The sequence below is a fragment of the Streptomyces vulcanius genome (assembly GCF_042653945.1).
Taxonomy (GTDB): domain Bacteria; phylum Actinomycetota; class Actinomycetes; order Streptomycetales; family Streptomycetaceae; genus Streptomyces; species Streptomyces mangrovi.
The window spans coordinates 112304-335932 of sequence record NZ_JBHSFK010000005.1; the positions used below are offsets into that span (position 1 = coordinate 112304).

Genomic DNA, 223629 nt, shown 5'->3' on the forward strand with positions numbered 1-223629 from the left:
GACCCGTACCGCGCGGTCGACGGCGACCAGCGACGAACCGCACAGCAGGAACACCTGCACCGGCACACCCGCGCGCGCCGCCTGTGCCGTCACGTCCGGCTCGCTGAGCGTGCAGCGCGCCCGGGACGGCGCGGCACCGAAGTCGGTCGGCACCTCGGTGGCCCGGATCCCGCAGCCGGTGAGCAGTCCGGCGAGGAGAGGGAGGGCGAGCAGCCGGCGTACGTTCATCGGGCGTCCCCCTTGTCCGACACGGACTGCGCGGCCTTCTCGCCCTGTTCCACCAGCTCGGAGGCGTCCCGGGGCAGCCGCAGCGTGAACGCCGCGCCGCCCTCGGGGGAGTTGGCGGCGGTGATCTCGCCGCCGTGGATGTGGGCGTTCTCCAGCGCGATGGACAGGCCGAGCCCGCTGCCCTCGGAGCGCGGCCGGGAGGCGCTCGCCTTGTAGAACCGGTCGAACACGTGCGGCAGCACCTCCTCGGGGATGCCGGGCCCGTGGTCGCGTACGGCGATGACGACCTCCTCGGCCGACTCGCGCACCGACACCCGCACCGGCGAGCCGCCGTGCTTGAGCGCGTTGCCGATGAGGTTGGCGAGGATCACGTCCAGGCGGCGCGGGTCGAGCTGGGCGTGGATGCCGCGCTCGGCGTCCAGGTCCACGGCGTCCAGCCACGCGCGGGTGTCGATGCAGGCGGTGATCTGGTCGGCGACGTCGACGTCGTCGAGGACCAGCCGCGCCGTACCGGCGTCGAAGCGGGTGACCTCCATGAGGTTCTCGACGAGGTCGCCCAGCCGCCGGGTCTCGCTGACCACCAGCCGTACGGCGGGCTCGATCATCGGGGCGATGCTGCCCGACTCCGCGTCCAGCTCCTCCTCCAGCACCTCCGCGACGGTGGTGATGGCGGTCAGCGGCGTGCGCAGCTCGTGCGACATGTCGGCGACGAACCGCCGCGACGCGTCGTCCCGCGCCGCCATGTCGGCGACCCGCTTCTCCAGCGCCTCGGCGGCCCGGTTGAACGTCCGTGACAGATCGGCGAGTTCGTCGGTCCCCGACACCCGCAGCCGGGTGTCGAGCCGTCCCTCGCCGAGCCGCCGCGCGGCGACACCGAGCCGCTGCACCGGCTTCAGTACGGTCGTGGCGGCGGCCTGCGCGAGCAGCGCGGCGCCGATCAGCGCGAGCCCGGTGGCGATCCCCAGCGACCAGCCGAGGGAGTTGAGATCCTTCGCCTCCGGCTCCAGCGACTTGCGCATGTACCCGGTGGGCCCGCCGCCGATCACCTTCGTCCCGGCCACCAGATACGGCGTCCCGTGGTCGACGACGCGCTGCCAGTACACGTGGTACGGCGATTTGTTGCCGCCGCTGACGTCCTGCTTCTTGTTCACCGCCGTACGCAGCGACTTGGGCACGTCGTCCAGCGAGAAGCCGTTCAGGCCGTCGGAGTTGCCGTACAGGGTCCTGCCGTTCGCGTCCTCGCCCACCAGCAGCACACTGAAGCGCTGGCTGCTGTTGGCCATCTGTCCGGCGGTGTGCTGCAACTCGTCCTGCGAGGGGTGCCCGGGCAGCGAGCCCGCCCGGTTCTGCATCTCCTGCTCGAAGTCCCGCAGCACGGCGCCCTGGGTCCGGGTGAGCACGGCCTCCCGGTTGAGCCAGTACGCGATGCCGGACGCGGACACGGCGGCGGTCAGCGCCACCGCCCCGAAGACGACGACGAGCCGCAGCCGCAGGCTGGTGAACCGCAGCCGGGAGAGTCTCCCCTTGCGTACCGCCGCCCAGCCGCGGGACCCCCCTTGCCGCTGTGTCACTGAGGGACGTCCAGGCGGTAGCCGACGCCGCGGACGGTACGGATCAGCGTCGGGGAGGACGGGACGTCCTCGACCTTGGCGCGCAGCCGCTGGACACAGGCGTCCACAAGACGGGAGTCACCGAGGTAGTCGTGCTCCCACACCAGGCGCAGCAGCTGCTGCCGGGACAGAGCCTGCCCGGGGCGTCGGCTGAGCTCGAGGAGCAGCCGCAGCTCGGTCGGCGTGAGCTGCAGATCCTCGCCGTTCTTCGTCACCGTCATCGCCGCGCGGTCGATGACCAGGCTGCCGAAGGTCGCCGCGTCGGTCGACTCGCGCTCCCCGCGCCGCAGCACGGCCCGGATCCGGGCGTCCAGCACCCGGCCCTGCACGGGTTTGACGACATAGTCGTCGGCGCCGGACTCCAGCCCGACGACAACATCGATGTCATCACTGCGCGCGGTCAGCAGAATGATCGGCAGCTGGTCGGTGCGCCGGATCCGCCGGCACACCTCGAAACCGTCGATGCCGGGCAGCATCACGTCCAGAACGATCAGATCCGGCCGCTGCTCGCGCAACAGCTTCAGACCGTCCTCACCGCTCGCAGCGGTCGCCACACGGTGCCCCTGGCGCGTCAGTGAGAGCTCCAGGGCCGTACGGATGGCGTCGTCGTCCTCGATCAGCAACAGGGAAGGCACGGGCTCATTCTGGCCCATGAGTGCCCTGTCGTTCGACCTGTGGGCGGGGACGATGCCCCGGTGCCGGATGTCGATCTTGCCGAGGCGCCTTCCCGGGTGTCCGGACGAGCCGTTCAACTGCCGTACTGCTGACGGCTGTGAAGGGTCTGTGGTGTCGCCGTGACGGACCCCTGTGACAGGTCTGTGACAGACGGCGGACACCGCCATGAAGTGGCCCCGGCAAGCTTTTGGGCACAGGCAAGGAAGCACCGCCTGAGCAAGCCGAACACCGGAAGTCCACGACGGGGGGCGCGAGATGAACAAGCTGCACGGTATGAGCACCAGCGCAGTGATCACGCGCCTGCACGACGTGAACCGGGGTTCCGAGAAGTCCGGTGCCGTGAGCGGGCGGGGGTGCGCACGCGGCACCGGGCGACAGCACACCGGGTACATGACGGTGGTCGACACGGGGGAACAGGCGGCTCACGGGGGAGCCGCGTACGGGGAGGACACGGGGGAGCGTCGCTCGCTGAGCGAGGCGGAGTTCACCGCCTACGTCCAGGAGCGCCGCGCCTCCCTGTACGCCACCGCCTACCACCTGACCGGTGACCGCTTCGAGGCCGAGGACCTGCTCCAGAGCGCGCTGTTCTCGACCTACCGGGCCTGGGACCGGATCAGCGACAAGGCCGCGGTCGGCGGATACCTCCGCCGGACGATGACCAACCTGCACATCAGCGCGTGGCGCCGCCGCAAGCTGAACGAGTACCCGACCGAGGAACTGCCGGAGACGCCCGGCGACACGGACGCGATGCGGGGCACCGAGCTGCGCGCGGTCCTGTGGCAGGCGCTGGCCCGGCTGCCCGAACTCCAGCGGACGATGCTGGTCCTGCGCTACTACGAGGGCCGCACCGACCCGGAGATCGCGGAGATCCTCGGCATCAGTGTCGGCACGGTGAAGTCCAGCATCTGGCGGTCGCTCCGCCGGCTGCGCGAGGACGAGGTCCTCAGCTTCGGCCGTGACGAGGAGAGCGCCTTCGGGGAGCTTGTCGCCTGAAGGTGACGTCACCCGAGGGTGACGGGGGAAACACGGGGGAAGCACGGGGGAATCGGGGGAAGCACGGGGGAGTGGCACCGGGGGGCCCAACGGGGGACGTTCGGGGAGCGGTGCCGCAGTGGGGGAAGCACGGGGGAAAAGAGGGGGCACGGGGGAAGCGGGGCTGGAGGGCCGGGGGGTCCATCCAGCCCCGCTTTTGTGCGCGCGCCTCGTCAACCCCGGCGTCAACCCCGGCGTCTACGCCGTCGTACGCGCCGTCGGTGCGCGGCGACCGGCCGCCGCGGCCGCCAGCCGGCCCATCGCCTCGTCGCGGTCGCAGGCGTACGCGCCCAGTGCGGTCTGGCGCGTCACGATGGAGCGTTCGGCGCGCATCAGGCGCCAGCCGCGGCGCAGCAGGAAGGGCACCGACTTGCGGCCCTCGCGCAGATCGCGCAGGAAGCGGCGGCGGAACGTCTTCACCGGGCCCCGGCTCAGACACAGCGCGTCGGCCAGCACACCGCGCTCACGGCAGCGCTCGACGATCTCCGCGGCGAAGATGCCCTCCGCGATGAACAGCGGGGTCCGCCCGACCTCGACCGGCTCCACGCCGGTGCGGGCGCTGAGCGAGATGTCGTACACGGGCACATTCGTACGACCCGACGCGCACAGTTCCTCGATGGCGGCGACGGCCGCGTCCGCGTCCCACGAGCCGGGGTGGTCCCAGTCGATGTCGGCGCTCCCGGCGACCAGCGGCAGGGTGGGGTCGTCGCCCTCCTTGTAGAAGTCGTCGAGCCGCAGTACCGGCAGGCCGGAGCGGGCGGCGAGAAGGGACTTGCCGGAGCCGGAAGGGCCGCAGAGCAGCACGACTCGCGTGGGTATGGCCGGATGGGAGGTCACGGGACACCAGTGTGAGGCATCCATCGGGCCGTGTACGACCCTGCGGGTCGGCTTTGAAGCGTGCGTCACACCTCAACTACCCTTCGTGTCGACACGATTACCTTGAGCGGCAGAAGGTGGCACCAGTGATGGCCCGACACGCATCCCCTCAGACCTCCACCGGCCGGCGCGCGCTCGCCGCCCTCGCGACCGCCGGAGTGGCGCTGGGCGCGGGCGCCTCGGCCGCCGGCGCGGCGACCGCCGAGCCGGTCGTCGACGTGATGCGCACCCGCCCCACCTCGATCGGCCACGTCGACCCGCAGGCGGGCGTGCAGGGGGCGCTCGGCGTCCTGCCGTATGTCACCGGCGCGCTCTCCCACCTCAAGCCCAACCCTCTCGCGGGCACGGGTGTCGATCCTCTGGACAACGGGATCGGCACCCAGCTCGCCGACTTCAAGCCGCTGACCTCGCAGATGCTGACGGGGCCGGTGGCCCAGGCGCAGTCGATCGGGGCGGTTCCGGTGGTGGGGGAGGTCTTGGGGGGCTGACGTCAGTGGGGAACTGCGGGTCCGTCGTGGCTGAGCGCGCAGTTCCCCGCGCCCCTGCCGGGCGCTTTGGTGCGACTCAGTACGAAGAGCCCGATGCGCCCAGGGCGCCTGTCGGGTGCCAGACCGTCTTGGTTTCCAGGAAGGCCGTCATGCGGTCCGTGCCCGGCGTTGCCGACCAGTCGTCCACAGGCTGTGGACGGAGGACGCGCTTGAGGTTGTCGGCCGCCGCGATTTCGAGTTCCTTCGCGAGGACCTCGTCCGCGCCCGCGAGGTCGATCGCGTTGACGTCCTGGTGCGCGGCCAGGGGCGCCGCGATCTCCGCCGTACGGCCGGAGAGGACGTTGACGACACCGCCGGGGACGTCGGACGTCGCGAGAACCTCGGCCAACGACAGCGCCGGGAGGGGGGACTTCTCACTGGCGATCACGATCGCCGTGTTGCCCGTCGCGATCACCGGGGCGAGGACGCTCACCAGGCCCAGGAACGATGACTCCTGGGGGGCCAGGACGGCCACCACGCCCGTGGGCTCGGGGGAGGAGAGGTTGAAGTAGGGGCCCGCGACCGGGTTGCCGCCGCCGACCACCTGGGCGATCTTGTCGGTCCAGCCCGCGTACCAGACCCAGCGGTCGATCGTCGCGTCCACGACCACCGCCGCCTTGGACTTCGACAGGCCCTCCGCGTCGGCCACCTCACGGGTGAACTGCTCCCGGCGGCCCTCCAGCATCTCCGCGACGCGGTACAACACCTGGCCGCGGTTGTACGCCGTGGCGCCCGACCAGCCGCCGAACGCCTTGCGGGCGGCCACGACCGCGTCACGGGCGTCCTTGCGGGACGACTGCGGCGCGTTCGCCAGCCACTTGCCCTTGGAGTCGGTCACCTCGTACACCCGGCCGCTCTCGGAACGCGGGAACTTCCCGCCGACGTACAGCTTGTAGGTCTTGAAGACAGTCAGGCGATCAACTGTATTTTCTTTCATCGCTCGCCCTCCGGGCTCGACGGGGCGAGGTACGCCTCCAGGCCGTGGCGGCCGCCCTCGCGGCCGAAGCCCGACTCCTTGTAGCCGCCGAAGGGCGAGGTCGGGTCGAATTTGTTGAACGTGTTGGACCACACGACGCCCGCGCGCAGTTTGTTCGCGACCGCGAGGATGCGGGAACCCTTCTCGGTCCAGATGCCCGCCGACAGGCCGTACGGGGTGTTGTTCGCCTTGGCGACCGCCTCGTCCGGGGTGCGGAAGGTGAGGACGGACAGCACCGGGCCGAAGATCTCGTCGCGGGCGACGGTGTGCGCCTGGGTGACGTTCGTGAAGAGCGTCGGGGCGAACCAGTAGCCGGCGGACGGGAGTTCGCAGGCCGGGGACCAGCGTTCGGCGCCCTCCGCCTCGCCCCGCTCGACCAGCGAGGTGATCCGGGTGAGCTGCTCCTCGGAGTTGATCGCGCCGATGTCCGTGTTCTTGTCCAGGGGGTCGCCGAGGCGGAGGGTGGAGAGCCTGCGCTTCAGGGACTCCAGGAGCTCGTCCTGGATCGACTCCTGGACCAGCAGGCGGGAGCCGGCGCAGCAGACCTGCCCCTGGTTGAAGAAGATGCCGTTCACGATGCCCTCGACGGCCTGGTCGATCGGGGCGTCGTCGAAGACGATGTTGGCACCCTTGCCGCCCAGTTCGAGGGTGAGCTTCTTGCGGGTGCCCGCGACCGTCTTCGCGATCTCCTTGCCGACGGCCGTGGAGCCGGTGAAGGCCACCTTGTTCACGTCCGGGTGCGCGACGAGCGCGGAGCCCGTGTCGCCGTAGCCCGGCAGGATGTTGACGACGCCCTTGGGGAGGCCCGCCTGGCGGCAGACGTCCGCGAAGAAGAGCGCGGAGAGGGGGGTCGTCTCGGCGGGCTTGAGGACGACCGTGTTGCCGGTCGCCAGGGCCGGGGCGATCTTCCAGGCCAGCATCAGAAGGGGGAAGTTCCAGGGGATGACCTGGCCGGCCACGCCCAGCGCCTGCGGGTTCGCGCCGAAGCCCGCGTGGTCGAGCTTGTCCGCCCAGCCCGCGTAGTAGAAGAAGTGCGCGGCGACCAGGGGGAGGTCGGCGTCGCGGGTCTCCTTGATGGGCTTGCCGTTGTCCAGGGTCTCCAGGACGGCGAGCTCGCGGCTGCGCTCCTGGATGATCCGGGCGATGCGGAACAGGTACTTCGCGCGCTCGGCGCCGGGCAGTGCCGACCACTTCTCGAAGGCCCTGCGGGCGGCCTTCACCGCGCGGTCGACGTCCTCCGCGCCGGCCTGGGCGACCTCCGACAGCACCTCCTCCGTGCTGGGGCTGACCGTCTTGAAGACCTTGCCGTCGGCCGCCTCGACGAACTCGCCGTCGATGAAGAGGCCGTAGGAGGGGGCGATGTCGACGACCGAGCGGGACTCGGGCGCCGGCGCGTATTCGAACACCGATGTCTGCTTTTCCATAGTCATGGGGTCTCAGTCCACCGTCACGTAGTCGGGGCCGGAGTAGCGGCCGGTGGCCAGCTTCTGACGCTGCATCAGCAGGTCGTTGAGGAGCGAGGAGGCGCCGAAGCGGAACCAGTGGTTGTCCAGCCAGTCCTCGCCGGCGGTCTCGTTGACCAGGACGAGGAACTTGATCGCGTCCTTGGACGTGCGGATGCCGCCGGCCGGCTTCACGCCCACCTGGACGCCGGTCTGCGCACGGAAGTCGCGCACCGCCTCCAGCATGAGGAGCGTGTTCGCGGGGGTCGCGTTCACGGCGACCTTGCCGGTGGACGTCTTGATGAAGTCCGCCCCGGCCAGCATGCCGAGCCAGCTCGCCCGGCGGATGTTGTCGTACGTCGACAGCTCGCCCGTCTCGAAGATGACCTTCAGGCGGGCCGACGTGCCGACGGACTCGCGCACGGCGACGATCTCGTCGTACACCTTGAGGTAGTGGCCCGCGAGGAACGCGCCGCGGTCGATGACCATGTCGATCTCGTCGGCGCCGGCGGCGACCGCGTCGCGCACGTCCGCCAGCTTCACCGGCAGGGCCGCGCGGCCGGCCGGGAAGGCGGTGGCGACGGAGGCGACCTTCACGCCGGAGCCGGCCACGGCCTGCTTCGCGACGGCCACCATGTCGGGGTAGACGCAGACCGCGGCGGTGGCGGGCGTGGTCCGGTCGGTCGGGTCGGGGCGGACCGCCTTGGCGCCGAGCGCCCGGACCTTGCCCGGGGTGTCCGCGCCTTCCAGCGTCGTCAGGTCGACCATCGAGATGGCGAGGTCGATGGCGTACGCCTTCGCGGTGGTCTTGATGGAACGGGTGCCGAGGGACGCGGCGCGCGCCTCCAGGCCGACCGCGTCGACGCCGGGCAGCCCGTGGAGGAAACGGCGCAGCGTGCTGTCGGACGCGGTGACGTCACCGAGAGCGTGTGCTGTGGGTGCAGTGGTGGGCATGGTCACCAGACGAGCATATCTACGCGCGTAGCGGATGTATACCCCGGAGGACTCGTCGGGGGTCGGGAGACCGTCGGGCAGAATCGGGGCCATGACGACCCCGGAAGAGCAGCCGCCCGAGCCGCAGCCCCCCGTCGGCGGTGCCGAACACACCGACCGGGTCTTCCGGTCGCACGCGGGCATCGGCAGCGGGGCGCTGCTGCTGGGGCTCGTCGGCTGGCTCTGCGTCGACGCGATCCTCGCCGGCGAGGGGCGTACGCCGTGGCTTGCGCTCGCCGCGCTGATCCTGGTGGTGCCGCTGACCGTCGCCTTCACGCTGCGGCCCGCCGTGTACGCCGGCCAGGACCGGCTGCGGGTGCGCAACCCCTTCCGGGTGGTCGCGCTGCCCTGGGGGCAGGTCGCCGCGCTGCGGTCGGGCTACTCCAACGAGGTGCTCACCCGGTCCGGGGCGAAGTACCAGCTGTGGGCGATCCCCGTCTCGCTGCGGCAGCGCAAGTCGGCGGCCCGCCAGGAGGCCCGCGCGACGGCCGCGCGGGCGGCGGAGCGGGAGGGGCGGAGCGATCACGCGGGCCGCGGCGGCCGTGGCGGGCTGACCGCTCGCGGCCTCGGCGGCTTCGGTGGCCTCGGCGGCTCGTCCGGGCCGGTGTCGGAGGGGCCCGTGCGATCCGGGGGCGACCGGGCCATGGACGACCTGCGCGAACTGTGGGAGTCCCGGGAGAAGGCGGAGAGCGCGCAGGGAGAGGTGAGTGTGCGATGGGCCTGGGAGATCCTGGGGCCGGCGCTCGCTGGGGCCGTGGTGCTGGGGATTCTGCTGGCTGTGGGGTGAGGCCGGGTTTTGCGCGGTCGTGATCGGAGGGCTCTGTTCGGTCACAGGCTCGTTCGTCATCATCGGGGCGTGCGCCTGCCATGACGGTTGTTTCGGGCGCCCTGATCGTCGGGGGAACGAATGAGTACGCATGCTGACGAGGTGCTGCGGCTGCCGAGAGGCCTGGTGCCCGGCGGGTGTCCGGACTGGGACCGGGTGGGGGCGGAACGCTGGGTGCGGGAGCTTCCGGCGCGGTGGGTGCCGCTGCGGGCGCGGATGTCCCTCGCGGTGGTGCTGCCGATGGGCGCGGTGAGCGGGGCGGCGACCTTGGGAGAGTTCGGGCAGCTGCCGGGCTGGGCTGCCGCTGTGGTGTTTCTGCAGGTGGTATGGGTGGTGTACCGGCCTGAGGCGGCGCTGGTGTTCGCGCCCGTCGGTGCTGTGGTGGTTGTCGCCCTCGGGGACTGGCCGTGGATCGTGCGGGGGGTGATCGTGGGCGCGCTGGTCGTCGTCGGGACGGCTGCGGCGCTGCGGCTGGCGGCTCGGCGCTCGCAGCGGGCGGTGGCTCTGGAAGCGGCCGGAGGTGTCACAGCCGTGCTGCCGGAGGCGGTGGGCGGGCGGCCGGAACGGGGTGGCTTTCTCTTCGGGTTCGGTGTGGTCACCGTCGTCGCCGGGGGCGTGCTGTACGCCACGGCAGGCCTCTGGCCCGCCGCCGACGACCGGCAGGGTGCGCCGGCGGCCGGCTGGGCGCTGGCCGGGCTCGGGCTCACCCTGGCGCTCTCCGGGGCGCTGGCCCGGCGGCGGGCCGTCGGGCTGCGCGCGGGGCCCGTTCCCGTGCTGCGGGTTCTGGTGCGGGACGGCGAGGCCGGAGACCCCGAGGTGTTCGCGGCCGATGACACCGGCGCGCTGCGGCCCCTGTTCACGGTGGCAACCCGTGAAGCGGGGGATCAGGAGGAGGACGGTGACGAGGAGGAGGAGCTTCCGGAACTGTTCGACGACGAGCGGGTCGGGCCGCTGCGCGAGGCGGTTCTGTACGGGGTGCCCAGTGACGGGGCCGAGGTCGTGCTTCTCGCCGCCGCCGCGAAGGTCGGTGAGGCGCCGGTCGTAGAGGTCGGGACGGGGCCGGTGCGGCCCGTGTCGGCGGGGACCGTGTGGCTCAGAGACCGGCGCGAGCGGGGCAGGGCCGCCCAGGAGGTCGTGTACGAGGCGCGGCGGAGGGGCGTCGCCGAGCGGATCGCCGCGGAGGGGGCGGGGGCGGTGGTGAAGGTACGGCGGTGGCGGGCCGGGTGGGCCGACTGGATCTCCGTCACGGTGGTGGTGCTGTACGGGGTCTGGTTCACGGGCACGTTCGGGTGGTGGCGGTACGTCTGGGGTCTTGGGCTGGTCCTGCTGGCCGCGCGGGTGCTGCCGCGGCTGCTCGCCTGGCGGGTCACCGCCGACCGGGAGGGGCTGTGGTTCAACGGCTTCCGGGGGGTGCGGCAGCTGGCCTGGGACGACGTCCGGGCGGTGCGGTGCCGGGGGGTGGGGCTGCGGATCGTCGGTACGCCGGAGTCCTTCGGCGAGTGGTCGGTGGACGCGTTCCGCTGGCCGTGGCTGGAGCGGAGGCTCGGTGTGCTGCATCCCTACGAGCGGACGGCCGCCGAGATCACCGCGATGTGGCGGGACCCCGAACTGCGGCCGGTGGGTGTGAGTGACGTGCGGCAGCGGGGGAGCGCGCTCTGGCCGTCGGGGGTGGCGATCGCGGTGTTCGGGGTGACGGCGGTGTTCCTGCTGCTCTGACCGGCGCCGGGCCACGGTCGGCCCGGCGCCGGATGGTACGGGTCAGCCCACGACGTCCACGAAGGCGCCCGGGGAGAGTGCCGCCGCCGTGGTCGCCGAGCCGGCGTAGGACCAGCGGTAGTAGCCGTCGCCGTACGCGCGTACGCCGGTGGAGAGGGTGCCGTCGGCCGCGGTCCGGACGGTCTTCAGGGTGCAGAACGTGCTGCTGCCCTTCGGGCGGAACTGGAGTTCGACGGACTGTCCGGCCGCGCCGGGCACGGAGGCGCCGGTCGCCCAGCCGGTGTTCGTCACACCGCCGGCGACGGTGACCGTACGGCCCCACTTCACCCGCTTGGGGGCGCTCACCGAAACGCCGCTGTCGCGCAGCACGCTGAAGTCCGCCGCGCTGTCGAGGAACTCGGCGTCGCCGTCGGCGGCGATGGCGTAGGCGCTGACACTCCAGGTGCCGGCCTGTGCGTCGGTGGCCGGGGCGGTGCCGGGGGTGAGGGTGAAGGTCAGGGTGCAGGTGGTGGTGGCGTCGGTGGTCGCGGCACAGGCACCCGTCGAGGCGACGGTGGCGTCCGGGGTCAGGTAGGAGCCGTGGTAGAGGGTGGCGTTGATCCGGTCGAGGCCGGTCGGGTCGGTCGCGGTGACCTCTACGGTGACGGTTCTCGCGCCCGTGCCGACGACGACGGGCCGGCCGTCGTTGACGACCACGCCCGTGATGTCGGTGTCGCCGAACTGCTCGTCCGCGTGCGCGGCCGGGACGGTGAGGGCGGACAGGGCCACGACGCCGCACACGGCGGCGACGGCGGAGTAAATGCGCATGCGAATTCCCCAGAGTGAATGGGCCCGAAATGACGGGTGCAGCGTACTCGGTGAATTTCGGCGGATATCGGGTGCGAAGATTTCACGGTAGGCCGAAGGGGAAATTCGGATCGAACTTCGGCGGAGCTGGCGCCCACCTGCGCGTGCCGGCCTTCCGGATGATCCAACTCCGGTGGATTTCAAGGCAGTTGGGTATCCGCCGACTCCTGTCGGTTTCTGTCGATCGGTGCGTGAACGAGGGACAACTTTCGAGTGAAAACTGCCGAAGCCATTGATCTCCTGTATCTCCGCTCTCACTAACCTGCGTGTGCCGCGTGACCGGCGAACCAGTGCCGACTCGTGCGGCTTCCTGATCTGGGGAAACAGGAGTGGGGATGGATGGCGGCAAAAATGATGGGGGGCGCGGCCGTGCCTGGGACGCGCTGTCAGATAGACATAGGTGCAGACGGCACATATTCGTGGCGGCTCACCGCCACGAACGGCCGGGTGATCGCCGTCGCGGCGCGGAAGTACCGGGACTACGGCGAGTGCCGCGGTGCGTTCGAGCGGATGTGCGGCGATGTGGGGGAGTTAACCGGAGCCGTGCACCACACCTCGGAGGGCAGCGGCTGGGTCTGGCGGCTGCGTGATCCGGGTGGAGGCGCGGTGGCCGTGTCCTCGCGCGCGTATGAACGGCACTCGACCTGCCAGGCCGCGTACGACCGGTTCCGGGCGCTGCTGGCCGATCTCGGCTCGGGTGGGGTGATCCCCTGGGGCGACGGCGGCTGAGCCGGACCGGGCCGAAGAAGTCGGCGATGTCAACGTTGTCAACCATGCGATGAGTTGAGAGGGGCAAGGGGTCGGCGTCCCGGAGGGGTCCGGTCCCTTGCCCCTTATTTTCGCCGCGTTCACGTCAATATCGAAAGTTGCCCCGCGGGGTGGCGTAGTTCACTTTCAGGTCTGCGCGTGTCCACCGCGCCTCACGAACGTCGTCCCATGTGACGACGCGAATGTTTGAGCGAGCCGCGGTCCCGGCGGGCGACCCTCCCAGACGCCTGTATCCGGACCAAGGAGTGCCGGACCGGGTGTTCCGGGGCGTGCTGCGGGGCGGCGGCGGCCTGGTGCTCGCGATCATGCTGCTCGTCGGCGGCTTCCTGACGTACCGGGCCTGGCAGGCGCTGTCGGTCGCCAAGTGGGGCTTCGTCACGACCGAGGAATGGGAGCCCGAGGCCGGGAACTTCGGCATCGCCGCGGTGCTCATCGGCACCATCCTGATCGCCATGGTCGCCATCGTGTTCGCGGTACCGATGGCGATCGGCACGGCGCTGTACATCTCCGAGTACGCGCCGGCCCGGATCCGCCAGACCCTGATCAGCATCGTCGACCTGATGGCCGCCGTGCCGTCCGTGGTCTACGGCCTGTGGGGCCTGTTCTTCTTCCAGGGGCACGTGGTCACCCTCTCGCGCTGGCTCTCCACCTACCTCGGCTGGATCCCCCTGTTCAAGGTCGACGGCACCGACCCGAACGACCCGCTCGCCACCGCGACGGTCTTCACCTCCTCCACCTTCATCGCCGGCATGGTCGTCTCCCTGATGGTGGCGCCGATCATCTGCTCGGTGGTGCGGGAGGTCTTCTCGCAGGCGCCGGTCGGCGAGCGGGAGGGCGCCTTCGCGCTCGGTGCCAACCGCTGGGGCATGATCCGCAGCGTGGTCCTGCCCTTCGGCAAGGGCGGCATGATCGGCGGCACCATGCTGGGCCTGGGCCGGGCGCTCGGCGAGACCATCGCCGTCTACCTGATCATCTCGCCGGTGTTCGTGATCCAGCCGCACATCCTGCAGAACGGCACCAGCTCGGTCGCCTCGCTGATCGCCCTGCGCTACGCCGAGGCGTCCAGCTTCAGCATGTCGGCGCTGATGGCCGCCGGCCTCGCGCTGTTCCTGATGACCCTCGTCGTCAACTTCGCCGCTTCGTCGATCGTCGCCCGCAGCCGCTCCGGCGCGACGAGCGACTCCTAGGAGAACGAGCCCGATGACCGTCACCGCTCCACAGAGCCCGCCCGGCGACCACGCGCCCGGCCCCGAGGACGCGCGGCCCGCCCCGCCCACCGTGCTGCCGGCCCGGTTCTCCGCACAGTCGACGCGCGGAGAACCGCGCCGCAACCTGTCCACGCTGCGCGGCTCCGACGTGTACGCGATGCTGGGCGCCCTCGCCGCGTCCCTCGCCGTCACCTGGGTCATGTTCGACCGGCTGCTGCCGTTCAACGGCGCGCTGGGCTTCGTCGTCATCGCCTACGCGCTCTTCCTCGGCCTCTACGCGCTGCTGGTCTCCTTCGACGAGGACGGCCCGGCCGTCCGCGACCGGCTGGCCGCCGTCGTCGTCCAGAGCCTCGGCCTGCTGATGCTCGCCGTGCTGGGCTTCGTGGTCGTCTACACCATCTGGCAGGGCCGCACGGCGCTGCCGCACCTGAACTTCTACACAGAGTCGATGGCCAACGCCGGACCGCTCGAACCCCTGAGCGTCGGCGGCATCGCGCACGCGATCGTCGGCACGCTGTGGCAGATCTCCATCGCCCTGCTGATCTGCATCCCGGTCGGGCTGGTGTCCGCGGTCTTCCTCAACGAGGTGCCCGGCGCCTTCAGCCGGTTCGTACGCACCATCGTCGAGGCGATGACCGCGCTGCCGTCCGTCGTGGCCGGTCTGTTCATCTACGCGACCATCATCCTGGGGCTCGGCGTCGACCAGTCCGGTATCGCCGCCGGCCTCGCGATCTCCGTGATGATGCTGCCGATCATCATCCGCGCCGCGGACGTGGTGCTCCGGCTGGTCCCCGGCACGCTGCGGGAGGCGTCCTACGCGCTCGGCACCTCGCGGTGGCGCACGGTGTGGCATGTGGTGCTGCCCACCTCCCGGTCGGGGCTCACCACCGCGATCATCCTCGGCACCGCGCGCGGGGTGGGCGAGACCTCGCCGGTGCTGCTGACCGCCGGTTACACCCAGGAAATGGAAACGAACCCGTTCGGCGACTCGATGGTGTCGCTGCCGCTGACGGCGTTCAAGCTCGTCGAGTCCCCCGAACCCGCCTACATCGCCCGCGGGTTCGGCACCGCGGCGGTCCTGCTGGTGCTGGTGCTCGTCCTGTTCGTCGTCGCCCGCGTGCTGGGCGGGCGCGGACCGGGCAGGCTGACCCGCCGTCAGGAACACCGCCGGGTCAAGGCGTCCCGCCGTGACATTCAGCGGTACAGCACGCGCGTGGCGACCGCCACGCCGACGACCGGCACCGCATCGACCGGCGCCGCATCGACCAGTTCCGCATCGACCAGTTCGTCCACGAGGAGCACCCCGTGATACCCGCACCCGTCCGTCGTCCGCGCGCCCCGCGTGTGGCCCAGGCGCTGGCGCTGGTCGTCGCCCTGGTCTGCGCGCTGCTGGCGCTCAACCCGCCGGGTGCCGCGGCCGCCGGGTATGTGAAGATCAGCGGCTCCGGCTCGACGTGGAGCGCCAACGCCATCGAGCAGTGGCGCCGCAACGCCCGCCAGGGGGGCATCAGCGTCGACTACGCGTCGGTGGGCTCGTCGGTCGGCCGTACCCAGTTCGCGAACGGCACCTCCGACTTCGGCGTCTCCGAAATCCCGTACGGACTCACCGAGTTCGGGGCGACGGACACCCCGCCGAGCCGCAAGTACGCGTATATGCCGATCGTGGCCGGTGGTACGTCGTTCATGTACAACCTCAAGATCGGTGGTCAGCGGGTCACCAACCTCCGGCTGTCCGGGGAGGTCCTCGCCAAGATCTTCACCGGCAAGCTGACGATGTGGAACGCGCCGGAGATCCGGGCGGACAACCCCAAGCTGAATCTCCCGGCCCGCCGGATCGTCCCGGTCATCCGCTCCGACGGCTCCGGTACGACCGCCCAGTTCACGCTGTGGTTGTCCAAGCAGCACGGCTCCCTGTGGAACGACTACTGCAAGCGGGCGGGCAAGCCCACGCCCTGCGGGCTGACCTCGTACTTCCCGAACATCCCGGGCTCCGGCTTCGTCGCCCAGTCCGGTTCGCTCGGCGTCGCGGGCTACACCAAGCAGCCGCAGGCCGAGGGCGCCATCACCTACGTCGAGTACTCGTACGCCACGAACGCCAACTTCCCCGTCGCCAAGCTCCTCAACAAGTCCGGCTACTACGTCGAGCCGACCGCCTCCAGTGTGGCCGTGGCGCTCACCAAGGCCCGGATCAACAACGACCCGCGCTCGGCGAACTACCTGACCCAGGACCTGGGCGGCGTCTACACGTACTCCGACCGGCGCACCTACCCCCTCTCCAGCTACAGCTACATGATCATCCCGACCAGGGTGGAGATGGACTTCACCAAGGCCAAGGGCGCCGCGCTCAGCGCCTTCGCCAAGTACTTCCTCTGCGAGGGCCAGCAGGAGGCCGACCGGCTCGGCTACTCGCCGCTGCCGAAGAACCTGGTCGAGGCGGCCATGGAGCAGGTGCGCAGGATCCCCGGCGCGGAGACGGGGAACATCAACATCCGCAAGTGCGACAACCCGACCTTCTCCAGCGACGGCACCAACCTCCTCGCCAGGAACGCCCCGTACCCGCAGGCGTGCGACAAGAAGGGCGCCGACCAGTGCGCCACCGGCACCGGCGGTGCCAGGACGCCCACCAACCAGTCGGGCAGCGGCGGCGGTACCTCGGGCGGCTCGTCGTCGACCGGCGGCGGCTCCTCGACCGGTGGTTCCGCCTCGACGGGCGGCACGGGCGGTACGGCCGGGACCACCGGCGGCGCGACCGGCGGCTCCACCACCACCGCAGGCACGACCGGTACGACGGGTGGCGGCGCGATCGACCCCGAGACCGGTGACGTGATCAGCACCGCCGACGCCGGCGGCACCGGCGACACCTCCGTGGTCGCCAGCCCGGTCTCCCTCGCCTCCGGCGACTCGGCCGGTCTGCGTACGGCGCTGATGGCGCTGTCGGCCCTGCTGCTGCTCGGCGTGGTCGTGGGCCCGCCGCTGATCGGCCGTCTGATGTCCAACCGGACGCGCCGGAACGGGGGTTCGGTATGAGCCCCGCAGTGAACGTCGGCACGGGCACGCCCCGGCCGCGGGTCGTCGCGGCCGTCGGCGCCCTGCTGGCCGCCCTCGTCCTGGCCCTGCTGCCGGTGCCGTCCGGCACGGCGGTCGCCGCCGCCGCGGACGATTCCGCGGTGACGGTGACGGGGAAGCAGGGCAAGTACGACGACTTCTCCACGCTCAAGGTGACGGTCCATCAGACCGAGAGCCTGCGCACTCAAGGTGTGCGGATCACCTGGGAAGGGGGCGCTCCGACGACGCCGGACACGGCGTTCTGGACCAACTACCTCCAGATCATGCAGTGCTGGGGCGACGATCCGACGGGGCCCGCGCGAGAACAGTGCGCGTACGGAGGATCCGGCGTTCCGCTGCCCGGCATCGGTGCGGAGAGCCGGTCGCTCACCACGGTGCAGGATCCCGACGAGACGCAGTACACGGGTGCCGGCGCGTTCGTTCCGTTCCGCCCCTCCGACGGATCCTCGCCCACCACGTCTCCCACGGACAAGACCTGGTTCGGCCCGCTGGGCACCAACGAACAGCCGGCCAGCCGTACGTTCGCGGGCGGCAAGGGCGAGACGACCTTCGAAGTGCAGGACGGGTTCGAGTCGTCCGGCCTGGGATGCGGTCTGAACACGGCGCCCGCCGGCAGCACTCCCGTACCCCGGTCGTGCTGGCTGGTCATCGTGCCGCGGGGCACGCACAACGCCGACGGCTCGGATGTCACGGCGGCCGGACAGGACGGGACGATCGACGGCTCGCCCCTGTCCACCACCAACTGGGCACAGCGAATGGTGGTCCCGCTCGACTTCCTGCCGGCCGGCGAGTTCTGCCCGGAGGGGCAGCCGCGGCAGCCCACGATCGGTTCGGAGCTGGCGACGGACGTGATGACCTCCTGGCAGCCGAAGCTGTGCTCGACCACGGGAAACACCTACGGCTTCCTCCAGGGAGGCGAGGAACCGACCAGGGCCCGGGTGCTGAACACGACGAGCGACGCGCCCCTGCTCGGTTTCACCGTCGATCCGGTCGCCCGGCCGGAAGGCGGGGCGAAGATCGTGCACGCGCCCGTGGCGGTGTCCGGGCTGGCCATCGCGTTCTTCATGGAATCGGCGTCCGGCGTGGTGCAGGAAATGAAACTGACGCCACGGATCGTCGCCAAGATGCTGACGCATTCCTACGTCAAGGACGTGACCTTGGGGGATGCCCCGGAGCACTTGGCCGGAAATCCCGAGTTCTTCGGGGAGGATCCGGAATTCAAGGAACTGAACCCGGAATTTCCGACACTGAGCGGGCAGCCGACCAGCCTCATGGTTCCCCTGCTGACCTCCGACACGACACGGATCGTCTGGAACTGGCTGCAGTCGGACCAGGAGGCCCGGGATTTCCTTGACGGGAAAAAGGACCCCTGGGGAATGACGGTGAACCGCTATTTCAAGGATCTGAACCTGGCGGAGGCCACATCGCTGACCGACTTCCCCAAGGTGGATCCGACCACGTCACCGGCCGTTGCCAACAGTGATCCGCCCCTCACCTACACCGTGGAGGGACTGGACCCGTACACGAACGACCTGCACGACGCCGCGGTGCACACCCGCCGGGGCAACACCGGCAACCTTGTCAAATGGGAGGCGGGGAACAACTCCCCACCCAAGCTCGTCAACGATGTTCCCCTGTCGGGCCGGCACGCCGTGATGGGGATCGTCGACGTCGCGTCGGCGCAGCGCTACGGACTGAAGACGGCGTCTCTGCGCAACGCGGACGGTACCTTCGTGAAGCCCTCGACGGACACGCTGACGGCGGCCGTCGGGGAAATGCAGCGGTCGTCCGTGGACGCGACGGTGCTCAAGCCGGATCCGGCCAGGGCCAAGGGGCAGGCGTACCCGCTGACCGCCGTCACCTACGTCGCGGCCTCGGTGGACCAGACGGCCGCGGCCCGTACCGCTTACGCGAAGTTCATGAGGTACGCCGCCGGAGCCGGTCAGACGCCGGGCCTGTCGGCGGGTGAACTACCCCCGGGCTACGCGCCGCTGCCTGCGAGTCTGCGTGCCCGGGCGAAGACCGCCGCGGACACCCTGGAGAGCTACAAGCCCCCGACCGAGTCGTCCGACCCGGACGGCGACGGAGGCGGCACCGGCGGCACGACGGCCGGCGGAACCTCCGGCTCCGGCACCGGCACCGGCGGCACGACGGCCGGCGGAACGGGCGGCGACACCGCCTCCGCCACACCCGGGGCCGGTACGACCGGCGGCTCCGCCGCGCCCTCCTCGGGGCCGCAGGAGAATGTCGCGAAATCGGCCGACGGGGTCACCCCGGGAGATGTTCTGGGAATTGTCCGATGGATTCTCCTCGTCGTTCTTTTCCTGGGTGGAGCGGCTGGACTTTCCGGCCCGATAATGCTGCGACTTGCCCAGCGAAAATCCCCCTAGGGGGTTTCTAGGAAATCTCCTCTTAACCTTGCGCTGGAAACGTAGGCAGCGGTCAAAGCCCTCGCAATCAAAGCCCTCGCAATCAAAGCCTGCGAATCAAAGCCTGCGAAATCAAAACGAGAGGTTCAGAAATGAGCGTCAAGTCCTACGCCAAGGTCGGCGCCGCTTTCGGCGTCGCGGCTCTCGGTCTCGGCATCCTGGCCGCTCCGGCTTCGGCGGACCCGACCTCGGCGACTGACTACCGTCAGCTGGCCGGTGTCGGTTCGGACACCACGCAGGACGTCATGAACGGCCTGGGTGACGTCATCACGAACGCCAACGGCAAGGTCATCGCGTCGTGGGACGCCACCGGCACCACCCCGATCACCACCAAGGTGAACTGTTCGATCGCCCGCCCGAACGGCTCCTCGGCCGGCATCACGGCGCTGAACAACGACATCAACGCCGGCACCGGCTGCATCGACTTCGCCCGCTCCTCGCGCGGCCCGGCCGACACCTCCACCAATGACCTCACCTTCATCCCGTACGCCAAGGACGGTGTCACCTACGCCACCGACCTGGGCAGCACGGTGCCGACGAACCTGACGAAGACGCAGCTCGCCTCCATCTACACGAACTGCACCTACACCGACGCCTCGGGCAACGTGATCACCGTGGCGCCGCTGCTGCCGCAGACCGGCTCGGGCACCCGGACCTTCTGGCTGTCCGCCATCGGCCTCACCGACTCCCAGGTCGGTTCCTGCGTCACCCAGGGCGTCCAGGAGCACAACGGCGAGGCCATCACCGCCGCCAACCAGCTGATGCCGTACTCGATCGCCCAGTGGATCGCCCAGGGCAAGGGCATCACGGGCGTCGACAACCGTCGCGGTGAGTCGCGTCTGCGCAGCATCAACAGCCTGGCCCCCACCACGGGCTCCGGCACGGCGCTCGCGCTCAACCTGAACTTCGACGCCGGCTTCCTGCGCAACGTCTACAACGTCGTCCCGACCGGCAAGCTCTCCAACGCCGTCATCGCCGACACCTTCGTCGGTGCCGCCTCCAAGGTCTGCTCCAACAGCGCCACGATCACCAACTACGGCTTCGGCGCCCTGACCGACTGCGGCGCCACGACCCTCACGGGCGAGCGCTGATCCGTGATCGACCTCTGAATCCTCGCGTAACGGCCGGGCACCGTCAGGTGCCCGGCCCCACGCGCTGTCCGTACACCCGTCAACCGACCCCGGGGGGGCAACGAAATGACTGTGCTCCATACCTTCCGAAGAACGGCCGCCGCCCTGGCCGCCTGCGCCCTGCTCGCCCTGGGTCTTGTGACCCTGACCGTGTCCCAGCCCGCCCGTGCGGCCTCCGTCGGCGAGTTCACCATGACACCCGGCACCGGCAGCCTGAGCGGCGCGCAGGCCATCGCCGGTTCGATAACACTTCCCGGCAAATGCCCCGACTACAGCATCGAGGACATCAACTACAACAGCGCCCTCAACCTGTACGTCGTCAAGGCGGACGGCACCGAGGCGGTGGTGCTGAGGGGAGTCACCAACAGCGCCCCCTACAGCGCGGCGGCCTCGACGCTCTCGCTGGCCGCGGCGGACAACCCGGGGGTCGAGGTGAAGAGTCTCTCGGACATCATCTCGGGCGACGGCACCTACGAGCTGCGGGTGCGCTGTGTGGACAACTTCTCCTTCGCCGTCCCGACGGAGGATCAGGTCCCGAACGACCCGTACTGGTCCCAGAAGATCACCGTGACCGGTGACAACTGGGTGGTCGGTGAGGGCGCGACGGCCACCAGTGTCAGCGTGGACAGCGCCACCCGCGACGTCGAGCCCGCCGCCGAGGTCGCCCTGACCGCGACGGTCTCGCCTGCCGAGGCGACCGGCAAGGTCACCTTCCTGGAGGGCACGACCACGCTGGGCGAGGCCACCGTCGCGGGCGGCAAGGCCGAGTTCAGGACGTCGACGCTGACCCAGGGCCGACACGACATCACGGCCAGGTTCACCCCCGGCAGCACCGCCCAGTGGGGCACTTCGGAGTCCGAGGCGATCACCGTGCTCGTGTATCCCGCGGACTACGAGATCCACGACGCCGCCGACAAGCGGCTGGCTCAGGAACCGGAGCTGGAGCGCGGCCAGAAGGTCAAGCTGATCGTCCGGGGCTGCACGGCCGGTACGGCGTACAAGCTGACGATGACCGGCAACGAGGCCGATTTCCCCGCCGCCACGGCCGACGCCAACGGCGTCGCGACCTGGTCGTCCCTCACCGTCCCCGAGGACGCGGTCGCCGGCCGGTCGTTCTGGACGTTCACCGCGGCCGGCAAGAACTGCAAGGTCAACGGCGGCACGGGCGCGGACTTCACCACCGCGTCCTTCACGCTCGGCGAGCCGTCGGACTCGACGGACGAGCCCACGGACGACCCGACGGACGAGCCCACCGACGACCCGACGGACGAGCCGACGGACGAGCCCACCGACGGCACCTCGGGCGGCGACACCTCCGGTACGACGTCCGGCACCGGTGGCGACTCAGGCTCCGGTTCCGGTTCCGGTTCCGGTTCCGGCGGAACCTCGACGGCCGGCGGCGGCCTCGCCTCCACCGGCAGCGAGATCGCGCTGGTCTCCGGCATCGGCGCGGTCGTCCTGTGCGCGGCCGGCGTCATGTTCTTCCGGTACGGACGCCGGAGCGGACTGCTCACCTTCGGCGAGCCCCGCGTCTGACGGCGCACGCAAGGGAGCACGGGCGGCGGGCCACACCCGCCGCCCGCGCCTGTCGTTTCTCCACCACGCACCGCCTCACCTTCACAGGAGCGCCCCCGTGACCGTGCTGTCCCCGCCTCCACCGGCTCAGGCCCCGCCGGCGCCGGCGCCCGCGCCAGATCCGGCGCCCGCCTCCGGGCGGGCCGCGCTCGAGCGCCCCGGCCTCGCGTTCGCCGGCGCCGCGCTGTGCGTGCTCGCCGCCCTGATGCTGGGCTTCGCGGCCAACCTGACCATCGTGGGCCACCTCCAGCACGCCCGCGACCAGGAGACCGCCTACGACGAGCTGCGCCGCGAACTCGCCCTCGGCACCGCACCGGTGGGGCAGCGGTCGTACGAGGGGAAGATGCTGGAGCCCGGCGCGCCGATCGCGCTGCTGCGGATCCCGGCCATCGGCCTGAAGGAGGTCGTGGCGGAGGGCACCACCTCCGGCGTGCTCATGTCCGGCCCCGGCCACCGCCGCGACACCCCGTTCCCCGGACAGGCCGGCACCAGCTTCGTCATGGGCCGCCAGTGGGGGTACGGCAGCCCGTTCAACGACATCCACCAGCTGCCCGTCGGCGCCGAGATCCGGGTGACGACCGGCCAGGGCACCGCCGTCTACAGGGTCTCCGGCGTTCGGCACAAGGGCGACCCGCTGCCGGCCACGCTCCAGCAGGGTCAGGGCCGGCTCACGCTGATCACCGCCGACGGCGGCCCCTACACGCCCACCGGCACGGTCCGGGTCGACGCGACCCTGACGTCCGCCGTCCAGCCCGCCCCGGCCCGTCCGCTGACCCTCGGCTGGATCGACGAGTCCGAGAAACCGCTGGGCGGTGAGGGCGCCGCCTGGCTCCCGGTCTTCCTCTGGTCGCAGGCGCTGCTGCTCGCGGCCCTGCTCACCGTGGCCGCGTACCGCGTGTGGGGCCGCTGGCAGACCTGGATCGTCAGCGTGCCCGTCCTCGCCGCCCTCGGCCTCGCCGTCTCCGGCGCCGCCACCCGACTGCTGCCCAACCTGCTCTGATCGCCTGCTCTGATCGACGAGGAGTCCAACCCATCATGTCCGAGACGACTGACACGACCGCCACGCTCGTCGGCGAGACCCCGGCGGAGACCGTGCGACTGCCGAAGGTGGCGAGCGTGCAGGCGGCCGGGAGCAACCCGGCCACCCTGGAGGCCGACTCCATCTCGGCCTGGTTCGGCGACCACAAGGTCCTGGAGCAGGTGTCGCTCACCATGCCCGCCCGCAAGGTCACCGCGCTCATCGGCCCGTCCGGCTGCGGCAAGTCCACCTTCCTGCGGATCCTCAACCGCATGCACGAACTGGTCGGCTCCGCCTCCCTCGCGGGCCGGGTGCTGCTCGACGGCGACGACATCTACGACCGCGGACGCCGCATCACCCACGCCCGCCGGCAGATCGGCATGGTCTTCCAGAAGCCGAACCCGTTCCCCGCGATGTCGATCTACGACAACGTCACCTCGGGTCTGAAGCTGGGTGGCATCAAGGCCGGCCGGGACGGCAAGGACGCCCTTGTCGAGGAGTGCCTGACCAAGGCGGGCCTGTGGAAGGAGGTCCGCGACCGCCTCCGGCAGCCCGGCGGCGCCCTCTCCGGCGGCCAGCAGCAGCGCCTGTGCATCGCGCGCTCGCTGGCGGTACGCCCCCGTGTCCTCCTGATGGACGAGCCGTGCTCGGCCCTGGACCCCACCTCGACGCGACGCATCGAGGAGACGATCCACGAACTCTCCGAAGAGGTCACGATCGTGATCGTCACCCACAACATGCAGCAGGCCGCCCGGGTCTCCGACCAGTGCGCGTTCTTCCTCGCCGAACAGGGCACCCCCGGCGGGATCGTCGAACACGGCCCGACGACCACGATGTTCGACAGCCCCCAGGACCCGCGCACCTCGGACTACGTGAACGGACGCTTCGGCTAGTCGTCGAGCCATATCGAGCCGGCGCGTGACGCCCCGGAGGTGGGTCAGATGCCGGCGGCGGCCGACAGATCCCGCTTGATCGCGGCGAGGAGATCGTTCGCCCTCACCCGGGCTTCCGGGAGACCGTCGTGGGCGGCCACCGGGACGACGACCTCCAGGTAGCACTTCAGCTTCGGCTCGGTACCGCTGGGGCGGACGACGACCCGGGCGCCGTCCAGGGTGTAGCGCAGCCCGTCGGTCGGCGGGAGCCGGTCGGTGCCCTGAGCGAGGTCCTCCGCGCGGGTGACCGAGAGCCCGGCGAGGGAGGCCGGGGGCTGCCGGCGGAGCTGTTCCATGGCACGGGCGATGACGGACAGGTCCTGCACCCGGACCGACAGCTGGTCGGTGGCGTGCAGCCCGTGCTCCACGGCGAGGTCGTCGAGGAGGTCGAGGAGGGTGCGGCCCTGCTCCTTCAGCTCGGACGCCAGCTCCGTGATCAGCAGCGCGGCGGTGATGCCGTCCTTGTCGCGCACGCCCTCCGGGTCCACGCAGTAGCCGAGGGCCTCCTCGTAGCCGTAGCGCAGGCCCTCGACGCGGGCGATCCACTTGAAGCCGGTGAGGGTCTCCTCGTGCGGCAGTCCCGCCTTCTCGGCGATCCGGCCGAGAAGGGACGACGACACGATCGACTCGGCGAACACGCCCCGGGCGCCCCTGCGGACCAGGTGGGCGGCGAGGAGCGAGCCCACCTCGTCACCGCGCAGCATCCGCCAGTCGCCGCCGTCGGGGACGGCGACGGCGCAGCGGTCGGCGTCCGGGTCGTTGGCGACGATCAGGTCGGGGGCGCTCGCGCGGGCCTGTGCGAAGGCCAGGTCCATCGCGCCCGGCTCCTCCGGGTTGGGGAAGGAGACGGTCGGGAAGTCCGGGTCGGGCTCGGCCTGCTCGGCGACCAGCACGGGCGCGGGGAAGCCGGCCCGCTCGAAGGCGGCGAGCAGGACGTCCTTGCCGACGCCGTGCATCGCCGTGTAGACGGTGCGGGCGGTGCGCGCGGAGCCGGGCGCGAGGACGGCGTCCGTACGGGCGAGATAGGCGTCCAGGACGGAGTCGTCGAGGATCTCCCAGCCGGCGTCCGGGCGCGGGACGTCCGCGAGGCTGCGGACCGCCTCGATCCCGGCGGCGATCTCCGCGTCGGCGGGCGGCACGATCTGCGAGCCGTCGCCCAGGTAGACCTTGTAGCCGTTGTCGCGGGGCGGGTTGTGGCTGGCGGTGACCTCGACTCCGGCGACCGCGCCGAGGTGCCGTATGGCGTACGCCAGGACGGGCGTGGGGAGCGGGCGCGGTAGTACGGCGGCCCGCAGTCCCGCGCCCGTCATCACCGCGGCGGTGTCGCGGGCGAAGTCGGCGGACTTGTGGCGGGCGTCGTAGCCGACGACGACGAGGCCGCCCCGCTGCCCCTTGCCGTCGAGGTACGCGGCGAGTCCGGCGGCGGCGCGGATCACGACCGAGCGGTTCATCCGCATCGGCCCCGCGCCCAGCTCGCCGCGCAGACCCGCCGTACCGAACTGGAGGGTGCCGCCGAAGCGTTCGGCCAGTTCGGTGACGTCCCCGGCCTCGATGAGCCCGGCCAGCTCGGCGCGCGTCTCGGGGTCGGGGTCCTCCGCGAGCCAGGCCCGGGCGCGGGCGAGGAGATCGTCGTGCACGGTGGTCAGCCTCCGGTCGTGTGCTGGTCGACGCCAGTCGGTGTCACTCGGTCAGTTACCCGGTCACGCGCCTACAGCCGCCCGAGCACCTGCGCCAGCAGCGACCCCATCCGCGTCGCGCTGTCCCGCCCCGCCTGAAGAACCTCCTCGTGGTTCAGCGGCTCGCCCGTCATCCCCGCGGCGAGGTTCGTCACCAGGGAGATGCCCAGCACCTCCGCCCCCGCCTCACGCGCCGCGATGGCCTCGAGCACCGTCGACATGCCCACCAGGTCCGCGCCGATCACGCGGGCCATGCGGATCTCGGCGGGCGTCTCGTAGTGCGGGCCGGGGAACTGGGCGTAGACGCCCTCCTCCAGCGTGGGGTCGATCTCCTTGCACAGGGCGCGCAGCCGCGGCGAGTACAGGTCGGTCAGGTCGACGAAGTTCGCGCCGATGATCGGGGACGCCGCCGTGAGGTTGATGTGGTCGCTGATCAGGACCGGCTGACCGGGGCGCATGCCCTCGCGCAGACCGCCGCAGCCGTTGGTGAGGACGATGGTCTTGCAGCCCGCCGCGACCGCCGTACGGACGCCGTGCGCGACCGCGGCGACCCCGCGCCCCTCGTAGAAGTGGGTGCGGCCGAGGAACACCAGGGCGCGCTTCTCGCCGGTCCGGTACGAGCGGATCCTGCCGCCGTGGCCCTCCACCGCCGGCGGCGGGAATCCGGGCAGGTCGGTGACCTGGAGATCGGCGTCGGGCGCGCCCAGTGCGTCCACCGCCGGGGCCCAGCCGGAGCCCATCACGAGGGCGACGTCGTGGGTCTCGGCGCCGGTCAGTTCGCGCAGGCGGGTCGCGGCGGCGTCGGCGGCGGAGTGGGGGTCGCCCTGGATGTCGTCCGGGAGAAGAGATGCGTTCACGCGGATGAGGGTAGCCGGTCCTGGCCTACGCGCGTAGATGACAGAGCCCACGGGAAGGCGATCGTTGCGTTGTCGTTTCCAACCGGTCCGCCCGGGTGCCCGCCCTCAGCAGGGCCTTTTGCGCAGTTCCATCACGTAGTCGTGCGGCGCCCCCGCCGACTCCGCCGCGTCCGCGATCTCGCCCAGGTAGCGGGCGGAGGGGAGGCCGCCCTCGTAGCCGTCGAGGACGTAGACCCACGCGCCCGTCTCGCCGTCCAGGGTCTGGACCCGGACCTTCATACGGCGGTAGATGCCGAGGCCGACGCCCTCCCAGCGGTCCAGGGACTCCTCGTCCATGGGGGTGATGTCGTACAGGGAGACGAAGACCTGGGAGAGGGGGTCCTCGACGACGGTCGCCAGCGCGCCCTCCCAGCCCATGTGCTCGCCGCCGAAGGTCAGCCGCCAGCCGTTGAGCCAACCCGTCGCGCGCAGGGGCGAGTGCGGGGCGCGGCGGGTCATCAGCCTCGCGTCGAGATTGCCGGCGTACGCGGCGTAGAGCGACATGCGACGAGAGTACGGCAGCCCGCACAGGCGTCACTCCGGTCACAGAAGGCCCTCGCACAGCCCCGGACGCGTACCACCGCGGCCGGTGCGGGACAATGGAGCATGTGACTCGGATCGTGATCATCGGTGGCGGACCCGGCGGCTATGAAGCCGCCCTGGTGGGCGCTCAGCTCGGCGCGGAGGTGACCGTCGTCGACTGCGACGGTCTGGGCGGGGCGTCGGTGCTGACCGACTGCGTGCCGTCGAAGACCCTGATCGCTACGGCCGAGGTCATGACGACCTTCGACTCGTCGTACGAGGAACTCGGCATCATCGTCGCCGACGACACCCCACCGCTGGAACAGGCGGCCCGGGTCGTCGGCGTGGACCTCGGCAAGGTCAACCGGCGGGTGAAGCGGCTCGCGCTCGCGCAGTCCCACGACATCACCGCCTCCGTCACGCGTGCCGGCGCGCGCGTGCTGCGCGGCCGCGCCCGCCTGGAGGGCATGCAGGCCCTCGACGGCTCCCGCAAGGTCGTCGTCAGGGCCGCCGACGGCACCGAGGAGACCCTCACCGCCGACGCCGTCCTGCTCGCCACCGGCGGTCACCCGCGCGAGCTGCCGGACGCCCGGCCCGACGGCGAGCGCATCCTGAACTGGACCCAGGTCTACGACCTCGCCGAGCTCCCCGAGGAGCTCATCGTGGTCGGCTCGGGTGTGACGGGCGCGGAGTTCGCCGGCGCCTACCAGGCCCTCGGCTCCAAGGTCACCCTGGTCTCCTCCCGCGACCGGGTGCTGCCCGGCGAGGACCCGGACGCCGCCGCCGTCCTGGAGGAGGTCTTCCGCCGGCGCGGCATGAACGTCATGGCCCGCTCCCGCGCCGAGTCGGCCAAGCGGGTCGGCGACCGCGTCGAGGTCACCCTCTCCGACGGACGGGTCATCACCGGCTCGCACTGCCTGATGGCCGTCGGCGCCATCCCCAACAGCGAGGGGATGGGCCTCGAGGAGGCCGGCGTGAAGGTCAGCGAGTCCGGCCACATCTGGACCGACAAGGTCAGCCGGACCACCGCCCCCGGTGTGTACGCCGCCGGTGACGTGACCGGCGTCTTCGCGCTCGCGTCCGTGGCCGCCATGCAGGGACGTATCGCCATGTACCACTTCCTCGGCGACGCGGTGGCCCCGCTCAACCTCAAGACCGTCTCCTCCAACGTCTTCACCGACCCCGAGATCGCCACCGTCGGCTACTCCCAGGCGGACGTGGACGCGGGCCGGATCGACGCCCGGGTCGTCAAGCTCCCGCTCCTGCGCAACCCGCGCGCCAAGATGCAGGGCATCCGCGACGGCTTCGTCAAGCTGTTCTGCCGCCCCGGCACCGGGATCGTCGTCGGCGGTGTGGTCGTCTCGCCGCGCGCCTCGGAACTCATCCACCCCATCTCGATCGCCGTGGACAACAATCTGACGGTCGAACAGATCGCGAACGCCTTCACCGTGTACCCGTCTCTTTCGGGGTCGATCGCCGAGGTGGCACGGCAACTGCACACACGGCGCGAACTCTGAGGAGCGTCCTATACCACTCCCCGACCTCCTGTGCGAACAACTTCTACTATTCGGCGCAAAGAGCTGAAAGCAGACGGTCGCCCGCGTTACTGTCAGTTTCGTGTTCGCTGCAGAACGTCGTCAATTGATCCTCGAAATGGTGCGAGCGAACGGGGCCGTATCGCTCCGTGAACTCGCCCGCGTCGTCCAGACCTCCGAAGTGACCGTACGGCGGGACGTGCGCGCGCTGGAGGCAGAAGGACTCCTCGACCGCCGGCACGGCGGTGCGGTATTGCCGGGCGGTTTCACGCGGGAGTCCGGCTTTCCGCAGAAATCCCATCTCGCGACCGCCGAGAAAACCGCCATCGCGGACCTCGCCGCCAACTTCGTCGAAGAGGGCGAGGCCATCGTGGTCGGGGCGGGTACCACCACCCAGGAGCTGGCCCGCCGGCTCGCCCGGGTGCCCGGGCTGACCGTCGTCACCAACTCCCTCCTGGTGGCCCAGGCCCTGGCCCACGCCAACAGAGTCGAGGTCGTGATGACCGGCGGAACCCTCCGCGGCTCCAACTACGCCCTGGTGGGCAGCGGAGCCGAACAGTCCCTCCAGGGCCTGCGTGTCTCCCGCGCCTTCATCTCCGGGAGCGGGCTGACCGCCGAGCGCGGGCTGTCCACGTCCAACATGCTGTCGGCCTCCGTCGACCGGGCTCTCGTCCAGGCGGCGGCCGAGGTCGTCGTCCTCGCCGACCACACCAAGCTCGGCACCGACACCATGTTCCAGACCGTGCCCACGGACCTCATCACCCGGCTGGTGACCGACGAGCCGCCGGCGCACGACGACCGTGCCGCCACGGAGCTCCAGGCACTCGCGGACCAGGGGGTGCAGATCGCCGTGGCCGGGGCGGCGGGTGGCCAGGGGGGTGACCCGGTCCCGGCGCGCGCCCAGCAGCGCCGGGACGTACCGCTCCCGGCACCGCGTCGGGGCCAGGTCCCGGGCGTCGCGGCCACCCTGCGGGCGAACGGCGCCCTGGGTGAACAGTCGCCCGGATCGGAACGGGCGCGCGTGGCGGATCTGCGGAGGCGGTGACCTCCGGCGGTTGGGCGGGTATGCGGCGCGGGCCGTTGCCGGGGGCTCCGCCCCCGGACCCCCGTCGGCCCTGAACGGGCCTCGTCCTCAAGCGCCGGACGGGCTGTTTTCCCGGCCGGCGCTTGTCAGGTGAGTCAGTCCTTGATCTCGCAGATCGTGGCACCGGACGTGACCGATCCGCCGACCTCCGCCGCGAGGCCCTTGACGGTCCCGGAGCGGTGCGCGTTCAGGGGCTGTTCCATCTTCATCGCCTCGAGTACGACGATCAGGTCGCCCTCCTTGACCTCCTGACCCTCCTCGACCGCGACCTTCACGATCGTGCCCTGCATAGGGGAGGCGAGGGTGTCGCCGGAGGCCACCGGGCCGGACTTCTTCGCGGCGCGGCGCTTGGGCTTGGCCCCGGCGGCGAGGCCGGTGCGGGCCAGGGTCATCCCCAGAGAGGCGGGGAGGGAGACCTCCAGACGCTTGCCGCCGACCTCGACGACGATCGTCTCGCGGTCCGCGTCGTCCTCGGTCTCGGCGTCCGTCGGGACGGCGAAAGGCTTGATCTCGTTGACGAACTCGGTCTCGATCCAGCGGGTGTGGACCGTGAACGGCTCGGCGGAACCGGTGAGTTCGGGAGCGAAGGCGGGGTCCTTGACGACCGCGCGGTGGAAGGGGATGGCCGTGGCCATGCCCTCGACCTGGAACTCCTCCAGCGCGCGGGAGGCCCGCTGAAGGGCCTGCTCGCGGGTGGCACCGGTGACGATCAGCTTGGCCAGGAGCGAGTCCCACGCCGGGCCGATGACCGAGCCCGACTCGACGCCGGCGTCCAGGCGCACGCCCGGACCCGACGGCGGGGCGAACGTCGTCACCGTGCCGGGAGCGGGCAGGAAGCCCCGGCCCGGGTCCTCGCCGTTGATGCGGAACTCGAAGGAATGGCCGCGCAGCTCGGGGTCGCCGTAGCCGAGGGCCTCGCCGTCGGCGATCCGGAACATCTCGCGGACCAGGTCGATGCCGGCGACCTCCTCGGTCACCGGGTGCTCGACCTGGAGGCGGGTGTTGACCTCCAGGAAGGAGATCGTGCCGTCCACGCCGACCAGGAACTCCACCGTGCCGGCGCCGACATAGCCGGCCTCCTTGAGGATGGCCTTGGAGGAGGAGTACAGCTCGGCGACCTGCGCCTCGGAGAGGAACGGCGCCGGGGCCTCCTCGACCAGCTTCTGGTGCCGGCGCTGGAGCGAGCAGTCACGCGTGGAGACGACGACCACGTTGCCGTGGCTGTCGGCCAGGCACTGGGTCTCCACGTGCCGCGGTTTGTCCAGGTAGCGCTCCACGAAGCACTCCCCGCGCCCGAAGGCGGCGACCGCCTCGCGGACGGCGGAGTCGTACAGCTCCGGGACCTCCGCGAGGGTGCGGGCGACCTTGAGGCCCCGCCCGCCACCACCGAACGCGGCCTTGATCGCGATCGGCAGCCCGTGCTCCTCGGCGAAGGCGACGACCTCGTCGGCGCCGGAGACCGGGTCGGGCGTACCGGCGACCAGGGGGGCGCCGGCGCGCTGGGCGATGTGCCGGGCGGCCACCTTGTCGCCGAGGTCGCGGATGGCCTGCGGCGGCGGGCCGATCCAGATCAGACCGGCGTCCAGGACCGCCTGGGCGAACTCGGCGTTCTCCGAGAGGAAGCCGTAGCCCGGATGGACGGCGTCCGCCCCGGCCTCGCGGGCGGCGTTCAGTACCTTGTCGATGTCGAGGTAGCTGGTGGCCGGGGTGTCACCGCCCAGGGCGAACGCCTCGTCCGCGGCCCGGACGTGCAACGCGTCCCGGTCCGGGTCGGCGTAGACGGCCACACTCGCGATACCGGCATCCCGGCACGCCCGCGCCACGCGGACTGCGATTTCGCCACGGTTGGCGATGAGCACCTTGCGCACGATTGAGGCTCCCTCCTTGAAACAAGCCGAGTTTAGGGACTGCCGACACGGCGCATCGACCCGTCCCCAGAGGTGAGCTTGCCCACACGGAGCGTGATGCGTGGCTCACTCGACCGCGAAATCGCTTGTAGTACCGCCGTACGCAGCACTCCTTCGGGCAACCCTAGCCCTCTGATGTGGTCAAGGTCTCTGTGAGAGCGTGCTGCGGCCCACTCCGTTTCTTTGTGGAGTCCCTACGAATGGCCCAATGATTCTTTGCCCCGTGCGGAAACCGGGCGGACCCCTTGTCCCGGGGTTTACCCGTTAGTAGCGTTCGAGACGTCTCGAACGAAGGTGGGTGGGGGCCGGTGATGCGCAGACCGGTGGCGTGGATCGTGGCGGTCGTCCTGTTCGCGGAGGCGTTCGGCGTCGCCCTGCTGAACTGGATCATGGGCATCCTGGTCGACAACCAGAACATGTCCCTGGCCGGCCTGGACCCGGACGTGATGTCGAGGTCCTCGAAGATCGGCGGGATCGTCTTCGGCCTCTACTTCCTCCTGTGCGGGGTGGTCGCCCTGCTGATGGCGGTGCGCAACCGCCCGGCGGCGAGCCTCGGACGGGTCCTGCTGATCAGCGCCGCCGTGGTGCACGCCCTGCTGGGCGCCTTCGCCTGGGGCCTGCTGGGGCTGACCCCGTTCGTGTACCTGATGGTGGTGCTCACCCTGATCGTGCTCCTGCTGATGACGTACGACGCCCAGGGGGCGCCGCCCGCCGCGGAGCAGCCGAAGGCGCCGGAGGACGGGCCCGCGCCGCTCAGTGGTCCGCCGGCGCCCACAACTCCGTGATGCCGACGTCCAGCCGGCCAAGGAGCCGCCGTACGAGGGGCAGGCTGATGCCGATCACGTTGCCGTGATCGCCGTCGATGCCCTCGATGAACGGCGCCGAACGGCCGTCCAGGGTGAACGCGCCCGCGACATGGAGGGGCTCGCCCGAGGCGACGTACGCGGCGACCTCCTCGTCCGTCGGCTCACCGAAGCGGACCACCGTGGAGGCGGTCGCGGAGGCGTAGCGCCCGCTGAGGGTGTCGTAGACGCAGTGGCCGGTCTGGAGCGTCCCCGACCGGCCGCGCATCGCCTTCCAGCGGGCCGTGGCCTCCGCGGCGTCGGCGGGCTTGCCGAGGGCCTCGCCGTCGAGGTCGAGCACCGAGTCGCAGCCGATCACCAGCGCGCCCTTGGCCTCCGGGCGGGCGGCCACGACACTCGCCTTGGCCTCCGCCAGGGCGAGGGCCAGTTCGGCCGGGGTGGGGGCGGTGACGGCGTCCTCGTCGAACCCGCTGACGATCACCTCTGGGGCGAGGCCGGCCTGTCGCAGGAGGTTCAGGCGGGCCGGGGACTGGGAGGCGAGGACGAGTCTGCGCATGCGGTCAGCGTAGTGGCTGGTGGTCATCTCAGGCCCAGCACGATCATCGCCACCACCATGGCGAGGGCGAGGAACAGACCGAGCCGCCTGAAGGCCTCCTGCAGGTCGCGGAGTTCCTTCGGCGGCTCGTTCTTGGGGTCTGACCACAACATGTGTTCAGCGTGCATGTTTTTCTTGGGCGGCGCATGAGTACGGGTACTTAATTGGCGCCCTGTGTTCCAGTTCTGTGCGCGGTTCCCCGCGCCCCTCAGGCCGGCCAGTAGGTGCGGGTCCATGAGGACTCGCCGGGGTGGGGGAGGCGGTGGGCCGCGATCCGCGACGGGTCGGACCATGCGTCCCTGGGGGGTTCCGTGCCGGGCGGTTCGGCTGTTGCCGCCGCGGCGCGGGCTCGGACCACCGCCAGGGCGGCGGCCAGTTCCTCCGGGGTCGGGTTGCCCCGTACGACCTTGATCGTCACAGCGGCTCCTTAGAGGGGGATGTTGCCGTGCTTCTTCGGGGGGAGGGACTCGCGCTTGGTGCGGAGCTGGCGCAGGCCGCGCACGATGTGGCGGCGGGTGTCGGACGGCATGATCACGGAGTCGACGTAGCCGCGCTCGGCCGCGACGTAGGGGTTGAGGAGGGCGTCCTCGTACTCCTGGATCACGCGGGCCCGGGTCGCCTCGACATCGTCCGCCTCGGCGATGGTGCGGCGGTGCAGGATGTTGACCGCGCCCTGGGCGCCCATGACGGCGATCTGGGCGGTCGGCCAGGCCAGGTTGAGGTCGGCACCCAGGTGCTTGGAGCCCATGACGTCGTAGGCGCCGCCGAAGGCCTTGCGGGTGATGACGGTGATCAGGGGGACCGTCGCCTCGGCGTAGGCGTAGATCAGCTTGGCGCCGCGGCGGATGATGCCGTCGTGCTCCTGGTCGACGCCGGGCAGGAAGCCGGGGACGTCCACGAAGGTGACGACGGGGACGTTGAAGGCGTCGCAGGTGCGCACGAAGCGGGCCGCCTTCTCGGACGCCTTGATGTCCAGACAGCCGGCGAACTGCATCGGCTGGTTGGCGACGATGCCCACGGGACGGCCCTCGACCCGGCCGAAGCCGGTGAGGATGTTCGGCGCGTACAGCGGCTGCGTCTCGAAGAACTCGGCGTCGTCGAGGACGTGTTCGATCACCGTGTGCATGTCGTACGGCTGGTTCGCGCTGTCCGGGACCAGGGTGTCCAGCTCCAGGTCCTCGTCGGAGACGGCGAGGTCGGCCTCCTCGGGGAAGACCGGGGGCTCGGAGAGGTTGTTGGACGGCAGGTAGGACAGCAGCTGCTTGACGTACTCGACGGCGTCCTTCTCGTCCCCGGCCATGTGATGCGCCACGCCGGAGACGGAGTTGTGGGTCCTGGCCCCGCCCAGCTCCTCGAAGCCGACGTCCTCGCCGGTGACCGTCTTGATGACGTCCGGTCCCGTGATGAACATGTGCGAGGTCTGGTCGACCATCACCGTGAAGTCGGTGATCGCGGGGGAGTAGACCGCGCCGCCCGCGCAGGGGCCCACGACCAGGCTGATCTGCGGGATGACACCGGACGCGTGGGTGTTGCGGCGGAAGATCTCGCCGTACGCGCCCAGGGAGGCCACGCCCTCCTGGATGCGGGCGCCGCCGGAGTCGTTGATGCCGATCACCGGGCAGCCGGTCTTCAGCGCGAAGTCCATCACCTTGACGATCTTCTGGCCGTAGACCTCGCCCAACGCGCCGCCGAAGACGGTGAAGTCCTGGGAGAAGACGGCGACCGGGCGTCCCTCGACCGTGCCGTAACCGGTGACGACGCCGTCCCCGTAAGGGCGGTTCCTGTCCAGGCCGAAGTTGGTGGAGCGGTGCCGGGCGAACTCGTCGAGTTCGACGAAGGAGCCCTCGTCGAGGAGGAGTTCGACGCGCTCACGGGCTGTCAGTTTGCCCTTGGCGTGCTGCTTCTCGACGGCGCGTTCCGAACCGGCGTGCGTCGCCTCCTGGATACGGCGCTGGAGGTCCGCGAGCTTCCCCGCGGTGGTGTGGATGTCGATCTCTTGACGCTCTTCCGGCTCGGACATCGGGATACGGCTCCCTGCCTGCTCAAAAGGGGGGACGGTTACTCATCCGTAGAGTAGTGGGGGGCCTACCGATCGGCAGTGCGGTGTTCACCACACACCTAGGGTGGCTTGTATGACGCCCCGAGACGCATCAGACGCCAACGGTAGCCGGTGGTCCGATCTGGACCGGCCGCCCCTCAACACCACGGCCCTGCGCCGGGCGCTCGTCCGGGACGGCGGGCTGTGGTCCGAGGTGGAAGTGGTGCAGCGGACCGGCTCCACGAACTCCGACCTCGTGGCCCGCGCCGCCGCCGGGAAGGGCGAGGGCGTGGTCCTGGTCGCCGAGGAACAGACCACCGGGCGGGGGCGGCTCGACCGGCGGTGGACCGCGCCGCCGCGCTCCGGGCTGTTCTTCTCCGTGCTGCTCAGGCCGGACGAGGTCCCGGTCGCCCGCTGGGGGTGGCTGCCGCTGCTCACCGGGGTCGCCGTCGCCACGGGCCTGGCCCGGTCGGCGGGCGTGGACACGGCGCTCAAGTGGCCGAACGACCTGCTGGTGACCGTGGACGGGGAGGAGCGCAAGGCCGGCGGGATCCTCGCCGAGCGGGCCGGGGAGGACGCCGTCGTCGTCGGCATCGGCGTCAACGTCTCGCTGCGGGCCGAGGAACTGCCCGTACCGCAGGCGGGGTCGCTGGCGCTGGCCGGAGCGGTCAGCACCGACCGGGACCCGCTGCTGCGGGCCGTGCTGCGGTCGCTGGAGGAGTGGTACGGGCGGTGGCGGGACGCGGGCGGCGATCCGGCGGCCAGCGGCCTTCAGGAGGCGTACGCGGCGGGGTGCGCGACGCTCGGGCGCTCCGTGCGTGCCGAGCTGCCCGGCGGGCGGTCGCTGGTCGGGGAGGCGGTGGCGGTCGACGGGGACGGGCGGCTGGTGATCGCCACCCGGGAAGGGGTGCAGGAGCCGGTGGGGGCGGGGGACGTAGTCCATCTGCGTCTGACGTGAACTGGCGTGAATGACGAACGGCGGTGAGGCTGGGGAAGCACGATTGCCCCCAGCCGTGTATGTCTCTCGGGAGTGAGCTACCGCACACCTGCCGTAGAGTTGAGGCCGGTCGATACCTGACCGCGGAAGATCGGAAGGGCAGCAGGCGTGACCGTCGACGACACGGGCTCCGTGGATCCCCACGCCGCCGATCAGAGCGAGGACGATCCCCTCGCCCTGCGCCTGGAACAGCTGATTCTCGGCGCCGAGCGGCGCTACACCCCCTTCCAGGCGGCCCGCAGCGCCGGTGTCTCCATGGAGCTGGCGTCGCGGTTCTGGCGGGCGATGGGCTTCGCCGACATCGGGCAGGCCAAGGCGCTCACCGAGGCCGACGTACTCGCGCTGCGGCGGCTCGCCGGTCTCGTCGAGGCGGGGCTGCTGAGCGAGGCGATGGCGGTGCAGGTGGCGCGGTCCACCGGGCAGACCACCGCCCGGTTGGCGGAGTGGCAGATCGACTCCTTCCTGGAGGGGCTGACCGAGCCCCCGGAGCCCGGGATGACCCGCACCGAGGTCACGTACCCGATCGTCGAGCTGCTCCTGCCCGAGCTGGAGGAGTTCCTCGTCTACGTCTGGCGCCGCCAGCTCGCCGCGTCCGCCGGGCGGGTCGTGCAGGCCGCCGACGACGAGGAGATGGTCGACCGGCGCCTCGCCGTCTGCTTCGCCGACCTGGTCGGCTTCACCCGGCTGACCCGCCGGATGGAGGAGGAGGAGCTCGGCGAGCTCGTCGAGGCCTTCGAGACCACCTGCGCCGACCTGGTGGCGGCCCGGGGCGGCCGGCTGATCAAGACCCTCGGCGACGAGGTCCTGTACGCGGCCGACGACGCCGGTACCGCCGCCGACATCGCGCTGCTGCTGGTCGAGACGATGAGCAACGACGAGACGATGCCCGAGCTGCGCGTCGGCATGGCGTTCGGCACGGTGACGACCCGGATGGGCGACGTCTTCGGCACGACCGTCAACCTGGCCTCGCGGCTGACGTCGATAGCGCCCCGGGACGCCGTGCTCGTCGACAGCGCCTTCGCCGAGGAGCTGATCCGCACCGGGGACGCGCCGGCCTCCGAGGCCGAGGCGGCGGAGGAGGCGGCCACCGCCGAGAAGGAGGGCGAGGAGCCCCCCACCTACCGCTTCGCCCTCCAGCCGATGTGGCAGCGCCCGGTACGCGGCCTGGGCGTGGTCGAGCCGTGGCTGCTCACCCGGCGCCCCGGCCCGCCGCCTTCCTAGCCGTCCGGTCCGCGTCGGACAGGTCGGACAAGGACGAGGGATCCTCACAGAGCGGGACTTGCGGCCCTCGGGTGGGTGGGGGCTAGTAGCGGGTCGACGCACAGGCCGATGACCGGTACGCACAGGGCCGGCTGGGCGGGCCGCTGCGTCGCGGGCGCGGAGGGCGGCGGTGCGGGGGGCTCGGTGTGCGGAGCGGGCGGCGGGGCCGGTGCCGCCGGCCGGCGGGGGGCGGGGGTTCTCGTCGGCGTGGGTGCCGGGGTGGGCGTCGCGCGCGGGGCGGCAGGGGCGTAGGTGGCGCCCGGGGTGAGGGCGACAGAGGTGGGGGAGCCCGGGAGGCCCGGGAGGAGGCTCACCTCGGGTGCCGGGCTCGTGTTCGTCCCGCCCATCGGGGTGGGGGGCGTCGGGGTGGCGGCGACGGTGGCCGCCGTGTCGGCCGCCGCGTTGGCCGGGCGGTCCGGAGTCGGGGTGCCGCTGCTGACGGGCTCCGCGGGTGGTTCCGCCTCCGCGGCGCCGATGCCGCGGACGCCGTCCGGGTCCGGGTCCGGGGCCGGCCGGACGAGGCTCAGGACACCGGCGGCCAGCGCCAGGCCGCCCACGGCGAACAGCGCCTTGCGGGGGCGGGGACGGCGGTGTCGGCCGCGCGGCGCCCCTGTCCGCTGCCTGCCGGGCTCCGGTTCCACCGGTGTGCTCGTCATCGCGTCCCCTCCCCGGTGCGTTCGCGCCCCCGTTGCGCCGGGGCGGACGCACGTTATGCGCTCCCATGGGCGGTCCGTGGAGGGTTGGGCGGGATGTCACCCGGACGGGTGGGCGGGGGGTTGGGCGGGCGGTGGCGGGGAACAGTCGCCCTTCCCCGGCCGGGGCGGGGCTGCGATGATCGGGCCGTCGGCAGTTGTTAACCCGCGTTAACCGGGAGGACGTCATGGACGAGGAGCGGTTCGGGGAGTTCGTGGCGGTGCGGCGGCACGGGGACGGCGGGCATGTCGCCGAGCTGGTCCTCGACCGGCCCAAGGCCATGAACGCCGTGTCCAGCGCGATGGCCCGGTCCATCGCCGCGGCGTGTACGGCGCTGGGCGACGACCGGGACGTACGGGTCGTCGTGGTCACCTCGACCCACGAGCGGGCGTTCTGCGTCGGCGCCGACCTCAAGGAGCGCAACTCCTTCAGCGACGCGGAACTGCTGCGGCAGCGGCCCGTCTCGCGCGGGGCGTACACCGGCGTGCTGGAGCTGCCCGTGCCGGCGGTGGCGGCGGTGCACGGCTTCGCGCTCGGCGGCGGATACGAGCTGGCGCTCGCGTGCGATGTCGTCGTGGCCGACCGTACGGCCGTGGTGGGGCTGCCGGAGGTGTCGGTCGGGGTGATCCCGGGCGGCGGCGGTACGCAGCTGCTGCCGCGGCGGGTGGGGGCGGCGCGGGCGGCCGAGCTGATCTTCAGCGCGCGGCGGGTGGAGGCGGCGGAGGCGCGGGAGCTGGGGCTGGTGGACGTGCTGGTGGAGGAGGGGCGGGACCGGGCGGAGGCGCTGGCGCTGGCCGCGCGGATCGGGGAGAACTCGCCGGTGGGGCTGCGGGCGGCGAAGAGGGCGCTGCGGTTGGGGCAGGGGCTGGATCTGCGGGCGGGGCTCGAGGTGGAGGACGCGGCGTGGCGGGCGGTGGCGTTCTCGGGGGACCGGGCGGAGGGGGTGGCGGCGTTCAACGAGAAGCGGCGCCCTGTGTGGCCGGGGGAGTGAATCGGCCGGGTGGGGTGAATCCAGCCCGTCCGGCGCCTCCGGGCAGTGGGGCGTCACCCTACGTACCCGTTCGGTGTCCCCCTTTGCCGTGAATGTCCCTAGCCTGGGGTGATGGGTGAGGACACACGCCTCGTCGCCGTCGTGGCGCTCGCGCAGGGCATGGCTGCCGCGCGGGCGCCTCGGGAGTCGTGGCGGGCCGCCGCGGTGGGGGCGTGCCGGGCGCTCGGGGGCGACTTCGCCGCGCTGTCGGTGTGGGAGCGGGACCTGGGACGGCTGCGGGTACTGGTGAACGTGGGGCAGCTGGCCGTCGGCGAGGAGGAGTTCCCCGAGGACGAGGCCTACCCCGTGCACCAGTTCCCGGAGATCACCGAGTTCCTGCACGAACGCTGGGCGTCCGGCGGCGAGCCCAACGCCTGGGTGGAGATCGCGGAGGGCGCCGCGGCGGGGCGGTCCGGCTACTGCCACCAGAGGGTCGCCGCCCTGCGCCGCAGGGGCCGCGGCTCCTGTGTGGTCGCGCCGATCGTGCTGCACGGCCGGGCCTGGGGCGAGCTGTACGTCGCCCGCGCCGCAGGCACCCCCGTCCTCGACCGCGTCGATGCCGACTTCGCGACCGTCCTGGCCGCCGTGGTCGCCGCAGGCATCGCGCAGACCGAGCGGCTGGAGGAGGCCAGGCGGCTGGCCTTCACCGACGCCCTCACCGGTCTCGCCAACCGTCGCGCCGTCGACGTGGGGCTCGAGGAGGCGATCGAGCGGCACCGCGCGGAAGGTGTCGTCGTCAGCCTCGCCGTGTGTGATCTCAACGGGCTCAAGCGGGTCAACGACACCCTGGGGCACTCGGCGGGGGACCGGCTGCTCGAACGGTTCGGGTCGGTCCTCTCGCTGTGCGGGGCCATGCTGCCGGGGGCGCTCGCCGCGCGGCTCGGCGGGGACGAGTTCTGTCTGCTCGCGGCGGGACCGCCCGCCGACGACGTGGTGAAGGTGGCCGACGAACTGTGCCGGCGCGCCGGTCAGCTGGAGCTCGGTGAGGGCGTGGCCTGCGGGGTCGCGTCCACGGAGGATCCGATCGGGCCGGTCCGCAGCGCCCGCCGCCTCTTCCGGCTCGCCGACGCCGCCCAGTACCGTGCCAAGGCCGTACGGGCCGACCGGCCGGTGGTCGCGGGCCGCGAGGGCCCCGACGACCCCGTCCTACACCTCGCCGACGAGCCGTCGGAGGGGCGGGGGCGGACCGCCGAGCGCCGCCGGTTCCGGGGGAGGCCCTGACCCGGTAAGGGGTGAACCCGGCTCCCGCTGGTGACATCTCCATCTTCACATCTATGTCTTCACTGCGTACGCTCCTGAATATGGATATGCATACAGTGGTGGTGGGGACGTCGGGGGTGACCGCGTCCGACGTGCTGGCCGTGGCGCGCGACGGGGCGCGCGTCGAGCTCTCCGGGGAGGCGGTGGCGGCCCTCGCCGCGGCCCGCGGGATCGTGGCGGCGCTCGCCGCCAAGCCCGACCCGGTCTACGGCGTCTCCACCGGGTTCGGCGCCCTCGCCACCCGGCACATCGGCCCGGAACTGCGCACCCGGCTCCAGCGCAACATCGTCCGCTCGCACGCCGCCGGAATGGGCCCGCGCGTTGAGCGGGAGGTCGTCCGCGCGCTGATGTTCCTGCGGCTGAAGACCGTCTGCTCCGGACGCACCGGCGTACGGCCCGAGGTCGCGCAGACCATGGCCGACCTCCTCAACGCCGGGATCACCCCGGTCGTGCACGAGTACGGCTCCCTCGGCTGCTCCGGCGACCTCGCGCCCCTGTCCCACTGCGCCCTGACCCTCATGGGCGAGGGCGAGGCGGAGGGCCCGGACGGCGTCGTACGCCCCGCTGCCGCGCTGCTCGCCGAGCACGGGATCGCCCCCGTCGAACTGGTCGAGAAGGAGGGCCTCGCCCTGCTCAACGGCACCGACGGCATGCTCGGCATGCTGATCATGGCCCTCGCCGACCTGGACCGGCTCTACAAGTCCGCCGACATCACCGCCGCCCTCAGCCTGGAGGCGCTGCTCGGCACGGACCGGGTCCTCGCGCCCGAGCTGCACGCCATCCGCCCGCATCCGGGGCAGGGCGACTCCGCCGCCAACATGCTCGCGGTCCTCGACGGCTCGGCACTCACCGGGCACCACCAGGACGACGCCCCGCGCGTCCAGGACGCCTACTCGGTGCGCTGCGCCCCGCAGGTCGCGGGTGCCGGACGCGACACCATGGCCCACGCCCGGCTCGTCGCCGAGCGGGAACTGGCGTCGGCCGTCGACAACCCCGTGGTGCTGCCCGACGGAAGGGTGGAGTCCAACGGGAACTTCCACGGGGCCCCGGTGGCCTACGTGCTCGACTTCCTCGCCATCGCCGTCGCCGACCTCGCCTCCATCGCCGAGCGGCGCACCGACCGGCTGCTCGACAAGAACCGCAGCCACGGTCTGCCGCCGTTCCTCGCGGACGACGCCGGCGTCGACTCCGGCCTGATGATCGCCCAGTACACGCAGGCCGCGCTGGTGAGCGAGCTGAAGCGGCTCGCCGTACCGGCGTCGGCGGACTCGATCCCGTCCTCCGCGATGCAGGAGGACCATGTGTCGATGGGCTGGTCGGCGGCGCGCAAGCTGCGGACGGCCGTCGACAACCTCACGCGCGTGCTCGCCGTCGAGCTGTACGCCGCCACCCGCGGTATCGAACTGCGCGAGGGGCTCGCCCCGGCGCCCGCCTCCCGGGCCGTCATCGAGGCCGTACGCAAGGCCGGCGTCGAGGGCCCGGGGCCGGACCGGTTCCTGGCGCCCGACCTCGCGGCGGCGGACGCGTTCGTGCGCGACGGGCGGCTGGTCACGGCGGCGGAGACGGTCACCGGACCGCTGCGGTAGGACGACAGCGGGGGCCCCGCCGTACGGCGCGGCCCCCGAAGGTCATATCCCGTTACTTGAGCTTGCCGAGCTGGGCGGTGACCAGGGCCGCCGGAACCGGGTCCATGTCGCCGCCCTTGCCGAACGCGGCGAAGTTCAAGGTGTAGAACGAGGCGATGGTGTTGCCCTTGCGGATCACCTCGCTGTGGACGGTGGCCGTGCCCGAGCCGTCCATGTCGGCGTCCTGCGCGAACGCCACCGACTCGTCGCCGCCCCCGGTGCCCTTCTCCGAGACGACCTTGGTGATCTTCTGCTTCTCGCCGTCGGACGTGATGCCGTACCCGCCGGAGCAGGCCGTCACGCCGTCCGAGACGGCCTTCATGGCCTTCTCGGCGCCGTCGCCGTCGTAGGAGGACAGGCCCACGAACGTCAGGTTGACGTCGAAGGCGTCCTCGACGGAGGCGTCGCCCGTCTTCGAGGCCGAGGACTTGTCCTCCGTGACGGAGTTGCTGGCGCTCGCGTCCGTGTCACCCGGGGCGAGGCCGGCGGTCGCCCAGGCGAGCGGGTCGCACGCGGCCTTGTCGGTCTTCACCGCGGACTTGGTCGTCGGCAGCGTGTCGACCCCCGAGTCGAACGTGAACCCCGTGATGTCCCCCTTCGCCAGCAGGAGCTTCTCCAGCTCGGCCGACGTCAGCGCCTTCGCGTCCGATCCGGAGTCCGAGCCCGAGTCGCCCGCCGACGCGGAGGCCGAACCCTTGGTGTCCTCGGAGCCCTTCGACCCCTCGTCCGAATCCGACGAACAGCCCGTGACGAACATGAGCGACAAGGCGCCCAACGCGGCTATGGAGCACAGCCGCGCCCCCGATGATCTCTTCATGTCCGGGACTATGAAGTCTCTGTCAACGGCGAGTCAAGCGGATTCAAAATCCGAGGCGTTCACGGCGGACGGAATAGACGACGAAGCCCGCGCCCAGGGCGAGCAGCGCCGTCCCGCCGACCACGTACGGGGTGGTGTCGAAGCTTCCGGTGTCGGCGAGCCGGGCACCGTCGTCGGCCGTGGTGTTCGCGTCCGTACTGCTTCTGGTGGTCGTGGACATGGCGCGCGCCTGGGTCGTGACCTGCGTCGTCGTCTCCAGTCTGGCCGGGGCGTCCTGGGACGCGTTGGCGGACGGGACGAACCACAGGGCGCCCAGCAGGGTCCCCGCGGCGGTGGCGGTCAACAACGGGCGGCGAGCGGATGACACGGAATATCGATCCCCTTGTGGCGCTGGCGATTTGGCCGGGCGGGCCGATGCTGGCCCGATGTTAATGAAAGGCCGGGGTCGCGGGAAAGTTGTGGGAGCTGTGAGCCGTAGGCTGAGTGCCTGTGACGGAAGACACCGCGGTGTCCCCTGGGTGCCTCGTGGCTCCGTTCGACCTGGTCAGTGAGGTGCCCGGAGTCGGACTCCGCCGGGTCTCCCGGACCGGCGAACTGATCGATTCCGGTCCGGCTCGCCGGACCGGGACCTCGACGGGGATGATGGGGACGACGATCGCCACGATCGCGGGGACGGACGGGAGCGGACGTGGCGTGGCCCACACATTCGGAGAATGTGCAACGGGATCGGCCCGCCGAGGCGTTTATGTTCATCAAGTGGGGACCCGACGGGTTACTTGGAAATCGGCAACGATGGAGAAGCGTGTGATGACGGACAGTAGGCGGCGCCGAGGTCTGATGACGGCGTCCGCACTGCTCGGCGGTGTTCTGGTGCTCTCCGCGTGTTCCGGCGGTGACAGCAGTGCCTCGGACGGCGGCGACAGCTCCTCCCAGTCGAAGGCTGACGAGGCGGCGGCGAAGAAGAGCTCCGAGGCCCAGATCAAGATCACTCCTGCGGACGGCTCGAACAACGCCTCCATCAACAACTCGGCGGCCGTGACGGTCAGCAAGGGCACGCTGAGCGCGGTCGCGATGACCACGACCGACGGCACCGCCGTAGAGGGCGCGCTCTCGGCCGACAAGACCAGCTGGAAGCCCAGCACCCAGCTGGAGCGCTCGACCACCTACAAGGTGACGGCGACCGCGAAGGACTCCAAGGGCCTCGAAGCCCACGAGAACGCGTCCTTCACCACCGTCTCCCCGGACAACAGCTTCATAGGCAACTTCACGCCGGAGGACGGCTCGACGGTCGGCGTCGGCATGCCGGTGTCGATCAACTTCAACAAGGAGATCACCAACAAGGCGGCCGTGCAGAAGGGCATCACGGTCAGCACCAGCAGCGGCCAGGAGGTCGTCTGCCACTGGTTCTCCACCGTCCGTATGGACTGCCGCCCCGACGACTACTGGAAGGAGAACTCCACCGTCACGCTGAAGCTCGCGCTCGACGGCGTGGAGGGCGCCAACGGTGTCTTCGGGGTCCAGCAGAAGACGGTCACCTTCAAGATCGGCCGTAACCAGGTCTCCTACGTCGACGCCAAGACCAAGCAGATGAAGATCACGCACAACGGCGCGACGATCAAGACCATCCCGATCTCCGCCGGTTCGCCCGACAACAAGACCTACGAAGGCATCATGGTGATGTCGGAGAAGTTCAAGGAGACGCGCATGAACGGCGCGACCGTGGGCTTCACCGACGACGACGGCAAGGGCGAGTACGACATCAAGGACGTGCCGCACGCCATCCGGCTCACCAACTCCGGCACCTTCGTGCACGGCAACTACTGGGGCGCCAAGTCCATCTTCGGCGCGGTGAACACCAGCCACGGCTGCGTGGGCCTGTCCGACACCAAGGGCGCCAACGACACCGGCACGGCGGGCTACTGGTTCTACACCAACTCGATGGTCGGCGATGTCGTGGTCGTCCAGAACACCGGCGACAAGACGGTGGCCCCGGACAACGGCCTCAACGGCTGGAACCTGAACTGGGCGGACTGGAAGGCGGGTTCGGCCGTCTGACAGCCCCCTCACAGTCTGATGATGCCGCCCCCAGGGGCGGCATCGTCTTTTCCGGGGTCAACCACAGTCTTCTCATCGTTCTCTTATATCTGCCTTATCCAGTCATCACGCGCCGTACCTACCTTGCGGCCATGTTCTTCACCTACCTGAGGCGCGAGTTGCGCCGCCGCAGAAAGGCGGCCCTCGTCGTCGCCTCCGGACTGGCGCTGGGAATCGCGCTGGTCATCGTGGTCAGCTCCGTGTCGTCAGGCATGGGGAAGGCCCAGGACAAGGTCCTGCAGAGCCTCTACGGGCTGGGCACGGACATGACGGTCACCAAGGCCGCCGCGGCCAACGCGAGCGCGTCGGACCGTCCACGCTTCCAGTTCGACGCGCGGGAGAACGGCGACGACACCGAGCAGAGCACCGACCGGGTCATGGTCCAGGGCTTCCAGACCCTGGCCACCTCGACCGTCACCAAGGTCGACCAGCAGAAGGGCGTCGCGGACGCGGTCGGCGGGCTGAGCCTCCAGGTCATCAAGATCAACGGCCAGTTCACCCGCGGCCAGTTCCAGCAGGACGGCAACAGCGGCAACGGCGGCCAGCAGGGCGGCCGGGGCGGCAACGGCGGCGGCACCGGCCAGCCGCAGGGCGAAGTCCAGGGCGGCGGCGCCAACTTCGACGTCAACAACTACTCCGTCTACGGCACCGACGTCACCAAGCTCGACCTCGGCCCGCTGACCTCCTCCAAGATCACCAGTGGCCGTACCTTCAAGACCACGGAGACGAACGCGAAGGTCGCCGTCGTCGACTCGGCCTACGCCAAGGAGAAGAAGCTCAAGGTCGGTTCGACCGTCACCGTCAAGAGCGTCAAGTTCAAGGTGGTCGGCGTCGCCACGGCCGACAGCGGTGACTCCGCGGCCAACCTCTACATCCCGCTGACCCAGGCGCAGACCCTCAGCGAGTCGAAGAACAAGGTCACCACGATCTACGTCAAGGCGACCGACTCGCAGCAGATCGACAGCGTCAAGTCGACCATCCAGAAGAACGTCTCGGGTACCACCGTGACGACCTCCGCCGACCTCGCGGACACCGTCTCCGGCTCCCTCTCCACGGCGTCCTCGCTCGCCACCAACGTCGGCAAGTGGCTGTCCATCGCCGTGCTCATCGCGGCCTTCCTGGTCGCCGGTCTGCTGACCTCCTCGGCTGTCTCCCGCCGCGTCCGTGAGTTCGGCACGCTGAAGGCGCTGGGCTGGAAGTCCGGCCGCGTCACCCGGCAGGTCGTCGGCGAGGCCATGGTCAACGGTCTGCTCGGCGGTGCCCTCGGTATCGCGCTCGGCCTCGCGGGCGCGTACGCCGTGACCGCCATCAGCCCCACCCTCCAGGCCCAGATGGGCGGCGGTGGCGGCGGGGGCCAGGGCGGCCCCGGCGGCGGAGGAGGCGGCGGCTTCGGCGGCGGTCCCGGCCGGGCGGCGGCCAAGACGCTCGACGTGGCGCTGACCGCGCCGGTGAGCGTCACGACGGTGGCCATCGCGGTCGGCCTCGCGGTGGCCGGCGGGCTGATCGCGGGCGCGTTCGGCGGCTGGCGCGCGTCGCGCCTGCGTCCGGCCGACGCGCTGCGCCGCGTCGAGTAGCCCACCCCCTCATCTACTTGCAGGAGTTGTTGTCCCCATGTACGAACTCAGAGGCGTCACCAAGCGCTACACACGCGGCAAGGACACCGTCCACGCGCTGGACGGCGTCGACCTGACCATCGCCGACGGCGACCGGCTGGTCATCCAGGGCCCGACGGGCGGCGGCAAGTCCACCCTCCTCCAGATGCTCGGCGGCCTCGACCGGCCGTCCGAGGGCGAGGTCGTGCTGGACGGCACCGACCTCGCGCGGCTCTCCGAGGCGAAGCTGACGAAGGTACGCAGCGAGAACATCGGCTTCGTCTTCCAGGCCTTCAACCTCATCCCGACGCTCACCGCCCAGGAGAACGTCGAGACCGCCCTCGTACCGATGGGCGTGAAGACGAAGGAGCGCCGCGAACGGGCCGCCGAGGCCCTCAAGTCGGTCGGGCTCGGCGAGCGTCTGAGCCACCTCCCCTCGGAGATGTCCGGCGGCCAGCAGCAGCGTGTGGCCATCGCCCGGGCCCTGGTCAAGCAGCCCAAGGTCCTCCTCGCCGACGAGCCCACCGGCAACCTCGACGAGGGCATGCGCGACGAGATCATGGACGTCCTCGAACGCATGTGGAAGGAGCTGGGCCTGACCTTCATCATGGTCACCCACGACTCCGCGATCGCGAAGAAGGCCCCGCGCGTCGCGACCATCCGCAAGGGCAAGATCACGGTGAAGGAGAACGCGGCGTCGTCCTGACGCTCCGGACCGCCCAGCACACCCCCCGGGACATCTCCGTGTGTTCCGGGGGCCCGTGACCGTCCCGCATGCTCCCGTCCCGCTACCGTGCGCCGCCCCCCGGCGCCGGTACGCCGCCGCCCTCCCCTCGTTCACCTGGTACAGGCGGATCACGGACACGGGGTCGGAGCATGCGGACACTCTTCACAGGGGCACGGGCACAGCGGCGCGTCGGACTGGGGGTGGTCGCCGCGGCCCTGGTCGCGCTGGTCGTCGTCCTGGCAGGCGGAGACGGCGACACCGGCGCGACGTCGATGTGGATCTCCCTCGTGTCCGCCTTCGTCTCGGTCTGCGCCTTCGCGGCCGACCTCCTCCGGGGGCCGGCCGACGACCGGACCGGCGCCGACCGGCGCCGGCGGGCGGCCGACGAACTCGCCGAGGCGGTGGATACGCAGTGGGCGGGCGTGGCCCGGCGCCGCCGACTGCCGGACCCGGAACCCCTCGACGTCCGCTGGGCCCGCGTCGACCCCCCGCTCGCCGACCATGAGCGGAACATCGGGCCCGGCCTTCCGCTGCCACTGCCCCGCGACGGCAGCCACGGGCTCGCCCGGATCGTCCGGACGTTCCGGGTGCGGCCCTCCCGGCGGCTGGTGGTGCTGGGCGCTCCGGGCGCGGGGAAGACGATCTTCGCCGTGCGGTTCGTGCTGGGGATGCTGGCCGTCCGGCAGCGGGGCGAGCGGGTTCCGGTGCTGTTCTCCCTGGCGAGCTGGGACCCACGGACCGTCTCCCCGCGTGACTGGCTGGCCGAGCGACTGGCCGCCGAGTACCGGCCGTTGGCCGCCGTGCGGGGCGAGCGCACACTGGCCCGCGAACTGCTGGACGCCGGTCTCGTACTGCCCGTGCTCGACGGCTTCGACGAACTCCCCGAGGAGGTGCGCGGGACGGCTCTGGTATGCCTGAACGCCGCGATGGACGAGCGGCTGCCCGTCGTGCTCACCTGCCGCACCGAGGACTGGAGCAGCGCCGTCGACGGGGGCGACGTACTGACCTCCGCCGAGGTGGTGGAACTGCTTCCGCTGGAGTTCGCGACGGCGCGCGCCTACCTGGAAGCCACGGCGCGTGCGGACGCCTCCGGAGCCACGGTCTGGACACAGGCCCTCGGCGCCCCCTCCGCCCAACTGGCCGAAGCACTGAGCTCACCGCTGATGGTGGCGCTGGCCCGCACGGTGTACGGGGACACCTCCCGAGCCCCGGACCACCTCACGGACACCGAGCGCTTCCCCATGGCGGAGGACATCGAGAAGCACCTGCTGGACGCCTTCGTCCCGGCCGTCTTCGCCGACGGCACCTGGTGCCCGGACAAGGCACACCACTGGCTCCGCAGCCTCGCACGCGACCTGCCGCAGCACCGTTCCGAGCCCGGTGGCACCTGGCGGCTGGCCTGGTGGGAGCTTCCGGCGGCGATGCCCAGGGCGCTGCGCGTGATCGGCCCCGCGACGACGGCACTCGCCGCGACGGTCGCGCTCCTGGTGCCGTTGGCCGTGTACGGGGGTGGCGCGGTCGCCAACTGGGACAGCCCGCTGTCGGCCGTAGTCAACTTCGCGGGCATTCTGACGGGCCTGTGCTTCGGGCTCGCCCTCCTGCCGCCCGACACCGCCGAAACCCCGCAGGGACCGCGCCGGCTGTTCCACATGGCGCTGACGATGGCCGCCGCGGCCACGGTCATCGCCGTGGCCCTGGGCCTGTGCGTCCCGCCACTGCTCGGTGTGCGTCTGGGCGCCGTGATCACACCGCGGCCGACCTGGTTCCTCAACGGGTGCTGCTTCGGGCTGATCCTTTCGATGATGTTCGCCGTCGCGGGCCTGCCCCGGCGTCCCCTCCCGCTGGCCCTGCCCTGGGCGGGGGGTCCGGGCGGTCTCCGTGCCGTACGCGCGCTGGGCGCCGTGGCCGTCTTCGCCGGTCTGGTGATCTATGGCTACGCGGGCGAACCCGTCGTGTCCGCGACCTGCCTCGTGGCAGGGCTGTTCCTGTTCCTGGCCGGGGCGCGGCGCGGGGAACGGGCGGTGGCGCAGTACACCGGCCCGGCTGCCGTACTGCGGGGCTTCGGCGAGGGGCTCCTGCGGGGCTTCCTCGCCTGCACGCTCATCGGCGTCTGCGTCTCGGCCGTCGTCGGCGGCATCACGGGCGCCTTCGCCGCGTACGGAATCCATTCGGCCCGCCCCTTGCCGAGCGGCACGGTGATCGACGGCTGGCGGCTGACGGAGACGGCCGACGGCGGCCGGTCCGTCACCTCCACGAAGCCGCAGCACGTCCTCCTGGTGGAGCGAACGGCGCTCGACCGGCCGTTCGCCGTGATGAAGGGGGCGCGGATCTCATGGGACCGCCGGATCGCGGAATTCGACGAGAGGGTGCGGATCCACCGGGGGCGCGACGGATGGGTGCTCGACCGACCGAGCGGGCCCGCCGTCCGGAAGGACAAGCCGGTCGACGCCCACAACCTGGCCGTCGCCCTGCCGCACCGGGTCGAGGTGTGGCTCGTGCGTCGCGCTGTCGAGACGGTCGTCCTCGACGCCGTGCTGCCCCTGGTGGCCTTCGGAGTGCTCATCGGCGCCATCGGAGGCTGCGCCTCCGGGGTGTACGAAGCGCTGAACACCCCGTCCGACACGATCCGCGCCGTCGGCCCGCAGAGTGCCCTGCGCACCGACCGCGCCGCCACCCTCGCGCGCAGCGCGATCGCCGCCGTCCTCGCGGGCGGGGTCTGTCTCCTGCTGATCTCGGCCACCAGCCGCGGCAGCACCCTGGGCACCATGCACACCGAGCTCTGGGTGCCGGTGGGCTCCTCCGCGCTCGCGCTCAGCGCCTGGGGCCGGCTCGGCACGGCCCGGATCTGGCTGGCCCTGACCGGACGGGCACCCTGGCGGCTCATGCGGTTCCTCGACGACGCCCACCGCCGTGGCGTGCTGCGCCAGTCGGGCGCGCACTACGAGTTCCGCCACCTGCGCCTCCAGCAGCACCTGGAGGCCCCCGTGGCCGCCGCCGACACCGCGCCACGATCCGAGCCGTCCCCGGTCCCCTGAGCCGGCCCCGAGCTCGCACCATACGGTCTTGCCCGCGACCCCCTGCTCCACGCCCCACCCATCCGCGAGCGCGTCGAGCAGGGCGAGTCCCCGGCCGGACTGACGCTGACCGGGGTGCCCTCGCCGAGGTGGTCGATGACGTTGGTGACCAACTCGCTGACGCAGAGGCGGACATCGTAGGGATGCTCGCGGAGCCGGTCGCGCAGCTCGGGGACGGACTTCGGGGTGACGAGAAGGTCGATTTCGAAGGTCACTGTGCGGCGGCCTTCCGGAGGGCCGCGGCGAGTTCGCGGGCGGTGGCGGTGTTGCAGTTCCCGAGCGCGACGGGGCCCGGCCGGTAGGGGGAGGCGAAGGTCGGCAGGTCCACGCGGAGCGAGGGCAGCGTGATGCCGTGCAGGGCGAGGCGGCGCGGAGTTCCTCCACGCAGAGGATGGTGTCGTGTGGGGTGGCGGCCATGGGTGAGGTTTCGCGTTCGCGACCAGGTCGGCGGAGGAGGGCGAGTGGTGGCTCGGGGCAAGGACATCGTCGGCTCGATGGGCGTTCCGACCTTCTACGGCAAGGAGTTGCGGTGGAAGAGGGAGGCGGCGGGGCTGTCGTTGGATGCGTTCCTGGAGGGGAGCTTCTACGGGAAGACGTACCTGAGAAACACGCAGAGACCATCGAGTTGTGGTCCCCCATCATCTTCCCTGGGCTGCTTCAGACGGCCCCGTACGCGCGGACCAGCTCGTCCGCCGCCTTCTCCACCTCGGCCACGAACGCCGGCGGAGCATCGCCGATCACATGCTGCTCGTCAGGGTCGTACTCCCACCGTCAGGTCATCCACACACCGCCTGAACGGCTTCGGACTCGACCGCGGCCAGCTCGTTCATACCTTCCCGGAAGGCGGGGTCGGCCTTGCTCGTGGTGCCGTGGACTGCGGCGAGAGCGGCCTGGTGCTGCGCTTGTTCCTTGTGCCGCTCCATCTCGTCGAGCCGGTGAGGAGCGATCCTGGCGAGGGCGGTGCGGACAGCCTCGGGGGTTCGTTCGGGCCGGGGGATCAGATCCTGCCCACCGTGGTCAGGCTGTGTGTCCGCGTCGCGGTCCGGATGTCCACCGTACCGGTCGGGCGTGTCCCGGAGGCTCACGTTCCGTAGCGTCAGGTCAGTTCGCGCAGTGCCCTGCCCAGGGCCGCCACCCCCTCCGTGATCACCCCCGCCGGGCTCGCCGCGTAGCCCAGGACCAGGCCGGGGCTGCCGGGGAGTTGGCGGTGCCAGGACAGGGGGTGGCACTTCACGCCGTGGGTGAGGGCGGTGGCGGCCAGGGCCGTGTCAGGGATGTCCGGGGTGTCGTACGTGATGGTCAGGTGGAGGCCTGCTGCCGTGCCGTGGACCGTGGCCGCCGGGAGATGGGTGGCCAGGGCGGTGATCATCGCGTCGCGGCGTCTGCGGTGGCGGTCGCGCAGGAGGCGCAGGTGGCGTTCCAGGGTGCCGGACTCCAGGAGGCGGGCCAGGACCAGTTGGGGGAGGGCCGCGTTGCCGAGGTCGGTGAAGCGTTTCGCGTCCACCAGCGGAGCGAGGTGGCGGCGGGGCGGGACCATCCAGCCGATGCGGAGGGCGGGGGCGAGGAGTTTGGAGACGCTGCCCAGATAGCAGACCTGGTCGTCGGCCAGGAGGGAGCGCAGGGCCGGGACCGGCGGGCGGTCGTAGCGGTGTTCCGCGTCGTAGTCGTCCTCCAGGATGAGGCCGCCGTCCCGAGCCCAGCGCAGCAGTTCGCGGCGGCGCTCACCCCCCGTCACCATGCCCATCGGGAACTGGTGGGCCGGTGTGAGCAGGACCGCGCGGGCGCCGGTGGCGCGCAGGGCGTCGATCCGGATGCCGTCGGGGTCGAGCGGCACCGGCGGGGTGGCCAGGCCCCCGTGGTGCAGGTGCTGGCGGGTGCCCAGGGAGCCGGGGTCCTCGACCGCCACGGCGTCGATGCCGTCGGCGCGCAGGACGGGGTGCAGGAGGGTCAGGGCCTGTGCGATTCCGGCGACGATCAGGATGTCGGCCGGGTCGGCTCGCATGCCGCGGGTGCGGGCCAGCCAGTTGGCGACGGCGCGGCGTAGCTGAGGGGTGCCGCGCGGGTCGCCGTAGCCGAGTTCGTCGGCGGACAGACCGGTGAGGAGGGCTCGTTCGGCGCGCAGCCAGGCCGTCCGGGGGAAGGCGGTGAGATCCGGGCGGCCGGGGGTGAGGTCGATGCGGGCGGGGGCGGCGCGGAGGGCGTCGAAGACGTCGTTGCCGGGTTCGCCGGAGAAGGCACCCACGGGCTCGGGCGGCGGCCCGGTGGGCGTGGTGGCCGGTGGCGGAGGGGTCGCCACCACCACCGTCCCGCCCCGGCGGCGGCCCTCCACATGGCCGTCCTCCGTGAGCCGGCGGTACGCCTCCGCGACCACCCCGCGCGAGACGCGCAGCTCGGCGGCGAGCACCCGGGTGGGCGGCAGCCTGCTGCCCACGGTCAGCCGGCCGTCGGCCATCGCCCGCCGCAGCCGCCGGGCCAGCCAGTCCGACTTGCCGTCGGCGGGCACGGCGGCGGCGTCGAGCTGGAGGAAGTCGGAGCCGGAGGTCATGGCGTGACCCGCCTCCCGCGGTTGGTCCAACGGCGCGCGTGGGTCCGGCCGGACAGCGGGAACGCCATGGTCAAGGGGGCCTCCGCGAACGGCGATGTGAACGGCGACGTGAACTGGGACGCGAACTGGGACGTCCTCCACCCTGGCCCCGTCAATGGTCCGCCGGCCAGGGCCAAAGGAGGGGCTCCCCACCGGTCCATAACCCGGTCTGCGCGGAACATCGGCCTCCGCGGTCCCTTTCGTGTTTGCGTGGACCCATGACGGCTGCACCCACGACCACGGTCGAGTACATCCGATACCGCATTCCCGAGGAGAAGTCCGAGGAGTTCCTCGCCGCCTACACCCGTGCCGCGGGCCGGCTCGCGGCCTCCCCGCACTGCCTCGACTACGAACTCGCCCGCTGCGAGGAGGACTTCGAGCACTTCATCCTGCGCATCACCTGGACGTCGACCGAGGACCACCTCCAGGGCTTCCGCACCTCCGAGCTGTTCCCGCCCTTCCTCGCCGAGATCCGGCCGTACGTCGCTGCCATAGAGGAGATGCGGCACTACAAGGCCACCCCCGTGCGCGGGACGGGTTCGGCCGTACCCACGCTGTACCGGTGGGCGGGCGGGGCGGAGGCGTTCGCCCGGCTGACGGACGCGTTCTACACGAAGGTCCTGGCGGACGACCTGCTGGCGCCCGTCTTCGCGAACCTCGCCCCCGAGCACGCCGGGCACGTCGCCCTGTGGCTGGCCGAGGTCTTCGGCGGACCGGACGCCTACACGGCGACCCAGGGCGGACACGATCACATGGTCGCCAAGCACTTCGGCCTTGCCATCACCGAGGCCCAGCGGCGCAGATGGGTCAACCTCATCCAGGACGCCGCCGACGAGGCCGGTCTGCCGACGGACCCGGAGTTCCGCTCGGCCTTCCTCGCGTACGTCGAATGGGGCACCCGGCTCGCCGTCCACTTCTCCGGCCCGGACGCCAAGCCCCCGACGGAGCAGCCGGTGCCGATGTGGGGGTGGGGGGCGGCTCCGCCCTATCAAGGGTGACTACAGGCGTCAGGCGGACGGTGTCTGTGAACCCGCGCGGGTCGCGTCCGCGCCCCAGCTCGCCAGGAGGCGCAGGGCGTCTGCCGACGGGGAGCCCGGTTCCGCGTGGTAGACGACCATCGCCTGGTCGCCGTCGTCCGCCAGCCGGAAGCCCTCGAAGTTGAGGGAGAGGTCGCCGACGAGCGGGTGGCGCAGCTGCTTCACGCCGTGGTTCTTCTCCTTGACGTCGTGGGTGGCCCACAGACGGCGGAAGTCCTCGCTCTTGACGGAGAGCTCGCCCACGATCGCGGACAGGCGCGGGTCGTCGGGGAAACAGCCGGCGTCCATGCGCAGCACGCAGACGATGTCGATGGCCTTCTGCTCCCAGTCGACGAAGAGGTCGCGGTACTCGGGCTTCAGGAACACCAGCCGCGCCCAGTTCCGCTCGGCCGGCGGCAGCTCCGCCCAGTCGCCGAAGACCGCCGCCGCCATCCGGTTCCAGGCGAGGATCTCCGAGCGCCGCCCCACGACGTACGCGGGCACGCCGTCCATGGTGTCGAGGAGCTGCCGCAGCGATACCCGCACCTGCTGCGGACGCGCGGTCTGCTTCTTCTTGTGCTTCGGCTTCGCGAGGTGCGTGAGGTGGGCGTGCTCGGCGTCGGTCAGCCGCAGGGCACGCGCGATCGAGTCCAGGACCTCCGCCGAGACGTTGCGTCCGTTGCCCTGTTCCAGGCGTGTGTAGTACGCCACCGACACCCCGGCCAGCTGCGCCAGCTCCTCGCGCCGCAGCCCCGGTACCCGCCGGTGCCGGCCGAAGTCCGGCAGCCCTACGTCCTCCGGCTTCAGCCGCGCTCGCCGGGTACGCAGGAACTCGCTCAGCTCGGCCCGCCGGTCCAGCGGCGTGCCGGACAGTCCGAAAGACGGTGGCTGTTCATCCATACGTCCAGTATTCACCGTCGTACGACGGTGATCCTGACCCCGCCAGTGGTAGGCACAGCAGTCGTACGCAGAGCCGTGGGCTGGGTGAGACGCCTGTGATGGGGCAGGCTGAACACCGTGCCCGGCCGGAAGGCAGGCCGGGACGACGACCCCCCGCTAGGAGATTCCCGGCATGACCACCGTTGCCGCGTACGCCGCACCCGCTGCCAAGGCTCCTCTGGAGCGCACGACGATCGAGCGCCGGGCGGTCGGCGAGTTCGACGTCCTGATCGACATCAAGTTCGCCGGTATCTGTCACTCCGACATCCACCAGGCCCGCGAGGGCTGGGGCGAGGCCATCTTCCCGATGGTCCCCGGCCACGAGATCGCCGGCATCGTCACCGAGGTCGGCTCCGGCGTCACCAAGTACGCCGTCGGCGACCGGGTGGGCGTCGGCTGCCTGGTCGACTCCTGCCGCGAGTGCGACAACTGCAAGGCCGGCCTGGAGCAGTACTGCACCGTCGGCGGCGTCGGCACGTACAACGCCGTCGGCAAGGACGGCAAGCCCACCTACGGCGGCTACTCCGAGAACATCGTCGTCGACGAGAACTACGTCCTGCGCATCCCCGACGGCCTCGCCCTCGACGTGGCCGCGCCGCTGCTCTGCGCCGGCATCACCACGTACTCCCCGCTGAAGCACTGGAACGCCGGCCCCGGCAAGAAGGTCGCCATCCTCGGCATGGGCGGCCTCGGCCACATGGGCGTCAAGATCGCGCACGCGCTCGGCGCCGAGGTGACGGTCCTGTCCCAGTCGCTGCGCAAGAAGGACGACGGCCTGAAGCTGGGCGCCGACCACTACTACGCGACCAGCGACGAGAAGACCTTCCAGGACCTGAAGGGCACCTTCGACCTCATCCTGTCGACGGTCTCGGCCCCGCTGAACCTGGACGCCTTCCTGTCCCTCCTCCGCACGGACGGCGCGTTCGTCAACGTCGGCGCCCCCGAGGAGCCCGTCAACCTCAACCTGTTCTCCGTGATAGGCGGTCGCAAGACCCTCGCCGGCTCCGGCATCGGCGGCATCCAGGAGACCCAGGAGATGCTGGACTTCTGCGCGGAGCACGGCTTCGGCGCGGAGATCGAGCTGATTCGCGCGGACGAGATCAACGACGCGTACGAGCGGGTGCTGGCGAGTGACGTCCGGTACCGGTTCGTGATCGACACCGCGACCATCTGACCCTCGTGTCCGAGGACGGCCGCTGTATCAGCAGTCGACCGGTCCGCCCGGCGACTGCTGGTACAGCGTCCACATGATCAGGCCCTGAAGGGCGAGCAGCAGCAGAGCGGCCGGCAGCACCATGCCGGCCATCTGCACCGGCCCGCGCGGACGCCGGGGCTGGAGCAGCCGGCGCCCGGCGAGCACCACGGCGGCGACCGTGGCGAAGAGCCCGGCGTACGCCGCCGCGTACATCGGCCAGGTGCTCGCCAGCTCCCGGCAGACCGCCAGCTCGGCGGTGGCGTGCCGGTCCTCCGTGACATCGAAGGCGTACGCGCCCAGCACCCCGAGGGAGAGCAGGACGACGGACGCGGAGGCGATGCCCCATCCCTCGTTCTCGGCGTCGTCGGCGGCGCCGATGTTCAGTTCGGTGAGCGTGTCGGTACTCATGCCCATGAGGAGGGGCGCCGGACACGGTCGGGTTCCCGTCAGGGTCCCCGGCGTTCGTGTCGGTCCCGTCCCAGCAGCCACAGCAGATACGGCCCGCCGACCAGCGCGGTCAGCGCGCCGACCGGGATCTCCAGCGGCGGCAGCAGCGTACGGGCCGCCAGATCGGCCGTCACCAGGACCACCGCACCCGTCAACGCGCTGGTGAGCAGCGGCAGTTGGGGCGTCCGGGTGAGCCGGCGCGCCAGCTGGGGCGCGGTGAGGGCGACAAAGCCGATCGGCCCGGCGGCGCCGGTCGCGCTCGCCGCCAGGACGACTCCGAGGACGGTCAGCCCGAGCCGCGCCCGGTCCACCCGCACGCCCAGCGCGGACGCGGTGTCCGCGTCGAGACCGAGCGGGCGCACGGCACGGTTCGCCCACACCAGCGCCGGGAGGGAGAGCAGGAGTACGACGCCCAGCGGGCCCGCCTGCTCCCAGCCCCGGCCGTTGAGGCTGCCGGTCAGCCACAGCTTGAGCTGCTCGGCGGCCTCCAGTTCGCTGTCGGCGAGGTAGAGCTGGACGACGGCGGAGAGGGCGACGCCGATACCGACGCCGGTGAGCACGAAACGGTTCGGCTGCATGCCGTGGCGCCAGGCGAGGACGTACACGAGGGCCGCAGCCGCGAGTCCGCCCACGACGGACACGGCGGGCATCGCACCGGGGGCGGAGACGGTGCCGGTGGTCAGCGCGAGGACCGTCGCGGCGGCGGCGCCGTGCCCGACACCGATCACGTCCGGGCTGGCCAGCGGATTGCGGGTGACCGTCTGCACGAGGGCCCCGGAGACACCGAGCGCGGCGCCGACCAGGGCGCCGAGCGCGATCCGGGGCACCCGCAGCTCGTTCACCACCAGGTCGTAGGGGCTCGCTTCCCCCCGCACGGTCCGCCAGACCTCGGCGGGCGGGATGTACGTCTGCCCGACACACGCGGACACGAGCATCACGCCCGCGAGAAGCGCGAGAAGGCCGAGGGCGACGTAGAGGGAGCGACGGTGGAGGACGAGGGATGTGTGGGTGGTAGGGCGCAGAACACTTGTCTGCCTGGCTGCGGGAAGTCGTGCCTCCCCCCGTGCCTCAAGGGCCTGGGGGGACCCCCAGGCCCTTGAGGCACGGGTGGGCGCTGGGGCGCCCCGCAAGCGCCGGGCCGCGCGCCCCACCCCCGGCCCACCCGAACCCCGGTCACCCTTCACGCCGCCACCCCCTTCCGCCGTACCAGAACAACGAGCACCGGCACCCCCACCAACGCCGTCATCACCCCCGCCGGCACCTCCGCGGGAGCCCGCACCACCCGCCCCACCACGTCCGCCAGCACCAGCAACCCCGCCCCCAGCAGCGCCGACAACGGCAGCACCACCCGGTGCCCGACCCCCCGCACCAGCCGCCGGGCGAGATGCGGCACCGCCAGCCCCACGAACGCGATCGGCCCCGCCGCGGCCACCGCGGAAGCGGTCAGCAGGGTCGCCCCCAGCGCCGCGCACACCCGTACCGTGTGCACCCGGTGCCCCAGCGCCCGAGCCGTCTCGTCGCCGAGGGCCAGCGCGTCGAGCCCCCGCGCACAGGCGATCACCAGCCCCGCCCCCACCGCCAGAAACGGCAGCATCCGGACGACGGTGTCGGCGTCCCGCCCGCTCAGCGCGCCCACCTGCCAGAACCGGAACTGGTCGAGCGTCGCCGAACTCGACGTGAGCACGACGGTCGTCGCTCCGGCGGTCATCGCGGACAGTGCCGTACCGGCCAGCGACAGCTTCACCGGCGAGGCCCCGCCCCGCCCCCGCGCGGCGATGCCGTACACCAGACAGGCCGCGGCGACGGCGCCGGCGAAGGCGTACCAGACATAGCCGCCGAAGCCGTTCGCGAGGCCGAGGGAGAGGGCGAGGACGACGCCCGCCGCCGCGCCCTGGCTCAGCCCGAGGATGCCGGGGTCGGCGAGCGGATTGCGGGTGACCGCCTGGAGGGCCGCCCCGGCCAGGCCGAGCGCGGCGCCCGCCGTCAGCCCGATCTCGGTCCGGGGCAGCCGCAGGGACCGTACGACGAGGGCGTCGGGCGAGCCGCCGCCGTGCAGCAGGGCGTCGAGCACGGCGGACGGCGGGACCGCCCGCGTCCCCACGGCGAGGCTGAGCACGGCCGCGGCGGCCACCAGCAGGGTGACCGCCGGCCAGACGAGGTACTTCACTTGGTCAGACGCCGGCCGAGCTCGGTGACGACGAGACGCGCGGCGGTCGGACCGGCGTTGAGGTACCAGGGGTCGTCGTCGACCTTGACGGCGTGGCCCGCCTCGACGGCCGACATCCCCTTCCACAGCGGCCCGGCCAGGGTGCTCGCCGCGTCCGTCTCGCTCGCGTCGCCCTGGACGGAGTAGAAGATCCAGTCGGCGTCCGCCGTGTCGATCTTCTCGCTGCTGATGTCCTCCGAAATGGCGTTGAACTGCTGCGACTTGGGCCGGGACAGCCCCATGTCGACGGCGATCGAACCGGTGAAGGAGGAGACGCCGAACATCCGGGTGCGGTCGGGCGTGAAGCGGACCATGGAGACGGCCGGATCGCCGTCCGCCGCGTCCCCCTTCGCCTTCGCGTCGGAGACGATCCCGTCCAGCAGCTTCTGCGCCGCCTGCCCCTTGCCGATCGCGTCGCCGACGAGCAGCAGGTCCCGCTTCCAGTTGATGCCCTGGCCCGCGGTGACCACGGTCGGCGCGATCTTCGACAGCTTGGGGTAGAGGTCGCCGAGCGAGTCGTTGACCAGGATCAGATCGGGCTTGGCGGCGGCCAGCGACTCCAGGTTGGGCGCCTGCCGGGTGCCCGCGTCGGTCATCGCGCCGAGCTTCGCCTTGTGCTGCGGGAAGGTGTCCGCGAGGTAGTCGGGAACCAGGCCCGCGTTGTCGGCGCGGGTGGAGGCGGTCGGTACGACGCCCAGGGTGAGCAGATCGTCGAGCTGACCGGTGCTGAGCACGGCGATCTTCTTCGGCTCGGTCTTGAGCGTCGTACTGCCCTGGAAGTGTTTCACCGTGCGGGGAAACGTTCCGTCGGTGTCGGTGTCCGCGCCCATGCCGTCGGCGAGGACACTGGGCGCGGCGGACGGGCCCTCGGACGCCCCGGCGACCATGTTGCGCTCGCCGTCCTTCGTGCCGGCCGAGGAGGACGTGGCATCGTTGTCAGCCGAGGTCGAGCAGCCGGCCAGCGCCCCTCCGACGACTGCCACGACGGACGCGCCCAGGGCGGCTTTCCACTTCAACGACGACGTACGCACGGAATCTCCCGACGGTTTTGATAAGGCGAGCCTTACCTTAACTCAAAGGGGTGAGCGCCCTCGGCCTCGACTACGTGTACACCGCCTTCCGCCCGGCCGAACAGCCCGAACAGCCCGAACACACGCTCGTGGTCTACTACTTCAACGACTGAGGGGAACTGCTGAGGAGATCCGCATGGAACTCGTCTTCACCGGCCGGGTGATCGAATGGCGTGGACCCGCGCCGTACTACTTCGTCCCCGTGCCGGACGACGAGTCCGCCGACATCCGTGAGGTGGCCGCAGCGGCCTCGTACGGCTGGGGCGTGATCCCGGTCGAGGCCCGCATCGGCGGGATCACCTTCGAGACGTCCCTCTTCCCCAAGGACGGCGGCTATCTGCTGCCGTTGAAGAACGCCGTACGCCTGCCGCAGGGGATAGGGGCGGGCGGAGAAGTGAGCGTACGGATGACCGTCCGCCTGTAGCCCCTTGGTCCCGGGTCAGACCCGCTGCCCCTGAAGCCCGTCGTACGCGGCCATCACCAGCTCCAGCCCCCGGGTGTCCTCGGCGGGCTCGCGCATCTGACTGGTCACGTACGCCACCGCCATCCGGGCCTCGGGGTCGATCATGACCATGGAGCCGCCCCAGCCGCCCCACCCGTAGGTGTTGCCGAACAGCCCGTAGCCCAGGCCCCATCGCACCGGCATCCCCAGCCTCCGGTCCTCGCCGGCGAACTGCTCCACCCAGGCCCGCTCACAGCCCGCCCGCGACAACAGCCGTACCCCGCCGACCGTTCCGCCGCACGCCATCGCCGACTGCACGAGGGCGACCGAGCGGGCGTTGCCGAAACCGCTCGCCGCGGGGATCTGCGCACGGCGCCAGGCCACACTGTTCCCGTCGCGCAGCCGGATCGCGGTCGCGGTGGTCGCGGCCGTCGCGTCACCGCCGGGCGCGCTCGCACGGTAGTCCTCGTCCCGGTGCGGCGGCGGGACCGCGAGCGCCACCCGGTGGTCGTGCTCGGCGGGCAGCCCGATGCGGAAGTCCGCGCCCAGCGGCCCGGCCACCTCCTCGGCGAAGAACTCGCCCACACTGCGTCCGGTGATCCGCCGCACCACCTCTCCGACCAGGAACCCCTGCGTCAGCGAGTGGTACCCGGCCGCGCTCCCCGGCTCCCACTGAAGAGCCTGCCCGGCGAGCCGCGCCGTGGCGGCGGACCAGTCGTAGACCTCCTCGACCGGCCCCTCCCAGTCGGGCAGACCGGCGGTGTGCGAGAGCAGATGCCGTACCAGCACGCTCTCCTTGCCCGCCGCGGCGAACTCCGGCCAGTACGTGGCGACCGGCGCGTCCACGTCGAGCGCGCCCCGGTCGGCGAGTACGAGCGCGCACAGCGCCGTCATCGTCTTGGTGACGGACCAGACGTTCACGATCGTGTCCCGCTGCCACGGGACCGTACGGTCCGAGTCGGCGAACCCACCCCAGACGTCCACCACCGGCTCGCCGTCCACGAAGACGGCCACGGATCCGCCCGTGTCCCCGGCGTCCAGCAACGCGGCGAGGGCGTTGGGCACCGCGGTGAACAGGTCGTCGTACGACCCCTGGACGCGTGCCGTGTCTGCGGTGCCTGCGGTGTCTGCCATGTGTGGCATTAGCCCGCATCGGTCGACCCGAGGCAACCGAATTACGCCGTACGGTCGGTCGTACGTTCGGTCGTACGTTCGGTCGTGCGGTCGGTCCGGTCCTGGGCTTCGAGGAGCTCGTCACCGTGCGCGACCGCCCACCGCCCGAGTTCCGCCATCGGGCCCTCGACCAGACTCCGGCCGAGGCCCGTCAGGCCGTACTCGACGCGCGGCGGCGCCTCGGCGTGCGCGCGACGGTCCACCAGCCCGGCGGCGAGCAGCCGGCGCAGGGAGTCGGTCAGCACCTTGTCACTCATACCGCCACCGCCACCGCCACCGCCATCGCCGCCGATGGCCGTGCGCAGGTCGCGGCGTCGGCGCGGACCCCTGCGAAGTGCCGCCAGGACGACGGGATCCCAGGTGTGGGTGAAGAGATCGGTGGCCGCGCGCAGACGGCAGTCGGCGACCAACTCGTGCCGGTGGGCGTCGTGTTCGTGTTCGTGTGCAAGGTCGTGATCGGTCATCTCGCCGTCCATCATGGCGCGTCGGCCACGCACCGATCGGTGCGCGACGACTTCCCTACCGTGACCACCCGACTGATTTCGGCTGGAGAGGCAGGGACGATGCGCATCGGGATCCTGGGCACGGGCACACTGGCGGCCGCCCTCGGCGAGGGCTGGGCATGCGCCGGACATGAACTGGCCATCGGCGGGCGGTCGCGGGCCGGGGCGGAGAGGCTGGCGGCACGGCTGGGGCACGGAGCGCTCGCCGTCGCGCCGCGCGAGGCGGCCGTCGGGCGGGACGCGGTGCTGCTCGCCGTGTCGTGGGACGGCGTCGAGGACATGCTGGCATCGGCGGGCGCCGCGGACGGCACGCTCGCGGGGACGCCGTTGATCGATCCGACGAACGCCGTCGCGCACGGCGTCGGCGCCCTGCTCGTCGCCCCCGGCGAGTCGATGGCGGACCGGATCGCCGGGCTCGCGCCGGGAGCCCGGGTGGTGAAGGCGTTCCATCTCTTTCCGGCCGCCCAGTGGACGGCCGCTGCCGCCGGCGACCCGTCCCCTTCCCCGTCCCCTTCCCCGCCCCCGTCCTCGGTTCCGTCGCGGGTGACCGTGGCGATGTGCGGCGACGACGCGGTGGCCCTGCGGACGGTCGGTGAGCTGGTGCGTGACGTCGGCGGGATTCCGGCGACTCTGGGCGGGCTGGACCGCGTCCGCCAACTCGAGGAGGTGGCGGGGTTCGCCATCGGCCTGGCGTTCGCGGGAGTGGCCCCTGACTCCGCGCTCCCGCGCGCATCCGCACCACCCACACCGCCCGCACCGAACTGACGCGAGCATGGAGATCATCCCAGAACAGGGCGTCGCCCTCGTCCGGATCGGCGACCCGCGCGCGGAGCGCGTCGGGCCGCCGCACCACACGGTCGAACTCGTGGAGATCGGCTACGGCGGCCAGGGCGCCGAGGGGAGCGGCGCCGAGGCGGAGTTCGACCGGGTCCAGCTGACGTACCGCTTCCTGGACGACGTGGCCGTGCCGTGGCGGTGGCTCAGGAGGTGGCGTTCCAGGAGTGCGCGACGTCGATGACCAGGCGGTCGTCCAGCTGCGTCACCCGGAACGGCAGGCGCGCCCGCACGCCGACACCGATCTGCACACTGTCCTCGAGGCCATCGACGTACCGGGTGTCCTTGAACGTCTGGTAGTCCGTGAGGTCCACGCCGGGCAGCGGCTGCGCGTGCTGCCCCGGGTAGGACTCCGAGCCGGTCGCCGGGTCGAAGTTCGGGCCCACGGCGATCTGGAGGATCGCCCCGCCCGAGACGGGGATCTCTCCCGTGCCGACCGAGATCAGCTTGTCGACGTACGTGACCCGGTAGCCGATCGGCCCGGACGCCGAGCCCTTGAAGTCGAGGACCATGCGGTCGAAGCACTCGTGCCGGCCGGTCCTGATGTCCGTCAGCGGGGGCCTGTAGTCCTCCGACGGCGCCACGCGCTTCTCGAGGCTCCCCCACCCGGTCTCGCACACCGTCGACGCGGCGGTGTCCGCGTGCGCCGTCCCCACCGCCCCCGCCATCCCGGCTCCCGCCAGGACGAGCGCTGCCAGTGCGGTTCCGAGTCGTCGCATGCTTGCTCCCAGATCATCGAGTACACGTGTGAGGCGCCGGGGCCGCCCACCCACCGCAACCGGCGCGGGGCGGGCCCGGCGGCTCAGACTGTGCCCCCCATGTGATCGGACCTAGCTCGCACCATCACGAAACGACAACGCTGTCTCCCGCATGTGGCGTGGATCACGTCTGGGGGAAAACCTGCGGTCCGGCGCGGGCGTCTAGCGGGTGTGAGATCAGTCAGGGCAACGCTGCACGAGGTGGACGAGGAGCGTCTCGTCCGGCTGGTGGCAAGAGGCGACCGCGCCGCGTTCGAGGAGTTGTACCGGCGTACGTCGCCGTGGCTGGCGGTGCGGCTGCGCCGCCGGTGCGTGGACGAGCAGATCGTCGCGGAGGTCATGCAGGAGACCTATCTGGCGGTGTGGCGCGCGGCGGGTGCGTTCGCCGGGGCCGCGGTCGGCGGGACGGCCACCGGCTGGCTGTGGACGATCGCGGCGCGCCGCCTGGTCGACGCGTTCCGGCGCAGGGCTCACCACGCGGAGCCGCCACCCGCCGCCGCTGCGCCCGACGCGGCGCCCGCCGCCGAGGAGGAGGCGCTCGCGGCGACCGTCGGCGGTGATGTCGGGGACGCGCTGCGGTGCCTGGCACCGGAGCTGAGACAGGTACTGCAGGCCATGGTGCTCGACGGGCTGTCCGTCCGGGAGACCGCGGTCCTGCTCGGGCTGCCCGAGGGCACGGTCAAGACCCGTGCCCGCCGGGCCCGGATCGCGATGCGGAGGGCGCTGGCGTGAGTGTGGAACACGCGTCGACGCGGATCATCGAGGATTACGCGCGCGGCGGCGCGGACCTCGCCGCCGACGAGGTGTGGGCCGTGGAGGCCCATCTGGAGACGTGCCGGGTGTGCCGTGACCGGCTGTCCGCCGCTGTCGATGCCGAGGTGCCCGCCGTTGCCTCCCTGGTCGACACCGTGTGGTCCGGCCTCGAACCCCGGCTGGCGGCAACCGCCACGATGCCGCGCCGACGGCGCTGGTCGGCGCGGCTGTCGAGGTGGATGACGCCCGCGATGGTGCCGTGGCTGGCCATGGTCGTGGGCGTGACGCTGCTGGCCCTGCTGCTCGACCTGGTCGACAACGGCTCTGGCACCGGCTCCGGCACCGGCTTCGGTTCCGGTTCCGGTTCCGGTGAGGTGTCGCTGGTGCTGCTGTTCGCGCCGGTCCTGCCCGTGCTCGGCGTCGCGGCGTCGTGGTCGCGCGGTCTGGACCCGGTGTGCGAACTGACCGCCTCGGTGCCCAGGGCCGGGCTCTATCTGGTGCTGCGGCGCACCGCGTCCGTGCTCGGCGTGGTCGTTCCCGCGCTGCTGGTGGGCGGATGGGCGACGGGGGTGATGGTGGCTCAGTGGCTGCTGCCCTGCCTGGCCTTCACCGCGACGACCCTGGCGCTCGGCGGTGTCGTCGGGGTGACCCGCGCCGCCGTCGTGCTGGCCGCCGTGTGGGCCGCCGTGGTCGTGGCGCCGACCCTGGCCACCAGCCGTACGACCTTCGCCCTGCAGACGGGCGGTCTGCCCGCGTGGGGGCTGATCCTCGCACTCGGCACCGGTGTCGTGATCGCCCGCAGAGGCGCGTACTCCGTGCTGGGAGCCCATCGATGACCATCAGGAAGGCAGGACCCCCTATGACGTCCGCCGTGAGCACGGCCGACATCGCACCGACGGCCTACGCCTGGGAGATCCAGGCCACCGGGCTGAAGGTCAGGGTCGGCAGGAAACGGATGGCCGTCGACGGCCTCGACCTCTCGCTGGGCACCGGCGTACACGGACTCCTCGGCCCCAACGGGGCGGGCAAGACCACCCTCATCCGGACCCTGGCCACCGTGCTGCGCCCCACCGAGGGCACCCTGGAGCTGCTCGGCGAGTCCGCGGGCGGCATGGGCGAGCACCGTGCGCTGCGCCGCCGGATCGGCTACCTGCCGCAGGAGTTCGGCTACTACAAGCGCTTCACGGTGCGCGAGTTCGTCGAGTACATGGCGTGGCTGAAGGAGGTGCCGAAGGCGGACATCCCCGCGGCGGTGCAGCGCGCCGTGGAGCGGGTGGGTCTGGCGGACCGCGCCGACGACAGGATGAAGGCCCTCTCGGGCGGCATGGTGCGCAGGGTCGGCATCGCCCAGGCCATCGTCAACGACCCGACGATCCTGCTCCTCGACGAACCGACGGTCGGCCTCGACCCGGCGCAGCGGCTGCGCTTCCGCGAACTGTTGCAGGAGTTGGGTACGGACACCTGCGTGCTCGTCTCGACCCACCTGGTCGAAGACGTCGCCGCCGCCTGCACCGACGTGGTGCTCTTCGCCGAGGGCCGGCTGGTCTTCCAGGGCACCCCGGACGACCTGGCGGCGGCGGGCGGCCCCGACCACGCGGGCGACAGCCCCCTGGAGCGAGGCTACTCGGCTCTGCTGCTCAACCCCGACCAGACCAGGGGGACTTGGTGAACATCCGCGTCCTGCGCATCGAACTGAGGCGCTCCGTCGCCCCGTGGGCCGGCGCCGTGGTCCTGATGGCGCCGCTGGCGTTCCTGTACCTGCTCAACGGCGTGTGGTGGACGGGCACCACGGCGTGGACGGCCCAGTGGACGTCCATGGCCCTGTGGACCCGCTCCCTGCTGTTCTACCTGTGGCCGCTCGCCGTGGGGCTCGGGGCGCTGCAGGGCCTGCGCGACCACCGCTCGAAGATGTCCGAGCTGCTGACGACCACACCGAGGCCCGCCCGGCACCGCGCGGCCGCGGTGGCGGGCACGACGGCGATCACGCTGGCCTCGGCCTTCGCGCTCCTCGTCCTCGTGGGCGGGGTCCAGGTGCTCGCCCACACCGAGTACACGCACCTCGGGTGGCTGCCGATCTCGCTGGTGGGGGCGCTCTCCCTCGTCGCGGGGGCCGTGCTGGGCATGGGGGCCGGGCGGGCCCTGCCGTCCGCGCTCACCCCGCCCGCGCTGACCATGGCCGCCTTCGTGTTCACGGCCCTCATGCAGATGTCGTTCGGCCGGACGGAGACGACCACGGCGACGGGGGTCCCGATCACGGAGCCGAACCGGGTCTCGCTGCTGTCACCGGCGGTGCAGGAGGTGCGCGATGTGCTCGTCACGCTCTCCGCCTCCGCGCACGTCGGGCAGACGATCTGGCTGCTCGGCATGGCCGCGACCGGCTTCGCGCTGCTGGTCGCTGCGACCCCGCGTGCCCGGCTGATCGCCCTGACGCCCGTCCTGGCGGGTGCGGTGATCGCCCTGCTCGTCCTCCCGTCCGACCCGCGCCGGATATATGTCGTCGACGAAGCCGCCGCGGAGCTGGTGTGCGACGGCCCGGTGTGCGTGACGAAGACGCAGCAGGCACGACTCGCCGACCTCGCGGGTCCCGGTAAGGAGGCGCTGCGCCTGCTGCACGGTGCCCTGGGCGGCCGGGCGCCGGTCTCGGTCCGGGAGGACACGGCCCTCCTGCCGGAAGGCACCACGCCGAAGTGGTCCCGCACGACCGTGCTCTTCGACTTCGACGACGACATCATCGCCGCCGCGAAGGGCGAGCAACTGACCCTGGCCCTGATAGCCAAAGGCATGGTGCCGGGGTGCACCCCCACCGGCTGGACCAGCTTCGGGTCAGATCTCTTCGCGCAGACCGTCGCGGTGGGCTGGGTTCTCGGGGACCTCAAGCCGCTTCCCCGCACGCTGTCAGCAGGTTCGCGCAGGGAGGTCGACGCCGAGACCCGCCCGGTGTGGAAGGAACTCAAGGCGCTGCCGCGGGCCGAACAGCTCTCGCGGATCAACGCGATGCGCGCCGCCGCGCTCTCCTGCGAGGGCGAACCGTTCGAGGCGCTGAAGGGCGGTGCGTCCCGGTGAGACGGCTGACGCTGTACGCGCGCTCGCGTCAGGTACCCGCGTCGCTCGCCGCGGTGGTGATCAGCGCGGTGGCGGTGTGGGCACTCGCCCGGGACGGGGGCGAGGGGCCCGGTGATCCACGGCCGGCCGTGCTCGTCCTCGCCGCGGGGGTGATGGCGGCCTCGATCGGGCTCAGCGGGCAGGATCTCGCGCTGGACCGGACGGCCGCGATCCGCTGGGTGCCCCGCAGAGCGGCGCACGTGCTGCTCGCCGGGGCGGTCGTCGGCGCGGTGCTGCTGACCGTGCAGATCATGGGCGAGTCCATGGTCACCACCGCGTTCGTCGTCCGGGACAGCGCGGGCCTGATGGGACTGGTCGCCCTGGGCGCGGCGCTCTCGGGCGGCCAGTACGCGTGGACGCTGCCGTTCGCCTGGCTCTCGTTCTCGTTCTTCGCCCCGCCCCCGACGAGTACGCCGACGCGGGTGGCGACCTGGATGCTGCTGCCGCCCGGCACGGCGGCGGGCACCTGGACGGCCCTGGTCCTCACGGTCGCCGGCACCGCGGCCTACGCCGTCGCGGGACCGAGACGGTAACCGGACCGGGCCACCGGACGGCACGCCTCCGCCCTCACATCACCGCGCCCGACACGCCCTCACGTCACCGCGCCCGCACGCCCTCACGCCGTTCCGGCTGCCGGAGCAGGTAGACGGCCGCGACCGCGACCAGGACCGCCATGCACGCGATGAAGACCAGGCCCGCGCCCTCCAGACCGATCGGACCCGTCAGTACGCCCACGCCGATCACCGGGAGCGAGATACCCGCGTACGCCACCACGAACAGCGTCGAGATCACCGCCGCGCGCCGGTCGTCGGGGGACGCCCCGGCCACCACGGACAGCCCGCCGCGGAACGCCAGCCCCTGTCCGCCACCGCCGACGAGCGCGCTCAGCACCACCAGCGACAGCAGATCCCATCGCAGCGCGCCCGCGAGCAGCGCCAGCCCGGCGAGGAGGCAGGCGCAGCCGAGCGGCAGCGCTCGCGCCACGCCGACCCGGCCCACCGCCAGTTGCCCGGCGGTCGAGGAGAAGAAGGCCAGCGCCACGACCAGCCCGCTCACGGCACGGTCGTCCACGTCCAGGGACTGCGAGAGGAACGCCGGGCTGACCGATGTGAACACCCCGAACAGCGCGAACCCCACGAACGAGGCGATCGCCGCCGGTCCGAACACCGCCCGCACCTGCGGGGGCAGGGCGGGCCGCCGCGGCCGTACCGTGCTCAGGGGCCGCCGCTCCCGTACGGTCTCCGGAAGCCGCAGCAGGACGGCGGCCGAGGCGGCCACCAGCGCGAGGTGCACGGCGAACGGCAGGTACAGCGGCCGGGCGGCGTACTGCGCCAGCACCCCGGCGAGCAGCGGGCCGCAGCCCAGTCCGCCCATGTTGGCCGCCGTCGCCACGAACGTGGCCCGGGAGGTGCCGGAGGAGGGGGCCAGCTCCATCACGTACGCCGTGGCGGCTCCGGTGAACAGACCGGCGGACAGCCCCGACAGCAGTCGCCCCGCGTACAGCCAGCCCAGCGCGGTGGCGCACAGGAAGCAGACGGCACTCGCCGCCGAGAAGCCCAGCCCGCACAGCAGCACCGGCCGTCTGCCCACGATGTCCGAGGCGTTGCCCGCCAGCAGCAGCACGCCGATGACCCCGAAGGCGTACACGGCGTACACGACGGTCACCGTCAGCTCGGAGAACCCGAACTTCGCCTGGTAGAGGCCGTAGAGGGGAGTCGGCAGCGTGGTGCCGGCCATGCACACGGCGAACACCGCCCCACTGAGCAGGCACTGGCGCCACCCTCGACGATCACCCCCACTCATGCCGCTGCCCCCCGCCGCGCGCGACGACCCCTACTGTCCGGGACCGCTCGGAGAGGTCTTCGTCAGCGGGGACGGCGGGGACGGCGGCGATGCCTGTCCGCCCATGTCGAGGCGGAACGGCGGATACTGGTCGGTCATCAGCGCGGCGTACGCGATCACCCGCGCGACCCAGCGGGCCAGCCCGAGCAGGAAGTCGAAGAGGTGGACCGGGTAACGGGCGGTGAAGGCCAGGATGACCACGGCGACCAGGGAGAGGAAGGGAATCAGCCCACCGTGGTACCACCCGTCCCCGCCTCCCCAGCCCCACTCACCGACGAAGAACCCGACGACGATGTACTGCGGGATCACGAGCAGCCACCACTTCACCAGGACCAGGCCGCGGGACAGGCGCTCCGGATAGGCGACGTCGAAGTGCGCCGGGTAGTCGGGCACGTCCGCGAGGGTGAACGGCGGGTACCGGTCGGTGCCGAGCGCGGTATGGGCGTAGTAGCTGACACGCCAGTTCCAGCGCAGTACGCCGACATTGAAGTCGAAGAGGGACCGGGGGTACCGGGCGGTGAACAGGATGGCGAAGAACGCGATGACGGTCACCACGGAGAACGCGATCCCCAGGAAGAACAGCACGATGTAGTGCGGAATGGCGAGAAGCCACTTCACCAGCCATAGCCACCTTGACAGCCGGGGATCGAGAGACGCTTCGAGACGCACGGGTGACACGGCTACCGGAATCATGCGGCGCACTCCTTTCGAGTGTCCCCACCCGGGCGGCCACCGGCAGGCGACCAGACCATTCCCCGATCATGAATTCAGGCTCGCACGGGCGGCGGACACCCGCATCCGGGACGGGCCCACTTGCCGGCGACGCTGCCACCCTTTGTCGGCGGAAATGGACGAACACGATATCGATTTGGCCAGGGAGGCCGGAGCGCCGAAGATTGCCATGGTCAAAGTTCTCGGGAAACGGTGCGGCCCGCAGGGACGCTCGAGGACGAATTCGTCAGCGCTCTGTGTCAGGAATTCGCAGAGACCGAGGGGGCCGAGTCGCACGCATCGCCCTACAGAATCTCCTTGGTGAGCCGGAAGGCGGACCGGGATTCGCCGATGCCGAGCACCTTGTGCGGCCGCAAGCCGCCGAGGACGGTGGACGCCGAGTCGCGTACCGCCTGCCCGGCCTGCGAGAACATGTCGTACGAGTAGCTGTCGCCGGGGTGCGACAGGGCGGCGTAGCGGTCCGGGTCCGCCAGTCGTCGGCTTGAAATTGCTGGAGACCGGCGTCGGGCATCACGGTGCGTAGTAGGCGGCGTACCAAGCCGAGTGCCCCGCGACGGAGAAATCCTCGAAGTCGCCGGCCGCTTCACAGCGGAGCAGTCGTTGCAGTGCCGCTTCGGCTTCGGGCAGGCGCCGGCTCGACAGGTACGCCTTGGTTCTGGCCAGCCCGCTTCCGCACAGCAACTGAATGTCGATCGAGAAGCCGGCGTCCATGCTGGCGGACTTGGCCTGCCAGATGAGCAACACGTCTTCGAGGACCGCGGCGTTGAACAGCTGTACGCAGCAGAGCTTCATCAACTCCGTGTCACCGTCTCCCTGCGCACGCTTCTCCAGCCGGGTTTGTGCGGTGAGCAGACCTCGTACTTCGTCGAGGTTCGCCCCGGCGGGGTGCAGGCCGTACCGGAGCAGGCCCTCGTCTTCGTCCATCGCCATGCTCTCTCAGGGCTCCGTCGGATTCGATCCGCAGTCTGGTTACGTAGGTCAGGCTTCTGCGCTGTCGGCGTGGCTGTGGTCCGTGCCGCGTGTCCACAGCGAAATGTCGCTGCTCGTCGCCACGGCGATGGTCTGTCCTGAGGGCGAGAAACCGACCGCGCGGAGTTCGGAGTAGTCGGAGTGGAAGATGTGCCACCACCGCTCTCCGTGGGGACCGGGGTGGGGCAGGCCGCCGTCGCCGGAGAGCAGGACACGGTCGTTCGGCCAGGCCGGGGTGACGACCTCCAGGGTCCAACCGTCCGCGGTGGTGGTGTGAAGCCCTCCGCCGAAAAGCCCCGCGATGCGCACGCGGCTGCCGCTGATCGGCCCCAGCCCGGGGCAGGACAGGTCGGCGACCGCGTCGGGGGTGCTGTCCTCGGGGTCGGGGTCGCGGTCCCTGGCGATCCTCTCCCCGGTGACGGCATCGAAGAGGCCGTGACCGTCGTGTGAGACGGCCATCACCAGATCCCGGCCGTCCTCGGGACGCGATGCGAAGCCGATCCCGAGGAGCCCGCCGACGGGCACGAAGGCAACGCGCTGCCAGGGTTCGGGGGCAGGCACCACGGGAGCCGCGAGGAGCCGTGCGCGCAAAGCCTGTTGGTACGCGGAGAGCTCTGGCTCAAGAACCGGCTGCTCGACCGGAACTGCTTTCTTCGCCCACTTCGTCACAGCTCCATGATCCCCGCTTCGCCAGGCTGGCCCAACGGAGTTGACGCGTCTACCTTCTCCAGTACCCCCTTGGCCGCAGGCCGGCGGAGTACTCGTCGCGCTTCCTTCTCTGCGGCCCGCTGGTCGGTCGGCTCGTGCCCGAAGTCCGCCAACCGTGATCACGGCAGGCCCCAACTGCGCACCCACCAACCCGGCTTGATGACCCACGTCATCACTGCTCAATCGCCGAGGAAGCCTCCGCAGCGTAGGCGAGGAGGTTCGCGAAGCGCAGCCATCGAAGCGTGTACCCGTTCAGCGGCGCGTAGCCCGGCCGGGTAAGACCGCGGATGCCGTGGACGGTGTCGGCCAGGTGCTCCGCTGCCGGGCGGTCGACGAGGCCGAGGGCCTTGAGGTACGAGGAGGCGCAGGCATCGAGCCGCGCGTGCAGGTCGGCGAGTTGTCGTACTCGGATGTCGGGGGAGAGCGTCTCGTCGGGGTAGGGGAAGCGCCGGAACGCCGAGTGTCGGTTTGCCACGGCGGCGATCAACCCCAGTCGGGAGGGCGCCGTTGCACTCGGCCAGCGGGGCCCGCGCAGAGCGGCCGTGTCGGAGGCCCGCGGAGTGCGCCGGCCGTCCGCCTTCTCCAACCGGCGGCGGGCAGCGAAGTCATCCACCGCCTTCAGGTGAACCGCTCGGCTCTCCTCCAACGTGTCCAGCGCGCGCAGCAGCGCCGCGGGATCCCTGCGCAGATCGGGAGCGGGGCACGCCGTCGCGGCGAGATACGCCCAGGTCGCGTTGAAGCCGAGCGGGCAGTAGTCCCCGACGGCACACCTCAGTGCCCTGTGCCGTCGGGCGAGCGGCAACCGCTCGTCACGCACCCTGCGCACATCTGTTCCGAAGCCCACCCGGCGCCGTCAGCCTTCGGCCTTCGCCACACCGATCGGGCAGGGCGCGCCCGTTCCGGCAAGGCTGTGCTGCCAGGTGACCCGTCGGCCGCAGGGGGCTGTTGGGCGAAGCAGCGCGTCATCCCTGTAGGTGGGCAAGAAGTTCGTCTCCAATGGGTTAGGGGCGTTCCCGGGGCAGCAGTCGGGCGGCGGAATCCAGGCCGCCGCCGCTGACGAGGGCATGGATCTCGCGGGCGAGCGGGGTCACGTCGCGGAGGGAGACCGTCCACTCGTCCGCGTAGCGTCGCACTGCCTCACCGGACAGGCCGAGTCGCAGGGACCGGTACGGCAGGGGTTGCCGGTGCAGGTCCGCTCCGGGTCCCACTGCACGCGGGTGGGCGCGCGCTTCAACTGACGCTGCCAGGTGGCGCGGTCGGGGTGGACGCCGCGGGCGTAGCTCGACATGCACGCGTGGCGCAGCGCCCACTCGAAGCCGTCGCGGGCGATCTCGACAGCCAGGACGGTCTCCTGTCCTTCCTTGGCGCCCCAGCCGCAGCGGCACATCATCCACAGGAACGACGGCTTGATCCATGTCAAGGCGCGCTGACAGACCTTTAGCTTGTATCGGGCTGCACTGAGCGTCCGCACAACACCTTCGCGAAAGTAGTCTCTTGCGACTGCCTCTCGCGTCCTTGCCGCGAGGATTGGCGCCACTCGGGTTTGTCCCTCGCGACGTCTTCCAATGAGCGAATCACGCTGAGGTTGTCGGCGGCGCCAGCCGGGGGAAGTGGATGGCAAGGAAGTCGCGGATGATCTGCAGGGCCTGCTCCGGGGGGACATCCGCGTTCGGGTCATCGGGCAGACCGGTGATCCGGATGCCCTGCTGGTCGGCGAATCCGCGGATGCCTTCGAAGGCAGCTTTGCCGAGGGTGGACAGGCTCTTGCCGATGATCAGGGCGTCCTCGACGTACTGAGGCACCGGGCGTGGGTCCGCCACCGGCCAGGTGGCCGGGTCGCGGGGGGTGTCGAGGGTGAAGGCGTGGGTGAAGGTCCGGGCGGCGGCGTCGCGTGCGGTGAACGGCCCGCCCAGATCCCAGCGCTCGCGCAGGGTGGCGATGAGCGAGGTGTGGCGGTGCTCCTCGTTGAATACCTCGCCCTCGGCCACCCACGGGGAGACCACGATGGCCGGGACCCGGTAGCCGGATCGGTCGAACGTGAACCCGAGCTGGCCGGCCGGAGCGGACGGGTCGGGTGGCGGCACGGGGCCGGGCGGGACGTGGTCGTAGGTGCCGCCGGGTTCGTCCCAGCCGATCAGCAGGGCCGTGTTCCATACGGTGGACCCCTCTGTGCCCTGCATCGCCTTGTAGACGTTGTAGATCCGGGCCAGGAACGCCTCGCCGCCCAGGATCGAGGACGGCGGGTCCACGCCAGGGATCACGACGCCTTGGCCCAAAGCGCGCGAGACCGCGGGGTGGTAGTCGCCGTGTCCGAGTACCAGGCAGGGCTCGATGAAGGAGAAGTCGGGCAGGTCCCCGGTGGCGGCGTCGGCCTCGAACTGCGAGAACGGCACGAAGTGCGTCTCGAAGCGGTCCTTGAGCCGCGGGTAGTGGATCAGACCGGTCATGGAGAACCGGTCCGGCTCGGCGATGTACACCTTCCAGGTCCGGCCGTGCTGCTCAAGCCGGTTGAAGATTGTCTCGGCGTCGTTGTGCAGGACCCAGTTCTCGACCGGCGAGTTCACCACGAACCCCGACGCCGTTGCCGCGGTCCAGAACGACCGGTTGGTCAGGGTCTGCGAGGGCACTTCGCTGAACCAGTGGTCGAACACGCCGAAGGAGCGCGCCAGCCCGCTCAGCACGGGGATCTGTTCCGGGGTGAACCCGGTCATCACCTGCGCGTACTCCTCGTAGGTGGGCTGGCGGCCCAGCTCCGCGGTCAGGGTGCTGATGTAGTCGGTGACGAAGCCGTCCATCGTGGGCGTGCGGCCGGGTTCGGGGGCGTTGTAGGGGGCCGTGACCTCGTCGCGGATCTTGAAGCGGTTGTGCTCATCGAGGATGTTGAAGAGCTGGGTGTTGGTGTGCGGGTACTCCTCGCCGGTGTCCGGGTTGGGGCTGTCCATGTCGGTGGCCGCGGTGTACGGCACCACCTTGCGGTCGGCGCCGTGCTCGGCCCACTCCGGGATCGGGTTCGTGAGGTCCCTGTCGGCCACGCCCTCGAACGTCTTGCCGTCCTGCAGCCCGTACAGGCGGCCGAGTACGTTGTCCAACGATCGGTTCTCGAACACGACCACCACCACGTGATCGAGCGCATGATCCTTGCTCCGACTCACCATTGGGTGACCTCTTCATCTCGAAGGGCCGGCTCTGCTACCGCACACGCGCTGCCAGGGGCACCCGAAGGCGGCCCGCGGGCCGCCGATCCCGGCGTGAAACTGTGCAGGGCGTCATGTGCGCATGGCATCCCGCACCGAACGGCGCGGAATTGCGCTCGGGACTCCGGGCGGGCAGGCAAGCCGTACTCAAGGGGCAAGGGTCCGCAAGGTTCCTTCCACCGTGCCGCACCCAACTTCCAGCGTGCCCCCGTCCCGCCATAACCGCACGCGGGGACCCCTGCTCCTCGACGCAGGCTGACATGGCGGCGCCGCACTGTAGCCCTCGCCGTCAGACAGGGGTATGAGTCTGCGAACGCGGCATGATGATCCACGTCAAGCCGCGCTCACAGACCGTTTGTGTTCGACCGAAATGGCGCTTGCGGCCGGAGCCGTACATGACCCCCTGCCAGGGCCAGAGGTCAATCCTGCCCGGGTGGCCACCTACCCAAGGGCTCAACGCGGTGCTGTACTGCACAGATGGGGGATGTATGGACCGCTGTCGGCGCTGTGAGTGCTGCGCTCGGAACACTGGTCGTGGTTGCCGCCTCGTTCTTCGCCTACTCGCAGATCAAAGAGGCTCGCCTTTCTCGGCATGTGCAGCTTCTCATCTCTTTCCAAGAAAAGTACCACTCACCAGCGGCGCGGCGCTTTCGGTACCGTCTTATAAGTGGCGAGTTTGGGCCGCCCGAGAATTTCGATCCGACACGCATGTGCGACGATGACTTTCATTCCTTCTGGCAACTCCACGATCAACTTGAGATGCTGGGCGTGCTGGTCGAGAAAAAGTTACTGGCCTTCGATCTCGTATTGGCTTGCTTTCACCGCTCTCCGCCACAGGTCTGGAGCGCCATTGAGCCTTACATTATGAATCGAAGGGACCTGGCTTCACCCCTTGAAGGGGTACATTTTGAGCGACTGGTTCAGCTATACCGAAACTCCCCTACACTCAATTCCGATTACTGGGATCGGCAGAACACGCTGTAGGGAGCAGGTCATGCTAGATGATTGATCGCCGATGTGGCGAGTCCGCCTGGTGGCAGTTCGATTGGCAGATCGTTACCGAGAACCGGTGTCAACCCCAGGAGTCTGTCAACGCGGCATGATGACCCACGTCAAGCCTCGTTCACAACCTCTCGCCGGAGAGCCGGCAGGCGACAACTACTGCGCCGTGAGCCGGCTTCTGGTCGTCCAGGAAGGTATGTGCAGGCCAATAAGATCTCCGACGCCGGTCGGGGAGCGACTTCCGGAGCAACCCTGGGGCGTTGGGAACAGGCCACCCGCTACCGGGACCCCGACACGCGGCTCGGCCATGGGCGTGGTCGGTCCCCGACGAACGACAGCCATCTACCGGTTTCTAGCCAGGCGCCGTAGCATCTCGACGACATCGGGATCGTCAACTTGCCTTGCTAACAGGCCTGTTGGTGCACAGCGGCGCACGGTGGGAGTGACAATGGGGGCCCGAAACCTATGGGACGAGATCCCGGCGACCGTGCCGGGCGCGGCGGCGGAGCACCGGCTCGGCGCCAGTCGGTACGCCTTTCGCACACAGACCAGCTCGGTGTCCTGGTGGGGCTCGTTCATGCTCCTGCTGGTCACGGCATTCTGCGTGATGATGATCTTCATCATCAGCGGTGAAAGCGAGTGGACGAACGCGGTCCTCTTCATCATCCTCGGCGGATGCACCTTCCTCGGGGCGATCGCCGTTCCGCTGGTGGCATTGTTCAGGCCTGTCGAATGGTGCGCCGTCTTCGAGGGCGGAGTCGTCTATCAGGACGGGTCGCGACCGCCGATCGTCGGGGCCTGGGAAGAAATCACCGGGTGCCAGCGACACGCAACGGACCTCGTACGCAACGGGGTCACCATGTCCACCACGCATTCGGTGTACGTCCAGATGCCGGCCGGCAACTTCATGTTGTCGGGTGACACCCCCAACGCGCGGGATATCAGCGCACTGATCGGGGAACACTGGGTCGCGGTCCAGGAACGGATCGCTGAGGAGCACGCCACCGCGCAGCTGGCCGAACTCGGCGAGTTGTTGCAGACCGGTGGACGTGTGGAGTTCGGGCCGTTCACAGTGAGCCTGGCCGGACTCGAGCACGGGGGCACTGTCCTGGACTGGAAGAAGATCAGCGAGGTCGAGCTGATGGGATCGACCATATGCGTGGTGGTCACCGGTGAGCGCAAGCCGGTGCGGGAGCCGGTCTCCGGCGTGCCGGACAGCGTGCTGTTCCTCACCCTCTCGGACGCCCTGCGACGGACGGCACAGCAGACCACGTGAGGAAGCCACCCATCACGACAGGCACCTACCAGAACTGAGCTAGATCCACGAGTGTCCTACCGCCGTAGAGAGGGCCACCACGTCCTCCGCCACCGGATACGGCCGCTCCTCGGGCAACAAGGCTGCCGCACGCCCGAGTTCACCGGCCCGCACCAGCCCGTGCACCTCCCGGGCCAGCCCGGTCACGTCCTCGATCCCGACGATCCACTCATCGGCGTACCGCACGGTCGCCTCTCCCGCGAGCCCCAGCTGAAGCGACCGGTACGGAAGGGGGTTGAGGTGCAGATCCCGTTCCGGATCCCACTGCACCCGCGTCGGCGCCCCCTTCAACTGCCGCTTCCACTCGGCCTGGTCACCGTGCACCTCCTGCACGAAGTGCGACAGACAAGCGTGCCGCAGTCCCCCCGCTCGAAACCCTCCCGGCTGATCTCGACCCCCAGGACGGTCTCCTGATTCTCCTTCAGACCCCACTCGCAGCGATACATCATCCACAGGAAGCTGGGCTTGATCCATGTCAAGCCTCGTTCACAGACCTTTTGGCGGGCGAGGGCGACACGGTCAGGTAGGCGCCCACCGCCTGGTCCGGGACGTCACCCTCAACAGCCCCCAGAACACGGCCGATCGTGGCCGACGACGGAGTGCGCCGCCATCTGAGCAGGTGGCGCCGGATCCCGATCACTGCTAGCAGGATCGCTGTCAGTGAGTACCACGGGCCCCGCCGTGCGCGCGGGTCGGGCACCGAGTCATGATCATCGGACTTGGACACCACAATGATCACGAAGCCCGTGTCTGCCCTGTTGTACGCCTCAACCAGTCACAACCCGACCAGCGGCACGACCCCGGAACTTGCAAACGCCCTAGTACTCCAGTCGCAGTTCGCTACTAGTGCGGCCGTCGACGAATCGGGCCATCGAAGGCTCATCAATCACCTGAACGGACATCGGCGTGTCCGAGGTTTTCGAATGCCGCATCGCTTAGTTTGATACCCATGGGGAAAAGTCAGATTTCAGTGAGCGTTCGGCAGCGGATCAAGCGCGCTGCCAAGCGCCAGGCGGTCTTTGCGAACATGTCCTTCTCCCGGCTGGGAATCCTTGTCGCGCCACGCCATTACTATTCCTCTGCTCCGGACCTGCGCGGTCTGGCGGAAACCCGTGAGCTGTGGCGTACCCCTTCCAGTCTGCCCGGCCTGCATATCGATCTCGATGAACAGATGGCCTGGCTCGAGAAGGTATGCAAGCCGTTCGTCGATGAATATCGCGGAAATAGGGTGTTCGAGGAGTCGGGTGATCTCGGCCCGGGATACGGCTATATCGAGGCGCAGGCCCTGCGCGGTATCCTACGCTCGCTGTGCCCCCGCCGGTACCTCGAAGTGGGCAGCGGAGTCTCCACGCATATCGCGCTACAGGCACTCACCCGGAACGCCGAGGACGGTCGTCCGGGGACGGTGACCTGCATCGAGCCGTACCCGCGCGACTGGCTGTCCCGGGACGCCCGCGTTCAGCTGCATCGCGTACCGGTCCAGACCGTCGACCTGGCGACGTTCACCTCCCTGACCGCGGGTGATGTGCTGTTCGTGGACTCGTCCCACGTGGTGAAACCTGGTTCGGACGTGAACTTCCTCGTTCTGGAGGTCTTTCCGCGTCTCGCACCGGGCGTAATTGTCCACCTCCATGACATTTACCTGCCGTACGACTATCAATGTGACCTGTTGGACAGCGTGTTGCACTGGGCGGAAACCTCGCTCGTGCGGGCCTTCCTGGCGAACAACAGCCGTGCCCGGATCCTCGCGTGTATGTCCCACCTGCACTATGAAAGGCCCGACGAGATGCGGGCGGTCTTCCCGGACTACCGGCCGGCGCCCCATCGTGACGGTCTCTTGGCCGGGGAGGGGCACTTCCCTGCTTCGCTGTGGTTCGAAGTCTGTTGATGCCCGATTTCTGCTCGATCGTTGCGCCGATGTGGTGGACGTCGACGGCCACCCCAGGGCGTTTGCAAGTTCCGGGGTCGTGCGGCTGGTCGGGTTGTGACTGGTTGGGGCGTACAACAGGGCAGGCCTCGATCGTTCATGAGTCTCCGTGAGTTTGCGGGCGGGGACTCTGTGTTCGTGGGGCGCGGTCTTTTCGGGGCCGGGGCAGGCCGAGAGCCCGGCTGTCGGTTCGGGTGGGCGCCGGGTTCCACGTCGCCGGTGTGGTGGTGCGGGTTGTCGGGACGGTCGAAGTGGTGGTCAGCCCGGGATCGGCAGAGCGTGGAGCCTGTCGATTGCGTGGATGATGACGCCGGTCCAGGGCCATCGGGCGGGCAGGCGGAGCCAGTGGCGGCGGCCGGTGTTCACGAGCTGGGCGGCGGCGGAGAACAGCCGGAGACGGAGCTTCTTGGGTTCCCAGCGGCGGGTGCGGCCGGTCAGGGCGAGCATCGGCATCCAGGCGAGGAGGCCGAGCACGAGGGAGACGATCTCCAGCCAGATCCGGTTCTGGGCCGTGTGCATCCACCATGCCTACGACGGCGGCGCAGATGCCGTCCTTGTCACGCTTGCAGAGCGCGACCGTGTGCGTGACCAACACACAGACTGGCTTTCCAGCCACCCGGCCGGCTTCTGAGAGCCGCGGCGGCATCCCCTTTCCCTGGCCGACGCGCAGGAGTCTGTCAACGCGGCTTGATGATCCATGTCAAGCCCGGTTCACAGTCCTCTTCGCGGCGGACGGCGCCTCGCGAGATCAACGCTGAGAGCGGCGAACATGTGGGCGCGGCAGGCCGGTACAGCCTTGGAGACCACATCTCACGTGGCTGGTCCGAAGACTGTCATGAGGAAGCCACCACCTCGCCGGCCATGACCTCGGGTGGGTTGGGAAGCAGGGACGCGAGGTTGTCCCGCACGAAGTCCGCAGCCCTCGAGATCGATTCCTCAGCACCGGCCTGGTCCTGGAAGACGCTGGTCGAGACCATCACTCCGTCCCCGGCATCGATCCAGTAGTAGGCCACGAAGCCGGAGACTTGGCGCATGAGCGGCACGAACCCCTCATTCACGAGACGGGCCGCCTGGGCCGAATCGGTCACCCCTTCGTACCGCCGGACTGCTGCGTACATCCCCAAGCTCCTCACGGCGTTCTGGGTTCGTCCTCTGCTGAGACGTCGTACCCCTGCGACGGCTGTCTGGCTCCTGGGATGTCCGGCAATCACCTGAAGGGCCGCCTTGGGTGATCCGAACGGGGGGCGACAGCCGCCGGACCGGACCCAAGGCCTTCGCAGGTGCGCCACGAGATGGCCTCGACGTGGAGTGGAGCAGCCTCGGCGGGTGGCTGCCCACAGCGCAGGGACTCGTCCTGCGCATCCATGGGGACGCGGGCCGCCTCCGTTGCTGAACTGCTGACAAACGCGCATGCCCGTCCAGGCCGGCGCTGTTACGGTGCCGCATCGTGAGTACGGACATCCATGGCGGCATCGAGTTTCGTCACCCCGGCGTCGACACCGACTACTACGACGGCGAGCCGTGGGTAGCCGCCATGGATCTTTGGCCGCTGTACGACGAGAGTGACTACGCGGCTTTCGGCTGTCTCTTCGGAGTGCGCAACTACGCGGGCTTTCAACCGCTCGCACCGGGCCGGGGCCTTCCCATCGATCTGTCGAGCGGGATGCGTTCGCAGTTGGGGTCCTGGGTTGCGGCGGGCGAGTTGCACGGCGCGACCTGGGTCAGCTGGGCGGAGATCGATTCGATGGATCTCGCGACCGTGCCTGATCACTTCATCGGCCGGCTCACCTGGCGCACGAAAACGCTGCCATCGATACGTCATCAACAACTCGTGTCCGATTCCTGGCCGCCGGAAGCTCTGTCCGCGACAGGCGTGCCACCCGCGGACTTGCACAGTGCGACGGGACATGTGGAGTGGACCACCAACGATGTGATGTGCACATACGAACCGTTGACCGTCGGCGCTGTCCTGGGACCCGAAACGCACTGGCCGCATGTCTTCGCCGTGATGAAGGCTCTGGCAGGCCGCTTCGGTGATGACGGCGTCCGCCTGGTCGTGGCGTTCGACTGACCGCGCAGGCCCCTCGTCTCGCACAACGCAGCAACGCTGTCGGTCCCCCTCGCGACTCACCCGTTCTCCTCTCCAGGCAGCCATCTGGTTCGACCCGCGCGCCGGCCCACACCTGGGCCAACCGTCTCGGGCAGGCGATCAGGAGAATGGACGGCGTCCGCGAGCGCGGCTTGATGACTCACGTCATGCGGTCCCGCTTCCACGCGGTGGGGAAACGGCCCTCGCGGACCGCGGGCATGCCGATCTCCGGGGCGTACGCCTGGTAGACGGTGATCGTGGACTCCGCGCAGGCCGCACGGATCCCGCGTCGCTGTTCCTCCATGGCGTACAGCGTGGGGCTGGCCGGTTCACGCGGCCACTGGGTTTCGGCCCCGGTGCCAGTCCCTGCTCACCGGGTCGGGATGCCGATGGCTGCGTGGGCTCCATCCAGGATCCGCCCGATTTCAGACGCGGCCTGCCGCAGTCCGCGGACGAACGCGTACGTGCCGGGGTCGATCTCGACGGTGACTTCTTCGTCCACCCGCTGCGGCAGGGCTAGGCCGACGCCCGTTCTTGATGATCGGCGCCGAGTCCACGCACAGTCCCGACAGCGATGGCACCGACTGGCCTGATGCCTGGAGCCACCTGAACGGCTAAAGACGCCGGCTGACCGCAACCGGAGCCGAACACTTCAGTCGGGGCTGTCGGACCCGGCAGTTCCGCTCTCGGGAGTGCGCGGGTGGTGCATCACCCGCGACTACGTGGCTGCCTTCTTCGATCTCCACCTGCGGGGCGTACCCCAGCCCATCCTCGCTGGTTCCACAGCCACTCATCCCGAGGTCGCGTTCAGACAGGCCCGCGCCCGGACCGGCCGACGGAGACGTCCCCGGCGGAGCCCGAGACGGTCCACCCGTAGCTTCCGGCGCGGACACGATGCCTCCAGTTCACTCACCCGCACGCGTCCTTCCGCGGACGGTCGGTCTACTCCTCGATCGGGAAGCGGTAGACCTCGAGTCCCGGGCCTGGAAGCCTCCAAGGGCCTGCTGAATGAGGAAGCCCCCGAGTACCTGGCCCCGCGCGTCGTCGTCCACGACAACGTCTTTGATACGCGCCCGCAAGCCGGACGGCAGTGGCAACAGCACCAGAGTCAGGGTGCCGACGATCCTCTCGGACGCCCCGGCGATCAGCACGGTATTCGCGTCGCAGGTCACCAGCCGGTCGACCGCTTCGTAGTCCAGTGGCTCCGCCGTCGAAGACAGCTGCGGCAGCAGCCGGCTGAAAGCACCCACGAGTTCGTGACTCGCTTCCCGGGCGATCTCCACACGGACGTCCATGCCGTGAGCCTGTCCACCGCCCGGGACCCATCGGGAGCACCTGCGACCTGCGCGGACTACCCCTCGGAGACCTCCGGGGCACTTCTCCGGGGAGGAACGGCAGATACGTGGCCCTAGGACGGGACGGCGGCGCCGGCGTCCGACTCGTCGGTCCGCGGATGTGACGGTTCTCGGAGCTGCTCGCGCACATAGTTCCAGACCACCGCGATCAGCGCGGCGATCGGTACCGCGAGCAGACTGCCCACGATGCCGGCCAGACTGCCGCCCAACGTCACCGCCAGCAGGATCACCGCCGCGTGGAGGCCGAGCCCACGACTTTGGATCATGGGCTGGAACACGTTGCCCTCGAGCTGCTGCACCACGATGATGATGGCCAGCACGATCAGCGCGTCCGTCAGGCCGTTGGAGACCAGCGCGATAAGAACCGCGACGAGTCCGGCGAACAGGGCACCAATGATCGGCACGAACGCGGTGACGAAGGTCAGCACCGCCAGCGGCAGCACCAGCGGTACCCCCACAGCCCACAGGCCCAGGCCGATCAGGACGGCGTCGAGCAGGCCGACAGCCGCCTGGGAACGCACGAACGCTCCCAGGGTGTCCCAGCCACGCGCGGCCACGGCCGGGACGTCGGTGGCGAGCCGGCCGGGCAGCTGATGGGCAAGCCACGGCAGGAACCGCGGGCCGTCCTTGAGGAAGAAGAACATCAGGAAGAGCGCCAGGACAGCAGTGACCAAGCCGTTCACCACGGTGCTCACTCCCGTGACGACAGCGCCGACCATGCTGCCGAGACCGTCCTGCGCGCGGGAGACCGCGGTGTCGAAGGCCTTGTTGATCTGGGCGTCACCGATGTTCAACGGCGGTCCGGCGGCCCACTCGCGCAACTTCTGGATGCCTTCCACCACGCCGTCGGTCAGCTCGCCGGACTGGGATGCCACTGGTACCGCGATCAGCGCCACGACGCCCAGGGCGACCAGCAGGAACAGCACCGTCACGGCCGACGCGGCCAGGGCGGGTTTCCATCCGCGACGACGCAGGAAACGGGTCGGCGGCCAGGTCAGCGTGGTCAGAAGCAGGCCGACCACGAGCGGCCAGACGACCGACCACATCCGGCCCAGGATCCACAGAGTCACCGCGAGCATCAGGAATATGAGCAGCAACTCGGCGGAGGCACGCGCCGTCGTGCGGAGCGCGGCGCGGGCTCTTGTGGAACTCAACGTGGCAGTCACGGATGCACCCTATGGGTACTCAAGTCGCACCGACATGGCTGCTCACAGTGTGTACCCCCGGCGCACGAGAGACGCCGGGTGGAACAGGGAGCCCCCGGCTTCGGGCGGGCTACTTGTCTGCGGCTTCCGGGGCCGGGACTCGCCCGTCGAGTGGATGACGTGGTGGCCGGTGGTCGACCGGCCCCAGGGCCGGTCGGACGGGCACGGAATCGCTTGGAACCCTCGCGCGTTGGGGACAGTGGGCATGGGATGCCGGTGGTGGCGAACCGAGTAGCCCGAGTGACCGAGCCGACAGATATTGGAGGGGTTGTGATGGCTGCGCAGACGCAGAGGGCCGTACTGGCGGGCGGATGCTTCTGGGGGATGGAGGAGCTGATCCGCCGGCTCCCGGGAGTGACGGCGACCCGGGTCGGATACACGGGGGGTGACGTGCCGAACGCGACGTACCGCAACCATGGCACGCACGCGGAGGCCATTGAGATCCTTTTCGACCCCGCGAAGACCGACTTCCGCGCGATCCTGGAGTTCTTCTTCCAGATCCACGACCCGAGCACCAAGAACCGCCAGGGCAACGACATCGGCCTCAGCTACCGCTCGGCGATCTACTACGTGGACGACGAGCAGAAGCGGATCGCCGAGGACACGATCGCGGATGTGGACGCCTCCCGGCTGTGGCCCGGCAAGGTCGTCACCGAGGTGGAGCCGGTCGGCCCCTTCTGGGAGGCCGAGCCCGAGCACCAGGACTACCTGCAGCGTTACCCGGACGGCTACACCTGCCACTTCCCGCGCCCGGGATGGCGACTGCCCGCCCGCGCGGAGGGCTGACCGCGAGGCACCCCGGCGGAAGACGGAGGCAGGCCGGCCGAGGCTCCACCGACGGCCTGCCCGTCCTCGTCGTCCGGCGCAGACAAAGGGAGCGGGGCGCTGTACCCAGCCCGGGGGCGACGGCACCACGTTCTTCCTGAGTCGGGCTGCGGCGGAGACGGCGCGCGGCGCTGTCCGGCTGTAGCAGCAGCGCTCAGCCCCCGGCCGTCGCCACACCGATCGGGCACGACACGCCCGTGCCACCGATTCCGCAGTACCCCGCCGGATTCTTGTCGAGGTACTGCTGGTGGTAGGGCTCGGCCGGGTAGAAGGGGCGGGAGTCCGCCGGGAGGATCTCCGTGGTGATCGTGGCGTGGCCGGAGGCCGTCAGGACCTGCTGGTAGGCGGATCGGGAGGCTTCGGTGGCGGTGGCCTGGGCCGGGGTGTGGGTGTAGATCGCGGAGCGGTACTGGGTGCCCACGTCGTTGCCCTGACGGAAGCCCTGGGTGGGGTTGTGGGCTTCCCAGAACGTCTTCAGGAGGCTCTCGTAGGAGATGAGGGCGGGGTCGTAGACCACACGGACCGCCTCGGTGTGGCGGGTCAGACCCGAGCACACCTCCTCGTACGTGGGGTTCTCGGTGTGGCCGCCCTGGTAGCCGACCAGCGTGGTCCACACACCCGACGGGAGCTCCCAGAACTTGCGCTCGGCGCCCCAGAAGCAGCCCAGGCCGAAGTCCGCGACCTCGTAGCCCTCGGGGTAGGGGCCGAGCAGCGGGTTGCCGAGGACCGTGTGGCGGTCGGGAACCGTGAACACCGGCTCCGGGCGGCCCTCGAGTGCCTGCTCCGGGGTGATCAGGACGGGCGTACGGCCGAACAGCATGACGCGGGCTCCTTTGCTCTTCCGGTGTTCCGCCGGCCCGTGGGGCCAGGGAGGGCGTTGCGGGGCGGCACCCCGCACAACGGGTTCGTGCCACCCAGCATTCCGGCCGCACTCCGGCCGCATACGGCCGCGGGGGCCGTCAGCCGGAGGGCTCCGCCGCGTGCTTCACGCTCAGGTCGCGCATGCGGCAGTACGACGCCGCCGGGTTGCCCCGGTAGCGCCAGGGGAGGGCGCCGACATAGCCGTCCACCAGGCGGAACTGCTCCACCGCCGCCTCGTCCCGGTCCTGGAGGGCGAGGTAGTACGCCAGCAGGTGCCGGACTTCGGAGATCCGGGGATGCGCCGGGTCCGCCGCGGCCACGTCCGCGAGGGCCGCGTCGACCAGGGCGCGCATCTCCGGCGTACGGTCCGCGTCCGCGGAGTCGGACTCGTCGTGCTCGAAGTGCGCGATCAGCGGGAACGCCGTCATCAGGCCGCCCAGCGGGGCATCTTTCGCCGCGCGGGCGGCGAACTCGCGCGCCAGTTGCTCCGACCCGCGCCACTTGGCGCACCAGTACTGCAGTGCGGAGAAGTGCGCCTCGTAGTGGTGCGGGGCGCGATCGGTGATCTCCTGCCAGAGGCGGTCCATCTCGGCGTGCGGATGGCCGAGGCCCAGGCCGGTCCAGATCGCACCGATGTACGGGGTCGGATCGCCCTCGGGGGCCAGCACCGCCGCCCGCGCGTGCTCCTCACGCGAGCGGACCAGTATGCGGTGGAACCCCTCGAACTGCTCCCTGGTGGTGTGCTTGGCCAGTTTGCCGCCGCGCACGTCCCACGCCAGACGCACCGTGCTGCGGGCCCGCAGCAGCGCGGCGGCCGGATCGTCGCGGCGGGCCGCCTCCCAGGCCAGCAGCCACGCGTCGTCCTCGGCGGCGAGGGTCGCCAGCCGCTCGGTGTGAAAGGCGCGGTACTCCCAGTCCCGCGCGTCGGCCGTCGCGTCCAGCAGGTCCGCGGCCGGCCGCCAGTCGCCCGCCTTCGCCGCGTCGAGCGCCGCGACGAGCGCGGACGGCAGCGGCGCCGCCGAGTTCGTGTTCTGCCGCTCCTGCGGCAGCAGACCGAGGGCGGCAACCGCGGCCTGCGGTTCGTGGGCGCCGTCGGACTCGTCGTCGTCGGCTCCGCGCCAGCCCTCGACCGCGCCTTGGACGATGGCCTTGAGGAAGTACAGGCCCAGGGCCAGGAGGGGGAGCCCGACCAGGGCCAGGACGATCCAGAGGATGATCACAGCAGCAGACCTCGGTGCTTAAAGGTTGTCGGCGTTCAGTTGTGCGGGGTCAGCAGCGCGCGCAGCGCGGTCGTGTCCGGGACGTCGGCGATCGCGGCGCCGACCGCCCTGCCGAGGTCGGTCTCGGTGCCGTCGGGCGCGGACGGCAGACGCGGGACGGCCGGCCGCTCCCAGGAGAACTCCCAGCGCAGCAGCGAGCGGGCACTGAGCTCGGCCAGCGCCATCGTGCTGAGCGACTCGTGCAGGGTGGGCCGTACGAACTCGCGGAAGACCCGGCCCTGCGCCGCCGACGCCTGGTCGGAGAGCGGCAGCCGGCGGGCCAGCTGCCACAGCCGGCCGTCGTCTATGACCTTCAGCAGCGCCGGCAGGGTGGGCGTGTCCTTGGTGTAGAAGGCGAGCGCCCGGTGCAGCGGGGTGTTGGCGGAGGCGAGTCCCGCGCTCATCGCACCGTCGAGGAGCTCCGGCCAGTCGGCCGTACGGCGGAACAGCCGCACCTCCTCGACGAGCACCGTGTCCTCCAGCGCCGCCGACGTCCGCTCCGGGTCGGACAGCAGCGCGAGGGCGCCGCCCTTCGCCTCGTCCGCGCGCCGGTCGGCGGGCAGCGCCTCGACGCGGCGCACACGATCGGCCATCGGCGGATGGGAGTCGTACGGCGATGAGGACTCCGTCGGCAGCTCCGCGTGCAGCCCGGCCAGCTCGAGGCGGCGGGCGTCGAGGAGCCGGCCGAAACCGCCGAACACCTCACCGCGCGGCGGCAGCAGCCCGGCGTCCGTGCCCAGCGTGGCGTAGCTGCGCATGTAGAACCCGAACGCGGCGTCCAGCACCGGGATCTCGCGCAGCGCCGAAGCGGTGGCGTCCCGGCCGGCGATCCGCGCGGCCGCCGCGTCGGCGGCGTACTCCTGCCGACGGGAACCCGCCAGCGTGGCGCGGAAGTACAGCTTGGCGTACCCGATGTAGATCTTCGCCATCAGGCGGTACGTGATGCCCGCGTGGCCGGTGTCGACCTCCCGGGTCTTCTTGCCCTTGGCCTCCGACCGGGAGTTCTTCTCCTCCTGGCGGGCCCGCTCGCGGGCGGCGGTGCTCTCCGCCCGCTCCTCGAAGTGCCCGATGGTGCGCAGGATCTGGGCCCGGCCGCGCACGACGATCGAGGCGAGCCGGGTGTCGGCGTGCGAGTAGTGCCCCAGCTCGTGCGCGAGGACGGACCGCACCTGCGCCTCGTTCAGCCCCTGCATCAGGGGGACGCCGAGGTAGAGGCGGCGCGGCCCGGGCAGCATCCCGAGGAGGCGGGCGTTCTCGCTCACGGCGGCGTTGACGTCGGGCGTCAGGACGATACGGGTCGGGGCGCGGGTGCCGACCTCCTCGGCCAGCTCCCGCACGGTCCGCCACAGCCTGGGCTCCTCCGCCTCCGTGACGGACAGGCCCGGTGCCTCCTCGTCCTTCGGCGCACGCAGCATGAACAGGCCGCGGACCAGCGGAATCGCCAGCAGTACGGAGATCAGGGCCAGCTTCGCCGCGAGGCCGCCCGGCGCGTGCCGGAACAGCAGGTAGTCGCCGGCCGCCAGCAGAGCCAGCAGGACGACGCCGAGCAGATAGAAGCCGGCGAGCAGCACAAGAGCGCGCAGTGCGCGCAGAGTCGCGCCCATTGAACGGAGGTCCCCCCACAGGACAGATCAGACGGTCAGCGAGCCCAGTCCGGGCGTGCGCATGACCAAAACACGGTGAGGGCGGAGTATGGCCGACATACCTGTGCGAGGCAAGATCCGCCCTGATCAGGCCCTCGGCGATGCGCGGATGCCCTCAGCGCACCTCAGTGCAGGAGTGTCGCCGGGCTGCCGCCGTTCGCCTCGTAGCCCGCCACCGCCAGCGCCCGGTAGACCGCGAACTCCCCGGCCGGGTCCGGCGAGAGCGTCCAGGGCAGGGCGCCGACATGGCCGTCCACGTGTATCAGCTGGTTCATGGCCTCCGCCCAGCGCTCGCCCCGCACCAGGAAGAAGACCAGCAGATGGCGGACGTGCGCCAGCATCGGATCGTCGGGGCGGGCCGCGTGCACCGCGAACAGGGCGCCGTGGATCGCCTTCGTCACGACCTCGCTCTGGTAGAAGCCGCTGACCAGGTTCACCTCGGGGAGGTGCTCGAACACCGCGAACAGCGGCATCGCGGCGAGCAGCGAGCCCTGCGGGGCCCGGGCCGCGGCGGCCTCCGCGAAGGAGTTCGCCAGCTCGCGCGAGCCGTGCCACTTCTCGCACCAGTAGTGCAGGGCCGCCAGATGCGCGCCCATGTGCGCCGGGGCGCGGTCCAGGATCTTCAGCCAGAGCTGCTCGAACTCCGCCTGCGCGTAGTTCAGACCGCGCGCCACCGACAGCTCGACGATGTACGGGACCGGGTCACCGGGGGAGAGCAGCGCGGCCTGGCCGCAGGCGTCCTTCGCCTCCTCCATGATGATCCGGAAGTCGTCCGTGCCCCGCGACGACGTCCGCCAGGCCTGCTGGACCAGGAACTCGGCGTGCACCGCGGCACCGCCCGCGTCCTTCGGCGCCTCCACCCGCCACACCCGCAGCCACTGACCGCCCGGCGCCTCGCTGACGCCGCCCGGCCGCTGCTGCAGCTCCAGTGCCGCCGCGCCCGCGAAGGCCTGCACCCGCTGCCAGCGCCGCTCGCCCTCGATCTCCGTACCGGCGAGCAGTTGCTGCGCCGCCCGGTAGTCCTGGGTCCGCTGGACGACGTCGAGCACGTCCAGCAGGTCCTGGTCGGCGCCGGGCATGCGGATGTCCAGCTCCTCCGTCCGCACGAAGCCGTAGTTCGCCGGGTCCGCGGCGTCCGGGTGGCCCGCCGGGACCTGCTCGATCATGCCGCGCCTGCGCCGCACGAACGGCAGCACCACGAAACTCAGCATGACCAGCGCGATCAGGACCCAGAGAATCTGCATGCCTCAAGCGAACCAGACGACGCCGACAATTGGCGAACCCACCCCCGCAGCCTGTGGAAAACTCCCGACGGATCCCTCGACGCCGTGGACAGGACGCCCTCCCCCGGCGCCCTGCCGAGAAGTCCCGGCGCCCTGCCGAAACGTTCTGTCAGGCACCGGCACCGGCACCGGCCCCCGGGCGCACTACGCTCGGTGCCCATGAGCGACAGGCAGATCAGTCAGCACTTCGAGACGCTCGCGATCCACGCGGGCAACACCGCAGACCCCCTCACCGGGGCGGTCGTCCCGCCGATCTACCAGGTCTCGACCTACAAGCAGGACGGCGTCGGCGGGCTGCGCGGTGGCTACGAGTACAGCCGCAGCGCCAACCCGACCCGCACCGCCCTGGAGGAGAACCTCGCCGCCCTCGAGGGCGGGTGCCGGGGACTCGCGTTCGCTTCCGGACTGGCGGCCGAGGACTGCCTGTTGCGTACGCTGCTCAGCCCCGGCGACCACGTGGTCATCCCCAACGACGCGTACGGCGGCACCTTCCGCCTGTTCGCCAAGGTCGTCGCCCGCTGGGGGGTGGAGTGGTCGGTCGCCGACACCAGCAACCCCTCCGCCGTACGGGCCGCGATCACCCCCAGGACCAAGGCCGTGTGGGTGGAGACCCCCTCCAACCCGCTGCTCGGCATCACCGACATCGCCGCCGTCGCGCAGATCGCCCGGGACGCGGGCGCGAAGCTCGTCGTCGACAACACCTTCGCCACGCCGTACCTCCAGCAGCCGTTGTCGCTGGGCGCGGACGTCGTCGTGCACTCCCTGACCAAGTACATGGGCGGCCACTCCGACGTCGTCGGCGGCGCGCTCGTCGTCGGCGACCCGGAGCTCGGCGAGGAGCTGGCGTACCACCAGAACGCGATGGGCGCGGTCGCCGGCCCCTTCGACTCCTGGCTGGTGCTGCGCGGCGCCAAGACGCTGTCGGTGCGGATGGACCGGCACAGCGAGAACGCCACGAAGGTCGCCGACATGCTGACCCGGCACGCGCGTGTGACGAAGGTGCTCTACCCGGGCCTTGCCGAGCACCCCGGTCACGAGGTCGCCGCCAAGCAGATGCGGTCCTTCGGCGGAATGGTGTCCTTCCAGGTCACCGGTGGTGAGGAGGCGGCGGTCGAGGTCTGCAACCGGGCCAAGGTCTTCACCCTCGGCGAGTCGCTCGGCGGTGTGGAGTCCCTCATCGAGCACCCCGGCCGGATGACGCACGCCTCGGTCGCCGGTTCGGCCCTGGAGGTCCCCGCCGACCTCGTCCGCCTCTCCGTCGGCATCGAGAACGTCGACGACCTGCTGGAGGACCTGCAGCAGGCCCTCGGCTAGAACCCTGCGGCAGCTTGCTTCACCAGCCGGTCAGGGGTGGAGTCGTCTCCGACGGGGGCTCCACCCACGGACGGGCCGTGGCCGCCCACACCACGAAGGCCACGGTCGCCGCGAACAGCAGCAGCCACAGCAGCCGCAGGACGATCGTCCGCCGTCGCAGGATGCGGCTGCCCCGGCGTAACGCCTCCGTGGGCAGTTCCGCCGGCACGCGCGGCGCGATCCGTTCCATCCGCTCCCGTACGACGGCCTCCCGCTCGGGCTGGTTCACGACGTCGCAGCCTTCGGCCGCACGCGCGCGGGGGCCGGTCCGCGCGGCGGATGCAGGAGGTGGGTCGTGGCCCGGTCGCAGATCGTGTGGATCCGTTCCCCCGGCAGTCCGAGCAGGGCCGCCACCTGCTCCTCGGCGACGCCCTCGAACAACCGCAGGACCAGCACGAGCCGCTGCTGCGGGGCCAGCCCCGCCAGCGCGCCGGAGGGAGCGGGCCCGCGGCGGGCCCAGGGGAGCGGCAGAGCGACGTACCGGTGCCACGTCCCGCGCGCGAAGCGGACGGCGAGCTCCTCGCGGGCGCGGTTGTACGGGTCCTCGCCGCGCAGCCGGTCCCAGTACGCGTACGTGTGCGCGAGCGCGTGGGTCAGCAGGCGCCGTGCGCGGGGGTTGTCGTCCGGTGCCTCGGCCGTGAGCAGCGTGGCGGTGTGCAGCAGCCGCCCGCCCGCGCCGGCGACGAACGCCTCGAACTCGCGGGCCCGGCGGGCTTCCTGGGCCGTACGCCTCTCTCGCACACCGAGCCTCCCGCCTGACGGCGACCCCCTGGGAACCCCCGCACGGCGATTCCTTGTGAGGTTCATATGAGGCCAGGCGCGGGCTCACGGTCAAGAGCCGCGCACACACGCGCGTGCGCGCGGCGGCCGAGGCCACGACAGCCGATCGCCGCCCCGGCCCCTATGACATGGCAGATCGCCGTCCCGACCCCTGTGACACGGCCGACGCGAAGGACACGGCCGACACCGACGACGCGCCTTCTACGACTCGGCCTGTGTCGGATCCGTGCCCGGGATGCCCTGGGGAGACATCCGGGCGGACAGCGCCACGTTGAAACGCGTGAGGAGGGCGCAGAACGCCTCACGCTCGTCCTGCTGCCAGTCCTCCGTCAGTTCGGCCATCAACTGCCGCCTGGAGGACCGCACTTCCTCCAGCCGGGACTGTCCGCGCGGGGACAGCTGGAGCACCACGGCCCGCCCGTCCTCGGGGTGCGAGGTCCGCTTGACCAGGCCGGTGTCGACGAGCGGGGCCACCTGCCGGGTGACGGTCGAGGAGTCGATGCCCATGCTCGCGGCGAGCGCCTTGACGCCCATCGGGCCTTCCTTGTCGAGCCGGTTGAGCAGGAGGTACGCGGCGCGGTCCATGGAGTTGCGCACCTGCCCGACGCCGCCGAGCCGGGTCTGTTCGGCACGGCGCGCGAAGACCGCGACCTCGTGCTGCAGCGTGTCGAGAAGGCCGGTGTCACCGACGGTCGTCATGTCCATCGACATTTCAGGTGTTGTGGGCATGGCCGGGGGCTCACTTCATGAAGGGTGTGCTGGATTCGAATGGGGGACAGAGTACGCGGCCGGAAGCCGGGCCGTACCGGCGCTGAGCAAACCGGTCTCGGTGGTTGGTCACAGCGGCTGTTCCCGCCTGTGAACTGCGATGCTGGTGTCATGAGCTATGGCACGGCTGACTCCTTGCGGCCCGTCACCCTCGACGATGTGCGCGGCGCGCAGAAGATGCTCTCGGGCGTGGCGCGGACGACCGCGATGGAGGGCAGCAGGCATCTGTCCCAGCTCGTCGGCGCGCCGGTGCACCTCAAGTGCGAGAACCTCCAGCGGACGGGTTCGTTCAAGCTGCGCGGCGCGTATGTCCGGATCGCCGGGCTGCTGCCCGAGGAGCGGGCGGCCGGCGTCGTCGCGGCCAGCGCGGGCAACCACGCGCAGGGCGTGGCGCTCGCGTCGTCACTGCTGGGCGTGCGCGCCACGGTGTTCATGCCGAAGGGCGCCCCGCTGCCGAAGATCAGCGCCACCAGGGAGTACGGCGCGGAGGTGCGCCTGCACGGCCACGTGGTCGACGAGACGCTGGCCGCCGCGCAGGAGTACGCGGCGCGGACCGGCGCGGTGTTCATCCATCCCTTCGACCACCCCGACGTCATCGCGGGGCAGGGCACGGTCGGCCTGGAGATCCTGGAGCAGTGCCCGGAGGCGCGCACGGTCGTCGTCGGGATCGGCGGCGGTGGGCTCGCGGCGGGTATCGCGGTCGCGGTGAAGGCGCTGCGGCCGGACGTGCGGATCGTCGGTGTGCAGGCGGCCGGGGCGGCGGCGTTTCCGCCCTCGCTGGCGGCCGGACGGCCGGTGTCGCTGAAGGGGCCCGCGACGATGGCCGACGGGATCAAGGTCGGCCGGCCCGGCGATGTGCCGTTCGCGATCATCAAGGATCTGGTGGACGAGGTGCGCACGGTCACGGAGGACGAGCTGTCCGCCGCGCTGCTGCTGTGCCTGGAGCGGGCCAAGCTGGTGGTCGAGCCCGCCGGGGCGAGCCCGGTCGCCGCGCTCCTCGCCGAGCCCGGCGCCTTCGCCGGACCGGTCGTGGCGGTGCTGTCCGGCGGCAACGTCGACCCGCTGCTGATGCAACGGGTCCTGCGGCACGGAATGGCCGCGCAGGGCCGCTACCTGGCCGTCAGCGTGCGTCTGACCGACCGGCCGGGTGCCCTCGCCACGCTGCTCGGGGCGTTGTCAGTGGTCGACGCCAACGTTCTGGACGTGCGCCATGTGCGCACCGATCCCCGGCTCGGCCTGACCGAGGCGGAGGTCGAGCTGCACCTGGAGACGAAGGGGCCGGTGCACTGCGCCGAGGTCGGCCAGGCCCTGCGCGAGGCCGGGTACACCGTCGTCGACTGAGGTCCGAGCCTTCTCCGGCAGTCACCGGTCACTCGTTCGGGTAAATGCATTGAGAGACGCGATACATCGCGTTATGGTGTGTCTCATTGCGGCCCCTGCCATCCGTCGGCAACCTATCCCCACTGCCCGTCGGGCGGAACGAATCGCGCAAATCTAGGCTTTCCGAAGAATCCTCAATGACGTGGAGACTCATATGCCAGGCGCCATCTATGCCGAAGGCCTGGTCAAGACCTTCGGCGACGTAAAGGCTCTGGACGGCGTCGACCTCGATGTCCCGGAGGGCACCGTCCTCGGCCTTCTCGGGCCGAACGGCGCGGGCAAGACCACCACGGTCCGCTGCCTGACCACCCTGCTCCGCCCCGACAGCGGGCGCGCGGAGGTCGCCGGCCTCGACGTGCTCAAGCACCCCAACGAGGTACGCCGCTCCATCGGCCTCTCCGGCCAGTTCGCCGCGGTCGACGAGTACCTCACCGGCCGGGAGAACCTCCAGATGGTCGGACAGCTCTACCAGATGAAGGCCAAGGCGGCCAAGACCCGCGCGGGCGAGCTGCTCGATCAGTTCGACCTCGCCGACGCCGCCGACCGCCCCGCCAAGACCTACTCCGGAGGCATGCGCCGCCGCCTCGACCTGGCCGCCGCGCTGGTGGTCTCACCACCCGTCATGTTCATGGACGAGCCGACCACCGGCCTCGACCCCCGCAACCGCCAACTCCTGTGGGAGGTGATCAAGCGCCTCGTCTCCGGCGGTACGACACTGCTGCTCACCACCCAGTACCTGGAAGAGGCCGACCACCTCGCGCACGACATCGCGGTCGTCGACCACGGCAAGGTCATCGCCCGCGGCACCTCCGACCAGCTCAAGGCCCGCACGGGCGGCGAGCGCGTCGAGGTCGTCGTCCATGAACGCGAGCACATCACCACGGCCCGCGAGGTACTCGCCGGCTTCGGCAAGGGCGACACCACCGTCGAGGAACACACTCGCAAACTCACCGTTCCCGTCACCGGCGGCGCGAAGCTCCTCGCCGAGGTCATCCGGGAGCTGGACACCCGCGGGATAGAGATAGACGACATAGGGCTGCGCCGCCCCACTCTCGACGACGTCTTCCTGTCCCTGACGGGACACGTCGCCGAGGACAGACACGAGGACGACGAGGACACGAAGGAGCAGGCGAAGTGAGCGCTACGAGCGATTCCCTGGTCATCGCCCGCCGGAATCTGATTCGCATGAGCCGGATTCCCGAGATGGTCATCTTCGGGCTGATCCAGCCGGTGATGTTCGTGGTCCTGTTCACGTACGTCTTCGGCGGCTCGATGAACATCGGAGGCTCCACCAACGCGGACGTCTACAAGAACTTCCTGATGGCGGGGATCTTCGCGCAGACCGTCACCTTCGCCACCGCCGGTGCCGGCGCAGGCATAGCCGACGACATGCACAAGGGCCTGATCGACCGATTCCGCTCCCTGCCCATGGCACGCGGCGCGGTCCTCACCGGCCGCACTATCGCCGACCTGGTGCAGACGGCGCTGACCCTGGTCGTCCTGGCTGTCGTCGCGCTCCTGGTGGGATGGCGACCCGGCTCCGCGGCACCCACCAACTTCGGCAAGGTCCTGGCGGCCTTCGGCCTGCTGCTGCTCCTCGGCTACGCCTTCACCTGGATCGGCGCCCTGATAGGCCTGAGCGTGCGCACTCCCGAGGCGGCCACCTCCGGCGGCCTGATCTGGCTCTTCCCGGTGACCTTCATATCCAACGCGTTCGTGGACTCCTCGCAGATGGCGTCCTGGCTGCAACCGATCGCCGAGTGGAACCCGTTCAGCGCCACCGTCCAGGCGTGCCGCACGCTCTTCGGCGACCCGGGTGTCTCGCCGTCCGACGCGTGGCCGATGGCCCACCCCGTCTGGGCCTCGGTCATCTACTCGGTCGTGATCATCGCGATCTTCCGCACGCTCGCGGTCCGCAAGTACCGCCGGGCAGCCGGTTGATCACGCTTCTGCCCACGCTTCCGACCACGCTTCTGATCGAGCGGCGCTGGAGTCATCCCGGGCTCCCGGGTGCGGGCCGGTGCTCGCCGCCGACGGGCTCGAACCCGGCCAGCATCTGCTCCAGCGCCGCCTGGTCCGGCCCCGTGAACGCCGATTCTCCTGGCGCCGAGCCCAGCGTGTCGATCATCGCCCCGGTGATTCCCGGGGCCGGCGGCAGATGCGTGGAGAGGACGAGCTCCGGCTCCCTGTCCCGCAGCAGCTGGAAGGTACCGAGGAACTTCCGGACATCCACGTTGTGCACCCACGGGCTGTCGACCGTGGCCCACAGCAACTGCGCGGCCCGCAGATCCTCCACGCCGACCGCGCCGACGTCATCGGCGTGGGCCAGTTCGGCGCTGGGCATCGGCCCACCGAAGCAGTCGGAGCTGAAACAGACCCCCGACCGGTCGTCGAAGAGGCCGACCGTGGCCGGGTTGTCGAACAGCGGCGGTCTGAACCCCGTGAGGGTACGGTCGCCGACGTCGAGGGTCTGGCCCGGGTTGAGCAGATACAGACGGTCGAGCGGCAACGGTCGCTCGCAGGACATGAGCCCGGCGGACAGGAACGTGGTCACGACACGTGCCTCGGGTGCCGCGGCCAGCAGATCGAAGATCCCGCCCGTGTGATCACGGTCCGGGTGTGTGAGCCAGATCCATCGCACATCGGCGGGATCCAGCACGGAACCGACCGCCTCCAGGAAGTTCCGGTCGGGCAGCCCGAGGCCCGTGTCGATGACGACGGGCTGCGCAGCGAGCAGCACGAAGGCGTTCACCGGGAGGTGCCCGATCCCCGGCACCTCAAGGCTGTCGTTCAGGACGCTGATGTCCGGGCGAACCTTGTGAACCGGCATGGCACATCTCCACGCCCCCAGGGTGGTGATCGCACCGCGACTGCTCTTCCATCGTCGGCCCTTCCTCCGGGCACCGCATCCCAGCCGCGGACATGACGAAGCCCCCGGCGGCACGGGGCGCCGGGGGCTTGCCGGGCGAATGCGGACAGACCCGCCGGATTCGGGGGTCAGGAAAGGAGGTCAGCCGCTGTAGGGCTCGGCCCTGAGAATGCGCACGGAGGCCTTCTTGCCGTTCGGCAGCTCGTACTCCGCGTCCTCGCCGACCTTGTGACCGATCACGCCGGTGCCCAGGGGCGACTGCGGCGAGTAGGTCTCGATGTCGGTGCTCGCGTACTCGCGCGAGGCGAGCAGGAAGGTCGTGGTGTCGTCCTCGTCACCGTCGAAGGCGATCGTCACGACCATGCCGGGCGCCACCGCACCGTCCGTGGACACGGGGGCCTCGCCGACCTTGGCGTTCTCGAGAAGCTGGGTCAGCTGGCGCACGCGGAGTTCCTGCTTGCCCTGCTCCTCCTTGGCCGCGTGGTACCCGCCGTTCTCGCGCAGGTCCCCCTCCTCGCGCGCGGCCGCGATCTTGGCGGCGATCTCCGTGCGCGCAGGACCAGTAAGGTACTCAAGCTCGTTCCTGAGCTTGTTGTACGCCTCCTGGGTAAGCCAGGTGACAGACTCGCTGGTCTGGGTCACAGGTGCTCCTCGTCGGTACTGGGAATACAAAGCATCGCCCTACCCACAAGCATGTTCCCCAGGGGATGGGCGAAACCACGAGCCTAACAATTCGGCGGGCAAAGGGGGAGGACATAAGCCATCAGAATTACGTCGACGCAGGTCAGCGCGTACGTATCGGGGGTGATGTCAGCTCGCGTGACAGCCGAGCAGCTCGGCTGTCGTCCCCTTGGCCGTCGTGCGGAGCGTGACCACCTTGTCGATGCGGGTGTCCGAGCCGGAGAAGCGGAAGTCGGCCCGTCCCACCTCGGCGCCGTCGGCGGCCTGTGAGCGGATGGTGCAGTAGCCGTTCGCACCGGAGTCCTTGCGGACCTCCAGATGTACCTGCACGGTGGCGTCCGAGGTCGCCTCGAAGGCGATCACTTCGGCGCTGATCTTGTTCTGGGCGACATAGTGGTAGGCGAAGTAGCCCACGACCAGGAAGAGGAGTCCGCCGAGCACGGCGCCGACGATCTTCAGAGTGTGGTCGGCCCGCTGGTCCGAGGCACGGCCGTAGCGGCCCTCGGGCAGTCGCGTGCTCGCCGTGCTCATGATCGTCCTCCCCGGCAGGCCTGGCCCCTGGAATTATTCGCCCCCCGATTCGGTCACTATAGAAGCCTGCGACCGCGCCGGCTCACACCGGGCGCCGACTTACCGAGGATTGAGTCTTGACTGACCAGCTGCGACTGATGGCCGTCCACGCCCACCCCGACGACGAGTCGAGCAAGGGCGCGGCCACCATGGCGAAGTACGTGTCCGAGGGGGTGGACGTGCTGGTGGTGACCTGCACCGGCGGGGAGCGCGGCTCCATCCTCAACCCCAAGCTGCAGGGCGACAAGTACATCGAGGAGCACATCCACGAGGTACGCAAGAAGGAGATGGACGAGGCCCGCGAGATCCTCGGCATCAAGCAGGAGTGGCTCGGCTTCGTCGACTCGGGCCTGCCCGAGGGCGACCCGCTGCCGCCGCTGCCCGAGGGGTGCTTCGCGCTGGAGGACGTCGACAAGGCGGCCGGCGAACTGGTGAAGCAGATCCGCTCCTTCCGCCCCCAGGTGATCACCACCTACGACGAGAACGGCGGCTACCCGCACCCCGACCACATCATGACGTACAAGATCTCCGTGGTGGCGTTCGAGGCTGCGGACGACACCGAGAAGTACCCGGAGACCGAGTACGGGCCGGCGTACCGCCCGCAGAAGCTGTACTACAACCAGGGCTTCAACCGCCCCCGCACCGAGGCGCTGCACAAGGCGCTGCTGGACCGGGGCCTGGAGTCCCCCTACGGGGACTGGCTCAAGCGCTGGGACGAGGCCGGCATGGGGCGGGACCGCACGCTCACCACGCATGTCCCGTGCGCCGAGTTCTTCGAGATCCGTGACAAGGCGCTGATCGCGCACGCCACGCAGATCGACCCCGACGGCGGCTGGTTCCGGGTGCCGATGGACATCCAGAAGGAGGTCTGGCCCACCGAGGAGTACGAGCTCGCGCAGTCCCGTGTCGCGACCTCCCTCCCCGAGGACGACCTCTTCGCGGGCATCCGCGACAATGCCTGACATGAGCGCAAGCGTGAGCCTGGCAATGACGCATCTCGTCCCTCTCGCCAAGGAGGTCGACGAGAACAAGGTCACCCCCGGCGTCCTCGGCTTCATCGTGTTCGCGGCGATGGCGCTGGCGGTGTGGGCCCTGATGAAGTCCATGAGCAAGCACATGAACAAGGTCGACTTCAAGGAGTCGCCGGACGGCGAGGACACCCCCGCCGCCGGCCCGGGCACCACGGGCAAGGCGTCCCCGGCCAAGGGATGACCGCCGGGGTGGGGCAGCTACCGCCTCACCCCTCGCCCACCGTCACCCCCATCACCTCCCGCTCGTGCCGGCCCGGCACCAGGCCCAGGCGCCAGGCCTGCCAGCCGGACTCCAGGCGGACACCCCGCTCCAGCAGGACGCCGTAGGAGCCGAGGCACTCGGTGAGACGGGTGTCGCGCAGCGGGTGGGGCGAGCGGGCGAGCTCGGCGAGTTCCTCCTGGGCGACGGCCGTGCCGACCTCCACACCGCCCGGGGAGGCGTAGGGCAGGAGGGTGCAGCGCAGAAAGCGGGCCCAGTCCTGGCCGCGCCGGTCGCCGTACGAGGCGAACAGGCCCGCCGCCTCCTCGCACAGCGCGAGCGCCTGCTGCGCACGGGCGTTGCCCGCGTCGACGATCGCCAGTTCCAGGCAGGTCCATGCCTCGCCGTGGGAGACGCCGATGCGCTGGAAGTCGGCGCGGGCGTCGACGAGCAGCTGACGGGCGAAGCCCGAGTTCCGCAGGGAGCCGGTCTGGGCGGCCCGCTGGTCGCGGGTCACCCGCGCCGAGTGGTGCCGGGCGCAGGCGAGGCCGTACACGTCGCGCATCCGGGAGAAGAGGGAACGGGAGCGTTCCAGCTCGCGCACGGCCTGGTCCAGGTCGCCGGTCTCCTCCAGGGCCAGGCCCAGGTAGTACACGCTCCAGGCCTCGCCGCGGGCGTCCTCGTTGTCCCGGTGCCGGGCGGCGGCGGCCCGTAGCCCCTCCACCGCAGGGGCGGCATCGCCGGCGACCATGCGGGCGCGGGCCAGCTGGGTCAGCGCCCACGCCTCGCCGCGGGCGTCGCGGGTACGGCCGTACAGGTCCAGCGCCCGGCGCAGATCGGCCTCGGCGGCCGGGACGTCACCGCGCCGCAGGTTCAGCTGGCCCAGCTGGAAGTGGGCCCACGCCTCGCCGTGCACGGAGCCGCCCTCGCGGTGCAGCACCAGGGAGCGTTTCAGCAGGTCGACGGCCTCCGCGAGTCGTGCCCGGTCCCGTTCCACCGCGGCCAGCGCGTGCATGGTCCAGGCCCGGTCGGTGGCCAGTTCGGGCGCGGCCTGGAGGTCCAGTGCCTCCCGCAGTTTCGCCGCCGCGTCGGTCAGGCTGCCCTGGTGGTGCAGGGTGATGCCGAGCGAGCACAGGGCCCGGGCGGCGCCCGCGTCGTGATGGGCCTGGAGGTAGAGGTCGACGACCGAGCTGAGTGTCGTACGGGCCTTGTCCAGTTCGCCCAGCTGCCGGGCCGCGATACCGGTACGCCACTGCACGGAGCGGACCAGCAGGTCCTGGCCGACCGACTGGGCGAGTTCGCTGATCTCACCGAGCCGGTAGAGGTCGCCGCGCAGCAGGCAGTAGTCGCACAGCGCCCCCAGCAGGCTCAGCACGGCCTCCTGGTGCACACCCTCCGCCTGGCGCAGGGTCGCGGTGATGAAGCTCGACTCGTCGTCCAGCCAGCGCAGCGCCTCGTCGAGGGAGGTGAAGCCGTGCGGGGTGAACCGGTCCGAGCGCGTCGACATGTTGCCGTCCACCAGCCGCAGCACGGAGTCGGCCAGCTCGGCGTGGCTGACGATCAGCCGCTCCTGGGCCGCCGTCAGCTCGGCCGGCTCCTCCTCGTCGCGCAGCCGGGCCCCGGCGAAGGCGCGGACCAGGTCGTGCAGCCGGTAGCGGTCGCCGCGTACCCGGTCGACCAGGCCCGCGTCGGCGAGGGCCGCGAGGTGCCGGGTCGCCTCCCCGCGGTCCGTCGCGAGGAGGGCGGTGGCCGCCGCCGCGCCCAGCGAGGCCCGTCCGGCCAGCGCGAGGCGCCGCAGCAGCCGGCGGGTGCCCTCCGGCTGGTCGGTGTAGCGCAGCCACAGCGCGCGCTCGACGGGGCCCACGGGACCGTACGCCGCCAGATCGGTCGCCAGCCGGCGCGGTGAGCGCGGGCCGAGCGAGGAGCCCGCGACCCGTAGCGCCAGTGGCAGCCCGCCGCACAACTCCCGTATCCGGTCGGCGGATTCGGCGTCGTACGGGCCGGAGGCGTCCTGGGCCACCGTGCTCAGCAGTTCCTCCGCGCCCGCCGCCTCCAGCGGGCGTACCGGAAGCTCGTGCACCCAGGCCGACAGTTCGGCCGGGAGGCCCAGGGCGCCGCGCGAGGTGACCAGGACCAGGCTGTCGGAGCGCTCCGGGACGAGCGCGCGGACCTGCTCCGGGTCGGAGGCGTCGTCGAGGACCACGGTGACCGGCAGCCCCGTCAGATGCTGCTGGTACAGCTCGCCGAGGCGTTTGACCTGCTGCTCGGGGGAGGAGCGCTCACGGAAGAGGAGCTGTTCGCGCGGTGCGCCGAGCCGGTTCAGCAGATGCAGCATGGCGTCCCGGGTGGACAGCGGGGACTCCTCGGCGCTGTCGCCGCGCAGATCGACCACGCACGCACCCCGGAACTGGTCCCGCAGATCGTGCGCGGCGCGCACCGCGAGCGTGCTGCGCCCGCTGCCGGGCGGGCCGTGCAGGACGACGACCGTGGGCCGGGTCTCGGTGCTGGCCCGTGCCGCCTGCACCCACTGCCGGATCTGCCCGAGCTCCGCCCGCCGCCCCGCGAACGGCCCGGTGGGCTCCGGCAGTTGCCCGAACGACTGCTCGAGGAGCGTCCGCCCGCGGGCCGCCGCGCTCTTGTCCGCGCCCTTCAGCTGCGGGCCCGGCGCCTTCTTCGGTGTGGTCGTCGCGCTCAGCACCCGCTGCTGGTCCAGGAACGGCCGGATGCCCCGCACCTCCAGCGCCGCCAGCCACTGCAACCGCAACTGCTCGGCGCCGCCGGGCTGTCCGACGGCACCGGCCCGGTGGTGCGCGGCCGGCAGATGCGAGCCCGCCACCTTCACCACGGTCGCCGCGGCCCCGACCACGCCCACGGTCACCCCGGCCCCCAGCGCCGTACCCGGCCCGGTGCCCAGGGCGAGGTCGGCGACGGCGGCCGTCACCGCCGCAACGCCCGCCACCAGCAGGGGGGTTCGCCCGCCCTCCCGCGCGTAGCGTTGTGTGAAGCTGACCTGTCCGGCGTCCCGTTCAGCGAGCGCCCGGGCATACGCCTCGTACTCCTCGGCGGCCGTCTGCGCCATCGAGTCCAGCGCCCCTCGCGCCCGTGTCATCAGCGCCTGCCGGTCGGTGCGGCCGCCCGAGCGCCGTACTTCCTCCTCCACGGCCCGCGCCAACAACCGCTCGGCTTCCGCCTTATGACTGTCCCGCATGTCCCGTCCCCCTCCGGCGGCCACGGCGTTCGTCGGTCAAGTGTGCGGCGGACGGCCCCGTGGCGCGAGGGGGCAGAGGGGCTTCGATCGTTCCGCGGGCTTCGCTGTCGTGATCACGCCGGGCACGGGCACGGGAAAGATCGACGGCACCGTCCGGGAGCCGCCTGACGCGTGCGGTGCGCGGTACTGCGGCAGGATGGACCCCATGGCGAACCGACTGGCCCACGAGACGTCCCCCTACCTCCTCCAGCACGCCGACAACCCGGTCGACTGGTGGCCCTGGTCGGAGGAGGCCTTCGCGGAGGCCCGCAGGACGGACAAACCCGTCCTGCTGAGCGTCGGGTACTCCAGCTGCCACTGGTGCCATGTCATGGCGCACGAGTCCTTCGAGGACCGGGAGACGGCCGACCTCCTCAACGAGCACTTCGTGAACGTCAAGGTCGACCGGGAGGAACGCCCCGACGTCGACGCCGTCTACATGGAGGCCGTCCAGGCCGCGACCGGCCAGGGCGGCTGGCCCATGACCGTGTTCCTGACGGCCGACGCCGAGCCGTTCTACTTCGGTACGTACTTCCCGCCCGCGCCCCGCCACGGCATGCCCTCCTTCCGGCAGGTGCTGGAGGGGGTGCGGCAGGCGTGGACGGACCGGCGCGACGAGGTCGCCGAGGTCGCCGGGAAGATCGTGCGGGACCTGGCGGGGCGGGAGATCTCCTACGGTGACGGGCAGGCGCCGGGGGAGCAGGAGCTGTCGCAGGCGCTGCTCGGGCTGACGCGGGAGTACGACCCCCAGCGCGGCGGATTCGGCGGGGCGCCGAAGTTCCCGCCGTCGATGGCGATCGAGTTCCTGCTGCGCCACCACGCCCGCACCGGCGCCGAGGGCGCGCTCCAGATGGCCCAGGACACCTGTGAGCGGATGGCCCGGGGCGGGATCTACGACCAGCTCGGGGGCGGGTTCGCCCGGTACTCCGTGGACCGCGAGTGGGTCGTGCCGCACTTCGAGAAGATGCTGTACGACAACGCGCTGCTCTGCCGGGTCTACGCGCACCTGTGGCGGGCCACGGGGTCCGAGCTGGCCCGGCGGGTCGCGCTGGAGACCGCCGACTTCATGGTGCGTGAACTGCGCACCGCCGAGGGCGGGTTCGCCTCCGCGCTCGACGCCGACAGCGACGACGGGAACGGCAAGCACGTCGAGGGGGCGTACTACGTCTGGACGCCCGCGCAGTTGACCGAGGTGCTCGGCGCCCAGGACGCGGAGATCGCCGCGCACCACTTCGGCGTCACCGTCGAGGGCACCTTCGAGCAGGGCGCCTCCGTCCTCCAACTCCCGCAGCAGGAGGGCGTGTTCGACGCGGAGAAGATCGCGAGCATCCAGCAGCGGCTGCTCGCCGCCCGTGCCGAGCGGCCCGCTCCCGGCCGGGACGACAAGGTCGTCGCCGCCTGGAACGGGCTCGCCGTCGCCGCGCTCGCCGAGACCGGTGCCTACTTCGACCGCCCCGACCTCGTGGACGCGGCCGTCGGCGCCGCCGACCTTCTCGTACGGCTGCATCTTGATGAGCAGGCGCGGCTGTCGCGCACCAGCAAGGACGGGCAGGCCGGGGCGAACGCGGGGGTGCTGGAGGACTACGCGGATGTCGCCGAGGGGTTCCTCGCGCTGGCCGCGGTCACCGGGGAGGGGGTGTGGCTGGAGTTCGCCGGGTTCCTGCTCGACCATGTGCTCGTGCGGTTCACCGACCCCGAGTCCGGTGCGCTGTACGACACCGCGGGCGACGCCGAGCGGCTGATCCGCCGGCCGCAGGACCCGACCGACAACGCGACGCCCTCAGGCTGGACCGCCGCCGCCGGCGCGCTGCTGAGCTACGCCGCCCACACCGGCTCCGAACCCCATCGCACCGCCGCCGAGAAGGCGCTGGGCGTCGTCAGGGCGCTGGGGCCGCGGGTGCCCCGGTTCATCGGCTGGGGGCTCGCCGCCGCCGAGGCCCTGCTGGACGGGCCGCGCGAAGTGGCCGTCGTGGCAGGTGAGTTGGGCGATGCGGCCGCGAAGTCCCTGCACCGTACGGCACTTCTGGGCACCTCGCCCGGCGCGGTCGTCGCGTTCGGGGTCACCGGGAGCGACGAGTTCCCCCTGCTCGCCGACCGCCCGCTGAGCCACGGCGAACCGACGGCGTACGTCTGCCGCAACTTCACCTGCGACGCCCCGACCACCGACCCGGAACGGCTGCGCACGGCCCTGAGCGGCTGATCGCGCCGCACAACCGGCACAAGGACCTGTCCTAGCTCGCGAACTCCGCCAGGGCGCGTTCCACGATGGCCTCCAGCTGTTCGTGGTGCGCGCCCTTCCAGTACGCCCGGCCGCAGGACCCGCACTGGGCGAAGACGTCGTACGACCGCTGCGTGCCGTGTGCCAGCTGGTCGGCGACCTCGTCCTTGGTGGCCGCGCGCAGCAGGCCGTTGCAGGCGGTGCAGCGGGTCCAGGGGACGAGGGCGGGGCGGAAGCGGTCGAGGATGTCGCGGAGCTGCTCGCCGGGGTCGGTGCTGTAGACGTACGCGCCCGCGTACAGCTCGCGGCGGCGCAGCAGGCCCCGGTCGCGGCTGAGCATGACCCGGCTCTCGGCGGCCGAGCGGGTGGCGAGGGCCGGGTCGCCGATATCCGTCGACTCGTACGCCGTGTCCACGCCGAGCAGGCGCATACGGCGGGCGAGGGTGCCGAGGTGGACGTCGAGGAGGAAGCGCAGGGGAGCGCCGGGGAGCCGCTGGGGCCGTGCGACCGGGCGGACGGCGACCGACTCGCCGTCGGACGGGACGTGGGAGACCGGGACCTCACGGCCGTCGACGACCAGGCTGCCGACCTCCGTCAGCGGGACACCGAGCGACTCGACGACATGGCCGAGGGTCGAGACCCCGTCGACGGTGAGCGGATGGACGCCGACCCGCCTGGCGTGCGGCACGAACAGGGCCAGCTCGGGGGCGACTTCGACGCGGATCTCGGGTGCGTTCACCCGGCCAGGATGCCACGGGAGAAAGGCCCGCTCCCCGCGGTTTTCCGCGCTTATCGGTTCTCCTGCGGCAGTCCGTGTTCCAGGACGTCCAGGGCCTGTTCCACGAGGTCGCAGAGGTCGCCCTCGAAGTTGTTCTCCGCCCAGTACATGGAGACCTCCATCAGGCCGCCGATGAGGGACATCGCGTAGACCCGTATGACGAGGCCGTCCGGGTCCAGGCCGGACCGCTCGGCGAGGGCCCCCCGGAGCAGACGCCCGGTCTCCGACATGCTCTCGAACATCCGGGAGCGGACGGCGGGGACCTGGACCTGGAGGTGCGTCCGCAGGCGGAGCACCTCGGGGTCCTCCTTCGAGCTCATCGAGAGAGCCCGCCGCATCACGTGCCGCAGGGAGTCCATCACCGACTCGTCCGCGGGCCGGTTCCGCAGCTCCTCGACCATCAGGGGGTCGTACTCGTCCGTGAGGACGATGTCCTCCTTGGTCGGGAAGTAGCGGAAGACGGTCGACGGCGACACCTCGGCCCGCTCGGCGATCTGCTCGATCGTCGTGGCGTCGTACCCCTGCTCCCTGACCAGCGCGTACGTCGCGGTGCGGATCGCCTCGCGGGTCTTGATCTTCTTGCGCTCGCGCAGACCCAGCGGGGGGCGGTCGGCGGGGGAGAGGGGGGAGTGTGCGGCCGTCATGCGGCTCATTGTCGGGCATCCTCCGCCGGGACGCCCATGTCGGGGCCGGTGCTTTCCGTGGCAGGCGCAGGCGTCGCCTTCGGCAGGAAGGCCGCCGCCAGCAGTGCCGTCACCAGGGCCGCGACGCCGCAGACCAGCAGGATCACGCCCATGCCGTGCACGTAGGCGCTGTCCGCGGAGGCCGCCAGGTGGGCCGAGCCGGTCCGCTCCGCGATCAGGTGGGCGGCGACCACGGAGTCCCCGGCGGTGTCGGCGGCCGGTGCGGGCAGCCCGGTGACGTCGAGGCGGTCGCGGAAGACACCGGCGAGCAGGCTGCCGAGCAGGGCGATGCCGATCGCGGCGCCGACCTGGCGCATGGTCATGAGCAGCCCGGATCCGCTGCCCGCCCGGTCGCGGGGCAGGGCCGCGAGGGCGCCGTCCATCGCGGGGACGACGGCGAGACCGAAGCCGAGACCGGTCACGCAGAGCCACAGCGCGGTGAAGCCGTAGCCGGAGTCGACCGTCGTACGGCTGCCGAGCAGGGCGGAGAAGGCCAGCACCACCAGGCCGGCGCTGACCACGGCCCGCGGACCGAACCGCGCGACCACGGGCTGCGCGGCGCGCGCGGAGACCATCAGGCCGCCCATCATCGGCAGCAGCCGCAGCCCGGTGCCCAGGGCGTCGTGGCCGAGGACGGCCTGGAGGTACGGCGGCAGCACGAACATCAGGCCGGACAGGACGAACATCACCAGGGTTGCCGCGAGTGTGCTGAAGAGGAATCCGCGGTGGCTGAGCAGCTCCATGTCGAGCATGGGCCGTGCGACCCGCCGCTCGCGCAGCACCAGCCCGGTGATCAGGACGGCCGCCGCGCCGGACATCGCGAGGACCAGAGGGTCGCCCCAGCCGCGGCCGGGCGCCTCGATGATCGCGTAGATGAGGGCGCCCAGGCCGGTCGCGGTGAGCGCGGTGGACAGGGCGTCGACCTTGGGGGAGGCGGGGTCGGAGGTCTCGGGGAGCAGGAAGACGCAGGCGGCGATCCCTATCGCGGCCATCGGCACGTTGACCAGGAAGACCGAGCCCCACCAGAAGTGGTCGAGCAGCCAGCCGCCGATGATCGGGCCGAGCGGCAGGCCGAGAGCCGACGCGGCGGAGATGACGCCCACGGCCTTGGTGCGCTCCTCGGAGCCGAAGAGCGAGGGCAGCACGGAGAGCGCGAGCGGGGTGACGAGCGCGCCGCCGACGCCCATGAAGGCGCGGGCGGCGACGACCCACTCGACGTTCCCGGCCAGAGCGCCCGCCAGGGAGCCGACAAGGAAGATCCCGAGCCCGACGATCAGTATCCGGCGCCGCCCGAACCGGTCGCCGAGCAGTCCGGCCGGGAGCATCAGGGCCGCGAAGACGACGACGTACGCGTCCGCCATCCACTGCTGCTGACCGGTCGTGGCGCCGAGCTCGGCGGCCATGGTCGGCAGGGCCACGTTGAGGATCGTCATGTCGAAGCCGAGCGTGAGCATGCTCGCGACCAGGGCGCCGAGCGCCCACCAGCGACGGGGGTTTGGAGTGACAGTGACAGTGTCCATGAAATGAAAGTAACTCTCAAAAGCTGTAAGCTGTCAATCGGTATCGACTTCCAGGACATGAGAACAGGACATGAAAAAGGGCCACGGCTCGGAAGCCGTGGCCCGCAGAAGGCTGAAAAGTGCCGCTATGCGTGCTGGTACGCCACCAGCGAGATGCCGACGTAGTGGACGACGAACGCCGCGAGCGTGAGCGAGTGGAAGACCTCGTGGAAGCCGAACCAGCGCGGTGAGGGGTTGGGCCGCTTGATGCCGTAGATCACGCCGCCCGCGCTGTAGAGGAGCCCGCCGACGATCACCAGGACCAGTACGGCGATGCCGCCGGTGCGCATGAAGTCAGGCAGGAAGAAGACGGCCGCCCAGCCCATCGCGATGTAGCAGGGGGTGTACAGCCAGCGCGGGGCGCCCACCCAGAAGACCCGGAAGGCGATACCCGCCAGCGCGGCCCCCCAGATGCCCCACAGCAGCCACTGGCCCTTGGCCTCCGGCAGAAGCAGCATGGTGAGCGGCGTGTAGGTGCCCGCGATGATCAGGAAGATGTTCGCGTGGTCCAGGCGGCGCAGGATGCCGTCCATCCGGGCGTTCCAGGTGCCCCGGTGGTACAGCGCGCTCACGCCGAACAGGAGACAGGCGGTGAGCGCGTAGATACCGCACGCCACCCGGCCCCGCGGGGAGTCCGCGAGCGCGGTGAGTACCAGGCCGGCGACGAGCGCGGCCGGGAACATGCCGAGATGCAGCCAGCCGCGCAGCTTGGGCTTGATCTCTTCCGGCAGGGAGAGCGCGTGCGAACCACGGCCGGCGGCCGGCGTGTCCGTGGGCGCGTCGGGGACGGGCGCAGTCATACGCAGAATCGTACCTACGGAACCGTAAGTTACACGTCAGTCCGGCGGCTTTGGGGGGCGAAGAGTGGCCATCGTCTCACTGCGGCGCGCGCCTGCCCCGGCGGGTTCACCTCGAACGATCTTCCGCTGAATACCAAGTGGACGCAAAGCGGACGGATTATGCGTGGCCTTCCTCACTCCGCTCACCTGTGACGCCTTCTGGACAGATGGGCGGAAGCGTCGGATGATCAGATGAGTGCGGTCGGTACCGGATGAGCGCCGAAGGTCGAGAGACCGTGAAGCATCCGGGCCGCAGCCCCCAAGGGGCCTGAAAACAAAAAACCCCTCATCTAGGAGCAATCGTGGCGCGCGACATCGCGGCTCCCACCGTCATCCCGACGAACCACAAGGAACTGATCTCGTGGGTGAACGAGATCGCCGAACTGACTCAGCCGGACAGCGTGGTCTGGTGTGACGGATCCGAGGCCGAGTACGAGCGCCTGTGCGGGGAGCTCGTCGAGAAGGGCACCTTCAAACGGCTGGACCCCATCAAGCGCCCCAACTCGTTCTACGCCGCCTCCGACCCGACCGATGTCGCCCGGGTCGAGGACCGGACCTTCATCTGCTCCGAGAAGGAGCAGGACGCGGGTCCGACGAACCACTGGAAGGCCCCCGCGGAGATGCGGGAGATCTTCTCGGGCGAGAACGGCCTGTTCCGCGGCTCGATGCGCGGCCGGACGATGTACGTCGTCCCGTTCTGCATGGGCCCGCTCGGCTCCGACCTCTCCGCGATCGGCGTCGAGATCACCGACTCCGCCTACGTCGCCGTCTCCATGCGCACCATGACCCGCATGGGACAGCCGGTCCTGGACGAGCTGGGCTCCGACGGGTTCTTCGTGCGTGCCGTGCACACGCTCGGGGCGCCGCTGGCCGACGGCGAGGCGGACGTCCCCTGGCCCTGCAACTCCACCAAGTACATCTCGCACTTCCCGGAGTCCCGCGAGATCTGGTCCTACGGCTCCGGCTACGGCGGCAACGCCCTGCTCGGCAAGAAGTGCTACGCCCTGCGCATCGCCTCGGTCATGGCGCGTGACGAGGGCTGGCTGGCCGAGCACATGCTGATCCTCAAGCTCACTCCGCCCACCGGTGGGTCCAAGTACGTCGCCGCCGCCTTCCCGTCCGCCTGCGGCAAGACCAACCTCGCCATGCTGGAGCCCACCGTCTCGGGCTGGACCGTCGAGACGATCGGCGACGACATCGCCTGGATGCGGTTCGGCGAGGACGGCCGGCTGTACGCCATCAACCCCGAGGCCGGCTTCTTCGGCGTCGCGCCCGGCACCGGCGAGCACACCAACGCCAACGCGATGAAGACGCTGTGGGGCAACTCCGTCTTCACCAACGTCGCCCTCACCGACGACGGCGACATCTGGTGGGAGGGCATGACGGAGGAGACCCCGGCCCACCTCACCGACTGGAAGGGCAACGACTGGACGCCGGCGTCCTCGGACACCCCGGCCGCCCACCCCAACGCCCGCTTCACCGTCCCCGCGGCGCAGTGCCCGATCATCGCGCCCGAGTGGGAGGACCCCCGCGGCGTGCCGATCTCCGCGATCCTCTTCGGCGGGCGGCGCGCGAGCGCGGTGCCGCTGGTCACGGAGTCCTTCGACTGGAACCACGGCGTGTTCCTCGGCGCCAACGTGGCCTCCGAGAAGACCGCCGCCGCCGAGGGCAAGGTCGGTGAACTGCGCCGCGACCCGTTCGCCATGCTGCCGTTCTGCGGCTACAACATGGGCGACTACATGGGCCACTGGGTCGATGTGGCCAAGGACAGGGACCAGTCGAAGCTCCCGAAGATCTACTACGTCAACTGGTTCCGCAAGAACGAAGCGGGCAAGTTCGTGTGGCCCGGCTTCGGTGAGAACAGCCGCGTCCTGAAGTGGATCGTCGAGCGCCTCGACGGCCGTGCGGACGGCGTCGAGACCCCGATCGGCGTCCTGCCGACCAAGGCCGCCCTCGACACGGCCGGACTCGAACTCGCCGACGCCGACCTCGACTTCCTTCTCACGGTCGACAAGGAGGTCTGGCGCGAGGAAGCCGCGCTGGTTCCCGAGCACCTCAACACCTTCGGCGATCACACGCCCAAGGAGCTGTGGGACGAGTACCACGCGCTGGTGCGGCGTCTGGGCTGAGGCCCTCCCCGATCGGCGAGGCCGCGTACAACGGCGTGCGTGGCTCTGGGTCTGCCGTCATCCTGCCGCCCGCCCCGGCGGGGGGATGGCGGCAGACCTTCGCCCCCGGGCCGGTGGGGGGTCTTCGCGCAGTTCCCCGCGCCCCTTTGGGGCGCTATTGCGAGCGGTCTTCCAAGTAGCGGGTGTGTGACTCCTGGCGTCGGGCCTCTGTCTCGCGCAGGGTGGCGGCCAGCCGGTCCGCCTCCTCGTGGAGCAGCGTCAGCTGGCGCTCGAGATGGCGTTCCGGGGGCTCCTGACCCGGTGCGAGCCGCGTCCACCACCGCGTTCGTACGAATGTGTCGACGGCCTCGGGAATGTCCTGCCGTACTGCCCGCGAGAGCACATGCACGCCTTCCGGGTCCTGGGCGAGGAGTTCGCCGGCCCACCCCGGATCCAGCAAAGCGGCGAGCACCTCAGTCAGTTCGGTGAGACGACCGGCAGCGGCGGGCGGCAACTCGACGTTCGCAAGATAGCCATCCAGCATCTCGAAGTCGCCCCGGACCTCGTCCAGTTGGGCCGACGGGTCCGGGAAGTCCGGCAGTGGAGGGCGCTCCGGAGGCGCGATCAACGCGCCCGCGCCGTACAGGCCGACGACCACGACGGGCCAGTACGGGCCCGCCACCCCCGTGAAGGTCAGCACCAGTCCGGCCAGTCCGGCCGCGCTGCCCGTGATGTTCTTGCGGGACTCCAGGTACCCGACGAACCTACTGGTAGCCACGGATCTCCTCGAACGCGCCGTCCAGCGAGCCCTGTTGGGCGTCGAAGAGCCGGCCGCCGGTCAGCTCGGCGATGTGCTCCAGTTCCTTGCGGTCGGAGTCGCCGAAGAGGATGGGGAAGACGGGGATGTCCTGCCGGTCACCGCTGAGCGCCTGGTAGAAGCCGTCGAAGTCGCCCGCGTTCGCGCCCGCCGTGTTCTCGCCGTCGGTCATCAGCACGATCGAGGTGAACGTGTCCTTGCCGGCGCCCAGATGGTCGTACGCCTTCTCCAGGGAGGTGTAGATCGCGGTGTTGCCGTCGGCCGACAGCTCCTTGGTGTCCTTGCGGATCGCGGCGAGCCCGGTCTCCGGGTCGGAGGGGCTGACGACATGTGTCCGGACGCTCTTCACATCCGAGCCGAACGGCATCAGCGTGACCTCCTCGCGCTCCCGGAAGTCACCGGTGAGCTCGGACAGGGCGTCCTTCAGCCGGCTCAGCCGGTCGCCCTGCATCGAGCCGGAGGTGTCGAGGACGTACACCGTCCGCGAGGGGCGGCGCAGTTTGTTCTCGTACGCGTCGAGCAGCCCGTCGGCGACGGAACGGGTGCCCGGGAAGGGCAGTTCGCGCCGGCGGGTGGTGTCGAGGCCGGACGCGGGCGGTACGGAGGCGACCACCGGGCGGCGGTGGGTGGTCGTGGTGATCAGCTTCTGGATCTTCGGGGTGCGCAGGTCGTCGGCGACCCGCTTGACGTTCTCGCGGGTCGTCGCGCTGGTCGCGGCCAGGGAGGAGAGCGGGTAGTCGGCCGTGACCACGCCGTCCGCCGGCCGGATCACCGTAAGGCCGGGGATGCCCTTGAGCACCGACTCGTAGTTGAGCAGCGCGTCCACGTCGCCGCGCCGGGCGTACGCGCTCGCCAGCCAGCCCGACGAACCCGAGGTCAGCTTCTGCCCCTTGAAGAACTCCTTCAGCCGCGGGGTGGCCTTCGTGACGTCCGCGTCGGTGAGCGCCGACTGGGCGCCGGAGAGCGCGGAGGCGACCGAGATGAGCGTGGCGAAACCGGAGTTGGAGCGGGCCGGATCGGTCATGCCGTACGTCAGTTTCCCGTCCTGCACGGCCTGCTCGATCTGCGCCCAGGTGACCTGATCGGGCTTCCAGCCGAGGGAGCCGAGGGTCTGCGTCTTCACCCCCAGGGCGACCGGGCTGGACATCACCGGCGTCTCGGAGACGACCTTCTTCGCCACCTCGGGGCGCAGCCGCAGATAGTCGTTGGAGGACAGCCACACGGCGTCGTACCGGCTGTCCGTGCTCTTCTTCGCCAGCAGGTTCACGGCGTCCAGCGTGCCCATGTAGGTGGGCCGGATCGTCACCCCGGTGTCCTCGCGGACCTGCTCCCACACCGGTTTCATGTCGGCGAGTTCGCTGGAGGCGAGGACGCGGAGCGTGCCGGGCTTCGGGGCGGTGGAGTCGTCCTTCTCGTCCTGGCCGGTGCAGGCGGTGAGGAGGAGTGCGAGCGCGGTGAGGGCGAGCAACGGACGTCTCAGGCTCGGGCTCGGGCTCATGCGATCCCGCCCTCCAGTGCGCCGCGCGACCGGCTGCGCTCCAGGTAGGCGCTGGCGCCCTGGAGTTCGGCGGTCAGGTTCTCCACGGTCGTCGCCATGACCTCGGTGGCCTGCACCTTGTAGGTGTCGATGGCGTCGAGGGTGCGGTAGATCTGCTGGAAGGCCGCGCGCAGGGTCTCGGCGCCCACGGCCGGGTCGGCGGCGATGCGCTGGATCTCCCCGCTCTGCGTGGCCAGCATCTCGGCGTTGCCCCGGATGAGGTCCTCGGTGGTCCCGCGCAGCGCGTTGACCTGCTCGATGACCTTCTTCTGGTTGTCGAGGGCGGAGGCCAGCATCACCGAGATCCGCAGCGCGGACACGGTCGTGGTGGCCGCCCGGTCGACGCCCTTGATCAGCTCGTCGTTGTTGCGGCGTACGACGTCCATCGCGAGGTAGCCCTGTGCGCACACCGCGAGCTGGGTGAGCAGATCCTGGTGTTTCTGCCGGACCGGGAAGAGCACGTCGGCACGGAGGCCGTTCGCCCGCTCGGGGTCGGTGCCCTCGACGCCGGTGATGTGCTGCTCGACGGCCGAGTCCAGGGCGTCGGTGAGGACGACGTACTCCTGGAGCTTGCCCATGGTCTCCCAGAGGCGGACCCGCTCGGTCTGCAACGCGGCGTTGTCGCGCCGGAGTTCGTCCTGTCCGCCGCGCAGCGATCCCACGATCTTGTTCAACGTGCCCTGCGCGGAGGCGTACTTGGCGACGTGGTCGCGCAGCTTGTTGCCGCCGGGCAGCTTGGACAGGAACCTGCGCCCCTTGGAGGCCGGCAGGTCACGCGGGTCCAGATCCTCGACCACGCGCCGGAGTTCGACGAGCGATCCCGCCACCTTCGACTGGGCGTCGCCGCCCTTTTCGGGAAGGCTCCTGACGGTCCGCTCCAGCATCCGGTTGGACTGGGCGGCGGCCGTGCGCATCTCACCGGCGCCGAGCGCGGTGATCTCGCCGACCTTGCCCGCGAACTCGGGCGAGCGGGCGTCGAGAAGGGCGAGTCCGTCGACGTAGGCGGCGGCCTTGGTGGCCATGTCGGTGCGCACCCCGTCGTCCACGGGGACGAGTCCGCCGGCCTTCTCGCGTGGCACGGCGGCCACGGGCTCGGGCGGGGTGAGGGTGAAGGAGTCGTCGCTCATCTGTTGCTGTCCCCCTGGTTCATGAGCCTGTTCATCCGCAGCCTGTTCATCCGCGCGCCCGTCGGGCCAGCTCGTGCAGCACCTTCGAGGTGGGCACGGGCGCCTGGCGGACGCCGGTCAGTTCCTGCTTGAGATAGGTGCCGGCCGAGGCGAACTCGGTGGCCTCGCCCTGCGGGCGGAATCCATGGCGGACCTCCAGCCCCCGCAACTGCGGGTCCGTGGACAGGAGTTCGGCGAGGGCCCGGCCGTTCTCGGTGAGCGGTACGGCCGTGTGGTCGCTGTTGACCGTGGTGTCCGGGTAGAGGACGACCAGGTCGCCGGGCTGCTGTCCGTCGGCGAGGAGGGAGGCGACCTGCGACTCGTAGCCGAGGACGAGCGGATTGCCGGCGCCGCTGACGAAGTCCCGGAAGGAGGCGTCGGTGCTGGACTGCTGGGCGCCCTGCACGCTGACCAGCTTGTGCAGCAGCGGCGCGGTCCTGTCCACCTCGGTGTCACTCGCGACGACCTTGCCGCCGCCCGCGACGTAGGAGGCGGCGGCGAGGTAGAGGGCGCCGGAGTTGGAGGTCTCCGGGTCGGTGCTGGAGATGTAGAGGGTGCCGGTCAGCTCCCCGTACTTCGTCGCCCCCTTGAGCTGCTGCCAGGTGCGGTCGGCCCGGGCCGCGTCGAGGTAGGCGGACATCTTCAGCGTGCCCCGGTGGGCCGCGTCCAGCGTGGCGAGCCCATTGGCCGCGAGCACGTCGGCGGCGTTCTTGTGCGCCATGACGACGAGCGGCGAGTAGAAGGGCCGCGGCAGTGTGCCGGTCACCTTGTACTTCGCGGCCAACTCGACGGCCGGCGCCTGGCTGCTCGGGAACGCGAGGTCGTACCCCTTGAGGTCCAGTCCCTCCATGGCCCAGGACCCGGAGGTCTCGGCCTTCACGGTGTAGCCCTTGGCGGCGAGGGCCTTCACCACGTCCGGATCCGCGAAGAACTCCGCCTTCTCCGATCCGATCACCATGCGTACGGTCTTCGTTGCCGTACCCGTGTCCTCGTTGTCCCGGCCCGCGACGACGGCGACCACCACACCGACCATCAACAGCACCGCAAGGACGATTCCTACGATTCGTCTCACAGGGGGAGCGTGCTCCCGGAACTACACGTTCCCGGGTGGTTCGGGTAAACGGACGGTGACGCACCAGCCCCGGCACTGCAACGCACCCCTGTTTTCAGGGGCGCGGGGAACTGCGCGAGAACCCCCCACCGGCCCGCACGGGAATTCGGCCCAAGCCACGCAGTGCATGGCACCCGGTCCGCACGCACGCTGCGGGTGCACGCGGACCGGGGCCGTTCGGGGGCCCGAGGGCTCTCAGTGGGACGCGAGTTCGCGGGGCTCCAGGGCGGCGGCGTGCACGTCCATCTGTTCGGCGGCGAGGATCGCGGCCGCGGTGTCCGCGCGCGAGGCCGCCACGACCAGGGCGCGTCCGGCGAGGGTGTGCGCCCGCTGGTGCAGGGATGTGGAGTCGGGCCCCCGCGAGGGTCCGGTCGCCCGGACCGGCAGGCGTCCTCCCCGCAGCCTGCTCACCTGTTCGGTGAGCCGCTCGGCCGCGGTGTCCAGCTCCGCGGCGGGGGCCGTCGCGCGCAGTTCGTCGGTGACGGCGAGCAGCGCCGCGAGATGGCCGGCGAGCTGGATGTCCAGCTCCTCCTCGCGGGAGCGGTGGGGAAAGTCGGAGGTGCTGCCGGCCATCGTGCTGTGGACCGACTTGGTGCGGATCGGTTCGTACATGGGATGGCCTCCTGTGCTGGCAGGAAACCATCCTAGCTTAGATTTCGTCTAAAGTTGAGTCGATCGTGAGACGGCTGCTAGGGCTGGCCGTAGCCGTCCAGGAAACGGGCGATCCGGCCCACCGCGTCCCGCAGATCCATCGCGGTCGGCAGGGTCACCACCCGGAAGTGGTCCGGCTCCGGCCAGTTGAAGCCGGTGCCCTGGACGACCATGATCTTCTCCTGGCGGAGCAGGTCCAGGACCATCTGCCGGTCGTCCTTGATCTTGAACACGGTCGGGTCGAGGCGCGGGAAGAGATACAGCGCCCCCTTCGGGCGTACGCAGCTCACACCCGGGATCTGCGTCAGCAGCTCGTACGCCGTGTCCACCTGCTCCTTCAGCCGCCCGCCCGGCAGCACCAGGTCCTGGATGGACTGCCGCCCGCTGAGCGCGGCGACCACGCCGTGCTGGCCCGGCATGTTCGCGCACAGGCGCATGTTCGCCAGGATGGTCAGGCCCTCGATGTAGGAGTCGGCGTGCGCGCGCGGTCCGGAGATCGCCATCCAGCCGACCCGGTAGCCCGCCACCCGGTACGCCTTCGACATGCCGTTGAAGGTGAGGGTGAGCAGATCCGGGGCGACGCTCGCGGTCGGGGTGTGCGTGGCGCCGTCGTAGAGGATCTTGTCGTAGATCTCGTCGGAGCAGACGAGGAGGTTGTGGCGGCGGGCGATGTCCGTCAGCCCCTTGACCATCTCCCGGTCGTACACCGCACCCGTCGGGTTGTTCGGGTTGATGATCACGATCGCCTTGGTGCGGTCGGTGACCTTGCGCTCGATGTCGGCGAGGTCGGGCATCCAGTCGGACTGCTCGTCGCACCGGTAGTGGACGGCCGTACCGCCCGAGAGTGAGACCGCGGCCGTCCACAGGGGGTAGTCCGGGGCCGGGACCAGCACCTCGTCACCGTCGTCCAGCAGGCCCTGCATCGCCATCACGATCAGCTCGGAGACGCCGTTGCCGATGAAGACGTGCTCGACGTCCGTCTCGATGCCGAGTGTCTGGTTGTGCATGACGACCGCCCGGCGTGCCGCCAGCAGGCCCTTCGCGTCGCCGTAGCCGTGGGCCGTCGAGACGTTGCGGAGGACGTCCTCGAGGATCTCCGGCGGGGCTTCGAAGCCGAAGGCGGCCGGGTTGCCGGTGTTGAGCTTGAGGATGCGGTGACCTGCCGCTTCCAGCCGCATCGCCTCCTCGAGGACCGGGCCCCGGATCTCGTAACAGACGTTGGCGAGCTTGGTCGACTGGATCACCTGCATGTCTGGGAGCTTACGGCCCGGTAACGCGCCTTGGGGCGTGTTTTCCGCCACGTGAGACGCGTGTTTTGCGGGGGTATGGCCGGGGCGGGCGATCGTATGGCCCAACAGCCTCTGGGGGAAGGTAGGTTGATGCGATCCACGGGGAGGGCGGGCATGGAGTTCTCGCTGCTGAACGACGAGCCGGTGACCGCGCCGGAGGCCGATCTGCTCGGCACCGGCCGGGCCGCCCGGGAGCTGGCGGCCCTGGTGCACGCCTCCAGGGCGGCGACGCCCTTCACGCTCGCCGTGGACGCCGGCTGGGGCATGGGCAAGAGCAGCCTGATGCGCCTGGTCCGGGCGGAGCTGGAGCAGCGCGCGGACGTCGAGACCGTCTGGTACAACGCCTGGACCTCCACCAGCGCCGATGTGCTGGAAGGGCTCATCAAGACGGTACTGATGAAGTTCGACAGGCGGGTGCTGCGCCGGGCGCTGCACCGGGCGTCCGAGCACGGGAAGCTGATCACGGCCGTGCGTGCGACGCTCACGGTGGCCGCCGCCCCTTTCGGGATGGCGGGACTCGTCGACCAGCTCTGGCGCGAGCTGTCCGTCGACCCCAGGGCCCGGGCGCGTATGGGGGAAGCGCTCCACGAGCTCGCGACGGAGTGGGCGGATACGGCCGAGCACGAGCCGAACCGCCTGCTGGTCGTCTTCGTCGACGATCTCGACCGATGCGCGGAGGACACCGTCCTCGCGGTGTGCGAGGCGGTGAAGGTCTACCTCGATGTGCCGGGTCTGGTGTTCGTGATCGGCTGCGACCGGTCGGCGCTCGGCCCTTCGGGCCTGCTGAGGGACCTCGGGCCGGCCGGCTCGGCGTTCATGGAGAAGATCTTCCAGACCAGTTTCCGGCTGTCGACGCCCCCGGACGAGGACCTGCGGGCGTACGTCCGGCACTGCGCGCTGCGCTCGGGGCTGCGCGAGCTGCTCGACGACAGGACGGTGGGCCTGATCGCCGACCGTTCGGCGCGCAACCCGCGCCGGATCAAGCGGCTCATCAATGGCTTCGGCCTGGAGTGCACCCTCAACCCGGGGTGGGCGGGAATCGAGCCGGAGGCGGTCATCCGGACGCTGCTGATCCAGTACCTGTACCCGGAGTTCTACCGGATCCTCGTGTCCAGCGACGCCGCCCACACCGCCAACGCTGGGCACGAGTTCCTCGGGTACCGCACGGCCCGGCAGGTGCTGAGCCGGTGGGTCGAGGCCGGCGCGGAGGCGTGGCAGACCACGGTGGCCGCCGTGACCGGGCACCGGCTCGCGCCGCCGGACCCCGAGGACCAGGACGGCTGGGAGGCCGTCCTCGGCCGGCTGGAGGAACAACTGCCCACCATCTACCCGGCGCTGGCCCGGGACCTGAACTTCGTCCACCTCATCGAGGAGTGGCTGCGGCTTCCGCAGGCGGACGGGCTGCTGGCGCAGCTCCAGCGGGGCGGCGCGGCGCCGGTCGTCACGATCCCGGTGGACATCGACGAGGGCGCCGCCCCGCCGGTGCGCGGGGAGCGGACACCGCCCGGGGAGGACCGGCCCGAGCGCCGGGACGACCGCTACCGGGGCATCAGGATCCTCTGGGTCGACGACCATCCGGCGAACAACACCTCCTACGTCCGTCGGCTGGAGAGCCTCGGCGCCGAGGTGCTGTCGGCCGAGGACGCGCGCCGCGCGGAGCGGGTGCTCGGCGAGGAGCCGGTCGACATGGTGATTTCGGACGTCGCCCGCGGCACCGATCCGGACGCCGGCCTCGACGCGCTCGCGCGCTGGCGGGAGCGGGGGATCTTCGGCGGGCCGGCGGTGTTCTTCACCAACCGGATCACCCCGGCCCGCGAGCGGCGGTGCCGTGAACTGGGCGCCCGGATCGCCGTCGACGGCGGCACGCTGCTGCGCCACATCGACGAGGCATGCGCGGAAATCCGCCAACGCCGGTCCTGAAACAGCTCCTTGTCCAACCACCCCTCTGCAATCAAAATGCACATGACAAAAAATTGGCGGCCGGAAGATCTCCGGTCGCCTTGTCGTAAGAGGGGACCCCCCACATGAGAAAGCCTCTCGTCGCCGCGCTCACGGCCCTGGCCATCGCCGGGATCGGTGCGGCACCCGCGGTCGCGGCACCCGCCGCGAAGGCCGACACCAAGGCCGCCGCGCCCACCCTCCAGGCCGTCAGCCTCGCCGGGACCGTGGCGCTCAGCAACTGCTCCGGCTCGGTCATCCGCTTCCCGAACTCCCTGGACACCGACCCGGCGCTGGTGCTCAGCAACGGCCACTGCCTGACCTCCGGCTTCCTGGACCCGGGCGAGGTCGTCACCAACCAGACCTCCACCCGCACCTTCGGCCTGCTCAACTCCGCCGGCACCCGGGTCGCCACCCTGAGCGCCAGCAAGCTGGCCTACGCGACGATGACCGACACCGACGTGTCGATCTACCAGCTGACCAGGACCTACGCGTCGATCCAGAGCTCGTACGGGATCTCCGCGCTGACCGTGCAGGACACCCACCCCACCGCCGGCACCGCCATCACCGTGGCGTCCGGCTACTGGAAGACGCTCTACAACTGCAGCGTCGACGGGTTCGCGTACCGCCTCAAGGAGGGCGACTGGACCTGGAAGGACTCGCTCCGCTACACCTCCGCCTGCCAGACCATCGGCGGCACCTCCGGCTCCCCGGTGATCGACCAGTCCACCGGCAAGGTCGTCGCCGTCAACAACACCGGCAACGAGGACGGCGAGAGCTGCACCCTGAACAACCCCTGCGAGGTCGACGCCAGCGGCAACGTCACCGTCCGCGAGGGCATCAACTACGCCCAGGAGACCTACATCATCCCGGCCTGCTTCACGACCGGGAACCAGCTCAACCTGAGCGCGACCACCTGCACCCTGCCCAAGCCGTAAGGCGCTGCGGAGGGGCGTTCCGTCACATGGGACTGCGACGGACCGCCCGGCCCGCCAGGACGTCCGTGCGCCGGCCGTCCTCGATCACGAACCGGCCGTCGACCAGGACGTACGGGATGCCGGTGGGCAGCGTGCGCGGGGCGTCGTACGTCGAACCCGCCGCCACCGTGCGCGGGTCGAACAGGACCAGGTCGGCCCGGTAGCCCTCGCGGACCAGGCCCCGGTCCGGGAGGCGGAGACGGGCCGCCGGGCGGCCGGTGAGGTGTGCCACGCACTCCTCCAGCTTCAGCACCCCCAACTCCCGCACATAGTGGCCGAGATAGTGCGGGAACGTGCCGTACGCCCGCGGATGCGGCTTGGCGCCCTGGAGGATGCCGTCCGAACCGCCCGTGTGCACCCGGTGACGCATGATCGCGCGGACGTTCTCCTCGTGGCCCACGTGCTGGAGGATCGTCGGCGCGAGTCCGTCCTCGGTGAGGAGACGGCGGGCCGTCGTCCACGGGGCCTCGCCGCGTGAGCGCGCCGACTCCTGGACCGTACGACCGACGTATCCGGCCAGCCGCGGGTCGCCCACGCCCGAGATCTCGATCGTGTCCCACTCCACCGGCACGCCGTGACAGCCGTCCGCGCCGGTCACCTCCAGGTCGTGGCGGATGCGGGCGGCGATCTCCTCGTCGTCCAGCCGCCGCAGGATCTCCGCCGGGCCGCCCTCGCTCGCCCAACTGGGCAGCAACGCGGCGAGAGTTGTGGAGCCGGGGGTGTAGGGATAGGTGTCGAGGGTGATGTCCGCGCCGGTGGCGAGTGCCTCGTCGAGCAGGGACAGCAGCTCGGGGGCCCGGCCCTTGTTCACGCCGAAGTTCATCGTCGCGTGGGCGAGATGGAGCGGGCAGTCCGCCTCCCGGGTCAGCTCCACCATCTCCGCGTACGCCTCCAGCGCGCCGGCGCCGTACGAGCGGTGGTGCGGGCAGTAGTAGCCGCCGTAGGACGCCACCACCCGGCACAGTTCGGTCAGTTCGGCGTCCTTCGCATACATTCCGGGGGTGTAGGTCAGGCCCGACGACAGGCCGACCGCGCCCTGTTCCAGGCCCTCCGCCACCAACTGCCGCATGCGGTCCAGCTCCCGGGGCGTGGCCGGGCGGTCGTCCCAGCCGACGACGAGGGCGCGGACCGTGCCCTGCGGGATGAGATAGGCGGCGTTGACCGCGATCCCGCGGTCCAGCCGGTCCAGGTACTCGCCCACCGAACGCCAGTCGAAGTCGATGTCGTCGCCGGAGCCGTTCCAGCCCGCTATCGCGCGGCGCACCTCGGCCAGCGTGCGGTCGTCCACCGGGGCGTACGACAGCCCGTCCTGGCCCAGGACTTCGAGGGTCACCCCCTGCGCGGCCTTGGCGCTGTGGTCGGGGTCGCGCAGCAGCGCGAGGTCGCTGTGGGCGTGCATGTCGACGAAGCCGGGGGAGAGGACGAGCCCCTCGGCGTCCAACTCGCGGCGCGCCTTGGGGCGTTGACAGCCCGCTGCCGCCGCCTCCCGCACGATCGACACGATCCGGCCGCCGTCCACGACCACGTCGGCACGGTAGGAGTCGGCGCCACTGCCGTCGACGACGTCCGCGTCCCGGATGACGAGCTCTTCCACGACCGGCCCCCTAGAAGAACGTGCGGATGTATTCGACGACCGTGCCGTCCGCCTCCGCCACCGGGATCAGCTGCCACTTGTCGAAGGACGTGCACGGGTGGGACAGCCCCAGGCCGACCCAGTCGCCGACCGCCAGCTCGGCCTCGGGCCCGGTCTTCAGCCAGGCGTGCTGGTCGGACAGGGAGGTCACCGAGATACCGGTGGCCGGGCGCTCGACGCCGTCCCGGCGGACCACCTGGGCGAAGGGGAGGTCGAGGTCGTAGGCGGCGTCCCGCTTCCCCGCGTTGGCGAAGGCCTGCTCGGGGGAGGGCCGGGAGACGATCTGCGTCCACAGCCGGAACGCGGGCTCCAGAGCACCCTCCTCGGGCACCCGGTTGAAGGGCGTGATCCTCCGGTAGTGGCCGTCGTCGTGCGAGACATACGCACCCGAGCGCAGCAACTTCAGTACGGGCACGGAGAGTTCGGGAATCTCCGCGAACACGTCGGCCACCGCGTCGAACCAGGCGCTGCCGCCCGCGCTGACGATGACCTCGTCGAGGCCGGCGAACCGCCCCGCCTTGTCGAAGTCGGCGGCCAGTCCGGTGAGCCGGCGCAGATAGGCGCGTACCCGCTCCGGGTCCGCGCCCGGCACCTCGCCCTCGTACCCCGCGACGCCGGCCAGCCGCAGCGTGCCGGTCGCGGCCACCGCGTCCGCGACCGCCGCGCACTCCGCCTCGGTCCGCGCACCGGTGCGGGCGCCCTCGCCGGCCGCGAGTTCGACGACGACGTCCAGTGGGCGGACGGCGCCGGACAGGGCCGCGTCCATCAGCTCCACGCCGCGCACGGAGTCGGCGTAACAGACCACCCGGAACGCGTCGTCGGCGTCCTGCTGTGCGGCGATCCAGCGCAGGGCCGCCGGGTCGACCACCTCGTTGGCGAGGAACACCCGCCGGGCGCCGTACGCGCGGGCCACCCGGACCTGGTGCGGCACGGCGAGGGTGATGCCCCAGGCGCCGTACTCGATCTGCCGCTGGAAGAGCTGGGGCGCCATGGTCGTCTTGCCGTGCGGGGCGAAGAGCAGGCCGTGGCGGGCTGCGTACGTCTCCATCAGGCGCAGGTTGTGCTCCAGGCGCTCGGCGGAGAGGGCGAGCACCGGGGTGGTGAAGCCGCCGGTGAAGAGGTTGCGGCGCTCGGCGGTGAGTTCGGCGACGGTGCGGCCCTCGGCGTCCGGCGGGAGGCCCTTGAAGCGGTGGTCGACACGCTCCTCGGCGAGTCGGGCGAGCGCCTCCGTACCCATGGAACCTCCCTGATCAGGAGCGTTGCAATAACTGCAACGTCCATTGCGTATGTCGCTTACTGCTGTCTAACATCTCCGCCAACGCGAGGTCAACGGACCCGCACCGACGCCGGGAGCTACGACGACCGTGCCCAACACCGGAGCCCGCGATGCCGCCGGCGCCGTGGACGTCGTCGCGCTCGGCGAGTCCATGGTCACCTTCCTGCCCTCCCGGCCCGGCCGCCTCGCCGACGTGCCCTCGTTCGACCGGGCCATCGGCGGCGCCGAGTCCAACGTGGCGTGCGCGCTGGCCGCCGCGGGGCACGCGGTGCGCTGGGTGAGCCGGGTCGGCGCCGACGGCTTCGGCGACCATCTCGTCGAGACCATCGGCGCGTACGGCGTGGACGTGGCCTCCGTGGGACGGGACGCCGCCCGTCCCACCGGCGTCTACTTCCGCACCGCGGGCGACCGGGCCACCGCCGCCCACGAGGTGGCGTACTACCGGGCCGGGTCGGCGGCCTCCACGATGTCCGTCGACACCGTCGACCTCGACGCCGTACGTGCCGGGCGGGTCCTGCACCTGACCGGGATCACCGCCGCCCTCTCCGCCGACTGTCTCGCCCTGCTGCGGAAGCTCATGGCCCCCGGCCCCGACCGCCCCCTCGTCTCCTTCGACGTCAACCACCGCCCCCGGCTGTGGACGGACGGCAACAGCCCCCGGGTGCTCCTGGAGCTGGCCCGCGGGGCCGACCTGGTGTTCGTCGGCGAGGACGAGGCGGCCGAGGTGTGGGGCCTGGACGGCGTCGACGACGTACGGGCCGCGTTCCCCGGCCCCGAGGTGCTCGTCGTCAAGCAGGGCGGGCGCGGGGCGACCGTCTTCCACAAGGGAAGCGGCAAGGGGAGCGGCAAGGGAAGCGGCAAGGGGAGCGTCCTGCACATGCCCGCCCCGCAGGTCGACGTCGTCGCCGCCGTCGGCGCCGGGGACGCCTTCGCCGCCGGGTTCCTCTCCGCGACCCTGCGCGGGCTGCCGATGCCGGCACGGCTCCGGCACGGCCATCTGATGGCCGCCGCCGCCCTGACCGTCCCCGGCGACCTCGCCGTGCCCCCGACCCGCGACCACGCCGACCGGCTGGCGGCCCTCGACGACCGGTCGTGGGGGACACTTCGACTCGGCCCCGGCTGGACCAGGGCCGATGCCCCGGAGGAGGTACGCACCCCATGAGCCAGACCGTCGACCGCGCCCTGAGCATCCTGCCGCTGCTCGCCGAGGGCCCCGCCGACCTCGGCCAGGTCGCCGACCGGCTGGGCGTGCACAAATCAACCGCGCTGCGGCTGCTGCGCACCCTCCACGAACACGGGCTCGTCTACCGCCAGTCCGACCAGCGCTACCGCCTCGGCGCCCGCCTCTTCGCCCTCGCCCAGGAGGCGATGGAGAACCTCGACATCCGCGAGATCGCCCACCCCCACCTCGTACGGCTCAACGAGGGCTGCGGGCACACCGTGCACCTCGCCGTGTACGAGGAGGGCGAGGTCCTCTACATCGACAAGGTCGAGAGCCGCTACCCGGTACGGATGTACTCGCGGATCGGCAAGCCGGTGGCCATCACCGTCGCGGCGGTGGCGAAACTCCTGCTCGCCGACCTGCCGGAGGCCGAGCGCCGCGCCGTCGCCGAGAAGCTCGACTACCCGATGTACACGGCCCGTTCGACACCCAACGCCCCGGCCTTCCTACGGGAGTTGGAGAGAGTGCGCGAACAGGGCTGGGCCACCGACCTCGGCGGCCACGAGGAGTCCATCAACTGCGTCGCCGCCCCCATCCGCGGCGCCGACGGCCGGGTGGTCGCCGCGATGTCCGTCTCCGCGCCGAACGTCGTCGTCTCCGCCGACGAACTCCTCACCCTCCGCCCGCTGGTGCGCCGTACGGCGGACGCCATCAGCGGCGAGTACTCCGGCCGAACCCCGCAGAAGGACAACGTCACATGAAGGACAGCGTCGTATGACTGACAAGATCGCGCTCACCCCGAAGACCCACACCACCCCGCCCGCGAAGTTCTCGCACGGCGTGCGGAAGGGCAACATCCTCCAGGTCGCCGGCCAGGTCGGCTTCCTCCCCGCCGAGGAGGGCCGGCCCCCCACGCCCGCCGGCCCCACCCTGCGCGAGCAGACCCTCCAGACCCTCGCCAACGTCAAGGCGATCCTGGAGGAGGGCGGGGCGCGCTGGGAGGACGTGATGATGATCCGCGTCTATCTGACGGACGTGGACCACTTCGCCGAGATGAACGAGATCTACAACCAGTACTTCGAGGACCTCACCGAGGCACCGGCCGCCCGTACGACGGTCTACGTCGGCCTGCCGGCGGGGCTGCTCATCGAGATCGACGCGCTGGCCGTCCTGGGCTGACGCTCCCTCAACTTCCTTATGTCGTAAGACGGTACGGCGCCCTCTGCGGTGCCGTACCGCGCTCCCCCCTGCCCGAGAGCACCTTGACCCCCCACCGAGGACCCCCACATGCCCACGCCACCCCACACCGGCGGCCTGCTCCTCCTCATCGACGGCACGGCCGGCCTCCTGACGGTCGCCGCGCTCGGAATAGCTCTCCTCCTCTTCCTGATCATCAAGGCCAGACTCCAGCCCTTCGTGGCCCTCCTCGCGGTCTCCATAGCCGTCGGCCTGCTCTCCGGGCTGTCCGTCACCGAACTCTTCGGCACCGTCCAGCGCTCGGACGCCGTCTCCACCATCGAGTCAGGCATGGGCGGCATCCTCGGCCATGTCGCGATCATCATCGGCCTGGGCACCATGCTCGGCGCGGTCCTGGAGGTCAGCGGCGGCGCCGAGGTGCTGGCATCGCGGCTGCTCGGCCTGTTCGGCGAGAAGCGCGCGCCCCTCGCCATGGGCGTGACCGGCGTCGTCTTCGGCATCCCGGTCTTCTTCGACGTCGGCATCTTCGTCCTCGCGCCGATCGTCTACGCGGCGGCCAAGCGCGGCGGGAAGTCGATCCTCCTGTACTGCCTGCCGCTGCTCGCGGGCCTGTCCATGACCCACGCCTTCCTGCCCCCGCACCCCGGCCCGGTGGCCGCCGCCGGCCTCCTCCACGTCGACCTCGGCTGGGTCATCCTCATGGGCGTGGTCTGCGGTGTCCCGGCGGTGCTGGCCGCGTGGGCGTACTCCGCGTGGATCGGCCGCCGGATCTTCGTCGCCGTACCGCAGGACATGGTCGAGGCGGCGGCCGAGGCGAAGCAGTCGGTCGTGGACGAGCAGCTCGCGCAGGGCGTGGCACCGCGCGAGGACCCGGTGCCGCTGGGCACCGTCCTCGGCATCATCGGTACGCCGCTGATCCTGATCCTCGCCGCCACCTTCTCGTCGATCGCCCTGGACCCGTCCACGGGCCGCTCGGTGATCGAGTTCTTCGGCCACCCCTTCGTGGCGCTGACCATCGCCCTGCTGCTCGCCTACTACCTGCTCGGCATCCGGCGCGGCTGGTCCCGCAAGTCCCTGGAGACGGTGTCGACGGCGTCGCTGAAGCCGGTCGGCAACATCCTTCTCGTGGTCGGCGCGGGCGGGATCTTCGGTGCGGTGCTGAAGGCGAGCGGGGTGGCGCAGGCACTGTCCGACACCTTCAACGACGTGGGCCTCCCGGTGCTCGTGCTGTCGTACCTCATCTCGGTGGTGCTGCGGGTCGCCCAGGGCTCGGCGACGGTGGCGATCGTGACGACGGCGGGCATCGTGGCCCCGCTGCTCGCGGAGGGCGATCACTCACAGGCGTTCGTCGCCCTGGTCATCATGGCCATCTCGGCGGGCTCGATCTTCGCCTCGCACGTCAACGACGGCGGATTCTGGATGGTCGCCAAGTACTTCGGCATCAGCGAGCGGGACACCCTCAAGACATGGACCGTGCTGGAGACGGTGCTGTCGGTGGCGGGGTTCGCGGTGGCGGCCGTATTGAGCCTCTTCGTGTAGGCGTCTTCGTGTAGGCGTCGTGTAGGCGTCTCATAACGAAGTTGGGGCTGGCTGTGTCCGGCACAGGATCTTCGACCATACTTCGCGCTGTGGAGCAGCAGCGGACAGGTGCGAACAGCCAGCCCCTCGAGGGCGCCGGATTCGACCCGGCATTCATCCCCGGGCTCTCGTCGCCCGTGAAGGATGCGCCGGAGGACACGAAGCCGGACGAGGATCTCGAGGACGTCGAGGACGTCGAGGACACGGAGCCCGAGGCCGTCGAGGAGGTGGAGGCAGAGGAGAAGACCGACGAGAAGACCGACGAGAAGACCGACGAGAAGACCGAGGAGTCGGAAGAGGTTCCTGACGACGGTCCGGTCTTCGAGGCCTCCGACCGCCGCGCGCGGATCTCCGCCGACGCCAAGGGCGTCCGGCTCCGCCTCGACGAGGAGGAGTGCGAGTTCCGCTGGGACGAGATCGGCGCGATCGAGACGGAGGCGCCGCGCTTCGGGAAGCGGTTCACCATCACGGTGCACACCCCTGACCGCCGCTGGTACCCGATCGAGATCGAGGCGACGGCCAGGGCGCGCTTCAACGAGTGGGAGACCCAGTTGGACGAGGTCCTCGACGCGTACTTCGAAGCAGAGGACGCCTAGCTGCAGTACTGGGTCTGCTTGCCAATGGACCGGTACATACAGTCCGCGTTCTCAAGAAGCTGGAGCACCGCGTCCCGGTTCCGGGACGTCTCCCGCTCGATCACCTCGTCGGGCGGGTAGAACCCACCCCCGGAGCTGGACGACGGATACATCTCGAAGGTGTACGAGAAGATCTTGTGCGTACCCCAGAGATAGTCGTCGATCGACCCGTCGGTGATGTACAGGTCGCTGGACTGCTCGGCGGTGTACCCGTTGCTGGCCGCCATCTTCTGCCCGACCGCCTTGAACGCCGCGTTGTCGTCGACGGTCATACCGGTCGCCGTGTCGGCGGTGGTGTACCCGAAGGGCCACAGCACCAGCTCGCTGTACGTGTGGAAGTCGACCCCGGCGGTGATCTGCTGCTTGCCGCCCACGACCCGGCTGCGTACGAAGTCGGCGACGACCTTCACCTCGGGCGCGGACTCGGCCGCCGTACCCCGGTAGGTCTCGGAGGACGTGGTGCCCGAGGAGCCGCCGCAGCAGCCCCAGCGGTAGTTCCAGTTGCGGTTGAGGTCGGTGCCGACGGCCGAGGAACCGGAGTTGGGCTGCCGGTTCTTGCGCCAGGAGCGGTAGGCGCCGGTGGCGATGTCGTACTCGCCGCCGTCCGGGTTGAGGTCCGGGACGATCCAGATCTCGCGCCCGTTGACCATGTTGGTGACCCGGGAGTCGGAGCCGTAGCCGGCGCCCAGCTCGCGCATCAGGTACAGGGCCATCTCGACCGTCATGTGCTCACGGGCGTGCTGGTGGTGGGTGAACAGCACCTCCGGCTCGGCCTCGTCGGTGCCGACGTTGTCGCTGATCTTGACGGCGACGATGTCCCGGCCGCCGTACGACTTGCCGATCACCCGCTTGCTCATGATGCCCGGGTAGGCGGCGATGCGCTGGTCGATCTCCGTCGTCATCTCGGCGTAGTTGTGGTACCGCGAGTCGGCCGAGGGGAAGTCGAAGAGCCGGATCTCGTCCTCGGCGGTCCGGTCGGGCGCGGCGCCCAGCGGGGTCACCTCGTAGCCCTGGGCGCGCAGCTTGCCGATCTGGTCCGCGCGGCCGGAGACGACGACCGTCTCCTCGTCGGCCTCGTCGATGCTCACGCCGGCCCGGGCGATCTCGGTGCGGGTGAGCGGGGTGCTGTGGTCGACGTGGATCTCGTACTGGCGGATGTCGTCCGCCGATGCGGTCGGCTTCGGGGCGCCGTCTGCCGAGGCGCTGGTCGTCGTCGCCGCGACGGGGGCCGCGAGGGCGAGGGCCAGCACGGCGGCGAGTGCGGCCGACCTTCTGCCGCTGCGGGGGCCGCCTGAGCCACGGATGCGAAGTCGCATGAACTCTCCTTGTGGGGAGGAGGGGCGTGGGGGGTCTGGCTGTGCGCTTGCTGTGCGGCGGTACGGGTGCCGCTCATGGTCAGGGTCTGGCATGAGCAGGTCAAGAGTCACCCAAGAGCCGCTGGCCTGAATCATGCGGGTGGAGTTCTCGCGGACGGTCTTGCCGTACCGGCCGCTTTAGGCTTTCTTGACCTTCATGGCGGACACCACGGGAAACCCCACGGACACCGAGGCACCATCCGGCAGCAACCCCCCGCACAAGCCCCCACCCCGTAAATCCAGTTGGCGGTACATCGGCCCCGGCATCGTCGTCGCGGCCACCGGCGTGGGCGCGGGCGACCTGGTCGCCACCCTCATCGCCGGCAGCAACTTCGGCTACACCCTGCTCTGGGCGGCGGTCGTCGGCTGCCTGGTGAAGATCTCCCTCGCCGAGGCGGCCGGCCGCTGGCACCTCTCCACCGGCCGCACCCTCTTCGACGGCTGGGCGAGCCTCGGCCGCTGGACGACGTACTTCTTCGCCGTCTACGCCGTCGTCTGGGGCTTCGTCTACGGCGCGGCGGCGATGTCGTCCAGCGCGCTGCCCCTGCAGGCCCTCTTCCCGGACGTGATGGACCTGGAAGGGTGGGGCATCGCGTGCGGCCTGGTCGGCCTGGTCTTCGTCTGGTTCAACAAGTACGCCGTCTTCGAGAAGGTCATGACGGTCCTGGTGGGCGTCATGTTCGTGGTGACGGTGTACCTGGCGATCCGGGTCACCCCCCACCTCGGGGACGCCTTCGCCGGCCTGCTCCCCGTCCTCCCGGACGAGAAGGACTCCGTCCTCAACACCCTCGGCCTGATCGGCGGCGTCGGCGGCACCATCACGCTCGCCGCGTACGGCTACTGGGTCAACGCCAAGGGCTGGACCGACACCGGCTGGATGAAGGTCATGCGGTTCGACAACCGCGTCGCCTACGCCACCACCGGCATCTTCGTGATCGCGATGCTCTTCGTCGGCGCGGAACTGCTGCACTCGGCCAACGTGGCGATCGCGAGCGGTGACAAGGGACTCGTCCAGCTGAGCGACATCCTGGCGGACGAATACGGCGGCGCGACCGCGAAGTTCTTCCTGATCGGGTTCTTCGCCACCTCCTTCACCTCGCTCATCGGCGTCTGGCACGGCGTCAGCCTGATGTTCGCGGACTTCGTGGCGCGTTTCCGGTCGCGGGAGGCGGCCCGCGGCGAGGAGGTCGCCTCCGGCGCGCGCGAGCGCTCCTGGCCCTTCCGGGCCTACCTGCTCTGGCTGACCTTCCCGCCCATGGTCCTGCTCTTCCAGGGCCAGCCCTTCCGCCTGGTCATCCTCTACGGCGTCCTGGGCGCGGCCTTCCTGCCGTTCCTGGCCGGCACGCTGCTGTGGCTGCTCAACTCCTCCCGTACACCGGGGGAGTGGCGCAACGGGCTGCTCAGCAACGCGATGCTGGCGCTGGCGGGGCTGCTGTTCCTGGCGCTGTGCGTGAAGCAGGTGTGGGACCAGCCGTGGTCGGAGTTCTTCTGAAGTTCCCCTGTCTCCGTTAGTTGACTTTCGCAAACTTGAGTTTGGCAAGCATCTCTCCTAGGGTGCGTGCTGATCCCCTAGGAGAGGTGCCGCCATGGCCGTGACCGTGCTCGACGAAAAGACCGCGCTCGTCCTGATCGACCTCCAGGCGGGCACACTCGCCGCCCCCACCAAGCCCCACCAGGCGGCGGACGTGGTGGCCCGGGCCGCCGAACTCGCGAAGGCGTTCCGCGCCGCCGGTGCCCCCGTCGTCCTCGTCCGGATGGCCACCGCCCCCGACGGCGCCGACGCGGCCCCCGGCCGCAGCGAGGCGGCCCGGCTGGCCGGAGGCCGCTCCCGCCCGTACGACCTCGGCCCGATCGCCGACCCGCTGACCGGACACGACACGGACATCCTGGTCACCAAGCGGACCTGGGGCGCCTTCCACGCCACCGACCTCGACCTCCAGCTGCGCCGCCGGGGCGTCACCCAGATCGTGCTCGCCGGCATCGCGACCAGCCTCGGCGTCGAGTCGACCGCGCGCGCCGCCCACGAGCACGGCTACCACGTCACGTTCGCGGTCGACGCGATGACCGACATCAACGAGGAGGCACACGACCACCGCGTGTCGTACCTCTTCCCGCTGATCGGCGAGCCGGGCACGACGGAGGAGATCCTGGCGCTCATGGCGTCGTAGCCGCGTCGTCCAGCCACTCGGGGCTGAGCGCGATGCTCCGCAGCTGCGCGATGGTGAGGGCGGGCGCGGTACGGGTCGCGTCCTGGTTCTGGTCGCCGGTGTTGAAGGCGCTGACGACGACCCGCAGCCCGTCCTCGCGCAGGGTGTCGACGGTCCACATGACGACCCCGGCGCCGCCCTTCTCGCCCGGCTCCTGCCGGACCATGACCCGCGTGCCGTCGGAAAGGGTCTCGGAACCGGACCCGAAGAGCTGGCCGGCGACATCGGACATGCCCGGCTGCACGTTCACCTGGACGAGGCTCGCGCCCTTGCCGTCGTCGACGACGAAGTAGCCGTACTGCGTCTCGTCGCTCCCGCTCGAGACGACGTCGAGGCCCTTGGGCAGGAGCACCTTGAGCTTGCGCAGGATGTTCGTACCGCTCAGCTCCCCCGGGAGGGAAGGGGCGCCCGTCGGGACGGCCACCGCCGTCTCCTCGGGCATGGCGGCGATGATCCGCCGCCACTCGTCGGCCGAGGCCAGCGCCTTCAACTGCGTCGGCCCCAGGGGCGGATCGGTCCGGGTGACCGGCTTGCCCTTCTCCGCCGGGGAGTTCCACTCGCTGACGCTGACGTGGTGCCCGGCCGGGGTGACCAGGTCGGCGACCCACGCCTTGGTTTCGGCGCGGCGGTCCGGATACTCGTACCCCTGGTAGACGGTGATCGCGGACCCGTCCGACAAGGACTCGGTCTTGCAGCTGTAGTCGTCCGACGCCGCGTCGTCGTCCGTACACGGGATCACCTCGGCCAACGGGTTGACCTCGGTCCCGGTCTGCGGGACCCGGCCCAGGCCCACCGAGATGGCGCCCTCGCCCTGGCCGTCGTCGAACACGAGCTGCGCCATCGGAGGCAGCTCCTCGTCCGTGCCCCGGCCCGCCTTCTGGCTGAACTTGCCCTTCGGCAGCAGCTTTTCGAGCGTGCGGATCACGTCGTCGGCGGAGAAGCCGGCCGCCGGTGTCGGTGTACCGCTCCCGGAGACGGACGAGGTCCGGGGGGCGGGCGTTCCGTCCCAGGGCGCGAGCAGGGCCCCGCCCACCCCCACGAGGGCGAGGCCCGCCGCGCTCCCCACGATCGCGGTCCGACGCTGCAACTGCAGCCGCCGGCCGCGCCGTTCGCCGGCCGTGGCGAGCTCGGTGCGGGGGGAGTCGAAGGCGCCGCCCACCTGGTGCAGGGCGGCGGAGAGACGATCCTCGAACGGATCGGCGTGCTGGTCCGTGTGCTGGTCTGCGGGCATGGTGAACCACCGTTTCCACGGGCTGGTGATGAAGTCGGAGTAGTGGGGGTGTCTCTCAGGGGCGGGCGTACTCGCCGATGTCCTCCCCGAGCAGCTCACGAAGCCGCCCGAGGGCTCTGGTGCAGCGGGTCCGTACGGCCGCGGAGCTGGCGTTCATGGCCCCGGCGGTCTCCTCGACCGACCGGTCCTCCCAGTACCGCAGGACCACGACCGCCCGGTCCTTCGCGGGCAGCCGGCCGAGGGCCTGGAGCAGGGTGAGTCTCAGCGGGGTGTCGGTGCCGCCGCCGTCCGGCACGTCGGGGAACGCCTCCACCACCCGCTCACGGCTGCTGCGCCGCCGCTGGTGGGCGAGAAAGGTCCGGGTCAGGACGGTCTGCGCGTACGCCGCCGGATTGTCGGCCCGGGACACCCGCCCCCATCGCACGTACACCCTGCCGAGGGTCTCCTGGACCAGATCCTCGGCGAGATGCGTGTCCCCGGCGGTGAGCAGACACGCGGAGCGGTACAGATGCCCGGCGCGCGCCGCCGCGAACTCGGCGTACTCGTCCGCACGGACCGTCCTCATACGTCTCCCCCTGCTCGGCCACCGTGCTGTCGCACCGCCCTCACCTCATTGATGCGCCGGGGTACGGGAAATGTTTCAGACGAACCCTGCGGCTGCCAACAACTTCTGGGTGTGCCGGTGCAGTCGCCGTGCTTCCTCGACCGTGAAACCGGGCCCGTGCGGACTGAGCGGCTCGCCCTGCGCAAAGGCGCTGAGCGGTGCGGTGGGCGGGTCGTCCAGCACTTTGACGATCGGCGTCAGGGCCTCCTGGACCGACCGGGCGGACCGGCGGATGGCCTCGATCTGCGCCGTGGTGTCCGCGGTGTACTCCCCCGAGAAGCTGGTGCCGACCGTTCCCGGGCCGAGCAGCACGTACCGCACGGCGGTGTCCGGTCGACGGTCCGCGAAGTCCACACCGAGCAGGTCATTGAGCCGACCGCCTTGGGCGAGTGCCCGTTGCCCGTCGTACTCCCGGGCGAGTTGCAGGTCTTCCCAGTGGATTCGAGCCCGGCCGCCGGGACCCGCGACGTTGAGGACGACCGGGCGGGCGGCGGCTTCCAGGAGGTCCGCCAGCCCGTGGCTCAGCAGGAAGCGGCTGAGGTAGAAGTGCGCGAAGGTGTTCTCGAAGCCTTCGGCCGTGACCAGGCGGGTGGTCCGGAAATGCCGGGCGCACAGCACCAGGGTGTCGACCTTGCCGAAGGACGACCGGACGCTTTCCAGCGCGGCTGCGGTCTCGGCCATCAGGCTGAGGTCGGCACGTACGAAGTGGGCCCGCCCGGCCGCACCTCGTTGCCGTGCGGCGTCCAGCCAGGCCCTGCCCTTCTCCGCGTTGCGCCCGACGACCACTACCTCGTGTCCTCTGCCCAGGTAGTGGTGGGCGAGGGCCCTGCCGATGCCGTCCGTGCCGCCGGTGATGACGTGGGTCTTCATCGCACTCCTCCTTTTGGGGGGCTCACAGGAACCGGGCCGCGATCTTTTCCGGGGTGACGTGGATCGTGACCAGTTCCGGGAGCGCGGCGTACGACTGCGGGTTGTGTTCGGCGTAGGTCTGGCCGGTGTACTTGATCGCCAGTTCGTCCATGCGTTCGCGGACGCCCACGCTGTCGAACCGGGCGGTGCCGCTGATCACGGCGTATCCGTAGGGCTCGTCCGGTGGGTTGACCGTCAGGCTGAGCCGAGGGTCGCGCCGCAGATTGCGCACCTTGACCTTGTCCACGCCGGTCACGAAGAACAGGTCGTCGCCCCGCCTGCCCACCCAGACCACGGACTGGTGCGGACTGCCGTCGGGACGCAGGGTCGCGACGGTGACGAAGACCCTGGAATCGAGGGCTTCCCTCAACTTCTCGGACATGCGGACCTGGCTCACGTAGGACTCCTGTGACTCCTGACGAAGTGAAAGTGCCGCAACTATGTGACAGTTGGCCTGTGATCCGCAATACCCATGTGACATCAACTGGGCGATCGGCCGCACCGTTGCGTATGCTCTCGTCACGATGAGAGCTGACGCGGCACGCAACCTGGACGCGGTCCTGCAGACCGGAGCACGGCTGCTGGCGCGCGACCCGAGCACGAGCATCGCGGCGATCGCGGCGGCGGCGGGCCTCGACCGGCGTACCGTCTACCGCCGTTTCGAGACCCGCGAGGCGCTGATGGCCGCCGTCCACGTGGCCAAGCTCGACGCCTGCGAGGAGGTCGTCGCCCAGGCGCGGCTGACGGAGGCCCCCGTGGCGGTGGCACTGCACCGGTACGCGGAGGGCATCATCGCGGTCAGCAGGCGGTGGCCCGTGGACGTCCAGCAGGTGCGCGAGGAAGCGACGGCCGCCCGCCTCCGGCGACTCATCGAGCAACTCGACGCCTTCATGGCCCGCGCGGTCCGCGAGGGCGTCATCCGGCCCGGCCTTCCCGACCGCTGGGCCCGCTCCCTGCTAGTGCACCTCACCAACATCGCCGCACACGAGACGCCGGAGCTGTCCCCTGCCCAGGGGGCCGACATGGTGGTCGACTCCCTGACCACGGGACTCGGCATCACCTGACGCGGTGAGCTTCAGAGCAGGTGGTCGGCCTTCCCCGCCTTGATGTCCAGGATCATCGTACGAAGCGCTTCACGGGAGTCGGATAGGTAGGCGTCCTCGGCCCCGGCTATGGCGATGTAGGCGTTGCCGGCGGGGTCGGTGCCGAGGCGGAAGCAGGCCGATCCCTCCGCGCAGAACGGGTCTTCCCACGTGATGTCGGGCATGGCGGTCTCCTCAGAGCTGGCTGGCGACGTCCTGGATGAACCTGTACGACTCCTCGGGGGAGAGCGCGCGTTGCTCCATCCAGTCGAGTTGCGCGCGGTACTTGGACAACTGGACTTCCTGGTACAGGAATTCCGGTCCGTGGGTGCTGTCGATCTGAACGGTGTCCAACTGCGGTACGGGCCCCTCCAGATAGACCACGGTCTGCCCGGCACCGGGGAACGATCCCGCGTCGAACGGAATGACACGCAGCGTCACCTGAGGCCGCTCCGACGAGGCGAGCAGATGCTCCAACTGTCCTCGCGCGACCTTGCGCCCACCGAACTGCATCCGCAGCGCGGCCTCATGCAGTATCCCGACGTATTCGGTGGGCGGGGCGCCTTCCAGAACCCGTTGCCGTTCCAGCCGGTGGGCGAGCCGCAGGGCGACTTCGTGCTGGGGCAGGGGCGGCAGCGCGGCCTTGAAGACGGCCTGGGCGTGGTCGCTGGACTGCAGAAGCCCCGGCATGTGGATCAGGTGCACGCTGCGGATCCGCACGGCGTGGTGCTCCAGTTCGGCGATGTCGAGGATCCCGGCGGGAAGGCTGCCCCGGTACCGCTCCCACCAGCCCCGTTCGGCGGGCTGGGCCATCTCGACGAGGGCATCGACGTACGCCTCGTCGTCGCAGTCGCAGTTGCAGGCCAGGGTGCGGAGCCGCTCGGGGCTGATGGCGCGCGTTCCCGACTCGATGTTGGAGATCTTGCCCCGGTCCACGCCGAGCAGCCCCGCCGCGTACTCGCCGGTCATACCGGCTGAGGTGCGCATCCTCCGTACCTCAGCCCCGAGCCTCTTCTGACGCTCGGTCGCAGACGTCCTCGCGGCCATGCGCTGCCCTCCTCACAACCGGAGTCACCCTATCGGTGCCTGTGTTCTCCCGAAGGTGGGGCAACATAACCCCCGATGCCCTACATTCGGTGACGAACAAGCTACACACGGTACCTGCCCTGCTCACAAGGAGGCTCCATGCCCATGCCCCTCTGTCCCCTCGCGCCCAAATTCCCCGCGGACTTCACCCCGCCCTTCCCCGAGACCCTCTCCTACAGCCTCACGCTCCCCGCGGCCCTGGCCAGCCCCGCCCTCGCGAGGGCGACGACGCGCGAGGTCCTGAAGGTCCACGGCCTGGATGGCATGCTGGACCCGGCGCTGCAAGCGGTAGGCGAACTGACCGCAGTGGCAGCCCAGTTCACGCAGTCACCGGACTTCTACCTCTCCCTCCGCTACCGGGCCGACACCCTCCGCGTGATCGTCTACGACAACCACCCCCGCCACACCCAGCCCCGCCTCGCCACCGCCTGCGACACCCGCCGCCGCGCAGCCCTCCGCCTCCTCGCCTGCGTCTGCCGCGCCTGCGAGGGCGACTGGGGCTTCGGCGAGTCCCGCGAACCGGGCGGAGGGACACGCATGTGGGCAACGCTCCCGAGGCCGAGCGCGACGGCGTACGGGACGGGCGCTCCGTACACCCCGGTAGCGACCAGCGCTGAACGGCCGTCGCGGGGGTAGCCCTAGAGTGGCGCACCATGCGCAGCCTGGCCCGTCTACCGAAGGCCCATCTCCATCTCCACCTCGAAGGCGCGATGCGCCCCGCCACGCTCGCGGAACTAGCGGGAGAGGTTGGCCGACCGCATTCGGCCCTGGGCGGCTTCACGTCGTTCGAGGACTTCACGTCCATGTATCGCGTAGCCGCGCGACTGGTGCGCGAGGGCCCGCGGGAGAACCTTCTGCGGCTGGTGCGCGAGGTGGTCGAGGATGCCGCCGCAGATGGGGCGGTCTGGGTCGAGCCGCACGTGAACCCCCTGACCTACGTGGACGATCCGGCCGCTGCGCTCGACCTGCTGGACGTGGTGATCGACGAGGGTCGCCGCACCGCTGCCCGGCTGGGGATCGGCTTCGGCGTTCTGATGTTCGCCCGGCGTAACGCGGATCCTTCGGAAGCTGTCGAGACGGCCCGCCTCGCGGCCCGGCGGGCAGGCGACGGGGTGGTCGCCTTCGGTCTGGCCGGCAACGAGGCCCACTATCCCGCTGAGCCGTTCGCCGAGGCATTTGCCATCGCCCGTGACGCCGGGCTGATTTCCGCCCCGCACGCGGGGGAACTCGCCGGTCCGGCCAGCGTGCGCGCCGTACTCGACGTGCTCGGCGCGCGACGGATCGCCCATGGCGTGCGGGCGGTTGAGGACCCGGCTCTCGTCGCCCGCCTGGCTGCGGAAGGCGTCGTCCTGGACGTCTGCCCCACCTCGAACATCGCCCTTGGCGTCGTGGAATCCCTGTCTGTCCATCCCCTACCGCTTCTGCTGCAAGCCGGCGTGCGCTGCACGCTCAATGCCGACGACCCCCTCCTGTTCGGCGCCGGCCTGCTGGAGGAGTACGAAACGGCCCGCGCGGTGTTCGCCCTCACCGACGCCCAACTCGCCGCGATAGCCCTCACCTCGCTCGAGTCCTCCGGCGCCCCGCGCGCAACAGTGGACGATGCGGTCACGCTCATCGGCGACTGGCTGGGCACCCCTGGGCTTCACAACAGGTCCGAGGTTGATTTCCGGAATTCCTCTACGTTCCGCTGAACGTATTCCGACAAGTCGGTGAGCATGCTCACGGTCTCGTCGTTGAGTTCTTCCTCGTCAGAACTGCCGACAGCAGATCGTCGTCGTACCAGCCCGTGACGGCTTCGTCCGGCGCCGTCTCGCGCAGGAAGTCCAGCGCGACGGGAAGAAGCCACCTGAGGCCCACGTCCTGGCCGATCAGCCGACGCAGGTCCTCTACCGAGAGGTTTTTGATGGGGTGCTTCCTCAGCTCATGGACACTCCGCAGGCTTCCTTCCAGGTCTTCAACGGATCTTTCCTTGTCGACAGAATCCGAGAGCATGAGAATCGGAAGCACTTCGTCGGTATCCGGCCGCTGTGAGACTCGGCGCAGCTCTCGTTGAATGTCCTCGATCTCGCGGATCATGCCTGAAGCGGCCCGGACGATATGAGGTGTCCCTTCATGCGTCGCCGTCCCGCAGTCGCCGCGCGATGCCGATGTCCTGCTGCAGTGCGCTGAACCGGGGTGGCACCCGGCTCGCATCGAGGACCACGACATGCAGCCGATCTCCGACCTGGGGTGGGGAAGTGCCCTCGTCCCACCAGGAGGGATGTTTCACCTGATCGATGAATCCGGTCCCACCTTCGTCGGCGTCGACCTTCGCACCGACCGGGGCCACGGCCACCACGATCACGTCAAGCTCCCGATGGCGGTGCAACGTCATCGTCGGACCCGGATCCCCTTGTTGCCGTCGGCGGCGTTCTGAAGCCTTCAGAGGCGCATGCTATTGCTCTTCGAATCTGACGTATTGCAGATGCTCCAGGATGATTTCCAGATCAGCCAATGCATTGCGGCAGAACTCTTGATCCAGGGCGCTGAGGGAGTTGACGACATTTCTGAACGAGGGGTCGGCGAGGCCGCCGGCTTCGGCCAAAACCCGATCCGGGACAAGTACCCAATTTTTCCGTGTCGTGTCAAGCGTCCAGTCGACCTGTGTCGGAAGCGCTCTGACGGCAGCCTCGATGCGTTGTGCGAGTCCCTCCTGAGGATTGGTATAGCGCCATCCCAAATAAGGAAGCTGGATGTATCCGTGTGTAGGGTTGACTTCTGCGGGGAGTGCAAACCATGCAAGCTCCCCGAATCTGCTGAGCACTCTCATCGCCTGCTCACCGCGAGCTGACATGATCATCCATTCTTACGTCACCAGAGGGGCCCTGCGTATCCGCCATTTGCGACAACAAGTTTCTTTCCCGGGTTCTCCAGGCGGATTGCTCTTTCGTAGTCCCCGTAAGTGATTGGGTTCGAACTCATCGCTGGATCGTATACGTATCGACCGTCAGTGTAGACATCGTGGTACCGGTACTCCGTCACCATGCTGCCCGAGTTCTCCGGGATATTGATGGACGAACTGTTGCGTGTGGTGAAGTTGATGATCTTTCCTTGCCCTCCGTTCTCCCTGAGGATGTATTCGGCGATCTCGGAGCAGTCGATGTTTCCACCGATCGGCGCGGCTCTCATTGCCGCTGTCGCCCCCTCGTCGGGGAGGTGATCCGGGTTCGGTTCCCTGAAGTCGTACGTGCCGCGGTTACCCTTCTGGCCAGGGTAGTCCGGTGCGAGTCCGAGGGAATCGGAACCTGTATGCGGATTGTCGACATAGGTAGAAGGGTTGGGCCCCGGAACCAGACCCAGCGGGTCTCGCGTGAGATATCGCGCTGTTTCGGGGTCGTAGGTGCGGAAGTAGTTGTAGTGCAGGCCCGTTTCCGGGTCGTAGTACTGGCCTGGGAAGCGGAGTGGGGTGTAGGCCGTGCTGTTTGACGACCAGGCCGTTGTGCCCCACAGGGTGCTGCGGGTGCGCCAGGCGATGTCGCCCTGTTCGTCGACCAGTTCGCTGGGGGTGCCGACCAGGTCGGTGACGATGGCGAAGAAGCGGGAGTCGATCTCCTCCTGCCTGGCATCGGCGGCGAGGATGCGTTCGGTCTGGGTTATCGGGTACAGGCCCCGGTGGTTCCAGGTGAGGGTGACGGGGTTCGGTAGGTCCGGGGAGACGGTGGTCTGCTCGCACAGCGTTGTGCCGTCCCAGGTGAACAGCACACGTTCGACGACCGTTTCGCCGTCCTGCGCAAGACGGAGTTTGGCGGTGCGGCGGCCCAGGGGGTCGTAGGCGTAGCGCCAGCGGGTGCCGTCGGGGGTCGTCACCGACGTCAGGCGGTCCTCGGCATCCCACTCGTAGCGCCAGGTGTCCGACTTGCGGGAGAGGCGGGTCTTCCGGCGGACGACGATACGGCCGAGGGCGTCGTGTTCGTAGCGGACGCGGCCCGCCCGGGTGATGCGGGTGCCCGTGTACTCGCGGTCGCCGGTGGCCTCCGAGCCCGGGTGTGAGGCTGGCCAGGACGCTGACGCCTGGTTGCCCGCCGCGTCGTAGGCGTAGGTCTCCGTCCAGTTCGCCGCGTGTACCGCGGTCACGCGGCCCGTCGCGTCGATGTCGAAGTGGCGGGAGCCGGAGAGCTGGTCGTCGATGCCGATCAGATTGCCGTCGGCGCGGTAGGTGTACGCGCGGGACTGGAGGGCGTGACCGCCCGCTCCCGTCACCGACTGGGTCGTCAGGCGACCGGTGGCGTCGAAGCCATGCTCCAGGGTGACCGTGGCGCCGACCTGGCGGGTCAGTTCGCGGCCCGCGACGTCGTACGTGAAGTCGATCGCGCGGCCCGAGGCGACCATCCCGGTGCGGCGGCCCGCCGCGTCGTACGACCAGGTGGTGGCGGCGCCGGTGGGTGTCGTACGGCCCGTTCGGCGGCCCAGGTCGTCGTGCGTGTACGTCAGGGTGCGGCCGTCGACCGTCTCCGACCGCAGGTGCCCGAAGCGGTCGCGCAACAGGGTCAGGGTCGTGCCGTCCGGGCCCGTCGCCTGGGCGAGCTGGTCCGTCATGTCGTACGCGTACGTCGTGACCTGGCCCGACGCGGCCTTGCGGATCACCTGGCCCAGCTCGTTGCGCTCGTACGCCACCGTCTCGCCGAGTGCGTTCGTCCGGGAGGCGAGGCGGCTCGCCGCGTCGTACGTGTACGTCAGCGTGCGGTCGTCGAAGTCGGTTTCTGCGACCACGCGGCCGGCCGCGTCGTACTCGTATGTCCACGTCAGGCCCTGTGCGGCGGTGACCTTCGTCAGGCGCAGTTCTGTGTCGTGGTCGAAGGCGTAGCGCACGCCGTCCGGACCCGTGCGGGCCGTCAGGAGGTCGAAGTGGGTGTACTCGAAGGTCGAGACGGCACCCATCGCGTCGGTGTGGGTGGTGCAGTTGCCCTCGCCGTCGTAGGTCCAGGACTCGGTCGTGTCGTCGGGGGCCGTGCGGCGGGTGAGGCGGCCCTCCACCGTCCACTCCAGGCGGGTCGTCGCGCCGGTGGGCTCGGTGACGGCGACAGGGCGGCCGAAGGCGTCGCGTTCGTAGCGGGTGACCGCGCCGAGCGGGTCCGTGATCGCCAGGGGGAGGCCCGCCCGGTCGCAGGTCACGGTGGTCACCGCGCCGAGAGGGTCGGTCACCGACGTCAGATGGCCGGCCTCGGTGTGGGTGAAGCGGGTGGTGCGGCCCGCCGGGTCGGTGACGGAGGTGCGGTTGCCACGGTCGTCGTACGTCTGGCGGATCGCCGTACCGTCAGGGTTGACCACCTCCACCGGTCGGCCGAGCGCGTCGTACTCCGCCCTCGACTCGCGGCCGTCGGGGCGGACCACGGCCGTGAGGTTGCCCGTCTCGTCGTAGGTGAACGTCGTGCAGTGGCCCAGGGGGTCGGTGCGGGCGAGGAGGCGGCCGCGGCGGTCGCGTGCGAAGAGGGTGCTCGCGCCGAGGGGGTCGGTCTCGGCGACCACCTGGCAGGCGTCGTTGACGGCGTAGCGGCGGGTGTGGCCCTCGGCGGTGGTGGTCTTGGTGACCCGCAGGCCGGTCGCGGGGTTCCGCTCGCCGTAGGACAGGCGCAGCGTCATGTGGCCGTGCGTGCCGCCCTCGGCGACACAGCGGTCCCGGTCGTCGTACGCGTACGTGTAGCCGCGGTCGTTCGTGTCGGTCCAGGAGGTGACGCGGCCCGCCTCGTCGTAGGTGAAGCGGAGCGGGAGCGCCGATGAGTTGATGACCTCCGTCAGGTCGCCGTCCGTGTAGCCGTAGCGCATCAGCGGCCCACCGAACAGGCTCAACTCAGTGACCCTGCCGTCTTCCGTGGCGATGCGCACGTCGTAACCGGCGCTCGACACGATCCCCAGCGGGGTGCCCCCGGCGTCGTACTCGAAGGTGAGCCAGTTGCCGTTGCGGTCGTCTATCTGTTCCAGGACCGCCAGGTCGTCGGCGCGGTCGGCGAAGTGCCAAGTGCGGTGTGTCTGCGGGTCGGTGACCGTGTAGCCGCCGTCCACCCGGTCCAGCGGCCATCGCGGCCCGTGGGCCGGGAGGGTGGGCAGGCCGGGGGCCGGGTGCGGGTAGGCCAGCAGCAGGCCGTCCTCCGTGACGAGGACGACTCCCTCGGAGTCGATCTCGAGGCGCTGGTCGACCGTCGAGGACCAGGAGGGGCCGAACCAGCGGCCGAAGCGGTAGCCCGACTCCACCCGCCGCCGGAAGACGAGGGGGAGGGCGCCCGGCAACGTGACGTCCGTCTGCGGCAGGTACATCTTGCCGGTGGTGAGGTCGACCGGGTCCGAGGGGTCGTGGTCCACCTTTTCGCGGGGGTTGGGGGCGTCGTGCCCGGGACCATCGGTCCTGGCGGTCTCGGCGGCCCCCTTCGCCTCCCGCCGCGCCGACGACTCCGCGGCCTCCTCCATCCCTTCCTTCAGCGCCGTGCGCAGGCCGCCCCGGGCCAGGCCCATTCCCTTGGTGCCCAGGAGTTCGGGGAGGAGGCGGCCGGTGAACTCGGAGGGGTCCTGCTTGAAGCCGTCCCAGGCGGCTTTCACCGTGCGCTCCGGGTGGGAGGCGGCGGAGACCAGGCCGGAGAGGGTCATGCTGACGTTCTGGAGGTACTGCGCCGGGTGCGTGAGGTTGTAGGGGTCAGTGGGGTTCAGGCCGCGGGCGAAGTTCACCAGGCCGGCCGTGCCCTTGACCACGCCGCCGAGGAGGTGTGTGCCCTCGGTGTTGAGTGCCTGGTAGCCGTCCATGGCGTCGGCCTTGAGGCGGTCCAGGGCCGGGGGCTCGGCGGGGGCGTGGGCCAGCGCTGCGGTGACCGCCGTGGCGGCGGTGCGGCCGGCGTCGTTGCGCTGGCGGCGGGCCTCGGCCAGGATCTCGCGGGCGCGTTTCACGTCCGCCGTACCGGGGTCGGTGAAGGGTTCCGGGCGCGGACCCGGGTCCTCGTTCGCCTTGATCTTGGCGTTGTAGGCGTCTACGCGTTTGTTGTACGCGGTCGCGGCGTCCTCGGAGGCCTTCTTGCCCTGCTTGTAGAGGTCCACGGCCTCCTGCGCCTGGCCCTGTGCCCAGGTGACCGTGCCGGCGAAGTCCTCCAGCGCCTTGGCCGCCTTGTCGCAGGCGTCGGCCGCGTGCAGCCACTTGGCCGGGTGCATGGCGAACTTCTCGCGGAAGGTGTCGGCTGCCTCGCCCTTCCAGTGCGAGGAGTCCAGCTTCCGCATGCCGTCGCCGGTGGTGTCGAAGGCCTTCTTGAAGTCCTTCAGGTGGGAGGCGGAGGCGCGGATGGCGGCCGGGTCGCCGTGGACCAGTTCGTTGGCCTGGTCGGTGTCGCCGAGTTGCTGCTCGCCCGGGGTCGCGCCGAGGTTCGAGGCCAGGCCGTCGCCGAAGTCCTCGACCTTGTCGGCCAGATCGTGCGCACCGACCTTGTCCAGGCCCTCCCCGACCAGGTCGGTGCCCTTGTCGATGCCCTCGCCGAGCAGCTTCTTGCCCGCGTCGATGCCGTCGTCGAGCTTGTCCAGACCGGAGTTGACCAGATCGCCCAGCCCCATCAGTCGGCCTCCCCGTCCTGCTCCTGCTCGGCGGCCTTGGCGCGCTCCTCGGGCGAGGGGCCGAACATGCCGTCCAGATACTGGTCGTACTCCTGGTCGCTCACCCCGAACGCGCCGTGCAGGTTCTCCGGGTTCATGTACGCCGGTCCCGCCCACCGCGAGGTCATGACGTCCCGGCCCGCGTCCTTCCAGCCCTGCTTGCTGTTCTCCCAGGCCTCGTCGAAGGACTCCCCGCTGTAGTCGGGGTGGGTGTAGGCGTCGTAGCCGCTGGTGGCGACCTCGCCCCAGCCCATCTGCGTGACCTCCTCCTCGGTGGCGTACGGGTTGCCCACCAGGGAGTTCAGGCCGATCTTCAGGGAACCCCCGACGTACTGGTCGGTCTCGTACAACGTCCCCGCCGCGAGGCCCACGTTCTGCGCGAAGCCGTTGCCCTCCATCACCAGCGCGCGCACGCCCCACTCCCAGCGCTCGCAGAACGACTCGAGGGCCGACCTCAGTCCGTCGTGCCCCAACTGCAGTCCGGAGAGCGAGAGTTCGGAAAAGCCCCGGCCCGCCCCGGCCATGCTGTCGACGCCGATCTCCTTCAACTCGGCCAGCGTCAGGGTGATGCCCTGCGCGATCGAGGACAGCCCCGACGCCTTGATGTCCTTGCCATCCGCGCTCTCGCTCACTGCGACTCCCCGTCCACCGCCACCGCGTCCGGCACGATCCCCGTCACCGGCGGGAAGAGCACCCCGTCGCCCTCGCTGCCCACGTCCAGCGCCACTCCGCACGGCACGCCCGTCGCGCCGACACCGGCGTCCAGGAGCCTGGCCCCCAGGACCGTCCGGTACGGCCATTCACGCGCGCCTTCTCCCCTCGCGATCGCGAATCGGGCCAGCGCGGGCTCGTCGGAGAAGGCGTAGATCCAGCGGATACCGCCGAAGTCGGCGGCCAGGGGGACCTCGTCGCCGTCGACCGGCACCAACGGGACGAGGACGGCCGTCCGGCGGAACTCGCCCAGCAGGGACGGGAACTCCCGCCGGTCACGGGCGAGGAGCGCCGATGCGCCGACGGTGTCTTCCGGCTCTGTTCCCCCGTATTCAGCCATGCCGGAAATCATCACATCAGCTTGTTGCCGGGTGCAACGCGGCTTCCCGCGCCGCACCCGGCTCAGCCGGTCCTACGGCAGCCCGTGCACGTGCGGTCCCACCGCACCCGACCACGTGTTGCCCGCCGTCGCGTCCCAGTTCGTCGACCAGGTCATCGCGCCCCGGAGGTCGGGATACGTCCTCGACGGCTTGAAGGAGCCGCAGTTCGTGCCCCTCGTCAGGCAGTCCAGGGCGTTGTTCACCACGGTCGGAGACACATACCCGCTGCCCGCGCCGCGCGTGGAGGCCGGCAGGCCGAGGCCCACCTGGGACGGGGCGAGGCCGCCCTCCAGCTGGATGCAGGCGAGGGCCGTCAGGAAGTCCACCGAACCCTGGCTGTACACCTTGCCGTCGCAGCCCAGCATCGAACCGCTGTTGTAGTACTGCATGTTGACCACCGTGAGGATGTCCCTCACGTTCAGCGCGGTCTGGAAGTACGTGTTCGACGTCGACTGCATGTCGATGGTCTGGGGAGCCATCGTCAGGACCAGGGAGGACCCCGCCTTTGCCGCCAGCGACCGCAGCGCCTGCGTCATGTACGTCGCGTTGAGGCCGTTCTCCAGGTCGATGTCGACGCCGTCGAAGCCGTACGTCTGCATCAATCCGTAGACCGAGTTCGCGAAGTTCGCCGCCGATGTCGTGTCGTTGACGGTCACCGTGCCGTTCTGGCCGCCGATCGACACGACGACCTTCTTGCCGGCCGTCTGCTTCGCCCTGATGTCCGCCTTGAACTGGTCGACCGTGTAGCCGCCCAGACCCGCCGAGTCGAGGTTGAAGGTCACCGCGCCCGGGGTGGTCGTCGCGTCGGCGAAGGCCACCGCGATGATGTCGTACTGGGCGGGCACGTCCGAGACGCGCTGCACCGTCGCGCCGTTGTTGAAGTTCTGCCAGTAGCCGGTCACCGCGTGCCGGGGCACGGAACCGCCGCCGGTGCCACCGGCCGTCGTCGTGCCGGTCACCGTCGTCGACCTCGGCGACTCGCCCGCCGTGTTCGTCGCCGTCACCTGGAAACCGTACGACGTCGACGCCGCGAGCCCGGTCACGGTCGCCGAGGTGCCCGTGACCGCCGTCACCTTCGTACCGGCGCGGTAGACGTTGTAGCCGGTCGCGCCCGAGACCGCGTTCCAGGTCAGTGATACGGAGGAGGGCGTCGTACCGGACACGGCCAGTCCGCCCGGGGCGGCGGGGATCGTCGGGGCCGGGTCGCCGCCTCCGCCGCCGTCGGGGCCGTGGACGGAGATGTCGTCGGCGTAGTAGGCGGCCTGGCCGTACCAGCCGTGGGTGTAGACGGTCACGGAGGTGGTCGAGGCGCCCGTGGTGAAGGTCGTCGACAGTTGCTTCCAGGCCGACGAGTCGGGGGTCCAGGTCGAGACGTCCGTGGTGCCCGTGCCCGTCACGCCCAGGTAGGTGTAGCCGCCCTGGACCCAGGCGCCGAGCGAGTAGGTGGAGTTGGGCCGCACCGCCACCGTCTGGGTGCACCGGGCGTTGTCCTGGCCGGCCGGGGTCGCCTTCAGCGCGGCCGTGCCGCCGTGCACGGGGGAGGAGACGGTCGTACCGCTGCCCGCCGAGCAGGTCCAGTTGGCCAGGCCGGACTCGAAGCCGGCGTTCTTCGCGTTGTTCAGGTCCACGGCGGACGCCTGAGCCGCGCCCGCCAGGGACAGGGCCAGGGCGGCGGTCGCCACTCCGGCCCAGAGCCTTGTCGCTCTCTTATTTGGGTACATGACAATACGTTGGTCCAGACCAATTCGGTTGTCAAGGAGTCCGGTTGTGGAGAGCCGGTGTGCGCAACCTGCCCCGGTTTGATGGGACTTGTTCGAAGAACAGTTGCTTACCAGCAACGGAAAGCTGTTCTCCGGCCACAGGGGCGTGGATACAGTGCCTAGGTAGTCACGCAATGAAGTCGCCCCGGTGCGCCGGAGTAACGCCGGTGGGCCGGGGATCGCGGGAATCGGGGAGCTGCGCGTGCCAACAGCCATTGCCGTGACCGGCGCCGATCTGGCGCTGCCGCCGCAGGACGAACGGACCCTGCCCGCCGCCGTGCTCGCCGACCTGGACCGGCAGCCGCTGGACGAGGCGCTCCGCGCCGTACAGCTGCTGCTCGAACAGCACGGACATCTCGTCGTCGTGTACTCGCGGGCTGCGCCGCCCGTGGTCGAGCAGCGGCTGCACACCATCCGCGCACTGCTCGAAAGCGACCGCATCGCGCTCTTCCGGCCCGAACTGCCGCCGCTCGGTGTCGCCGTCCTCGCCCGGCAGCTGCGCCAGCTCGCCTCCTGCGACCTCGGGCCCGGGGTACTGGCCTCGGCCGGGCGGCTGCTCACCCACTACATCCACGCGGGCGCGCTGCTCGGCTCCGTCGCCCGGCTCGACCGGGTGCCCGTGGTCGGGCTGAAGTCGCACACCAGGTCATGGGTTCCGGGCAGCCAGTTCGCGGTGCTCGCGCATCCGCAGGCCGAGTTGGTGAAGGCCGCGCCCGAAGCCGTGCTGCCCGGACCCGAGTTCGGGACCTGGATGCTCGTCGGACGCGGACAGCTCCAGTCCGACTGGGTCACCGGGACCCTCGCCCCCGCCTGGAAGGTCCAGGGGCTGCGCGAGACGCAGGCGCCCGCCGAGTCCGCCGAGTGGTGGGGGACGCCGAAGCTGATCGAGTTCTGCGCCTATCTGCCCGATCTGTCGGTGCTCTACCAGCTGGTCGCCTCCGTACGGCAGAGCGTCTGCCACTGGTGCGGCATCGACGTCATCGGCGACCGCTGCGTGTTCTGCTCCGCCACCCCGCCGCCCGCCGCGGAACTCACCGCCCGCCCGGTACGCGCGCTCACCACCGGGTAACACCCCACGGACCACCGTTCCCGCCCGACCCGACCCCCAACGAGGTTGCACGGCTCATGAACTCCCGTCAGCGCCGCGGCGTGATTCTCCTGCTCCTGTCGGTGTTGTGCGCCCTCGGCGCCTTCGCCGGTGTCCTGTCCGTCATCGACGACGTGAACTCCAAGGTCGGCCCCGAGGTGGCCGCCTACGAGCTCAGGTCGAACGTGGCGCCGTACACCCCCCTCACCGCGGGGCAGTTCAAGAAGATCGAGATGCCCGAGCGCTGGCTGTCGGACAACGCCGTCACCGATCTCTCCGCGATCCGCGGCAAGATCGCCGTCACGACGCTGAAGAAGGGCTCCCTGCTCCAGGACGACATGATCGTCGACCAGCCCGCCCTCCAGCCGGGGCAGCAGGAGGTCGCCATCATGATCGACGCGGCGACGGGTGTGGCCGGCAAGATCCGGCCGGGCTCCTCCGTCAACGTCTACGCCACCTTCGAGGGCGCCCGTGAGTCCGACCCCGATCAGTCGAAGATCATCGTCACCAACGCCCGTGTCCTCGACGTCGGCGAACTGACGCCCCTCGAGCCGGACTCCAGCAGCCGCGAACGCTCGGCCACCGAGGCCGTCCCCATCACCTTCGCGCTCTCCACGCTGGACGCCCAGCGCATCACGTACGCCGAGTCCTTCGCCAAGCGCGTCCGCCTCGCCCTCGTGGCCCCCGGCGGCGACTCCACGGTCCCCGAACGGGACCGTACGTACGAACTCGCCACGGACAAGTGAGAGGCCGCCGCCCATGCCCACGAGGATCCTCCCGGCCGTCGGCGACGCGGACGCGGTCCGCGCCCTCACCACCCTGCTCAGCCAGCTCCCGGACGCCGAACCGGTCGCCCCGGTCGGCGACTCCACGCAGCTCGTCGACACCCTCGCCCGGCTCGCCGCCGAGTCGGTCGACGAACTCCCCGAAGTCGTGATCGTCCACGAACGCATCGGACCCGTCCCGGCGCTGGAGCTGGTCCGCGAGGTCGCCCTGCGCTTCCCGGCGGTCGGCGTCATCCTGGTCACCACGGACGTGGGCCCCGGCCTCTTCCAGGCCGCCATGGACTCCGGCGCCCGCGGACTCGTCACCCTTCCCCTCGGCTACGAGGAACTCGCCAACCGCGTCCAGTCGGTCGCCCAGTGGTCGACCGGCGTACGGCGCCATCTCGGCCACGGGGCGGACGTGTTCCCCGGCGTCGGCGGCACGGTCGTCACCGTCAGCGGCGCCAAGGGCGGTGTCGGCACCACCCTCACCGCCGTCCAGCTCGCCCTCGCCGCCCAGGCGTCAGGACGGCCCACCGCCCTCGTCGACCTCGACCTCCAGACCGGTGACGTCGCCTCCTACCTGGACGTCCAGTTCCGCCGCTCGGTCGTCGACCTCGCCGCCATCAACGACATCTCGCCGCGCATCCTCGCGGAGGCCGTCTTCCGCCACGACACGGGCGTGGCCCTGCTGCTCGCCCCCGCCGAGGGCGAGCGCGGCGAGGAGGTCACCGAGCGGGCCGTACGGCAGATCGTCAGCGCCCTGCGCTCCCGCTACGAGGTCGTCGTCGTCGACTGCGGTTCCCAGCTCAGCGGCGCCGGCGCGGCGGCCGTGGAGATCGCCGACCGCGCGCTGCTGGTCACCACCCCCGACGTGGTCGCCGTCCGGGGTGCCAAACGCACCGTCCGCATGTGGGACCGGCTCCAGGTCCGCAAGGCCGAGGAGACCACCGTCGTCGTCAACCGCCACACGCGCGGTACGGAGATCCAGCCGCCGCTCATCCAGCGGATCACCGGCACGGCCGTCGCGAACACCGCGATCCCGGCCAACTTCAAGGAACTCCAGGCCGCGGTCGACGCCGGCCGGGTGCACTCCCTCGACGGCAAGGGCACCGTACGCCAGGCCCTGTGGGCGCTCGCGGCGGAGCTGGAACTCGTCAAGGCGCCGGAGACGGCCCTGGTGCGCCGGGGCGGCAGTGGCTTCCGACGGCGGAAGGAGTAGTGCCGTGAGACGCGACCGGGGCCAGGTCACCATCGAGTTCCTCGGCATGACACCGCTGATCATCGTGACGTTGGTGGTGGTGTGGCAGTGCGTGCTCGTGGGGTACACGTACACGCTCGCGGGGAATGCCGCCGACGAGGCGGTGCGGGCGGGTACGGCGGCGCACCGGGGGGAGCGGCAGGCGGTGTGCGAACAGGCGGGCAGGGACAAGCTGGGCGCCGCCTGGAGTGCGAACGCCTCGGTGAACTGCGAAGGCGTCGGCTATGTGACGGCGGAGGTCACGCTGCGGGTCCCCGTCCTCTTTCCCGGTCTGATCAACTTCCCGGTCGACGTGAAGGGCCACGCCGGCGCGGTCGAGGAAGAGGACGACTGAGATGTCGTACGGACGCCGTCACAGAAACGACCGAGGGCAAGTGGCCCTGGAATACCTCGGGTTCGTGCCGATCCTGCTGTTCGTCGCGCTGGCCGCCGTACAGCTGGGCGTGATCGCCTACGCCGCCCAGCAGGCGGGTACGGCGGCCAGGACCGGGGCGCGCAGCGCGTCCCTCGGCGGGAACGCGCAGGCGGACTGCGCCCGGGCGGTGAGCAGTTGGCTGTCCGTGAGCTGCCCGCCCGCCTTCTCGGGCGACGAAGTGCAGGTCACCGCCACGGTCACCATCCCCTCCGTCATCCCCGGCATCGACAACTTCGGCACGGCCAGCAAGACGGCCGTCATGCCGATGGACCACTGAAAGGCGGCGCGAGGATGAGCTTGCGGGCACGCATCACCACCCCCGAGGAGCAGGGCAGCCGGGGCGAGGACGCCCATCTGGTCACCACCTACCGGGCCAAGCTCCTCGAGGAGATCGACCTCGCCGAGATGAGTTCGCTGGCGGCGGCCGAGCGGCGGGCCCGCCTGGAGCGGGTGCTCGGGCACATCATCAGCCGCGAGGGCCCGGTGCTGTCGACCGTGGAGCGCTCGCAGCTGATCCGGCGGGTGGTCGACGAGGCGCTCGGGCTCGGCATCCTGGAGCCCCTGCTGGAGGACGCGTCCATCACCGAGATCATGGTGAACGGCCCGGACGCGATCTTCGTAGAGCGGGCGGGGAAGGTGGAGCAGCTCCCCCTCCGGTTCGCCTCCGACGACCAGCTGATGCAGACGATCGAGCGGATCGTCTCGACGGTCAACCGGCGGGTGGACGAGACGAACCCCATGGTGGACGCGCGGCTGCCGTCCGGCGAGCGCGTCAACGTGATCATCCCGCCGCTGTCGCTGAGCGGGCCCGTCCTCACCATCCGCCGCTTCCCGCGCTCCTTCACCCTCAACGAGCTGATCGGATTCGGCTCGCTCGACGAGCCCATGCTGTACCTGCTGGCGGGCCTGGTGCAGGCGAAGTTCAACCTGATCGTCTCGGGCGCCACCGGCACCGGCAAGACGACCCTGCTCAACGCCCTCTCCGGGCTGATCCCGGAGAGCGAACGCATCATCACCATCGAGGACTCGGCGGAACTCCAGCTCCAGCAGTCGCACGTGATCCGCCTCGAGTCGCGGCCCCCCAACGTCGAGGGCAGCGGCCGGATCACCATCCGCGACCTGGTGCGCAACTCGCTGCGGATGCGCCCCGACCGGATCGTGGTCGGTGAGGTCCGCGGCGGCGAGTCCCTCGACATGCTCCAGGCGATGTCCACCGGCCACGACGGCTCCCTCGCCACCGTCCACGCCAACAGCGCCGAGGACGCGCTGATGCGGCTCCAGACCCTGGCGTCCATGTCCGACGTGGAGATCCCCTTCATCGCCCTGCACGACCAGATCAACAGCGCCGTGGACGTGATCGTGCAGCTCACCCGGTTCGCCGACGGCGCCCGCCGGATCACCGAGATAGCCCTGCTCGACAGCCACGGCTCCGAGCCGTACCGGCTGGCGACGATCGCCCGCTTCAACGCCCGGCCGATGGCCTCCGACGGCCGGGTGTACGGCGAGTTCGAGTACTTCCCCCTGCCCCGCCGTACCGCCGACCGCCTCTACATGGCGAGCCAGCCCATCCCGCAGGCGTTCGGCGTGGCGCGCGCCGCACACGAACTGACGACAAGGGAAGCCCGGTAGCAGTCATGGACCTCGACGACCTCATCACCCTCACCACCGGCGTGGCCCTGCTGACCTGCGTCCTCGCCGTCGCCGGAGTACACGTCTACGCCAAGGGGCACGCCCAGCGCGCCGCGCTCGTGGAACGGCTGTCGTACACCGGGCAGCTCCCGCCGGGCGGCCGTCGGCGCCGCTTCCGCAACCTGGACCGCCGGCTGCGCCGCACGGACACGGGCCGCAAGCTGGAGCTGAGGCTGACGGCGACCGGTCTGGACGTCACACCCGGCGAGTTCCTCGTCTACATGCTGGGCGCGGTGGCCGGCCTGTGGCTGGTCGGACAGGCCGTGCTGGCCCCCTTCTTCGGCCCCATCGCCGGACTCCTCGGCGTCTGGGGGGCCTTGCAGTTCCTCAACTGGCAGCGCCAGAAACGCATCGAGAAGTTCATCAACCAACTACCCGAACTGGCCCGCATCCTGGCCAACGCCACCCACGCGGGCCTCGCCCTGCGCACGGCCGTGGGGATGGCGGCGGAGGAACTCGAAGCCCCCGCGGGCGAGGAACTCGCCAAGGTGGCCAACCAGTTGGCGGTCGGCCACTCCATGGACGACGCCCTCGGTGAACTCGCCGACCGGCTCCCGTCCCGCGAACTGGTCGTCCTTGTCACCACGTTGGTGCTGTCCAACCGGGCCGGCGGCCAAGTGGTGGGCGCCCTGCGCAACCTGACCGAGACCCTGGAGGAGCGCAAGGAGACCCGGCGCGAGGTCCGGACGCAGCTCTCCCAGGTGAACATGACGGCGTACGCCGTACCGGCGCTGGGCGTGGGCGCGTTGTTCCTCATCGACAGCGTCCGGGAGGGCGCGCTGGACCGGATGACGGGCTCGACGGTCGGCCAGGCCTGCGTGATCATCGCCTTCGGTCTGTACGCCGTCGGCTTCGTCCTCATCCGCCGTATGTCGCGGATCGACGTCTGAGGGGAGCGGGGCTGTGGAACTCTTGCTGGCCCTCGTGATGGGCCTCGCCGTCTGGGGCGCCTTCACCGGCATCCGGATGTACCGGGCCGATGTGAAGCTCCCCAGCGACCTGGCGCTCGCCCTGGAGGTCGGCGCGACCCGCACCGGCGCGGTCGGCTCGGTCGTCGACCGCATCGGTATGCGGTACGCCCCCGCCGTACTGCGTCTGATGGGCCCCAAACAGGTCGCCCGCTACCGCCGCCGGATCGACCTCGCGGGCAACCCGGGCGGCCTGACCATCGACCGGTACGCGGCCCGGCGCGCGGTCTACGGCGCGATGGGCGCGCTGGGCGCCCTGGCCGGCCTGCTCCAGGGCAGCTACTTCATCGCCCTGCTCATGGTGGGCTTCGCCGCGTTCTGGTCGGAGATCGGCATCTGGTCGGCGATCCGGGTCCGCAAGGACGCCATCGAACGCACCCTGCCCGACTTCCTCGACGTCCTCGCCGTCGTCGTCAGCGCCGGCCTCGGCTTCCGCCAGGCCCTGGACCGGGTGGCGTCCAAGTACGCGGGCCCCTGGGCGGACGAGATCCGGATCACCCTGCGCCAGATGGACCTCGGCGTCAGCCGCCGCGAGGCCTTCGAGGAACTGCGCCGCCGCAACGACTCCGAGCAGGTCGCCATGTTCGTCACCGCGCTCCAGCAGGGCGAGGAACTCGGCGCCCCGATCGTCGACACGCTCGTCGCCATCGCCAAGGACATGCGGCGCACGGACGCGCAGAACGCCCGCCGCAAGGCGGCCCGCGCGGTCCCCAAGGCCACGCTGATGATCACGACGTTCATGGTCCCGGCGACGATGCTCCTGCTCGGTGCGGGGATGCTGCTGGGCTCCGGCACCGACTTCAACTCGATCACGGGCGGGTAGCGATGAGGGCAACCGTGCGTGGGGGGACGGCATCCGTGCCTGGGGGAACGGCACCCGTGCCGCTTCAGGTCAACGCCCTGCAGGCGCTGTGCCGCCAGGTGTTCGGCTTCCGGCTGGCGATGATCGCCGTGGCCGCCCCCGCCGCCCTCCTCAACGCCTCCCCGGGCCTGGGCGTCCGCCTGGTCGGCGCGGCCGTCGTCTTCACCTTCATGGGCTCCTACGTCCTGTTCCGCGACTGGGAGCGCTTCGGCCCCCTCCTCCTGCGCCACCCCACGCTCCTGGCGGCGGACACCGCGTTCGGCACCCTCCTGCTGATCTCGGCGGGCCCGGACACCACCCTCGCCTACGTCAGCGTCTGCACCCCGCTCCTGGCCGGCATCGTCTACGGCTGGCGAGGCGCCGCCTGCTTCGCGTCGGCCCAGTTCCTCATCCTGCTGCTGGTCCAGGCGACGCTCGCGGGTGACTCCGGCACCGGCCACCCGGCCGAACGGCTCCTGCTGCCCGGCTTCTGTGTCATCACCGGCGCGGTCGGCTCGTCGCTGCGCGGCCTGATGCTCCGGTTCGGTACCGCGACCGAGGCCCTGACCGCCGTACGGGCCCACCTGGCCGTGGCCGAGGAACGCGCCCGGCTGGCGCGCGAGATGCACGACTCCGTCGCCAAGTCCCTGCACGGCGTGGCCCTCGTGGCGGACGCCCTGGCCCGCTCGGCGAACCCGGACCCCGAACGGGTCCGCCAGCACGCCGAGCTGCTGGCCCGCGCCGCCCGTCGCGCCGCCGCCGAGTCCCGGGACCTCCTGACGGACCTGCGCCGCGAGCCGCGTCCGGTCGACCTGCTGCCCGAACTGGCCGCCCGCACGACCGACTTCGCGCGACGCACCGGCCTGCCGGTCACCTACCACCCCACCGGCGACGGTACGACCCTCCCGGTGCCGCCCGCCGTGGCCCGCCAGCTCCTCACGATCGCGGCGGAGGCCATGGAGAACGCCCACCGGCATGCGGCCCCCACCCAGGTGGAGGTCAGGGCCGGTGTGGACGGAACGCTCTTCAGCGTGAGCGTCCACGACGACGGCCGCGGCCTCCCGCCCGGCACCACCCTCGAACACCTCCGCCGCACCGGCCACTTCGGCCTGGTCGGGATGGCCGAGCGGGCCGCGAGCGTGGGGGCGAGCCTCCACATCGGCAGCGGCGCGCGGTCACGGGGCACGGAGGTGCGCGTGGACCTTCCGCTGGCGGCACTGACGGAGGAGGCGCCATGCCGGACGTACGTGTAGTGGTGGCCGACGACAATCCGGTGGTCCGCGCGGGCCTCACCGCCCTTCTCTCGGGCTGCGAGGACATCACGGTCGTGGCGGAGGCGGCGGACGGCGGCGAGGCTTTGGAGGCGACCCTGCGTTATCGCCCCGACGTGGTCCTCCTGGACGTCCGCATGCCCGGCGTCGACGGCCTCTCCGCCCTGCCCCACCTGGCCCGGCTGGCCTCGGTCCTGATGCTGACGTACAGCCACGACCCGGCGACGGTGCGGGCGGCGCTGCGCGGCGGGGCGGACGGCTACCTGGTCCACGGCGAGTTCACTGTGGAGGAGCTGACGGCGGCGGTCCGGGACGCATCACGCGATGCGACTGCACACGATGCCTGCGCCACAACCCCCCATCCCCTGCCGACTTTCTCCAAACCGCTTTCGCAATTGCAATCGCTTGTGGGAGAGTCGTCGGTGACGACGGTACACAGGGCGGGGTTCCGACTCAGCGCGAGGGAGGCGGAGATCATGGACTTCATCGCGTCCGGCATGAACAACCAGCAGATCGCCGCAGCCTGTTTCATCAGCGAGAAGACGGTCAAGAACCACATCAACCGCATCTTCGCCAAGCTGCACAGCAGCAGCCGCGCCGAGGCCGCGGCGAAATGGCTGGGAAATTGGGCCCTGGGACCCTCGTCCGGAACACCCGTTCCGTCATACGTTCCTCGTGCCAGTGCCTCAAACCGAGAGGAACGCCATGAGCGACCTGCTGCTGAGGGCCGTCGTCGCGGCCAAGCTCCGGGCGACGGAGGCGGTACGTCGCCGCACCGCAGACGACAGGGGGCAGACCGCGGTGGAGTACCTGGGGATCATCGCGGTGGTGGTGGCGATCGTGGTGCTGATCGCGAACACGAACCTGGGGCAGACGATCGTGGACAAGCTCAGGACACAGATCTCAAAGGTGGCGCCCTGACACGACGTCGGAGGCTGCGGTACGGCGACGCGGGGCAGGCTTTCCCCATCTACATCACGGTGGTGGCGGGCCTGCTCTTTCTGGCGTTCGCGTACTTCGCGGTCGGCCAGGCGGCGGTGAACCGCAGCGGCGCCCAGACCGCGGCCGACGCGGCGGCACTGGCGGCGGCGCAGGACACCAGGGACCAACTCGCCGACCTGTGGGTGCTGGACGTACTCGACCCGACGAGATGGCAGGACATCTTCGACGGCGTGGGCGCGACCAATGGGTGCGATCGCGCGTACCAGCTGGCGGCGATGAACGACGCGTCCGCCGAGTGCAGTCCTGACGGTCCGCTCTCCTACACGGTCACCGCGCAGACCAAGAAATCCGTCGGAGACTCGGTCGTGCCCGGCACGGAGGACGTCCGGGCGCACGCGAATGCCACGGCTGTGATCGAGTCGCTGTGTACGTTCGACCTCCCGGACCCCGGCACTCCGGACCCTGGCACCCCGACCCCTGGCACCCCGACTGGCACCCCGGACCCTGGCACTCCGGACCCTGGTACCCCGGCCGACCCGCTGCCGAGGCTCACCTGCAAGGACCGGGACTGGGACCTGGACCCGGACGACCCGGCCGGACTGCCCGGCCCCGAGGACCTTTTCGACGTCCACCTGGCCACACGTGCCGGTTGACGAGCGAGCGACGAGTGGAGAAGGAAGCAGAGTGATGAGCATGCGGTTCACGGCGGAAGCCCGCAGGGGGATGGTCGCGCTGGCCGTCGTGGCCGGGCTGGCACTCGGCACGGCCGCCTGCGGCGGCGGGGGCGGCGACGACAAGAAGCCGCAGAACTCGTCCTCCGCGTCCAAGGGCGGCGGATCGCAGCCGGACACCCAGGAGGGCGAGTCCGCCGAGCCGTTGGCCGAGCTGAAGGGCCCGAGCGGTCTCCTCCTGCAGATCACGTCGGCCCAGCGGGACTCCGGTGGCTTCGTCACCGTCAACGGCGAGCTGAAGAACGACAGCGGGTCGGAAGCCGTGATCCCCTCCGCGCTGAGCGGCAACGAGACCGAGATCATCAACAACGGGCTGTCCCTCGGCGGAGCCACCCTCGTCGACTCCAAGACCAAGAAGCGCTACTACGTCCTCCGCGACACCGAGGGGCGCCCCCTCACCACCACCGGGTTCTCCACGCTCAAGGCGGGTGAATCGATCGACGTCTTCCTGCAGTTCCCGGCGCCGCCGGCCAGTTCCACCGACGTGACCTTCCAACTCCCGCTGTTTCCCAGCGCGGTCGTCAAGATCTCCGGGTGAGGCCGGTCATGACCCCACTCACTCCACGTCTCACCCTCGCGGTGGTCACCCTCGTGGTTCTCGGTATCGCGCCGGCCGCCCGGGCCGACGACAGCGGCCCGAGCGTCCCCCCGGGCACGGAACCCTCCGCCACGGCACCCGTCGACGTCGACCCCAACGACCCGGACCTCAAGCTCCCGGAGGGCAGCACGCTCGCCGAGCCGAAGGTGCTGGACATCAAGCAGGTCGTGGAGGACGAGTCGGGCGACGAGCGCCGTGAGGACACCAACGCGGACGTGACGTTCGCCCTCCAGGCGGAGGTCCTCTTCGGCAAGGACAGCGCGCGGCTCGGCACGGAAGCGAAGGCCCGTATCGCGGTGATCGCCGACGAGATCGCGAAGCAGAACACCACGCTGGTCCGCGTCTTCGGCTTCACCGACAACCTCGGCTCCTCCGCCCACGGCGACGTCCTCGCCAAGCAGCGCGCCGACGCCGTACAGGCCGCGCTCGCCGGCGACCTCAACGACCCGGGCATCACCTTCGAGGTGCGCGGCTACGGCGAGCAGTACCCCATCGCCGACAACTCCACGGAAGAGGGCCGCAAGAAGAACCGCCGAGTGGAGATCACCTTCCCCCGGACGGCGGGCTAACCGACGACCTCGACCCGCACCCCCGCCCGCAGCCCCCACCCCTCCATCGCCCCGGCCGCCGCCTCCAGTACGTGCCGGGAGCGCGGCCGGGGCAGGCCCAGGCGGCCCGGGGGCATGGTGCGTACGGCGATGACGGTGAGCCGGCGGTCGAGGTAGGCGACGTCGACCGGGATGCGCATACGGAAGGTGTGCACGCTGCCGGCGGGGGTGAGGAGCATCGCTCCGTCGACGGAGTCCCGGCCCAGCAGGCCCTTCGTGCGGGCCCGGTAGGAGGCGGCGATCTCCAGCGGGATCCGAACGCCCCCCACGACCAGTTCCCCGTGCCCGTCCCGCCAGCGCGCCATACCCCGACTCCCTCCGCCGTGTCGCTACCTTCTGCACGTTAGCGAGTCAGGACACGAAGAGGTGACCGTCGTATGCGGAAGATCGTGCTGATGATGTCGGTGTCCCTGGACGGGTACATGGAGGGACCGGACCAGGACATCTCCTGGCACCGGGTCGACGACGAGGTGCACCGGAGTGCCAACGACGCCGTCCGGGACCTGGGCGGACTGCTCTTCGGACGGGTGACCTACGATCTCATGGAGGGCTTCTGGCCCACGGCCGACGAGGATCCCGACGTCGACCCCGTGATGGCCGACTTCGCCCGGATCTATCGGGAGATCCCGAAGTACGTGTACTCGCGCACGCTGCGGGAGTCCGGCCGGAACACCACGATCGTCCGGGACGTCGTACCCGAGGAGGTCAGGGCGCTCAAGGAGCAGCCCGGCGGCGACCTCGGCCTCGGGGGCGCCGACCTCGGCGCCGTCTTCCTCGAACAGGGTCTCGTCGACGAGATCCGGCTCTACGTCCATCCCGTACTCATCGGCAGGGGGAAGCCGATGTTCCGGGAGGGCGACGCGACGATCCCGCTCACCCTCATCGGGTCCCGCACGTTCGGCAACGGGGTGACACTGCTCCACTACGCTGTCGACGCATGACCGCAGATGCCCTGCCCTCCTTCGAGGACCTCGTGGCCGAAGGCGTCGCCGTCCCCGTCGAGGGGTGGGACTTCTCGTGGTTCGAGGGGCGGGCGACCGAGGAGCGGCCGTCGTGGGGGTACGCGGTGGCGCTCGCCGGACGGCTGGGCGGCGCCGAAACCGCGCTGGACGTCCAGACCGGCGGCGGTGAGGTGCTGGACTTCGCCCTGGGGCGGGCCGGACGGGCGCCCTTGCTCACCGTGGCGACCGAGGGCTGGCCGGCGAACGTCGCCAAGGCCACCGCCCTGTTGCACCCGCGCGGCGTCGCGGTCGTGGCGGCGCCGGACGACGCCCCGCTGCCCTTCGCGGACGCCGCTTTCGACCTGGTCGGCAGCCGGCACCCGGTGCGGCCGCCCTGGGGTGAGATAGCGCGGGTGCTGCGGCCGGGCGGGACGTACTTCGCCCAGCACGTCGGTCCCCGCAGTGTCTTCGAGCTCGTCGAGTACTTCCTCGGACCGCAGCCGGAGGCGGCGGCCAGTGCCCGGCACCCCGACCGCGAGCGGGCCGCCGCCGAGGCCGCGGGGCTGGAGGTGGTCGACGTGCGGGCCGAGCGGCTGCGCGTGGAGTTCCACGACATCGCCGCCGTCGTCCACTTCCTGCGCAAGGTGGTGTGGATGGTGCCGGGGTTCACCGTCGGGGCGTACGAGGAGCGGCTCCGCACGTTGCACGAGCAGATCCGCGCGGAGGGGCCGTTCGTGGCGTACAGCACACGGCATCTCGTCGAGGTCCGTCGGCCCGGCAGCCCTTCCGGCGGCTGACGCGGCAAATTGGCCGGGAACCGCCGCTGGGGGCGCCCCGCGCCCGCACAGAGTTTCCACATCGTTATCGCGAGCATTTCACATCCGGCCCCTGCCTGACGTAAGTTCAACCAGGGATAATTCGCGTTGGCAAACCTGCGCGGGCGGTATCGCGCAGCGGAGGGGGCTGCGCGATGCCGTGCGAGTCGAGTGCGCGTCAACGGGGTGAGGTAGTCCATCAGGGGGACGTACGGACAACTGGCCGCCCGGCGCCCAAGTCGCACCAAAACCTCAGCTTCCTTCGGTAAACCCCGTCATTTGCCTGGGAATTCGCTGCGATTCGGCCATGAGCCACTGGTGAACAGTGCCCGAATCGACCACCACCGCGTCGCCGGGCGACTTCGGAGAGTAGTTGTGGTGCGCCGATGCACGCAGCATCACTTACGAAGGGTTATGGTGGAAACCCCCCCTCGGGCCGGTCCGTCTCCCCCCCACGGACCGGCCCGTTTTTTTGCCCCCTCGTTGCGGGGGTAGGCTTCGCCGTCGTCGGGGACCGCACCGTACAGAGGGGCTGACGATCACGTGAACCTGCGCGACAAGCTGCGCGGCCTTCTGGTCAGGCTGTACGCACGCCGGGTGGAAGGCCACCTGGACCACGCTCAGGTGCCCAAGCACATCGGCGTCATCATGGACGGCAACCGACGCTGGGCGAAGGCCTCCGGTTCCACCACCGTCCACGGTCACCGCGCCGGTGCCGACAAGATCGAGGAGTTCCTCGGCTGGTGCTCCGAGACGGACGTCGAGGTCGTCACCCTCTGGCTGCTGTCGACGGACAACCTCGACCGCGCCAAGGAGGAGCTCGTCCCCCTGCTCGGCATCATCGAGGACGTCGTGCGCGCCCTCGCCGCCGACGGCCGCTGGCGCGTCCACCACGTGGGCACCCCGGACATCCTCCCCTCCCATGTGCAGACCGCGCTCAAGGAGTCCGAGGAGGCCACCTCCCACGTCGACGGGATACTGGTCAACGTGGCCATCGGCTACGGCGGCCGGCAGGAGATCGCCGACGCCGTGCGCTCGATGATCGTGGACGCCGCCGACCGGGGGACCTCGATGGAGGACCTCGCGGACTCCGTCAGCGTCGACCTCATCGGCCGTCACCTCTACACCGGCGACCAGCCCGACCCCGACCTCGTCATCCGCACCAGCGGCGAGCAGCGGCTGTCCGGTTTCATGCTGTGGCAGACGGCCCATGCGGAGTACTACTTCTGTGAGGTCTTCTGGCCGGCCTTCCGCAAGGTCGACTTCCTGCGCGCCCTGCGCGACTACGCCGCACGTCATCGGCGTTACGGCGGCTGACGCGGACCCGCCCGCGAGGGTGGTGGTGCGTACCCGTTCTGGGGCGGATGTAACAAGGAGTTCACCGGCACGCCGTCATATGCCGTGGCATGGTGGCGCATGTTCGAGGGCATAAGCCAAGCAGGTCGACACCCGAACCACGGGTGTCGGATCTCAGCGGACGGCACGGGGCCGTCCGCCCGGGAGGCCCTTTGCACCAGCTCGACCGTGCGGTCACGGCACGGAAGCAGCAGTGGGGGGCCGGTCCCCGGCCCGTGCATCGGGGCCGTCGACCGGTCCAGCTCCACTCCGTCGCTCCCCGACCTCATCCGAGGGGGTACGTCCTTCCGTGGTGACCAGTACAAAGCGCCGTATGCCAGACCGGCGCACCTATGTTCTCGACACCAGCGTCCTGCTGGCCGACCCGAACGCCATGGCCCGCTTCGAGGAGCACGAGGTAGTGCTCCCCATCGTCGTGGTCACGGAACTGGAGGCCAAGAGGCACCATCCCGAGCTCGGCTACTTCGCCAGGCAGGCACTGCGCCTGCTCGACGACTACCGGGTGAAGTTCGGCCGCCTCGACGCCCCCATCCCGATCGGGGAGCTGGGCGGGTCCATCCGTGTCGAGCTCAACCACTCGGACCCCAGCGTGCTGCCCACCGGCTACCGCCTGGGGGACAACGACTCACGCATCCTCGCGGTCGCCCGCAATCTGCAGGCCGAGGGGTTCGACGTCACCGTCGTGTCGAAGGATCTGCCGCTCAGGATCAAGGCGTCCTCGGTCGGCCTCCTCGCCGAGGAGTACCGGGCCGAGCTCGCCATCACGGACTCCTCCGGCTGGACCGGAATGTCCGAACTGACCCTGCCCGGCGAACAGGTGGACATCCTCTTCGAGGAAGGACACGTGTACGTCCCGGAGGCCGCCGACCTGCCCGTGCACACCGGTCTGACCATCCAGTCGGAGCGCGGCAAGGCACTGGGCCGGGTCACCCCCGACGGCAACATCCGGCTGGTGCGCGGCGACCGTGAGGCGTTCGGCATCAAGGGCCGCAGCGCCGAGCAGCGCATCGCGCTCGACCTGCTGCTCGACCCGGACGTCGGGATCCTCTCGATGGGCGGCCGGGCCGGCACCGGCAAGTCGGCGCTGGCCCTGTGCGCGGGCCTGGAGGCGGTCCTGGAGCGCCGCCAGCACCAGAAGGTGATGGTCTTCCGGCCGCTGTACGCGGTGGGCGGGCAGGAGCTCGGCTATCTGCCGGGCAGCGAGTCCGAGAAGATGAGCCCCTGGGCGCAGGCGGTGTTCGACACGCTGTCGGCCGTCACCTCCCGGGAGGTCATCGAGGAGATCACCGCCCGCGGCATGCTGGAGGTGCTCCCGCTGACCCACATCCGCGGGCGCTCCCTGCACGACGCCTTCGTGATCGTCGACGAGGCCCAGTCGCTGGAGCGGAACGTCCTGCTGACCGTGCTGTCCCGGATCGGCGCCAACTCACGGGTGGTGCTCACCCATGACGTGGCCCAGCGGGACAACCTGAGGGTCGGGCGCTACGACGGTGTCGTCGCCGTCGTGGAGAAGCTGAAGGGCCACCCGCTCTTCGCGCACGTCACGCTGAACCGGTCCGAGAGGTCCCAGATCGCGGCGCTTGTGACCGAAATGCTGGAGGACGGTCAGATCTGACCACTGCTGTACAAGTTCATAAGCATTGCGCGTCAGTTGGCGCCGTCCGGCAAAGGCAGTGAGCCTAGCCGGGCGGCGTCCGCGTGTGTGTGGGTTTCGCGAAATAACCTGGGTCCCGAGAAGTGTGAGCTTTCACACCCGACCCGGAATTGCCTCCCCCGTACGGGTTACGGCAGAGTCTCACTCCTGTCAGGCCCCCGCATACGGCACACCCGTACCCTCAACGGTCCGGAAAACGCACCTGCACCACCCCTTTCAACTCCATAGCGTCGCCGTATGCCGCCCGAGCACCATGCGGCGCTCCCGAGCCGGGAGTTGCCCGACGGGCCAGTGCCTCCCGTGACCCCGCAGTTGGGAGGCCAGCGTCAGGGGCACGATTGCGTCCGCCAGGGTCACCCAAGCGGGCGGTGCTGGAAGGAAACCGTGTGAGCCGGATCTCGGTCCGGGGATTCGCAGTGGCCTCGGCCACGGCGGTCACCGCTGTCGGAAGCGTCGTCGGTGTTGCCTCGGGCAGCGTCGCGCAGACCAACGACGCGGAGGCGACGGCGAGCGACGCCACCCTCCTCGCGGACATACCTGTCGGCCAGCAGGCCCAGGTACAGACCGCGTCCCTCGCGCAGCAGGCCAACTACCAGGCCATCGCCGCCGACGAGGGCGCGAAGAAGGAGGCCGAGGCGACCGCTCGCAAGGCCGCCGCCGAGACCGCCGTCGCGAAGAAGGAGGCCGCCGAGAAGGCGGCCAAGGAGCGCGCGGAGGCGAAGGCCAAGGCCAGCCGCAGCGCGGGCGACTTCCCGATCCAGAGCTCCTACACGACCGCGCAGATCCAGGCCATGGCGGCGCAGATGGTGCCGAGCGGCCAGTTCCAGTGCTTCAGCAACATCGTGGACCACGAGTCCAGCTGGAACCCCCAAGCGGTGAACGCCTCCTCCGGCGCCTACGGCCTCTTCCAGGCGCTGCCCGCAGGCAAGTACGCGTCCGCCGGCGCCGACTGGCGGACCAATCCGGCCACCCAGATCAAGTGGGGCCTGAGCTACATGGACAGCCGGTACGGCAGCCCCTGCGAGGCGTGGTCGTTCTGGCAGGCCAACCACTGGTACTGAGTCACCCCGACGACACAACAGTAAGGAACCCTTGTGAGCCGGAACTCGGCCCGGGGATTCGCGGTGGCCTCGGCCACCGCGGTCACCACTGTCGGCGCCGTCATGGGAGTCGCCCAGGCAGGCACCGCACAGTCAGGCAACGACGCGGAAGCGACGGTGGGTCAGGCGACCCTCCTCGCCGATTTACCGATAGGCCAGCAGGCCGAGGTGCAGACGGCCTCGCTGACCCAGCAGGCCAACACCCAGGCCATCGCCGCGGACACCACCGCCAGGAAGTCGGCGGAGGAAACCGCCCGTAAGCAGGCGGCGAAGGACGCGGTGGCCAAGCAGAAGGCCGCCGTCGCCAAGGAGAAGGCGGCCAAGGCGGCCAAGGCCCTCGCCGACGCGAAGGACGAGGCCAAGACCCAGACGACCTCGGCCTCGACGTCGTCCTCGACCGGGAGCTTCCCGCAGCAGGCGTCGTACACCGTCGCCGAGGTCCAGGCCATCGCGCGGTCGATCGTGCCCGCCGACCAGTTCCAGTGCTTCAGCAACATCGTGAACCACGAGTCCACGTGGAACTACCAGGCGGTCAACCCCTCTTCCGGCGCCTACGGCCTCGTCCAGGCCTACCCCGCCTCCAAGATGTCGTCCGCCGGTGCCGACTGGCGCACCAACCCGGCGACGCAGATCAAGTGGGGCCTGGGCTACATGAACGTACGCTACGACAGCCCCTGCGGTGCCTGGGCCTACTGGCAGGCCAACGGCTCCTACTGAGCCGGCGCCACAGCGAACGCTCAACCTCGTGCAGCCCCTCCCCGTCCTAAGGGGAGGGGCTTTCGCCCTGTACGGTCTGAGTCGACGCGCTCCAAGGGGGGAGTGGTGGGGAGAAACGGGGGAAGAGGGCGGATCATGTCGCGAGTGCCAGGGTGGCTCGGCCGGCTCGGTGGCCGGCTGACCGAGATGGGTGAGCGTCTCGACGAGCGGCGCGCCGAGGTCGAGCGGGAGAACCGGGAGAGCTGGGAGAGCTGGGAGAACGGGGAGAACTGGGAGGACGAGCGCCCCCAGGACGCGGAAGTCTCCGACGGCGCCGAGGCTGCCGACCGTGCCGAGGTCGCCGACGGTACCGACGCGGAGCCGGAAGCGGCGTCGGGGGATGCCGCCGGACCGCCCCCACCGCTCCCGTCCGCCTCCGATCCGCCGTCGCCGTTCGCGCCGCGTCCCGATCCCGCGCTGGCCGTGCCCTGGGGCGTACGGGTCGCCGCCGAGGCGGGCTGGCGGCTGCTGGTGCTCGCCGGGACCGTCTGGGTGCTGATGCGGGTCATCAGCGCCGTCCAGCTGGTCGTCTTCGCCTTCGTGGTCGCGCTGCTGCTGACCGCCCTCCTCGAGCCCGCCGTCGCCCGGCTGAAGCGGGTGGGGGTGCCACAGGGGCCGGCGACCGCGCTGACGGCGATCTTCGGGTTCGTCGTCATCGGCCTGATGGGCTGGTTCGTGACCTGGCAGGTCATGGAGAACATCGACAACCTCTCCGACCAGGTCCAGGACGGCATCGAGGATCTGCGCCGCTGGCTGCTCAACAGCCCCTTCCACGTCACCGACAAGCAGATCAACGGCATCGCCAAGAACCTGCGCGAGGCGGTCGGCGCGAACACCGACTCCATCACCTCGGCCGGCCTGGAGGGCGTCACCGTCGTCGTCGAGGCGCTCACCGGCATCCTGCTGGCGTTCTTCTCGACCCTCTTCCTGCTCTACGACGGCAAGCGGATCTGGGAGTGGACGCTGAAGCTGGTGCCGGCGGCGGCCCGGCCGGGCGTCGCGGGCGCGGGGCCGCGGGCCTGGGCGACGCTCACCGCGTATGTGCGCGGCACCGTGCTCGTCGCCCTCATCGACGCCATCTTCATCGGCCTGGGCATCTACTTCCTCGATGTGCCGATGGCCGTGCCGCTCGCCGTGTTCATCTTCCTGTTCTCCTTCATCCCGCTGGTCGGCGCGGTCGCCTCCGGCGCGCTCGCGGTGGTCGTGGCGCTGGTGACGCAGGGGGTGTTCACCGCGGTGATGACACTCGCGGTGGTGCTGGCGGTGCAGCAGATCGAGGGCCACATCCTCCAGCCCTTCATCCTCGGCCGGGCGGTGCGGGTCCATCCCCTCGCGGTGGTGCTCGCGGTGGCCTCCGGCGGCATGGTCGCGGGCATCGGCGGTGCGGTGGTGGCCGTGCCGCTGGTGGCGGTCACGAACACGGTCGTCGGGTACCTGCGCGCGTACTCCCGGGAAGCGGCGCAGCGGACGTCCCCCCGACCCCGAGGAGCGACAGCCGCGGGGTCGGCCCCCGTGCCCCCACCGCCTCTCGCGGAGAAGACCGACTAGCCAGGTTTCAGGAGTTCTTCAGGTACTCCGCCAGTTTGCCGATGAGCCGGGCGGCGTCGTCCAGGCCGCGGGCCGTCTCGCCCAGGTCACCGGCGAGCAGCTTCTCCAGGGCCGGCCCCGCTTCGTCCCCCTCCTTCTCACCGGGGGCGTCGGACCAGGGGCCGGGGACGGTCGTACCCCGGTATCCGACGGGGGCGCCCCCGCGAGGCGTGCGGTAGCCGGTGAAGTCGACGGCGCCGTGCGTCGGTCCGGCGGCCGGGGCCTCGCCGGCGAGGAACTGGATCCGGGAGAGCTGCGTCATGTCGGAGCCGTTGTTGCGGTCGATGCTGAGGCGGTAGCGGGGGAAGAGCGCGGGGGAGGCGACGGAGTACTCCTTCGTCTCGTACCTGCCACGGAAGCTTTCATCGGTGCGGGAGTCCACGGTCGTCCAGTGACTGCCGTCGTGCGAGCCCTCCAGCTTCCAGTCCCGCGGATCCCGGTCGCTGGCGTCGTTCGCCGAGGTCAGCCGGTAGACGGCGACGGCGACGGGGTGCGCGAAAGTGAAGTCCAGCTCAGAGGTTTCCTCGTGAGCCAGCCACTTGTTCCGGGACTTGTGGAGCAGGTTCCTCGCGACCTCGTCCAGTTGGTCGAACTCGTCGCTCGCCTCGACGTCGGTGACCGTACGGGTGATGTCCCGCAGCTCGCCCACGGGTTCCCGCGCCTCGGGCCGGCCGGCGGAGCTCAGGGCGACCGAGGTGGTGGTGGAGCGCCGGTCGGTCCAGGACACGCGCTCCACGGGCGCCCCTCCGTCGGTGAGCAGCAGGCGCAGCTCGCCGGAGGGGGACCAGGTGCCGTCGTGTCCCTCCTCGGTGGAGAACCGGTGCAGTGGGGCTCCGTCCGTGCCCTCGGGGTAGGCCCAGCGGTCGGCGAGCGTGCCGCGGTACTCGGTGACCGCACCGTCGGCGCCCCTGCGGTGGCCCAGGAAGCCGGACAGGTCCGCACGCAGTCCGATCGCCGCCTCCGATCCGTCCGCTCCGCGCCAGGCGAGGTGTGCGGGCATGGCGCGCTCGCCGCTGTCGATGTGGAAGAGCAGCCGGGGAGCGGGCTGCCAGGCGGCGGAGCCGGGGGCACGGGACTCGGTACCGAAGGCGACGACGGACCGTCTGGCCCCCCGGGCCGTCATGGCGCGCCGCGACCGGTCCCGGTCGTGCGCGGGGTCCACGGTGACGGCTCGCAGCCGCAGCAGCCCTTCCGCGCCCTCCGGGTTGCGAATCTCGAGCAGGTTGTCACCGTCGGCCAGGAGGTCCCCCGGCACACTGAGGACGGTGTCCTGCGGGTCGCTGTGCTCCCCGTCCGCCGGTATCTCCAGCCGCTCCGCCAGTGCCTTGCCGTTGAGCAGGACGTCCATCGGAGCGCTCGCACCGAGAACGGTCACCGTGACGACGGCCTCGGCGATGTCCTCCCGGCCGCCCGCCGTGAAATCCACCCTGATGTGTCCGCCGGCGCCGAGCGCGAGGTGTGAGGGAGCGATCCCGCAGCGATGGTGGGCGACCACGGCGTTCGACAACTGGGCGGGGTCGGCGGAGAAGTCGGCGAAAACGGGTTCCATGCGTGTCCCTCTGCAGTCCAGGTCCTACCGGTCTCATTCCGAACGTAGCGGGGGCCACTGACAACACCCCGTCACCTGGACCGATCCGTCCCCGGAGGCCAACGGCGTTGCCTCCGGGGGCAGTCGGGAAGGGACGTGCCGACTATTCGGCGGGCTCCGTGAGGATCGATTCCGCGTCCAGGGTCACCGCCACCGCCTGGACCAGCGAGGCGATCCTGAACGCCTCCTGGACGGTCTCGCGGTCGACGCCCGCCTTGCGGAGGGCCCGTTCGTGGGAGTCGAGGCACGCCCCGCAGGCGTTGACGGCGGAGACCGCAAGGCACCACAGCTCGTGATCGGTTCGTCCGACGCCCGGATCGGCGAGGACGTTCATCCGCAGCCCGGTCCGCAGACCTCCGTACTCCTGGTCCGACAGCAGGTGCCGGGTGCGGAAGAAGACGTTGTTCAACGCCATCGTCGCCGCCGTCGAGCGTGCCGCCGTGTACGCCTCCGGCGAGAGGTTCGCCTGGGCCTCCAGCGCCAGCTCGCGCAGCACGACGGGGGAGCGGGAGGCGATCGAGGTGACGAGGAGCGTGCCCCACAACTGCTGCGCCGTCAGGCGGGAGCCGTCGACGACCGAGTCCAGGTTGCGTCTCAGGTCCTTCGCGTAGTCCGGGATCGCGGACTTCAGCGCGTCGAGCGACATCTCGTTCTCCTTTTCCCAGGCGTTCCCGCTCAACTTCCGTCAACTGCGGACAGGTGGGAAACACCCCACTGGAATATGCCCGCAGCCTGATAAACCTTCCCCCCTGAGCGCTACGCGTCACGCGTATGTGCGATCAATCGGGCGACCTGTCAGGGGGAGTGATGTCGGGCTACGAACTGCTGGCACGCGACCTCGCCGCGTGCGGACGTGACGGCTTCACGGGACTGCTGCGGGTCTCCGGTGCGCCCGGCGGCGCCTTCCACTTCCGCGGCGGCCTGGTCGTCGCCGTGGAGTCCCCCGGCGCGCCCGGCGCGGAGGTGCTGCTGCTGCGCTCCGGGCGGATCGGCGGCGAGGAGTGGGCCGATCTGGTGCGTGAGTCCGACGGCGCGCGCTGGCCCGCCGAGGGGCTCATCGCACACGGCTACGCGGGGGCCGCCCAGTTGCGGGTGGTCTGCGCGATGGCCCTCCAGGACGCCGCGTTCGCAGTCGTCGCGGGCAGCGTCGACGACTGCGAACGCGGTCCCGAGGCCGGGCCGCCGCCCGCCGCGGTCACCGTGGGCGAACCGCCCACCCGGCTGCTCCAGGAGGCGTCCCGCAAGCTGCGCGCGCTCCTGGCGTTGCCCCGCCCGGTGCGCCCGGAGCAGGAGCGTCCCGTCCCCGGTTCGCTCTCCTACGCCGCCGGGCGGCTCGGCCCGCTGCAACGCGAGCTGCTCACCCACGCCGACGGCCGGCGCACCGCCCGCGACCTCGCCTTCCGTACCGGGCGCGGGGTCTACACCGTGACGGTCGAGGTGGCCCGGATGCTCGGCGAGGGGCTGCTGGAGTGTGCGGGCGCGCCCACCCCGATCCCGGTCCGGCTGCCGCCCGACGGACACGGCGTACGGCCCCGGGAACCCTCCCCGCCCCCGCCGCCCGCGCCCGTCCCGCCGGCCGGTCCGCCGCAGGGACCCGCGGCCCTGCCCCGCCGCCATCCCGGCGCCAGCGGCATCAACGAGTCGCTCGCGTCGGAGCCAGCCGAAAGCGAAAGGGAAAGCGACAGCGGCGGTACCGGCTGGAAGGACTTCTTCCGGCTGCGCAACCCGACGACGAAATAGGCGCATCGACGAAATAGGCACACAGCCGAAGAGGCAGCCCCACTCAGGAATCCCCCACCAGAAATCCCCCACAGAAACCAGACGGTCAAATGCGATCAGAAATAGGGGAGTTGCACCCATGGACCACAAAGCCCTCGCACGGGAGATGCGCGGCCTGCGCGAGCAGGTGAGCGGTATCACCGACACCGCGGTCGCGGCGGCCGACGGGCTGCTCATCGCCGCCGACACGGCCGACTCGATCGACCCGGAGGGACTCGCCGCCCTCGCCGCGGCCGGTCTCGGCCTCGCCCGCCGCACCTCCGAGGCGACCGCGCGCGGCGCCCTGCACCGCACGGTGACCTACGGCAGCCACGGCTGTGCCGCGTTCTACGCCGTCGGCGACACCGCGCTGATGGTCGTACTCGGAGACGAGGGCATGGACGTGGAGCGGCTGCACCGGGCGACCCAGCCGGCCCTGCGCCGGATCGACCTGATTCTCGCCGGAGTCTGAAGGGATGGCGACGAAGCGTATGACCCCAGGTTTCTCCGATCAGGTGATGGGCCTGGTCAAATCACTGCGTACGGACGCCCCCGACTGCGTCGCGTCCGGCGTGGTCGACATGTCCACCGGCATGCTGCTCTCCTACGAGACCGTCGACAACCATCCGCCCGAGGTCCTCGACCTGCTGGCGGGCGCGACCCTCGACCTCTTCCAGGGGCGGACGGTCGTGATGATCGAGGACGTCTTCAAGGAGCGGCGCGGCATCCAGAGCGACAACCACTTCTTCCAGGAGATCCTCGTCAACAGCGACAACCTCACGCATCTGTTCGTGCGGATGACCGAGCAGCAGGACGTGGTCGCGGTGGTCGTCTGCCGCAAGGCCGTCAACGTGGGCATGCTGTTCGCGCAGGTGCGGAGGGTGGTGCGGGAGTACCGGCTGTGAACGTGCCGAAGGGCCCCTCGACGTCGCCGTCGAGGGGCCCTTCGAGATCACTCCGTGCGCAGCCCGTCCGGCCGCATCAGCCGCATCAGCGGCGGCAGGCTCAGCAGCGTCACCAGCAGGACGACGGCCGCACCGCAGCCGGTCATCGACAGGACGCTCGCCCAGTCCACGCCCACCGGTGTGCCGGTCATCTTCAGCAGCACCGCGCCCAGCGTGAGCCCCACCACCGAGGCCAGCAGCAGGCCCAGCGCGATCGGGATCGCCGTCTGCCACAGCACCGACATGCCCAGCGTGCGCCGCCGGGTGCCGAAGGCCACCAGCGACGACAGCAGCTTGCGGCGCTCGCGCAACTGCTCCAGCTGGGAGACCAGCAGGCTCGCCCCGATCAGCGCCAGCACACAGATCGCGCCGACGAGCAGGCCCGTGCGGATGGCGTCGAACTTGTGGGACGTCGTGGTGGAGGCCCAGTTTATGGGATCGACCAGCGGGTTCACTTTGGCGGCGGTGTTGCGGGCGTACTCGTAGGCGTCGGGCACGGACTCGTCGATGGAGAGGTACAGCTGCCCGCCGATCATCGGCGCGAGGTTCTCCGGCAGTGCCGCCGGTGTGATCAGGAAGCCGCCGCGCTCGACGCCGGTCAGGCTCTTGATCGAGTGGCCCTTGATGACGCCCGCCGGGACCGTCCAGGTGACCTCCCCGCTCTTTCCGGGGACACTCGACGCCACGTAGAGCTTCTTGCCGGGCTTGTTCAGCTTGGGCCCGTCGTTGGAGTATCCATAGCCGTCCAGGGCGAACACGTCGCCGTCGCGGCAGGAGGGCAGCTTCGCCACCTCACGCAGCGCCCCGCAGTCGCCGACGGTCAGCTCGGCTTCGAGGCTCGAGCCGCTCTCACTGTCGAAGGAGAGGCTGCTGACGTAGTTCTCCCCCAGCGAGATGACCTTCCGTACGCCCTTGGTCTCGGTGAACTTCCGGGCGGTCGCCGCCAGCGGGATCCCGTCCGGCACGCGCACCTGCATCTGTGCCCGGCTGAGGTCCTGGGCGCTGTCCTTGGTGTACTGATCGTCGACTCCGGCGAACAGCATCTGCAGGGCGATCGCGGCGGCCACCGCCACCGCGACGCCGTTGACCATCCGGGCCGCCGTACCGCTGCTCAACTGCAGCCGTCGTACCGCGAGTTGCCAGGAGACCGAGCCCGAGCCGAGCCGGGCGACGCAGCGCTCCACCAGCCAGGGCAGCAGTGCGGTGACGCCGACCAGGAGCAGCAGGACGCCGCCGACCACCAGGTACTGGTTGAAGTCGCCGTTGCTGCGGCCCTGTCCGAGCATCGGGTAGAGCAGGGCGAGGCCGACCACCGGCAGCAGCAGCCGCCACCACAGGCGGCGCCGCGAGGGCTTGGCCGAGCGCACCACGCCGAGCGGCTCGATCACCACACCGCGCAGCGCGAACAGGGTGACCAGCACGGCGGCGGCCGGGACCGCCACCGCGACCAGCGTGGCCAGCAGCGGTGTCGGGTTGAGGTAGCTGGGCCACACGCTGATGCCCATCACCTCGACGGAACCGGCCGCCTGACGTCCGATCAGGAAGAACCCGGTGCCGAGGACCAGGCCGAGCAGCGCGCCGGCCATCGCCTCGCCCGCCGCGACGCGCCGGGCCATCCCGCCGTCGGCGCCGACCAGCCGCAGAGCGGCGAGCCGGCGGTCGCGCCGCTCGCCGCCGAACCGCACGGCCGCCGCGATGAACACCGCGACCGGCATCAGCAGCATCACGATCACGACGAGGTTCAGCAGCGCCAGTACCGGGTCGGTCTCCTCGGGCGAGGTGTCCGGGTCCCCGAACTTGTCGATCCGGGTCACGTTCGGGCCGTCCACGAGCTTGCCGAGTCCGGAGGCGCCCGCGTAGTAGGCGAGTTCGTGCGAGCCGATCAGCCCGCTCTCCCCGATGGTCCCGGTGATCCGGTAGGGCACCCGCTCACGCAGCAGCTTCCCCTCGTCCGAGGTCAGCAGCTTCTTCAGCGCGGGGGAGACCAGCATGTCGCCCTTCGCCGGCCACGCGTCGACCCCGGGCGGCAGCGGGGCGCGGGGCCCCTCGGGCTCCACCTCACGCCCGCGCACGTCGTCGCCGCGGAACGTCGTGCCGGTGTCGGCGATCACCACGGTGTTGTCGGCCTTGGCCGGCGGCTGCTCCATGAACGAGTAGTCCTGGCGGGCCTTCTCGCGCTCCTGCCGGGTCGACAGCGCGTTCGGCAGGGCCGTCGACAGCAGCAGCAGCGCCACGCCGAGCCCGACGCCGACCGCCGTCAGCACGGCCCGCATCCACCCCTCCCGTCCGCCCGCGAAGGCGAACCGGACCCCCAGGCCGAGGTCCCTGCCCCACTGACGCAGGTTCATACGACCCGCTCCATGTCCCGCGACTTCCCGTCCCGTACGACGATCTCGCGGTCGGAGTAGGCCGCCACCCGTGCCTCGTGCGTGACCAGCACCACGGCCGCGTTGGCCGAGCGGGCCGCCTCGGTGAGCAGTTCCATCACGCGCTCACCGTTGAGCGAGTCCAGCGCGCCGGTCGGCTCGTCCGCGAAGACCACCCGGGGGTTGGTCACCAGCGACCGGGCCACCGCGACCCGCTGCCCCTGTCCGCCGGACACCTCTCCGGGCCGCTTCTTGGCGAGGTCGTCGACCTCGAGCCGCTCCATCCAGCCCAGGGCGGTGCGCTCGGCCTGCTTGCGCGCGGTGCCGTTCAGCCGGAGCGGCAGCGCCACGTTCTCCACACAGGTCAGCTCCGGCACCAACTGCCCGAACTGGAACACGAACCCGAACTCCGAGCGACGCAGCCGGCTGCGCTCGGAGTCGCTCATCTTCGCCAGGTCCTGCCCGGCGTACAGGATCGAGCCCGAGTCGGGCGTCACGATGCCGGCGAGGCAGTGCAGCAGCGTCGACTTGCCGGACCCGGACGGGCCCATCACCGCGACGACCTCGCCGGGGTGGATGGAGAACTCGGCGCCGTCCAGCGCCATGGTCGGGCCGTACTCCTTGCGCAGGTCCTCCGCGACCAGCAGGGATCCCCCGGGAGCGTTCATGCCGTCACCGCCGCCTTCAGCTTGTCGAGGCGCGCGGCGGCCAGCTCCAGCCAGCGCAGGTCGGCCTCGAGATGGAACAGGGCGTGGTCGCAGATCAGCTGATCGGCGAGGTCGCCCCCACGTTTGCGGTCGGTGAGTATGCGCATGCTGCGCAGGTGCTCCGCCCGCTGGTTGTCGAGGATGTCGGCCGCGTCGCGGTGGGTGAGCAGCGCGAGGACGACCTTCGTGTACAGCAGGGACTGCAGATACGGCTCGGGCTTCTCGGGGGTGGCGAGCCAGCGCTCGACGTCCGTGATGCCGGCGTCGGTGATCGCGTACCGCTTGCGCTCGGGACCGCCGCCCGCCTCGATGCCGTCGACCTCGACAAGGCCGTTCTTCAGCAGTCGCGACATCGTCGAGTAGACCTGGCCGTAGTGCAGCGGCCGGTCGTGACCGAACTTCTCGTCGAAGGCCCGCTTCAGGTCGTAACCGTGTCGGGGCCCGGACTCCAGGAGTCCCAGGAGGGTGTGACCGATGGACATGGGGAGGACTGTACATGCGGTGTATACGCCGTGTGTATACGCGGCGTGTGGAGAGGTCGCGCATGAGTGAGGCCCCGCAGGTGGGGGCCTATTGTCACGGGTTCGCTACAGGGCTTGCTACGGGTGCGGATCCTGGCCCGGGGCCGTCCACGACTGACCAGCCCGTCCGGCGTTCGAGGACGAGGCCGTTCAGGCCGATGGGGGTCTGGGGGCGGAGCCCCCAGGGGGGCGCCCGCGACGGGGCAGGGGCCCGGTGTCACCGGGCAGCCGCCCCGCCTCCTTCAGTGCCTTCCGCAGCAGGAACTCGATCTGCGCGTTGGCCGACCGCAGTTCGTCCGAGGCCCAGCGGGCCAGCGCGTCGTGCACCAGCGGGTCCAGCCGCAGCAGCACCTGCTTGCGCTGCTGCGGCCGGCGCCGAGGGGCCTGGCCCTCTTCGGGCGAGGGTGAGGTCACTGGTAGAGGGTTCCGGTGTTCAGTACCGGCTGGGGCGCCCGGTCCCCGCACAGCACGACCATCAGGTTGGACACCATCGCCGCCTTCCGCTCGTCGTCCAGTTCCACGATGCCCCGCTCGGAGATCCGGGCGAGCGCCGCCTCGACCATCCCGACGGCGCCGTCCACGATCTCCCGCCGCGCCGCGACCACCGCGCCCGCCTGCTGCCGCTGGAGCATCGCCGAGGCGATCTCGGGAGCGTACGCGAGGTGCGTGAAGCGGGACTCGATGATCCGCACACCGGCCGCCTCCACGCGCGCGTGCAGTTCGACCGCGAGCTTCTCGGTGATCTCCTCGGCGTTGCCGCGCAACGAGAGCCCGTCCTCGTCGTGGGAGTCGTAGGGGTACTCGATGGCTATGTGCCGGACGGCCGCCTCGGTCTGGGTCGCGACGAACTCCAGGAAGTCGTCCACCTCGAAGCTGGCCTGCGCGGTGTCCCGCACCTTCCACACCACGACCGCGGCGAGCTCGATCGGGTTGCCGTAGGCGTCGTTGACCTTCAGGACCGCCGTCTCGTGGTTCCGGACCCGGGTCGAGATCTTCTCCCGTGAGGTGAAGGGGTTCACCCAGCGCAGTCCGTCCTCGCGGATCGTGCCCCGGTAGCGCCCGAAGAGCTGCACCACGCGCGCCTCGCCCGGTGCCACCGTGTTCAGCCCGCACATCGACAGGAACGCGGCGAGCGCCACGAGGACGCCGGCGACGATCAGCGCGGCCTGGCCGCCGTTCTCCGCCATGGTCGTGGCGAGGGCGATCAGCCCGGCGCCGGCCGCCAGCCCGGCCAGTCCGGACAGCAGGGCGAACCCGCCGCCCACGCTGCGCGCGGGGAACTCCTGGATCTTGGCGGTGCTCGAAGGACTCTCTGCGGACATGGATGCTCCCCCTGCTAGGACTGACCTGCTCACGCAACTCTATCTAAGTGATATCAGATTTAGAAGAGAGACCAACCTCATGGCAACCTCCAGCCCCTCCCGCTCGTCGACTCTGTAGGAGAGGTATGCCGGTTCCGAAGACCGGACCGAGGACCCTTCGTCACAGCGGTCGGTGTTAGCTTTCTGAGCTGACCTGCCTCTGGACACAGGTGTGACTGCCGAGTAGGAAGCGGAGCGAGCGGATTCATGGGACGAGCGGAAGAGAGACGAGCGCGACAGGGCGGCCGTCGCGCGGCGCCCAAGAACCGCTCATCGCGGAGAGAACAGCCGGAACGGACCGAGCGGGCCGAGCGGGCCGAGCGGGCCGAGAACGCCGAGGCACCGCAGCCGAGTTCGGAGTCCGCCACGCCCGAACCCGGGGGCCGCGCCGCCGCGCGCCGTAACGCAAAGAAGGCAGGCAAGGGCGGCAGGGGCACGAATGGCGGCGACAAGAAGCAGAAGAGCTTCATACGCCGCCTCTTCACCTGGAAGAAGATCCTCGGCGCGTTCCTCATCATGACCACGGCCGTCATCGGCGCCCTGGTCTGGCTCTACGTCAGCACGCCGATCCCCGAGGGCAACGCCGACGCCAAGCTGCAGAGCAACGTCTACGAGTGGGCCAACGGCTCGACCATGACCCGCGACGGCACCGTCAACCGGGAGAACGTCGACCTGTCGAAGGTCCCCAAGGAGGTCCAGCACACCTTCGTCGCCGCCGAGAACAAGAGTTTCTACGACGACAACGGCGTCGACCTCAAGGGCACCACCCGAGGCGTCCTCAACACCGTCATGGGCAAGGGCGCACAGGGCGGTTCGACGATCACCCAGCAGTACGTGAAGAACTACTACCTGACCCAGGAACAGACCGTCACGCGCAAGCTGAAGGAACTGATCATCTCCCTGAAGCTGGACCGGGAGAAGTCCAAGGACTACATCCTGGCCGGCTACATCAACACCAGCTACTACGGCCGCGGCGCCTACGGCATCCAGGCCGCCGCCCAGGCCTACTACCGCGTCGACGCCAACAAGCTCACCGTCGAGCAGGGCGCCTACCTCGCCGCGGTGCTCCAGGCCCCCAGCCAGTACGACTGGACCTCCGCCACCGACACCGGCAAGAAGCTGGTGAAGCAGCGCTGGAACTACGTCCTGAACAACATGGTCGGGCAGAAGTGGCTCGACAAGTCCGAGCGTGACGCCATGGAGTTCCCGGTGCCGAAGGAGCCCAAGCCCGTCGCGGGCCAGGAGGGCCAGGTCGGCTATCTGGTGATCGCGGCCAACAACGAGCTGGCCAGGCAGCTGGTCGCCAAGGGTGTCGCCGACGACTTCGAGTCCGCCCAGGCCCTGGTCAAGCGCGGTGGCTGGAACATCCAGCTCAACATCGACCCGAAGAAGCAGAAGGCGCTCGAGGCGGCCGTCAAGAAGCAGCTGACCAGCAAGCTCGACAAGAAGAAGCGCCCGGTCGACGGCGACGTCCAGGCCGGCGCGGTCTCGGTGAACCCCAAGACGGGCGCGGTCGAGGCGATGTACGGCGGTGTGGGCTACACCGAGCACTACGTCAACAACGCCACCCGCGACGACTACCAGCCCGCCTCCACCTTCAAGCCGGTGATCCTCGCGGCGGCCTTCGACGAGGACGCCAAGACGCAGGACGGCGAGGCCATCACCGCCAACACCAAGTACGACGGCACCAGCAAGCGCCCGGTCGTCGGAAGTGACATCGCCTTCGCCCCGGAGAACGAGGACGACCAGAACTACGGCAAGGTCACCGTCCAGACGGCGCTGAACAAGTCCATCAACTCCGTCTTCGCGCAGATGGGCGTCGACGTCGGCATGCCCGAGGTGCTGAAGGTCGGGGACGACCTCGGCATGGACACCAAGGACCTGAAGGCCGTGCCCGCCCAGACCCTGGGCACCATGGGCGCCAGCCCTCTGCAGATGGCTGCTGTCTACGCCACCCTCGACAACCACGGCAAGAAGGTCACCCCGGCGCTCATCAAGACCGCGACGAACAGCGCCTACCCGACGTTCGAGCACACCGACCCCATCGGCGCCCAGGTCATCGACCGGGAGGCCGCCGACTCGGTCACCTCGGTCCTCACCGGCGTGGTCGACGACGGTACGGCCAAGACCTCCGTGCGGGACAACCCGCTGCGCAAGGGCCAGAAGGTCGCCGGCAAGACGGGAACCTCCGACAACAACAAGTCGGCCTGGTTCACCGGCTACACCCCCGACCTGGTCACCTCGGTCGGCCTGTTCGGCGAGAAGGCCAAGACCGGCGCACAGGTCCCCCTGACCGGCGCGACGACGGGCCTGACCACGGTCGCGGGCCGTATCAACGGCGGTGGCTTCCCGGCCCAGATCTGGGCGGAGTACACCTTCGGCGTCTCCACCAAGGTCACCAAGTTCGACCTGGACACCGACCAGGGCGCGGCGGTCCAGACGTCGTCCCCGTCCCCGTCGTCCTCCCCGTCCTCGTCCCCGTCGTCCTCCCCGTCCTCGTCCCCGTCCTCGTCCCCGTCGTCCTCCCCGTCCTCGTCCCCGTCCTCGTCCCCGTCGTCCTCCCCGTCGTCCTCCCCGTCCTCGTCCCCGTCCTCGTCCCCGTCGTCCTCCCCGTCCCCGACGGGCAGCGGGCCGACCGGCACCGGCGGTCCACTCGATCCGCTGGACGGCCAGTAGCGGCATGACGGCATGACGGCATGAGAAGAGGGCGCCCGGTGCTGGTGAGCACCGGGCGCCCTCTTCTGTCGTACGTCCGCTCAGTCGCGGTGGAGCTCAGTCGCAGTTGAGCTCAGCTGCGGTTCAGCTCGAACCACACCACCTTGCCGGTGCTCAGCCGGGTCGCGCCCCAGCGCCGGGCCAGCCGGTTGACGAGATACAGGCCGCGCCCGCCCTCGTCGGTGGCGCGGGCCTGCCGCAGCCGGGGCAACTGGGGCACGTCGTCGCCGACCTCGCACCGCAGGACGTCGGTCCGCAGCAACCGCAGGGTGACCGGCCGTGAGGCGTACCGCACGGCGTTCGTCACGACCTCGCTCACCAGCAGCTCCACGGAGTCGCTGAGATCCTCCATGCCCCAGCGGGACAGCGCCCGCCGGGCGAGCCTGCGGGCCCGGCCCGGTGCCGCGTCCTCCGGTTCCAGGAACCAGTACGCGACGTCGCTCGGCGCGATCCCGTCGAAGCGTGCCGCGAGCAGCGCGATGTCGTCGTCGCGGTCGCCGGGACCGAGCATGTCGAGCACCTCGTCGCACAGGGCTTCCAGGGGCGGCGGATGGTCGGGTCCGGTGAGCTGCGCGGTCGCGGCCAGCTTCTCCCGCAGTTGCTCTATGCCGGTCGCCACGTCCCGCAGCCGGGACTCGACGAGCCCGTCGGTGTAGAGCAGCAGCGTCGCCCCCGCCGGAGCGTCCAGTTCCACCGCCTCGAAGTCGACCCCGCCCACGCCGATCGGCGCGCCCGGCGGCACCCGCAGTACCTCGGCCCGGCCTCCCAGGTGCAGCAGCACCGGCGGCGGGTGGCCCGCGTTGGCGATGGTGATGCGGTGCGAGACCGGGTCGTAGACCGCGTAGAGGCAGGTCGCCATGCGGTCGGTGCCCAGGCGCTGGGCCTGCTCGTCGAGGTGGTGCAGCACCTCCTGCGGGGGCAGGTCGAGCCCGGCGAGGGTCTGGGCCGTCGTACGCAACTGGCCCATGATCGCCGCGCTGGTCATGGAGTGGCCCATGACGTCACCCACCACCAGCGCCACCCGGCTGCCCGGCAGCGGGATCGCGTCGTACCAGTCGCCGCCGACCCGCGCGGTCTCCGCGGCGGGCAGATAGCGGGAGGCCAGCCGGACGCCCGTGGGGCGGGGCAGGTGCTCCGGGAGCATGGTGCGCTGCAACTCGTCGGCGATGTACGCCTCGCGGTCGTACAGCACCGCCTTGTCGATGCCGAGCGCGCTGTGCGTGGCGAGCTGGGCCGCCACGAGCAGGTCGTCGTTCTCGAACGGGTAGCGCTCCGGGCGGCGCAGGAACACCGCCGCGCCGATCACCCGGCGCCGGCCCCGCAGCGGGGCCAGGACGGCCCGCTGCCCGCCGGGGACGACCAGGGTGCTGTCCTCGCCCAGGAGTTCGGGCAGCGCGGCGCGGGCGGCCGGACTGTCCGCGAACACCGGACGCACTCCGCGCAGTACCTCCGCGAGCGCTCCGCCGGGCTTCACCTCGCACAGTTCGGCGACGGCGGACGACAGCTCGGCGTTCAGCTCGGTCGGTTCGGGCGGCGGCAGGGCGAGCGCGGCGAAGCCGGTCTCGGTGTCGCGCTCCTCCGGGATGCGGTCGGTGCGCCGCAGCCGCAGCATGACGCGGTCGGCCACCGGCCGCTCGTCGCCGACCGGCAGCGGGTCGCGCAGGTAGACGAGGATCGCGTCGGAGAAGGTCGGCACGGTGGCCCGGCACAGCCCCATCACGATCTCGTCCAGGTCCAGACCGCGGGCGATCCGCCGGGTCGCGGCGCCCACGAACCGCAGCCGGTCGCCGTCCCGCCGCATCGGCGTGGGCCGTCCGGCCGTCACGCCCTGTCCGGTACGACGCTCGGAGCGGGCCTCGGCACCCGGCTGGACCGGGATGGAGACGGGCGCCGGACGCGGCCGATGGGTGTCGGCCTCGTCGCCGGCCGAGGGCTGGGAGTGCTCGGGAGCGGAATCGGCCGGATCCTTTCCCTCGAAGTCCGTGGCGCTCTTGGCGTCCGTGCCGGTCGTGCCGTCCGCGGATTCCGCGGCTCCCGCGGAGTCTCTGGAGTCCTTGGAGTCCTTGGAGTCCTTGGCGCCTTCGGCGCTCTTGCTTCCCATGCCGCCCTTCTCACACGGCGCGGTGGTGCCCGGGGTGTCCTCGGTGCGGTCCTGGGCGCTCTGGGCGTGCTGGGCGACAGGATGCGGTAAGGCGGCCGCGCCCGCCGCCGGGGTGCGCAGGAGCGCCCCGCGGGGGTCCGTGGGGTCGGCGCCCTGAGGGCGTTCGTAGCTGGTGGGCTGCTCCGTCACGCGAGTCGAATCCGTCCGTCCGGGGCTGCGTGCCGCGCACGCAGTTGGTCCCGCAGGAAACCCGATACCCGGAATACATGTCCCCGGAACGGAATTCCCGCGTGGTCAGAGGCTGTTCCTGTGTCACCGGAGGACCCGGCGTGGCCTTCGGGGCCACCGGTGTCGCCCTCGTACCCCTCGCTCACGTCCTGCCGCCCCTCGGTGACGTTCGGTCAGACCCGGTGCCTGCCCCGGGAGTTGCTGCTGCCATGTCTTGCGGAGGACGATCCTACGTTTCCTGCCCGGGGGCGCATCAAGGGTCTCATGTGGACACGTGCGCAGGCGTACGGTCCCAGTCCTCCGGAAGCAACGGTACGGCCCAGGAGGCGTCCGGGCGCCAGTGCTGCCAGCCGTCCTTGTACGGAGCACCCCAGGCGCGGATCGTCTCGACCGCCGCCCGGCCCGCCTCGCGCACCCGCGCGGCCGTGGCCGCGTCCATCAGGCCGTCCTGCTGGGCCTGCGCGAACTCGTCCTCGTCGCGCCAGTCCCAAGTCCGGTCCGGGTACACACAGATGTCCAGGAAGTGGTCCTCGGAGTCCACCCCGCCCGACCAACGTGCCAGCGGGGTCTCAAGGTTGACGTACCAGTTCTTGAACTGCCAGCCCGGCTCCCAGAACAGCCACACGGACCAGGGTTCGCCGGGCCGGGCCAGCTTCAGCACGCCGGTGCCGAACCAGCGGTCGAGCTGGACGGTGCGCGGCTTGGTGTAGCGCGTGCGCAGCGGTTCCTGGTGCATCGGGACGCCGCCCACGAGCACGGGCTTGACGACCTGGGTGCCGGGGGCCAGCCACACGGCCAGCAGCTCCTCGTCGTCCCGTACGACGGTCACCGGGCGGGCGATGTGGAGGCCCGTGCCGCCGTTCTCCCGGTACCGCCACAGGATCTGCTCCCCGGGCTCCCAGCAGGCCCCAGCACCACCCGTTCCCACGCGTCTCACCACTCCGCCGTCTGCCATGCACAGATATTAGGTGCCATGGGCATACGACGCTGCGGCGCGCGTCACGGTTCTGCGCGCGGGCGTGAAACGTCACGGATGTGTCATACGCAGGACATCCAGTGCTTCGTCGAGCTGCTCGACCGTCAGGTCGCCGCGCTCCACGTACCCACTTTCGAGGACGACCTGCCGGATGGTCCGGCGCTGCGCGAGCGCCTTCTTGGCCACCTTGGCGGCCTCCTCGTACCCGATGTACTTGTTGAGCGGGGTGACGACCGACGGCGAGGACTCGGCGTACTCCCGGGCCCGCTCCCGGTCGGCGGTGATCCCGTCCACGGTCCGGTCGGCGAGCAGCCGGGACACGTTGGCGAGCAGCCGGACGGACTCCAGCACGTTCTTCGCGATCACCGGCAGCATGACGTTGAGCTCGAAGTTTCCGGCGGCTCCGGCGGTGGCGACCGTCGCGTCGTTCCCCACGACCTGCGCGGCGACCATCAGGACGGCCTCGGGGATCACCGGGTTGACCTTGCCGGGCATGATCGAGGAGCCGGGCTGGAGATCGGGCAGGCTGATTTCGGCCAGTCCGGTGCGCGGTCCGGAGGCCATCCAGCGCAGATCGTTCGCGATCTTGGTCAGTCCGACGGCGATCGTCCGCAGCTGCCCGCTGGTCTCGACGATGCCGTCCCGCGCGCCCTGCGCCTCGAAGTGGTCCCGCGCCTCGGTCAGCGGCAGCCCGGTGGTACGGGCGACCTCCTCGATGACGGCCGCGGAGAACCCGGGCGGGGTGTTGATCCCGGTCCCCACGGCGGTGCCGCCCAGCGGCAGCTCGGCGAGGCGGGGGAGGGAGGCCAGGAGCCGCTCGACGCCGTACCGCACCTGGGCGGCGTACCCCCCGAACTCCTGCCCCAGCGTGACCGGCGTGGCGTCCATGAGATGCGTCCGCCCCGACTTCACGACATCGGCGAACTCCTCCGACTTGCGGGTGAGCGAGCCGGCGAGATGATCCAGGGCGGGGATCAGATCCCGGGTGACGGCGGCGGTGGCGGCGATGTGGATGGAGGACGGGAAGACGTCGTTGGACGACTGGGAGGCGTTCACATGGTCGTTCGGGTGGACGCCCCTGCCGAGCCGCTCGCTCGCCAGCGTGGCGATGACCTCGTTGGCGTTCATGTTGGACGAGGTACCGGAACCGGTCTGGAACACGTCGACCGGAAAGTGCTCGTCCCACTTCCCCTCGGCCACCTCCCCGGCCGCCTCCTCGATCGCGTCGGCGATGTCCTTGTCGAGCACCCCGAGCCCCGCGTTGACCTTCGCCGCGGCTCCCTTGATCCGGGCGAGTGCCTCGATATGGGCCCGTTCGATGCGCTGGCCGGAGACCGGGAAGTTCTCGACGGCCCGCTGGGTCTGGGCCCGCCACTTGGCCTCCGCGGGAACGCGTACCTCGCCCATGGAGTCGTGCTCGATCCGGTATTCGCTCATGTCCCGTTCAGCGATCGGGGCGGCCGGAATGTTCCGGGATCCGGGCCGGGTCAGCCGCACGGGTGACTCCCTGTGACCCAGGTCTCATCACGGCCGTGCAGCAGAAGCGGGCGTGTTCACGTCGAGGGGGGTGACAGGAAGGGAGGAGCGTGTGGAGACGGACTTCCAGGAATTCGTGGCCGCTCGATCGACCGCGTTATTCCGAGGCGCACTGGTCCTCACGGGAAACCGTGAGGCGGCGGAGGACCTGGTCCAGGAGACCCTGGAGAAGGCATGCCGCAAGTGGCGCGTCATCGCAGTGAAGGACGCTCCGGACGCCTACGTCCGGCGGATCATGGTGAACCTGGCCAATGACCGCTGGCGGAGATTCCGCCGACTGACCACGACTCACCACTCCGAGGACGGCGACACCGTCGCCCCGGGGGACGAGTACGGGCAGGTCGACAGCAGGGACCAGTTGGTGCGCGCGTTGCAGCAACTGCCCATGCGGATGCGGACCGTGGTGGTACTGCGATACTTCGACGACCTCTCGGACAGCGAGATAGCGGCCGACCTCGGCATCACGCCGAGCACGGTCCGCTCCCAGCTGGCCCGGGGGATCGAGAAGCTCAGAAGTCAGTTCCCCGCACTCTCCGCCCCTTCACCGCGGCGGCACACGGAAGGAATCCGATGACCTCGTACGGCGATGCACGGCCTTCCAGCTGCACACCTTTCGAAGAGGAACTGACAAACGCCATGAACCGATTCGCGAACTCCGCCGAGACCCCCGACTTCGACGCGCCGCAGATCCTGCGCCGCACCCGTCGCCGTCGGACCATCGGCATCGCCGCCGTCGCCGCCGCCCTCATCGCGGGTGGCGGCGGGACGGCCCTGGCCACCTCGGTCGCGAGCAACAGCTCGTCCCCGGCGGCGGCGGCCAGCACGTCCGCCAGCAGCGACGCCACCACCATCCTGTACGTCGGCGGCGCGACCATCCCGATCGACTTCGCGGGCATGGACCTGGTGCTCGCCAAGCCGCTCCTCGAGAAGACCCAGACGAAGCTCGGCACCGTCACCAAGAAGGCGGTCACGGGCTGCAAGCCGGGCTCGATCATCGAGGTGTCCCCGCACGCCCCGGCGACCGTCAAGAAGGGCGACGCGGTCAACTTCGTCATCTGCACCGCCTGATCAGGTCCTGACCTGAAAGGACGCCCGCCCCTGCGTCAATCAGGGGCGGGCGTCCGTCACAGGATCGCACGCATCACACCAGACCCGGCCCCCGCACCGGAATCGACGTGAACGTCGGTGCGGGCGCCGGGTCCTGGAAGAAGTCGTTGCCCTTGTCGTCGACGACGACGAACGCCGGGAAGTCCTCGACCTCGATCTTCCAGACGGCCTCCATGCCGAGCTCCTCGTACTCGACGACCTCGACCTTCTTGATGCAGTCCTGGGCGAGGCGCGCGGCCGGGCCGCCGATCGAGCCGAGGTAGAAGCCGCCGTGCGCGTCGCACGCGTCCGTGACCTGCTTGCTGCGGTTGCCCTTGGCGAGCATCACCTTGGAGCCGCCCGCCGCCTGGAACTGCTCGACGTAGGAGTCCATCCGGCCGGCCGTCGTCGGCCCGAAGGAACCGGACGCGTAGCCCTCGGGGGTCTTCGCCGGGCCCGCGTAGTACACCGGGTGGTCCTTGAGGTACTGCGGCATCTCCTCACCCGCGTCGAGGCGCTCCTTGATCTTGGCGTGCGCGATGTCGCGGGCCACGACCAGCGGACCGGTGAGGGACAGCCGGGTCTTGACCGGGTACTTGGTCAGCTCGGCGAGGATGTCGTCCATCGGCTGGTTGAGGTCGATGCGCACCACGTCCGACGACTCGTCGAGGTGCTCGTCCGTCGTCTCCGGCAGGAACCGCGCGGGGTCCGTCTCCAGCTGCTCCAGGAAGACGCCCTCGGCGGTGATCTTCGCGACGGCCTGCCGGTCGGCGGAGCAGGAGACGGCGATGGCGACCGGGCAGGACGCGCCGTGCCGAGGCAGCCGCACCACGCGCACGTCGTGGCAGAAGTACTTGCCGCCGAACTGCGCCCCGATGCCGATCTTCTGCGTCAGCTCGAAGACCTTCTCCTCCAGCTCCTTGTCCCGGAAGCCGTGCCCGAGCGGCGAGCCCTCGGCCGGAATCTCGTCCAGATAGTGCGCGGAGGCGTACTTCGCCGTCTTCAGCGCGTACTCGGCGGAGGTGCCGCCGACGACGATCGCCAGGTGGTACGGCGGACAGGCGGCCGTACCCAGCGAACGGATCTTCTCCTCCAGGAACTTCATCATGGAGGCCTCGTTCAGGACGGCCTTCGTCTCCTGGTACAGGAACGACTTGTTGGCCGAGCCGCCGCCCTTCGCCATGAACAGGAACTTGTAGGCGCCGCCGTCGGTGGCGTACAGCTCGATCTGGGCCGGGAGGTTGGAGCCGGTGTTCTTCTCCTCCCACATGGTGAGCGGAGCCATCTGCGAGTAACGCAGGTTGAGGTTCAGGTACGCGTCGTAGATGCCGCGGCTGAGGGCCTCCTCGTCGCCGCCCGTGGTGAGGACGTTCTGGCCGCGCTTGCCCATGACGATCGCCGTACCGGTGTCCTGGCACATCGGCAGCACACCCGCCGCCGCGATGTTCGCGTTCTTCAGCAGGTCCAGGGCGACGAACTTGTCGTTGGCGGACGCCTCCGGGTCGTCGACGATGCGCCGCAGCTGGGCGAGGTGCGCCGGCCGCAGGTAGTGCTGGATGTCGTGGATCGCCTCCTCGGCGAGCTTGCGCAGCGCTTCCGGCTCCACCTTGAGGAAGGTCCGCCCGTCGGCCTCGAAGGTGGAGACACCCTCGGAGGTCACCAGCCGGTAGGGGGTGGTGTCCTCTCCCATGGGGAGCAGATCGGTGTACGCGAACTCAGGCATCTCAGCCCATTCCTCACTCTGCGGACGACGACCCGCCGACGCTGGCGGGCCTCACCAGCGTAGGACGTGCCACTGACAGGGAGCTTGTGAGGTAAGGCTCAGTTCGAGGAGCCGGATCCCCGGCAGGGGCTATCGCGATCTATCGTGTTTGGGTACGCTGATCCCGTGGACCTTCAGAAGCAGACCGCTGCCACTCCCACGCCGGTTGCCGAGTTGCGCGCCTCGGACGCCGAGCGTGACCGTATCGCCGACATCCTGCGCGAGGCCCTGGCGGAGGGCCGGCTCACCGCCGACGAGCACGCCGAGCGCGTCGAGGGCGTGCTGGCCGCCAAGACGGTGGGCGAACTGGAGGTCTTCATACGGGACCTGCCGGCCGCGCACCAGCGCCGCACGGCCCCGTCCGGCGCCCCGCCCCGCCCCACCACCGGCGCGATCCCGGCCGACCCCGACGACAACCTGGTCGCGATCTTCAGCAGCGCCACCCGCAGGGGCCGCTGGCGCGCGGGCCGTCGTGTCCACGCGTACGCGATCTTCGGCAGCGTGGAGATCGACCTCAGCGAGGCGCTCTTCGAGTACCAGCAGGTCATGATCAAGGCGTTCGCGGTCTTCGGGAACGTCGAGGTCCGCGTCCCGGAGAACGTGTCGCTGCGCGGCACCGGCGCCGGTGTGCTCGGCAACTTCGAAGTGGACTCCCTGGACTCGCCCGACCCGGACGCCCCGGTGGTCTACGTCGACGGCTGGGCGGTCCTCGGCAACATCGAGGGCAGGCCGAAGCGCGGCAAGCTCGTCGCGGACATTCTCGATCGGGTCCAGCGCAAGGTCGACAAGAATTTGCGCAAGCACTTGGACCGTTGACGGTTGCGAATCACTCAGGACTCCCCGGAATCCAGCGGTACGGAACCGAGTGCATAGGCGCGCGCACAGCGGGTAGGCCTTGCTGCATCGTCTCTCGCTCGCGAAGCCGTCGTCAGGAGTAGACCCGTGCTGCAACCGCCGCTTTCGTCCCTGCAGGTCGCCGCCGTTCCGGCCCCGCGGGTGCCAGCGCGTGACAGGGACCAAGACGCTCCCTGGCACACCGAGGCGGTGTGCCGACGCGACGAGGCAGGCCTGTTCTTCGCGCCCTCCAAGGAACCCACCGCGGCCCGGCTCTCCCGTGAGGAGGCCGCGAAGCGCGTCTGCGCCGGCTGTCCGGTCATGGTGGAGTGCCGCGAACACGCACTGCTCCAACCGGAGCCCTACGGCGTCTGGGGCGGCCTCACCGCCGCCGAACGCCGAGTCGTCCTGGCCCGACGCCGCCGCCGGGACATGGAACTCAAGAAGGCCGCGAGGACATCGGGCCGGATAGCGGCAGCGGGCTGAGCGCCGCACACGAAGAAGCGGGCGCCCCCTCCGCACCGGGGGCGCCCACTTCTTGGCCTGCGGTTGGCCGAGCACCCCATAAGGGGCGCGGGGCTGTATCGATCTGCGGCTCCGCCGCGTGGGCGCGACCAGCCACGGCCGGCCCGCAGCCGCCCGAGCACCTGCCGAACTACTTCGCGCGATCGAAGTCAATCGCGCTGTAAGCCCGCAGCTTGCTCAGCCGATGCTCGGAATCAATCCTCCGCACCGTCCCCGACTTCGACCGCATCACGATCGAGTCGGTGGTCGCGGTCTCCGACCGATACCGCACCCCCCGCAGCAACTCCCCGTCGGTGATCCCGGTCGCGACGAAGAACACGTTCTCGCCCTTGACCAGGTCCTCGGTGGTCAGCACCCGGTCGAGGTCGTGCCCCGCGTCCAGCGCCCGCTGCCGCTCCTCGTCGTCCTTGGGCCACAGCTTGCCCTGGATGGTGCCGCCCAGGCACTTCACGGCGCAGGCCGAGATGATGCCCTCCGGGGTGCCGCCGACGCCGAGCAGCAGATCGACGCCGGTGCCCTCGCGCAGCGCCAGGATCGAGCCGGCCACGTCGCCGTCGGAGATCAGCTTGATGCGCGCCCCGGTCGCCCGGATCTCGTCGATGAGGCCCGCGTGTCGCGGCCGGTCGAGGATGACGACGGTGACGTCCTCCGGCGTGACCCGCTTGGCCTTGGCGACGCGGCGGATGTTGACGTCGACGGGTGCGTCGATATCGACGAACTCGGCGGCTTCCGGGCCGGTGACCAGCTTGTCCATGTAGAACACGGCGGACGGGTCGAACATCGCCCCGCGCTCGGTCGCGGCCAGCACGGCGATCGCGTTCGGCATGCCCTTGGCCGTCAGGGTCGTCCCGTCGATCGGGTCGACGGCGATGTCCACCTCCGGACCGGTCCCGTCCCCGACCCGCTCCCCGTTGAACAGCATGGGCGCCTCGTCCTTCTCGCCCTCCCCGATGACGACGACGCCGTTCATCGAGACGGTCGAGACGAGGGTCCGCATCGCACGCACCGCGGCGCCGTCGGCGCCGTTCTTCTCGCCGCGTCCCACCCAGCGGCCCGCGGCCATCGCGGCGGCTTCGGTCACCCGGACCAGTTCCAGGGCGAGGTTGCGGTCGGGGGCTTCGGAGGGGACATCGAGCTCGGACGGCAAATGATGATTCTCGGTCATCGGAGCGCACCTTTCTGATACGACGACGGCCGGATGAGGGTTCGACCCCGACTCTATCGTCAGTCCGACAAAATGAGCAGGGGACCCCACGGATGAGCGGACCGGGCACCTGCGACGATAGGGACGTGGCAGGTTCGAAAGGCAAGCAGAAGTCGGCCCGGGACATGGTCCTCTCCCTGGGCCTCATCGTGGTCGCGGCGTGGGTCATCTACCTCTTCATCCCGCACGACGATCACGCTCCCGACATCAAGCGGGTCGACTACCGCGTCGAGCTCCTCACGGCCCGACGCGCGGCGTCGTACCCGGTGGCCGCGCCCGAGGGCCTGCCCGACAGCTGGAAGGCGACCTCGGTCCGCTACCAGGGCGCCGACTTCGACTCCTGGCACCTCGGCTTCACGGCCCCCGACGGTCAGTACGTCGCCGTCGAGCAGTCCACTCAGAAGCGCGCGCAGTTCATCGACGACGCCAGCCAGGGTGCACGGGAGACCAAGGTCACCGACGAGATCGGCGGCCGCACCTGGACCCGCTACACCGGCGGCCGGTACGACGCCCTCGTCCTGGCGGACAGCGACGGCTCGACCACGGTGGTCGCGGGGACGGCCTCCTTCGACCGTCTGACGGAGATGGCGAAGGCGCTGAAGACGACCTGACCGCCCGCGTGCCGCGTGCCGCGTGCTGTGGCCTGTGCGCCTGTGCGACGACGTGAAGGAGCCCCCGGCCGGACGCCGGGGGCTCCTTCACGTGAGGGGCTGGTTCAGACGGTGGTGACGACGTCGTCGTACGCCAGCCGCGGCGAGCGCGGGTAGAACGCGTCCGTGCCGGGCTTGCCGATGTTGATCACCATCAGCGGGGTGTGGTCGTCGTCGAGGAACTCCTTGCGGACGCCCTCGAAGTCGACGCCGGACATCGGGCCGGCGGCCAGGCCGGCCGCGCGGATGCCGACGATGAAGTACGCGGCCTGCAGGGCGGCGTTCATCCCGGCGGCGCCCTCGCGGGTCGCGCGCTCGGCGAAGATCATGTCCTTGGCCTGCGGGAAGGCCGGGAACAGGGTCGGCAGTTCCTCGTGGAACTCGTTGTCCGCGGAGAGGATCGCGACCAGCGGGGCGGTGGACGTCTTGGCCTTGTTGCCGTCGCCCATGTGCTGCACCAGTCGCTCGCGGGCCTCGGCCGAGCGGACCAGGGTGATGCGCAGCGGAGTCTGGTTGAAGGCGGTCGGACCGAACTTGACCAGGTCGTAGATCGCCTGGACCTGCTCGTCGGTCACCGGCTCGTCGGTGAAGGTGTTCGCGGTGTGGGCCTCGCGGAACAGCAGGTCCTGGGCGGCGGGGTCAAGGGCGAGAGACATGCCTGAACTTCCTCTGGTGCGCGTCCGGAATCCGGAACACCGGATCGGCTGACGTCCACGACGGTACGACAATGAAGTTCAACGTTCAACGAAAACTGGGCCATGGTGATCGTCGTCACAGCCGACGGGCGGCGCGCCTATTCGGCCCTCGCGGTTTCCTCCCCCTCCTCGGCCAGCGCGGCGTCCAGCCGGGCCCGCGCGCCCTCCAGCCAGCGCCGGCACACCCTGGCCAGCTCCTCCCCGCGCTCCCACAGGGCGAGGGACTCCTCCAGGGTCGTACCCCCCGCCTCCAGACGGCGGACGACCTCGACCAGCTCGTCCCGTGCCTGCTCGTATCCGAGCGCCTCGTCCGTCCTGCTCGTCATGTCCCTGTGCTCCCGCTCGTCTGCTCGTCGACTCGAACCGTGAACTCGCCCTCGGCGACCCGCGCCCGCAGGACCTCGTCCGCCGTCACCTCGCCCGGATCCCGCACCACGTGCCCGTCGGCCCTCTGCAGCACCGCGTACCCCCGCTTCAGCGTCGCGGCCGGCGAGAGGGCCACCACGCGTGCGTGCGTGTGCGTCAACTCGGAGTCGGCACGGTCCAGGAGATGCCGCAGACACCGCCGCGACCGGTCGGTCAGCGAGGAGACGTGATCGGCACGCTCGTCGATGATCATCCGGTGCGGATCCTGTATCGCCGGCCGCGCCAGCGCATGGGCGAGCCCGCGCTCCTCCCGCTCCACGAACGCCTCCACACACCGCCGCGCCCGCCCGCGCAGCATCCGCACCCGCTCCAGCTCCTCGCCCACGTCCGGGACGACCTTCTTCGCGGCGTCGGTCGGGGTGGAGGCCCGCAGGTCGGCGACATGGTCGAGGAGCGGATTGTCGGGCTCGTGCCCGATCGCCGAGACGACCGGGGTGCGGCAGGCCGCGACCGCCCGCACCAACTGCTCGTCCGAGAACGGCAGCAGATCCTCGACGCTGCCGCCGCCCCGGGCCACGATGATCACGTCGACCTCGGACAGCTCGTCCAGTTCCTTCACGGCCTGGACGACCTGCGGCACCGCGTGCACCCCCTGCACCGCGACATTGCGCACCTCGAAGCGGACGGCCGGCCAGCGGTGCCGGGCGTTCTCCAGGACGTCGCGCTCGGCGGCGGAGGCCCGCCCGCACACCAGCCCGACGAGCTGCGGCAGAAAGGGCAGCGGCTTCTTCCGCTCGGCCGCGAACAGCCCCTCCGCCGCCAGGGACTTCTTCAGCTGCTCCAGCCGCGCGAGCAGCTCCCCGACCCCCACGGGCCGTATCTCGACGGCCCGCAGCGACAGCTGCCCCCGCGGCGCGTACCACTCCGGCTTCGCGTGGACGACGACCCGCGCGCCCTCCCCGACGACGTCCGCGACCGCGTCGAACACCTGCCGGTAGCAGGTCACGCCCACGGAGATGTCGTGCGACGGATCCCGCAGGGTCAGAAAGACGACGCCCGCACCCGGGCGCCGCGACAACTGGGTGATCTGCCCCTCGACCCACACCGCGCCGAGCCGCTCGATCCACCCCCCGATGAGCCGGGACACCTCGCCGACGGGCAGCGGGGCGTCCGCGGACGTGTTCACAGCCATGCGACCGAGAGTAGTGGCCGCCACTGACAATGCCGATCACGCCGATTCCCGCTACGCGTAGGGCGTGGCGACGCGGCCTTACGATGGGACGCATGACTGCTTCGCCAGCCCGCCGCCGTGTCCTGCTCGCCGCTCCCCGAGGCTACTGCGCGGGCGTGGACCGCGCCGTGATCGCCGTCGAGAAGGCGCTCGAGCAGTATGGGGCCCCGGTCTACGTCCGGCACGAGATCGTCCACAACAAGTACGTCGTGCAGACCCTGGAGAAGAAGGGCGCCGTCTTCGTCGAGCGGACCGAGGAGGTCCCGCCGGGCAACATCGTGATGTTCTCGGCGCACGGCGTCGCGCCGGTCGTCCACGACGAGGCCGCGCGCGGGCAGCTCGCCACCATCGACGCCACCTGCCCCCTGGTCACCAAGGTCCACAAGGAAGCGGTCCGCTTCGCGAGCGACGACTACGACATCCTCCTGATCGGGCACGAGGGCCACGAGGAGGTCATCGGCACCTCCGGCGAGGCCCCCGACCACATCCAGCTCGTCGACGGGCCGTCCGACGTCGCCAAGGTCGAGGTCCGCGACCCCTCCAAGGTCGTCTGGCTGTCCCAGACGACCCTCTCCGTCGACGAGACGATGGAGACGGTCGACGCGCTGAAGGAGAAGTTCCCGCAGCTCATCTCGCCGCCCAGCGACGACATCTGCTACGCCACGCAGAACCGTCAGCTCGCCGTGAAGCAGATGGGCGCCGAGGCGGAGCTGGTCATCGTCGTCGGCTCCCGCAACTCCTCCAACTCCAAGCGGCTCGTCGAGGTCGCCATGCTGGCCGGCTCGCGCGCCGCGTACCTGGTCGACTTCGCGAGCGAGATCGACGAGGCCTGGCTGGAGGGCGTGACCACGGTCGGCGTCACCTCCGGCGCCTCCGTCCCCGAGGTCCTCGTGGAGGAGGTCCTGGCCTGGCTCACCGAGCGCGGCTACGGCGATGTGGAGCTGGTCAGGGCGGCCGACGAGCACATCACCTTCTCGCTGCCCAAGGAACTCCGGCGCGACCTGCGCGAGGAGGCGGCGGCACTGGTCGCGGAGCGCGGCGGAAGCGGTACGGCGGACACGTCGGCCTCGTCTTCTGCTTCGGCTTCGGCCTCGACTTCGGCCTCGGCCGAGTGACTGTCAGTCGATCGTCGTAACGTAGAGCCATGCAGATCTTCGGTGTGGACATCGGCGGGTCCGGGATCAAGGGCGCCCCGGTGGACCTGGACAAGGGCGACCTGGCGGAGGAGCGCTGCAAAGTGCTCACTCCGCACCCGGCGACGCCGGATGGCGTTGCCGACGGCGTGAAGCAGGTCGTCGAGCACTTCGGCTGGACCGGCCCGGTGGGCCTCACCTTCCCCGGCGTGGTCACCGGCGGGTCCACCATCCGTACGGCGGCCAACGTCGACAAGGACTGGATAGACACGGACGCGCGCGCGTTGTTCAGCGAGCGGCTGGGCGGACTGCCGGTGACGGTGGTCAACGACGCGGACGCGGCGGGCGTCGCCGAGATGGCCTTCGGCGCCGGGCAGGGTCGCCGGGGCACGGTCATCCTGCTGACCTTCGGCACGGGCATCGGCAGCGCGCTCTTCGCCGACGGCGCCCTCGTCCCCAACACCGAGCTCGGCCATCTGGAGCTGCACGGCCACGACGCCGAGAAGCGCGCCTCCAGCAAGGCCAAGGAGGACAACGAGCTCACCTGGGAGCACTGGGCGCACCGCGTCCAGAAGTACCTGGAGCACGTGGAGATGCTGTTCTCGCCCGAGCTGTTCATCATCGGCGGCGGAGTCAGCCGCAAGGCCGACAGGTTCCTGCACTTCATCGAGGGCATCAAGGCGGAGATCGTCCCGGCCCAGCTCCAGAACAACGCGGGCATCGTGGGAGCGGCGATGCACGCGGCGAAGGAAAGCTAGGGCGGGAGTGTCCGTGGGGCGGGGGCGACAGGGCTGGGGCGGCTGGGATTGCCAGGTGCTCCTGCCGGGCGCCCCGGCCCGGCCAACGCCATGCGCGCACGGCCCGGCGCTGCCCGGACGGCGTGCCTACGGCCGAGGTCCTCGGTTCGCGGCGACGGCGGTTGCCCTGCGGCGGGCCGATGCTCGGCGTACACCGCGGACCAGCACTGTCACGGTTGCGACGAGCGTTCCGCCGTAGAGCCAGCCGGCCTCCGTGGCCAGTGCCGTGAACAGTCCCATCAGTCGGGTCCCGACCCCGTCCTCGCCTTCGGCCATGGGCATGAGCCCCACGGCGAAGGCGATGGGCACGACGACGGGCGCGGCCAGCAGATCGCTCCGGCGCACCCACAGTGCGGTCAGCAGGCACACCGGCAGGAACAGCACGCCGTACACCGTCAGCGAAGCCCCGAACAGCCACTGGTCCAGGCACCCCAGCAGAAACATCAGTACGGCGCTCAGCAGCCCACCGCCGAGCCCGGTGAGGCGCGGGTTCGGCATCCGTCGCACGGCCTGCGCGAGGCGGGGCGGAGGCCGTCGCCCGACGGAGGATTCCCGTGGCCGTCCGACCGTGTGCCCGGACCGCCCGCCACCGAAGCCCGCCCCGGCCGGACCGCGTTGCCCGGACAGCCCCGGCCGCGCGCTACCCCGACCACTGCTTCCGCCGGCACCCGAGCCGGGGCCGGGGCCGGATCCTGAACGTGGGTCGGACGCGTCACGGGCGGGCACCACCGAGCGAGCGCCACCACGCGGGGCCTTCCGCTCCCGCTCCCGGTCTCGCCCCCGCTCCCGGTCTCGCCCCTGTTCCCGCACGCGCCCCCGCTCGTCGTCGCGGCCCGGCGCCCCACTCCGCTTGAGGGCCTTGCTGGGCCCGCCGCCGCCCGGTACCCGTACCCCGCCCGCGCTGCCCTGCCCCCGCCCCCGGCCCGTCTGGGGCGGCAGAGGCGGTGCGGGCCTGTCGCGTCGCGGTCCGTTGTGCGGGCGGCGCGTCCTGTGTTGCTCCACTGCACCAACTTAGGTCGGTTTATGTGCCGAATCCGGTGTCGGACACGCCGTGGGGCAGAGCTTGGCCATGCGTTCGGCGGCTCCGCCGGTCCGGTGCCGGGCACGCCGTAAACTGAGGGATCGGCCGGACCCTCTGGCCCCCGGCCCCTCACTGCGGGAACCGGCCCCTGGCCCTCTGACTACGGGAAGTCGCAACGTGTCGCTCACGATCGGAATCGTCGGTCTGCCGAATGTCGGCAAGTCGACCCTGTTCAACGCCCTGACCAAGAACGACGTGCTGGCGGCCAACTACCCGTTCGCCACGATCGAGCCGAACGTCGGTGTCGTGGGCGTCCCGGACGCGCGTCTGACCAAGCTGGCCGAGATTTTCTCCTCGCAGCGGATCCTGCCGGCGACGGTCGACTTCGTGGATATCGCGGGCATCGTGCGCGGCGCCTCCGAGGGCGAGGGCCTGGGCAACAAGTTCCTGGCGAACATCCGTGAGTCCGACGCGATCTGCCAGGTCATCCGCGCCTTCAAGGATGAGAACGTCGTCCATGTCGACGGCAAGGTCTCGCCCAAGGACGACATCGAGACGATCAACACCGAGCTGATCCTGGCGGACCTCCAGACGATCGAGAAGGTGCTGCCCCGCCTCCAGAAGGAGTCGCGGATCAAGAAGGACGTCGGGCCGAAGGTCAAGGCCGTGGAGGAGGCCAAGGAGATCCTGGACAAGGGCGACACGCTCTTCTCGCAGGGCATCCTCCAGGGCAGCGAGCGCGCCGAGCTCCTGCACGACCTGCACCTCCTCACTACCAAGCCCTTCCTCTACGTCTTCAACGTCGACGAGGACGAACTGACCGACGACGCCTTCAAGGACGAGCAGCGCGCCCTGGTAGCCCCCGCCGAGGCGATCTTCCTGAACGCCAAGCTGGAGTCCGACCTCGCCGAGCTGGACGAGGAGGACGCGATGGAGCTCCTGGAGTCGGTCGGCGCCGAGGAGCCCGGCCTCACCACCCTGGCCCGCGTCGGCTTCGACACCCTCGGCCTGCAGACGTACCTCACGGCCGGCCCCAAGGAATCCCGCGCCTGGACCATCAAGAAGGGCGCCACCGCTCCCGAGGCCGCCGGAGTCATCCACACCGACTTCCAGAAGGGCTTCATCAAGGCGGAGGTCATCTCCTTCGCCGACCTGGTGGAAACCGGCTCCGTAGCCGAGGCCCGCGCCAAGGGCAAGGCCCGCATGGAGGGCAAGGACTACGTCATGCAGGACGGCGACGTGGTGGAGTTCCGCTTCAACGTGTGAGCGGACGACCTAACACCACATCGCTGACGTGGCAACTCGCTGGTCAGAAGGGGTTGGACTCCTGGGGGCCCAACCCCTTCGTTGATCCCGTGCTGGATCGGTGCTGGATACTCTGACCTGACGTCAGGAGTGTTCAGGTGCACCCGTAGGCGGCGGCGGTCGGGCTGGGAGACGAGGGTGGTGTTGAACCCCGGCGGGTCCTCTCATGTGTACACAAAGGCTCGTGGCTGATCTCGAAGAGCACCGGGCGCTGGAGCGGGCCTCGGAAGATGCCGACGGGCGCGTGGCGTGGGTCGGTTCGTCGAGCTTGTGGACGTGTACGACGGGTGCGCCGTCCTCGTCTTCGATGCACCAGTAGTGCGGGATGCCGGCTTCTGCGTACTTGCGGAGCTTGACAGTGCGGTCCCGGTGGGCGGGTTCCGGGGAGACGGCCTCGATGACGAGTCGAACTCTCATGAAGACGAGTGCTCCGTCGATGAGCTCGGTGCGGCGTGGTGCCTCGGGGAGGCGGTTCAGGTCCTCCGCGAACCAGCCTTCCGGGCGCGGCCCCGAGGCTTGAAGTTGTGCACTCTCTTGACGGCTGCAAGAAATAAGCCCTAGATTCTCGACGCCTTCGTACAGCGGACTGCACATCTGCTCAGGCCTTCGCCCCCCACTCGCCCGAGGAGCCGCCATCATGTCTGCCCCCATGCCTGCCAGCACCCGTCTCCGCGTTCCCCGCACCCGTCTGCGTATCGCTCTGGCCGCCCTGGTCACGCTGGCGTCCGTGGCCCTCACCACCGCCCCCTCGCCGGCCGCCCAGGCGGACACGGCGGTCAGCGGTCACCTGACCGGCACCCTCTCCGACGGCGCCACCTGGGTCGCGGACGTCCCCGAGCGCTGGAACGGCACCCTGCTGCTGTTCAGCCACGGCTTCGGCCCCCTCGTCGCCAGGAACGCCCCCACCGACGCCGTACGCACCGAGTTGCTCGCCCAGGGCTATGCGATGGCCGGGTCCTCGTACGACCCCAATGGCTCGATGTGGGCGCTGAACAGCGCCGAGCGCGACCAGTTCGCGACTCTCGACGCCGTCACCGCGAAGATCGGCACCCCACGGCGCACCCTGGCCATCGGCCAGTCCATGGGCGGCCTCGTCAACGCGCAGCTGGCCCGGGACGGCGGCGGGCGCATCGACGGCGCGCTCGGCCAGTGCGGCCTGGTCGCGGGCGGCACGGACCTGGACAACTACCAGCTGGACGCCGAGTACACGATCGCCCGCCTGCTGCTGCCCGGACAGGACGTGAAACTCGTGCGGTTCGGCACCTCCGCCGAAGCCTCCGCCACCGCCGGCCTGCTCACCAAGGCGGTCACCGCCGCCCAGGGGACCCCTCAGGGCCGCGCCCGGATCGCGCTGGCCGCCGCCTTCCTCAACCTGCCCGCCTGGGCGCCCGGAGAGGACCGGCCCGCCGCGACCGACTGGGCGGGGCAGGAGGAGCAGCAGTACGCGTGGTTCGCGCAGGGCATCCTGTCGTTCGTCGAGGGCGGCCGGTACGCCGTGGAGCAGTCCGTCGGCGGCAACAACTCATGGAACCGGGGCGTCGACTACGTCCGCCTGCTCGCCGGTTCGCAACACGCACCCCAGGTCCGCGCCCTCTACCGGGCAGCCGGTCTCGACCTGCGTGCCGACCTGCGCACGCTGACCGAGGGCGCCACGATCACCGCCGATCCCGCCGCCGTCCGCACCGCCCAACGGACGTCCTCCGCGGGCCAGGGACTCGAAGTGCCCCTGCTCGACGTCCACACCACCGCCGACAACCTGGTTCCGGTGGAGCAGGAGAGCCGCTTCGCCGCCCGGGTGCGCGCCGCCGGCGACGGCGCGCTGCTGCGGCAGGCGTTCGTCGAGCGACAGGGCCACTGCACGTTCACCACCGCGGAGACCGTGGCCGCCCTGCACGCGCTCGAACACCGCGTCGACACCGGCCGCTGGGACGACGCCGCCACCCCGGCCGCGCTCCAGCGGTCCGCCACCGCGCTCGGTCTGGACGGGGCGGCCTACGTCCCCTACCGCCCGGCACAGCTGACGGTCGGCCGCGACCGCCCGGCGTCCCCCACCCACCGCTGACATCCGGCCACGCTCGTGCCGGTTGCGGGATTCGCTCTGACCTCGGTCCCGCGCCGACCGTCGTGGTGCCGGCCGTGTCTGCGGCTGACGAGCGTCATCCGCTCCGGAACATCCCGTTCCGGAGCAGGATGGTCGCGGCAAGGGGGCAAGGGGGCGAGAGAGTCGGCGCCCGGTGGCGCAAATGGATAGGGCAATCCGGTTGCTAGAGTGGCCGGTATGACTCCTGGCGCCCTGCCCCCCGACGGCACCGCCGCCCAGCCGCTGCGCAGCGACGCCGAGCGCAACCGGGAGCGCATCATCGCCGCCGCGCGCAGGGTGTTCGCGCGCGACGGCCTGGTGGCCTCCATGGCCTCCGTGGCCCGCGAGGCGGGCGTGGGCATCGCCACCATCTTCCGCCGCTTCCCCACCAAGGAAGAGCTGGTCGCCGCCGTCTTCGCCGACCGTATGGACGCCTATGCCGACGCGGTCGCCGTCGCCCTGGACGACCCCGACCCCTGGCACGGTTTCGTCGGCTACATCGAGGCCGCCTGCGCGATGCAGGCCGCGGACCAGGGCTTCGCCGACGTACTGACCACGACCTTCCCCACCGCCAAGGCCATGGAAGAGCGCCGCAACGAGGCGTACGAGGGCATGGTGCGGCTCATCGACCGCGCCAAGGCCACCGGCCGTCTGCGGGAGGACTTCGACCCCTCGGACCTGGTCCTGATCCACATGGCCAACGCCGGTGTCGTCAACGCCACCGGCGACGCCGCGCCCGACGCCTGGCGACGTGTCGTCGCCCTGTTCGTCCAGTCCCTCGAGGCCCCCGCCCGCGGCCCCCTGCCTCCCTCGCCCGAGCATGACGCCCTCTACAGGGCGATGCTCCGCGCCGGCCCGGGGGACCTCACCGCGCCCACACCGGACAGGGCCGGCTGACCTTCGCCCTTCGCCCTCCAGTGCGGGGTCAGCCGCGGGGGACGCCGTCGTCGTCGAGCGTGAAGACGAGTTCGGCCTCGTCCCGCCTGGTGGTGTGCAACTCCCAGTACAGCGGGGTGATCTGTTCGGGCCGGGCCGCCTCGACGCCGGGGATGACGGAGACGCCGATCGACGAGTCGATGCCGACGTGGGCGGCCTGGACGCCGGTGCCGGCGTCGGCCAGCTCCTTGTGCAGGTTCATCGCCCAGTTGCGCAGCGCCGCGGCGGCGGCGTTGACGTTGGCGACCCGCGGGTCGGGCCGGATCGAGCCGGCGCCGGTGGTGTAGAGCAGGGTGCCCGCGCCGGTCTCGCGCATCGCGGGCAGGACCGCGTCGGTGGCGGCGATGGCCCCGTAGAGCTGGAAGTTCATCTCGAACTCCACATCGGCCGGCTCGGTGGCGGCCGGAGCGGTCAGCGTGGTGATGCCGAACGTCCCCACCGGGGAGTACTCCAGGACGTCGATCCCGCCGAACCTGTCGGCGGCCTCCTTGAGCGCGTGGGTGAGCCCGGCGCGGTCGAGCACGTTCGCGGGGAACGCGGCGGCGGTGATGCCCTCGGCGGCGAGCTTGCCGACGATTCCGTCGAGCTTCTCCCGGTTGCGGGAGATCAGGGCGACGTCGAAGCCCTGGGAGCCGAAGGTGCGGGCGATGGCCAGGCCCATCTGGGGGCCGGCTCCGACGATGGCGATGCTGGTCACAGCGATCCTTTCGTAAGCCTCGTCGAGGGAGGCGGAAATGCGGATAGCCCTATCCGATTGGTGATCTGGATAGGGCTATCCGGTTCACTGTGGCCACGGTAGCAGGAAAAACGGATAGGGCAATCCGCTTGTGCGCCGCTCGTTCCCCGATCAGGCGCCCTGGACCTGCGGTCCGACGAACTGCAGGTCCAGGTGAAGCTTGACGACGTCACTGAGAAGCCCGGCCCCGAAGTCCAGCCCGAAGTCGCTGCGCCGGATCTCACCCGTCGCCTCGAACCCGGCGTGCTTGCTCTGGTCCAGCGGGAAGTCCGCCACGCCGCCGAACTCGACGGCGAGCGTGACCGGGTGGGTCACGTCCCCGATGGTCAGGTCCCCCGCCATCGTCCAGTCCTCGCCCGCCCCGGACACCCGCGTCGAGCGGAACGTCATCGTCGGCCGCTTCTCCACGTCGAGCAGATCGGCCGAGCGGGTGTGCGCGTCGCGGTCGGAGTTCCCGGTGTCGATGGAGGCGAGAGCGATCTCGGCGGTCACCCGCACGTCGTCGAGGGTGTCGCCGACGTACAGCCCGGTCCTGAACTCGGCGAACCGGCCGCGCACCTTGGTGATCCCGAGGTGGCGGATGGTGAAGTTGACCGCCGAGTGAAGGGGGTCGAGTGCCCAGTCGCCGGGGGAGAGGGGCAGAGCGGCGACGGTCGTGAGAGGGGAACTGGCGGAGTTGTCGTAGGTCATGGCTCCATCGTGGGAGTTCTGTGGCGGTGGAGGGAGGCCGGGCGAAGGGTGGTAGTGGCAGGGGCATCCTCCGCGACGGCACGCGTTGTACGGTTCGAAAGGTGAACGACAACGAGTTGGGCACCTTCCTGCGCACCCGCCGTGAAGCCGTCACCCCCGCCGAGGTGGGCCTGCCCACGGGCTCCCGCCGCCGCACACCGGGGCTGCGCCGGGCCGAGCTGGCCACCCTCGCCGGCATCAGCATCGAGTACCTCACCCGGCTCGAACAGGGTCGTGACCGCAACCCCTCGGTCAAGGTCCTCGCGGCCATCGGTGACGCCCTTCACCTGCCGGCGGCGGACCGTCTCCTGATGCACCGGCTGGCCAAGGAACACGGTGCGGACAAGGCGCTGTGCCAGTTGGTCACCGCACCGCCGGTGCGCACGGTGCGGCCCACCCTCCGGGCGCTCCTCGACCGCCTGGAGCCCGCACCGGCCGTCCTGCTCACCTGGATGGGCGACATCGTGGCCTGCACACAGGGCTACGAGCGGTACGCCCGACCGCTCGGCCTGCTCGACGGTGACCCGCCCAACATGGTGCGGTACCTGTTCACCGACGCCCGGGCCCGCGCGGTGTACCCCGGATGGGACAGGCTGGCCGACGAACAGGTCGCCCATCTGCGCAACGAGACCTCGCTGCGCGACCCTCGGGTGGCCGCCCTGGCCGAGGAACTGACGGCGGCGGGGGCGCCGTTCCGCGACCGGCTCGCCGCTGTTCCGGTCACGCCGGCCCGGTCCGGGACCGACCTCGTGGACCACCCCGAGGCGGGCCGCCTGCGCCTGTCGTACGAGACGCTCGCGCTCCCGGACGAGGGGCAGCGCCTGGTGGTGCACATCCCGGCCGACGAAGCGACGGCCACCGCGCTCGACCGTCTCAACGGCCGCAGGCCGGGAGCGCTGCGGGCGGTGAGCGGCTGACCTTCGTGGCCGGGACGGCGTCTCGCCCACGCGGTCGTCGCCGCCGCGAGGGGCGCTGTCAGTGGCGGGTGGGAGCATGGGGTGTGGCGGGTGATCCGTGCGCCCGGTGCGTGAGGGGGGCGGTATGAACGAGGTCGGGCGGCGGGCCCGGGAGTTGTACGCGCAGGGGGAGCGCCTGCACGAGGCCGCCGGCGCCCTGTGCGCCGACCACGCGCGTGCCCTCGACGCGGTGCGGGCCGCTCACGCGCCGCTCAGGGACGCCCTGGTCGCCGAGGAACTCCGGACCATTCCGCTGGCCCGGCTGAAGGACGTCACCGAGGGGCGGTTGCGGCTCGGCGCGGTCGAGGCGGGCGGGTTCGGGTCGGTGGGGGCGGTGTACGAGGCGAGCCGGCACGCGCTCCGGCAGATCCCCGGTGTCGGCGCGCAGACCGCCGACCAGGCGCTCGCCGCGGCCCGGCAACTCGCCCGCGCGGTCGAGGAGACCGTGTCCGTCCGCATCGACGTCGAGCATCCCGAACCCCGCACCACCGCCCTGGTCACCGCCCTGTACCGGCTCGTCGAGGCGGGCCCCGAACTGCCGCGCGCCGTCGCCACGGCCGAGCGGTACGCGTCCCGACTGGCCGAGTTGCTGCCCGCGCTGCGCCCGGCGACCGGCCGGCTGCGGCTGGCGTTCGCCGGCAGCCGGCGCCGGGAGGCCGCCCGCGCGGCCGCGGTGGAACTGCGCGCGCTGACGGCCGAGGCGGCCGAGACGGAGGTGGCGCTGCGGCTGGCGCAGGCCACGGCCGACCTGCTGCGCGAACCCGCCTCCGAGATCGAGCCCTGGGTCGACTTCGAGGTGCGCTCCGCCGAGTACTACAGCTGGCTCGCGGAGATCTGCGCCGGACCGGCGGACGTGGCGGCGGCCGAGGGGTTCATGCCGTCGGAGGTCGCCGAGCGGGTACGGGCGCAGCCGCTGGACGACACCCACCGCCGGGTCTCCCTCCGCGGCTACCAGGCCTTCGGTGCCCGGTTCGCGCTCGCCCAGCGCCGGGTCGTGCTCGGTGACGAGATGGGGCTCGGCAAGACGGTCCAGGCGGTCGCCGTGCTCGCCCATCTCGCGGCCGAGGGGCACGCCCACTTCCTCGTGGTCTGCCCGGCCGGCGTGCTCATCAACTGGACCCGGGAGATCGGCGCCCGCAGCACACTGAGAGCGCTGCCGGTGCACGGCCCGGACCGGCAGGACGCGTACGCGGAGTGGCGCGAGCGCGGCGGGGTCGCCGTCACCACCTTCGACGTACTGCACACCCTGCCCGCACCGGACGGGCGTGGGGAGGCGCGGCCCGCCCCAGGGCTGCTCGTCGTCGACGAGGCGCACTACGTCAAGAATCCAGCCACCCGCCGTGCCCGCTCCGTCGCCGCCTGGACCGATGCCTGCGACCGCGTCCTCTTCCTCACCGGCACGCCGATGGAGAACCGTGTCGAGGAGTTCCGCACCCTTGTCCGCCACCTCCGCCCCGAACTGGTCCCGGAGATACGCGACAGCGACGCGGCGGCCGGACCGCAGGTGTTCCGCAAGGCCGTCGCCCCCGCCTACCTGCGCCGCAACCAGCGGGACGTCCTCACCGAGCTGCCCGCGCTGATCCAGGTCGACGAGTGGGAGGAGTTCAGCGCCGCCGACCGGGACGCCTACCGCGCGGCCGTCACCGAGGGGAACTTCATGGCGATGCGCCGGGCCGCGTACGCCGACCCCGAGAAGTCCGCCAAGCTCCAGCGGCTGCGCGAGCTGGTCACGGAGGCCGCGGCCAACGGCCTGAAAGTGGTGGTGTTCTCGTACTTCCGCAGCGTCCTGGAGACGGTCCGGCAGACCCTCGGCGAGGCCCTCGGCGACGGCCGGGGCCAGGTACTCGGGCCGATATCCGGATCCGTGTCCGCGGCCCGCCGTCAGCGTCTCGTCGACGACTTCACGGCCGCCGACGGACACGCGGTCCTGCTCTGCCAGATCGAGGCGGGCGGTGTCGGGCTCAACCTCCAGGCCGCCTCCGTGGTCGTCCTGTGCGAGCCGCAGGTGAAACCGACCCTGGAGCACCAGGCCGTGGCCCGTGCGCACCGTATGGGCCAGGTGCGCGCGGTCCAGGTGCACCGCCTGCTGGTCACCGACAGCGTGGACGAGCGTCTGCTGCGCATCCTGGCGAACAAGAACCGTCTGTTCGACGCCTACGCCCGCCGCAGCGACACCGCGGAGGCGACCCCGGACGCGGTCGACGTCTCCGACGACGGTCTCGCCCGCCGGATCGTGGAGGAGGAACAGCGCAGGCTGGCCGGGGATCAGTCCGTCACCACGGGCGGTTCGTCGTCCTCCTCGTAGGCGCAGCGCTCGGTGCGTTGCCGCGCCGGCTGCGCCACCCACCCCGCCGCCAGCACCAGCCGGCTGTGCCGGTGCAGGCCGAGGAAGCCGAAGGGGCGGTCGAAGCGGGCCGTGATCCTGGTGGTGAGCCAGCGCAGTTGCGGCATACCCCCGGCCATGCCGAACGCCGTCACCGCCGCCGCCCGGTCGGCGTTCCGACCCCGCCCGCCCACTTCTCCCGCCCCGCCGGCACCCCCACCGCGTCCGCCAGTTCCTGTCGGGCCGGGCCCGTGGCGCCGTCCGCCAGGAAGGCCAGCAGTGGCCAGACGCCCGTCGCCGAGAACACCGAGTTCGTGTCCGGCCCGATGTGCCCCGCCCAGCGTGCGGTCAGCGCGCGGACCGTCCCCGTTGTGAGCGCCTCCCCCACTCTCGGCTTCGCTCGAGCGGGGGCACCCCCATCGCCCCCGTTCGTCAGCCGCTTACGATGCGCAGACCATACGATCGTCACACCGCCCGAGCCAGGAGCACCCGGTACCTGTGTCCATACCTCCGCCCTCCGGGCCCCAGCAGCCCGAGGACCCGTACCGGCCTCCGCAGCCGTACCCGCAGAACCCGCAGGCGCAGCCCCCGTATCCGTCGTATCCCCAGGCTCCTTACCAGTTCTGGGGTCAGGGCTATGCCCCCTTCACGCCCCCCGCGCCCGTCAACGGGGTCGCCATCGCCGCGCTCGTGCTGGGGCTCCTCTGTTTCCTGCCGGCCGTGGGGCTGGTCCTGGGGATCATCGCGCTGGTGCAGATCAGGAAGCGGGGCGAGCGGGGCAAGGCGATGGCGATCGCCGGGGCGGTCGTGTCGTCGCTGGGGCTCGCGCTGTGGGCGGTGTCGCTGTCCACGAACGTCGCCTCCGAGGTGTGGGCGGGCGCCAAGGAGGGCGCGAGCGGCAACACCAGCCTCTCGCTGGCCAAGGGCGACTGCTTCGACGTACCGGGCAAGACCTTCGACGAGGACGTCTACGACGTCGACAAGGTGCCCTGCTCCGGCGTGCACGACGGCGAGGTGTTCGGTTCGATCTCGCTGTCCGGTGACGACTACCCGGGCGACGACTACGTCTCCGACAAGGCCGAGGGCCAGTGCCGGCCGCTCCAGGACACCTACGCGATGGACTCCTGGGCGCTGACCGACGAGGTCGACGTCTACTTCCTCACGCCGACCGAGGACAGCTGGACCTGGGGCGACCGCGAGATCACCTGTGTCTTCGCGAACACCGACGAGAGCGGCACCCTGACCGGCTCGCTGCGCGCGGACGCGTCGAACCTCGACGCCGACCAACTGGCCTTCCTCGACGCGGTGAACACCGTCGACGAGATCCTCTACGAGGAGCCCGAGGAATACGCCGACGAGGACCTGTCGGCCAATCAGACCTGGGCCGGCGAGGTCGCGGACGTGACCGACGCCCAGGCGAAGGCGCTGAGCGCGCGCACCTGGCCCGCCGAGGCGCGGGGGCCGGTCGCCGACCTGGTGAAGGAGATGCGGGACGCGGGCAAGGAGTGGGCGTCCGCGGCGACATCGCCGTCCGCGGACGAGTTCTTCGACCACTACGACAAGGCCTACGGCTACGTCGACGGAGACACCACCGTCACCGCGCGCGAGGCTCTGGGTCTGGCCACCACGCCGCCTTCGTACGACGATGAGTCCGGCGGCGAGAGCGGCGGGAGCGATGGCGGCAACGGGAGCGGCGGGAGCTCTGGCGGGGGACTCGATGTGTGAATTCAGGTGTGATCACGCCCATAGCGGGGAGAAAGCGCCTGCGTAAAGCGTTTCCCAGGCAGTTGTCATCACATCGAGTGATTGTCTGGCCTTTGCTTGCATGGTGGAACCCACGGTTGCCAGGCTGTTGCTGTCTGTAGAACCTGATGGGAGCGGCCAGTGACTTTCGGTGAGCAGCCGGCGTACCTGCGTGTCGCGGGCGATCTCCGCAAGAAGATCGTCGACGGCTCGCTGCCACCTCACGCCCGCCTCCCGTCCCAGGCGAGGATCCGTGAGGAGTACGGCGTCTCCGACACGGTCGCCCTGGAAGCGCGCAAGGTGCTGATGGCCGAGGGGCTGGTCGAGGGCCGCTCCGGTTCGGGGACGTATGTGCGGGAGCGGCCGGTGCCGCGCCGGATCGCCCGCTCCGGCTACCGGCCCGCGAACGGTGCCACACCGTTCCGGCAGGAGCAGGCGGAGGTGCAGGCGCGGGGGACCTGGGAGTCCAGCAGCCGGCAGAGCGAGGCGAGCGGGGCCGTCGCGGAGCGGCTCGGCATCAAGGCCGGGGACCGGGTGATGTGCACCAAGTACGTGTTCCGGGACGGCGGCGAGGCGATGATGCTCTCCACCTCCTGGGAGCCGCTCGCCCTCACCGGCCGTACGCCCGTCATGCTGCCCGAGGAGGGGCCGCTGGGCGGCATGGGCGTCGTCGAGCGGATGCGCGCGATCGACGTCATCGTCGACAACGTGACGGAGGAGGTCGGCGCCCGCCCCGGCCTCGCCGAGGAACTGCTCGCCCTGGGCGGGGTTCCCGGGCATGTCGTCCTGGTCGTGCAGCGCACGTACTACGCCTCGGGCCGGGCGGTCGAGACGGCCGACGTGGTCATCCCCGCAGACCGCTACCGAGTCGCCTACCACCTGCCGGTGCGCTGACCCGGCCGACCCGCTCGCCCCGTGCGTGGGCCGCCCCTCGGCGCCCACTGCACGCCGCTCGTGAAAGGAGGCGCACGCCCTCTTGGTGGTTGCCTTGGGTGTCCGGTTTCGGGGGGCCTGTGAGCGGGATGCCGGGATCCGGTCGTTTCCGGCCGTTCTCGCAGGTCGCCGCATATGTGCCCGACCCCCCGCCCAGCGGACTTCGCAGCAGCGCGCGCACGGCGCGTTCGGTCCCGTGCGCCCCCCGCGTCTTGGCTGGTTGCGTACCTCTTTGTGCAAAGCCGTGTTCGGTGCGTAAAGGTAAGGCGTACGCTCGGGCATATGCGGATTGCGGTTTCCTTAGCGAGCGGGGCCCGGAGCGTGCCGCGCCGGGGAAGCGGAGGGGTGCGATGAACGAGGGCACCGCCTCTCTGCCCTGGCTCGTCATACGGCAGGACGACAACGGCAATCGCTACCGCGTGGGCCGGTACGCCACCCGTGCGGAGGCCCAGAAGATCGCCGACAGCCTCGACGAGCGCGGCCACAAGCAGCTCTACTGGGTCGAACGCATCGGCCAGGCCTCGGCGCAGAACGGAGACGGCACCCGGAACTGACCCGTCCCCGGTTCCCGTAGGCTCCGCCGCATGACGGAACCGACGCAGCCGGCGGCGCAGAAGGCGGAACGCATCCTGGTGGTCGGGGCCGCCCTGCTCGACGGCGCCCGTCTGCTCGCCGCGCGCCGCAGTACGCCCCCCGATCTCGCCGGCCGCTGGGAGTTGCCCGGCGGCAAGGTGGAGCCGGGTGAGCGCCCCGAGGCGGCACTCGTGCGCGAACTGCGCGAGGAACTGGGCGTCGAGGCCGAGGTCGTTGAGCGCGTGCCCGGCGAGTGGCCCCTGAGGCCGCCCTACGTCCTCCAGGTGTGGACCGCCCGCCTGCGCCCCGGTTCCGCGCCCCGGCCCCCCTGGAGGCCCACGACGAGCTCCGCTGGCTCGGTCCGGACGCCGTCTGGGACGTGCCGTGGCTCGACCAGGACGTCCCCGCCGTACGCGAGACGCTCGCACGCCTGGGCGCGGGAAGCATTCGCGAAGTGCGCTGACCCCGGCGGGTCGCCTCCTGCGCCGTTCGTGCCACAGTGCGCCCTCCTGCGGGTGCCCGTGCGGTACCGGCTGTTGGATATCGGGTATGTGCCCATTAACCCCATGAATTCGGACATGGGTGTACTCGCTGGCCCGGGAAGTGATCGGCGTGATCGACACCGAAGGCGACTGCGCCGAATGGACCTTCCCCGCGGACCCCGGCGCGGTGCGCACCGCCCGCCGTGTCGTCCGCAGCCAGTTGCGCGGCTGGGGCCTCGACAGTTTGGGGGATGTGACCGCGCTGCTGGTCAGTGAGCTGGTGACCAACGCGATGCGGCACGCCACCGGTCCCGTCGGACTGCGCATGGTGCGCCCCGCGGGCCTGGCGGGCGTCCTGTTGGTCGAGGTCTCCGACCCGCTGCCGGACCCGCCCCGCGAGCGGGACCCCCGGCCGGACGACGAGAGCGGCCGGGGACTGCAGTTGGTGGCGTCGTCCTCCCGCCGCTGGGGCACCCGACCGGGCGACGGCGGGAAGACGGTCTGGTTCGAACTGACGGTGCCGGGGTGACGAAGTGAGGGCGTGCGAGGGGTGTACGGCGGGGGCATTCGTGTCACCCGTCGGGTTCCGGACACCGACCGGTCCCGGACGGGGTGATTCGAGGGCGTGTCCGCTGGTTAGAAGACTGGGAGTGTTGTCGCGGAACGGTCCGAAACACGCCTGGACCGTGCTGTGATCGTGAACACCGTGTCGTGCGGCGCCGTAGTGCTGGATACTGCGGGCAGCCGCTGCCGGTGACCGGTGCCGGACGCGGTGAGCTGGAGGGGACGGTTCGCGTGAGCGAGATACCAGCGAGGGCCTCGGAGTCCGAGGACCCGTCGGACGGCGCGAGGGGCGGGTCCGCGGGTGCGTACTCCGCGGATACCTCGGCCGTCAGGGCCGCCACCGCCGCCGGGTTCGGCGGTCTCATGGACGGCGCGGACGGAGCGGAGGGCGAGGCGGCGTTCGGTGACACCTTGTGGCAGAGCAGTCCGCCCGGCTCGATCTACGACTACATAAGAGTCGCGTCGTTCTCGATCGGCCCCGACGGCCTGGTCGACCAGTGGAGTCTGCGCGCCGAGCAGATCTTCGGCATCCCCGCCGACCGGGCCGTCGGCATGGACCCCATCGAGGCGTTCATCGACCCGGATCTGCGCGAGCGCGGCCAGCGCAAGATGGCCGAGATCCTGGACGGCCGTGAGTGGACCGGAGTGGTGCCCTTCCGGCTGCCCGACCCGGTGCCGGGCGGCGGACGCGGCGAGCAGGGACTCGCCGAGGTGTACGTCATGCCGACGCGCAGCATCGACGGCGAGAAGGCCGCCGTGTGCATCGTCGTCGACGTCCGCACGCTGCGCAGCATCGAGACCGACCTCGCCGCCTCACAGGCGATATTCGGCCAATCCCCGTTCGGCTTCCTGCTGATCGACCCCGACCTGCGGGTCCGCCGCGCCAACGAGCGGTTCTCGTCCGTCTTCGGCGGCACCCCGGACGACCACCGCGGCCGGGGGGTGTACGACTACCTGTCCCGGCCCGAGGCCGAGCGGGTCAGCGCCATCATGCGCCGGGTCCTGCGAACCGGCGACTCCATCACGGACATGCACGTCACCGGGTTCGTGCCCGGCTCCGACGAACGCCGGCACTGGTCCATCAACCTCTACCGCGTGCAGAGCGGCAGCGGCCGTCCCATCGGCATCGCCTGGCTCGGCACCGACATCACCGCCCGCCGTGCCGCCGCCCGTGAGGCCGCCGCCGCCCGGCGCAATCTCGCCCTCCTGAACGAGGCGGGCGCCCGGATCGGCAACTCCCTCGACCTGGAGACGACCGCGCGCGAACTCCTCGACGTAGTCGTGCCCGGCTTCTGCGACCTGGCCACCGTCGACCTCTACCAGGGGCTCCTGGCCGGCGACGAGACCCCGCCGGGACTCGCCGACGGCAGCGCGGAACTCCGCAGGGTCGCCTTCTCCTCCGCCGTCTCCGACGAGCCCTTCGCGGGCACCGGAGAGCCCGTCGCGGTCGGCGCGGTCCACCACTTCCCGTTCAACTCGCCCTGCGCGGACGCCCTGCGCACCGCCCGCCCGCAGCACATCCCCGGCGAGGAGGGCGGCCTGGTGCAGTCCACCCTCGCCATCCCGATGGTCGCCCACGACACCGTCGTAGGACTCGCGCAGTTCTCGCGGACCAAGGGCAGCGAGCCGTTCGGGGACCGGGACCGGGATCTGGCCGTGGAACTGGCCGCGCGGGCCGCCGTCTGTATCGACAACGCGCGGCTGTACCGGCGGGAGCACGAGCGGGCGTTGATACTGCAACGGTCACTGCTGCCGCCCGGCGACCCGGTCGCCTCCGGACTGGACATCGCCTGCCGCTATCTGCCCGGCAACGTGTCCTCCGGCCGCCCCAGCGAGGTCGGCGGCGACTGGTTCGACGTCATCGAACTGCCCGGGCACCGTACCGCGTTGGTGGTGGGGGATGTGATGGGCCGCGGTCTGCGCGCGGCCGTCGCCATGGGTGAACTCCGTACGGCCGTACGGACCCTGGCCCTGCTCGACCTCGAACCGGCCGAAGTCCTCTCCGCGCTGGACGAGATCGCGCGCGGACTCGGCACCCCCGGCGGCGTCCAGCAGGCCACCCGCGCCGCCCGCCGCCCCCGCGAGGCAGACCTGTCCGAGGTGTACCTCGCGACCTGCGTGTACGCGGTCTACGACTCCGTCACCCGACGGATCACCTTCGCGAACGCGGGCCATCTCCCGCCGGTCCTCGTCGAACCGGGCGAGCCCGCGCTGATGCTCGACGTGCCGCCGGGCATGCCGCTCGGCGTCGGCGGAGAGCCCTTCGAGGAGGTGGAGGTCGACCTCCCCGAGGGCGCGCTGCTCGCGCTCTACACGGACGGCCTGGTCGAGTCCCGCGACCACCCCCTCGACGAGGGCCTCCAGGCGTTCGTCGGCGCGCTGACGGACCCCGCCGCCCCGCTCGAGGACGTCTGCGACCACGTCCTCAACACCCTCGACACACACCACGGCGAGGACGACATCGCCCTGCTGATGGCACGTGTACAGGGCCTGCCCGTCGACTCCGTCGGCGACTGGACGCTGCCGCGCGAACCGCGCAGCGTGGGCCGGGCCCGGGAGTACGCGCGTGGCCGGCTGCTGTCCTGGGGTCTGGAACCCCTGGTCGACACCACGGAGTTGCTGGTCAGCGAGCTGGTGACGAACGCGCTGCGGTACGGCGAGGGCGAGATCAGACTGCGTCTGCTCCTGGACCAGACCCTGGTGTGCGAGGTCTGGGACGCGGGCCTGGTCCAGCCGCGCCGCCGCAGGGCACGCGACACCGACGAGGGCGGGCGCGGTCTGCAACTCGTCGGGCTGCTCAGCGCGGCCTGGGGCTCCCGGCGCACCCCGCGCGGCAAGACGGTGTGGTTCGAACTGCCGCTGCCGGACGGGGACACCCAGCTGGCCGACCCGGCGGAAGCGTTGCTGAGCCTGTTCTGACACCTGGTCAGACCTGTCGGAATCCGGGCGGGTGCCCGTGCTCGGGATCGTCCGCGGGGACGATCCCGCCGAGTACGGCGCCACCGGTGCCTGCCGTCTCCCCGGCGCCCGGGGCCGGGTTGCCGTGCGCGCGGACGTCCAGCTCGGCGAGTTCCAGGGCCTCCAGGGCGCGGGCGTCGGCGGCCGGCCGGTCGGCGGGGCCGCCGGTCGTGAGGAGCCGCCGGGCCTCCGCGAGCCGGGTGCGGGCCGTGACGCCCACGGCGCCCCGGTGTGTGCCGACGAAGTCGTCGGCCGTCTCGACGGCCTCCCGGGCGACGGTCAGCGCGGCGGCGGACAGCACCCCGGACCGCCCCGAGGCGAGCGGCACGACCGCCCGCACGATCCGGCGCAGGACGCCGAGCGGATCGTACGGCTGCCCGGAGGCCAGTTCCTGCCGCACGGAGGCGAGGACGGAGTCGGCGTTGAGGAGCCGGGGGTGCCGCTCGCCCTCCTTCGGCGGGTGCGCGCGCGGTTCCGCCAGTTCCGCCTCCGCGCCGGTGAGCGCCGCCGGTACGGTCCCCTCGGCGTCCCGCAGCGCGGCGGCGAGCCGGTCCACGCCCCCGAGGAAGACGCCCGCCTGGCCGACGGCCCCCTGCGCGGCCCGCAGATCCCGGACCGCCTGCTCCGGCTCACCCGAATCGGCCGCCTGGCGGGCCCGGTTGAGCCGGAAGGTGGCGAACAGCAGCCGGTCCTTGGCCTGTTCGACGTTGCCGGTGACGGCGGAGGTCGCGGTCGGCGCGTACCGCAGGGTGAGGTCTGCGAGCAGGGCCTGTGCCGCGCCGGTGCGTCCCGCGAGCTCCCGGAACCTGGCCTCGGCGAAGGGCAGCGCGGGTTCGGGGGAGCCGAGTCGCCCGGGACCGTCGAGCCGTCGCCCGGCCTCCTCGCACCGGCCGACGATCCCGGCGAGCGTGTGCCGGCGGGCCGCCTCCTCCGCCGGTACGCCCTCGTCGTACCGCTGCCGCATCCGGAACGCCACCGTCAGCTCGCCCTCGGCCTCCCGCAGCGCCCGCCCGAACGGGCCGACGGCCTCCGGCCCGAGGAGTTCCCCGGCGAACCCGAGCTCGGCCCGCGCCGCCCGCACCCGGTCGTCGGCCCGCACGAGCGACGCGCAGGCGACGGCGTCGAGATCGGCGGGGTGCGGCGGGGCGGCCGACAGCGTGGCGGAGGGGATGGCCGACGGGGCGGCCGGCGGGGTGCCGATGCCTCCGGGTGTGGTCCGGTCACGGGCGCGGCGGACCCGGCGCAGATACCCGTACCCGGCGACCGCGCCCACCGCGCCGACCGCCACCAGCGGGAGTACGAGATCGGTGGCGGACGTCTCCTCGTCGGGGGCCACGGCGGCGCTCGCGGCGGGCCGGGACCCCTGGGCCGCGACCGGCGTGCCGTTCCCCGCCGTCATCCCCGGCAGTACCAGCCACACCACCCCGGCCGCGCCGCCCAGCACGGCATGCGCCACCCGCAGGGACAGGTGCGACCTGGCACGCCGCGGCCGGCCTCGGGGCAGGGATGACGTCACATTTCGGAGCGTATGGCCGCGAAAGCGGCGACGCGAGCGGGATACGCCCGAGACGGGGGCGGGCCCGCCCCGGCACCGGACGCCGACCGACTGGACGGCGACCTCCCAAACTCTGGTCCGATGCGGGCCATCGCTGAGTCAAATCTCTTGTGGGTGCTGCGGAGCCTGGGAGCATGAGCGCCATGCGCTGGGCTCTGACGGGTATTGCCGTGGTCTCTCTGACCCTGTTGGCGTGGGGCGGTCTCGCGGCCGTGACGACGGGCTGGGTGCCCCGGCGCGCCCGTGCCCTGATCCTGCGGCCGAAACTGTGGGGGACGGGCGGCCTGCTGAGCGCCGTCGGCCTGGGGGCCTTCCTGTTCCTCGGCCCACTGAGCAATATGCGGCACTATTACCTCGCGCTCGCCGGCATGGGCGTGAACCTCGTGGGCGCCGTCCTCCAGTCCCAGGCCCGGCGCCCCGGCCGCGTGCCGCACCCGCCTACGACGACCGCCGTCTGATCTTCGACCCCAGCCACACCAGCGGGTCGTACTTGCGGTCGACGGCCCTCTCCTTCAGGGGGATCAGCGCGTTGTCCGTGATCTTGATGCCCTCGGGGCAGACCTCCGTGCAGCACTTGGTGATGTTGCAGTAGCCGAGACCGTGTTCGTCCTGGGCCGTGCGCCCCCGGTCCAGGCCGGACTCCTCGGCCGCGTCCAGCGGATGCATGTCCAGTTCGGCGACGCGCATGAGGAAACGCGGGCCGGCGAACGCCGTCTTGTTCTCCTCGTGGTCGCGCACGACATGGCAGGTGTCCTGGCACAGGAAGCACTCGATGCACTTGCGGAACTCCTGCGGACGGTCCACGTCCTCCTGGAACATCCGGTACTCGCCGGGCCCGACCCCCGCCGGCGGCACGAACGCCGGGACCTCCCGCGCCTTGCGGTAGTTGAAGCCGACGTCCGTCACCAGGTCCCGGATCACCGGGAAGGCGCGCAGCGGGGTGACCGTGATGGTCTCGTCGCGGGTGAACACCGACATACGGGTCATGCACAGCAGCCGGGGGCGCCCGTTGATCTCCGCCGAGCACGAACCGCACTTGCCCGCCTTGCAGTTCCAGCGGACGGCGAGATCGGGGGCCTGCGTGGCCTGGAGGCGGTGGATGATGTCCAGCACCACCTCGCCGTCGTTGACCTCGACCGCGAAGTCCTCCAGACCGCCGCCGTCCACATCGCCCCGCCACACCTTGAAGCGGGCTTCGTAGCTGCTCACTCGTACAGCTCCTCTTCGGCGAGGTACTTGACCAGCTCCTCCTTCTCGAAGAGGGCGAGCAGGTCCGGGCGGATGGGGTCGGTGGTCTCCCGTACGAGGTCGATCGCGCCCCCGTCGACGGAATCCGCGAGGCGGCACAGCAGGTTGACGTTGCGCCACACCCGTTCCATCGTCGGGTGGTCCTCGCGGGTGTGGCCGCCGCGCGACTCGGTGCGTTCCAGCGCCGCCCGGGCCACGCACTCGCTGACCAGCAGCATGTTCCGCAGGTCGAGGGCGAGGTGCCAGCCCGGGTTGAACTGGCGGTGGCCCTCCACACCGGCCCGCTCGGCGCGTACCCGCAGGTTCGCGAGCCGCTCCAGGGCCTGCTCCATCTCGCCCTCGCGGCGGATGATGCCGACCAGGTCGTTCATGGCCTGCTGGAGTTCCTGGTGGAGGGTGTACGGGTTCTCCGCCGCGTCGGCCGAGAAGGGCCGTAGCGCCTCGGCCTCCGCCGCCTGGATCGCGGCCTCGTCGACAGGCGGCCGGGCGCCCGCACCCGCCGCGTACTGCGCCGCGTGCAGGCCCGCCCTGCGGCCGAACACCAGCAGGTCGGAGAGGGAGTTCCCGCCGAGCCGGTTGGAGCCGTGCATGCCGCCGGCCACCTCACCGGCCGCGAACAGTCCCGGCACGCCACGCGCGGCGGCGGTGTCGGACTCGACCGCGATGCCGCCCATCACGTAGTGACAGGTCGGCCCGACCTCCATCGCCTCCGCCGTGATGTCGACGTCGGCCAGCTCCTTGAACTGGTGGTACATGGACGGCAGCCGGCGTTTGATCCGCTCGGCGGGCATCCGCGTCGACACGTCCAGGAAGACCCCGCCGTGCGGGGAGCCCCGGCCCGCCTTGACCTCGGAGTTGATGGCGCGGGCGACCTCGTCGCGGGGGAGCAGTTCCGGTGGTCGCCGGTTGTGGTCCGGGTCCTCGTACCAGCGGTCGCCCTCCTCCTCCGACTCGGCGTACTTCTCCTTGAAGACGTCGGGGACGTAGTCGAACATGAAGCGTTTTCCGTCGGAGTTCCTGAGCACCCCGCCGTCGCCGCGGACCGACTCCGTGACGAGGATGCCCTTCACCGACGGCGGCCAGACCATGCCCGTCGGGTGGAACTGCACGAACTCCATGTTCAGCAGCGGCGCTCCGGCGAGCAGGGCCAGCGCGTGGCCGTCGCCCGTGTACTCCCAGGAGTTCGACGTCACCTTGAAGGACTTGCCGATGCCGCCGGTCGCGACGACCACGGCCGGGGCTTCGAGGACGAAGAAACGGCCGGTCTCACGGTCGTACGCGAAGACGCCACTCACGCGCGAGCCGTCTTTGAGGATGCGGGTGACCGTGCACTCCTGGAAGACCTTCAGCCGGGACTCGTAGTCCCCGGTCTCCCTGAGGTCCTCCTGCTGGAGTGCGACGATCTTCTGCTGGAGGGTGCGGATCAGCTCCAGGCCGGTGCGGTCACCGACGTGCGCGAGGCGCGGGTACTCGTGGCCGCCGAAGTTGCGCTGGGAGATCCGGCCGTCCTTCGTACGGTCGAAGAGGGCGCCCCAGGTCTCCAGTTCCCACACCCGGTCCGGGGCCTCCTGGGCGTGCAGCTCCGCCATCCGCCACTGGTTGAGGAACTTGCCGCCGCGCATGGTGTCGCGGAAGTGGACCTGCCAGTTGTCGTGCTCGTTGGCGTTGGCCATCGCCGCCGCGATGCCGCCCTCGGCCATCACCGTGTGCGCCTTGCCGAACAGCGACTTGCAGATCACGGCCGTACGGGCGCCGCGCTCACGGGCCTCGACGGCGGCGCGCAGGCCGGCGCCTCCCGCGCCGACCACGACGACGTCCCACTCCTGCCGGTCGACCACGGACATCAGAACGCCCCACTCATCTAGAAAAACCTCGGATCGTCGAAGGCGCCGGACGCGACCAGGTACACGTAGAAATCGGCGAGCGCCACGCTGACCAGTGACGCCCAGGCCAGCAGCATGTGGCGGGCGTTCAGCCTGCCGACCAGCTGCCACGCCCTGTAGCGCACGGGGTGTTTGGAGAAGTGCTTCAGCTTGCCGCCCACGATGTGCCGGCAGGAGTGGCAGGACAGTGTGTACGCCCAGATCAGCGTGATGTTGAGAAGGAACACCAGGGTGCCCAGACCCATGTGACCCCAGCGGTAGTGCTCGTCGCGGAAGGACAGGACGGTGTCGTAGGTCAGGATCCCGGCGACGACGATCGCGGCGTAGAAGAAGTACCGGTGGATGTTCTGCAGGATCAGCGGGAAGCGGGTCTCACCGGTGTACTTGGTGTGCGGCTCGGCCACCGCGCAGGCCGGGGGCGAGGCCCAGAAGCCCCGGTAGTAGGCCTTGCGGTAGTAGTAGCAGGTCAGGCGGAAGCCCAGCGGGAAGATCAGGATGATGATCGCGGGCGAGATGCCCCACCAGCCGCCGAAGACCTCCGCGTTGGGGCCCGCGCGCATGGGCTCGCAGTTCTCCGCCAGACAGGGGGAGTAGAACGGCGAGACGTACGGCGCCGCGTAGTAGTCCGCGTTGGCGAAGGCCCGCCAGGTCGAGTAGACGATGAACGCCAGCAGCCCGGCGGCGGTCGCGGCGGGCGCCAGCCACCAGCGGTCGGTCCGCAGATGGGGGGCGGCGATGGCGGCGCGGGTCGCGCCGCGCACGCCGCCCGGTGGATGAGGGTCGGTCGATGATTCCGTACCAGTGGCCAAGGGGGGGCTCCGGTCGGTTCAGGGTGACTGAGGTGGCTTTCAGGGGGCGTGGCGGTCCTTCGCGCCGAGTCCCTCGTCGTCGGTGTCGATCCAGAGGGAGTCGTCGTAGGGGGTGTCGGGGATGGTGACGAGCTCGGGTTTGCGCGGCGCGGCGGGCTGGGCCGACGCGTCGCGCAGCAGGGCGACGCTCTCCTTCAGGTGGTCGGCGTCGACCCGGACGCGGCGCATCTCCAGGCCGCCGCTGCCGAGCTGCTGTTCCAGGCGGCCGACGGACCGGGAAAGGTCGTCGAGACAGCGCTGGACCGTCGTCAGGTCGTCGTGCACGGACATGACGTGACCTCGCTTCCGTGGGCTGTGCCCTGGACGGCAACGTTCATGCGCCTGCGAGTGTTGCGCGTCACACCGGTCGGTGTGAAGGCATGTGCAGCGATTGGCGGATGTGAGCGGGTCGTGTTGCTCCGCACGAGTGGGGTTGGGCGCCCCGGACGCCGTGTCGCCCTCGGCAGGCGAATCCTTTCCTCTTCAGTGGCCGTGTTCAGTGGGTCGTAGATCTGATCAAAGTCCAAAATACCTCCAAATATGATCAGAGGTACCAAAGATGCCGATGTCGATGTCCTACGACGGTGTCGGGCCGCGCTCCGTCATGCGCTCGGTCGCCTTCCTCGCCGCGGGTGCGCTCGCGGTCCCCCTGCTGGCCGGCTGCGGCGCCGAGGACGAGCCGAGCAAGCCGCTCGCCGCCCAGGACATCGCCCCGGCCGCCCGCGCGTCGATCGCCGACGGAGGCACCCTGCGCTGGGCCGTGGACGCGGTGCCGGAGACCTTCAACGCCTTCCAGTCGGACGCGGACGCCACCACCGCCCGGGTCGCCCAGGCCGTGCTGCCGTCGATGTACCGGCTCGACGCGAACGGCCGGGCGCGGCGCAATCCCGACTATCTGGAGTCCGCGAAGGTCGTCGGCACCGAGCCCCGGCAGGTCGTGCTGTACAAGCTGAACCAGCAGGCGGTCTGGAGCGACGGCCGGGAGATCGGCGCCGCCGACTTCGCCGCGCAGTGGCGCGCCCTGTCGGGGAAGGACAGCGCGTACTGGACGGCCCGCAACGCCGGCTACGACCGCATCGAGAAGATCGAGCGCGGCGACAACGACCTCGAGGTCAGGGTCACCTTCGACCGGCCCTACTCCGACTGGCAGTCACTGTTCTCGCCGCTGTACCCGAAGGACGTCATGGGCACGCCCTCGTCCTTCAACGACGGGGCGCGCGGCAGTCTGAAGGTGACCGCCGGGCCGTTCCTGGTGAAGAAGGTCGACCGCAAGAAGAAGCAGGTCCGGCTGGCCAGGAACCCGCGCTGGTGGGGGCACCAGGCCAAGCTCCAGGAGATCGACCTGAAGGCAGTGGCCAGGGAGGACCGGGCGGCCGAGCTCGCCGCCGGGAAGATCGACCTGGCCGAGATCGACCCGGCGGCGGTCGAACGCATCGACGGCGCGGCCAAGGGCAGCGCCGGACCGCTCTCCGGCCCCGGCGCCGGGCGAACCGCCGCGAAGGCGCTGCGCTCCTGGGCGCTCGCGCACGGCTCCGACGAGGAGGCCGCCGAGGACGAGACGCGCGCCCGCAAGAAGCTGACGAAGGCCATCGCCAAGTGGGAGAAGCAGCAGAAGGCGCTGCGCGACTTCGAGGTACGGCGGTCCCTGGAGCCCGCGTACACACAGCTGGCGCTGAACGGCGCCAACGGGCCGCTGGCCGACGAGCGGGTGCGGCGGGCGGTGGCCCGGGCGCTGGACCGCAAGGAACTGGCCGCGCTCGTACTGAAGCCGCTGGGGCTGCCCGCGGTGCCGGTCGGCAGCCATCTCGCGCTGTCCGGGCAGGAGGCGTACGCCGACAGCAGCGGCGCGCTGGGCGGCCAGGACACGGCCGAGGCGCAGGCGCTGCTCGCGGACGCCGGGTGGGTTCCGGGGGGTCCGGTCAAGGAGGAGAAGAAGAAGGACGAGGAGGCGGCCGGGGCGGAGGGCAGGACGGCCGACGAGGACGAGTCGGAGGGGTCGGAGGAGTCGGAGGAGTCGGAGGGGGACGACGAGTCCGAGGGCACGTACATCGTCGGGGAGGACGACAAGGCGCGGGCCCTGGACGAGTACGAGAGCGGCAGCCGGGCGGACGACAAGGGGCGCGCGGAGGACGAGCACGGGTACGGGCCCGGGAGCCGTGAGGGCGATGAGGGTCGTGACGAGAACAGGCAGCTCGCACAGGAGGGTGCCCAGCACGCGCCGGGTGCCTACGCGCCGAAGGGCACGGCCGCCCCGGCCGGTGCCGCGGGGGGCGTCCTGGCCAAGAACGGCAAGGCGCTGTCGCTGAGGTTCGTCCTGCCGTCGGGACCGGGCTCGGAGCCGCTGCGCACGGTGGCGGCGCGGATCTCGAGGATGCTCCTGAAGGTCGGCATCCGCACGGAGACCGTGAAGGTCTCGGACGAGAGCTACTTCAAGGACCACGTCGCGTCCGGCGAGTACGACCTCGCCCTGTACTCGTGGCCCGCGAGCGCGTTCCCGGCCACCGACGCCCGGCCGATCTACTCCAAGCCGGTGCCGGCGGCCGACGGCTCGCTGAGCGTCGAGCAGAACTACACGCGCGTCGGCACCGACCAGGTCGACCAGCTGTTCGACCGGGCCCTCGCCGCGCTGGACGCGGGCGAGGAGCGCTCGCTGATCCGCAAGGCCGACTCCCGCATCTGGGCCGCGGCCGGTTCCATTCCGCTCTACCAGCGCCCCCAGCTCACCGCGGCGAGGAAGAACCTCGTCAACGCCGGCGCCTTCGGCTTCCAGACCCCGGTCTACGAGGACATGGGCTTCCTGAAGAAGGGCGCGAAGGCGGCCCCGGGGCCGTCGGCGTCGAGCAGCTGACGGGCGCGTCGCCTCCCGGAATCCCCGGGCCCGGTGCGATGATCGGGCCGGGGATCCGGGCGGCGGCGCCTTGCTGCGATCACGGGGGCGGAACATGAGGGGAACCATTCGAGGGGCCTGGCCTGCGGGCCTGATCACGGCGGCCCTGCTGACGGGGCTGGTCGCCTGCACGGGGGGTGCGAAGGACGACGGCGCCAAGCCGTCCGGCGCCACCGGGCCGGCCTCGGCGAGCCCGGTGGCGGGCAAGCAGGCGTGCACGAACGGGACGTACACCTGGTCCGGCGTCCGGACGGCCGAGCGGCTGACGGGGGTCTCCGAACCGGAGCGGCTCGGCAAGGACGGCGGTCGGCTGACGTACCCGCTGGCCCGGGTGTACACCCCGCATCAGTCCGTCGAGGCCGAGGGCCCGGCCCCGTCCTCCTCCGAGGTCCTGTTCTCCCTCGGCAGGAAGGCCGGGGTGATCGACTCCGACGCGGCCACACTCGCCGAGGACGACGGCATGACGTACTCCTTCACCGACGTGAACGCGAAGGCTCCCGAGCTGAACGAGGACGGCACGGACTCGGTCGACGGCGCCGGGCTCTTCGTCCGGTACGCGTACACGACGGAGGTGGAGGGTGACTTCCGCTACTCCTGCGCCGACGGCACGGCCGTCCTGGGCCACGCGGTGGGATGGAAGACCGACGCAGGCGGCCTCCTCGACTGCGACAGGTCCGTCACCGAGGCGATGGCCCGCACCGCGGCCGAGCTGGTCTGCGCCCCGGGCTCGGCTGCGGCGAAGCACACCGACAGCACGGCGTGACTACTCGAGGTGGCCTGACCTCTGCGGACGTACCGCCCTTGCGGCCCGGGGCGACCCCGGGGTACGGGGCACGTACCATGGGGTGAGGCCGTGGCATGTTCCGCCCGGCAGGGCCCGCGTAGACACAGATGTACGCGCAGGCCTTCCTCACACTCCGGGAGAACGCCGCTTTATGGCCACGCGCCACGACATCCGTAACGTCGCCATCGTCGCCCACGTCGACCACGGCAAGACCACGCTGGTCGACGCCATGCTCAAGCAGGCCGGTGCCTTCGCCGCACACGCGGCCGAGTCGCTCGACGACCGCATGATGGACTCGAACGACCTGGAGCGTGAGAAGGGCATCACGATCCTGGCCAAGAACACGGCGGTGAAGTACCACCCGAAGGATGGCGGCGACGTCATCACCATCAACATCATCGACACCCCCGGCCACGCCGACTTCGGCGGCGAGGTCGAGCGCGGGCTGTCGATGGTCGACGCGGTGGTGCTGCTCGTCGACGCCTCCGAGGGCCCGCTGCCGCAGACCCGCTTCGTGCTCCGCAAGGCGCTGCTGGCCCGTCTGCCCGTCATCCTGTGCATCAACAAGACGGACCGGCCCGACTCGCGCATCGACGAGGTCGTGAACGAGGCGTACGACCTCTTCCTCGATCTCGACGCCGACGAGGACCAGATCGAGTTCCCGATCGTCTACGCCTGCGCCCGCGACGGGGTGGCCTCGCTGACGAAGCCGGAGGACGGCACCGTCCCGGCCGACAGCGACAGCCTGGAGCCGTTCTTCTCGACGATCCTGTCGCACGTCCCGGCTCCGGAGTACGACGAGGAGGCCCCGCTCCAGGCGCACGTCACCAACCTGGACGCCGACAACTTCCTCGGCCGTATCGCGCTGCTGCGCGTCGAGCAGGGCGAACTGCGCAAGGGCCAGACCGTCACCTGGATCAAGCGTGACGGCACGCTGTCCAATGTCCGCATCACCGAGCTGATGATGACCGAGGCGCTCACCCGCAAGCCGGCCGAGAAGGCCGGCCCGGGTGACATCTGTGCCGTCGCCGGTATCCCGGACATCATGATCGGCGAGACCCTCGCCGACCCCGAGAACCCGATCCCGCTCCCGCTGATCACGGTCGACGAGCCCGCGATCTCCATGACCATCGGCACCAACACCTCGCCGCTGGTCGGCCGTGGCGGCACCGGCAAGGGCGCGGAGAACAAGGCCGCGGTCAAGGACCGCAAGGTCACCGCCCGCCAGGTCAAGGACCGCCTCGACCGCGAGCTGGTCGGCAACGTCTCGCTGCGCGTCCTGGACACCGAGCGCCCCGACGCCTGGGAGGTGCAGGGCCGCGGTGAGCTGGCGCTGGCCATCCTGGTCGAGCAGATGCGCCGCGAGGGCTTCGAGCTGACCATCGGCAAGCCCCAGGTCGTCACCAAGGACGTCGACGGCAAGGTCTACGAGCCCGTCGAGCGCATGACGATCGACGTGCCCGAGGAGCACATGGGCGCGGTCACGCAGCTCATGGGCGTCCGCAAGGGCCGCATGGACAACATGTCCAACCACGGCTCCGGCTGGGTGCGCATGGAGTTCGTCGTGCCGTCCCGCGGGCTCATCGGCTTCCGTACCGAGTTCCTGACCGGCACCCGTGGCACCGGCATCGCCCACTCCATCCACGAGGGCCACGAGCCGTGGTTCGGCACGCTGACGACCCGTAACAACGGTTCGCTCGTCGCCGACCGCTCCGGCGCCGTCACCGCGTTCGCGATGACGAACCTTCAGGAGCGCGGCGTGCTGTTCACCGACCCCGGCACCGAGGTGTACGAGGGCATGATCGTCGGTGAGAACTCGCGCTCCGACGACATGGACGTGAACATCACCAAGGAGAAGAAGCTCACGAACATGCGGTCCTCCTCGGCCGACTCGTTCGAGGCGATCGTCCCGCCGCGCAAGCTCTCCCTGGAGCAGTCGCTGGAGTTCTGCCGCGACGACGAGTGCGTCGAGGTGACCCCGGAGGCGGTCCGTATCCGCAAGGTCAACCTGGACGGCCGCGAGCGCGCCCGCGCCGCGAGCCGCGCCAAGCACGGCTAGTAGTCGTTCCACACAGCGAGCCAGGTCCCGTCCATGGGACCTGGCTCGCCGCGTGAACACAGTTTTTACTCGGCGGGGACATAGGGATAACCCTTTGATCCAGCCATGAACCGCCCGGTCGGGCTCGATCGGTACTAGCCTCGTTACCGGCGCGTAGTGCATTTTGCCCGCGCCGTCGACGAACTGCCCCGCGGGTCAAGCCCGTTGGCCGCGTCGACCGCGGACGGGTACGCCGAGCGCACCCCACGCACAGCGGTCACGGTAGCCGCAACTGAATTTCCCCTCGTGAACGTCCGGAATGCGGACAGTCATCGTCGATAGATGTGTAACAAGTCCGTTTCGCAGGGATCTTCCCTCTATCCCTTTGTCCGGATTTTGGAAGAAGTAGGCGACAGGTGTGATCGAACCGAGACCTGGACGGTGTGGTTCGGCCTTCGCTCATGGCAGATAGTTAGGCGCGTAGAGCTCGGATACGACGGGTCACGCGCCGACAGGAGGCGCAGGCTCGCGAGCGCTGGGGGCACCGACACATTTTCAGGCACCGGCAACGGTGTTGTGACGTGTGCTGTCCCGTGCAGTGAACCTATGGATTCTTGAGGAGGAACCCATGCGCGGTGCGAGGAGTGCCAAGTGGGTCGCGATAGCTGCGGTTGTGGCACTGGGGGCGACCGCCTGCGGTGGTGGCGGCGATGACGGCGGCAGCGACAACAAGGCCGCGATCGACGCGAACGGTACGTTCACGGTCGAGTCCGGTGAGCCGCAGAACCCGCTGCAGCCGGCCAACACCATGGAGTCCTACGGCAGCATCGTGATCAACTCGCTGTTCACGGGTCTGGTGGACTACGACTCGAGCGGCAAGATCGAGTACATGAACGCCGAGTCGGTCGACACCAAGGACAGCAAGACCTTCACGGTCAAGCTCAGGTCCGGCTGGAAGTTCCACGACGGCACCCCGGTCACCGCCGAGTCCTACGTCAAGGCCTGGAACTGGGCCGCCAACCCGGAGAACAAGCAGACCAACAGCTTCTGGTTCTCCGACATCGCGGGCTACTCGGACGTCGCCCCCGACAAGGGCAAGCCCAAGGCCACCGAGATGTCCGGCCTGAAGGTCGTCGACGACAGCACCTTCACCATCACGCTGTCGAAGGCGATTCCGTACTTCGTCTACAAGCTCGGCTACCAGGTCTTCTCGCCGCTTCCCGAGTCCTTCTACAAGGACCCGAAGGCCGCCGGTGAGAAGCCGGTCGGCAACGGTCCCTACGAGTTCGTCAGCTGGGACCACAAGAAGGCCATCACGGTCAAGAAGTACGCCGACTACAAGGGCTCGAACGCGGCGAAGAACGGTGGCGTGGTCTTCAAGAACTACTCCACCCCCGAGACGGCCTACGAGGACCTGAAGTCCGGCAACCTCGACGTCATCACCCAGGTCGCCCCGAAGGACCTGCCCGTCTACAAGCAGGACCTCGGCGACCGCGCGGTCGACCAGGCCTACTCCGCGATCCAGACCATCGCACCGGCCTTCTACACGAAGCAGTGGAAGGACATCAACCCGAAGGTCCTCCAGGGCCTGTCGATGGCGATCGACCGGGACACCATCACCAAGACGGTGCTCCAGGGCACCCGTGAGCCCGCCACCGGCTGGGTCGCCAAGGGTGTCCTCGGCTACGAGCCGGACGCCGCGGGTGACGTCACCAAGTACGACCCGGCCAAGGCCAAGGCGCTCATCAAGGAGGGTGGCGGCGTTCCGGGCAACTCCATCACCATCCAGTACAACACCGACGGCGGCCACAAGGAGTGGGTGGAGGCGGTCTGCAACTCCATCACCAACGCCACCGGTGTGAAGTGCGGCACCGACCCGAAGGCCGACTTCCAGGCCGACCTCGACGCCCGTGACGCGCAAGAGGTCAAGTCCATGTACCGCTCGGGCTGGGTGCTGGACTTCCCGATGAACGCCAACTTCATCCGGGACCTGTTCGGCTCGAAGTCGGACGGCAACCAGAGCGGCTTCTCCAACAAGACGATCGACGCCGAGATCGCCGCCGCCGACAGCGCCACCACGCTGGACGAGTCGGTGAAGAAGTACCAGGAGATCGAGAAGCAGCTCCCGAACTACATGCCGAGCATTCCGCTCTGGTACTACAAGGTCAACGCGGGCTACTCGGAGAAGGTCTCGGGTGTCAAGTTCGGCCAGGACGGCGACCCGATCCTGACCGGCGTCCAGGTCAAGAAGAAGTAACCGCAGACAGCCCGTTGTCCGGGGCGCCGACATCGC

General features: G+C 70.6%; 210 protein-coding genes and 9 pseudogenes (1 of these 219 running past the window's edge). 110 read left to right on the forward strand and 109 right to left on the reverse strand.

Annotated elements, in window-relative coordinates; genetic code table 11:
• The 3 genes in view from ACFPIH_RS09470 to afsQ1 are tightly spaced (each overlapping or abutting the next) and all read right to left on the reverse strand, a layout consistent with a single transcriptional unit that may run on beyond the window.
• A protein-coding gene (locus ACFPIH_RS09470; protein WP_381165556.1) for a hypothetical protein crosses the window boundary here: on the reverse strand, positions 1–228 show its start. The gene continues 381 nt to the left of window position 1, outside the view; the window shows 228 of its 609 coding nt (coding positions 1–228); the start codon lies at positions 226–228; its stop codon lies off the left edge, out of view.
• A complete protein-coding gene (locus tag ACFPIH_RS09475; RefSeq protein WP_381165554.1) occupies positions 225–1799 on the reverse strand; it encodes an ATP-binding protein in 1575 nt (524 codons plus the stop codon). The genes ACFPIH_RS09470 and ACFPIH_RS09475 overlap by 4 nt, the downstream gene beginning before the upstream one ends.
• Positions 1796–2473, reverse strand: a complete 678-nt coding sequence (gene afsQ1 / locus ACFPIH_RS09480; protein ID WP_381165552.1) for a two-component system response regulator AfsQ1 — start codon at positions 2471–2473, stop codon at positions 1796–1798. The genes ACFPIH_RS09475 and afsQ1 overlap by 4 nt, the downstream gene beginning before the upstream one ends.
• Before the next feature lie 295 nt (positions 2474–2768).
• Here afsQ1 and ACFPIH_RS09485 point away from each other — a divergent pair, with 295 nt between their 5' ends.
• Positions 2769–3506 carry a SigE family RNA polymerase sigma factor gene (locus ACFPIH_RS09485; protein WP_381165550.1) on the forward strand — a complete coding sequence of 246 codons (738 nt, stop codon included), beginning with the start codon at positions 2769–2771 and terminating at the stop codon, positions 3504–3506.
• Between the two features lie 237 nt (positions 3507–3743).
• Here ACFPIH_RS09485 and ACFPIH_RS09490 read toward each other — a convergent pair whose 3' ends face one another.
• Positions 3744–4451 carry a uridine kinase family protein gene (locus ACFPIH_RS09490; protein WP_381165548.1) on the reverse strand — a complete coding sequence of 236 codons (708 nt, stop codon included), beginning with the start codon at positions 4449–4451 and terminating at the stop codon, positions 3744–3746.
• Positions 4452–4510: 59 nt separating this feature from the next.
• Here ACFPIH_RS09490 and ACFPIH_RS09495 point away from each other — a divergent pair, with 59 nt between their 5' ends.
• A complete protein-coding gene (locus ACFPIH_RS09495; RefSeq protein WP_381165546.1) occupies positions 4511–4909 on the forward strand; it encodes a hypothetical protein in 399 nt (132 codons plus the stop codon).
• Positions 4910–4985: 76 nt separating this feature from the next.
• Here ACFPIH_RS09495 and ACFPIH_RS09500 read toward each other — a convergent pair whose 3' ends face one another.
• The 3 genes from ACFPIH_RS09500 to deoC are packed head-to-tail and all read right to left on the reverse strand — an operon-like array spanning position 4986 to position 8320.
• Positions 4986–5885, reverse strand: coding sequence for an aldehyde dehydrogenase family protein (locus ACFPIH_RS09500; protein ID WP_381165544.1), 900 nt, complete (start codon positions 5883–5885; stop codon positions 4986–4988).
• Positions 5882–7348 (reverse strand): aldehyde dehydrogenase family protein, encoded by a 1467-nt coding sequence (locus tag ACFPIH_RS09505; protein WP_381165804.1) that lies wholly within the window; start codon positions 7346–7348, stop codon positions 5882–5884. Before ACFPIH_RS09505 ends, ACFPIH_RS09500 begins: the two co-directional genes overlap by 4 nt.
• A 12-nt stretch (positions 7349–7360) precedes the next feature.
• Complete coding sequence (deoC, locus tag ACFPIH_RS09510; protein ID WP_381165802.1) at positions 7361–8320, reverse strand: deoxyribose-phosphate aldolase; 960 nt, start codon at positions 8318–8320, stop codon at positions 7361–7363.
• A gap of 91 nt (positions 8321–8411) precedes the next feature.
• Here deoC and ACFPIH_RS09515 point away from each other — a divergent pair, with 91 nt between their 5' ends.
• Both ACFPIH_RS09515 and ACFPIH_RS09520 read left to right on the forward strand, forming a co-directional pair.
• Positions 8412–9146: a PH domain-containing protein gene (locus ACFPIH_RS09515; RefSeq protein ID WP_381165542.1), complete on the forward strand. Its 735-nt coding sequence runs from the start codon at positions 8412–8414 to the stop codon at positions 9144–9146.
• Between the two features lie 120 nt (positions 9147–9266).
• Positions 9267–10901 (forward strand): hypothetical protein, encoded by a 1635-nt coding sequence (locus ACFPIH_RS09520; protein ID WP_381165540.1) that lies wholly within the window; start codon positions 9267–9269, stop codon positions 10899–10901.
• A gap of 42 nt (positions 10902–10943) precedes the next feature.
• Here ACFPIH_RS09520 and ACFPIH_RS09525 read toward each other — a convergent pair whose 3' ends face one another.
• Positions 10944–11708: a calcium-binding protein gene (locus tag ACFPIH_RS09525; RefSeq protein ID WP_381165538.1), complete on the reverse strand. Its 765-nt coding sequence runs from the start codon at positions 11706–11708 to the stop codon at positions 10944–10946.
• A 486-nt stretch (positions 11709–12194) separates the two neighbouring features.
• On the opposite strand from ACFPIH_RS09525, the gene ACFPIH_RS09530 reads away from it, so the two are divergent.
• The 9 genes from ACFPIH_RS09530 (at position 12195) to ACFPIH_RS09570 (ending at position 23834) form a co-directional block, all read left to right on the forward strand.
• Positions 12195–12476, forward strand: coding sequence for a hypothetical protein (locus ACFPIH_RS09530; RefSeq protein ID WP_381165536.1), 282 nt, complete (start codon positions 12195–12197; stop codon positions 12474–12476).
• A 296-nt stretch (positions 12477–12772) separates the two neighbouring features.
• On the forward strand, positions 12773–13702 hold the full coding sequence (gene pstC / locus ACFPIH_RS09535) for a phosphate ABC transporter permease subunit PstC (RefSeq protein ID WP_381165534.1): 930 nt from the start codon (positions 12773–12775) through the stop codon (positions 13700–13702).
• Between the two features lie 13 nt (positions 13703–13715).
• On the forward strand, positions 13716–15032 hold the full coding sequence (gene pstA / locus ACFPIH_RS09540; protein WP_381165532.1) for a phosphate ABC transporter permease PstA: 1317 nt from the start codon (positions 13716–13718) through the stop codon (positions 15030–15032).
• The gene (gene pstS, locus ACFPIH_RS09545; RefSeq protein ID WP_381165530.1) at positions 15029–16750 is read left to right on the forward strand and encodes a phosphate ABC transporter substrate-binding protein PstS; all 1722 of its coding nucleotides are present in this window, start codon (positions 15029–15031) and stop codon (positions 16748–16750) included. Before pstA ends, pstS begins: the two co-directional genes overlap by 4 nt.
• Positions 16747–19179 (forward strand): hypothetical protein, encoded by a 2433-nt coding sequence (locus tag ACFPIH_RS09550; protein ID WP_381165528.1) that lies wholly within the window; start codon positions 16747–16749, stop codon positions 19177–19179. Before pstS ends, ACFPIH_RS09550 begins: the two co-directional genes overlap by 4 nt.
• Positions 19180–19310: 131 nt before the next feature.
• Positions 19311–20309, forward strand: coding sequence for a substrate-binding domain-containing protein (locus ACFPIH_RS09555; RefSeq protein ID WP_381165526.1), 999 nt, complete (start codon positions 19311–19313; stop codon positions 20307–20309).
• A 105-nt stretch (positions 20310–20414) separates the two neighbouring features.
• Positions 20415–21884, forward strand: coding sequence for an Ig-like domain-containing protein (locus ACFPIH_RS09560; protein WP_381165524.1), 1470 nt, complete (start codon positions 20415–20417; stop codon positions 21882–21884).
• A 97-nt stretch (positions 21885–21981) separates the two neighbouring features.
• Positions 21982–22923 (forward strand): sortase, encoded by a 942-nt coding sequence (locus tag ACFPIH_RS09565; protein WP_381165522.1) that lies wholly within the window; start codon positions 21982–21984, stop codon positions 22921–22923.
• A gap of 35 nt (positions 22924–22958) precedes the next feature.
• Positions 22959–23834: a phosphate ABC transporter ATP-binding protein gene (locus ACFPIH_RS09570; protein WP_381165520.1), complete on the forward strand. Its 876-nt coding sequence runs from the start codon at positions 22959–22961 to the stop codon at positions 23832–23834.
• A gap of 44 nt (positions 23835–23878) precedes the next feature.
• Here ACFPIH_RS09570 and ACFPIH_RS09575 read toward each other — a convergent pair whose 3' ends face one another.
• From ACFPIH_RS09575 to ACFPIH_RS09585, 3 genes are all read right to left on the reverse strand, one after another.
• Positions 23879–25510: a phospho-sugar mutase gene (locus ACFPIH_RS09575; RefSeq protein ID WP_381165518.1), complete on the reverse strand. Its 1632-nt coding sequence runs from the start codon at positions 25508–25510 to the stop codon at positions 23879–23881.
• Positions 25511–25581: 71 nt separating this feature from the next.
• A complete protein-coding gene (locus tag ACFPIH_RS09580) occupies positions 25582–26406 on the reverse strand; it encodes a purine-nucleoside phosphorylase (protein WP_381165516.1) in 825 nt (274 codons plus the stop codon).
• A gap of 105 nt (positions 26407–26511) precedes the next feature.
• Positions 26512–26949, reverse strand: a complete 438-nt coding sequence (locus ACFPIH_RS09585) for a gamma-glutamylcyclotransferase family protein (RefSeq protein WP_381165514.1) — start codon at positions 26947–26949, stop codon at positions 26512–26514.
• Between the two features lie 95 nt (positions 26950–27044).
• Between ACFPIH_RS09585 and ACFPIH_RS09590 the strand changes: the two genes are divergently transcribed.
• Positions 27045–28484, forward strand: coding sequence for an NAD(P)H-quinone dehydrogenase (locus ACFPIH_RS09590; RefSeq protein ID WP_381165512.1), 1440 nt, complete (start codon positions 27045–27047; stop codon positions 28482–28484).
• 100 nt (positions 28485–28584) lie between these two features.
• Positions 28585–29547, forward strand: coding sequence for a DeoR/GlpR family DNA-binding transcription regulator (locus ACFPIH_RS09595; RefSeq protein WP_381165510.1), 963 nt, complete (start codon positions 28585–28587; stop codon positions 29545–29547).
• A gap of 134 nt (positions 29548–29681) precedes the next feature.
• Here ACFPIH_RS09595 and ACFPIH_RS09600 read toward each other — a convergent pair whose 3' ends face one another.
• Positions 29682–31454: an acetyl/propionyl/methylcrotonyl-CoA carboxylase subunit alpha gene (locus ACFPIH_RS09600; protein ID WP_381165508.1), complete on the reverse strand. Its 1773-nt coding sequence runs from the start codon at positions 31452–31454 to the stop codon at positions 29682–29684.
• 350 nt (positions 31455–31804) lie between these two features.
• Between ACFPIH_RS09600 and ACFPIH_RS09605 the strand changes: the two genes are divergently transcribed.
• Complete coding sequence (locus ACFPIH_RS09605) at positions 31805–32278, forward strand: hypothetical protein (RefSeq protein ID WP_381165506.1); 474 nt, start codon at positions 31805–31807, stop codon at positions 32276–32278.
• On the opposite strand, the gene ACFPIH_RS09610 is transcribed toward ACFPIH_RS09605, so the two are convergent.
• The 4 genes from ACFPIH_RS09610 to ACFPIH_RS09625 form a co-directional block, all read right to left on the reverse strand.
• Positions 32247–32852, reverse strand: coding sequence for a nucleoside triphosphate pyrophosphatase (locus ACFPIH_RS09610; protein WP_381165505.1), 606 nt, complete (start codon positions 32850–32852; stop codon positions 32247–32249). The genes ACFPIH_RS09605 and ACFPIH_RS09610 overlap by 32 nt on opposite strands.
• A 23-nt stretch (positions 32853–32875) precedes the next feature.
• Positions 32876–33004, reverse strand: a complete 129-nt coding sequence (gene mmpB, locus ACFPIH_RS09615) for a morphogenic membrane protein MmpB (RefSeq protein ID WP_381165503.1) — start codon at positions 33002–33004, stop codon at positions 32876–32878.
• Positions 33005–33099: 95 nt separating this feature from the next.
• Positions 33100–33309, reverse strand: coding sequence for an acyl-CoA carboxylase epsilon subunit (locus ACFPIH_RS09620; protein WP_381165501.1), 210 nt, complete (start codon positions 33307–33309; stop codon positions 33100–33102).
• A gap of 9 nt (positions 33310–33318) precedes the next feature.
• Positions 33319–34911, reverse strand: a complete 1593-nt coding sequence (locus ACFPIH_RS09625) for an acyl-CoA carboxylase subunit beta (RefSeq protein WP_381165499.1) — start codon at positions 34909–34911, stop codon at positions 33319–33321.
• Between the two features lie 112 nt (positions 34912–35023).
• On the opposite strand from ACFPIH_RS09625, the gene ACFPIH_RS09630 reads away from it, so the two are divergent.
• Together ACFPIH_RS09630 and ACFPIH_RS09635 are read left to right on the forward strand one after the other, a co-directional pair.
• The gene (locus ACFPIH_RS09630) at positions 35024–35887 is read left to right on the forward strand and encodes a biotin--[acetyl-CoA-carboxylase] ligase (protein WP_381165497.1); all 864 of its coding nucleotides are present in this window, start codon (positions 35024–35026) and stop codon (positions 35885–35887) included.
• 147 nt (positions 35888–36034) lie between these two features.
• Complete coding sequence (locus ACFPIH_RS09635) at positions 36035–37147, forward strand: adenylate/guanylate cyclase domain-containing protein (protein WP_381165495.1); 1113 nt, start codon at positions 36035–36037, stop codon at positions 37145–37147.
• 44 nt (positions 37148–37191) lie between these two features.
• Here ACFPIH_RS09635 and ACFPIH_RS09640 read toward each other — a convergent pair whose 3' ends face one another.
• Positions 37192–37842 carry a hypothetical protein gene (locus ACFPIH_RS09640; protein ID WP_381165493.1) on the reverse strand — a complete coding sequence of 217 codons (651 nt, stop codon included), beginning with the start codon at positions 37840–37842 and terminating at the stop codon, positions 37192–37194.
• A 224-nt stretch (positions 37843–38066) separates the two neighbouring features.
• Between ACFPIH_RS09640 and ACFPIH_RS09645 the strand changes: the two genes are divergently transcribed.
• The 3 genes from ACFPIH_RS09645 to hutH all read left to right on the forward strand — a co-directional run bounded on the left by ACFPIH_RS09645 (position 38067) and on the right by hutH (position 41755).
• Positions 38067–38870, forward strand: coding sequence for an enoyl-CoA hydratase/isomerase family protein (locus tag ACFPIH_RS09645; protein ID WP_381165491.1), 804 nt, complete (start codon positions 38067–38069; stop codon positions 38868–38870).
• 111 nt (positions 38871–38981) lie between these two features.
• Positions 38982–40130, forward strand: a complete 1149-nt coding sequence (locus ACFPIH_RS09650) for a GGDEF domain-containing protein (protein WP_381165489.1) — start codon at positions 38982–38984, stop codon at positions 40128–40130.
• An 86-nt stretch (positions 40131–40216) separates the two neighbouring features.
• The gene (hutH, locus tag ACFPIH_RS09655) at positions 40217–41755 is read left to right on the forward strand and encodes a histidine ammonia-lyase (RefSeq protein WP_381165800.1); all 1539 of its coding nucleotides are present in this window, start codon (positions 40217–40219) and stop codon (positions 41753–41755) included.
• Between the two features lie 52 nt (positions 41756–41807).
• Here the strand turns inward: hutH and ACFPIH_RS09660 are convergent, their stop codons facing one another.
• Together ACFPIH_RS09660 and ACFPIH_RS09665 are read right to left on the reverse strand one after the other, a co-directional pair.
• Positions 41808–42611, reverse strand: a complete 804-nt coding sequence (locus tag ACFPIH_RS09660; protein WP_381165487.1) for a hypothetical protein — start codon at positions 42609–42611, stop codon at positions 41808–41810.
• Positions 42612–42654: 43 nt separating this feature from the next.
• Positions 42655–42978 (reverse strand): LAETG motif-containing sortase-dependent surface protein, encoded by a 324-nt coding sequence (locus tag ACFPIH_RS09665; RefSeq protein WP_381165485.1) that lies wholly within the window; start codon positions 42976–42978, stop codon positions 42655–42657.
• A 425-nt stretch (positions 42979–43403) separates the two neighbouring features.
• On the opposite strand from ACFPIH_RS09665, the gene ACFPIH_RS09670 reads away from it, so the two are divergent.
• From ACFPIH_RS09670 to ACFPIH_RS09685, 4 genes are all read left to right on the forward strand, one after another.
• Positions 43404–44666, forward strand: a complete 1263-nt coding sequence (locus ACFPIH_RS09670; protein WP_381165483.1) for a L,D-transpeptidase — start codon at positions 43404–43406, stop codon at positions 44664–44666.
• Between the two features lie 131 nt (positions 44667–44797).
• Positions 44798–46279, forward strand: a complete 1482-nt coding sequence (locus ACFPIH_RS09675) for an ABC transporter permease (RefSeq protein ID WP_381165481.1) — start codon at positions 44798–44800, stop codon at positions 46277–46279.
• A gap of 37 nt (positions 46280–46316) precedes the next feature.
• A complete protein-coding gene (locus ACFPIH_RS09680; protein ID WP_381165479.1) occupies positions 46317–47003 on the forward strand; it encodes an ABC transporter ATP-binding protein in 687 nt (228 codons plus the stop codon).
• A 170-nt stretch (positions 47004–47173) separates the two neighbouring features.
• A complete protein-coding gene (locus tag ACFPIH_RS09685; RefSeq protein ID WP_381165477.1) occupies positions 47174–50059 on the forward strand; it encodes an NACHT domain-containing protein in 2886 nt (961 codons plus the stop codon).
• A 250-nt stretch (positions 50060–50309) separates the two neighbouring features.
• Here the strand turns inward: ACFPIH_RS09685 and ACFPIH_RS09690 are convergent.
• A pseudogene (locus ACFPIH_RS09690) lies at positions 50310–50515 on the reverse strand (hypothetical protein).
• Positions 50516–50562: 47 nt separating this feature from the next.
• On the opposite strand from ACFPIH_RS09690, the pseudogene ACFPIH_RS09695 reads away from it, so the two are divergent.
• Positions 50563–50795: pseudogene (locus tag ACFPIH_RS09695) on the forward strand (Scr1 family TA system antitoxin-like transcriptional regulator); the annotation flags it as partial.
• Positions 50796–50874: 79 nt separating this feature from the next.
• Here ACFPIH_RS09695 and ACFPIH_RS09700 read toward each other — a convergent pair.
• Both ACFPIH_RS09700 and pdxR read right to left on the reverse strand, forming a co-directional pair.
• Positions 50875–51183, reverse strand: a complete 309-nt coding sequence (locus tag ACFPIH_RS09700) for a hypothetical protein (protein ID WP_381165475.1) — start codon at positions 51181–51183, stop codon at positions 50875–50877.
• An 11-nt stretch (positions 51184–51194) separates the two neighbouring features.
• Positions 51195–52643: a MocR-like pyridoxine biosynthesis transcription factor PdxR gene (gene pdxR, locus ACFPIH_RS09705; RefSeq protein WP_381165473.1), complete on the reverse strand. Its 1449-nt coding sequence runs from the start codon at positions 52641–52643 to the stop codon at positions 51195–51197.
• A gap of 257 nt (positions 52644–52900) precedes the next feature.
• Here pdxR and ACFPIH_RS09710 point away from each other — a divergent pair, with 257 nt between their 5' ends.
• The gene (locus ACFPIH_RS09710; RefSeq protein ID WP_381165472.1) at positions 52901–53680 is read left to right on the forward strand and encodes a group II truncated hemoglobin; all 780 of its coding nucleotides are present in this window, start codon (positions 52901–52903) and stop codon (positions 53678–53680) included.
• Positions 53681–53689: 9 nt separating this feature from the next.
• Here the strand turns inward: ACFPIH_RS09710 and ACFPIH_RS09715 are convergent, their stop codons facing one another.
• Positions 53690–54598, reverse strand: a complete 909-nt coding sequence (locus ACFPIH_RS09715; protein ID WP_381165470.1) for a helix-turn-helix domain-containing protein — start codon at positions 54596–54598, stop codon at positions 53690–53692.
• Between the two features lie 172 nt (positions 54599–54770).
• On the opposite strand from ACFPIH_RS09715, the gene ACFPIH_RS09720 reads away from it, so the two are divergent.
• Positions 54771–55811: an NAD(P)-dependent alcohol dehydrogenase gene (locus ACFPIH_RS09720; RefSeq protein ID WP_381165468.1), complete on the forward strand. Its 1041-nt coding sequence runs from the start codon at positions 54771–54773 to the stop codon at positions 55809–55811.
• Positions 55812–55838: 27 nt separating this feature from the next.
• Here the strand turns inward: ACFPIH_RS09720 and ACFPIH_RS09725 are convergent, their stop codons facing one another.
• The 4 genes from ACFPIH_RS09725 to ACFPIH_RS09740 form a co-directional block, all read right to left on the reverse strand.
• Entirely contained in the window at positions 55839–56240 is a 402-nt protein-coding gene (locus ACFPIH_RS09725) for a hypothetical protein (protein ID WP_381165467.1), read from the reverse strand.
• 38 nt (positions 56241–56278) lie between these two features.
• Positions 56279–57301, reverse strand: coding sequence for a FecCD family ABC transporter permease (locus ACFPIH_RS09730; protein ID WP_381165798.1), 1023 nt, complete (start codon positions 57299–57301; stop codon positions 56279–56281).
• A 158-nt stretch (positions 57302–57459) separates the two neighbouring features.
• Entirely contained in the window at positions 57460–58446 is a 987-nt protein-coding gene (locus ACFPIH_RS09735; protein ID WP_381165465.1) for a FecCD family ABC transporter permease, read from the reverse strand.
• The gene (locus ACFPIH_RS09740) at positions 58443–59516 is read right to left on the reverse strand and encodes an ABC transporter substrate-binding protein (RefSeq protein ID WP_381165463.1); all 1074 of its coding nucleotides are present in this window, start codon (positions 59514–59516) and stop codon (positions 58443–58445) included. The genes ACFPIH_RS09735 and ACFPIH_RS09740 overlap by 4 nt, the downstream gene beginning before the upstream one ends.
• 175 nt (positions 59517–59691) lie before the next feature.
• On the opposite strand from ACFPIH_RS09740, the gene ACFPIH_RS09745 reads away from it, so the two are divergent.
• Positions 59692–59979 (forward strand): DUF1905 domain-containing protein, encoded by a 288-nt coding sequence (locus tag ACFPIH_RS09745; protein ID WP_381165461.1) that lies wholly within the window; start codon positions 59692–59694, stop codon positions 59977–59979.
• A 15-nt stretch (positions 59980–59994) separates the two neighbouring features.
• Here ACFPIH_RS09745 and ACFPIH_RS09750 read toward each other — a convergent pair whose 3' ends face one another.
• Together ACFPIH_RS09750 and ACFPIH_RS09755 are read right to left on the reverse strand one after the other, a co-directional pair.
• Complete coding sequence (locus ACFPIH_RS09750) at positions 59995–61140, reverse strand: serine hydrolase domain-containing protein (RefSeq protein ID WP_381165459.1); 1146 nt, start codon at positions 61138–61140, stop codon at positions 59995–59997.
• Between the two features lie 32 nt (positions 61141–61172).
• The gene (locus tag ACFPIH_RS09755; protein WP_381165457.1) at positions 61173–61634 is read right to left on the reverse strand and encodes a winged helix-turn-helix transcriptional regulator; all 462 of its coding nucleotides are present in this window, start codon (positions 61632–61634) and stop codon (positions 61173–61175) included.
• Positions 61635–61733: 99 nt separating this feature from the next.
• Here ACFPIH_RS09755 and ACFPIH_RS09760 point away from each other — a divergent pair, with 99 nt between their 5' ends.
• Both ACFPIH_RS09760 and ACFPIH_RS09765 read left to right on the forward strand, forming a co-directional pair.
• Positions 61734–62438, forward strand: a complete 705-nt coding sequence (locus ACFPIH_RS09760; RefSeq protein WP_381165455.1) for an NADPH-dependent F420 reductase — start codon at positions 61734–61736, stop codon at positions 62436–62438.
• A 7-nt stretch (positions 62439–62445) separates the two neighbouring features.
• Positions 62446–62691: a hypothetical protein gene (locus tag ACFPIH_RS09765; RefSeq protein ID WP_381165454.1), complete on the forward strand. Its 246-nt coding sequence runs from the start codon at positions 62446–62448 to the stop codon at positions 62689–62691.
• On the opposite strand, the gene ACFPIH_RS09770 is transcribed toward ACFPIH_RS09765, so the two are convergent.
• Positions 62654–63226: an AMIN-like domain-containing (lipo)protein gene (locus tag ACFPIH_RS09770; RefSeq protein ID WP_381165452.1), complete on the reverse strand. Its 573-nt coding sequence runs from the start codon at positions 63224–63226 to the stop codon at positions 62654–62656. The two genes, ACFPIH_RS09765 and ACFPIH_RS09770, sit on opposite strands and share 38 nt — an antisense overlap.
• A gap of 267 nt (positions 63227–63493) precedes the next feature.
• On the opposite strand from ACFPIH_RS09770, the gene ACFPIH_RS09775 reads away from it, so the two are divergent.
• The 5 genes from ACFPIH_RS09775 to ACFPIH_RS09795 are packed head-to-tail and all read left to right on the forward strand — an operon-like array spanning position 63494 to position 67653.
• Positions 63494–63997, forward strand: a complete 504-nt coding sequence (locus ACFPIH_RS09775; RefSeq protein ID WP_381165796.1) for an RNA polymerase sigma factor — start codon at positions 63494–63496, stop codon at positions 63995–63997.
• Positions 63994–64854: a zf-HC2 domain-containing protein gene (locus ACFPIH_RS09780; RefSeq protein ID WP_381165450.1), complete on the forward strand. Its 861-nt coding sequence runs from the start codon at positions 63994–63996 to the stop codon at positions 64852–64854. Before ACFPIH_RS09775 ends, ACFPIH_RS09780 begins: the two co-directional genes overlap by 4 nt.
• A 23-nt stretch (positions 64855–64877) precedes the next feature.
• On the forward strand, positions 64878–65687 hold the full coding sequence (locus ACFPIH_RS09785) for an ABC transporter ATP-binding protein (protein WP_381165448.1): 810 nt from the start codon (positions 64878–64880) through the stop codon (positions 65685–65687).
• The gene (locus ACFPIH_RS09790; protein WP_381165446.1) at positions 65684–67081 is read left to right on the forward strand and encodes a hypothetical protein; all 1398 of its coding nucleotides are present in this window, start codon (positions 65684–65686) and stop codon (positions 67079–67081) included. Before ACFPIH_RS09785 ends, ACFPIH_RS09790 begins: the two co-directional genes overlap by 4 nt.
• Positions 67078–67653, forward strand: a complete 576-nt coding sequence (locus tag ACFPIH_RS09795) for a hypothetical protein (protein ID WP_381165444.1) — start codon at positions 67078–67080, stop codon at positions 67651–67653. The genes ACFPIH_RS09790 and ACFPIH_RS09795 overlap by 4 nt, the downstream gene beginning before the upstream one ends.
• 64 nt (positions 67654–67717) lie before the next feature.
• Here the strand turns inward: ACFPIH_RS09795 and ACFPIH_RS09800 are convergent, their stop codons facing one another.
• From ACFPIH_RS09800 to ACFPIH_RS09835, 8 genes and pseudogenes are all read right to left on the reverse strand, one after another.
• A complete protein-coding gene (locus tag ACFPIH_RS09800; RefSeq protein WP_381165442.1) occupies positions 67718–68923 on the reverse strand; it encodes an MFS transporter in 1206 nt (401 codons plus the stop codon).
• Between the two features lie 30 nt (positions 68924–68953).
• The gene (locus tag ACFPIH_RS09805; RefSeq protein WP_381165441.1) at positions 68954–69655 is read right to left on the reverse strand and encodes a DUF4389 domain-containing protein; all 702 of its coding nucleotides are present in this window, start codon (positions 69653–69655) and stop codon (positions 68954–68956) included.
• A 323-nt stretch (positions 69656–69978) separates the two neighbouring features.
• Positions 69979–70281, reverse strand: a complete 303-nt coding sequence (locus tag ACFPIH_RS09810; RefSeq protein ID WP_381165439.1) for an alpha/beta hydrolase domain-containing protein — start codon at positions 70279–70281, stop codon at positions 69979–69981.
• Positions 70205–70624: a hypothetical protein gene (locus tag ACFPIH_RS09815; RefSeq protein WP_381165437.1), complete on the reverse strand. Its 420-nt coding sequence runs from the start codon at positions 70622–70624 to the stop codon at positions 70205–70207. Before ACFPIH_RS09815 ends, ACFPIH_RS09810 begins: the two co-directional genes overlap by 77 nt.
• A 48-nt stretch (positions 70625–70672) precedes the next feature.
• Complete coding sequence (locus tag ACFPIH_RS09820; protein ID WP_381165435.1) at positions 70673–71332, reverse strand: hypothetical protein; 660 nt, start codon at positions 71330–71332, stop codon at positions 70673–70675.
• Positions 71333–71543: 211 nt separating this feature from the next.
• Positions 71544–72197 (reverse strand): hypothetical protein, encoded by a 654-nt coding sequence (locus tag ACFPIH_RS09825; RefSeq protein ID WP_381165433.1) that lies wholly within the window; start codon positions 72195–72197, stop codon positions 71544–71546.
• A gap of 175 nt (positions 72198–72372) precedes the next feature.
• A pseudogene (locus ACFPIH_RS09830) lies at positions 72373–73049 on the reverse strand (DUF4291 domain-containing protein).
• Entirely contained in the window at positions 72946–74526 is a 1581-nt protein-coding gene (locus ACFPIH_RS09835; RefSeq protein ID WP_381165431.1) for an alkaline phosphatase family protein, read from the reverse strand. Before ACFPIH_RS09835 ends, ACFPIH_RS09830 begins: the two are co-directional and overlap by 104 nt.
• A gap of 516 nt (positions 74527–75042) precedes the next feature.
• Between ACFPIH_RS09835 and ACFPIH_RS09840 the strand changes: the two genes are divergently transcribed.
• Positions 75043–75549 carry a DUF4760 domain-containing protein gene (locus ACFPIH_RS09840; RefSeq protein WP_381165429.1) on the forward strand — a complete coding sequence of 169 codons (507 nt, stop codon included), beginning with the start codon at positions 75043–75045 and terminating at the stop codon, positions 75547–75549.
• A gap of 325 nt (positions 75550–75874) precedes the next feature.
• Positions 75875–76843: a DUF6585 family protein gene (locus ACFPIH_RS09845; protein ID WP_381165427.1), complete on the forward strand. Its 969-nt coding sequence runs from the start codon at positions 75875–75877 to the stop codon at positions 76841–76843.
• A 39-nt stretch (positions 76844–76882) separates the two neighbouring features.
• On the opposite strand, the pseudogene ACFPIH_RS09850 reads toward ACFPIH_RS09845, so the two are convergent.
• Positions 76883–77361 (reverse strand): annotated as a pseudogene (locus tag ACFPIH_RS09850) (DUF4291 domain-containing protein); the annotation flags it as partial.
• Positions 77362–77831: 470 nt separating this feature from the next.
• On the opposite strand from ACFPIH_RS09850, the gene ACFPIH_RS09855 reads away from it, so the two are divergent.
• The gene (locus ACFPIH_RS09855; RefSeq protein ID WP_381165425.1) at positions 77832–78770 is read left to right on the forward strand and encodes a class I SAM-dependent methyltransferase; all 939 of its coding nucleotides are present in this window, start codon (positions 77832–77834) and stop codon (positions 78768–78770) included.
• A 297-nt stretch (positions 78771–79067) separates the two neighbouring features.
• On the opposite strand, the pseudogene ACFPIH_RS09860 reads toward ACFPIH_RS09855, so the two are convergent.
• Positions 79068–79322 (reverse strand): annotated as a pseudogene (locus ACFPIH_RS09860) (transposase); the annotation flags it as partial.
• Between ACFPIH_RS09860 and ACFPIH_RS56495 the strand changes: the two are divergent.
• Entirely contained in the window at positions 79321–79440 is a 120-nt protein-coding gene (locus ACFPIH_RS56495) for a DUF3885 domain-containing protein (RefSeq protein ID WP_465270367.1), read from the forward strand. The pseudogene ACFPIH_RS09860 and the gene ACFPIH_RS56495 overlap by 2 nt on opposite strands.
• A 202-nt stretch (positions 79441–79642) precedes the next feature.
• On the opposite strand, the gene ACFPIH_RS09865 is transcribed toward ACFPIH_RS56495, so the two are convergent.
• Positions 79643–79927, reverse strand: a complete 285-nt coding sequence (locus ACFPIH_RS09865; RefSeq protein WP_381165423.1) for a hypothetical protein — start codon at positions 79925–79927, stop codon at positions 79643–79645.
• 329 nt (positions 79928–80256) lie between these two features.
• Between ACFPIH_RS09865 and ACFPIH_RS09870 the strand changes: the two genes are divergently transcribed.
• Positions 80257–80880, forward strand: coding sequence for a hypothetical protein (locus ACFPIH_RS09870; RefSeq protein ID WP_381165421.1), 624 nt, complete (start codon positions 80257–80259; stop codon positions 80878–80880).
• A gap of 181 nt (positions 80881–81061) precedes the next feature.
• Here the strand turns inward: ACFPIH_RS09870 and ACFPIH_RS09875 are convergent.
• From ACFPIH_RS09875 to ACFPIH_RS09890, 4 genes and pseudogenes are all read right to left on the reverse strand, one after another.
• A pseudogene (locus ACFPIH_RS09875) lies at positions 81062–81202 on the reverse strand (DUF4291 family protein); the annotation flags it as partial.
• A 66-nt stretch (positions 81203–81268) separates the two neighbouring features.
• Positions 81269–81400 (reverse strand): hypothetical protein, encoded by a 132-nt coding sequence (locus ACFPIH_RS09880; RefSeq protein WP_381165419.1) that lies wholly within the window; start codon positions 81398–81400, stop codon positions 81269–81271.
• A gap of 403 nt (positions 81401–81803) precedes the next feature.
• Positions 81804–82193 (reverse strand): GNAT family N-acetyltransferase, encoded by a 390-nt coding sequence (locus ACFPIH_RS09885; RefSeq protein ID WP_381165417.1) that lies wholly within the window; start codon positions 82191–82193, stop codon positions 81804–81806.
• A gap of 113 nt (positions 82194–82306) precedes the next feature.
• Positions 82307–83419 (reverse strand): AI-2E family transporter, encoded by a 1113-nt coding sequence (locus ACFPIH_RS09890; protein WP_381165415.1) that lies wholly within the window; start codon positions 83417–83419, stop codon positions 82307–82309.
• A gap of 312 nt (positions 83420–83731) precedes the next feature.
• Between ACFPIH_RS09890 and msrA (ACFPIH_RS09895) the strand changes: the two genes are divergently transcribed.
• Positions 83732–84244 (forward strand): peptide-methionine (S)-S-oxide reductase MsrA, encoded by a 513-nt coding sequence (gene msrA, locus ACFPIH_RS09895; RefSeq protein WP_381165413.1) that lies wholly within the window; start codon positions 83732–83734, stop codon positions 84242–84244.
• A 193-nt stretch (positions 84245–84437) separates the two neighbouring features.
• Here msrA (ACFPIH_RS09895) and msrA (ACFPIH_RS09900) read toward each other — a convergent pair whose 3' ends face one another.
• The 4 genes from msrA (ACFPIH_RS09900) to ACFPIH_RS09915 form a co-directional block, all read right to left on the reverse strand.
• A complete protein-coding gene (msrA, locus tag ACFPIH_RS09900; RefSeq protein WP_381165411.1) occupies positions 84438–85103 on the reverse strand; it encodes a peptide-methionine (S)-S-oxide reductase MsrA in 666 nt (221 codons plus the stop codon).
• 139 nt (positions 85104–85242) lie between these two features.
• A complete protein-coding gene (locus ACFPIH_RS09905) occupies positions 85243–86364 on the reverse strand; it encodes a hypothetical protein (protein WP_381165409.1) in 1122 nt (373 codons plus the stop codon).
• Positions 86365–86399: 35 nt separating this feature from the next.
• A complete protein-coding gene (locus tag ACFPIH_RS09910) occupies positions 86400–88007 on the reverse strand; it encodes a M48 family metallopeptidase (protein WP_381165407.1) in 1608 nt (535 codons plus the stop codon).
• 164 nt (positions 88008–88171) lie between these two features.
• Positions 88172–89290 carry a hypothetical protein gene (locus tag ACFPIH_RS09915; RefSeq protein WP_381165405.1) on the reverse strand — a complete coding sequence of 373 codons (1119 nt, stop codon included), beginning with the start codon at positions 89288–89290 and terminating at the stop codon, positions 88172–88174.
• 198 nt (positions 89291–89488) lie between these two features.
• Between ACFPIH_RS09915 and ACFPIH_RS09920 the strand changes: the two genes are divergently transcribed.
• Entirely contained in the window at positions 89489–90643 is a 1155-nt protein-coding gene (locus ACFPIH_RS09920; RefSeq protein WP_381165403.1) for a cystathionine gamma-synthase, read from the forward strand.
• A 19-nt stretch (positions 90644–90662) separates the two neighbouring features.
• Here ACFPIH_RS09920 and ACFPIH_RS09925 read toward each other — a convergent pair whose 3' ends face one another.
• From ACFPIH_RS09925 to ACFPIH_RS09935, 3 genes are all read right to left on the reverse strand, one after another.
• Positions 90663–90911, reverse strand: coding sequence for a hypothetical protein (locus ACFPIH_RS09925; protein WP_381165401.1), 249 nt, complete (start codon positions 90909–90911; stop codon positions 90663–90665).
• A complete protein-coding gene (locus ACFPIH_RS09930; RefSeq protein ID WP_381165399.1) occupies positions 90908–91423 on the reverse strand; it encodes a sigma factor-like helix-turn-helix DNA-binding protein in 516 nt (171 codons plus the stop codon). Before ACFPIH_RS09930 ends, ACFPIH_RS09925 begins: the two co-directional genes overlap by 4 nt.
• Positions 91424–91663: 240 nt before the next feature.
• Positions 91664–92173: a MarR family winged helix-turn-helix transcriptional regulator gene (locus ACFPIH_RS09935; protein ID WP_381165794.1), complete on the reverse strand. Its 510-nt coding sequence runs from the start codon at positions 92171–92173 to the stop codon at positions 91664–91666.
• 168 nt (positions 92174–92341) lie between these two features.
• On the opposite strand from ACFPIH_RS09935, the gene ilvA reads away from it, so the two are divergent.
• The 3 genes from ilvA (at position 92342) to ACFPIH_RS09950 (ending at position 95551) form a co-directional block, all read left to right on the forward strand.
• Positions 92342–93571, forward strand: coding sequence for a threonine ammonia-lyase (gene ilvA / locus ACFPIH_RS09940; protein ID WP_381165397.1), 1230 nt, complete (start codon positions 92342–92344; stop codon positions 93569–93571).
• A 193-nt stretch (positions 93572–93764) separates the two neighbouring features.
• Positions 93765–94748 (forward strand): ATP-binding cassette domain-containing protein, encoded by a 984-nt coding sequence (locus tag ACFPIH_RS09945; RefSeq protein WP_381165395.1) that lies wholly within the window; start codon positions 93765–93767, stop codon positions 94746–94748.
• Positions 94745–95551: an ABC transporter permease gene (locus ACFPIH_RS09950; RefSeq protein WP_381165393.1), complete on the forward strand. Its 807-nt coding sequence runs from the start codon at positions 94745–94747 to the stop codon at positions 95549–95551. Before ACFPIH_RS09945 ends, ACFPIH_RS09950 begins: the two co-directional genes overlap by 4 nt.
• Positions 95552–95603: 52 nt before the next feature.
• Here the strand turns inward: ACFPIH_RS09950 and ACFPIH_RS09955 are convergent, their stop codons facing one another.
• The 3 genes from ACFPIH_RS09955 to ACFPIH_RS09965 form a co-directional block, all read right to left on the reverse strand.
• Positions 95604–96440 (reverse strand): MBL fold metallo-hydrolase, encoded by an 837-nt coding sequence (locus ACFPIH_RS09955; RefSeq protein ID WP_381165391.1) that lies wholly within the window; start codon positions 96438–96440, stop codon positions 95604–95606.
• A 180-nt stretch (positions 96441–96620) separates the two neighbouring features.
• Complete coding sequence (gene greA / locus ACFPIH_RS09960) at positions 96621–97121, reverse strand: transcription elongation factor GreA (RefSeq protein WP_381165389.1); 501 nt, start codon at positions 97119–97121, stop codon at positions 96621–96623.
• 168 nt (positions 97122–97289) lie between these two features.
• Entirely contained in the window at positions 97290–97691 is a 402-nt protein-coding gene (locus ACFPIH_RS09965; protein ID WP_381165387.1) for a DUF4307 domain-containing protein, read from the reverse strand.
• Between the two features lie 137 nt (positions 97692–97828).
• Between ACFPIH_RS09965 and mca the strand changes: the two genes are divergently transcribed.
• Together mca and ACFPIH_RS09975 are read left to right on the forward strand one after the other, a co-directional pair.
• Entirely contained in the window at positions 97829–98692 is an 864-nt protein-coding gene (gene mca, locus ACFPIH_RS09970; RefSeq protein WP_381165792.1) for a mycothiol conjugate amidase Mca, read from the forward strand.
• Positions 98685–98942 carry a hypothetical protein gene (locus ACFPIH_RS09975; RefSeq protein WP_381165385.1) on the forward strand — a complete coding sequence of 86 codons (258 nt, stop codon included), beginning with the start codon at positions 98685–98687 and terminating at the stop codon, positions 98940–98942. The genes mca and ACFPIH_RS09975 overlap by 8 nt, the downstream gene beginning before the upstream one ends.
• 25 nt (positions 98943–98967) lie before the next feature.
• Here ACFPIH_RS09975 and ACFPIH_RS09980 read toward each other — a convergent pair whose 3' ends face one another.
• Complete coding sequence (locus tag ACFPIH_RS09980) at positions 98968–102168, reverse strand: tetratricopeptide repeat protein (protein ID WP_381165383.1); 3201 nt, start codon at positions 102166–102168, stop codon at positions 98968–98970.
• Between the two features lie 205 nt (positions 102169–102373).
• Here ACFPIH_RS09980 and ACFPIH_RS09985 point away from each other — a divergent pair, with 205 nt between their 5' ends.
• The gene (locus tag ACFPIH_RS09985; protein ID WP_381165381.1) at positions 102374–104407 is read left to right on the forward strand and encodes a thioredoxin domain-containing protein; all 2034 of its coding nucleotides are present in this window, start codon (positions 102374–102376) and stop codon (positions 104405–104407) included.
• Between the two features lie 31 nt (positions 104408–104438).
• On the opposite strand, the gene ACFPIH_RS09990 is transcribed toward ACFPIH_RS09985, so the two are convergent.
• From ACFPIH_RS09990 to trhA, 4 genes are all read right to left on the reverse strand, one after another.
• Complete coding sequence (locus tag ACFPIH_RS09990; RefSeq protein ID WP_381165379.1) at positions 104439–105164, reverse strand: Mut7-C RNAse domain-containing protein; 726 nt, start codon at positions 105162–105164, stop codon at positions 104439–104441.
• 50 nt (positions 105165–105214) lie between these two features.
• Positions 105215–105847 (reverse strand): TetR/AcrR family transcriptional regulator, encoded by a 633-nt coding sequence (locus tag ACFPIH_RS09995; protein WP_465270368.1) that lies wholly within the window; start codon positions 105845–105847, stop codon positions 105215–105217.
• Positions 105848–105852: 5 nt separating this feature from the next.
• Positions 105853–107406 (reverse strand): MFS transporter, encoded by a 1554-nt coding sequence (locus tag ACFPIH_RS10000; RefSeq protein WP_381165375.1) that lies wholly within the window; start codon positions 107404–107406, stop codon positions 105853–105855.
• 125 nt (positions 107407–107531) lie between these two features.
• Positions 107532–108245 (reverse strand): PAQR family membrane homeostasis protein TrhA, encoded by a 714-nt coding sequence (gene trhA, locus ACFPIH_RS10005; RefSeq protein ID WP_381165373.1) that lies wholly within the window; start codon positions 108243–108245, stop codon positions 107532–107534.
• Positions 108246–108586: 341 nt separating this feature from the next.
• Here trhA and ACFPIH_RS10010 point away from each other — a divergent pair, with 341 nt between their 5' ends.
• Entirely contained in the window at positions 108587–110413 is a 1827-nt protein-coding gene (locus ACFPIH_RS10010) for a phosphoenolpyruvate carboxykinase (GTP) (RefSeq protein ID WP_381165371.1), read from the forward strand.
• Between the two features lie 154 nt (positions 110414–110567).
• On the opposite strand, the gene ACFPIH_RS10015 is transcribed toward ACFPIH_RS10010, so the two are convergent.
• The 6 genes from ACFPIH_RS10015 to ACFPIH_RS10040 all read right to left on the reverse strand — a co-directional run bounded on the left by ACFPIH_RS10015 (position 110568) and on the right by ACFPIH_RS10040 (position 116924).
• Entirely contained in the window at positions 110568–111170 is a 603-nt protein-coding gene (locus ACFPIH_RS10015) for a hypothetical protein (protein WP_381165369.1), read from the reverse strand.
• Positions 111157–112707: a substrate-binding and vWA domain-containing protein gene (locus ACFPIH_RS10020; RefSeq protein ID WP_381165367.1), complete on the reverse strand. Its 1551-nt coding sequence runs from the start codon at positions 112705–112707 to the stop codon at positions 111157–111159. The genes ACFPIH_RS10015 and ACFPIH_RS10020 overlap by 14 nt, the downstream gene beginning before the upstream one ends.
• Complete coding sequence (locus tag ACFPIH_RS10025) at positions 112704–113873, reverse strand: toxic anion resistance protein (protein ID WP_381165365.1); 1170 nt, start codon at positions 113871–113873, stop codon at positions 112704–112706. The genes ACFPIH_RS10020 and ACFPIH_RS10025 overlap by 4 nt, the downstream gene beginning before the upstream one ends.
• A gap of 46 nt (positions 113874–113919) precedes the next feature.
• On the reverse strand, positions 113920–114984 hold the full coding sequence (locus ACFPIH_RS10030) for a hypothetical protein (protein ID WP_381165363.1): 1065 nt from the start codon (positions 114982–114984) through the stop codon (positions 113920–113922).
• 234 nt (positions 114985–115218) lie between these two features.
• Positions 115219–115635, reverse strand: coding sequence for an SCO4983 family protein (locus ACFPIH_RS10035; RefSeq protein WP_381165361.1), 417 nt, complete (start codon positions 115633–115635; stop codon positions 115219–115221).
• A gap of 77 nt (positions 115636–115712) precedes the next feature.
• On the reverse strand, positions 115713–116924 hold the full coding sequence (locus ACFPIH_RS10040; protein ID WP_381165359.1) for a pyridoxal phosphate-dependent aminotransferase: 1212 nt from the start codon (positions 116922–116924) through the stop codon (positions 115713–115715).
• 129 nt (positions 116925–117053) lie between these two features.
• On the opposite strand from ACFPIH_RS10040, the gene ACFPIH_RS10045 reads away from it, so the two are divergent.
• Both ACFPIH_RS10045 and ACFPIH_RS10050 read left to right on the forward strand, forming a co-directional pair.
• Positions 117054–118883 (forward strand): P-loop NTPase fold protein, encoded by a 1830-nt coding sequence (locus ACFPIH_RS10045; protein ID WP_381165356.1) that lies wholly within the window; start codon positions 117054–117056, stop codon positions 118881–118883.
• Positions 118884–118987: 104 nt separating this feature from the next.
• Entirely contained in the window at positions 118988–119839 is an 852-nt protein-coding gene (locus tag ACFPIH_RS10050) for a S1 family peptidase (protein WP_381165354.1), read from the forward strand.
• A gap of 22 nt (positions 119840–119861) precedes the next feature.
• On the opposite strand, the gene ACFPIH_RS10055 is transcribed toward ACFPIH_RS10050, so the two are convergent.
• Positions 119862–121472, reverse strand: a complete 1611-nt coding sequence (locus ACFPIH_RS10055; RefSeq protein ID WP_381165352.1) for an N-acyl-D-amino-acid deacylase family protein — start codon at positions 121470–121472, stop codon at positions 119862–119864.
• Between the two features lie 10 nt (positions 121473–121482).
• Positions 121483–122748, reverse strand: a complete 1266-nt coding sequence (locus ACFPIH_RS10060) for an amino acid deaminase (RefSeq protein WP_381165350.1) — start codon at positions 122746–122748, stop codon at positions 121483–121485.
• Positions 122749–122875: 127 nt separating this feature from the next.
• On the opposite strand from ACFPIH_RS10060, the gene ACFPIH_RS10065 reads away from it, so the two are divergent.
• The 5 genes from ACFPIH_RS10065 to ACFPIH_RS10085 all read left to right on the forward strand — a co-directional run bounded on the left by ACFPIH_RS10065 (position 122876) and on the right by ACFPIH_RS10085 (position 127320).
• Positions 122876–123949: a sugar kinase gene (locus ACFPIH_RS10065; RefSeq protein WP_381165348.1), complete on the forward strand. Its 1074-nt coding sequence runs from the start codon at positions 122876–122878 to the stop codon at positions 123947–123949.
• Positions 123946–124710, forward strand: a complete 765-nt coding sequence (locus ACFPIH_RS10070; protein WP_381165346.1) for an IclR family transcriptional regulator — start codon at positions 123946–123948, stop codon at positions 124708–124710. Before ACFPIH_RS10065 ends, ACFPIH_RS10070 begins: the two co-directional genes overlap by 4 nt.
• Positions 124711–124723: 13 nt before the next feature.
• Positions 124724–125128, forward strand: a complete 405-nt coding sequence (locus ACFPIH_RS10075) for a RidA family protein (RefSeq protein WP_381165344.1) — start codon at positions 124724–124726, stop codon at positions 125126–125128.
• Positions 125129–125236: 108 nt separating this feature from the next.
• Positions 125237–126685: a GntP family permease gene (locus tag ACFPIH_RS10080; protein ID WP_381165342.1), complete on the forward strand. Its 1449-nt coding sequence runs from the start codon at positions 125237–125239 to the stop codon at positions 126683–126685.
• Positions 126686–126774: 89 nt separating this feature from the next.
• Positions 126775–127320 carry a hypothetical protein gene (locus ACFPIH_RS10085; protein ID WP_381165340.1) on the forward strand — a complete coding sequence of 182 codons (546 nt, stop codon included), beginning with the start codon at positions 126775–126777 and terminating at the stop codon, positions 127318–127320.
• On the opposite strand, the gene ACFPIH_RS10090 is transcribed toward ACFPIH_RS10085, so the two are convergent.
• Positions 127317–128675 carry a M14 family metallopeptidase gene (locus tag ACFPIH_RS10090; RefSeq protein ID WP_381165338.1) on the reverse strand — a complete coding sequence of 453 codons (1359 nt, stop codon included), beginning with the start codon at positions 128673–128675 and terminating at the stop codon, positions 127317–127319. The two genes, ACFPIH_RS10085 and ACFPIH_RS10090, sit on opposite strands and share 4 nt — an antisense overlap.
• A 196-nt stretch (positions 128676–128871) precedes the next feature.
• On the opposite strand from ACFPIH_RS10090, the gene ACFPIH_RS10095 reads away from it, so the two are divergent.
• Both ACFPIH_RS10095 and ACFPIH_RS10100 read left to right on the forward strand, forming a co-directional pair.
• Positions 128872–130206, forward strand: a complete 1335-nt coding sequence (locus tag ACFPIH_RS10095; RefSeq protein ID WP_381165336.1) for an Nramp family divalent metal transporter — start codon at positions 128872–128874, stop codon at positions 130204–130206.
• A gap of 94 nt (positions 130207–130300) precedes the next feature.
• Positions 130301–130882: an isochorismatase family protein gene (locus ACFPIH_RS10100; protein WP_381165334.1), complete on the forward strand. Its 582-nt coding sequence runs from the start codon at positions 130301–130303 to the stop codon at positions 130880–130882.
• On the opposite strand, the gene ACFPIH_RS10105 is transcribed toward ACFPIH_RS10100, so the two are convergent.
• From ACFPIH_RS10105 to ACFPIH_RS10120, 4 genes are all read right to left on the reverse strand, one after another.
• A complete protein-coding gene (locus ACFPIH_RS10105) occupies positions 130869–132152 on the reverse strand; it encodes a hypothetical protein (protein WP_381165332.1) in 1284 nt (427 codons plus the stop codon). The two genes, ACFPIH_RS10100 and ACFPIH_RS10105, sit on opposite strands and share 14 nt — an antisense overlap.
• 55 nt (positions 132153–132207) lie before the next feature.
• Positions 132208–132717 carry a SigE family RNA polymerase sigma factor gene (locus ACFPIH_RS10110; protein ID WP_381165330.1) on the reverse strand — a complete coding sequence of 170 codons (510 nt, stop codon included), beginning with the start codon at positions 132715–132717 and terminating at the stop codon, positions 132208–132210.
• A gap of 75 nt (positions 132718–132792) precedes the next feature.
• A complete protein-coding gene (locus ACFPIH_RS10115; RefSeq protein ID WP_381165328.1) occupies positions 132793–133626 on the reverse strand; it encodes an SDR family NAD(P)-dependent oxidoreductase in 834 nt (277 codons plus the stop codon).
• A gap of 22 nt (positions 133627–133648) precedes the next feature.
• Positions 133649–134062, reverse strand: coding sequence for a PPOX class F420-dependent oxidoreductase (locus tag ACFPIH_RS10120; protein ID WP_381165326.1), 414 nt, complete (start codon positions 134060–134062; stop codon positions 133649–133651).
• A 127-nt stretch (positions 134063–134189) separates the two neighbouring features.
• On the opposite strand from ACFPIH_RS10120, the gene ACFPIH_RS10125 reads away from it, so the two are divergent.
• Positions 134190–134729 (forward strand): TetR/AcrR family transcriptional regulator, encoded by a 540-nt coding sequence (locus tag ACFPIH_RS10125; protein ID WP_381165324.1) that lies wholly within the window; start codon positions 134190–134192, stop codon positions 134727–134729.
• Positions 134730–134740: 11 nt separating this feature from the next.
• Here the strand turns inward: ACFPIH_RS10125 and ACFPIH_RS10130 are convergent, their stop codons facing one another.
• Both ACFPIH_RS10130 and ACFPIH_RS10135 read right to left on the reverse strand, forming a co-directional pair.
• Positions 134741–134932 (reverse strand): hypothetical protein, encoded by a 192-nt coding sequence (locus tag ACFPIH_RS10130; protein ID WP_381165322.1) that lies wholly within the window; start codon positions 134930–134932, stop codon positions 134741–134743.
• Positions 134933–134942: 10 nt separating this feature from the next.
• Positions 134943–135794 carry a helix-turn-helix domain-containing protein gene (locus tag ACFPIH_RS10135; protein WP_381165320.1) on the reverse strand — a complete coding sequence of 284 codons (852 nt, stop codon included), beginning with the start codon at positions 135792–135794 and terminating at the stop codon, positions 134943–134945.
• A gap of 138 nt (positions 135795–135932) precedes the next feature.
• On the opposite strand from ACFPIH_RS10135, the gene ACFPIH_RS10140 reads away from it, so the two are divergent.
• Positions 135933–136469 carry an ATP-binding protein gene (locus ACFPIH_RS10140; protein ID WP_381165318.1) on the forward strand — a complete coding sequence of 179 codons (537 nt, stop codon included), beginning with the start codon at positions 135933–135935 and terminating at the stop codon, positions 136467–136469.
• Between the two features lie 17 nt (positions 136470–136486).
• Positions 136487–137524, forward strand: coding sequence for an adenosine deaminase (gene add / locus ACFPIH_RS10145; RefSeq protein WP_381165316.1), 1038 nt, complete (start codon positions 136487–136489; stop codon positions 137522–137524).
• 28 nt (positions 137525–137552) lie between these two features.
• On the opposite strand, the gene ACFPIH_RS10150 is transcribed toward add, so the two are convergent.
• From ACFPIH_RS10150 to ACFPIH_RS10180, 7 genes are all read right to left on the reverse strand, one after another.
• On the reverse strand, positions 137553–137909 hold the full coding sequence (locus ACFPIH_RS10150; protein ID WP_381165314.1) for a contact-dependent growth inhibition system immunity protein: 357 nt from the start codon (positions 137907–137909) through the stop codon (positions 137553–137555).
• Between the two features lie 34 nt (positions 137910–137943).
• On the reverse strand, positions 137944–138177 hold the full coding sequence (locus ACFPIH_RS10155; RefSeq protein WP_381165312.1) for a hypothetical protein: 234 nt from the start codon (positions 138175–138177) through the stop codon (positions 137944–137946).
• Between the two features lie 90 nt (positions 138178–138267).
• Positions 138268–138666 (reverse strand): hypothetical protein, encoded by a 399-nt coding sequence (locus ACFPIH_RS10160; RefSeq protein WP_381165310.1) that lies wholly within the window; start codon positions 138664–138666, stop codon positions 138268–138270.
• Between the two features lie 17 nt (positions 138667–138683).
• Positions 138684–143396, reverse strand: a complete 4713-nt coding sequence (locus ACFPIH_RS10165) for a putative T7SS-secreted protein (RefSeq protein WP_381165308.1) — start codon at positions 143394–143396, stop codon at positions 138684–138686.
• The gene (locus ACFPIH_RS10170) at positions 143396–144067 is read right to left on the reverse strand and encodes a hypothetical protein (RefSeq protein WP_381165306.1); all 672 of its coding nucleotides are present in this window, start codon (positions 144065–144067) and stop codon (positions 143396–143398) included. Before ACFPIH_RS10170 ends, ACFPIH_RS10165 begins: the two co-directional genes overlap by 1 nt.
• Complete coding sequence (locus ACFPIH_RS10175; RefSeq protein WP_381165304.1) at positions 144064–144486, reverse strand: hypothetical protein; 423 nt, start codon at positions 144484–144486, stop codon at positions 144064–144066. Before ACFPIH_RS10175 ends, ACFPIH_RS10170 begins: the two co-directional genes overlap by 4 nt.
• Before the next feature lie 72 nt (positions 144487–144558).
• Positions 144559–146247 carry a chitinase gene (locus ACFPIH_RS10180; RefSeq protein WP_381165302.1) on the reverse strand — a complete coding sequence of 563 codons (1689 nt, stop codon included), beginning with the start codon at positions 146245–146247 and terminating at the stop codon, positions 144559–144561.
• Between the two features lie 241 nt (positions 146248–146488).
• Here ACFPIH_RS10180 and ACFPIH_RS10185 point away from each other — a divergent pair, with 241 nt between their 5' ends.
• From ACFPIH_RS10185 to ACFPIH_RS10250, 14 genes and pseudogenes are all read left to right on the forward strand, one after another.
• Positions 146489–147355: a hypothetical protein gene (locus tag ACFPIH_RS10185; protein WP_381165300.1), complete on the forward strand. Its 867-nt coding sequence runs from the start codon at positions 146489–146491 to the stop codon at positions 147353–147355.
• Positions 147356–147411: 56 nt separating this feature from the next.
• Positions 147412–148119 (forward strand): Flp pilus assembly protein CpaB, encoded by a 708-nt coding sequence (gene cpaB / locus ACFPIH_RS10190; protein WP_381165298.1) that lies wholly within the window; start codon positions 147412–147414, stop codon positions 148117–148119.
• Between the two features lie 13 nt (positions 148120–148132).
• A complete protein-coding gene (locus tag ACFPIH_RS10195; protein WP_381165296.1) occupies positions 148133–149359 on the forward strand; it encodes a CpaE/TadZ family protein in 1227 nt (408 codons plus the stop codon).
• A 46-nt stretch (positions 149360–149405) separates the two neighbouring features.
• On the forward strand, positions 149406–149732 hold the full coding sequence (locus ACFPIH_RS10200) for a pilus assembly protein (protein ID WP_381165790.1): 327 nt from the start codon (positions 149406–149408) through the stop codon (positions 149730–149732).
• A 1-nt stretch (position 149733) separates the two neighbouring features.
• Positions 149734–150090: a TadE/TadG family type IV pilus assembly protein gene (locus tag ACFPIH_RS10205; RefSeq protein ID WP_381165294.1), complete on the forward strand. Its 357-nt coding sequence runs from the start codon at positions 149734–149736 to the stop codon at positions 150088–150090.
• A 14-nt stretch (positions 150091–150104) separates the two neighbouring features.
• Positions 150105–151442, forward strand: a complete 1338-nt coding sequence (locus ACFPIH_RS10210; RefSeq protein WP_381165292.1) for a CpaF family protein — start codon at positions 150105–150107, stop codon at positions 151440–151442.
• A 5-nt stretch (positions 151443–151447) separates the two neighbouring features.
• On the forward strand, positions 151448–152392 hold the full coding sequence (locus ACFPIH_RS10215; protein ID WP_381165290.1) for a type II secretion system F family protein: 945 nt from the start codon (positions 151448–151450) through the stop codon (positions 152390–152392).
• Positions 152393–152405: 13 nt separating this feature from the next.
• Entirely contained in the window at positions 152406–153293 is an 888-nt protein-coding gene (locus ACFPIH_RS10220) for a DUF5936 domain-containing protein (RefSeq protein ID WP_381165288.1), read from the forward strand.
• Between the two features lie 56 nt (positions 153294–153349).
• On the forward strand, positions 153350–154564 hold the full coding sequence (locus ACFPIH_RS10225) for a sensor histidine kinase (protein WP_381165286.1): 1215 nt from the start codon (positions 153350–153352) through the stop codon (positions 154562–154564).
• Positions 154546–155232, forward strand: a pseudogene (locus ACFPIH_RS10230) (response regulator); the annotation flags it as partial. The gene ACFPIH_RS10225 and the pseudogene ACFPIH_RS10230, both read left to right, overlap by 19 nt.
• A gap of 55 nt (positions 155233–155287) precedes the next feature.
• Complete coding sequence (locus tag ACFPIH_RS10235) at positions 155288–155503, forward strand: Flp family type IVb pilin (RefSeq protein ID WP_381165788.1); 216 nt, start codon at positions 155288–155290, stop codon at positions 155501–155503.
• Positions 155500–156177 (forward strand): pilus assembly protein TadG-related protein, encoded by a 678-nt coding sequence (locus tag ACFPIH_RS10240; RefSeq protein WP_381165786.1) that lies wholly within the window; start codon positions 155500–155502, stop codon positions 156175–156177. The genes ACFPIH_RS10235 and ACFPIH_RS10240 overlap by 4 nt, the downstream gene beginning before the upstream one ends.
• Before the next feature lie 34 nt (positions 156178–156211).
• A complete protein-coding gene (locus tag ACFPIH_RS10245; RefSeq protein ID WP_381165284.1) occupies positions 156212–156793 on the forward strand; it encodes a hypothetical protein in 582 nt (193 codons plus the stop codon).
• Between the two features lie 8 nt (positions 156794–156801).
• A complete protein-coding gene (locus ACFPIH_RS10250; protein WP_381165282.1) occupies positions 156802–157422 on the forward strand; it encodes an OmpA family protein in 621 nt (206 codons plus the stop codon).
• Here ACFPIH_RS10250 and ACFPIH_RS10255 read toward each other — a convergent pair.
• Positions 157419–157766, reverse strand: coding sequence for a DUF192 domain-containing protein (locus ACFPIH_RS10255; protein ID WP_381165280.1), 348 nt, complete (start codon positions 157764–157766; stop codon positions 157419–157421). The genes ACFPIH_RS10250 and ACFPIH_RS10255 overlap by 4 nt on opposite strands.
• A gap of 72 nt (positions 157767–157838) precedes the next feature.
• Here ACFPIH_RS10255 and ACFPIH_RS10260 point away from each other — a divergent pair, with 72 nt between their 5' ends.
• The 7 genes from ACFPIH_RS10260 to ACFPIH_RS10290 all read left to right on the forward strand — a co-directional run bounded on the left by ACFPIH_RS10260 (position 157839) and on the right by ACFPIH_RS10290 (position 165631).
• Entirely contained in the window at positions 157839–158402 is a 564-nt protein-coding gene (locus ACFPIH_RS10260; RefSeq protein ID WP_381165278.1) for a dihydrofolate reductase family protein, read from the forward strand.
• Complete coding sequence (locus ACFPIH_RS10265; protein ID WP_381165276.1) at positions 158399–159199, forward strand: methyltransferase domain-containing protein; 801 nt, start codon at positions 158399–158401, stop codon at positions 159197–159199. Before ACFPIH_RS10260 ends, ACFPIH_RS10265 begins: the two co-directional genes overlap by 4 nt.
• A gap of 561 nt (positions 159200–159760) precedes the next feature.
• Entirely contained in the window at positions 159761–160534 is a 774-nt protein-coding gene (locus ACFPIH_RS10270; protein ID WP_381165274.1) for an isoprenyl transferase, read from the forward strand.
• A 328-nt stretch (positions 160535–160862) separates the two neighbouring features.
• A complete protein-coding gene (locus ACFPIH_RS10275) occupies positions 160863–162188 on the forward strand; it encodes a PhoH family protein (protein ID WP_381165272.1) in 1326 nt (441 codons plus the stop codon).
• Positions 162189–162613: 425 nt separating this feature from the next.
• Entirely contained in the window at positions 162614–163288 is a 675-nt protein-coding gene (locus ACFPIH_RS10280) for an aggregation-promoting factor C-terminal-like domain-containing protein (RefSeq protein WP_381165270.1), read from the forward strand.
• A 33-nt stretch (positions 163289–163321) separates the two neighbouring features.
• The gene (locus ACFPIH_RS10285) at positions 163322–164044 is read left to right on the forward strand and encodes an aggregation-promoting factor C-terminal-like domain-containing protein (RefSeq protein WP_381165268.1); all 723 of its coding nucleotides are present in this window, start codon (positions 163322–163324) and stop codon (positions 164042–164044) included.
• A gap of 135 nt (positions 164045–164179) precedes the next feature.
• Positions 164180–165631, forward strand: coding sequence for an AI-2E family transporter (locus ACFPIH_RS10290; RefSeq protein WP_381165266.1), 1452 nt, complete (start codon positions 164180–164182; stop codon positions 165629–165631).
• A 7-nt stretch (positions 165632–165638) separates the two neighbouring features.
• Here the strand turns inward: ACFPIH_RS10290 and ACFPIH_RS10295 are convergent, their stop codons facing one another.
• Together ACFPIH_RS10295 and ACFPIH_RS10300 are read right to left on the reverse strand one after the other, a co-directional pair.
• Complete coding sequence (locus tag ACFPIH_RS10295; protein ID WP_381165264.1) at positions 165639–167219, reverse strand: alpha-1,2-mannosidase; 1581 nt, start codon at positions 167217–167219, stop codon at positions 165639–165641.
• A 142-nt stretch (positions 167220–167361) separates the two neighbouring features.
• Positions 167362–167904 (reverse strand): alkyl hydroperoxide reductase, encoded by a 543-nt coding sequence (locus tag ACFPIH_RS10300; protein WP_381165262.1) that lies wholly within the window; start codon positions 167902–167904, stop codon positions 167362–167364.
• Between the two features lie 161 nt (positions 167905–168065).
• Between ACFPIH_RS10300 and ACFPIH_RS10305 the strand changes: the two genes are divergently transcribed.
• The 3 genes from ACFPIH_RS10305 (at position 168066) to ACFPIH_RS10315 (ending at position 169921) form a co-directional block, all read left to right on the forward strand.
• Entirely contained in the window at positions 168066–168998 is a 933-nt protein-coding gene (locus tag ACFPIH_RS10305) for a MarR family transcriptional regulator (RefSeq protein WP_381165260.1), read from the forward strand.
• Between the two features lie 118 nt (positions 168999–169116).
• Complete coding sequence (locus ACFPIH_RS10310; protein WP_381165258.1) at positions 169117–169488, forward strand: roadblock/LC7 domain-containing protein; 372 nt, start codon at positions 169117–169119, stop codon at positions 169486–169488.
• 4 nt (positions 169489–169492) lie between these two features.
• Positions 169493–169921: a hypothetical protein gene (locus tag ACFPIH_RS10315; protein ID WP_381165256.1), complete on the forward strand. Its 429-nt coding sequence runs from the start codon at positions 169493–169495 to the stop codon at positions 169919–169921.
• 47 nt (positions 169922–169968) lie between these two features.
• Here the strand turns inward: ACFPIH_RS10315 and ACFPIH_RS10320 are convergent, their stop codons facing one another.
• The 5 genes from ACFPIH_RS10320 to ACFPIH_RS10340 all read right to left on the reverse strand — a co-directional run bounded on the left by ACFPIH_RS10320 (position 169969) and on the right by ACFPIH_RS10340 (position 174876).
• Positions 169969–172308 carry an ABC transporter permease gene (locus ACFPIH_RS10320; RefSeq protein WP_381165254.1) on the reverse strand — a complete coding sequence of 780 codons (2340 nt, stop codon included), beginning with the start codon at positions 172306–172308 and terminating at the stop codon, positions 169969–169971.
• On the reverse strand, positions 172305–172994 hold the full coding sequence (locus ACFPIH_RS10325; protein WP_381165252.1) for an ABC transporter ATP-binding protein: 690 nt from the start codon (positions 172992–172994) through the stop codon (positions 172305–172307). The genes ACFPIH_RS10320 and ACFPIH_RS10325 overlap by 4 nt, the downstream gene beginning before the upstream one ends.
• A complete protein-coding gene (locus ACFPIH_RS10330; protein ID WP_381165250.1) occupies positions 172991–173515 on the reverse strand; it encodes a PadR family transcriptional regulator in 525 nt (174 codons plus the stop codon). The genes ACFPIH_RS10325 and ACFPIH_RS10330 overlap by 4 nt, the downstream gene beginning before the upstream one ends.
• A 189-nt stretch (positions 173516–173704) precedes the next feature.
• Complete coding sequence (locus tag ACFPIH_RS10335) at positions 173705–173968, reverse strand: type II toxin-antitoxin system antitoxin (RefSeq protein WP_381165248.1); 264 nt, start codon at positions 173966–173968, stop codon at positions 173705–173707.
• Positions 173965–174876 carry an SPFH domain-containing protein gene (locus tag ACFPIH_RS10340; protein ID WP_381165246.1) on the reverse strand — a complete coding sequence of 304 codons (912 nt, stop codon included), beginning with the start codon at positions 174874–174876 and terminating at the stop codon, positions 173965–173967. The genes ACFPIH_RS10335 and ACFPIH_RS10340 overlap by 4 nt, the downstream gene beginning before the upstream one ends.
• Before the next feature lie 246 nt (positions 174877–175122).
• Here ACFPIH_RS10340 and ACFPIH_RS10345 point away from each other — a divergent pair, with 246 nt between their 5' ends.
• Positions 175123–177591, forward strand: coding sequence for a transglycosylase domain-containing protein (locus tag ACFPIH_RS10345; RefSeq protein WP_381165244.1), 2469 nt, complete (start codon positions 175123–175125; stop codon positions 177589–177591).
• A gap of 112 nt (positions 177592–177703) precedes the next feature.
• On the opposite strand, the gene ACFPIH_RS10350 is transcribed toward ACFPIH_RS10345, so the two are convergent.
• The 3 genes from ACFPIH_RS10350 to ACFPIH_RS10360 form a co-directional block, all read right to left on the reverse strand.
• Positions 177704–179920 (reverse strand): SpoIIE family protein phosphatase, encoded by a 2217-nt coding sequence (locus ACFPIH_RS10350; RefSeq protein ID WP_381165242.1) that lies wholly within the window; start codon positions 179918–179920, stop codon positions 177704–177706.
• Between the two features lie 301 nt (positions 179921–180221).
• Positions 180222–180914, reverse strand: a complete 693-nt coding sequence (gene fomD / locus ACFPIH_RS10355) for a cytidylyl-2-hydroxypropylphosphonate hydrolase (RefSeq protein WP_381165240.1) — start codon at positions 180912–180914, stop codon at positions 180222–180224.
• A gap of 72 nt (positions 180915–180986) precedes the next feature.
• Positions 180987–182372, reverse strand: coding sequence for a class II fumarate hydratase (locus tag ACFPIH_RS10360; protein WP_381165238.1), 1386 nt, complete (start codon positions 182370–182372; stop codon positions 180987–180989).
• A gap of 151 nt (positions 182373–182523) precedes the next feature.
• Between ACFPIH_RS10360 and ACFPIH_RS10365 the strand changes: the two genes are divergently transcribed.
• Positions 182524–183045: a SigE family RNA polymerase sigma factor gene (locus ACFPIH_RS10365; RefSeq protein WP_381165236.1), complete on the forward strand. Its 522-nt coding sequence runs from the start codon at positions 182524–182526 to the stop codon at positions 183043–183045.
• 62 nt (positions 183046–183107) lie between these two features.
• Positions 183108–183539: a PASTA domain-containing protein gene (locus ACFPIH_RS10370; RefSeq protein WP_381165234.1), complete on the forward strand. Its 432-nt coding sequence runs from the start codon at positions 183108–183110 to the stop codon at positions 183537–183539.
• A 73-nt stretch (positions 183540–183612) separates the two neighbouring features.
• Here the strand turns inward: ACFPIH_RS10370 and ACFPIH_RS10375 are convergent, their stop codons facing one another.
• The gene (locus tag ACFPIH_RS10375) at positions 183613–185280 is read right to left on the reverse strand and encodes a fumarate hydratase (RefSeq protein ID WP_381165232.1); all 1668 of its coding nucleotides are present in this window, start codon (positions 185278–185280) and stop codon (positions 183613–183615) included.
• 165 nt (positions 185281–185445) lie between these two features.
• Here ACFPIH_RS10375 and ACFPIH_RS10380 point away from each other — a divergent pair, with 165 nt between their 5' ends.
• Together ACFPIH_RS10380 and ACFPIH_RS10385 are read left to right on the forward strand one after the other, a co-directional pair.
• Positions 185446–186135, forward strand: a complete 690-nt coding sequence (locus tag ACFPIH_RS10380; protein WP_381165230.1) for a DUF1707 SHOCT-like domain-containing protein — start codon at positions 185446–185448, stop codon at positions 186133–186135.
• Positions 186136–186261: 126 nt separating this feature from the next.
• Entirely contained in the window at positions 186262–186639 is a 378-nt protein-coding gene (locus tag ACFPIH_RS10385) for a WhiB family transcriptional regulator (protein WP_381165228.1), read from the forward strand.
• Positions 186640–186808: 169 nt separating this feature from the next.
• Here ACFPIH_RS10385 and glpX read toward each other — a convergent pair whose 3' ends face one another.
• On the reverse strand, positions 186809–187843 hold the full coding sequence (gene glpX / locus ACFPIH_RS10390; protein ID WP_381165226.1) for a class II fructose-bisphosphatase: 1035 nt from the start codon (positions 187841–187843) through the stop codon (positions 186809–186811).
• A gap of 125 nt (positions 187844–187968) precedes the next feature.
• On the opposite strand from glpX, the gene ACFPIH_RS10395 reads away from it, so the two are divergent.
• Positions 187969–188493 (forward strand): DUF4245 domain-containing protein, encoded by a 525-nt coding sequence (locus ACFPIH_RS10395; RefSeq protein WP_381165224.1) that lies wholly within the window; start codon positions 187969–187971, stop codon positions 188491–188493.
• A 104-nt stretch (positions 188494–188597) separates the two neighbouring features.
• On the opposite strand, the gene ACFPIH_RS10400 is transcribed toward ACFPIH_RS10395, so the two are convergent.
• From ACFPIH_RS10400 to xseA, 3 genes are all read right to left on the reverse strand, one after another.
• Entirely contained in the window at positions 188598–189188 is a 591-nt protein-coding gene (locus tag ACFPIH_RS10400) for a malonic semialdehyde reductase (RefSeq protein WP_381165222.1), read from the reverse strand.
• 137 nt (positions 189189–189325) lie between these two features.
• Entirely contained in the window at positions 189326–189553 is a 228-nt protein-coding gene (locus ACFPIH_RS10405; RefSeq protein ID WP_381165220.1) for an exodeoxyribonuclease VII small subunit, read from the reverse strand.
• The gene (xseA, locus tag ACFPIH_RS10410; RefSeq protein WP_381165218.1) at positions 189550–190785 is read right to left on the reverse strand and encodes an exodeoxyribonuclease VII large subunit; all 1236 of its coding nucleotides are present in this window, start codon (positions 190783–190785) and stop codon (positions 189550–189552) included. The genes ACFPIH_RS10405 and xseA overlap by 4 nt, the downstream gene beginning before the upstream one ends.
• Positions 190786–190868: 83 nt before the next feature.
• On the opposite strand from xseA, the gene ACFPIH_RS10415 reads away from it, so the two are divergent.
• Both ACFPIH_RS10415 and ppgK read left to right on the forward strand, forming a co-directional pair.
• Positions 190869–191939, forward strand: coding sequence for a 4-hydroxy-3-methylbut-2-enyl diphosphate reductase (locus ACFPIH_RS10415; protein ID WP_381165216.1), 1071 nt, complete (start codon positions 190869–190871; stop codon positions 191937–191939).
• Between the two features lie 29 nt (positions 191940–191968).
• Positions 191969–192715, forward strand: coding sequence for a polyphosphate--glucose phosphotransferase (gene ppgK / locus ACFPIH_RS10420; protein ID WP_381165214.1), 747 nt, complete (start codon positions 191969–191971; stop codon positions 192713–192715).
• Between the two features lie 126 nt (positions 192716–192841).
• Here the strand turns inward: ppgK and ACFPIH_RS10425 are convergent, their stop codons facing one another.
• Positions 192842–193252, reverse strand: coding sequence for a DUF6542 domain-containing protein (locus ACFPIH_RS10425; RefSeq protein ID WP_381165212.1), 411 nt, complete (start codon positions 193250–193252; stop codon positions 192842–192844).
• 700 nt (positions 193253–193952) lie between these two features.
• On the opposite strand from ACFPIH_RS10425, the gene ychF reads away from it, so the two are divergent.
• Positions 193953–195041 carry a redox-regulated ATPase YchF gene (gene ychF / locus ACFPIH_RS10430; RefSeq protein WP_381165210.1) on the forward strand — a complete coding sequence of 363 codons (1089 nt, stop codon included), beginning with the start codon at positions 193953–193955 and terminating at the stop codon, positions 195039–195041.
• 133 nt (positions 195042–195174) lie between these two features.
• Here the strand turns inward: ychF and ACFPIH_RS10435 are convergent.
• Positions 195175–195632: pseudogene (locus ACFPIH_RS10435) on the reverse strand (Uma2 family endonuclease).
• Positions 195633–195717: 85 nt separating this feature from the next.
• On the opposite strand from ACFPIH_RS10435, the gene ACFPIH_RS10440 reads away from it, so the two are divergent.
• Together ACFPIH_RS10440 and ACFPIH_RS10445 are read left to right on the forward strand one after the other, a co-directional pair.
• On the forward strand, positions 195718–197142 hold the full coding sequence (locus ACFPIH_RS10440; RefSeq protein WP_381165208.1) for an alpha/beta hydrolase: 1425 nt from the start codon (positions 195718–195720) through the stop codon (positions 197140–197142).
• 216 nt (positions 197143–197358) lie between these two features.
• Positions 197359–198057, forward strand: coding sequence for a TetR/AcrR family transcriptional regulator (locus ACFPIH_RS10445; protein ID WP_381165206.1), 699 nt, complete (start codon positions 197359–197361; stop codon positions 198055–198057).
• Positions 198058–198085: 28 nt separating this feature from the next.
• On the opposite strand, the gene ACFPIH_RS10450 is transcribed toward ACFPIH_RS10445, so the two are convergent.
• Both ACFPIH_RS10450 and ACFPIH_RS10455 read right to left on the reverse strand, forming a co-directional pair.
• A complete protein-coding gene (locus ACFPIH_RS10450) occupies positions 198086–198793 on the reverse strand; it encodes an SDR family NAD(P)-dependent oxidoreductase (protein ID WP_381165203.1) in 708 nt (235 codons plus the stop codon).
• A gap of 150 nt (positions 198794–198943) precedes the next feature.
• Positions 198944–199522 carry a YceI family protein gene (locus ACFPIH_RS10455; protein ID WP_381165201.1) on the reverse strand — a complete coding sequence of 193 codons (579 nt, stop codon included), beginning with the start codon at positions 199520–199522 and terminating at the stop codon, positions 198944–198946.
• A 101-nt stretch (positions 199523–199623) separates the two neighbouring features.
• Here ACFPIH_RS10455 and ACFPIH_RS10460 point away from each other — a divergent pair, with 101 nt between their 5' ends.
• Entirely contained in the window at positions 199624–200478 is an 855-nt protein-coding gene (locus ACFPIH_RS10460) for a helix-turn-helix domain-containing protein (protein WP_381165198.1), read from the forward strand.
• 124 nt (positions 200479–200602) lie between these two features.
• Positions 200603–202822 (forward strand): DEAD/DEAH box helicase, encoded by a 2220-nt coding sequence (locus tag ACFPIH_RS10465; RefSeq protein ID WP_381165195.1) that lies wholly within the window; start codon positions 200603–200605, stop codon positions 202820–202822.
• On the opposite strand, the gene ACFPIH_RS10470 is transcribed toward ACFPIH_RS10465, so the two are convergent.
• Complete coding sequence (locus ACFPIH_RS10470; protein ID WP_385876616.1) at positions 202783–203034, reverse strand: hypothetical protein; 252 nt, start codon at positions 203032–203034, stop codon at positions 202783–202785. The two genes, ACFPIH_RS10465 and ACFPIH_RS10470, sit on opposite strands and share 40 nt — an antisense overlap.
• Positions 202992–203228 carry a hypothetical protein gene (locus ACFPIH_RS10475; protein ID WP_385876618.1) on the reverse strand — a complete coding sequence of 79 codons (237 nt, stop codon included), beginning with the start codon at positions 203226–203228 and terminating at the stop codon, positions 202992–202994. The genes ACFPIH_RS10470 and ACFPIH_RS10475 overlap by 43 nt, the downstream gene beginning before the upstream one ends.
• A 110-nt stretch (positions 203229–203338) precedes the next feature.
• On the opposite strand from ACFPIH_RS10475, the gene ACFPIH_RS10480 reads away from it, so the two are divergent.
• The 6 genes and pseudogenes from ACFPIH_RS10480 (at position 203339) to ACFPIH_RS10505 (ending at position 210054) form a co-directional block, all read left to right on the forward strand.
• Entirely contained in the window at positions 203339–204565 is a 1227-nt protein-coding gene (locus ACFPIH_RS10480; protein ID WP_381165189.1) for a DUF4190 domain-containing protein, read from the forward strand.
• A 159-nt stretch (positions 204566–204724) separates the two neighbouring features.
• The gene (locus ACFPIH_RS10485) at positions 204725–205477 is read left to right on the forward strand and encodes a GntR family transcriptional regulator (protein ID WP_381165186.1); all 753 of its coding nucleotides are present in this window, start codon (positions 204725–204727) and stop codon (positions 205475–205477) included.
• Between the two features lie 389 nt (positions 205478–205866).
• Positions 205867–206070, forward strand: a complete 204-nt coding sequence (locus ACFPIH_RS10490; protein WP_381165183.1) for an SPOR domain-containing protein — start codon at positions 205867–205869, stop codon at positions 206068–206070.
• Between the two features lie 30 nt (positions 206071–206100).
• Positions 206101–206552 (forward strand): annotated as a pseudogene (locus ACFPIH_RS10495) ((deoxy)nucleoside triphosphate pyrophosphohydrolase).
• 140 nt (positions 206553–206692) lie between these two features.
• Entirely contained in the window at positions 206693–207100 is a 408-nt protein-coding gene (locus ACFPIH_RS10500; RefSeq protein ID WP_381165784.1) for an ATP-binding protein, read from the forward strand.
• Positions 207101–207366: 266 nt separating this feature from the next.
• Positions 207367–210054: a SpoIIE family protein phosphatase gene (locus ACFPIH_RS10505; protein WP_381165180.1), complete on the forward strand. Its 2688-nt coding sequence runs from the start codon at positions 207367–207369 to the stop codon at positions 210052–210054.
• Positions 210055–210061: 7 nt separating this feature from the next.
• Here the strand turns inward: ACFPIH_RS10505 and ACFPIH_RS10510 are convergent, their stop codons facing one another.
• Entirely contained in the window at positions 210062–211492 is a 1431-nt protein-coding gene (locus ACFPIH_RS10510; protein ID WP_417801369.1) for a hypothetical protein, read from the reverse strand.
• A 290-nt stretch (positions 211493–211782) separates the two neighbouring features.
• On the opposite strand from ACFPIH_RS10510, the gene ACFPIH_RS10515 reads away from it, so the two are divergent.
• Positions 211783–212106 (forward strand): hypothetical protein, encoded by a 324-nt coding sequence (locus tag ACFPIH_RS10515; RefSeq protein WP_381165174.1) that lies wholly within the window; start codon positions 211783–211785, stop codon positions 212104–212106.
• On the opposite strand, the gene ACFPIH_RS10520 is transcribed toward ACFPIH_RS10515, so the two are convergent.
• Genes ACFPIH_RS10520 through ACFPIH_RS10535 form a run of 4 tightly spaced genes read right to left on the reverse strand, consistent with a single transcriptional unit; the run spans position 212087 to position 215918 of the window.
• Entirely contained in the window at positions 212087–212857 is a 771-nt protein-coding gene (locus ACFPIH_RS10520) for a succinate dehydrogenase/fumarate reductase iron-sulfur subunit (RefSeq protein WP_381165171.1), read from the reverse strand. The two genes, ACFPIH_RS10515 and ACFPIH_RS10520, sit on opposite strands and share 20 nt — an antisense overlap.
• A complete protein-coding gene (locus ACFPIH_RS10525) occupies positions 212854–214740 on the reverse strand; it encodes a fumarate reductase/succinate dehydrogenase flavoprotein subunit (protein WP_381165168.1) in 1887 nt (628 codons plus the stop codon). The genes ACFPIH_RS10520 and ACFPIH_RS10525 overlap by 4 nt, the downstream gene beginning before the upstream one ends.
• Before the next feature lie 17 nt (positions 214741–214757).
• Positions 214758–215588 (reverse strand): hypothetical protein, encoded by an 831-nt coding sequence (locus tag ACFPIH_RS10530; RefSeq protein WP_381165165.1) that lies wholly within the window; start codon positions 215586–215588, stop codon positions 214758–214760.
• Positions 215589–215627: 39 nt separating this feature from the next.
• On the reverse strand, positions 215628–215918 hold the full coding sequence (locus ACFPIH_RS10535) for a hypothetical protein (protein ID WP_381165162.1): 291 nt from the start codon (positions 215916–215918) through the stop codon (positions 215628–215630).
• 280 nt (positions 215919–216198) lie between these two features.
• On the opposite strand from ACFPIH_RS10535, the gene ACFPIH_RS10540 reads away from it, so the two are divergent.
• The 4 genes from ACFPIH_RS10540 (at position 216199) to ACFPIH_RS10555 (ending at position 223593) form a co-directional block, all read left to right on the forward strand.
• A complete protein-coding gene (locus ACFPIH_RS10540) occupies positions 216199–218475 on the forward strand; it encodes an ABC transporter family substrate-binding protein (RefSeq protein WP_381165782.1) in 2277 nt (758 codons plus the stop codon).
• A 94-nt stretch (positions 218476–218569) separates the two neighbouring features.
• Positions 218570–219277, forward strand: a complete 708-nt coding sequence (locus tag ACFPIH_RS10545) for a hypothetical protein (protein WP_381165159.1) — start codon at positions 218570–218572, stop codon at positions 219275–219277.
• A 172-nt stretch (positions 219278–219449) separates the two neighbouring features.
• Complete coding sequence (gene typA / locus ACFPIH_RS10550; protein ID WP_381165156.1) at positions 219450–221357, forward strand: translational GTPase TypA; 1908 nt, start codon at positions 219450–219452, stop codon at positions 221355–221357.
• 607 nt (positions 221358–221964) lie between these two features.
• Positions 221965–223593: a peptide ABC transporter substrate-binding protein gene (locus tag ACFPIH_RS10555; RefSeq protein ID WP_381165153.1), complete on the forward strand. Its 1629-nt coding sequence runs from the start codon at positions 221965–221967 to the stop codon at positions 223591–223593.
• Positions 223594–223629: the final 36 nt, after the last annotated feature.

What these genes read in the sequence shown, in the direction of transcription:
- ACFPIH_RS09785 (WP_381165448.1), top strand. Translation starts at nt 64,878, where the DNA reads ATGACGTCCGCCGTGAGCACGGCCGACATCGCACCGACGGCCTACGCC.
- ACFPIH_RS10415 (WP_381165216.1), top strand. Translation starts at nt 190,869, where the DNA reads ATGGGACGCATGACTGCTTCGCCAGCCCGCCGCCGTGTCCTGCTCGCC.
- typA (WP_381165156.1), top strand. Translation starts at nt 219,450, where the DNA reads ATGGCCACGCGCCACGACATCCGTAACGTCGCCATCGTCGCCCACGTC.
- ACFPIH_RS09525 (WP_381165538.1), bottom strand. Translation starts at nt 11,708, where the DNA reads ATGCGCATTTACTCCGCCGTCGCCGCCGTGTGCGGCGTCGTGGCCCTG.
- ACFPIH_RS10195 (WP_381165296.1), top strand. Translation starts at nt 148,133, where the DNA reads ATGCCCACGAGGATCCTCCCGGCCGTCGGCGACGCGGACGCGGTCCGC.
- ACFPIH_RS09585 (WP_381165514.1), bottom strand. Translation starts at nt 26,949, where the DNA reads ATGTCGCTCTACGCCGCGTACGCCGGCAATCTCGACGCGAGGCTGATG.
- ACFPIH_RS10150 (WP_381165314.1), bottom strand. Translation starts at nt 137,909, where the DNA reads ATGATCCGCGAGATCGAGGACATTCAACGAGAGCTGCGCCGAGTCTCA.
- mca (WP_381165792.1), top strand. Translation starts at nt 97,829, where the DNA reads ATGGCCGTCCACGCCCACCCCGACGACGAGTCGAGCAAGGGCGCGGCC.
- ACFPIH_RS10255 (WP_381165280.1), bottom strand. Translation starts at nt 157,766, where the DNA reads ATGGCGCGCTGGCGGGACGGGCACGGGGAACTGGTCGTGGGGGGCGTT.
- ACFPIH_RS10525 (WP_381165168.1), bottom strand. Translation starts at nt 214,740, where the DNA reads ATGTCCGTGGTCGACCGGCAGGAGTGGGACGTCGTCGTGGTCGGCGCG.
- ACFPIH_RS10130 (WP_381165322.1), bottom strand. Translation starts at nt 134,932, where the DNA reads ATGCCCGACATCACGTGGGAAGACCCGTTCTGCGCGGAGGGATCGGCC.
- ppgK (WP_381165214.1), top strand. Translation starts at nt 191,969, where the DNA reads ATGCAGATCTTCGGTGTGGACATCGGCGGGTCCGGGATCAAGGGCGCC.
- ACFPIH_RS09885 (WP_381165417.1), bottom strand. Translation starts at nt 82,193, where the DNA reads ATGGACGTCCGTGTGGAGATCGCCCGGGAAGCGAGTCACGAACTCGTG.
- ACFPIH_RS09680 (WP_381165479.1), top strand. Translation starts at nt 46,317, where the DNA reads ATGTACGAACTCAGAGGCGTCACCAAGCGCTACACACGCGGCAAGGAC.
- hutH (WP_381165800.1), top strand. Translation starts at nt 40,217, where the DNA reads ATGCATACAGTGGTGGTGGGGACGTCGGGGGTGACCGCGTCCGACGTG.
- ACFPIH_RS09800 (WP_381165442.1), bottom strand. Translation starts at nt 68,923, where the DNA reads ATGAGTGGGGGTGATCGTCGAGGGTGGCGCCAGTGCCTGCTCAGTGGG.
- ACFPIH_RS10425 (WP_381165212.1), bottom strand. Translation starts at nt 193,252, where the DNA reads ATGCCGAACCCGCGCCTCACCGGGCTCGGCGGTGGGCTGCTGAGCGCC.
- ACFPIH_RS10465 (WP_381165195.1), top strand. Translation starts at nt 200,603, where the DNA reads ATGAACGAGGTCGGGCGGCGGGCCCGGGAGTTGTACGCGCAGGGGGAG.
- ACFPIH_RS10325 (WP_381165252.1), bottom strand. Translation starts at nt 172,994, where the DNA reads ATGAACGCTCCCGGGGGATCCCTGCTGGTCGCGGAGGACCTGCGCAAG.
- ilvA (WP_381165397.1), top strand. Translation starts at nt 92,342, where the DNA reads ATGAGCTATGGCACGGCTGACTCCTTGCGGCCCGTCACCCTCGACGAT.
- ACFPIH_RS10260 (WP_381165278.1), top strand. Translation starts at nt 157,839, where the DNA reads ATGCGGAAGATCGTGCTGATGATGTCGGTGTCCCTGGACGGGTACATG.
- ACFPIH_RS10315 (WP_381165256.1), top strand. Translation starts at nt 169,493, where the DNA reads ATGGCGACGAAGCGTATGACCCCAGGTTTCTCCGATCAGGTGATGGGC.
- ACFPIH_RS09675 (WP_381165481.1), top strand. Translation starts at nt 44,798, where the DNA reads ATGTTCTTCACCTACCTGAGGCGCGAGTTGCGCCGCCGCAGAAAGGCG.
- ACFPIH_RS10555 (WP_381165153.1), top strand. Translation starts at nt 221,965, where the DNA reads ATGCGCGGTGCGAGGAGTGCCAAGTGGGTCGCGATAGCTGCGGTTGTG.
- ACFPIH_RS10215 (WP_381165290.1), top strand. Translation starts at nt 151,448, where the DNA reads ATGGACCTCGACGACCTCATCACCCTCACCACCGGCGTGGCCCTGCTG.
- ACFPIH_RS10305 (WP_381165260.1), top strand. Translation starts at nt 168,066, where the DNA reads ATGTCGGGCTACGAACTGCTGGCACGCGACCTCGCCGCGTGCGGACGT.
- ACFPIH_RS10250 (WP_381165282.1), top strand. Translation starts at nt 156,802, where the DNA reads ATGACCCCACTCACTCCACGTCTCACCCTCGCGGTGGTCACCCTCGTG.
- ACFPIH_RS09965 (WP_381165387.1), bottom strand. Translation starts at nt 97,691, where the DNA reads ATGAGCACGGCGAGCACGCGACTGCCCGAGGGCCGCTACGGCCGTGCC.
- ACFPIH_RS10090 (WP_381165338.1), bottom strand. Translation starts at nt 128,675, where the DNA reads ATGCGACTTCGCATCCGTGGCTCAGGCGGCCCCCGCAGCGGCAGAAGG.
- ACFPIH_RS09865 (WP_381165423.1), bottom strand. Translation starts at nt 79,927, where the DNA reads ATGTACGCAGCAGTCCGGCGGTACGAAGGGGTGACCGATTCGGCCCAG.
- ACFPIH_RS10300 (WP_381165262.1), bottom strand. Translation starts at nt 167,904, where the DNA reads ATGTCGCTCGACGCGCTGAAGTCCGCGATCCCGGACTACGCGAAGGAC.
- ACFPIH_RS10405 (WP_381165220.1), bottom strand. Translation starts at nt 189,553, where the DNA reads ATGACGAGCAGGACGGACGAGGCGCTCGGATACGAGCAGGCACGGGAC.
- ACFPIH_RS09770 (WP_381165452.1), bottom strand. Translation starts at nt 63,226, where the DNA reads ATGCGACGACTCGGAACCGCACTGGCAGCGCTCGTCCTGGCGGGAGCC.
- ACFPIH_RS09750 (WP_381165459.1), bottom strand. Translation starts at nt 61,140, where the DNA reads ATGCCACACATGGCAGACACCGCAGGCACCGCAGACACGGCACGCGTC.
- ACFPIH_RS10290 (WP_381165266.1), top strand. Translation starts at nt 164,180, where the DNA reads ATGTCGCGAGTGCCAGGGTGGCTCGGCCGGCTCGGTGGCCGGCTGACC.
- ACFPIH_RS09710 (WP_381165472.1), top strand. Translation starts at nt 52,901, where the DNA reads ATGACGGCTGCACCCACGACCACGGTCGAGTACATCCGATACCGCATT.
- ACFPIH_RS09685 (WP_381165477.1), top strand. Translation starts at nt 47,174, where the DNA reads ATGCGGACACTCTTCACAGGGGCACGGGCACAGCGGCGCGTCGGACTG.
- ACFPIH_RS09505 (WP_381165804.1), bottom strand. Translation starts at nt 7,348, where the DNA reads ATGGAAAAGCAGACATCGGTGTTCGAATACGCGCCGGCGCCCGAGTCC.
- ACFPIH_RS10400 (WP_381165222.1), bottom strand. Translation starts at nt 189,188, where the DNA reads ATGTCTCTCGCCCTTGACCCCGCCGCCCAGGACCTGCTGTTCCGCGAG.
- ACFPIH_RS09935 (WP_381165794.1), bottom strand. Translation starts at nt 92,173, where the DNA reads ATGTCGATGGACATGACGACCGTCGGTGACACCGGCCTTCTCGACACG.
- ACFPIH_RS09715 (WP_381165470.1), bottom strand. Translation starts at nt 54,598, where the DNA reads ATGGATGAACAGCCACCGTCTTTCGGACTGTCCGGCACGCCGCTGGAC.
- ACFPIH_RS09755 (WP_381165457.1), bottom strand. Translation starts at nt 61,634, where the DNA reads ATGACCGATCACGACCTTGCACACGAACACGAACACGACGCCCACCGG.
- ACFPIH_RS10020 (WP_381165367.1), bottom strand. Translation starts at nt 112,707, where the DNA reads ATGAGCCCGAGCCCGAGCCTGAGACGTCCGTTGCTCGCCCTCACCGCG.
- ACFPIH_RS10135 (WP_381165320.1), bottom strand. Translation starts at nt 135,794, where the DNA reads ATGGCCGCGAGGACGTCTGCGACCGAGCGTCAGAAGAGGCTCGGGGCT.
- mmpB (WP_381165503.1), bottom strand. Translation starts at nt 33,004, where the DNA reads ATGTTGTGGTCAGACCCCAAGAACGAGCCGCCGAAGGAACTCCGCGAC.
- pstA (WP_381165532.1), top strand. Translation starts at nt 13,716, where the DNA reads ATGACCGTCACCGCTCCACAGAGCCCGCCCGGCGACCACGCGCCCGGC.
- ACFPIH_RS10445 (WP_381165206.1), top strand. Translation starts at nt 197,359, where the DNA reads ATGACTCCTGGCGCCCTGCCCCCCGACGGCACCGCCGCCCAGCCGCTG.
- ACFPIH_RS10310 (WP_381165258.1), top strand. Translation starts at nt 169,117, where the DNA reads ATGGACCACAAAGCCCTCGCACGGGAGATGCGCGGCCTGCGCGAGCAG.
- ACFPIH_RS10245 (WP_381165284.1), top strand. Translation starts at nt 156,212, where the DNA reads ATGAGCATGCGGTTCACGGCGGAAGCCCGCAGGGGGATGGTCGCGCTG.
- ACFPIH_RS10545 (WP_381165159.1), top strand. Translation starts at nt 218,570, where the DNA reads ATGAGGGGAACCATTCGAGGGGCCTGGCCTGCGGGCCTGATCACGGCG.
- ACFPIH_RS10510 (WP_417801369.1), bottom strand. Translation starts at nt 211,492, where the DNA reads ATGACGGCGGGGAACGGCACGCCGGTCGCGGCCCAGGGGTCCCGGCCC.
- ACFPIH_RS09855 (WP_381165425.1), top strand. Translation starts at nt 77,832, where the DNA reads ATGGGGAAAAGTCAGATTTCAGTGAGCGTTCGGCAGCGGATCAAGCGC.
- ACFPIH_RS09650 (WP_381165489.1), top strand. Translation starts at nt 38,982, where the DNA reads ATGGGTGAGGACACACGCCTCGTCGCCGTCGTGGCGCTCGCGCAGGGC.
- ACFPIH_RS10455 (WP_381165201.1), bottom strand. Translation starts at nt 199,522, where the DNA reads ATGACCTACGACAACTCCGCCAGTTCCCCTCTCACGACCGTCGCCGCT.
- ACFPIH_RS10535 (WP_381165162.1), bottom strand. Translation starts at nt 215,918, where the DNA reads ATGTCCGTGCACGACGACCTGACGACGGTCCAGCGCTGTCTCGACGAC.
- fomD (WP_381165240.1), bottom strand. Translation starts at nt 180,914, where the DNA reads ATGGCAGACGGCGGAGTGGTGAGACGCGTGGGAACGGGTGGTGCTGGG.
- add (WP_381165316.1), top strand. Translation starts at nt 136,487, where the DNA reads ATGCGCAGCCTGGCCCGTCTACCGAAGGCCCATCTCCATCTCCACCTC.
- ACFPIH_RS10200 (WP_381165790.1), top strand. Translation starts at nt 149,406, where the DNA reads ATGACACCGCTGATCATCGTGACGTTGGTGGTGGTGTGGCAGTGCGTG.
- ACFPIH_RS10265 (WP_381165276.1), top strand. Translation starts at nt 158,399, where the DNA reads ATGACCGCAGATGCCCTGCCCTCCTTCGAGGACCTCGTGGCCGAAGGC.
- ACFPIH_RS09610 (WP_381165505.1), bottom strand. Translation starts at nt 32,852, where the DNA reads ATGCGCAGACTCGTCCTCGCCTCCCAGTCCCCGGCCCGCCTGAACCTC.
- ACFPIH_RS09625 (WP_381165499.1), bottom strand. Translation starts at nt 34,911, where the DNA reads ATGTCCGAGCCGGAAGAGCGTCAAGAGATCGACATCCACACCACCGCG.
- ACFPIH_RS09975 (WP_381165385.1), top strand. Translation starts at nt 98,685, where the DNA reads ATGCCTGACATGAGCGCAAGCGTGAGCCTGGCAATGACGCATCTCGTC.
- ACFPIH_RS10140 (WP_381165318.1), top strand. Translation starts at nt 135,933, where the DNA reads ATGCCCATGCCCCTCTGTCCCCTCGCGCCCAAATTCCCCGCGGACTTC.
- ACFPIH_RS09560 (WP_381165524.1), top strand. Translation starts at nt 20,415, where the DNA reads ATGACTGTGCTCCATACCTTCCGAAGAACGGCCGCCGCCCTGGCCGCC.
- ACFPIH_RS10345 (WP_381165244.1), top strand. Translation starts at nt 175,123, where the DNA reads ATGGGACGAGCGGAAGAGAGACGAGCGCGACAGGGCGGCCGTCGCGCG.
- ACFPIH_RS10115 (WP_381165328.1), bottom strand. Translation starts at nt 133,626, where the DNA reads ATGAAGACCCACGTCATCACCGGCGGCACGGACGGCATCGGCAGGGCC.
- ACFPIH_RS10320 (WP_381165254.1), bottom strand. Translation starts at nt 172,308, where the DNA reads ATGAACCTGCGTCAGTGGGGCAGGGACCTCGGCCTGGGGGTCCGGTTC.
- ACFPIH_RS09555 (WP_381165526.1), top strand. Translation starts at nt 19,311, where the DNA reads ATGAGCGTCAAGTCCTACGCCAAGGTCGGCGCCGCTTTCGGCGTCGCG.
- ACFPIH_RS09980 (WP_381165383.1), bottom strand. Translation starts at nt 102,168, where the DNA reads ATGCGGGACAGTCATAAGGCGGAAGCCGAGCGGTTGTTGGCGCGGGCC.
- ACFPIH_RS10205 (WP_381165294.1), top strand. Translation starts at nt 149,734, where the DNA reads ATGTCGTACGGACGCCGTCACAGAAACGACCGAGGGCAAGTGGCCCTG.
- ACFPIH_RS10110 (WP_381165330.1), bottom strand. Translation starts at nt 132,717, where the DNA reads ATGAGGACGGTCCGTGCGGACGAGTACGCCGAGTTCGCGGCGGCGCGC.
- ACFPIH_RS10095 (WP_381165336.1), top strand. Translation starts at nt 128,872, where the DNA reads ATGGCGGACACCACGGGAAACCCCACGGACACCGAGGCACCATCCGGC.
- ACFPIH_RS09955 (WP_381165391.1), bottom strand. Translation starts at nt 96,440, where the DNA reads ATGCCGGTTCACAAGGTTCGCCCGGACATCAGCGTCCTGAACGACAGC.
- ACFPIH_RS09725 (WP_381165467.1), bottom strand. Translation starts at nt 56,240, where the DNA reads ATGAGTACCGACACGCTCACCGAACTGAACATCGGCGCCGCCGACGAC.
- deoC (WP_381165802.1), bottom strand. Translation starts at nt 8,320, where the DNA reads ATGCCCACCACTGCACCCACAGCACACGCTCTCGGTGACGTCACCGCG.
- cpaB (WP_381165298.1), top strand. Translation starts at nt 147,412, where the DNA reads ATGAACTCCCGTCAGCGCCGCGGCGTGATTCTCCTGCTCCTGTCGGTG.
- ACFPIH_RS10370 (WP_381165234.1), top strand. Translation starts at nt 183,108, where the DNA reads ATGAACCGATTCGCGAACTCCGCCGAGACCCCCGACTTCGACGCGCCG.
- ACFPIH_RS10125 (WP_381165324.1), top strand. Translation starts at nt 134,190, where the DNA reads ATGAGAGCTGACGCGGCACGCAACCTGGACGCGGTCCTGCAGACCGGA.
- ACFPIH_RS10330 (WP_381165250.1), bottom strand. Translation starts at nt 173,515, where the DNA reads ATGTCCATCGGTCACACCCTCCTGGGACTCCTGGAGTCCGGGCCCCGA.
- ACFPIH_RS09915 (WP_381165405.1), bottom strand. Translation starts at nt 89,290, where the DNA reads ATGCAGATTCTCTGGGTCCTGATCGCGCTGGTCATGCTGAGTTTCGTG.
- ACFPIH_RS10105 (WP_381165332.1), bottom strand. Translation starts at nt 132,152, where the DNA reads ATGCCCGCAGACCAGCACACGGACCAGCACGCCGATCCGTTCGAGGAT.
- ACFPIH_RS10515 (WP_381165174.1), top strand. Translation starts at nt 211,783, where the DNA reads ATGAGCGCCATGCGCTGGGCTCTGACGGGTATTGCCGTGGTCTCTCTG.
- ACFPIH_RS10295 (WP_381165264.1), bottom strand. Translation starts at nt 167,219, where the DNA reads ATGGAACCCGTTTTCGCCGACTTCTCCGCCGACCCCGCCCAGTTGTCG.
- ACFPIH_RS10490 (WP_381165183.1), top strand. Translation starts at nt 205,867, where the DNA reads ATGAACGAGGGCACCGCCTCTCTGCCCTGGCTCGTCATACGGCAGGAC.
- ACFPIH_RS09815 (WP_381165437.1), bottom strand. Translation starts at nt 70,624, where the DNA reads ATGGCGATGGACGAAGACGAGGGCCTGCTCCGGTACGGCCTGCACCCC.
- ACFPIH_RS10360 (WP_381165238.1), bottom strand. Translation starts at nt 182,372, where the DNA reads ATGAGCGAATACCGGATCGAGCACGACTCCATGGGCGAGGTACGCGTT.
- ACFPIH_RS09835 (WP_381165431.1), bottom strand. Translation starts at nt 74,526, where the DNA reads ATGGTGAGTCGGAGCAAGGATCATGCGCTCGATCACGTGGTGGTGGTC.
- ACFPIH_RS10340 (WP_381165246.1), bottom strand. Translation starts at nt 174,876, where the DNA reads ATGTCCGCAGAGAGTCCTTCGAGCACCGCCAAGATCCAGGAGTTCCCC.
- ACFPIH_RS09485 (WP_381165550.1), top strand. Translation starts at nt 2,769, where the DNA reads ATGAACAAGCTGCACGGTATGAGCACCAGCGCAGTGATCACGCGCCTG.
- ACFPIH_RS09570 (WP_381165520.1), top strand. Translation starts at nt 22,959, where the DNA reads ATGTCCGAGACGACTGACACGACCGCCACGCTCGTCGGCGAGACCCCG.
- ACFPIH_RS10440 (WP_381165208.1), top strand. Translation starts at nt 195,718, where the DNA reads ATGTCTGCCCCCATGCCTGCCAGCACCCGTCTCCGCGTTCCCCGCACC.
- ACFPIH_RS10000 (WP_381165375.1), bottom strand. Translation starts at nt 107,406, where the DNA reads ATGGACACTGTCACTGTCACTCCAAACCCCCGTCGCTGGTGGGCGCTC.
- msrA (WP_381165413.1), top strand. Translation starts at nt 83,732, where the DNA reads ATGGCTGCGCAGACGCAGAGGGCCGTACTGGCGGGCGGATGCTTCTGG.
- ACFPIH_RS09645 (WP_381165491.1), top strand. Translation starts at nt 38,067, where the DNA reads ATGGACGAGGAGCGGTTCGGGGAGTTCGTGGCGGTGCGGCGGCACGGG.
- ACFPIH_RS10080 (WP_381165342.1), top strand. Translation starts at nt 125,237, where the DNA reads ATGCCCACGCCACCCCACACCGGCGGCCTGCTCCTCCTCATCGACGGC.
- ACFPIH_RS09500 (WP_381165544.1), bottom strand. Translation starts at nt 5,885, where the DNA reads ATGAAAGAAAATACAGTTGATCGCCTGACTGTCTTCAAGACCTACAAG.
- ACFPIH_RS10025 (WP_381165365.1), bottom strand. Translation starts at nt 113,873, where the DNA reads ATGAGCGACGACTCCTTCACCCTCACCCCGCCCGAGCCCGTGGCCGCC.
- ACFPIH_RS10060 (WP_381165350.1), bottom strand. Translation starts at nt 122,748, where the DNA reads ATGGGTACGGAGGCGCTCGCCCGACTCGCCGAGGAGCGTGTCGACCAC.
- ACFPIH_RS10035 (WP_381165361.1), bottom strand. Translation starts at nt 115,635, where the DNA reads ATGTACGAACCGATCCGCACCAAGTCGGTCCACAGCACGATGGCCGGC.
- ACFPIH_RS09945 (WP_381165395.1), top strand. Translation starts at nt 93,765, where the DNA reads ATGCCAGGCGCCATCTATGCCGAAGGCCTGGTCAAGACCTTCGGCGAC.
- ACFPIH_RS10100 (WP_381165334.1), top strand. Translation starts at nt 130,301, where the DNA reads ATGGCCGTGACCGTGCTCGACGAAAAGACCGCGCTCGTCCTGATCGAC.
- ACFPIH_RS09520 (WP_381165540.1), top strand. Translation starts at nt 9,267, where the DNA reads ATGAGTACGCATGCTGACGAGGTGCTGCGGCTGCCGAGAGGCCTGGTG.
- ACFPIH_RS10165 (WP_381165308.1), bottom strand. Translation starts at nt 143,396, where the DNA reads ATGGGGCTGGGCGATCTGGTCAACTCCGGTCTGGACAAGCTCGACGAC.
- ACFPIH_RS09985 (WP_381165381.1), top strand. Translation starts at nt 102,374, where the DNA reads ATGGCGAACCGACTGGCCCACGAGACGTCCCCCTACCTCCTCCAGCAC.
- ACFPIH_RS10050 (WP_381165354.1), top strand. Translation starts at nt 118,988, where the DNA reads ATGAGAAAGCCTCTCGTCGCCGCGCTCACGGCCCTGGCCATCGCCGGG.
- ACFPIH_RS10210 (WP_381165292.1), top strand. Translation starts at nt 150,105, where the DNA reads ATGAGCTTGCGGGCACGCATCACCACCCCCGAGGAGCAGGGCAGCCGG.
- glpX (WP_381165226.1), bottom strand. Translation starts at nt 187,843, where the DNA reads ATGACCGAGAATCATCATTTGCCGTCCGAGCTCGATGTCCCCTCCGAA.
- ACFPIH_RS09515 (WP_381165542.1), top strand. Translation starts at nt 8,412, where the DNA reads ATGACGACCCCGGAAGAGCAGCCGCCCGAGCCGCAGCCCCCCGTCGGC.
- ACFPIH_RS09550 (WP_381165528.1), top strand. Translation starts at nt 16,747, where the DNA reads ATGAGCCCCGCAGTGAACGTCGGCACGGGCACGCCCCGGCCGCGGGTC.
- ACFPIH_RS10540 (WP_381165782.1), top strand. Translation starts at nt 216,199, where the DNA reads ATGTCCTACGACGGTGTCGGGCCGCGCTCCGTCATGCGCTCGGTCGCC.
- ACFPIH_RS09765 (WP_381165454.1), top strand. Translation starts at nt 62,446, where the DNA reads ATGGAGATCATCCCAGAACAGGGCGTCGCCCTCGTCCGGATCGGCGAC.
- pdxR (WP_381165473.1), bottom strand. Translation starts at nt 52,643, where the DNA reads ATGACCTCCGGCTCCGACTTCCTCCAGCTCGACGCCGCCGCCGTGCCC.
- ACFPIH_RS10040 (WP_381165359.1), bottom strand. Translation starts at nt 116,924, where the DNA reads ATGCAGGTGATCCAGTCGACCAAGCTCGCCAACGTCTGTTACGAGATC.
- ACFPIH_RS09910 (WP_381165407.1), bottom strand. Translation starts at nt 88,007, where the DNA reads ATGGGCGCGACTCTGCGCGCACTGCGCGCTCTTGTGCTGCTCGCCGGC.
- ACFPIH_RS09845 (WP_381165427.1), top strand. Translation starts at nt 75,875, where the DNA reads ATGGGCGTGGTCGGTCCCCGACGAACGACAGCCATCTACCGGTTTCTA.
- ACFPIH_RS10075 (WP_381165344.1), top strand. Translation starts at nt 124,724, where the DNA reads ATGACTGACAAGATCGCGCTCACCCCGAAGACCCACACCACCCCGCCC.
- ACFPIH_RS09630 (WP_381165497.1), top strand. Translation starts at nt 35,024, where the DNA reads ATGACGCCCCGAGACGCATCAGACGCCAACGGTAGCCGGTGGTCCGAT.
- ACFPIH_RS09660 (WP_381165487.1), bottom strand. Translation starts at nt 42,611, where the DNA reads ATGAAGAGATCATCGGGGGCGCGGCTGTGCTCCATAGCCGCGTTGGGC.
- ACFPIH_RS09670 (WP_381165483.1), top strand. Translation starts at nt 43,404, where the DNA reads ATGGAGAAGCGTGTGATGACGGACAGTAGGCGGCGCCGAGGTCTGATG.
- ACFPIH_RS09920 (WP_381165403.1), top strand. Translation starts at nt 89,489, where the DNA reads ATGAGCGACAGGCAGATCAGTCAGCACTTCGAGACGCTCGCGATCCAC.
- ACFPIH_RS09745 (WP_381165461.1), top strand. Translation starts at nt 59,692, where the DNA reads ATGGAACTCGTCTTCACCGGCCGGGTGATCGAATGGCGTGGACCCGCG.
- ACFPIH_RS10180 (WP_381165302.1), bottom strand. Translation starts at nt 146,247, where the DNA reads ATGTACCCAAATAAGAGAGCGACAAGGCTCTGGGCCGGAGTGGCGACC.
- ACFPIH_RS09590 (WP_381165512.1), top strand. Translation starts at nt 27,045, where the DNA reads ATGGAGCATGTGACTCGGATCGTGATCATCGGTGGCGGACCCGGCGGC.
- ACFPIH_RS09605 (WP_381165506.1), top strand. Translation starts at nt 31,805, where the DNA reads ATGCGCAGACCGGTGGCGTGGATCGTGGCGGTCGTCCTGTTCGCGGAG.
- ACFPIH_RS09495 (WP_381165546.1), top strand. Translation starts at nt 4,511, where the DNA reads ATGGCCCGACACGCATCCCCTCAGACCTCCACCGGCCGGCGCGCGCTC.
- ACFPIH_RS09995 (WP_465270368.1), bottom strand. Translation starts at nt 105,847, where the DNA reads ATGACGGCCGCACACTCCCCCCTCTCCCCCGCCGACCGCCCCCCGCTG.
- ACFPIH_RS09640 (WP_381165493.1), bottom strand. Translation starts at nt 37,842, where the DNA reads ATGACGAGCACACCGGTGGAACCGGAGCCCGGCAGGCAGCGGACAGGG.
- ACFPIH_RS09840 (WP_381165429.1), top strand. Translation starts at nt 75,043, where the DNA reads ATGGGGGATGTATGGACCGCTGTCGGCGCTGTGAGTGCTGCGCTCGGA.
- ACFPIH_RS10160 (WP_381165310.1), bottom strand. Translation starts at nt 138,666, where the DNA reads ATGTCAGCTCGCGGTGAGCAGGCGATGAGAGTGCTCAGCAGATTCGGG.
- ACFPIH_RS09720 (WP_381165468.1), top strand. Translation starts at nt 54,771, where the DNA reads ATGACCACCGTTGCCGCGTACGCCGCACCCGCTGCCAAGGCTCCTCTG.
- ACFPIH_RS10045 (WP_381165356.1), top strand. Translation starts at nt 117,054, where the DNA reads ATGCGATCCACGGGGAGGGCGGGCATGGAGTTCTCGCTGCTGAACGAC.
- ACFPIH_RS10175 (WP_381165304.1), bottom strand. Translation starts at nt 144,486, where the DNA reads ATGGCTGAATACGGGGGAACAGAGCCGGAAGACACCGTCGGCGCATCG.
- ACFPIH_RS09805 (WP_381165441.1), bottom strand. Translation starts at nt 69,655, where the DNA reads ATGATTCCGGTAGCCGTGTCACCCGTGCGTCTCGAAGCGTCTCTCGAT.
- xseA (WP_381165218.1), bottom strand. Translation starts at nt 190,785, where the DNA reads ATGGCTGTGAACACGTCCGCGGACGCCCCGCTGCCCGTCGGCGAGGTG.
- msrA (WP_381165411.1), bottom strand. Translation starts at nt 85,103, where the DNA reads ATGCTGTTCGGCCGTACGCCCGTCCTGATCACCCCGGAGCAGGCACTC.
- ACFPIH_RS10235 (WP_381165788.1), top strand. Translation starts at nt 155,288, where the DNA reads ATGAGCGACCTGCTGCTGAGGGCCGTCGTCGCGGCCAAGCTCCGGGCG.
- ACFPIH_RS10375 (WP_381165232.1), bottom strand. Translation starts at nt 185,280, where the DNA reads ATGCCTGAGTTCGCGTACACCGATCTGCTCCCCATGGGAGAGGACACC.
- ACFPIH_RS09760 (WP_381165455.1), top strand. Translation starts at nt 61,734, where the DNA reads ATGCGCATCGGGATCCTGGGCACGGGCACACTGGCGGCCGCCCTCGGC.
- trhA (WP_381165373.1), bottom strand. Translation starts at nt 108,245, where the DNA reads ATGACTGCGCCCGTCCCCGACGCGCCCACGGACACGCCGGCCGCCGGC.
- ACFPIH_RS10070 (WP_381165346.1), top strand. Translation starts at nt 123,946, where the DNA reads ATGAGCCAGACCGTCGACCGCGCCCTGAGCATCCTGCCGCTGCTCGCC.